The organism is Hymenobacter bucti (assembly GCF_042681145.1).
In the GTDB taxonomy this organism is placed as follows: Bacteria; Bacteroidota; Bacteroidia; order Cytophagales; family Hymenobacteraceae; genus Hymenobacter; species Hymenobacter bucti.
In genome coordinates this window covers 474,295-704,980 of sequence record NZ_JBHUFD010000001.1, presented here as the reverse complement: position 1 = coordinate 704,980, position 230,686 = coordinate 474,295, and the positions used below count along the sequence as shown (strand labels likewise).

The window sequence follows — 230,686 nt, the reverse complement described above, 5'->3', positions numbered from 1 at the left end:
TCAGGCCATCCAAAACGGCCACGAAGTCCTTCGTGCGGGGCGCGCTGAACGCCAAGTTTTCAACCAGAGCAACTTTGCCTTCGCGAGCCAGCACCGAAAGGGCCGACAGACGCGCAACACGCTTGGTTTTCTTGTTCAGCTTGAAGCTGTAGTCACGCGGGCGCGGACCGAACATGCGGCCACCACCAACGAACACACCCGACTTCATCGAACCAGCACGAGCACCACCGGTGCCTTTCTGCTTCTTCAGTTTCTTGGTTGTACGGGAGATTTCGGCGCGCTCCTTCGATTTGTGCGTACCCTGGCGCTGGTTGGCCAGGTACTGCTTCACGTCGAGGTACATGACGTGCTCGTTCGGCTCGTGGCCGAACACGGCGTTGGACAGCGTAACCTTGCGGCCGGTGTCTTCGCCTTTGCTATTGAATACGGACAGTTCCATCTCTAGTAAGCTTAGCAGGTTATTTCTCTAGGAACACGTAGCCATTCTTGGCACCGGGCACTGAGCCGCTTACCAGAATCAGGTTCTTGTCAGCGACAATACGCATCACCTTCAGGTTCTGAATCTTGACGCGGTCGGTACCCATGCGGCCACCCATGCGCATTCCTTTGAATACGCGCGAAGGCCAAGAGCACGCACCGATAGAACCGGGGTGACGCAGACGGTTGTGCTGACCGTGGGTTTGACCACCCACGCCTTGGAAGTTGTAGCGTTTTACAACACCCTGGAAACCTTTACCTTTCGAGGTACCAACTACGTCGACAAACTCACCTTCTTCGAACAGCGTGGTTTCAACCGTGCTGCCCAGCGTGAACGTGGCGATGTCGTCGGTGCGGAACTCAACGAGGCGTTTCTTGGGGGTGGTGCTGGCTTTGGCGAAGTGGCCAGCCAGGGCCTTAGTAGTACGTTTAGCCTTCTTCTCGCCATAAGCGAGCTGAACAGCGTTATAGCCGTCGTTTTCGACAGTTTTAACCTGCGTCACTACGCACGGACCCGCTTCGATGAGCGTGCAGGGAATGTTTTTCCCGTCCGGAGTGAAGAGGCTTGTCATACCGATTTTTTTACCGATGATGCCAGGCATTCTAGTGGATATTAAATGACACAAAAAGAAAAGGCCCGAGTGGCCTTTTCGCTAAGGGAGTGCAAAGGTAGGGAGAATATCTGGGAAATACCAGAGTAGCGGAGAAATAATTGTAGCAATGAGGCATTTAGCTCTCACTCCTCTCCTAAATGATATCATTAAGCTGTATTAAACGAAAAGCCCCGCCGGCCAATAACCAACGGGGCTTTCTGTTACTTCAAGCACTAGGCTCACACTTTAATTTCAACGTCAACGCCGCTGGGCAGTTCCAGCTTCATCAGCGCGTCTACCGTCTTGCTGCTGGTCGAGAAGATGTCAACCAAGCGCTTGTACGTGCAAAGCTGGAATTGCTCCCGGCTCTTCTTATTCACGTGGGGCGAGCGCAGTACGGTGTACTTCTCCTTCTCCGTAGGCAACGGAATGGGACCACTTACAATAGCACCGGTCGCTTTAACCGCTTTCACGATTTTCTCGGCCGATTTATCGACCAAGTTGTGGTCGTAGCTTTTCAGCTTGATTCTGATTTTCTGGTTCATTGTGTTTAGAGGCCGATTGCCTCAAGGGTGTGACAAGCTGAAATAATACTAGGCGCGGGTGCCTTTGGTTTTGGCCACGATGGCCTCAGCCATGTTGGTGGGCACCGTCTCGTAGTGCGAGAAAGTGAGCGAAGCCGAAGCACGGCCCGACGACAGCGTGCGTAGGTCAGTTACGTAGCCGAACAGTTCCGACAGCGGCACATCGGCTTTGATAATCTGAGCACCGGCTTTTGTGTCCATACCTTTCATCAAACCGCGACGACGGTTCAAGTCACCAGTTACGGGACCCGTGTATTCGTCAGGGCAAACTACTTCAACAGCCATAATGGGCTCAAGCAGTTTCGGACCAGCCTTGCGGGCGGCTTCGCGGAAACCGTCACGAGCAGCGAGTTCGAACGACAGGGCGTCTGAGTCAACGTCGTGGAACGAGCCGTGGTAGAGGCGCACCTTCATGGTTTCGATGGGGAAGCCAGCGAGGGGACCACGCTTCATTGCTTCTTCAAAACCCTTCTGGATGGGCTGGATGAATTCACGGGGAATAACACCACCTACAATGGCGTTGTCGAACTCCATACCGGGCTTTTCGGGCTCAGTCTCTTTCGGACCAAGTTCAAACACGATGTCGCCGAATTTACCGCGGCCACCGGTTTGCTTCTTGTACGTCTCGCGGTGGTCAACCTTCTTTGTGAGGATTTCTTTGTAGGCAACCTGAGGTGCACCCTGGTTGATTTCTACTTTGAATTCCCGACGCATCCGGTCGATGATGATTTCAAGGTGCAACTCGCCCATACCACGCAGGATGGTCTGGCCAGTTTCCTCGTCCGTGTTAACGCGTAGCGTGGGGTCTTCCTCGATGAGCTTGGCGATAGCCATACCCATTTTGTCAACGTCAGCCTGCGTCTTCGGCTCGATAGCGTAGCCGATTACCGGCTCAGGGAACGACATCGACTCAAGAACCAGCGGGTTCTTCTCATCGGTGAGCGTGTCACCCGTTTTGATGTCCTTGAAACCAACGCCAGCCGCAATATCACCAGCTTGGATGCTGTCGATTTGGTTCTGCTTGTTAGAGTGCATCTGCATGAGGCGCGAAATACGCTCCTTCTTGCCGGTGCGGTTGTTCAGCACGTACGAACCACCGTTCAGCACACCGCTGTAACAGCGGAAGAAGCACAAGCGGCCTACGTAGGGGTCGGTAGCGATTTTGAACGCAAGAGCAGTGAAAGGCTCCGTATTGTCGGGGTGACGCTCAATTTCCTCGCCGTTATCGGGGTTGGTACCGATGATGGCGGGCATGTCGAGGGGCGATGGTAGGTAGGCCATTACGGCATCCAGCATCGTCTGTACACCCTTGTTTTTGAAGGCCGAGCCACACAATACGGGCGAGAACTTCATGTCGATTACCGCTTTGCGGATAACGACCATCATTTCTTCGCGGGTAATACTTTCTGGGTCCTCGAAGAATTTCTCCATCAAGGTGTCATCGTAGTCGGCTACGCTCTCGATGAGCTTCTCGCGCCACTCAGCTACCGTGTCCACGAGGTCTTCGGGAACCGGCACTTCGTTGTACGATTTGCCTTCGGTCGAGTCGTCCCACACAATGGCTTTGCCAGTGAGCAAGTCAACTACGCCTTTGAACGTGTCTTCAGCACCAATCGGGATTTGCAGCGGCACGGGGTTAGCGCCGAGCTTATCCTTGATTTCGGCCACTGCCTTGAAGAAGTCAGCGCCGGCACGGTCCATCTTGTTGACGAAGCAAATGCGGGGAACGCTATACTTGTCAGCCTGACGCCATACGGTCTCCGACTGCGGCTCTACACCCGATACGGCGCAGAACAGGGCCACGGCACCGTCCAACACGCGCAGCGAGCGCTCTACTTCCACCGTGAAGTCAACGTGACCGGGGGTATCGATGAGGTTAATTTTATACTGGTGCGTGTCGGGAATCGAGTTGCCCTGCGCGTCAGTGGGGTAGTTCCAGAAAGTAGTCGTAGCAGCCGAAGTAATGGTAATACCGCGCTCCTGCTCCTGCTCCATCCAGTCCATCGTAGCAGCTCCGTCGTGCACCTCCCCAATTTTGTGGGTTTTGCCGGTGTAATACAGAATGCGCTCCGAAGTGGTCGTCTTGCCCGCGTCAATGTGGGCCATGATGCCAATATTGCGCAGGTATTGTAGCTCTTTGTTGACTGCCATTACGGTGGGTTAATTAGCGCGTTAGCGGATTGATGAGTTCAGGAGAGAAGACAACCAAAACTGGCTAAACATTCAATCTAAACCCATCAACCCGCTAAACGCCCGATGTATTAGAAACGGAAGTGCGAGAAGGCCTTGTTGGCCTCGGCCATGCGGTGGGTGTCGTCCTTTTTCTTAACGGCGGCACCTTCACCTTTAGCAGCAGCGATGATTTCGCCAGCCAGCTTGTCTTTCATGGTTTTCTCACCACGGCGACGAGCATACTGAATCAGCCACTTCGAACCAACAGCAATGCGGCGGTCGGCGCGCACTTCAATCGGCACCTGGAAGGTAGCACCACCTACGCGGCGGCTCTTAACCTCTACAGTCGGCATCACGTTATTCAACGCTTTGCGCCACATTTCGAGGCCGCTTTCCTTGGTGCGGGTCTCCACTTGCTCTACGGCATCGTAGAAAATGGTGTAGGCCAGGTTTTTCTTCCCGTCATACATCATGTAGTTGACGAAGCGGGTTACGAGCGTCTCCTTGAACTTGGGGTCCGGCAGGAGGATACGCTTTTTAGGTTTTGACTTGCGCATGGTTTATATAGTTGTCAGTTGTTAGCTGCTGACTAGCCGGGCGCTGAGCTTAATAACTCGGCGGATAGCTAGCCAGCAACTGACAACTAATAAATTACTTCTTCTTAGCGGGTGCGCCTTTGCCACCTTTGCCTGCCGCTGCTGCAGGCTGGCCGGGCTTCGGACGCTTGGCGCCGTATTTTGAACGACGCTGCAAACGACCGCTTACGCCGGCGGTATCGAGGGCACCACGGATGATGTGGTAACGAACACCTGGCAGGTCTTTTACCCGGCCTCCGCGAATGAGCACAATGCTGTGCTCTTGGAGGTTGTGGCCTTCACCGGGAATGTATGCGTTTACTTCCTTACCGTTGGTAAGGCGCACACGGGCCACTTTGCGCATAGCCGAGTTCGGCTTCTTAGGCGTGGTGGTATACACGCGAGTGCATACGCCCCGACGCTGCGGGCACGAATCAAGAGCAGGCGACTTCGACTTGGTAGTCAAAGCTTCCCGACCTTTCCGTACGAGTTGGTTGATGGTTGGCATTTAGCGATTGGTTGAACGGGAGCCGTTTGCCCCCAGAATTTTCAGGCCTGCAAAGGTAAGAAATTACTTTGGCAATAGCAAACTTGCTGAAAAAGTTAATCTTCCAGCATTGAGTCTTTTAGTAAACAGCACCCTAGGCCTCCCCTACCGCTCCGCCGAAGTTCATCGGATAGCTCGGCGTTTCTTGGTGCAACTTGATGGGGCCGTAGCTCTGCTCAAAGCGCTGGATGTTCTCTTCCAGTGCTGACAGCAGCCGCTTGGCGTGCTCGGGCGTGAGCACAATGCGAGCTTTCACCTTCGCCTTGGGCACGCCAGGCATCATGCGGATGAAGTCCACCACAAACTCACTGGTACTATGCGCAATCAGGGCCAGGTTGGCGTATTCACCTTCGGCTATCTCTTCGCTTAGCTCAATGTTGAGCGCGTTCGGGTCGGGGTTTTGGGGTTGGGATGGTTGCATTGGTCTAACTATTTTGCTTTTGCAGTTCTGCCTAAAAGCTTCAATTGCTTTGCACTCGCAAAAACAGTGAACAGTGATACTACGATGGTTAGAAGAGAGACAAGATAATTCAGATATTCTAGTTCGCTAGGGTCCGCACTTTCCTGATGGGCACTTTTATTAACGGTGTACAAAACCCATACAATAGCCTGATAGAGTATTAACCAGACCCCACTAGCAATGAGGATGAAATAGCCAAATTTCTTCATACTGACAAAGAAACAAAAAACCCCGACTAGCTGACGCTAGCCGGGGTTTCTCTTACAAACCTACATCAATCGTTAGTCCTGCACGGTCGTCGTCTCGCGCTTGGCACGCGAGGCGCGCTTGGCGGGGGCGGCGGGCTCGGCGGCCTGGGCGCTCTGGCGAGCGGCCAAATCCTCTTTTGAGGAAACCTCGATGCCCTGGTACTCGCGGAGGCCAGTACCGGCAGGGATGAGGTGGCCGACAATCACGTTCTCCTTCAGGCCCAGCAGTTCGTCGGCTTTGCCACGGATAGCGGCTTCGCTTAGCACCTTGGTCGTCTCCTGGAAGGATGCGGCTGAGATGAACGAAGCAGTACCCAGCGAAGCCTGCGTGATGCCTTGCAGCGTGGGCTTAGACACGGCGGGGTGCGCGTCGCGCACTTCGGCCAGCTTGAGGTCGCGGCGGCGGAGCGACGAGTTTTCATCGCGCAGCTTGCGGGAAGAGATAATCTGGCCAGCGCGCAACTCCGAAGAGTCGCCGGGGTCAGTTACTACTTTCATGTCGATGATAACATCGTTCTCTTCCATGAGCGAACCTTTATCAACCATCTGATTCTCCAGGAAGCTGGTATCGCCGGCGTCCATTACGAGCACTTTCTGCATCATCTGGCGGACGATAACTTCAATGTGCTTGTCGTTGATTTTCACACCCTGCAAGCGGTACACTTCCTGAATCTCATTCACTAGGTACTGCTGCACCGAGCTCGGACCCTGAATGTTCAGGATATCGCTCGGGGTGATAGCACCATCGGAGAGCGGGGCACCGGCGCGTACGAAGTCGTTGTCCTGCACCAGGATAAACTTCGACAGTGGCACCATGTACTTCCGCTTCACGCCGTCTTTCGACTCCACAAAGATTTCGCGGTTACCACGCTTCACCGAGCCGTAGGTTACCACACCGTCTATTTCCGACACTACGGCCGGGTTCGACGGGTTGCGGGCCTCGAACAGCTCTACTACGCGGGGCAGACCACCCGTAATGTCGCGGGTCTTGCCCACGGCACGCGGAATCTTCGCCAGAATGTGGCCGGCTTTCACTTTCGTGCCGTTCTCGACATTCAAGTGAGCGCCTACCGGCATCGAGTACGACTTGTCGGCATCGGCATCAGCGCCTTTGGCCGGAATCAGGATGACCGACGGGTTTTGCGCCTTGTCTTTCGACTCCATGATTACTTTCTCGCGGAAGCCCGTCTGTTCGTCGGTCTCTTCGCGGTAGGTAATGCCTTCGGTGAGGGCATCGTACTTGATGGTACCGTCGAACTCGGCCAAAATAACGGCGTTGTACGGGTCCCAGTTTACGAGTTCCTGGCCTTTCTCGACCTCGGTACCTTCCTTCACCAGCAGGAACGAGCCGTAGGGAACGTGATTCGAGATGAACACTTTACCCGTGCCTTTCTCCACGATGCGAATTTCGCCCGAGCGACCCATCACCACGTTGGTTTCGCCCCCTTCGGAGTTTACGCCAGCTACGGTACGGATGTCTTCGAACTCAACTACACCGGCGAACTTGGCGCGGATGTTTGGCTCTACCGAGATGTTCGATGCCGTACCACCTACGTGGAACGTGCGGAGCGTCAGCTGCGTGCCGGGCTCGCCAATCGACTGGGCAGCGATAACACCAACGGCTTCACCTTTCTGCACCATGCGGCCAGTGGCCAGGTTACGGCCGTAGCACTTGGCGCAGATACCGCGCTTGCTTTCGCAAGTCAGTACCGAGCGAATCTCTACCGACTCGATACTAGTAGCATCGATGCGACGAGTGATTTCTTCGGTAATCTGCGAGCCAGCCAGCAGGATAACCTCCTCGGTCAGCGGGTCGATGATATCGTGCACGTTAGTACGACCTAGGATACGCTCGGAGAGCGGCTCCACGATATCCTCGTTGTCCTTCAGCGCGAAGGTTTCGGTACCGCGCAGCGTGCCGCAATCCGGCTCGTTCACGATAACGTCCTGCGAAACGTCTACCAGACGACGGGTCAGGTAGCCGGCGTCAGCCGTCTTCATAGCCGTGTCAGCCAGACCTTTACGCGCACCGTGAGTCGAGATAAAGTACTCGATTACGTCAAGGCCTTCTTTGAAGTTCGACAGAATCGGGTTTTCGATAATCTCGCCTACCGAGCCTTGGAGCGACTTTTGGGGCTTGGCCATCAGGCCACGCATACCGCCGAGCTGACGAATCTGCTCGCGCGAGCCACGGGCGCCCGAGTGCATCATCATGTAGATGGAGTTGAAGCCCTGGTTCTCCTTTTCGAGGCGACCCATCAGCGTCTCCGTAATCTGCGAGTTGATGCGTGTCCAAACGTCGATTACCGCGTTATAGCGTTCGTTGTTCGTAATCAGACCCATCTGGTAGTTCTGCGTTACGGCAGCTACTTCAGCTTGCGCCTGCTTGATGAGTACATCTTTCTCTTTCGGAATCTGGATATCGCCCAGACCCATGCTCAAGCCGCCTTTGTAGGCCGACTGGAACCCTAGGGTCTTGATGTCATCGAGGAAAGCCGCCGTGCGGGCCATGCCCGTACGCTTGAATACCATCGAGATGATTTGCTGAAGCTTCTTCTTCGTCAGCAGTTCATCCACGAAACCTACTTCCTTGGGCACGAGCTGGTTGAAGAGCACGCGGCCGGCTACGGTTTCAATAATTTTTGGCACCAAATCGTCGTTGGCATCGCGCACCATAGTTTTCACCTTGATGTAAGCGTGCTTCGACAGTTGCTTCTCGTTGAGCGCAATCACGACCTCTTCGTCCGAGTAGAACGTCCGGCCTTCGCCTTGGATTTTCTCTTCGTCCGTCGAGCGCTTGCCCTTGGTCACGTAGTACAAGCCCAGAACCATGTCCTGCGACGGTACCGCGATGGGCGCGCCGTTGGCGGGGTTCAGGATGTTGTGCGACGCCAGCATTAGCATCGAGGCCTCCAGGATAGCGGCCGGCCCGAGGGGCACGTGCACAGCCATCTGGTCACCGTCAAAGTCAGCGTTGAAGGCCGTACAAACGAGCGGGTGCAGTTGGATAGCCTTGCCCTCGATGAGGCGCGGCTGGAACGCCTGGATACCCAAGCGGTGCAGCGTAGGAGCCCGGTTAAGCAATACTGGGTGGCCTTTCAGCACATTCTCCAGGATGTCCCATACCACGGCGTCCTTGCGGTCCACGATTTTCTTAGCCGACTTCACAGTTTTCACGATACCGCGCTCGATGAGCTTGCGGATGATGAACGGCTTGAACAGCTCGGCCGCCATGTTCTTGGGCAGGCCGCACTCATGCAGCTTCAGCTCAGGACCCACGACGATTACCGAACGACCCGAGTAGTCGACCCGCTTACCGAGCAGGTTCTGACGGAAGCGGCCCTGCTTGCCTTTCAGCATATCGGACAGCGACTTCAGGGCGCGGTTACCTTCGGCGCGCACGGCGTTCACCTTACGCGAGTTGTCGAAGAGCGAATCGACGGCCTCTTGCAGCATACGCTTTTCGTTCCGCAGAATCACCTCGGGCGCTTTGATTTCAATCAGGCGCTTGAGGCGGTTGTTGCGGATGATAACGCGGCGGTACAAGTCGTTCAAGTCGGAGGTAGCGAAACGGCCACCATCCAACGGCACCAGCGGACGCAGTTCGGGCGGAATCACCGGCACCATGCGGATTACCATCCACTCGGGGCGGTTTTCCACGCGGGTAGCGGCATCGCGGAAAGCTTCTACTACGCGCAGACGCTTCAAGGCTTCCGCCTTACGCTGCTGCGAGGTCTCGTGCGCAGCCGAGTCGCGGAGCGAGTAGCTCAGTTCGTCAAGGTTGATGCGCTCGAGCAGCATTTGCAGCGCGTCGGCACCCATTTTGGCGATGAACTTTTGCGGGTCATCGTTGGGTAGCATTTGGTTTTCGCGGGGCAGCTTGTCAATGATGTCCAGGTACTCATCCTCCGTGAGGAAGTCGAGCTGCTGCACACCTTCTTCGGCTTGCACGCCAGGCTGCACCACTACGTAGCGCTCGTAGTAGATAATCTGGTCGAGCTTCTTGGTGGGCAAGCCCAGCAAGTAGCCGATTTTGTTCGGCAGGCTCTTGAAGTACCAGATGTGGGCTACGGGCACCACCAGTTCGATGTGGCCCATGCGCTCACGGCGCACCTTCTTCTCGGTCACCTCCACGCCGCAACGGTCGCAAATGATGCCCTTGTAGCGGATGCGCTTGTATTTGCCGCAATGGCACTCCCAGTCCTTCACCGGGCCGAAAATCCGCTCGCAGAACAAGCCACCCATCTCGGGCTTGTAGGTGCGGTAGTTAATCGTTTCCGGCTTTACTACCTCGCCCGTGCTACGCTCCAGAATTCCTTCCGGCGAAGCCAACGAGATAGTAACCTTCGAGAAGTCCTGTACTAACTTCTTGTTTTTTGCGAAAGCCATTAGGTTGATTTATTAGCTGTTAGCTGTTTGGCTTTTAGCTGTTAGAGTATCTTCTAACAGTTCGACGCTACGAAAAGTGCTCTACAGGTCGGACAGGTACGCCGCGCAGTAGTTTTTCGTCAGGCCTTAAGTTCTCACTATCTATAAGCGCCCGATTCCTTTTACTACCCTGACCTGTCTCGGGATAGCTGTTTCGTATCGGCGGCGCCTCACCTATTCTTTATAACTACTAGGTACCCTAGGCAGCATTTATACCGGAGTTGGCTACCTAGGGCAACCAACTCCGGCACATTACTTAGTCCAGCGAAATCTCCAACGCCAGACCACGGAGCTCGTGGATAAGTACGTTGAACGACTCGGGGATATTCGGCTTGGGCAAGTTGTCGCCTTTTACAATGGCTTCATATGCCTTGGCACGACCTACCACGTCATCCGACTTGATGGTCAAGATTTCTTGCAGCACGTTAGCAGCCCCGAAGGCTTCCAGCGCCCACACTTCCATCTCGCCGAAACGCTGACCACCGAACTGCGCCTTACCACCCAGCGGCTGCTGTGTGATGAGCGAGTACGGCCCGATGGAACGAGCGTGCATCTTGTCGTCAACCAAGTGACCTAGTTTGAGCATGTAAATCACACCCACGGTCACCGGCTGGTCGAAGCGGTCGCCGCTCAAGCCATCGTACAGGTAAGCCCGGCCCCAATCGGGGAGGTCAGCTGCAGTCAGTTCCTTAGCAACTTCGTCTTCGGTAGCACCGTCGAAAATCGGGGTAGCGTAGGTGCGACCCAATTTCAGACCAGCCCAACCAAGTACGGTCTCGTAAATCTGACCGATGTTCATCCGGCTTGGTACACCTAGGGGGTTCAGGACGATGTCCATTGGCGTGCCGTCGGGCAGGAAAGGCATGTCCTCATCGCGCACGATGCGGGCTACCACGCCTTTGTTACCGTGGCGACCGGCCATTTTATCACCCACCTTCAGCTTACGCTTCTTGGCGATGTAAACCTTGGCAAGCTGCACGATGCCAGCGGGCAATTCATCACCTACTTCCAGCGTGAAGCGGTCGCGCTTGAAGCGTGCAGTGATGGTGTTGCGACGCTTCGCGTAGTTCTTGATGAGCTGTTGCAACAGCTCGTTCACGCGGTTGTCGGCAGTCCAGTGGTCGAGCTGCAGGTCCTTGAAGAGATTCACCTCTTCCGGCACTGCGTAGTTGCTCTCGTCACGGTAGGCGTTCTTGTCGGGGAACAGCGCTTCGCTGATGTTCTTCCGGTTGAATTTCACACCTTTCGTCAGTACGTCGTCACCGAAACGGTGCTTGATACCCTGCGAAGTTTTGCCTTCCAGCAAGCCTACCAGCTTATCAATCATGATAGCCTTCACGCCGCGCAAATCGCGGGCGTAGCCTTCTTTCAGGTCTTCAACTTCCTTCTTCGACTTGGCACGCAGGTTCTTGTCCTTCTTAGGACGCGAGAATAGCTTGGTGCCAATAACCACCCCGTTGAGGGAGGGCGGCGCCTTAAGCGAAGCATCCTTCACATCGCCGGCTTTGTCACCGAAGATGGCGCGGAGCAGCTTCTCTTCCGGAGTCGGGTCGGTTTCGCCCTTCGGCGTAATCTTGCCGATGAGGATGTCGCCTTCCTTCACCTCCGCACCTAGGCGGATGATGCCGTTGTCGTCGAGGTTACGCACGGCTTCTTCGCTTACGTTCGGAATCTCCGAGGTCAGCTCTTCTTCGCCGCGCTTGGTCTCGCGCACTTCCAGCTCAAACTCCTCGATGTGAATCGAAGTGAAAATGTCGTCGCGTACCACGCGCTCCGAGATGACGATGGCATCCTCGAAGTTGTAACCCTGCCAAGGCATAAAGGCTACCTGCATGTTGCGACCTAGGGCCAGCTCACCTTTGTTCGTGCCGTAGCCTTCGCAAAGCACCTGACCTTTGGTCACACGCTCGCCGTTTTTAACGAGCGGCGTGAGGTTGAGGCAAGTGTCCTGGTTGGTGCGGCGGAACTTGATGAGGCTGTACGTCTTGCGGTCCGCGTCAAAGCTTACCGACAGTTCGTCCTCGTTCAGGTCGTACTTAATGATGATGCGGTTCGCATCGACCGAGTCCACGTAGCCATCGCCTTCGGCAATGATGAGCGAGCGCGAGTCGATAGCCGTGCGGCCTTCCAGACCCGTGCCCACAATCGGGGCTTCGGGGCGGAGCAGCGGCACTGCCTGGCGCTGCATGTTCGAGCCCATGAGCGCACGGTTGGCGTCATCGTGCTCCAGGAACGGAATCAACGAAGCAGCTACCGATACAATCTGGTTCGGGGCCACGTCCATGTAAGTGTACTCTTCCGGTCCAACGACCGGGAAGTCACCTTCAAAACGGCCTTTCACCAGCGTCTGCGTCATCTGGCCGTCGTTATTGAGCAGCGAGTTAGCCTGCGCGATGTGGTGCGTATCCTCTTCCTCTGCGGTCAGGAACTTCACATTCGAGCTCATGTCCACCGAGCCGGATTTCACCGTGCGATAAGGCGTTTCGATGAAGCCCATCGAGTTCACGCGAGCGTGCACGCAAAGCGACGAAATCAGACCGATGTTCGGGCCTTCCGGCGTTTCAATAGTGCAAAGACGACCGTAGTGCGTGTAGTGCACGTCACGTACCTCAAAGCCAGCGCGCTCACGCGACAGACCTCCTGGCCCGAGCGCCGATACACGACGCTTGTGCGTCACCTCGGCTAACGGGTTGGTCTGGTCCATGAACTGCGACAGCTGGTTGGTGCCGAAGAACGAATTAATCACGCTCGAAAGCGTGCGGGCATTAATCAGGTCAACCGGCTTGAAGTCCTCGTTGTCACGCACGTTCATGCGCTCCTTAATGGTACGCGCCATGCGGGCCAGGCCCACGCCGAACTGGGCGTAGAGCTGCTCCCCTACCGTGCGTACACGACGATTGCTCAAGTGGTCAATGTCATCGACAATGGCCTTTGAGTTAATCAAGCCAATCAGGTACTTCACAATCAGCACGATGTCCTGATTGGTCAACACCCGCGACTGTTGCGCCATGTCAATCTGCAGCTTCTTGTTAATCCGGTAGCGGCCTACTTCCCCAAGGTCGTAGCGCTTGTCCGAGAAGAACAGCTTCTGGATGATATCACGCGCAGTCTCTTCGTCAGGAGCCTCCGTGTTACGGAGCTGACGGTAAATCTGCTCAACCGCTTCTTTCTCTGAGTTCGAGTTGTCCTTCTGCAAGGTGTTGTAAATGATTGCGAAATCCGCAATGTTCACATTCTCCTTGTGCAGGATAACCGACTTGGCACCAGCCTCCACGATAGTGTCGATGTCAGCTTCCTCGATAATCGAGTCACGCTCCAGCAACACTTCGTTCCGGTCGATAGAAACTACCTCGCCGGTATCCTCGTCCACGAAGTCTTCCGTCCAGGTGCGGAGCACCCGGGCGGCGAGCTTGCGGCCCACAGCCTTTTTGAGAGTTTTCTTATCAGCCTTAAGCTCTTCGCTCAAGCCGAACAGGTCCAGAATGTCCTTATCCGTGCCGTAACCGATGGCGCGCAGCAGCGTCGTAACCGGAAACTTCTTCTTCCGGTCGATGTAGGCGTACATCACGTTGTTCACGTCCGTGGCAAACTCAATCCACGAGCCTTTGAACGGGATAATCCGGGCCGAATACAGCTTCGTGCCGTTGGTGTGCTTGCTCTGGGCAAAGAACACGCCCGGCGAACGATGCAGCTGCGATACGATAACGCGCTCGGCACCGTTGATAACAAACGAGCCCTTTTCCGTCATGTACGGAATGTTGCCCAAGAACACTTCCTGCTCAATCGTCTGGAAGTCTTCGTTGTCCTTGTCGTTGCAAATGAGCTGCAATTTGGCCTTCAGTGGCACTGCGTAAGTCAGGCCGCGGTCAATGCACTCATCCACCGTGTATTTCGGTGGGTCAACGTGATAATCGATAAAGTTCAGCACGAAGTTTTCGCGCGAGTCCGAAATCGGAAAGTTCTCGGCAAATACCTTGAACAAGCCTTCATTGGTCCGGCTAGAAGCGGCCGTTTCGAGCTGAAAGAACTCTTGGAACGACTGCACTTGCACGTCCAGAAAGTCCGGGTACTCGATAACTTTTCTAATCTTGGCGAAATTAATTCGCTCACTGGCCCCAGTCAGGTGTTTGACTTCGGCGGCCTCAGTTGCTTGCGGTGTAGCCAATTGGAAAGGTTTTAAAAATGTACACGTAAGCTAGTATAGTTACGCGAGTTAACTCTTTTATCAACCTAAGTCTGGAAGGTTGCTTTTACACCTGCACCTACGGTAAAAGCCTTCAGACAAACTCAGGCGTGTTGAGCGCAGCAAAGGACCTTACCACGTTGATTGTCAGATGAGTCCGAAACTCTTGCGACTAGTAACGTGATAAGGTCCTCGTATTTTGCTTCGCTCCATGCGGAATGATAGAAGAAGAAAACTGCTAACGTAAGACAACCAAAAGCAAAAGCTTTGAGTTGCAAAAGGTAACTTATTCTCCTACAAACAGGAAAAGACCTGGCTAAGTGCCAGGCCTAATCCGAGTCGGGAGCAAGCCCGTAGGCGAACCTACTTAACTTCTACTTCAGCGCCAGCTTCTTCAAGCTGCTTCTTCAGTGCTTCGGCTTCGTCCTTGGTGATGCCTTCTTTCAGGGGCTTGGGAGCACCATCAACCAGTTCTTTAGCCTCTTTCAGGCCCAGACCGGTCAGGTCTTTCACCAGCTTCACTACCTGCAGTTTAGCACCGCCAGCAGCTTTCAGGATTACGTCAAACGTAGTCTTCTCCTCGGGAGCTTCAGCAGCAGCAGCACCGCCTCCACCAGCCATCATTACGGGAGCAGCAGCAGCGGGCTCAATGCCGTACTCATCCTTCAGGATGCCTGCGAGTTCGTTTACTTCTTTAACGGTGAGGCTAACAAGCTGCTCAGCGAAGGCTTTCAAATCTGCCATTTCTGTAGATTATTAAAAAAAGGTTGTGTTGAAAATTGAAAGTTGAAAAGGATGAGCAGCGGTTAGCCAGCAGCTTCTTCTTTTTCGGAAAGCGTTTTGAGGATGCCAGCCAGTTTGTTGCCGCCGCTCGACAGAGCAGAGATAACGTTTTTGGCGGGCGATTGCAACAGGCCGATGAGTTCACCAATCAGTTCCTGCTTGCCTTTAACGGTGGTGAGGCCTTCGAGCTGGTCAGCACCGATGTAGATGCTGGAGTCAACGAAAGCACCTTTCAGCGCGGGCTTCGGCGTCACGCCACGGCCGTAGGCCTGCGCTTTGTAGAAGTCCTTGAGCAGCTTGGCGGGTGCGTTGCCGCTCTCTTTCGAGAACAAAACACCCGACTGGCCTTTCAGCGCTTCGTCCATCTCCGAAGTGTCGCCACCGAGGGTGTCGAGAGCTTTGCGGATGAACGAGTTTTTGTAGACTTTGAACTCCATGCCACGGGTGTAGCATAGACGACGGAAGTCGTTGATTTTCGCTACCGACATGCCCGAGGCATCGGCAATATAGAATGCGTTGTGCGACTGGAACTTCTCGCTCAACTCATCCACGAGGGCTTGTTTTTCTTCCCGATTCATGGTTGGTTGATGTTAATTAGCTAGCGGAAGAAACCGTGCTGTCTACCGGTACGCCGGGCGACATGGTGCTGCTCAAGGTGATGCTACGGATGTAGGTACCTTTCGACGAAGACGGCTTAAGGCGACCGAGCGTCTGGATTACTTCCAGCGCATTCTCAGCCAACTTAGTCGGGTCGAACGAAACTTTACCTACCGAGCAGTGAATGATACCGGTTTTGTCAACTTTGAAGTCGATTTTACCAGCTTTCACTTCTTGCACAGCCTTGGCTACGTCGGTGGTTACGGTGCCCGACTTCGGGTTCGGCATCAGGCCACGGGGGCCCAGTACACGACCCAAGCGGCCAACTTTCGCCATTACCGACGGCATGGTGATAATCACGTCGATATCGGTCCAGCCTTTCTCGATTTTAGCGATGTAGTCGTCCAAACCAACGAAGTCAGCGCCAGCTGCGGTAGCTTCGGCTTCTTTATCGGCGGGCACGAGGGCCAGAACGCGAACGACTTTGCCAGTGCCGTGGGGCAGGGTGGCTACACCACGCACCATTTGGTCGGCTTTGCGGGGGTCTACGCCGAGGCGTACGTCGATGTCAACCGAAGCGTCGAACTTCGTGAAGGTAATGTCCTTCACTACTTGCGCGGCTTCGAGCAGGCTGCGTACCTGCGTTAGGTCGAATTTGGCAAGGGCTTCCTTGCGCTTTTTGCTGATTGCTGCCATTGTGTATGTCCTCCGGTTAGTTATTCAGCAAAAGGCGAGTCGCCCTTTACGGTGATACCCATGCTGCGAGCCGTACCGGCTACTTGCTTCATGGCCGACTCCACTTTGAAAGCGTTCAAGTCGGGCATTTTGGTTTCGGCGATGGTACGAACCTGGTCCCACGTTACCGAACCCACTTTGTTACGGTTAGGCTCTTTCGAGCCAGCCTGCAACTTAGCGGCATCCATCAGGAGAACCGGTACCGGAGGAGTCTTGATGACAAAGTCAAAAGACTTATCCGTGTACATCGTAATCAGGACGGGGCAGATTTGGCCAGCTTTATCCTGGGTGCGAGCGTTGAACTGCTTGCAAAACTCCATGATATTCAAGCCTTTACTACCAAGCGCAGGTCCAATCGGCGGCGCGGGGTTCGCGGAGCCTCCCTTTACCTGAAGTTTCAGGTAACCTCTAATTTCTTTGGCCATTTGGTTAATAAAGCTGGGATTGGCGTGACGTAACTCGCGTCAACCTCAGTTCAGATAATACTCCTGTGTGGAAGCCCCGCCTGACCGGAGTGGATATCAGACGACGTATATTTTTGTTACTCTTTCTCGACCTGCGTGTAGCTCAGCTCTACGGGCTGGGCGCGGCCAAAAATTTTCACGATAACGTTGAGTTTCTTACGCTCTTCAAATACTTCGTTAACGTTGCCGCTGAAGCCGTTGAACGGGCCATCGATAACCTTCACCAGTTCGCCCACCGTGAAAGGAGTTTCGATTTCGGCTGATTTCTCTTCGGCCTCGTCTACTACCCCTAGCAAGCGGTTTACTTCGGTCAAAGACAGCGGAACCGGCTTGGCGTTGGTCGTTTTGGTTTCTTTGTCGCCCAAGAAACCAATTACCCCAGGCGTCGAGGTGATGATGTTCTGCACCTCGCCGTGCGTCAAATCCGAGTGGATGATGATGTAACCGGGATACAGATTCCGCTCGCGCACGCGCTTTTTGCCGTTACGCATCTCGAAAACCTTCTCCACCGGAATCAGCACCTGCGGAAGCAAGGCCTGCAAGTTGTGGCGACCGATTTCGGTCTCCATGTAGGTCTTAGCCTTCTTTTCTTGGCCGCTCACCGAGCGCACCACGTACCATTTTAGCTCTGCCATTCTTCGTAAAACCTAGCGAGCGAAAGACTGGTAGAATGCGTCAAGAGCTTTGTTGAAGCTCACATCCATCACGCCAACTACGGCCGCGAATACCAGGGAACCAAGGAGTACCAGGCCGGCGCTCTTTTGCAGCTCGGTGGTCGAGGGCCACGTTACGTTGTAACGCATTTCCTCGATGGTATCGCGGAAATAGTTGTTCAGCTTAGCCATGTCGCAATCAAGCCGGTACCGGCGTAAAAAAGAGCCGCCGAACGGCGGCCCTAGGTGGCACGAGTGGAGAGATTCGAACTCCCATCAAAGGTTTTGGAGACCTCTATTCTACCCTTGAACTACACTCGTGGGTAACAAACCCGCTCACACTATTTGCTTACGGGAGTGCAAAGGTAGTAAAACTTTGCTAGTTAGACAATACTTACTGAATAACTAATAAAGTTTATCCCAAAAAAAACGCCCCCGATTACTCGGAGGCGTTTTCAAATCTAGCAAGAGAGCTAAAACTAGTCGAGGATTTCGGTTACCTGACCGGCACCTACCGTACGGCCACCCTCACGGATAGCGAAGCGAAGGCCTTTCTCCATTGCCACCTTGTTGATGAGCTCAACCGTGATGGTGATGTTGTCGCCGGGCATTACCATTTCAACGCCCTCGGGGAGGGTGATGATGCCGGTAACGTCGGTGGTACGCAGGTAAAACTGCGGACGGTAGTTGTTGAAGAAAGGAGTGTGGCGGCCGCCTTCCTCTTTCGAGAGTACGTATACCTCAGCCTTGAACTTCTGGTGGGGCTTCACCGAACCGGGCTTGCAAATAACCATGCCGCGACGGATGGCTTCTTTTTCAATACCACGGAGCAGCAGACCTACGTTGTCACCAGCTTCGCCACGGTCCAGGATTTTGCGGAACATTTCCACACCCGTTACCGTCGACTTCAAGCCTTCAGCACCCATGCCAAGGATGTCAACTTGCTCACCCGAGTTGATGATACCGCGCTCGATACGACCGGTAGCAACAGTGCCACGGCCAGTAATCGAGAACACGTCCTCTACAGGCATCAGGAAGGGCAGGTCGGTCAGACGAGCAGGAATCGGAATGAACGAATCAACTGCAGCCATCAGCTCGTTGATTTTGGGAACCCAGTTGGCATCGCCGTTCAGGCCGCCCAGAGCCGAGCCCTGGATAACCGGAATGTTGTCACCATCGAAGTTATAGAACGAAAGCAGTTCGCGGATTTCCATTTCCACAAGCTCAAGCAGCTCGGGGTCATCCACCATGTCCACTTTGTTCATGAACACCACCAGCTGGGGAACACCTACCTGACGGGCGAGCAGGATGTGCTCGCGGGTCTGGGGCATCGGGCCGTCGGTAGCAGCTACCACGAGGATAGCACCGTCCATTTGGGCGGCACCCGTTACCATGTTCTTCACATAGTCAGCGTGGCCGGGGCAGTCAACGTGTGCGTAGTGACGGTTAACCGTCGAGTACTCTACGTGAGCGGTGTTGATGGTGATACCACGCTCTTTTTCCTCGGGGGCGTTGTCAATCGAGGAGAAGTCGCGCTTTTCAGCCAGACCCTGGTTTGCCAGTACCATCGTGATGGCAGCGGTCAGGGTCGTCTTGCCGTGGTCAACGTGACCGATGGTGCCGATGTTTACGTGCGGCTTCGACCGGTCGAAATTTTCTTTAGCCATTGTAAAGAGTTGAGAAAAAAGAGGGAATTAAAAACTAAAAAGCAACTAAAAAAGGGCCTACACAAGAAAAGCGAAACCCAGCTTGGGCCAATTCAGGCTTGAGTGCTGCGTATCGCTTTTGATGGCTGACCCGGTCCTAACCTAGCGCAAAGATAGGTAGTTCCGTAACTGCTGAGCCATTTATGGGATTTGAACCCATGACCTCTTCCTTACCAAGGAAGTGCTCTACCACTGAGCTAAAACGGCTTAAAACGTATTCTAAAGTATTGACCGAGAGCGGGAGACGAGGTTCGAACCCGCGACCTGCAGCTTGGAAGGCTGCCGCTCTACCAGCTGAGCTACTCCCGCAGTTGGTCGAAAACTTTTTCAAATGTGGGGGTAACAGGACTCGAACCTATGAACCCGAAGGAGGTGAGTTACAGTCACCCGCAATTGCCGCTATGCGATACCCCCATTTGCTTTATTCTGGTCGTTTACCCGAATTGAGACGCAAAAGTACAGGTTTTTCGGGAAGATGCAAGCCTAGGGTAAGAAAAAGTTTCTCAATTCAGTCGCCTTCCTTAGCCCAATGCTTTGCTTGTTTGACGTAACAAATTGATTGCTACAGCAGACTGTAGTAGTTTTTTAAACGCTCGTCTTTTTCTTTTTCCTTGATATCACGCAACGTTTCTTTGAGAGCGGGCGTGCTAGGCACCAACGTGAGCAGCCCCCGGTAAGCACCTAGGCGCACAAAGTACTGCGGATGCGTGCGGGCCAACGTCTCCAAAGCCTTTACGCCCTTCTCGCGCTCGATGGCGGGCATCCGCACCATGAACGTGCCGAAAGACTGCAGATAGGTGTAGAGGTCGATGTCGCTGACGTCAGGCATCCGGCGCAGAAACCAACCGTATTGCTCTATAGTGCCGCCCTTGGCGTAGAAGTCAGCAATGGCTACCAAGAGTGCTGAACTGCCCGTGTTTTCGAGCTCCGCAATTTGCTGGTAAGATGTAGGCGTGGGTGACTTGGCAATGGCCGCCACGGCAGCGGCTTCCACTAGGTAGGAGCTGTCGCGGAGGCCCGCTTGGTAGACGGTTGCATAGTTCTCGCTGGCGAATGAGGACAGGGTGGTAATGGCCTGGGCGCGCACCGCGCTATTGGGGTCGGCGGTGGCAAAGTGCTGAATTTCGCTGCGCACCGCCGTAGGCGATGAGCCCCGGTAAGCGCGCAGGTGGTCGAGGGCTGTGCGGCGGATAGCGTAGAAATTATCCTGCAAGGCGTTGCGGTACATACCGCTCACGCCCACGTCGGCGGCTTTGTTATGCAGCAGTTCCAAAGGCTCGTAACGCTGCAGGTAATTGCGGGCGTGGTAGAATTGGAATACGAGCTCGTCTGAGGTCCGGTCTTCATCCAGCTGACCTAGCAACTGGGACTCGCCATCGAACTTCACCAAGCTGGGCCGGTCGGCGGCTAGAAAGGAGAACGTCTGGTCGGTTTTGGTGACGGTGATGCGGTGGTCGATGGCTTTCTCCTTCTGCCAGATGGTGACCGTGACGGGCAGGCGGTAGATTGGCTGGAATACAGTATCCTGCAGCTGCTGCACCCGTAGCAAGACCTGGCCATTAGTGTAAGAGTGGGTGACTTTTAGCTCTGGGTGGCCGCGCTGCATAAACCACTGGTCAAAAAACCAGGTGAGGTCTTCGCCAGTCGTTTCCTCAAAAGCGGTGCGCAGCTTGCTGATTTCGACGGCCGTGAATTTGTTCTTACTTAGGTAATGGTTCAGCGACGTAAAAAAGGCGTCGTCACCCACGTATTTGCGGAGCATGTGCAGCACCCGGCCGCCCTTCTCATACGAGTGGCGGTCAAACATATCCTCCTGGCTGGCATAATGGTAGCGAATTAGCGGCTCGCGCTTGTCGTTGGCCTCTTCTAAGTAGGCGGCTAGGTCGTGCTGCTGCACAAGGGCGGCTTGGTCGGCGCCGTACTTGTGCTCGGCCCAGAGGTACTGTGAGTAATTGGCGAAGCTTTCGTTAAGCGGTAGGTTGCTCCACGACTCGCAGGTTACTAGGTCACCAAACCAGTGGTGAAACAGCTCGTGCGCAATGGTCGATTCGGCGCCTTCGTACTGCGCATCGAGCAACTCGCGGGTGGTGGCCTGGATGGTGCTCCCGTGCACCGTGGCCGTGGTGTTTTCCATGGCGCCGCTCACGTAGTCGCGCACCGCAATCTGGGCGTATTTCTCCCACGGAAAATCGATACCTAGGCGCTTGGAATAAAATTCTAGCATCTCGGGCGTGCGGCCAAACACGGCCTTGGCAGTGTTCTTATACTGCGGCTCGACGTAGTAGTCGATGGCCTTGCCGTGCCACGTGTCGGACACCACCGCAAAGTCGCCCACGGCTAGCATGGTGAGGTAGGGCGCGGCGGGCAGCGTCTGACGCCAGGTATCGGTGCGGGTACCGTCGGTATTTTTACGAGAGGCCACCAGCAGGCCATTTGATAACGTCTTGTACTGGTTATCAACCGTCATCGAGATTTCCTGTGTCATCCGCTGGTTAGGATGGTCGATGGTCGGAAACCAGCAGGAGTTGGCCTGCGTCTCGCCCTGCGTCCATATTTGGCGCGGCTTCTTCGGGTCCTGCCCTAGGGGATTGATAAAGTACAGGCCCTTGTCGGAGGTGATGGCCGCGCTGCCGCCGCCTTGAGGCAGTTCATTGGGCTTGGCCACGTAGACAATGCGCACCTGATACGTCTGCTCGCGAGTGTAGGCGCGGTCGAGCGCGATGGTGAGTTGCGTCTTATCGTATTTATAGGTCAGGCTTTTATCACCCTTCTCCCCTACCAGCTGCACGGTTTTAATATCAAAACCTTTGGCATCCAGCACCACATTGCTTTGCGGGTAGAAGTGGGGCCGTAGCGTGAGCACGGCCGTACCTAGAAGGTGTTGCTTGGCCCAGTCGAAGCGCACATCGAGCTTCGTGTTCACTACGTCGCTGAGTAACGGGGCCGCTAGATGCGCGGGGGTTTCGGGCGGTAGCCACGAGGGCACCGTAATGCTGGCCGAGCTAGGAGCAGCCTCGGTAGTAGTTGCATTCTTCTTATCGGATACTTTGCTTTTGCTGCCCGTAGCTTGGCCAGCTACCGTGAAACTTGCTAGCCAAAGCCACAGAAAATTAACACCAAACGTATGTTTCATATAAATAACGAGAGCGGAAACGCAGTAGCAAGTTCTGCATGAAACGGCGATTTAACTTACCTTTAACCCCGCTTCGGCTCACTTGGCCGGTTTCTATATGCTCCAACTCAGCATTGGCCCGGCTCATAGCTGGGAGGTAGACTTTCGCGCTACTGACTCCATTATCCTTAATGGCCAACCTTTTGCCTGGGATATAGTGGCTCTGGGGGGCGGCCGTTACCACGTGCTGCACAAGGGCAAGTCGTACACGGCCGAGCTGCTGGCCGCTGACTACGAAGCCAAAACATTTGTGCTGCGGCTCAATGGCCAGCGCATCGAGCTGCAGGCCAAGGACCGGTTTGACCGCTTGCTCGACCAGATGGGCCTCAGCAACGCTGCCGCCGCCAAGGTCAATGAGCTAAAGGCGCCCATGCCTGGCCTCATCGTCGATATCCGGGTGCAGCCCGGCCAAGCCGTGCAGAAAGGCGACCCGCTGCTGGTGCTGGAAGCCATGAAAATGGAGAACATCCTGAAAGCGCCTGCCGATGGCGTGGTTAGTAGTGTAAAAGTGGAGCTGCGCGCCAACGTGCAGAAAGGCCAGGTGCTGGTGCAGTTCACCTAGCTGGCCCTACCAACCTAAAACGCGGTCCGAAGCTACTTAGCGAGCTTTAGAGCCCCGCGCCTCTTTCGAAGAATCAGACTTATTTACTAAAGCCCTAACCATTTCTTTCGCTTTGACTTACAAACGAATTCTCCTCAAGCTCAGCGGCGAGGCCCTGATGGGCCAGCAGCAGTACGGCATCGACGCAGAGCGCCTCATGCAATACGCCACCGAGATAAAAACCGTCGCCAGCAAAGGGGTAGAGGTAGCCATCGTAATTGGAGGGGGTAATATTTTCCGCGGGGTGCAGGCCGCAGCCTTCGGGCTCGACCGGGTGCAGGGCGACTACATGGGCATGCTGGCCACGGTTATCAACTCGATGGCCCTGCAAAGCGCCCTCGAAAAGATTGATGTGAGCACCCGCCTGCTGTCGGGCCTCACCATCCAGCAGGTGTGCGAGCCATACATCCGCCGACGGGCTGTGCGGCACCTCGAGAAAGGCCGGGTGGTTATTTTTGGCGCGGGCATTGGCTCGCCTTATTTCACCACCGATTCGGCTGCTTCGCTGCGCGCCATCGAGATTGAAGCTGATGTGGTACTGAAAGGCACCCGCGTAGACGGCATCTATACCGCCGACCCCGAGAAGGACCCCAACGCCACCAAGTTTAACGAGATTTCGTTTAACGAAGTGATTGAGAAAAACCTGAATGTCATGGACATGACGGCTTTCACGCTTTGCAAGGAAAATAACCTGCCCATAATTGTGTTCGACATGAACACCGAAGGCAACCTAGAGCGCCTCCTCGGTGGTGAGCCGCTGGGCACGCTGGTAAACAGTAGTGGGAAAAGCGACCGCTAGGTAGAAAGCAGGCGCTTGCAGTGGCCCGCAGGATGCGCATCTTGCGGGCCGCTTCTCAGTTACCGGGCACCCACCAGCCAACTTTAAAACTCAACTTTCCAGCAAATGGACGAAGAAATTCAATTTTACCTGACCGACGCCGAAGAATCGATGGGCAAGGCCGTGGCGCACATAAGCGTGGAAATGGCCCGCATCCGAGCCGGCAGGGCCTCACCGGCCATGCTCGACAGCCTGAAAGTTGACTATTACGGCACACCTACTCCGCTCTCGCAGGTAGCCAACGTATCGGCCCCCGATGCGCGCTCGTTGCACATCAAGCCGTGGGAGAAAAACATGGTGGCTGAAATCGTGAAGGCTATCAGAAACAGTGACCTAGGGCTCAACCCGATGTCAGATGCAGATGGCGTGCGGCTCAATATCCCGCCCATGACGGAGGAGCGCCGCCGCGACCTCGTAAAGCAAGCCAAAAACGAGTCGGAAGCCGGTAAGGTGCGCGTACGGGCCATCCGTAAAGACGTAAACGAGGCCCTGCGCAAGCTGCAAAAAGATGGCGCGGCCGAAGACGCCGTTAAGGACGCCGAAGCCAAAGTGCAGAGATATACCGACGCCCACATCGTGGAAGTTGAAAAACTACTGGCCAAAAAGGAATTGGAGATTATGACCGTCTGAGGTATTACCACTAAAAAAAGGGTCGGCTCCGCACGGAACCGACCCTTTTTTTAGTGATAATACCTTTTGGCTATAATTTCTTGCTCTACCGCGGGCGGCACCAAGTAGCGAATGCTTTGGCCGGCTTGAACGCTAGCCCTAATAAAAGTGGCCGAAACATCCAGCAGAGGTGCTTTGACGACTTGCGCGCGGGGGAAGCCTCCTAGGTCAGGCAAAGTGGTGCCGGGCCGCGGATACACGTACAAATCAAACTCCTGCACTAGCCGGTCGGCGGCCCGCCAGCGCGGCAAACCTGCGAGGTTATCGGCGCCCATCAGCAGCACGAAGCTGTAGCTGGGGTAGCGCTCGCGCAGGGCGTCAAGGGTAGCAATAGTGTAGCTGGGGCGCGGTAGACTAAGCTCGATATCCTCAGCGCGCAGGTGCGGGTTATCGGCCACGGCGAGCCGTAGTAACGCCAGGCGCTCAGTATCGGGCAGCAACTCCTCCCCTACTTTAAAAGGACTTTGCGGCGACACTACCAGCCACACTTCGGCTAAGTCGGTGCGCGTCGCGAAATACTCAGCCAGAATCAGATGCCCTAGGTGCACCGGGTTGAACGAGCCAAACAACAGCCCTATTCGCTTGGCAGCACCGGGCTGACTCATACTGCTTCGGGCGCGGCCGAGATGAAGCTGCGCACCAGATGCTCGGCGTGCGCCACAGCTTCTTCTAGGTCGTCGTTGACCACGACCTCGTCGAATTTATCTTCAAAGGCCAGCTCAAACGTAGCCTTGTACACACGCGAAGAAATACTGGAAGTGGAGTCCGTAGCCCGCGCCGTCAGGCGTTGCGCCAGGGCTTCGATGGACGGCGGGCGCACAAAAATAGCCAGCGCCCGGTCTTTATAAAATTCCTTGATACTCAGCCCGCCTTTGACATCAACGTCAAGGATGGCGTGCTTACCTAGGGACCAGATGCGCTCGACTTCCGACTTGAGCGTACCGTAGAACGCGCCTTCGTAGACTTCCTCCCACTCCACAAACTCGTCGTGGCGGATTTTATCTTGAAAGTCAGCCACCGAGATGAAGTGGTAGTCCTTGCCATTTACCTCGGCCCGGCCCCGCCGGTCGCGGGTACAGGCCGAGATAGAAAAGCTAAGGTCTGGCAGCGACTTCATGAGTCGGTGCACGATGGTCGTTTTGCCAGCACCCGAAGGCGCCGAGAATACAATGATTTTGCCCTGCATAGGGCTGCAAAGCTAGGCCATTTCGGCGTGCAAGCGCGCCATGATGGCGTGCGGCAAGGCCGAAGGAGCAGTTTTATTGTTCACTTTCTGCTTGAGAAAGCCAATAAACACTTGCTGTTTCTTAATATCCTCGAAGCACGGCGAGCAATCGTCGGCGTGGTTGATGAGGTAATCCCCATCCTCTTCGGCGAGCACCCGGCCCTCCAAAAGCTGGTCTAATACAATGTTCACGCGGTCGCAGTCGGCGCCGTTGTCGAGGGTAGCGGCAAGGGGGGCCAACAGATTGGTTGTAGTAGCGGTAGCTTCCATGAGGGATAAGGAGGGGGGTAAGAGGGTGAAAAATACGGCCGTAGACTTATTCGTCGTCTTCGTCCTTGTCGGCGGCATCAACGGCAGCATCTACGGCTTCGTTCCCGTAGCCCATCGAGGAGGCGTATTTTTCGAGCTTATCCTTGAGGAAATTACGTGCCCGGTGCAAGCGCGAGCGCACCGTTCCAATAGGAATATCCAATACCTTCGCCATCTCCTCGTAGGTAAAACCTTCGAGGTCGCACAAAATGATAACTGTCCGAAAATCAACGGGCAGCGAATTCAGCGCGCTCGCAACTTCATCCCCAATAAGGTCGCGGGTCGACTGCTGGCGCATGTCGGATGAAGTACCGGTTTCGGCGTCGCCCTCTACTTCATCGGGGTTGTAATATCCTTCAACCTCGCTGTAATCAACTTTGGCGGGCTGCTTGCTTTTCTTGCGAAAATCGTTGATAAACGAGTTTTTCAGAATGCGGAAGAGCCACGCTTTAGCGTTAGTGCCCGGTTCGAAGTATTCGAAAAATCGGTAGGCCTTGAGATAGGTCTCCTGCACGAGGTCGTTGGCATCATCCTCGTCGAGGGTGAGGCGGTAGGCGAAGTTGTAGAGCGGGTCGAGCACCGGCATCAACTCGGCCTGGAAGCGCCGGTCCTTTTCTTCTTTGCTCAGCTTTACCCGTTCGGGAGAGTCGCTCATGGTAGGTGTGTTGGGCAGAATGATAGAAGCCGACTGCTTGAAAAACAGCCCGGCACCAGGCAAAAATAGTGATGGCGAATAGTGGCCTACGTAGTAGGCCAGGGTGGTTTATGTGCTTTACCTCGCTTCGCAACTCTCTACCAAAACTTAACTGGCTTGTGGCCAATCAACAGTTCTGGTAACACTAGCAACAAGGCAGGTACTGCGTGCGCTAAGCACAAACTGCCGTAGGTACGGATTTTAGCGCCGTGCGGGTTGCACTAGCGCCCGTGCTTGCTTACCGAAATGCTAACTGCCTACCCCCGCTCAGGGTTATGGCTGCTGAGCTTGCTGCGCGCTGGGCAGCGGCTGCCAGGCGACCACGCGGGCGGCCACCGCCGCCGCCGCTATGGCCTTAATGCAAGTGCACTGCGCCGGCTGCGCCCGGCAATCCTGGCAATCGGGCCGGTCAAACACGAGGTATTCGGCGTGCGGGCCCAGCGGCCCCCAGCGCCCAGGGTGCATGGGCCGGATGGGCGGGTACAGCCCTAGAGCATGGCGCCCCAGTGCGGCGGCCAGGTGCAGCGGGCCGGTGCTACCGGCCACCAGTCCATCGGCAGCGGCGATAAAGGCAATAAAATCGGGCAATGCAAACTCGCCGGTGAGGTCGGCCGCGAGGTAGGTTTTATAGTCTCTTAGCCAATTAACCGCGGCTAACTCCGCGCCCTCATCCGCTGTGCCACTAACGAAAACCCGGTGCCCGGCCGCATGCAGCTGCCGCGCCAATTCGCCATAATTTGATAGGCCCCACTCGCGGGCGCTGCCCCGGCTACGCGGGTGCAGAATAATATTGAGCTGGCCGGGCTGCCGGGCCGCGAGCAGCGCCCGCCAGCGGTCGGCGAGCGGCATGGCCGGCACGAGGCGCGCGAAGTCAGCCACTTCGGCCAGCGGCGGCGTGGCGGCGTACCCTAGGGGCGCCAGCAGCTGCAAATTGAGCTGGGCCTCGTGCAGCGGCGAGTGGCGGCGGCTCAGGGCCACCAGCCGGTTGCAGGTGAGCCAGTGAAAAAGCCGGTTGCGGGTGCCGATGCGGACCGGAATCCTCGCTTCTTTACCTAGGCGCGCCAGCAGCTTATTGGGGAAAACGTGGATGATGGCGGCGGCCGCATAGTTGCGAAGCTGGGCTAGCAAAGGCGCGGCAGCCAACTTCCCTATTTCCACCCGCGTGTCCAATTCCAGAAACTCATCGACCCAGGGGCAGGCCGCGGCCACGGCGGCCGTGTAGCTGCGCCCGATGAGCACCACCCGGCAGCCCGGAAACAGCTGCTTGAGCACGCCGCACACGGGCAGAGTCAGCACCACGTCGCCGATGGCATCGGTACGCGAGACGAGAAAGGTAGGGCTCATGCGGGGGGTGCGTTTTGAGTACCAGTTTTCAGCTTGGCAAATTTTAAGAACACGCCGGCCGCCGAAATAACGGCGATGCTCAACCCCGCGAACCCATCCAGAAAGCCCAGCCGAAATACGTAGCCGTGCCAAAATTTCCAGAGCGGCTTCAGCACCAGGTGGAAGAGCGTAACCTGCGTTTTACCCTTCAGAGCCTGCTCCTGCGCCGTGATGCTGGTAAACTTGTTGAGCTGCGCCACGTGCTGCGCGATGGAATGGTAGGAATAGTGTAGCGCATTGCCCCGCAGCTGCCCCGTGCTGTGGCTAGGCTGCACCTCGTAGTGCTCGTGCAGCAGCAGGCCCTCCCAGCGCCCTAGGCGCCGGTCGTAGAGGCGCAGCTTGCGGTCGGGGTACCAGCCGCCGTGGCGCACCCACTGGCCGCAATAGTTGGTGAGGCGCGCCAGCGAATACGCGGCGTGCTGCCAGTTATTTTTCGCTTCGCAGATGCTCTGGCGCAGTTCATCGGTGAGCACTTCGTCGGCATCGAGCTGCAATACGTGGTTGAACCTAGCCTGGCTGGTAGCGAAGTTTTTTTGCTCGACGTAGCCCGCAAAGGTGTTTTGCACTACCCGCGCGCCGTGCTGCCGGCAAATAGCAACGGTGCGGTCGGTGGAGAACGAGTCTACCACCAGCACTTCGTCGGCCACGTCACCCAGCGCGCCTAGGCAGCGGGCGATATTGGCTTCCTCATTAAAGGTGATGACGACGACGGAGAGGCGAACGATGGCCATAGGGGGCAAATATCCGGGGTTTTGCTGATGAGCCCGCCTAGAGCAGCTTTTTACGCTGCAAAACATCTCAGCAGCAAAGGCGTCATTTTACGTATCACCCGCCACGCGCTCATCAACATCTATTCTAATGCCTGACCTACAAGACAAAATTATCCTCGTCACCGGTGGTACCTCCGGTATTGGCGAGGTTACCGCCCGCGAACTGGCCCGCCAAGGGGCGCACGTCATTATCCTAGCCCGCAACCGCGACAAGGCCGCGCGTACCCAACGCGATATCAAAAATGCCACCGGCAACGACCGGGTCGATACAGTGCTGGCTGACCTCTCGGTGATGCAGCAGGTGCGCGACGTGGCCGCCGAGCTGCACGCCAAATATCCGCGCCTCGATGTACTCGTGAACAACGCCGGCCTCATGTTCGGCGCCGAGCGCGAGGTATCAGCCGATGGCTACGAGATGACCCTGGCCACCAACCACCTAGGGCCGTTTTTGCTCACCAGCTTGCTGCTCGACCTGCTGCAAAAAAGCCCGGCCGCCCGCATCGTGAACGTGGCTTCGATGGCCTATCGCTTTTCCAAGCCGACGCTCGACGACCTGCAATCAGAGCGCAGCTACAGCCCCATCTGGGAGTACGGCACCACCAAGCTCTGGAACATCATGTTTACGCAGGAGCTGGCGCAGCGGCTCCGGGCCCACGGCATTACCAACATCACAACCAACTCGCTGCACCCGGGGGCCGTGGCCACGGGCTACGGCAAGCAGTCGGGCGGCTGGCTGTCGGCGGTGCTCAATCTGGCGCGGCCCTTCATGATTTCGCCCGAGCAAGGGGCTGAAACCAGTATTTTCTTGGCTACCGATGCCAAAGTAGGCACTATCAGCGGTGGCTACTTTAGCAAGAAAAAACCCGAGCCCGTGAAAAGCAGCTTCAACACGCCCGCTAATAACCGCCGGCTTTGGGAGCTGAGCGAGCAACTGACCAATACGCAGTTCCTCGATTAGCTTGTAGCCCTTTGCCCCAAAAAGCCCCGCTTCTGCCTAGGTTGGCAAAAGCGGGGCTTTTTGGGGTAAAGGGCTAGCCGATTTACTGACCCACGATGGTTGACTTCAGCGGAGCCAGAATATTTACTACCTCGGTCTGCTGAGCAGTAGGTACACCCTTGCTGACCATTGCCTTACCTAGCTCGGCTACTAGGGCATTGAACTCTACTTCCGTGATGTTCATACCCCGGTGGGCGGCGGGCATCGACAGGCCTTTGTAGGCCAGTGGGCCACCGGCCGCCTCCCCTATCTGGTCGATAAGGTGGTTTCGCAACGAGGCCACCCGGTAAGAATCGCCCGATTGCACCAGCGGGTTGAAAGTGCGCTTGAGCTTCGAGTTGGAGGTCATCGTTTCGGCTACTACGTTGGTAATAAACTGGTCTACCACGGCCGATACACCGGGCAGCCCGCCCAGCCGCTCGTAGAGCGAAGTGGCCGCCACCGGCGCTTCCGCATTTTTTTACAGGCCCCTAGGGTGCCCAGCAGCGTTGTTGCCAGTAGCAGGGTCAGCGAAAATTTGCGAGTAAGAGTAAGCATGAGTATGAAAAAAGGTGAGCAGGAGGCACAAGCAGGCCGCCTGAAATATTATTAGTAATCAAATAGTTATGAAAAATCGCCGCAGATTAAGGGCAAAGCGCAGCCGTTCTAGCGCGGTGATGTAGCCCTGCGGCACCGGGCACTGCGGGCCCACCACGGGCGTGGGCGGCGCCACGTATTCCCGCACCCGAAAAGAATGAGCCACTATTTGCCGCACCTGGGTCGGCGTTACTACGTCGGGGTGGTAGGTGAAGGCCACCGCGTGGGCGTCGGCGCTTATTGTGCAGGCCGTGATGCCCGGCAGCTTGGCCAACTGTGTTTGCAGCGCCGTGGCCTGGGCACCGGGCTGTACCCCCGATACTTGCAAGGCCCCTACCCCAACGGGCATTGGGTAATCGTGTAAGTTGGGCTCTTGCCAGTTGGCCCAGAGCAGTAGGCCGCCCAGGCCGCCCGTGGCCAGCCACCCCCACGAGCGGCGACGCATAAAACTAAACTTCGGCATGACGCAGGACACTGAATAGCGTAGCAAACGCAACATCTACGGCCAAGTCTATTTTATTGAATTTACCTAGGATTACTTTTCTATCGGATGCCAAGCAATATCTTATATTTTATCTGAATAATCTAACCTGAGGCCATTTTCACGGCTACTATCACTTCCCTGCCTACCTACTCAGAAATTGAATTTAATTACTTTAGAATACCACTTGCTTGATGTGGTGGGCATAGCTCAAGGCTTGGCGCATTGCGCTGGCAGGTACTTACGGCCTAAAACACAAAAGCCCAGCCACCTAGGTGGCTGGGCTTTTGTGTTTAGCCTACGCGCAACGGCGTGAAGCTTAGTAGCGGTATAGGTCCGACTTAAACGGGCCTTCTACTGGTACCTTGATGTAATCGGCCTGCTTGGGCGTCAGCTCGTCGAGCTCCACGCCAATCTTGGCGAGGTGCAGGCGGGCCACCTTCTCATCGAGGTGCTTAGGCAGGGTGTACACCTGGTTTTCGTACTTGTCGGCATCCTTCCAAAGCTCCAGCTGGGCCAGTACTTGGTTGGTAAACGAGGCCGACATCACGAACGAAGGGTGGCCCGTGGCGCAACCTAGGTTTACCAACCGGCCTTCGGCCAGGATGATAACCTCTTTGCCATCAATGTTGTAAAGGTCAACCTGCGGCTTCACCGTGTCCTTCGTGTGGCCGTAGTTTTTGTTGAGCCACGCCATGTCGATTTCATCGTCGAAGTGGCCGATGTTGCAGACGATGGCCTTGTCCTTGAGGGCACGGAAATGCTCTTCGCGGATAATGTCGCAGTTGCCGGTAGTGGTGATGACGATGTCGGCGCGCGGAATGGCATCCCCCATCTTCTTCACCTCGTAGCTATCCATGGCCGCTTGCAGGGCGCAGATGGGGTCGATTTCGGTGACGATAACGCGGGCACCGGCGCCGCGCAGCGAGGCGGCGGTGCCTTTTCCTACGTCGCCGTAGCCAGCTACTACGGCCACTTTGCCGGCCATCATCACGTCGGTAGCCCGGCGGATAGCGTCTACAGCCGACTCTTTGCAACCGTACTTGTTGTCAAACTTCGACTTGGTTACCGAGTCGTTGATATTGAAGGCGGGGAAGGGCAGCGAGCCCACTTTCACGCGCTCCAGCAGGCGCAGCACACCGGTCGTAGTCTCTTCCGACACGCCACGGATGCCAGCAGCCATCTCGGGAAACTGATTGAGCACCATGTTGGTGAGGTCACCACCATCGTCCAGAATCATGTTCAGCGGCTGGCGGTCTTCGCCAAAGAATAGCGTCTGCTCGATGCACCAGTTAAATTCTTCTTCCGTCATACCCTTCCAGGCATATACCGCAGTGCCAGCGGCAGCGATGGCGGCCGCGGCGTGGTCCTGGGTCGAGAAGATATTACACGACGACCACGTAACATCAGCACCCAGCGCTTGCAGGGTCTCGATGAGCACGGCGGTCTGGATGGTCATGTGCAGGCAGCCCGCGATGCGCGCCCCCTTGAAGGGCTGGCTAGGGCCGAATTCGGCACGTAGCGACATCAGGCCCGGCATTTCGGCTTCGGCCAGTCGGATTTCCTTGCGGCCCCACTCGGCCAGGCTCATGTCCTTTACTTTATACGGAGCGTATGTTGTGGGCTTAGTTTCCACCATGATGCTAGGCAAATTAGGGTTATAGCTTTCTAACCACAAAGATAGAACTTTGTTGGCAGAATAGCAGCCCTATATTTGTACGTTATGACGGTAAGATATCTTTTAGAAAAGCGCTCAACTCGCTGGCTTACACCGCTGGTGCTCGCATTTGGGTTCAATAGTTTTAGCGCGCAGCCAGTGCACGCGCAGCAAGCGGCACCCACCACTATCCGGCTTTCGCCTGATGACCTAGAGCGCGGCCGGCACGGCTCGCAGGAGCGCTTTTTCTTTTTACCCCCCGGCAAAACCGGCGAGGACAATTACCAAAGTGCCGGCTTTTTCGGGCAAAAGCTGCGACCCTACATCAGTAGCAGCCCGACTGCGGTGGCAGAGCTAAACCGCTACAGCCGCCAAAAGACGCTGTACTTGATTGATAAAGGCTTGCTAGTAGGCTCCGTTATCTTATATGCCTCCCAGGTATTTAGGAAGGATGAGGCCCAATACCTGAGTTCGACGCAACAAGTAGCGGCCGGCGTAGCCGTGGTGAGCTTGGTGGCCACGCTGTTTATCAATCGTAACACCAACGAGTACTTTAAGCAGGCGGTGGACAACTACAACAGCGACCTGCCCGCGGGGCGGCGCGGCGCCCTGTGGCCCCGCCTGCGGCCCAGCGGCCTAGGGGTGGCGGCCACGGCCCAGGGTGCCCCGGTAGTGGCGCTGCGGTGGCAATTGTAGCCCTAGGTGTTGCACCAGTCTCCCGGTTTTTGCGTTAAGGCGAGCACAATGGAGTTTCCTTTACCTGAGGCGGCCCGGCGCTACGTGGCTGCCCACCTGCACGACGACCCCGCCCACCTGGCCTTGCAGGCTCGTCGCCACCCCCACCTACCGGTTCCCGAACTGGTGCGCCAAATCCAGGCTCGCCAAAAGGCCCGCATTAAGCTGCCCGCCTGGGCTGATAACCAGGACCTGATTTTTCCGCCCGCGCTGTCGGTCGAGCAGGCCTCTTCGGAGCGCACGGCGGCCTTCAAAGCAGCCCTAGTGACTGGCGCAGCGCGGCTGGCCGACCTCACCGGCGGCTTCGGGGCCGATGCCGCGCACTTTGCGGCGGTGGTAACGCAGGTAGACTATGTGGAGCGCGACCCGCGCCTGGCGCAAGTAGTAGCGTATAATTTTGCCCAGCTTGGTATTGCAAATGTGGCCGTGCACGCCGCCGACGCCGTTTCTTTTTTGAAGGAGAGCAGGACGACTTTCGACTGGCTTTTTCTGGACCCGGCCCGGCGCGACCAGCGCGGCGGCAAGACCTACCACCTAGCCGACTGCGAGCCCGACGTGCCCCGCTTGATGCCCTTACTGCTGCGCCACGCGCCCCGCATCCTGCTCAAAACCTCGCCCATGCTCGATATCGAGCTGGCCATTCAAGAGTTGAAGCACGTGCGCCGACTTTGGGTGCTGGCCATTGATAATGAAGTAAAAGAAGTGCTGTATGAGCTGGGTGAAGAGCCCGCCATCGACCCCGAGCGCTTGGCCATAAACCTGCGCCGCGATGGCAGCCAGCAGGAATTTCGCCTCAACCGGGCTCGGGAAGCGCGGGCCGTGCCCCGCTACGCCGAGGCCCAGCAGTACCTCTACGAGCCCAACGCCGCTATTCTGAAAGCGGGCGCATTCAAGAGCATTGGCTCGGCCTTCGAGCTTATTAAGCTGCATCAGCACAGCCATCTCTACACCAACTCTGAGTTGCGGGCCGATTTTCCGGGCCGGATTTTTCGCATCCTGGCCGTGGAGAAGGCCGATGGCACCACCCTAAAAAGCCACCTAGGGCCCGAGGCGCGCGCCCACGTCACGACCCGCAACTTTCCTGAGTCGGTAGCCGATTTTCGGCGCCGCACGGGCATCCGCGAAGGCGGCGACATCTACCTTTTTGCCACCACCGACCTGCGGGGCCGGCTGGTAGTGCTGGTGTGTGAGAAAGCACTGGCCCCCGCGCAATAAGACAGCCAGCCAAGCCCCAGCGCACTGGTCTTTTCCAGGTCCCTAAAATTTGGTTACAATTATTGAGTAGCTTTGTCGCCCGCCCGCCCGCGCCTATGTCTGGCTAGGCGGGCGGTCTTTTGTTTGACTAATCCTCTCCTATGCCCTATCTGTTCACTTCCGAATCGGTTTCGGAAGGCCACCCCGATAAAGTTGCCGACCAGATTTCCGATGCCATTCTCGACGACTTTCTACGCCAGGACCCGGCCGCCAAAGTAGCCTGCGAAACGCTGGTAACTACCGGCCTAGTAGTGATAGCGGGTGAAGTGAAGTCGTCGGCCTACGTTGATGTGCAAACCGTGGCCCGCGACGTTATCCGCCGCATTGGCTACACCAAAGCCGAGTATAAGTTCGAGGCAGAAAGCTGCGGTATTCTATCGGCGCTGCACGAGCAGTCGCCCGACATCAACCAGGGCGTGGTGCGCCAAGCCCCCGAGGAACAGGGCGCTGGCGACCAGGGCATGATGTTTGGCTACGCCACCAACGAGACGGACAATTACATGCCGCTCGCGCTCGACGTGTCGCACCGCCTGCTACAGGTACTGTCCGACATTCGCAAGGAAGGCAAGGAGATGACTTACCTCCGCCCCGATGCCAAGAGCCAGGTAACCATCCGCTACTCCGACGACCACCGTCCCGAGGCTATCGACACCATCGTGGTGAGCACGCAGCACGATGACTTCGACGCGTCGGAAGAGGTGATGCTGGCCCGTATCAAGCAGGATATTATTGATATCCTCATCCCGCGGGTGAAAGCCAGCCTGAGTCCGGACATTCAGGCGCTCTTCACCGACAGCATTACGCACCACATCAACCCCACGGGCAAGTTCGTGATTGGTGGCCCGCACGGTGACTCGGGCCTCACCGGCCGCAAAATTATCGTGGACACCTATGGTGGCAAGGGTGCCCACGGCGGCGGTGCTTTTTCGGGCAAAGACTCGAGCAAGGTAGACCGGTCGGCCGCCTACGCCGCCCGCCACATCGCCAAGAACCTAGTAGCCGCTGGCGTGGCCGACCAAGTGCTCGTGCAGGTAGCCTACGCCATCGGCGTAGCCAAGCCAGTGGGCCTTTACGTGACGACCTACAACACGACCAAAGCCAAAACCGCCGCGGGCCAAGCCCTCACCGACGGCGAGATTGCTGAGAAGGTAAATGAGCTGTTCGACCTGCGCCCCTACGCCATCGTGGAGCGCTTTGGGCTGCGCAACCCCATCTTCGGCCAAACGGCTGCTTACGGCCACATGGGCCGCCAGCCCGGCACGGTGACGGTAAAAATGAAGGATGGCGAAGACAAAACCTTCGAAACCTTCACCTGGGAAAAGCTCGACTACGTCGACCGCATTAAGGCCGCTTTCGGTCTGTAAGAACCTAGGTAACTGTATAAAAAAGCCCCGCCAATTTTTTAATTGGCGGGGCTTTCTGCTTTATCGGAAAGTAGCTACCCTAGGTAGCTACCGGCTAGTGCTGCGCTAGGTGCTTCTCTTTATACTTCGTAATCTGCCGCTTTAGGGCCTCCACGGCAGCGTCGGTAGCGGCTTCGAAGGAGGCGGCATCTTCCTGGCTGAACAACGTGCTACCGGGGACCATCAACTTGATTTCTACTGTTTTGTTAGCGATTCCATCCTTATTGTTAAGGCGCAAAATCACTTCCCCGTCGGTAACGCGGTCGTAAAAGTGTTCGAGTTTATTGAGGCGCTGCTGAATAAAGTCGAGCAGTGATTTATCGGCATCAAAGTGGACCGATTGCATTTGCACTTTCATGGGCAGTAAGGGTTGAGTGGGAAACGTAAACAACTATGCTCTGGGATGAGCTTGCTCAAATACGGATTTCAGGCGGTCGACGGACAAGTGCGTGTACACCTGCGTGGCCGCTAAGCTAGCATGCCCCAGCAACTCTTTTATGGCGTTCAAATCGGCTCCTTTGCCAAGTAAGTGAGTAGCAAAGGCATGCCGCAGCGCGTGCGGATGCTGATGCGCCGCCGAGGTTGATACCTGGCTCAGATATTTCTTCACGGTGCGGTAGACCAGCTTCTCGTAGAGCGGCTCGCCCTTGTCAGTGCGCAGCAACGGGCTGCTCAGGAGGCTAGGGCCAAATTCTGCCTGATGAGCAGCGCTGTACTTATCCAGCACCAGCAGCAGCGACGGATTCAGGGGCACCAAGCGCTGCTTATTGCCCTTCCCCGTAACGCGCACCGTGCGGGCCCCTGCATCCAGGTCAGCCGCCGTGATACCTAGGAGTTCGGAAAGGCGGATGCCCGTCCCGTACAGCATTTCCAGCACCAACTGGTCGCGCGCACCCACAAAAGTGGGTTCAAAGTCAAAGGAGTTAAGCAGCCGGTTCAGCGACTCTTCGGGCACGAACTCGGGCAGCTTCTTGGCCATCTTCGGAGCCTTGATGCGCAACATTGGGTTGGCCTCGATGGCGTGGGTGCGCAGTAAAAACTTGTAGTACGAGCGCAGGCAAGCCACCTTCCGGTTCACGGTGCGCGGGTCGAGGTCCTGCCCCATCAGGCTCACCACCCACCCCCGAATGAGCGGGTGCGTAGCCTGCGCGGGCTCCCCTAGGTCGTATTCTGCGCGCAGGTAGCTGGCAAACTGCGTCAGGTCGGTTTGATAGGAGATGACGGTGTGCGGGCTAAACCGCTTTTCGTAGCGTAAAAAATCTAAAAACTCGTCCATTATTTTCCTCGGGCAAAGTCGGGCTCGTGAGCCACTAGCAATGTACTACAAAACTATACTTTCCGAACAACGCGAAAAGCCCCTGCCCTTGCTAGGTAGCAAGAGCAGGGGCTTTTCAAAGCCACTCAAACGAAGGCCTATTGGCTATTCGTTTTCGGTACCGTACGTAGCAAGCTTGTAAACAGCCTTTTGCTTCAGCTTACGCTTGGTGATGCTGGGCTTTTGGAAGAACGTGCGGCGACGCAGTTCTTTCAGCACACCAGTGCGTTCGAATTTCTTCTTGAAGCGCTTCAGCGCACGGTCAACGGTTTCGTTGTCTTTGATTTGAACGATAATCATATCGAGGGATGAGGAGTCTTTTCAGGGCAAACGGGCCGCAAAGATAACCACAGATTCAACGAATTGCAGCGACTGAAGCAGATTTTTTTTGTGGTTCTTGTCCTTGTGCTCACCGACATACCGGCCCAGAACCACGAAAAGCATGCTTCAGCCGCTACAATTCGTTGAATCCGCGGTCTTATTTCAATAAGACCCGAGCAATAACCAGTTTTTGAATTTCGCTGGTGCCTTCGCCGATGGTGCAGAGCTTAGCATCGCGGTAGTACTTCTCGGCCGGGTAGTCCTTAGTGTAGCCGTAGCCCCCAAATATCTGGACGCCCTCGTTGGCCACGCGCACGGCCACTTCCGAGGCGTAGAGCTTGGCCATTGCCGATTCGCGGTTTACATTTTGGCCCCGGTCCTTCAATTCGGCCGCTTGGTAGGTAAGCAGGCTGGCGGCCTCAATCTCGGTGGCCATGTCGGCCAGCTTAAAGGCAATGCCCTGAAAATTGCTGATAGGCTGGTTGAACTGGTACCGCTCTTTCGAGTACTGCAGCGCTGCCTCATAGGCACCCTGCGCGATACCTAGGCTCAGGGCAGCGATGCTGATGCGCCCGCCATCGAGCACCTTCAGCGACTGCACGAAGCCCTCGCCGACTTTGCCAATAACGTTTGCGACGGGCACGCGGCAATCGGTGAAGATGAGCTCGGTGGTTTCGGAGGCGCGCATGCCCAGCTTGTCCTCCTTGCGCCCGCCCGCGAAGCCCGGCGTGCCACGCTCCACGATGAAGGCCGTCATACCGTGCGAATCGCCGACCTCGCCCGTTCTGGCAATCACCACGGCCACGTCGCCGCTACGGCCGTGCGTAATAAAGTTTTTGGCGCCGTTCAGCACGTAGTACTCGCCGCTTTCGTCGAGTACAGCCGTGGTACGCATGTTACCGGCGTCGGAGCCCGTGTTAGGCTCCGTGAGGCCCCAAGCCCCCAGCCACTCGCCCGAGGCCAGGCGTGGCAGGTACTTGTGCTTCTGCTCTTCCGAGCCGTGCTGCAGGATGTGGCCGGTGCACAATGAATTATGCGCTGCCATGCTCAGGCCAATGCTCCCATCAATCTTGGATAGCTCCACAATGGCCGTTACGTATTCCTGGTAGCCGAAGCCGGTGCCGCCGTATTCCTGCGGCACGAGCACGCCCATCAGGCCCAGCTCGCCAAGCTGGCGGAAAGTGTCGCGAGGAAATTCCTGCGTTTCGTCCCAGCGCATCATGTGGGGTTTGATGTGCTGCTGACCAAAGTCGCGCACCATTTGCGCAATCATGGCTTGATTTTCGGTCGCTACGGTAGCTTCCATAAAAAATATGGGTGGGTGGGGTGAGAATAAGTGCAGGACGCCATAGAACCAAAACTGGTTTCCTACCGCGCCAATTCGTCAAAATTACTATTCCAGCAGCTGAACTAATGACCTAGGTCACCGGTTTGGAGGCCCAAAATTGGAAAGCCTACAACAGATAGGTTACTTTTGAGACCTTTTAGCTGGTGCTCATCTTCAGAATAACACCGCTGAGCCTCACTTTCTACCTTGGCTATATCCTTTGGATTCCTTCTTTGTCTATTCCGCTACCGTGCGTCGGCTGCTGCTGAGCTTACCGGTTCTGCTTTTATTTGCCTCCTGCGCTTCCAATCGATATTACAATCAGCGCGTGCTGTTTCGGCTAACGGATGAAAAAGGTAACCGCATCGACACAGCGAAGCTGCGGGTAGCCGTCAACCGTACCGACCGCAACTACCGCATTCAGCCCAACGACTTTTTGGATATCCGCGTGTATACCAACAAGGGCGAACGCATCATCGACCCCAACGGCGAGCTACAGTTTGGCTCGTCGGCCGGCCAGACATCTAGTTTGACTTCCCGGACTGCTACCTCATCAGGTAGCCGGGCTGCACAGGTATCACGCACAGGCAGCAGTAGCTCTGGCCTAGAGTTGCTTGTGCAAGCCAATGGCTTGGTGGCTGTGCCAATTATTGGCCAAACGCGTTTAAGTGGTCTCACACTACGCCAAGCTGATAGCACCTTACAAGTACTGTTTACTCCTTATTATCGCGATACATTCATCCAGACACGGGTCACTAATAATCGGGTTATCATTCTAGGTTCACCTGGCGGTTTAGTCATACCGCTAGCCAACGATAACATGAATCTTTTGGAAGTTCTCGCGTTAGCAGGAGGTGTAGATGGCGGTAGTGGCGGCGGCGGCGGCGGTGTTTATCGTTACGGCGGTAAAACGTCTACTATTCGCATTATCAGAGGTGATTTAAAGAACCCGCAGATTGAGCAGATTGACCTAAGCACCATCGCTGGCATGCGGCGGGCTAATCTGCAAATGGAGCCTAATGATATTGTTTATATAGAGCCTGTGCGGCGCCGCTTCTTGGAAGGACTGACAGATGCGGGCCCGGTATTTGGCGCGGCATCTACCTTGCTCAGCGCCGTAAGTATTGTTTTCACTATTATCACTATCGCGAGTCAAAATCGATAGTTTTCAATGTCCTATCTCTAGCATTCATTCTAAGCTTATTATTTAATTATGGCAGTAAGTGAAAACGCAGAGCTTGAGGAGCTTATTCGCAGAGCCACTAGTGACACAGCTAGTCAGCTTCCGCCCACGTCCGGCCCGGCAATAGCCGCTGAGCCAGATGATGCTGAAAGCAGTCTGGACCTGAATATGTTAGTATTAGTAGCTCGCCGGAGCTTGGTATGGGTACTACTATTGCTAGCATTAGGCTTCACAGGATCTTGGCTATTCTTGCGCTATACTAAACCGATATACAAAGCAGCTTCTGTGCTCAAACTAGATGAGCGCTCAGAGGCCGCTAACCTTGGGTTTGGAGCAGTTAAGAGTGATGATAGCCCGAGTAATCAGCTAGCCGGTGAGATTGAGCTCATCAAATCCAATCTTACTTACAAGCATCTGAAGGAGCGCTTGGCGCTGGATGTCAACTACTTCGTACAAGGTACAGTCCTGGAAGCTGAGTTGTACGATAATTCGCCCTTTCTCGTAAAGTATAAGATAACTGACCCAGGACTATACAATCATAAGTTTTTGTTGAATTTCCTGACACCTACCAAGTATCAGGTAAGTGTTAAAGTCCGCAACCAAACGCTGACTGGCACCTATGACGTAGGGCAGTGGGCACCCTTTCCGGGTATGCAGTTGCTACTGGAAACCGTACCCGGGCGGGCACTGCCCATTGGTGATGACCCGCAGTATCACTTCGTGATTCTTGACGACGGGTCAATGAATGGCTATCTGGATAAGAATCTGGATGTTACGGTAGTTAATCCCAGCGCCAACACCATCCAGATTTCGTTTACTGATAACAACCCTGACAAGGCTGCACACATTATCAACAACATTGATACGGTGTACCTACAGGAAAAGCTAGACCGTAAAAAGCAGAGTACTGCTTTATCGCTAGACTTTATAGACCAGGTCATTGCTGACAATGACAAGCGCTGGCGGGCAGCCGAAGAAGCGCAAAAAGAGTTTGTGCGCCGCAATAAAACTTATGATGTGAAGGGCGACATGGCGGCGCTCAAGGGAAACCTGGAAAAACAGCAGGAAGACCGTCAAAAACTTCAGGACAAGCTTCGTCTGCTGAGCGATATAAGCCGCCTGATGAATCGGGAACAACTTACGCGCAACGATGATGAGACGGTGGCGGATAACCTGCCGGGCATAACCGAACTGGAAGACCCGACCCTGATAGGGCTGCTCAACGAGCTGGATGGCCAGCAGCGCAGCTTGCGGCTTACGCTTAAGTCACAGACTGACAAGACGTTTGCCGTTCAGCGTAACCAAGCCGTTATTAGAGATACCCGCGAGTTGCTGCAACGGCAATTGCAGCAGGACTTTCAACTGTTTCAGAAGCAGCTGGCCCGGCTCGATGCCAAAGATGCGCAGCTCAATAACAAGCTGATGGCGATGCCCGAAAAAGTAACCGAGCAGGACCGCCTGCAGCGGCCGCTCAGTTTGTACGCCTCTACTTACCAGCGGCTGGTAGACCGCAAGATGGATTTCAACATCCAGCAGGCGGGCACCACCCCGGAGTTCCAGATTCTATCGCCGGCCTCGCCGCCCAGCGAGCCCATCACGCCCGTGCGGTTACTGGTATACGCTATTGGGTTGGCGAGCGGCCTGTTATTAGGCTTGGGCCTGATTGCTACTCGCTACCTGATGCACAATACCGTAACCGGAATCGGGGAGTTGGAGCGCGGGGCCAAGGCAGCAGTCCTAGGCGTCATTCCCACCTACGATAAGGAGAAGCTAGAAGTATCGCGGCTGGTGGTAGATAAGAATCCCAAAGCGTCTGTTTCTGAAGCTATTCGTTCTATCCGAACCAATCTGGATTTTATCAGTCCTGCCAATAAAAAGCGGATTATCTCCGTGACCTCCACTATTTCGGGGGAGGGCAAGACGTTCGTGGCGGTAAATCTTGGCGGTATTATTGCTCTGTCTGGTCAGCGAGTGATTATCCTAGACCTAGATATGCGCAAGCCCAAGGTCAACCTGGCTTTTGATGCGGATAACGTGCGAGGTATCAGTACTATCCTCATCGAGCGGCATACCTTGGCCGAGTGCATTCAACACACCGGAATTGAATCGCTGGATTTCATTTCGGCGGGCCCCACGCCACCCAACCCGTCGGAGCTTATCCTCAACCCACGCTTCGACCAGATGCTGGCCGAGCTGCACCGGAGCTACGATGTCATTCTCATCGACACGCCGCCAGTTGGCTTGGTTACGGATGGCATTCTTATCATGCGCAAAGCCGACGTACCGATTTACATCGTGCGCGCTAATTATTCGCGCAAGGTGTTTTTGAAGAATCTGAACCGTCTGATGAGCAATAATCAGTTCACGAAAATGTGTACGATACTCAACGATGCCAAAGCTCAGAATGCCTATGGCTATGGCTACGGCTACGGCTACGGCTACGGCTACGGCAATAGCAACACCGGCTACGGCATGGGCTACTACGAGGAATCTACCCAGGCCCCAACGCTAGGTCAAAAAATCAAGAGTTTCTTTAGCTAAGTATTTAAGAGTAATAACTAATGGCCAGTTTTTGGCAACGCTTGTTTGGTAATGACGCTACTACCGATTCTAACGCTGATATTGTCAGCCCGTTAGCTGGACTGCAGGTTGATATGCACTCGCACCTGCTACCGGGCCTTGACGATGGCGCCGAAACGGTAGCCGACAGCTTAAACCTGCTGCGAGAGCTGCGCGCGCTGGGTTTTCGCAAGCTGATTATGACCCCTCACATAATGGGGGATTTCTACAAAAACACGCCCGAAGGCATCCGGACCGCCTTGGCTGAGTTGCAGGCCGCTACCCATGCGGCCGGTATAGATGACATGACGCTGGAATGCGCCGCTGAGTACTACCTCGATGAGTGGTTGGGCCAGAAGCTAGCCGAAGGCTCTGAGCTCCTGAGCTTCGGCGGTGAAAAGCGCTACGTGCTTTTCGAGACCTCGTACATGAATGAGCCGTTTAACCTGCAAGCAACTATTTTTGAGCTAAAGGCAGCGGGCTACCAGCCAGTATTGGCTCATCCTGAGCGCTATACCTACTATTACGGTCGCTTTGCCGAAATCAGAAAACTACGGCAGGAATACGGAGTCCTCCTGCAGCTCAACCTCAACTCGCTGGCGGGCTACTACTCTCCCACTGCCCGCCACGTGGCCGAGCAACTAATCGATGAAAAACTAGTTGATTTCGTAGGCACCGACACGCACCACCTGCGTCACACCGCCGCGCTGGCCAAGAAAACGGTTAAGTCGACTTATTTCCGAAAGCTACTGGAGTTGCCGCTTCTCAACGATACGCTGTAGGCCAACTGCCTAGCTCTTCTTTTTCAGCCGATGATTTTCGTTACCGGAGCAACTGGTCTTATCGGCTCATTTTTGTTGCGCGAATTGCAGACACGAGGACTAGCCGTGCGGGCGCTGCATCGGGGTGCTGCGCCCGCACGGCTAGTCCTGCCGGGAGTAGAATGGGTACAGGGCGACATCCTGGACGCTACCCTGCTGGCGTCAGTCATTTCTTCAGACGTAACGCACGTCTTTCACTGCGCCGGACTGGTTTCCTACGCCCCGCAGGACGAAGACGCCCTGCTGCAAACCAACGTGGAAGGAACGGCCGCTATCGTTGATGCGTGCCTGGCCCGGCCCGGCATTCGGTTGGGCTACGTGTCGTCGGTGGCAGCCCTAGGTCAGCCCACCGAGCCCACCGGCGAGCAGCCGGCCGAGGCTCAGCAGATAGTATCTGAGAAAGCTACCTGGGACCTAGGCGCCAGCCACCCGGCCTACGCCACCAGCAAGTACCTAGGCGAGCTAGAAGTGTGGCGTGGGGCGGCCGAGGGACTAACTGCCGTCATCGTTAATCCTTCGGTGGTGCTAGGGCCTGGCGACTGGCAGCGCAGCAGCACGCGCCTGCTCCGCTACGCCTACGACGAGCACCGCTTTTACACGAAAGGCCTGCTCAACTTTGTGGACGTGCGTGACGTGGTGGCGCACCTAGTTCGCTTGATGATTGACCTACCTGCCGGGCCTAGCACCGAGCGCTACATCCTGAATGGGGGCGCCTACCCCCTCGGCGATTTCCTGCGGGACGTCGCCCGGGCGTTTGGCCGCCGCCCGCCCACGGTGGCCGTGCCCGACTGGGCCGCCGAAATAATCTGGCGTTTGGAGCACGGGCGGGCCGTTTTGACGGGTGCGCGGCCCCTGATTACCCGCGATACAGCGCGGGCCGGGCGGCAGCATATCTACTACGATGCCAGCAAAGTGCAGCTAGCCACCGGCTTAGGTTTCCGGCCGCTTAGCGAAACGATTGCCTGGGCCACGGAAGGACTCAAAACGAACCGGACTAGTCCCCAAGCGGTTATATCTTAGCGAATCGCGACGGAGCTACGCTTTCACAACGGGGTAACGCAACGATAGGGCTTTCACTTGGTCCGGCCTAGTTATTGCCTATTTTACCCAACCGCCAGCGCTATTTTGCTTGCCGCTCAGCTTGTATTAATTCGTGATATTATGCGCATGAACGAATCATTTGAAGACCCCCGGGCAGCTCAGAGCACCGTGCGCCGCTACGAGCGCATGGTAGCCCATGATGAAGCTGCTTTTTTTGACCTGGAAGAGTTTGAAATTATTATTGATTACTATGTAACCTCGGCAGCTTTCGACAAAGCCCAGCAGGCGTGCGAGGTCGCCCTGGGCCAGTATCCTTTCTCTACGGAGCTGCTTATCGACCGCGCGCAGATTTCGGCCATGCGCGGCGACTACACGGAGGCTGAACGGCAGATTTCCAGCGTGGCCAGCCTGGACCCCGACAACGCGGACGTGGCCGTAACGCGCGGTATTATTGCCACGCAGCGGGGTGATTTTGAGGAGGCCGTGCGGTTTTTTCAGGCGGCCCTGGCCCAAAACTCCGACCGGGAAGACATTCACTTCAACCTAGGGCTGGCGTATCAAAGCTGGCAGAAGTACAAGAGCGCGGCCCGGCACTACAAGCACAGCCTGCGGCTGCAACCCGACAACGAAACGACGGTGCAGGAGCTCCTCAACTGCTTGGAAGCCAGCAACCGGCTCCCCGAGCACGAAGAATTCTTCCAGCGCTTCACCGACGATGACCCTTACTCAGCGGTGGCCTGGTACAACCTAGGGCAGTACTACTACCGGCTGGAGAAGTACGAACAAGCCGCTGCGGCTTTTGACTACGCCATCGTCATTGACGCCGACTTTCACGACGCGCACCATTGGCTGGCCGATACTTACGTGTGCCAGCAGCAGTACCAGCGCGCCATCGCCGAATTCGAGCTCAGCTACCCTACCGGTGAGCCCACCGACGAAGCGCTGTGCAACATTGGGGAATGCTACGAGAAGCTGCGCGACTGGGACCAGGCCCGCCAGTATTACCGCAAGGCGCTGGAAATAAACCCGGCCATGGATGAGGCCTGGTTTGGGCAAGGCGTGCTGCTGCAAGAGCAGGAGCGCCCTTTCGAAGCCATTCACTTCTTCCGCAAGGCGGTGGAGCTGTACGGAGAAAGTGGGGAGTACTGGTCGGCCCTAGGGGCTGCTGAAAACCAGGTTGGCAACGTAGTAAGTGCCCTCGAAGCGTACGAAAAAGCCACTGAAGTAGCCCCGGAAGACGCTACTGGCTGGGTTAGCTGGAGTGCCATTCTTTATGAGCAAGGGCACTACGACGAGGCCATCGACCTGCTGAGCCACGCGGTGGAACTGCACCCGCACGAGGCGCATTTTCACTACATGTTCTGCGCGTATCTGCTTGCTTCGGGGCGTTTGCGAGAGGCGTATCAGGAGCTGGAAACGGCGCTCACGCTCAATTATGACCAGCACACCCTCTTGTTTGACTACTTCCCAGAACTAGAGCAGCAGCCTGCTTTGCGGCGGCTCATCGACCAATTCAGAAAGTAATCGGCAGGCCGACGCGGCTTGAGTTTTCGAGATAAGTTACTTTTGTAGCCGTTCGCTTAACAAGCGAACGGCTTTTTGCTTTTTAAAAGATAGTGATTGAGTGCCCTATGTGGCGCCGCTCCCTATTCTTCACCATCTTACTCATCTCATCACCAGCTTACTTGATGAACTATTCCCTCTCCCAGCTACCCGAGCGTACGCAGAAACCCCGTGAGCAAGGCTTTACCATGATGATGGATAAAGGCCTGAGCCTGCGGGAAGTGGAAGATTTTCTGGAGGTGGGGGCACCTTACACCGATATTGTGAAGCTAGGCTGGGCGACCTCCTACGTAGTGCCCAATCTGCAACGGAAAATAGACGCGTACCGGGCGGGTGGCCTCCCCGTGTACCTAGGAGGCACGCTGTTTGAAGCTTTCATCATCCGCAACCAGTTCGATGATTACCGCCGCCTACTCGACAAATTTGGCCTTGAGTACGCCGAAGTATCGGATGGCAGCATCGACCTGCCCCACGACCGCAAATGCGAGTTCATCCGCGAGCTTAGCAAGTCGGTGAAAGTGCTGAGCGAGGTAGGCTCGAAAGATGCGGAAAAGATTATCCCGCCTTACAAGTGGATTTCGCAGATGCAGGCCGAGCTCGACGCGGGGGCCATTAAAGTAATCGGTGAGGCCCGCGAGGGTGGCAACGTGGGCCTGTTCCGGAGCACGGGCGAAGTACGCTCGGGTCTGGTAGAGGAAATTCTGACCAAGATTCCTTCGGAGCGCATCCTCTGGGAGGCGCCACAGAAGGCGCAGCAGGTATGGTTCATCAAGCTGCTCGGGGCCAACGTGAACCTTGGCAACATCGCCCCCAACGAGATTGTGAGCCTTGAAACGATTCGCCTGGGCCTCCGCGGCGATACGTTTACTGACTTCCTCGACATGGACGGCGTCGACCCCATGTTCCGCCCCGAGGTGAAAACCGGCAAACCCGGCACTTCGATGCCCCGCGGCTAATCGCTCATCACTTCTGCCCACAAAAAAAGCCTGGTTCTTACGAACCAGGCTTTTTTATTATAGGTGCTTGTGAGTTACTAGTGCTTCTGGATGCGAAGCGTCTTCACTTCACCCGTAGCGAAAGTCACTTTCACCAGGTAGGTACCAACGGCCAGCTCGCTAGCATTCGGCACCGCTATTTCGGAGATGCCAGCTACCGTAGTAACGGTGCGGTTGGCGATAACCCGGCCCGCCAGGTCCATCAGCTGTAGCTGAGCAGTACCAGCAGTGGGTGCCTGCAATACCAGCGCAGCCTGGCTGGTGCTGGTGAAGGGGCTAGGATAGCTGCTGAGCGAAGCCACAGCCGCATCGGTAGTGCCGGCAAAGCTCACGGCCCGGATGGGCGAGTAAGAATACTGCCCGTCGAGGTCTACCTGGCGCAAGCGGTAGTAGCGAACGCCCGATTTACCGGCTTCCGTGTCGATGTAGCTATAGGTAGCGGCGGTGGTGCTATTAGCCGAACGGCTAGCCACAAACGCGAGCTTTTTGAATTGTACACCGTTGGTAGCTACTTCGACCTCAAAGCCAGCACTGTTTTTCTCGCTGGCCGTCTGCCACGTAACCGACGTATTTGCACCTAGGCGCTTAGCATCAAAAGCAACAAGCTCCACTGGCAACGGGTTGGTTTTGTCGCCGAGCGTGAATCTAGTATTAGGTACTGCAAAATTGGTCGTGCCGATGAGCGTTACGATATTATTCTGCGCGTCCGGCGTGCCGCCTAGGTTGTTAAACGTGTTTCCTTCGTTAGTGGAAGCAAAAACAACCAGGTTATTTTCATCAATATTGATGTTACCGCTCGGCCCTAGGTTTCTGGTTTCGCTATCGAGGTAGAAGAAGCGCATGTCGGCTTTGATAGCGCCGCTCGTGTTCGCTACCGACTGCGTTACCTCAAATATGCGGCGCACACCACTAGCCGCGCCATTACCGGGGCTGTAGGCTTGGGCTGTATTGCGGGTTACCAAAATCTCACCGGGGTTGGTGTAGAAATTAAGTCCTAAGCCGATATTACCAAATAGGTCCTCCGTGCCAGGGGTAGCGGTGCGGTGTGCGATGGTTACAAAACCTTGTAGGTACGCGCCGTCGCGTTCTTGTAGCAAACGCCCACCCGTATTGTTGTTGATTGCCGCACGGTCACCTAGATTAACGACCGAGGTCGTTGGCTGCGTAATGTCCGTTACTAGCAAGCCATCGTCGAAGATGATATCGCCGACTACGTTCATAACGCCTTGCGACGATTTTACACCACCGCCGCTGATGAACACGTTGGCAAAAGAACCGCCCGAAATACTCTGGTTGGTACCGTTAAAGGCAATCGTGGTACCGGCGCTGGCTATGAAGCTGGCGTAGCGGTTATCGAAATCACCCAGTACGTTGAGCGTACCAATAACCAAGCTCAAGCTAGAGCGGTCGGCCTGGCTGTTGCCAGCCATGGTCAGGTTGCGGGCCACGGCTACATTTCTGCCCGAGTTATTGATGGTAGACGAAGCTCCCGTGGTCTGGTTAGTATACACGTACGTCGTGTTGCACAGAATGCGGGGATACGGGTTGGGCGTATTGGTACCGAGGTTGGCAATTACTACGTTGGTTCCGATAGTAGGCACGTTGTTCGTCCAGTTTGCATCATCAAACCAGTTATCGTTCAGGCCACCGGTCCACACGGTCGAAGGAATCGGGTTGCCGGTTACGTTAAAGCTAGCCGTGTAGAAAGCGCCGCCATTGTCATCCGTAAGCGAGAATGCAACGGGCGTAGTGGGGTCGGCGCTGTTGGTACCACCCGCCTGGTAGTAGATGTCTACGCTGTAGCTGCCCGAAGTTGTTGCGCTGCTGATGAGGTTGATGGTCCGGTTCGTAACCGAAAAATTGCGCGTTCCATCGTTGCCAACGTTGCCGTTCTGAGTCAGGTTGATAGCCGTGAACTGGCCACCACCCTGTCCCTGCGGGCGCACCCGGTAATACATGCTCACGTTGTTAACCGTGCGGGAGCCCGCTTCGGTCGTAACGGCGGCACCACCATTAAGAATCAGTAGGCCAGTGTTCAAGTCATAGGTAGCACTGGTAGTGCTCGTGCTGCCTAGGTTAGCTCCCTGATACATCGGAGTAGCCGTAGAGTTCACGGTGTAGGTAATGCGCGGGTTGGCATTACCGTTCGACGAATATGGCGTTATGTAAACGGCAGTACCTCTAAGGGTAGGAACAGCGGGCGCCGTGAAATCAAAATCAGCCTGATAGGTAGAGGCACTCGGGTCAGCATCGGCGCCGGGGGCACCAGAAGGGGTGATGGTCGTAGTTTGAAATACTATTTCCAACACGTAGCGACCAGTAACACTCAACCCGCTCAGCAAATTGCCAGTAGTTATTGCGTTGTTGCTGTAGATAGTACCGCCAGTTGGGAAAGCCTGGGTATTAGGCAAAGAAACTGCTGTATAGGCTGGTGCAGTGTTGCTGTTCTTCAAGTATACCCGGTACCGGACGCTCGCGCCGGTAATGGTGTAGCTACCACCTCTCCTGGGGATGATGGGGTCGGCCACTATAGCACCTCCCGTAAGTGCCAACGCACTGCTGGTAGCGTTGTAAGCTCCTAGGTATGGGTTAGCAACGCCAGCGGTAGTATTGCCCAATTTGGCGAAGCCGTCAAAGGGAGCATCGCCGGGGATTGACTTGCCCTGATAGTTAACGGTAGAGCTTGCCGCACCAATCGGTTGTTGGGCCAAGGCAATACCATCATCATAGAACTCGGTTCCCTGTGCTTGTGCCGATTGCCAAGCGGTCAGGCTGGCAACAAACGCTAATAGCGGCACGAGGGCCTTCATAAATCTTGTGCGATAGCCAGGCTGTCGCTTTTTTTGCAGAGTAGTAGTTGTCATACTGTGTAGGGTAAATAGTTTGCTTATACAAGGAAAATTCTCCCGTAAGGGCGAACCGTGGCCTTATACGGGGTCAAAATGAAAGGTGGCGCTTTATTTTAATAATTTTTTATCACCGCAACTGCGCAGTTTAAATCGTCCAAAAAACGCTAAGCTGCGTGCAATAACATTTGAATCTTTTTACAAAAAAAGAGCCAAACAGACCATTTATAGTCAGTAGCTTCCGTTCGCGGTTACATGCTCAGTGGCTTATGCCTCACTCAAAAAATCAAGGACTTAGCCAAAATGCCAAAGCCTTTGGAAGGCCTTGAATGCACCGATGGCAGTTTAGTTCCTTCCTTGGTGGTGCATAAGTGCTAGCGCCCAATCTGATGCCGCAGCGGAGCGTTAGTATTTAAGCAACATCAGGCCTGTTTCATAGAGCCGTAGTTTACTTGGCATAATGCTATAGATGAGGAATGAAATAAATTTTTGGAAGCTGCTAAAATTAGTTTCTAACGGCTGTTACCATTCACCCAACTGAGGAGTTTGCCACCTAACCCGAGCATTTAAGCCGTTGCTGGGCCAGCGGTTGGCTAGCCACGTAACCTAGCGCTTTTTTGGAGTCGTTGCTGCGCTAGTATCACCCGGCTGAGGACATTCAGCTAGCGCTGATAATCAGGAACCGACCGTTGCAGCTACGCCGGCTGCTTTCTTTGTAAGGTCAATCTTCCTTTCGTATGGAGCTCATCAAGCATTTCATAGACCTTATTCTGCACCTCGACAAGACGCTCGTCAACGTGGTGCACGATTATGGCAACCTCACGTATCTGATTCTGTTTCTGATTATTTTCACGGAAACGGGCGTGGTTATCTTCCCTTTTTTGCCGGGCGATTCGCTGCTGTTTGTGGCGGGGGCGCTGGCGGCCCAGCCTAACCCCAGCACCGGCCAGCCGCTGCTAAATATCGCGTATCTCATTCCGCTGCTGCTGGCGGCAGCGTTCCTAGGCGATAATCTTAACTACTTCATTGGCGACTACCTAGGGCCGCGCGTGTTTCAGGAAGACTTCAAGCTTTTCAAGCGTAAGTATCTCGAGCAAACGCAGGCCTTCTACGCCAAGCACGGCGGGCAGACGATTATCATGGCGCGCTTCGTGCCCATCGTGCGCACGTTTGCGCCCTTCGTGGCCGGCGTGGGCACCATGACGTACCGGCACTTTGCCTCGTACAGCATCGCGGGCGCCGTGCTGTGGGTGGTGTCGCTCACGCTGGCGGGCTACTTCCTTGGGTCTATTCCGTGGGTCAAGAACAACTTTACGTTCGTGATTTACGGTATCGTGCTCTTCTCGGTGCTGCCGCCGCTGTGGCAGTTTCTGCGCAGCAAGCTGGCCAAGGCGTAGCCTGGCAGCCGCTTTTCGCACTCCTAACCCGTCGAACTTATGCGCACGTTTGGGCTTATTGGCCGGTCGCTCTCGCACTCGTTTTCGCAGACGTACTTCACCCAGAAGTTTTATAGCCTAGGGCTCGAAGACTGTCGCTACGAGCTGTTTGAGCTGGCGGAGGCGCGCGAGCTGCCCGACTTGCTGGCCAAGCACTCCGACTTGGCCGGGCTCAACGTAACTATCCCGTACAAAGAGCAAATTTGGCCCTACCTGACCGACGTGGCCTCGTCGGCCGCGCTGGTGGGCGCCGTCAATGTTATCGAGCTGCGGGCCGACGGTAGCCTCATTGGCCACAACACCGACTACGTGGGGTTTCGCGAGTCGCTACGGCCTTTTTACCCTGACCGCAGCCCCGCGGCCCGGGCGCTGGTACTGGGCACGGGCGGCGCGGCCAAAGCGGTAGGCGTGGCCTTGCGCGAGCTGGGTATTCCGTACTGGCTCGTGTCGCGCGATGCCCTAGGGCCGCACCTCACCTACGCCGAGCTCACGCCCGATGTGCTAGCCGCGCACCCGCTCATTATTAATACAACGCCCCTAGGCACGTACCCCAACGTGGCCACCTGCCCGCCGCTGCCCTACGCAGCCCTAACCCCGCAGCACTACCTCTACGACCTCGTGTATAACCCCCGCGAGACGCTATTTCTCCAAAAGGGCCGCGAGGCCGGTGCCCACACCAAAAACGGCTTCGACATGCTAGAACGGCAGGCCGAAGCCGCTTGGGCCATTTGGAATAAGTAATTCGAGTAATGGGGTAATGGGTAATACCGATTGGCATTACCCATTACCCCATTACTCGAATTACTCATTTATTTGCCCGATACTTTTTTGGCAATATCGGCCGTGTGGCGGCCCTGGAAGCGGGCGCCTTCGAGCTCGTTGGCGCTGGGCTGGCGCTCGCCCTGGCCACCGGCCACGGTGCTGGCGCCGTAGGGCGTACCGCCGGTTACCTCTTCGTGGTCCATCTGGCCCTGCCAGGCGTAAGGCAGGCCTACGATAATGAAGCCGTGATGCAGTAGCTCGGTGTGGAAGTTGCGGATGGTTTCTTCCTGGCCGCCGTGCTGGGTAGCGGTGCTCACGAAGGCACCGCCTACCTTGCCTACCAGCGCGCCGGTGGCCCACAGGCCGCCCGTGCTATCCATAAACGACTGCATCTGGCCGCAGAGGTTGCCGTAGCGGGTGGGCGTGCCGAAGATGATGGCATCGTAATCTTTCAACTCGTCGGGGGTCACGACGGGCAGGTGGGCGAAGGCCTGCTGGGCGCCGGTAGCACCGGTTTTGTCCAGCACTTCCTTGGATAGCGTTTCGGGCACGCGTTTCACCACTACTTCGTTGCCGGCTACTTCGCGGGCACCTTCGGCGATGGCTTCGGCCAATTTCCACACGTGGCCATAGGTGGAATAAAACAACACGAGCGTCTTCATAATAAGAAGAATTGGGGTTTGGGTAGAAAGGAGAAACTGAGCCGTTAGAACGGCCAACGGCCGCTGGCGTTGCACAGCCCCCAAAGATAGGCACTAATTGATGTACATACATTTCATGTACACACATTATTTTATTCAAAAACCAATTTTATTCGTATCTATCTAATAAACTGTTTATTAACTTTAATTAGCTGATTTCCCTGCCCCACGTGCAACGCCGAGCAGCTCCCACGCCTCTTGAGGTAGTGAAACGGTGAGACCAGCTAGCTCTCGATTTAAGAAAGTTTTCCTCCTTTGCGTTATCTATGATGCACGGACTACCCGCCGGCCCCGCCCGGTTTCAGGCATGAGTACCGCCGCCTGGCCCGCTACGTATGGCCAAGACCCGCCGGCCCGGTCTACCGGGCTCACGGCCAGCCGCCCGGTGGCCAACGCGGTGCCTACCGAGGAGGAGCTTATCGACGGCTGCCTGCAAGGCCGGCAGTTGGCCCAAAAGCAGCTCTACGATAAGTACGCCGCCCGCATGATGGCTGTGTGCCTGCGCTACGCCCAAACCACTTTCGAGGCCGAGGACGTGCTGCAAGAGGGCTTTCTGACGGTGTTTCGCACCCTAGGCAGCTTTCGGCGCGAGTGCCCGCTAGAGTTCTGGATACGGCGCGTGATGATAAATGCGGCCCTGCGCCAGCACCGCCGCAACGCCCCGCTGGTGGCCGTGAGCGATGGCGATTACCCCGATACCCTCGCCAGCGAAGAATTTACGTTTAGCAGCTATGCCTATGCCGAGCTGCTGGCCGTAGTGCAGGAGCTGGCCCCGCGCTACCGGCTGGTGTTTAACCTCTACGCCATAGAGGGCTACACGCACAAGGAAATAGGGGAGCTGCTCAGCATCTCGGAAGGCACCAGCAAATCGCAGTATTCCCGGGCTCGGGTCGTTCTTCAAACTAAATTAGCGCGCCTGTCTCCGCCAGCGCGGCCTCTATCTTAATTACTTAGCAGTATGGATTCGCAATCGCCTCCCAAGGGCAGCCTAGAAGAGTTATTTCGCCACCACTTGCTGGAGAGCGAGGCGGCCGCCGTGCCCCCGCGCCCCCTGGTGTGGGACCAAATTGACAATAGCCTGCTGCTAGCTGAAAATGAAAAGTATCGGCGGCGCCTGCTGGTACACCGCTGGGGCATGGCCGCCAGCCTGCTGCTGGCTGCCCTGGCAGGCGGCGGCTGGTGGCATAGCCAGCAGCCGGCGGCGCCTAACCTAGCCGTGGTAACGAACGCCGACAATGCGGCCCACGTGGCCATAGCGGCCGCCACGGCTGCTCGCCAGCCCCGCGCTACGGTAGGCTTGGTGGGCACCCCGGGTCAAGCCACTCGGGCTGTTACGCTTACTACCACGGCTACGCTGCCGGCGGGGTCTGCCGCTTGGCTGGCGGGCACGGCACGTGCCCAGGCAGATGCCAGCAGTAGCCTAGCCCAAAATGCGGCAGCGGGCAGCGCTCGGGAGCGGGCTTCGCTGGCGGTTGCGCCGCCGACAGGTACCCTAGGCCACCCGGCGGCGACCACGCTGGCTACCTACGCTTATCGCGCCACGATGACCTCGCGCCGCGGAGTGGCCGCGGCAAGCGCGTTGGCGGTTACTTCCTTTCCTTATTCTACTTCCTCGCCTATTGGTTCTACTGCTACTTCGTCGCGTACCGAGTTTCCGAGTAATGCTACTACCCTAGGCCAGGCAGCGGGCACTTCTTCCGCCGATATAGCTTCGGCTTCGGCCGCCGAGGCCACCACGTCTACCGCCGCCGGGCTCACGGCAAGCCGGCTGAGCGAGAATCTGCTCACCGGGAAGTCAACTCAACTGGCCTTTGGGCCGGCGGCGGGCTTGCCGGCCAGCCTCACGCCCGTAGACGCCAAGCTCGTGCCAGCTACCAAGCTGCGGCGGTGGCGGTTTGGGGCGGAGTACGCTATTACGGCGTTTAATCCCAACGTTGATTTCGCGGCCAGCAACTCCCCGTTGCCAGCCTTTGTGACCAACTTTCCTGCTTCCAGTTTTGCAGGCGCTGGCCGGTCGGCCGCGGCCGAGTACCGCACCAATCTGCGGGCGGGCCTGGGCCAGCGCCTGAGCCTGCGCGCCAACCGTTGGCTGGGGGGCCACTGGTCGCTCAGCACGGGCCTGGAAGCGGCGCAACAGGAAGCCACGTCGGCTACCTCCATGAGCTTCGACGGCGTGCACCTGGACATGGCGAGCGCCTACTCGACGGTGCCGCGTCAGTTGCAGGCTTCCTCGTACCGCTACCGCTCGGCGGGCGTGCCCGTCGAGCTGCGCTACGACAATCCCATCAAAACGGGCGTCTCTTTCTACGGGCGGCTGGGGGCCATCGTGAGCGCGCTGCTCAACGTGCGCACCGAGATAGCTGGCAACCCCGAAACGGCCCGCTCCTACTCGCCCTTCGCGGGCAGCACCCCCTACCGCCGCCTCACTACCCTGCTGCGGGGCGGGGCGGGCGTACGCTACCGGCCGGCCAATAAAGGCTGGGGCGTGAGCGTTGGCCCCACGGCTGAGGCCGGCGTGCAGTCGCTCAACTCGGATACCGATAAAAGCTTTTTGCAGCAAAACCGCCCCTACAGCTTCGGCCTGGAAGCGGGCTTTGAGTTCAATAGCGGCGTAGTGCCGGTGCAGTAAACCGCGCGGCCCGGCTGGGCCGCGCGGTTTTTCATTCTTCTAAAAAACAAACTTATGCCTCCATCGCTGCGCATACTCGTGGCCCTGCTGGCGCTGCTCTCCTTGCTGGCGGCGCGGCACCTGCACCGGCGTCAGCGGGCCGCCGGGGCCGCGCACCCTAGGCTGGTAATGCCGCTCGGCACGCTGCCCGTGGGCGGCCGGGCGCGCTAGCGCGCCAAGCAGTTCCTTTTCCCGACGACGCCTCTTTTCCCTTTCTACGCCATGAAACGCACTTTCTTAGTACTACTGGTCGGTGGGCTATTGGCTTGCAAGAAAACGGCCGGCCCCGCCGACTCGGCCCCGGCCATCGGCCAGCCGTTTGAGTTGGGTTTGCAAAAAGCCGCCACTCTTTCGGGTAGCGGTGGCCCCATTAGCCTCACCCTCACCGAGGTGCACGAGGCGCGCTGCCCCAGCGGCATGCAGTGCATCTGGGCCGGCTATGCGGCCGTGGCCGTGCAGCTCAGCGATGCCACGGGCATACCCCAAACGGCGCGCATCTCACTTTTGAATAAGTATTTACCTACCTACACCCTCGACTCGGTCAGCGTTGAGCTCAATCAGAAAACCTACTGGCTGCGGCTACTGGAGGTAACCCCCTACCCCGGCACCAACGGCGGCCAGCTCACCACGGCTAAGCTGCGCCTGCGGCCGGCCTAGGTCCCGCGCGGTTAGTTTCGGCAACCTAGAAACCCAAGCCCGGCATTTGGGGTTAGCTTAGCTGGCCTTCTTCCGGCCGTTTCTGCCCCCGTATGTCGACGTACCAGCTTACCTCTGATTTTAGTCCCACCGGCGACCAGCCCCGCGCCATTGCTGAGCTCGTGAAGGGCGTAAACGGCGGCGAGCCGGCCCAGGTGCTCCTAGGGGCTACCGGCACGGGTAAAACCTTCACGATGGCTAACGTGATTGCCGAAACCGGCAAGCCCGCTCTCGTGATGTGCCACAATAAGACGCTGGCCGCCCAGCTCTACGGCGAGTTCAAGGCGTTCTTCCCACACAATGCCGTCGAGTACTACATCAGCTACTACGACTACTACCAGCCCGAGGCCTACATCGCCAGCTCCGACGTCTTCATTGAGAAGGACTTAGCTATTAACGAGGAGATTGAGAAGCTGCGGCTGCACTGTACCAGCACGCTGCTCAGCGGCCGGCGCGACGTGGTGGTTATCGCCTCCGTGTCGTGCATCTACGGCATCGGCAACCCCGAAGAGTTCAGCAAAAACGTCATTTTCCTGGCGCCCGGCCACCGGTATTCGCGCAACAACCTGCTCTACCAATTTGTGCAGATTCTGTACTCGCGCACCGAGGTCGAGTTCACGCGCGGTAGCTTCCGGGTGAAGGGCGACACCGTGGACGTGTTTCCGGCCTACGCCGACTACGCGTACCGCATTTTCTTCTTTGGCGATGAGATTGAGGCGATTCAGAAAATCGACCCCGTGAGCGGCCGCAAGCTGAGCGACGAGAAGAACATGACGCTCTACCCGGCCAACCTATTCGTGACCGGCAAGGAGACGCTGAACACCGCCATCCACGAGATTCAGGATGACATGGTGTTGCAGCACAAGTACTTCGAGAAGGAAGGCCGCGACGTGGAGGCCCGCCGCATTCAGGAGCGCACCGAGTTTGACCTGGAGATGATACGCGAGCTTGGCTACTGCTCGGGCATCGAAAACTACTCGCGCTACTTCGACCGGCGCGAGCCCGGCTCGCGCCCGTTCTGCCTGCTCGATTACTTCCCGCAGGACTACCTGCTGGTCGTGGACGAGAGCCATGCCACCATTCCGCAAATCCGGGCCATGTGGGGCGGCGACCGCTCGCGCAAGACGGCACTGATTGAATACGGCTTCCGGCTGCCGTCGGCGTTTGACAACCGGCCGCTGACGTTCAACGAGTTTGAAAGCATGTACCAGCAGGCGGTGTACGTGTCGGCCACGCCCGCCGACTACGAGTTGACCCAGGCCAACGGCGTGGTGGTGGAGCAGATTATCCGCCCCACCGGCCTGCTCGACCCCGTTATCGACCTGCGCCCCAGCATCAATCAGATTGACGACCTGCTCGACGAGGTGGACGAGCGCGTGAAAGCCGGCGACCGCGTGCTCGTGACGACCCTCACCAAGCGCATGGCTGAGGAACTGAGTAAGTATATGGAGCGCCTAGGTATCAAAGTCGAGTACATTCACTCGGACGTGAAGACGCTCGACCGCGTAGAAATTCTGCGCCGTCTGCGCCTAGGTGAGGTCGATGTGCTCATCGGCGTGAACCTGCTGCGCGAAGGCCTCGACTTGCCCGAGGTAAGCCTGGTCGCCATTCTGGACGCTGACAAAGAAGGCTTCCTGCGCGACCAGCGCTCCTTGATTCAGACCATGGGCCGCGCCGCCCGGAACGAGAACGGCAAGGTTATTCTTTACGCCGACCGCATGACGGGCTCGATGCAGCGCGCCATTGACGAGACCAACCGCCGCCGCGCCACCCAGCAGGCGTACAACGAGGAGCACAACATCACGCCGCGCACCGTGCGCAAGTCGCACGCCCAGATAATGGGCCAAACCGACCTCGCCGACTACCGCACCGTGGAGGCGCAGGCCCCGGCCAGCGCCTACGCCGAAGGCGGCGCCGCGCTAGCTATGGCTGCCGAGCCCGTAGTGGCCATGATGAACCGCGCCGAGCTCGAAAAGCTCATCAAAACCACCGAAAAGCAAATGGAAGGCGCCGCCAAAGAGCTCGACTTTTTGCAAGCTGCCAAGCTGCGCGATGAGCTAAGCGCCCTGAAGCAGATGCTAAAAAATAAGCGCGACTAGCCCCCTAGGTACCGCCACTCGAGCAGAGGTGCGCGCGGCCATTTCGTATGAATTTAGCTTTATTAAACAGTATTTTTTTACGACCTAGATAAGCTGAGCGCTTTACCTGGCTAACATAGGCGAGAACTAATATTTTAGGTCGGCCACCTAAATTTCTCCGCTTGGCTAAAGGCAGCGGGGAAGACCTGCTTTATAACAAAAGATAGCAGCGCAAATACAACAGATTTGATGCTGTGCACGTTAGCAGGTCTTCATTTACCTTTTTTTCCTTTCAGCCTATGAAACGTAATCAGTTTTCTCTGCTAATGGGTGCTGCTCTTTGCGCCTCGCTTGCCTTCATGAGTGCTTGCGCCGCCACGGAAGGCACGTCGGGTACTACCTCGGGCACTACTTCGGGTAGCACTACTACTGATGGTACTACATCGGGCACAACCAGCGGTACCACGGCAGGTTCTACCACCATGAGCACCACTGCCGGCAGCACCACCACGGGTACTACGGCGGGCACCACTACTGGCACTACCACCACCGGTACTACTACGGGTAGCACCACAGGTTCTACCACTGGCACTACCACTCCCTAGCTTTCTGGCTACCTGCTTTGAGCAGGCTTAAAAACACGGGCTTTGCATCTACTTGTTAGATAGCGAAGCCCGTGTTTTTTTGTGCACGCTTCCGCGCTGCGGCTGGCCAGCAGCGGCACCTAGGGGCACTAAGCCGCAGTTGAAAACGAGCGCGCAAGCAGTAGAACCATTGCTTTTAATAGGCACCTACTTTGCTCATCATGCTCAAACCCTTGCTCCTTGCGCTGCTAGTGGCGACAGCAATAGCGCTGACGCAAGCAATTGCCCTCTACCTAGAGCGGTTTCGGTACGCTGTGCCCGAAACCGCTCTAAAGGATGCTGGAAATTCGGGCCGACCTAGGCAGAGCCGTGCTGACTAAGGCTCTGTACACAACCAACCGCCACCAGCACTATCGGCGCCCTGGTTTACGTGCTGCGCCGCCGCTAGCCCGCCGGGGGCCGCAGCCCCACGTACACCACCGCCCCCGGCAGGTAGGTAGCGTGCCCAACCCAGGCGCGCACCACGTTTTCGGGCAATTGAATTTCTACCTCGTAGTAGCTGCCCAAAAACCGCACGGCCCGCACCGTGCCGGGCAGGCCGGGGCCCTCGGCCGACAGTACTAGTTGCTCGGGGCGCACTAGCAGCGTGGCATCAGGGGCATGGCTGGCGCCGGGCACACCTAGGGCCTGGCGGTCGGCGCCGCGCACCAAGTTGTAGTTGCCAAAAAGGGCGGCCACGTACTCATCGGCGGGCTGGTAGTAGAGCTGCTGCGGCGTGCCGCGCTGCACCAGCTGGCCCCGGCGCAGCACCAGTATTTCGTCGGCCCAGGGTAGCACATCGGTAGCATCGTGCGACACGAGCAGGCAGGTGATACCTAGGCGCGTACCCACTTCCTCGATAATGGCCTGGAGCTGGCGCTTGTGCACGCGGTCGAGATTCGAGTACGGTTCATCGAGCAGCAACAACCTAGGCGAGCCCAGCAGCAGCCGGGCCAGCGCCACGCGCTGCTGCTCGCCGCCCGAGAGCTGGTCGGTGCGGCGGGCCAGCAGGTGGTCGATGCGGCAGAGCTCATACAGCGCCTGGGCCTCGGCGGCGGGGCGCTTGCTGGCGTAGCGCAGCACCTGCTCTACGCGCAAGGAGTGCGGCAGGTCCGACTTCTGCGACAGATACGCCACGCCGGGGTGGCCCGGCACCAGCGCCTCGTGCGGCCCGCGCACCCGCTCGCCCTCAATGCGGATTTCGCCCGCGCTGGGCTGCACCAGGCCCGCGATGATTTGCAGCAACGTGCTTTTGCCGGCTCCGCTCTCGCCGGCCAGGGCCAGCTTGTGGTCGGTGCGCTGGCTAAAGCTGAGGGGCGCCACCACCGTAGTGGCGCCTTCTGCCAGGCTGATATTTGATACCGTTAGCAACTCCATAGGGCGTAGTAACCGGCCGGGCTACCGAATGATTGGGGCCGGCCGGCGGGCCTACTGCGTATCGGCCGCCCGGCGCAGCTCGTCTTCGGCGCCGGCGGCGCGCTTGCGGGCGGCGGCCACTTTAGTATTACCAAAGCGGTAGCTGAAGGCGGCCGTGAACACCCGCGTATCCTGGCGCCGGTAGAAGGTTTCCGAAAAATTGTCGTACATCGACGTTACGCGCAGCGGCGTGGTGTAAAAAACGTCCGTCGCGTTCAGGCGAAACGTGGCCTGTTTGTTCCAGAAAATCTTTTGCACCGCCGCACCCACCTGCCCGCGGTGCTGCAATAGCTGAAAGCCGCCCACCTCGCGCGACTCGTAGAAGCCGTTGAGCTCGGCCACCCAGCCGCGGGGCAGCACGAAGCTGTTGTTGGCCGTGAGGTTGCACGCCAGGCGGCCCCGGTCGAGCATCGTGCTGTTGAGCGTGCCCTGGTATTGGTTGTAGTAGGCCAATACGTTGGCGTACAGCGTCCAGCTTTTGGTTATCTCCAGCGGCGCAATCAGGTTCAGGGTATAAAAATTCTGGGTGCTCAGGTTCACGTATTGGTTCACCACCACCCGGCCGCCATCGGGCGAGGGCAGCTGCGCCACCACGAACGGCTGGTTGGTGCGGGCGTAGGCCAGGGCCGTCGTAAACTTACCCTTGTAGGTGTGCGACACCTCAAAGTTGTAGCTGGTCTGGGGCTGCAAATTATAGTTGCCCGTGCTATACGATGTGGCATCCAGGTACACGCGCAAGGGGCTCACCTGCAAGTAGCTGGGGCGGTCGATGCGGCGCGCGGCGCTCAGGGCCAGCGCGTGGTTTTTGTTGAGCGTGCGCTGCACCAGCAGGCTCGGAAACAGCTGGAAGTAGTGCTGCTCGCGCACCGTGGCGCCCCCTAGGTCGGCCCGAATGTTGGTTTGCTCGCCGCGCAGGCCCGCTTGCACGCTGGTTTGGGCCAGCTTGCCGCGCAGGCTCACGTAGGCTGCATTCACGTTTTCGCGGTAGGCGAAGGGCTGCGAGATGTCAGTCCGCGGGGTGTAGACATAATCCGTGGGGTTGACGCCCGTGCGGTTGACAAACGCCACCGTATTGTCCGACGCTACCTGCGTCACCTTGGCGCCGGCCTCCAGGCGGGTGCGGTGCGGTAGCGGCTGGCTGTAGTCGACCTTGGCCGTGCCGATGCCGAGCTTGCTGGACTGGTCGCCCGTGAGCTCGGTGGGGCTTTGGGCCTGCACGTCCTGGAGCGTTACCAACTTGAGCTGGCGGGAGTTGCCGTAACGCGCGTAGTCGGCATCGGCGCTGATGGTGCGGGCCGTGGCCGAGTCGGCAAAGGCGTGGCGCAGGTTCAGGTTCACCGACCCGTTGGGCCGCTTCACGTCTTGCTCGGCCCGCGAGTAAATGCGGTTGGTGAGCGTGCCGTTATCGCCGTAGAAGAACGCGTCGCCGGTCGTTTCGTTGGTGGTGCGGCTGGCCAGCCCGGTGACCGACACCCCCAGGAGCGTGCGCTTCGAAAGGTTCAGGTCGAACCCCACCTTGGCGCTGTGCGTCAGCTGCTTCAGGTATTGGTAGTTGCTCTGGTTGCTGCGAGTGGCCGGCAGCGTGGCCGTGGCCCCAAAGTACCGGTCGAAGTCGAACTGCGTGTAGTACTGGCGGTCGTTGAAAGCGTAGGTACCGTAGAGGTTCAGGTTTTTGCGGCGGTAGTTGAGCGTGCCGCCGCCCACAAACTTGCCGTAGCGCCCGCGGCCGTAGCTAGCGTTCAGGCTGCCGTTGGTACCTAGGCGCTGGTCTTTTTTGAGGGTGATGGCGATGACGCCGGCCCCACCTTGCGCGTCGTAGCTAGCAGGCGGGTTGGTTATCAGCTCGATGCGCTGCACCTGCTCGGCGGGCAGCGCCCGCAGGTAATCGGCTAGGTCGTTGCCGGTGAGGGGTACGCGCTTGCCATCGAGCACCACCAGCACGCCCTGCCGGCCGCGCAAGGCCAGCTCGTTATTACTCCCGACTGCCACGTTGGGCGAGCGCCCCAGGATGTCGAACGTGCTGGCACCTGCCGCCAGCGGGCTGTCGGCCACGTTCACCACGGTGCGGTCGGCCAGGCGCTCATACAGCGGCCGGCGGCCGGCCACCGTCACTTCCTTGAGCGCCGTGGCCTGGCTAGGTTCCAGGCTGATAGCCGGCAGCACCACGCCCGTGCCAGGCAGCGCGAAAGCGGAGCTCCAGTAGCGCCGGAACCCCACCTGCGCGGCCGATACCAGGTAGCGCCCGCCCACCGGGGCTTGCAGCTCAAACGCCCCTTTGGCATCGGTAAACTCCGTTTTGACCACCACCGAGTCGGCGGCGCGGTGCAGGGTCACCGTTACTAGTGCCGGCGCGGGCTGGCCGGCACTACCAACCGTACCGCTAACGGCCGCCTGCCCCTGCGCCAGCACCGCACCCGGGGCCAGTATTCCCCCCACCACTAACCATTGCGTAAACTTAGAAAAAGGCAACTTAATATAAACAGAAGTAAAAATGTGCATATACGCAGTTACAGAATATTTTAGGAGTATGAATTCACGACTGGGTAACCAGATTAGCGGGGATGACAACTGGCCAGGCATGCAAGCTAAATTGTATTTTGCCTATACTGACCACATTAGCTAGCTAGTCAGTTCGTAAAGTTGCGGCGCCATACCTGATAATCCAATAGCCTTAGCAATACTTTTTGCAAACCACATTGGTAGCATTCGCCCCCGCAAGGTGGCGGGTAGGCCCGGCTGGGCTAGGCGGCCAGCCCAGCGCCTGAGTGGGCGGCTAGCGCGCGCGGCCCAAGCAGGAGAGCACAGGGCAATCCTACCGCGGGGCCGGCCCTAGCTTGCCGCTTACCCTCGCCCGCCACTTGCTTTTTACCATGCTCCACCCGTTTTTGCTCCTCGCCCAACTCCTGGTTTTCTTATCGGCAGCGGCCTCTAGTATCGCGCAGCCTGCCCCGCCCAGCGGCACCCCCCGCAAGCAGGTGCAGTACCTGTCGGGCCGCGACAACACCCGCACCGCCACCTGGGATTTTTACTGCACCGGCGGGCGCAAGAGTGGCTACTGGACTACTATTCAGGTGCCTTCGTGCTGGGAGCAGCAGGGCTTTGGCGCTTACAACTACGGCCGCGACTACAAGACTTACGGCAAAAACTTTCGCTTTGCCGACGAGCAGGGCAAGTACAAGCACACCTTTTCGGTGCCGGCCAGCTGGCAAAACCAGGCAGTATCTATCGTGTTCGAGGGCGCCATGACCGACGCCGAGGTGCGCGTAAATGGCCAGCTGGCCGGCCCCGTGCACCAGGGCGCATTCTACCGGTTTAAGCACGATATCAGCCCGCTGCTGAAATTTGGCCAGCCCAATTTGCTGGAAGTTACGGTGAGCAAGATGTCGGCCGACGCCTCGGTGAACAACGCCGAGCGGCTAGCCGACTACTGGGTTTTCGGCGGCATTTTTCGGCCCGTGTACCTAGAGGCCACGCCCAAGCAATTTATTCCCCACACCGCCATCAACGCCCGCGCCGATGGCTCGTTTGCCGCCAACGTGGGCCTGCGCGGCCTCACCCAGGCGGCGGAAGTAAAGGCCGAAATCCTCGACGCCAGCGGCCGGGTGGTGGGCACGGCCCTAGGTCGCGCCGCGGCCACCGATACGGTGGTGCAGCTGCGCACCCAGGTAGCCAAGCCCCTGACCTGGACCGCCGAAACGCCGCGCCTCTACCGCGCCCGCTTTACGCTGCTGGCGGCCAGCCAGCCGCTGTACCAAACCACCGAAACCTTTGGTTTTCGCACCATCGAGGTGCGGCGGGGCCGGGGCATTTTCGTGAACGGCACGCAGGTGAAGATGAAGGGCACTAACCGCCACAGCTGGTGGCCCGAAACCGGCCGCACCCTCAACGACTCGATTCAGCTCATGGACGTGAAGCTCATCAAGGAGATGAATATGAACGCGGTGCGCATGTCGCACTACCCGCCCGACGCCGAGTTTCTGCATCTCTGCGACTCCCTAGGTCTCTACGTGCTCGACGAGCTGGCCGGTTGGCAGAAGGCCTACAGCACCAAAGCCGGCCGCCCGCTGGTGCGCGAAATGGTGCGCAAGGACGTGAACCACCCCAGTATCATTTTCTGGGATAACGGCAACGAGGGCGGTACCAATAAGGAGCTGGATGTAGAATTCAGCAAGTATGATTTGTCGAACCGGCCCGTCCTGCACCCGCACCACCGGCCGGGCAATGCGGCCAGCGGCATCGACTGCAACCACTACGAGAACTACTACAGCACCAAGCAGATACTCGCCGACTCGCTCATCTACATGCCCACCGAGTTTTTGCACTCGCAGGACGATGGCGGCGGCGGCGCGGCCCTGGCCAACTTCTGGGACCTGCACTGGAAGGCCCAGCGCTCGGGCGGCGGCTTCCTCTGGGCCCTGGTCGATGAAGGTATCGTCCGCACCGACCAGCGCGGCATCATCGACGTGAACGGCGTGAACGCGCCCGACGGCGTGCTGGGCCCGCACCGCGAAAAGGAAGGCAGCTTCTTCGCCATCCGGGAGATTTTTTCGCCGGTGCACATCGCGCTACAGGAGCTGCCGGCCAAGTTCAACGGCCGCGTGGCGGTGGAGAACCGCTACCATTTCACCAACCTCAACCAGTGCTTTTTCCAGTGGGAATTGGTGAAATACCGCCAGCCAGGCGAAGTATTCACCGGCTATTCTACTCTCAAGAAAAGCCGCATTGCCAGCCCGAGCGTGGCGCCGCTCGCCACCGGCCAGCTCGACCTCAAGCTGCCCAAAGACTGGCAGACCTACGACGCCATCCTGCTCTCGGCCTTCGACCCGCAGAAGAATCTGGTTTACCAGTGGACTTGGAAAACCGGCGCTAACGTCAACTTGCTGCGCGATATGCTACCCGCCGCCGCGCCTGCCGCCGCGCCGCTACCCGTGGCGGTCGGCGCCGCCCCTACCCTACCGGCGGCCGTGGCCATCACCGAAAACGACAGTCTACTAACGCTGCAAGCCAGCGGCATCAGCGTCAGCTTTAGCAAGCGCACCGGGCAAATCGGGCAGGTGAAGGGCAACAACGGCGACAAGCTCAGCTTCGCCAACGGGCCGGTGCTGGTGGGCGGCACGGCCACTTTCCAAGGCCTGACGCACCGCACCGAGGCGGGCGCCGAAGTGGTGGAAGTGCGCTACCTAGGTGCCCTCAGCACCGTGCGCTGGACCCTGCGCCCCGACGGCTGGCTGCGCCTCGACTACGCCTACGACCTGCCCACCGGCGACTATCCCGCCGCGGGCCTCACGTTTACCTACCCCGAAAACTACGTGCTCGGCGCCAAGTGGCTGGGCAAAGGCCCCTACCGCGTGTGGAAAAACCGCCTCGCCGGCCCCACCACCAACGTGTGGGAGAACCCCTACAACAACACCCAAACCGGCGCCGCGCCCTGGCTCTACCCCGAATTCAAGGGCTACTTCGCCGACGTGGTGTGGCTGGAGATGAACACCGTGGAAGGCAAATTCCTGGTCGCCAGCCCCGATAAGGGCTTATTCGTGCGCCTGTTTGATTTCTACGGTTTGTCGGGCCCGGTGCCCGCGCCGGCGCTGCCGCCCGGCAATTTCTCGTTTCTGGATGCTATTCCGCCCATCGGCACCAAGCTCGCCCTCAACCTCGACAACAACACCAAGAACCTAGGGCCGCTCAGCGAAGCCAACCACCTGGGCGGTACCACCCGGCGCACGCTCTTCTTTTTCTTCGGCATCGCCAAGACCACGGGCAAGCCCCAGCCCTACGTGGTGCCGGCCAAAAACGACTTGTTTTAGCGCCACCCCCCCCCGGCCCACCTAGCTTGACGCGCGATATCCTTCGGGAGAGGGGCCGGGGTGGGGTCTCACGGGCGACGAGCCCCTAGGCTAACATCCTATTCATGAGCCGCCGCCACAACCGGATGGCTACTCAGCGGTAGCGGCCGGGCAAAGGCCACATCGGCCAGTGCCTCATCATCCTGCGCCTGCTGCGCCAGCCGGGTGGCCGAGGGCGCGACGCTGGCCGTGCGCACCAGCCGCGACTGCGCAAATAATTCCAGCGTGAACTGCTGCGCGGTGGCCGTGACTTTCAGCGTAGTGCCCGGCTGCACAGCTATCGTAGTGGGCGCAAACGGGAGAATATCAACCTCCACATTCGCTTCAACTCCTTGAAACGTGTAGGTAAACGTGCGCTGCGGGCCGGCCTGATACTGCGCGGCCACCGCGCCGGCACCTAGGACAAAGCGGTAGTCGAGGTATTGAATGGCGGCCGGCAGGCGCGGTGCCAACGTGAGGTGCTGGTGGGGCACATCGGGCCGAATACCCAGGAAATACTGGTACCACACGCGCAGCTGCTCGGCATTGGACCAGGCCTGGAGGTAGGCGCCGGTGAGCTTGGGCCACGCCTGACCGGGGCGGGGGTAAGCGTCGAGGTTTTCGCCGAGGCCGCCTACTACGCCTAGGGTCAACGCCTGGCGGTTGGCGTTGGCGAAGAGCTGGTAAGCGGTTTCGACCTGGCCCGCCTCCAGCATACGCTGTATGGCAATACCGTTGAGCCAGGGCCAGATGGTGCCGCGGTGGTAGGCCGCATCCTTGTGGTAGTCGGGGGCGAGGTGATAGGGGTGAAACTGCGGGTCGTGCTGGTCGAGGGTGGCCACGCCCCAGGGGTACACCAGTGCCTGCCACGTTTTGCGCAGCACTTGCCGCGTAAAGGCGGGGTCGGCCACTAGGTCGAGGGCGAAGAGTTGGTTGGGGCGCAACGTAAAATCGGGGCGGCCCTGCGGGTCGAGCCGGTCAGCTAGGTAGTCGTGGGTGGGCTGGCGGTAGTCTTGGCCAAAGTGCTGTTTGACCTGCTCGGCTAGCTGCGTCCACTTGGCTTGGTTGACGCTGTCGTGCATGTAGGCGGCGAAGTAGGCGCCGGCCAGCAGCTGCTGGTACCACAGCGCTTGTATGTCGTTGGCGCGGGTGCCCCTAGGGGTGTAGGCTACGTGGTGAGCGTCGCGGGCGTCCATCCAGGTTTCGTTGTCTTCGTGCAGCAGGTAGCCCCGGTCATCGACCCAGTTTTGGAGCGCGCCCTCGATGCTGGCCCGCACCGCCGGGTAGAGCTCCCGCCCTAGGTCCAGGTCGCCCGAGTACTGCACGTAAGCGCGCAGGGCAAGCACGAAGCGCGGCGTGCCATCGGTGGTGTGGTAATCAATCTTGCTGGGGTTGACGATGTTGGGCACCCGCCCGTAGTACTTCGAGGCGGGGTCGGTTTGCTGAAACTGCGCGAACGATACCAGCATGCGGCGCGCCGTGGCAAACTGCCCGGTCACGAGCACCGCGCCGGGCAAGGCGATAAACTCATCACGCCCCCAGTACTCGTTAAACCACGGCAGGCCAGCGTAGATGCCGTCGCCCTGCTGCCGCGCCACGAGCTGGTCAGTGGTAATGGCCAGCCAGCGCAGGGCCAGGGTCAGCGCGTCGTTGCTGGCTACCAGGTAGGCGTGGGTTTGCAAAAACTGGCGCAGGCGCTGCTGGCGGGCCAGCTTCAGGGCAGGGCCGTGCTGCTGGCCTTCGCGCACTAGCGCCACGGCTTCGGCCTCATCCTGGCCGCAGGCGATGAAGAAACCCGTACCCGCCGTGGCCACCCGCTCGCCTTGCCGGGTAAGGGCAGCGCCCGGCTGCCTGGGGGCCACCGCCAGCACGAAGTTTCCTTCCTGAGCCGAGAAAAAAGCGATATCGTCTTGCTGGCGCAAAAAGTTTACGCGCTCGCCTTTGAGCTGAATACCGACGGGCTGCGGGGCGCCGCTTAGGTCTACTTCGAGCAGGTTGCGCTCATCAAACAGCCACAGCTCTTCTTGCAACGCCGGGCCGTGCTGGCGCTCCAGCTTGTGCGGATACACCGTGGCGGCGGCCGCTTGGTTGTCGAGCCGCTGGTCGCCCACGTACAGGTCGTAGCCGCCAAACACCCGGTTTTTGGCCACGTTCAGGCCCTCAAACCAGGAGTATTCAGGGTGGTCCGCCGCGTGGGTGGCGGCGCAGTAGTAGGCGGCGGCCTTGTTGGTAAAGGAGGCGATGCGGTTATCCGGGCGGGGCACGGCTATTCGCATCGTTTCTAGTATATCGCGTTGGTCGGGCATGGGTTCCATACGGAACGGGCCAGCATGCGTGCAGCCTGCGGCGTGCAAAGGCAGCACGCCTAAGCCCCAAACAACGGCAGCAAGTGGGCGCCTAGCAGCGCGCCGCAATCCGCAAGTGCAAACGGCCGGTAAGCCGCAGTTTTGAAGCCACTCCGCCAGCCTTTCATTTGGAAGCGCCGTGGCATTAGCTAGCTGGGGCTGATGCCGCTACGCCAGCAGCCGGGCTTGGTGGGCCACGTTGAGGAGGGCCGGCGCATTTTTCAGCGTGGCCAACACCACCTCCTTAGCCGCCTGCTTCAACTCGTCCTTGTTGATGTCGCGGGTTTCGTCGCGTACCAACTCGGTCAGGGCCTGAAAGGTGTGGGCCAGCGCTTTGTGGCGGGGCCGCTCGGCTTGCAGCTCGGCATACACCACATCAAAGTGCGCCCGGATTTTCTTGCGCCGCGCGCGAAACACCGACTCATTGGCCACCTGCGGCTGAATGGCGTCGAGCAGCGCCACCAGCGGCAGCAGCTTGGTGGCCGTGGCCGCCACGGCCCCACCCAGGCGCTGGCGCCGACCTAGGGCGCCAGCACCAGCGGCGTCAATTAACGCGACCTCGGCCGGCAAAGCCTCCGGGGCGGCGTTTTCCAACGAATCGTAAGGAGTAGACTGCATACTGCGCCCGTAGCGTGAGGGTGTGCGGGCTAAGGTAGCAAACACCTTGCCCATCAGGCCGCCCGGCGCAGCAGCACTACTTTACTGCGTGGGCGCAGCCGGCGCTCTTGCCGGCGTGGCGGGGCCGCGGCGGTTGGCAGCGCGGCGCGGGCGGGCCGGGGCCGGGCGCGGAGTGCCGGGCGTACTCATGCCCGGCGCCTGCGGCGCATCGGCACGGTCGGCGCCCACGTTCTTGGTGCCCGACACGGGGGCAGTAGTACCGGTGGCTGGGGCGGCGGGGGTCGTTTGCGCGTGGCTCAGCGGGGCGCAGGTGAGGGCAGCGGCTAGCAGCAGGAGGGTTTTCATAAGCTTCAGGGAGTTAGTTCGGGGAAGCCGTTGATACGCAAGGGGCTGCTCGTAGTTGGCCCGGTTGCCCCTAGGGCAGCTGGCACAGGCCCGGCTAGGCCACGGCCTGCGAGTGCTCGTTTTGCTGCCGCAGGCGGCGGCAGAGCCCGCGCAAGATGTTGCGCAGCACCTCATGGCGCTCTTCCATCAGGTCGTAAAAGTCCTCCTGGTCGAGCCGAAAAACGACCACCGCGCCGCGGGCCGCGGCCGTAGCCGAGCGCGGCGCGGCGTCAAGCATGGCCAGCTCCCCAAAAAAATCGCCGGGGCCGAAGGTGGCCAGGTGGTGGGCGCCGTCGAGGATGGTGACTTCGCCGTGGCATACGATGAAGAGCGACGTACCTAGGGCGCCCTTGGCAAAAATCTCTTGCCCATCGCCATACTTCACCTCCTGCATGATGGGCACAATGGCAGCCAGCACGTTTTCGGGCGTTTCGGCAAACAGGGCGGTGCCTTTCAGCATGAGCACGCGCTCGCGTTCCGAAGCGCAAGCCGGGGCGGTAGGGTCGGGTGCAGCCATGGCAGGGAAGTCCAGGGTAGAAAATTGGGTACAAAGGCGGTCGTAGGCGGACGGCCGCAGCACGGGCAGCTGCCGCAGCACGGCCACCGCGCTCTCGCGCACCAGGGCGCTGGCGGCGTGCAGGTGCGGCACCAAGTGGGCCACCGTGGCCGGCTGCGGGTGCCACCGGCGCAGCGCCACGCCAATGGTCCAGGCCGAAAAAGCCGCCGCGCCCCGGCGCACCACCAGCGCCTCGGCGGGCGCGGCCGTAGCCAGGGGACCTAGCAAGTCGTCGAGCACCTGGGTTTTGCCGGACAGCTGGCCACCATCGAGCAGCGCTTGCAGGGCCCGGTACAAAGGCTGCGGCAGCATCGCCGCCAGCGGCTCAAGGGCTTCGGCCTGGTGCTCGGCGGGCAGGTGCGCCAGCCGCCGCTGGGCCAGCAACAGCGGCGGCTGCTCGTACACTTGCAGCAGCGTGCCCAACAGGCGCTGCCGCCCCTGGTGCACTTCGTAGGCTAGGGCGGCGCGCAGGTCGGCTTTGGCGGCCTGCATGCCGTGCAGCAGGTGCTGGGCCAGACGCAATTCTTCTTCGGCCAGCCGGTGAAATACGTGGCCCTCGGCGGCCGTGCGGGGCAGGCTGCCGAGGGCGCGCAGGCCCGCCGCCCGGCCCGCCAGGTCGGGCCGCTGGGCCAACTCGACCAGCAGCTGCCGGGCGGCCGGGCTACCGATGCGGGCGCACGCCTGCGCCAGGCGATGCAGGGCGGGCTCATCGGCCGCCTGCCCGAGGCCCTCTTGCAGCAGCGGCAAGCTGGCATCGGCGTGCTGCACCAGGGTATCGGCCGCCGTGCGCCACCCGGCCCGTGCGGACCGCCCGTGCCCGGCCAGCAGGGGTGCCAGCGCGGCGCGCGGCGGGGGTGGCGGCGGGCTAGCCGGAGCCAGCGAGTGGGCGGGCTTCCCCAGCGCCCACCCCAGCAGCGGACGCAGCTGCTGGCACAGGTCGGAGAAGGAGCGCCACTTGTTCATCGGGGGTGGGTGGGGAAAGGGATTGTGTAGCGATGGCAACGCGCCCGGCCAACGAGGCGCCTAGGTGCTAGTGCAGGGCGCGCTTCTTGATTAGGCCACCCTTTATATCGCTGATGCTCTGCGTATACACAAATGCCTGCGGGTCTATCCTTCTGATTTCATCGGTCAGCCGCACTACTTCGAGGCGGGTGACAATCGTGAACACGGCCTCCATCTTGAGGTGCTGGGGGCCGTGCGAGCCGAAGCCCTGCGTGCACTCGTACACCGTGGTGCCCCGGTGCAGCTTGTTGACTATCGCATCGCGGATTTCGACGCTGTGAAACGACAGAATCGTGACGCCGGTGTACTCCTCAATGCCAACCAGAATAAAGTCCACCGTTTTGGCCGCCGCCAGGTAGGTCAGCACCGAGTACAGCGCCGTCTCTACCGACAGCAGCCACGCCGCCACCCCGAAGATTACGATATTTATAATCAGCACAATATCCCCGACCGAGGCCGGCAACAGCCGGCTCAGGTACACGGCCAGGATTTCGGTGCCGTCGAGCACGCCCCCGCCGCGCATGGCCAGCCCCACCCCCGCCCCCAGGCAAAAACCCCCGAACACGGCAATCAGCAGCTTATCGTGCGTGAGGGGCGGCAGCTCTACCACCAGCAGCGCCCCGGCCAGCGCCAGAATAGTGAGCAACGTTTTGCCCGCAAACCGGGGCCCGAGCTGATAGTAGCCCAGCCCGATAAACGGAATGTTAATCACCAGAATAAGCACCGAAAGCGGCACGCCCGTGAGCTGGCTCACCAGCAAGGCAATGCCCGTGACGCCCCCGTCGATAAAGCCATTGGGCAGCAAAAACCCTTTGAGCCCCAGCGCCGCCACAAACACCCCCAGCAGCAGCAGCGCGGCCTGGGCCACGCCCTGGCGCACCCCCGGCGGGGCCAGCCCGGCGAGTAGGCCCGGCGCCTTGGCGGCAAGAGAAGTAGCGGGCATTTTTATTTAAATGTACCTACTATTTCTTGAATATTTATAAATATAAATTTATAAACTCTCTCATCATCCGCCGCGCCACGATGGCTTGTCTCAGTTCCTTGCCCTGGTTACATTGGTCCCGAAGATTTAAGTAGGATGCGGGGCTTGCCCCGCCCAGCGTCTGCCCCGGCCTCCTGAGTGGTTCATGGACGCGAACGCCGGGCGGGGGCAAGCCCCACACCCTGCTTCGTGACGAGCATAGCATAGCACCCCCAGGCCGCACAGGTATCGAGCGCCTAGGGCAAACGGCCAGCCTATTTTAGCTAGGCCGTTTGCCCTAGGCAAGGCCAGACCTTACAGCAGGGCAGCTGCATCAGTCAATCGTCACCGGCTTCCCAGTCAGCGCCAGGTCGGCTTTCAGAACTTTCCCAGCCGCTACGGCCGCCACCAGCGGCTGCCCGCCGCCCGCAAACACTTGTACTTTACCCGCCGCCTCTACGCGCTTGGTCTGCGCATCGAGCCGCGAGAGCTGGCGCGGCGTGAGCGTGAACGCGACCGTTTGCCGGGCACCCGGCGCTAGGTTGATGCGGCGAAAGCCTTCCAGCGCGTGCCGCGCCACGCGGCCCGTAGCGCCGGGGTGCCGCACGTAGAGCTGCACGACCTCATCGCCGGCCCGCGCACCGGTGTTTTGCACGTCCACGCTCACGCGTACGGGCTGGCCGGTGGCCATTTTCGACAGCACCTTCAAGTTACTGTATTTGAAGGTCGTGTAGCTCAGGCCGTGGCCGAACGGAAACAACGGCTCGCCGGTGAAGTAGCGGTAGGTGCGGCCGGTCATGCTGTAGTCGTCAAAGACCGGCAGCTGGGTTTCTGACTTGTAGAACGTAACCGGCAGGCGGCCGGCCGGGTTGTAGTCGCCGAAGAGCACGTCGGCCAGCGCGGTGCCGGCGGCCTGGCCGCCGTACCAGCTGTTGACGATGGCCGGCAGGTGCTCGGCCTCCCAGGGCGTGGCGAGGGCGCTGCCCGTCATCAGGGCCAAAATCACAGGTTTACCACTGCTGTGCAATACTTTAAGCAAGTCAGATTGTACCTGAGGCAGGCCGATGGTGGTGCGGTCGCCGCCGCTGAAACCAGGCACTTTCACGTTCATTTCCTCGCCTTCGAGCTTGGGCGAAATACCGCCGACCATCACGATGGCGTCGGCGTCCTTCACCTGGGCCAGGATGTTGGCCGCGTTCATCGTCACCACTTTCGCGCCGGCGAATTTGAGGATGGTGCGGCGGTCGGTTTGCAGGTATTCCAGCCGCAGATTCAGCTTTTGGCCGGCCGTGGTGCGCAGCACGTGCTGGTTGGTCGAAAAGCCGCGCCCCTTCCAGGCGTCAATCACTAGTTTATCGTCCACAAACAGCCGGTAGCCGTCGTCGCCGTTGATTTGTAAAGCCAACTCCTCGGTCTTTTCAGGGGTGAAAACCGCCTGGTAACGCGCCGAGAAATTCTCGGCGGGCAGGCCGGGCGCCACTTCCATTTTCACGTTGGCGAGGTAGCGGTCAAGGCCGGCTTCCTGGCGGGTGGCCACGGGCGAGCCCCCTAGGTCGATACCTTTAAAATATTCGGCCTGAAAGCCGGGTTTTCCATTGAAGGTCAGCTGCTTGTTGAGGTCAAGCGGCTCGTACACGGTGTTGCTGGCGTAGTCCACGCCTTGCAGGTACACCACTTCGGTACCCTTGCCCACCTTGGCCCGGATGCCTTCGAGCGGCGTCACGATGTCGGTCGGGAAGCCGTTGTAGTTGCCGAGCTGCACGCTTTCGTTGTCAGCATTGGGACCTAGGACCACGATTTTCTTAAGGTCTTTGCGCAGCGGCAAGGTGTTCTTTTCATTCTTGAGTAGCACCACCGACTCGCGGGCCATCTTGAGGGCGTGAGCCTGGTGCGGCGTGCTCTCCACCACGCTCAGCGGAATCCGGGCGTATTTCACGCGCTCCACCGGGTCGAACATGCCCAGCTGGAAGCGGATTTTATAGAGCCGCTTCACCGACGTATCGAGCTGCTGCTCGCTGATGAGCTTCTTCTGCACCGATTCCAGCAGTGAGTTATAGGTAAAGAGCTTACCGGTCGCGCACTCAATATCAGTGCCGTGCAGCACGGCATTGGCGGCGGCGGTAGCCGCGTCGGGGTCAGTTTTGTGGTGCTGCCAGAAGTCGTTGATGCCGTCGCAGTCCGAGGTCACGTAGCCCTTGAAGTTCCACTTCTTGTACAAGATGTTGGTCATCAAGATGTCGCTGCCGCAGCAGGGCTGGCCAGCGTAGGCGTTGTAGGCGCACATCACGCCGGCCACTTTCGCATCCACGATGAGGTCGCGGAAGGCCGGCAAGTACGTGTCCCACAGGTCGTAGTCGCTGATTTGGGCGTTGTACTCGTGGCGCGACGACTCCGGCCCGCTGTGCACGGCGAAGTGCTTGGCGCAGGCCGTGATTTTCAGGTACTTCGGGTCGTCGCCCTGAAAGCCTTTCACCAGCGCCGAGCCCAGCTGCCCGGTCAGGTACGGGTCTTCGCCGTAGGTTTCCTGCCCCCGCCCCCACCTAGGGTCGCGGAAGATGTTGATATTCGGCGTCCAGAAGGTAAGCCCCTGGTAAATACCGCGTTCGCCGCGCCGCACGTATTCCTGGTGCACCGCCCGCGCCTCATCGGAGGTGATGGTGGCCATGCGCAGCATCGCGTCCTGGTCAAACGTGGCCGCCATGCCAATGGCCTGCGGGAAAACCGTGGTTTTCATACTGGTGCGGGCCACGCCGTGCAGGGCCTCGTTCCACCAGTTGTAGGCCGGAATGCCCAGCCGGTCGATGGCCGGCGAGGCGTTCAGCATCTGCGACACCTTTTCGGCCAGCGTGAGGCGGCCCACCAGGTCATCGACCCGCTGGTCGAGGGGCAGGTCGGGGTTTTGGAAAGGGTAGTCGGCCCTAGGTGCCGAAACAACGGCGGGCAGCGCGGGTGGGCGCAGGGCGCTGGGGGCAGTGAGCAGGCCCAGGCCGAGGAGCAGGAAAAAGGTCTTCATGGGTGGGGAAGCAGCGTGATAAATCAGTAAAAAACGTTTGTCATGCTGAACGCAGCGAAGCATGACGGCCACTAGCAAACTGCCTGCTAGCGCTTGCCTAGACTGCCGTGCACCGGCTGAGCATTGCCTTTGCCAGCCGCATCGGTGGGCAGCCCTAGGTAGGTGGCGGGCAGTGGGCCGGCGCTCACTACCAGCTTTTCGAGCACCACGCCGGAGTCCACGCGCCAGAATTTGAGCACGTGCGCGCCAGCCGCCGCCACGGTGTGCTGCGAGGTTTTCAGGATGATATTCTCGGCCACCGCCCTTTCCCAGGGTCTGTTGCCATTATCGGGGTTGAGCCCGGTGTGCAGGTTGATAATCTGCGGTGCCTCATCGTCGAGCGACACGGCGTAGCGTAGGCCGGTGGTATTGGTAAAGTCAAGGGTCGGCGCGAGGTAGGCGCTCACCGTCACGGGACCAGCCTGGGGCAGCGTGATGCGATACTCCAAGTGCGGGCTGTTGCCACCCGGCGCCGCCGTGGGCGCGGCCGTTACCGGGAAGGCCGTAACGGCCCCCGCCGTGCGCCCTAGGTCGGGCAGCCGCTGCCAGGTGATGGGGCCGGCGTTTATAGCCTGGGTGTAGTGCTCGGCATCGAGCGAAACGTAAGCGGCTTCAGCAGCGGCAGGCTTCGGCGCGGCGGCCGGGGCCGTAGTGCCAGCGGGCAGCGTCACTACTTCCGGCATTTTATCCACTTCCGGCTGCTGCCAGTAGGTGTAGCCGATGTGCGTCTGGTCCATCATGTGGTTCCATTTGCCGCCGGCCAGGGCGTGGTAGCGCCGCTTTATCTCCGCGTCTTTGGCGTACAATGCTTTTGCTTTTTCAGCCAAGGCATTGGTAGTAGGCTGGCCCGTTTTGGCGGCTTCATGGTTTTGGGCTACGGTGTAGTATAGCTCGTTGAGGTTGGCGCAGGCCTGCACCGGGTGCAACACCAGTTCAAAGTAGGCGTCGCGGTCGGCGGCGGGCAGCTTTTGGTCGATGGCCTCGGCGCGGGCCAGTAGTTGATTGTACTCGGCCACTACGCTGGCCCACTCGCCGGAGGCCAGATTGTAGGTGTTGGCGTCAAGTAGCTCGGGCTTGCGGCGGCTGTTGTACTTGGCGTATTTGGCCAGGATGTCGGCAATATCGGCCGCGTACTTCGGGCCGAATTGCTGGCTGGCCCAGCGCTGGGTGTAGGCAGCCACGCCGTCGGCGGGCAGCGCGTCGGGATTCCAGGCGTAGTTAAGGAAGAACGAAATCGGCAGCTCCATCGGCTTGAGGTCACCCACGTTCACCACCCAAATCTGGTTGGCGCCGTACTCGTGGGCCAGGTGCATCTGCTCCCAGATGCGCGGCAGCGGGTTCGTGTTCAGCCACTTGTAATTGCGCGGGCCGCCCACGTAGTCGAAGTGGTAGTAGATGCCGTAGCCGCCCTTGCGGGGCGCGTCGCCGAGCTTAGGTAGCTTGCGCAGGTTGCCCCAGTTGTCGTCGCAGAGCAGCAAGGTCACGTCGTCGGGCACACGCATGCCCTTGTCGTAGTAGTCCTGCACTTCCTTGTAGAGGGCCCACACCTGCGGGGTTTGGTCGGCGGGCCGGTGGGTTTCTTCGGCCAGGATACCGCGCTGGTCGGCCACTATTTTTTCGAGCAGCTTGATATTGCTGCCCTCGCTCATGGGCTCGTCGCCATCGCCGCGCATCCCGATGGTCACGATGCTTTCGTGGGTACCCATGTTCTTGATACCCTGCCGCCAGAATTCTTGCAGCATGGGCGCATTGGTCTGGTAGTTCCAAGGGCCTTTGCCGTAGCGTTTCCACTCCTGCTGGGCGCGCTGCATGGGCTCGTGGTGCGAGGTGCCCATCACGATGCCGTAAGTGTCGGCCAGCTCGGGGCTGCGCTTGTCGTCATCATTGAAGGCATTGCCCCACATGGCCGGCCACAGGTAATTGCCTTTTAATCGGAGGATTAGCTCAAAGACGTGCTCGTACATCTTGGAGTTGATGCCGCCGAATTTCTCCTTGGCCCAGCCGCTGAGCGCGGGCGCCTCATCGTTGAGGAAGATGCCGCGGTACTTCACCTGGGGGGCGCCCAGGGTGTGGCGGCCGGCGGCTACGTAGAGGCTTTTTTGGGTCGGCGTGGGCACGTCGGCCCACCAGTACCAGGGCGACACGCCCATTTGCTCCGACAGGTCATACAACCCGTAGATGGTGCCGCGCTTGTCGGAGCCCGCCACTACCAGCGCCCGCGCCACGCCCGGCAGCGGGTTATCAATCGTCTGCACCACAAACGTTTCCCAGCGCCCGGCTAGGTTGCTCACATCAAGCTTACCGGCCTGCACCAGCTTGTCAATCAACGGGCTGTGCCCGAGGGTGCCCACCAGCACCACAGGCTCCTTACTCGCAGCGGGCGCGTCGGTCAGCAGCTGCGGCTCGCGGCCGGTCACGCGCTTGATGTCGGCTTGCACGTCGCGCATGGTGCGCAGCACGCCCGGCCAGTCGCTCTCGCTGGCGTAGAGCGCGGCGGCCTTGCCGCCGGCCACCAGCGGAAAGCTGCCGGTCGCTTTTTTGGCCGAGATGTAGTGCTCGGAGAGCGGGGCGGGTACTTGCTGCGCGTCGGCCAAGGCGGGCGACAATAGTAGCAGGGCGAGGGAAAGGCGGGAGAGGATAAGGCGCATGGGGTTCAACTGTATTAGCTGCTTTGAAAGTTGGCCGGGGTAACAAAACGCCTGTCATTGCGAGCGCAGCGAAGCAATCGCATCAGGACGGGCCATTCGGGTTCCGTTCGGGTGCGATTGCTTCGCTGCGCTCGCAATGACAGCTGGTTTAAAGCGGTTTCAACTTCTTGGCCACTAAAACTTCACGACCTCCTCGTAAGCCTGCTTGGGCTTAAAGTTCTCGTCAAACAGCAGCGGGTGGTTCTTGCGCCCCGCCACCGGATAAGTATCGAGCCACGAATAATGGTCGGAAATATTCCAAAATGTAACGCCCGTCAGGTACTTCTTCTCGTCGCGGAACACCTTGAAAAACATCTTGTACTGCGCTGCCTGCTTGGCTTGCATTTCGGGCGTATAGGCGTCCGACTCGTCGGGGCGCTTGGCACGGCGGTCCTTTTCCCAGGGGTACACGGACACGTCGAGTTCGGTCACCTGCACCTTAAGACCTAGGGAGCCGAAGCGCTCGATGGTGGTGCGCAGCTCTTGCTCGGTGGGCTCGACCAGCGACCAGTGCCCCTGCAAGCCCACCGCGTCGATGGGCACGTTGGCATCCTTTAGCTTCTTGAGCAGCTTGTAGATACGCTCCATTTTTTCGGGGCGCTCGGTGTTGTAGTCATTGTAGAATAGCACCGCCTTGGGGTCGGCAGCGTGGGCGTAGCGGAAGGCTTCGGCAATGAAGTCCTCGCCGCAGATTTTATACCAGTCCGAGTCACGCAAAAACTCGTTGGGGTTGTCGGCGATGGCTTCGTTCACCACGTCCCAGGCGTAGATTTTGCCTTTGTAGCGCTTCACCACCATGTCGATGTGGTCATGCAAGCGCTTGAGCAATAATGCTTTGCTTACCTGGCTGCCGTCGGCGTTCTTAAAAAGCCACTTCGGCGTTTGCTCGTGCCAGCAGAGGTTGTGGCCGCGCACCTTCAGTTTGTGCGCCTGAGCAAAGTCCACGACGGCATCGGCCGGACCCCAGTTCCAGCGGTTTTCCTCGGGGTGAATCGGCCCCATCTTCATGTCGTTCTCCGGCGTCAGGCTGTTGAACTGCTGCAAGATGAGCGCCGCCTCAGCGGGGTTTTGCAAGGCGCGCGGCGACACAGCCACGCCAATGGGGAAGTAGCTTTTGTAGTAGTCCTTGAGGCCCTTTTGGGCGGGTGGGCGCTGGCTACTGCTCAGAGCCAAGCTGCCCAGCAGCAGAGCACCTAGGGCAAGGCGGGTAGGATTCATAAACTAGCTGGAAAGAAATAAGAGGAAAAGAAAACGTCCGTCACGCTTGAGCTTATCAGAGCATCTAGCTCGTCTGGCAGCCAACCTTTGAGGTCAGCACGCCACGCGAGATACTTCGACAAGCTCAGCGTGACGGACGTTGGGGTCAGCTGTTACTTAGCTATTTCTAAGCTAATTAGGGCTTAGATGTACTGGTTGATAATGCTTTCCAGCCACTCCTGCTTGCCGCTGCGGGGGGTAGGCTCACCCGACTCGTGCGCGATTTTGCGCAGGTCTTCCAGCGTGAGGCCGCCCTTGGCGAACTCAGCACCCTGGCCGGCATCAAACGAAGCGTAGCGGTCGGTGCGGAATTTCTTGTAAGCCGACTTCTCCAGAATAGCCGCCGCCGTTACCAGCGCCCGCGCAAACGTGTCCATACCCGCGATGTGGGCCACGAAAATATCCTCTAGGTCCGTCGAGTTGCGGCGCGTCTTGGCGTCGAAGTTGATGCCGCCCGGCTTGATGGCGCCGTGCTCCAGAATGATGAGCATCGACTCGGTCAACTCGTTCAGGTTGTTGGGGAACTGGTCGGTGTCCCAGCCGTTCTGGTTGTCGCCGCGGTTAGCGTCGATGCTACCCAGCAGGTTGGCGTCGGCGGCCACTTGCAGCTCGTGCTGGAAGGTGTGACCGGCCAGCGTGGCGTGGTTCACTTCCAGGTTCAGCATGAAGTCATTCTCCAGGCCATGCTCCTTGAGGAAGCCGATTACCGTGGCCGCGTCGAAGTCGTACTGGTGCTTGGTGGGCTCGGCCGGCTTGGGCTCGATGAAGAACTTGCCGGTGAAGCCCTGCTTGCGGGCGTAGTCGCGGGCGATGGTCAGGAACTGACCTAGGTGCGCCTGCTCACGCTTCATGTCCGTGTTGAGCAAGGTCATGTAGCCCTCGCGGCCACCCCAGAAAGTGTAGCCCTCACCGCCCAGCGCAATAGTCGCGTCGATGGCGTTTTTCACCTGCGTGCCGGCGTAGGCCACCACTGCGAAGTCGGGGTTGGTGCTGGCGCCGTTCATATAGCGCGGGTGCGAAAACACGTTGGCCGTGCCCCACAGCAGCTTCACGCCGCTTTCCTGCTGGTGCTGCTTGAGGTAGTCTACTACCGTAGCCAGGTTGCTCTCGTACTCGCTCAGCGACGAGCCTTCGTCTACCAAGTCAATGTCGTGGAAGCAATAGTAGGGCGTGCCGAGCTTGGTGAAGAACTCAAACGCGGCATCAGCCTTGTCCTTGGCGCGGCCCACGATGTCGCCTTTCGCGTCCCAGGCAAACTCCTTGGTACCAGGACCAAACGGGTCACCGCCCGTGCCTACAAACGTGTGCCAGTAAGCCGTGGCGAAGCGCAAATGCTCCTTCATGGTCTTGCCAGCTACCACGCGATTCTCATCGTACCATTTGAAAGCCATGTGGTTATCGGAGTCGCGGCCTTCGTACTTAATCTTGTCAATGCCTTTAAAAAATTCCTGGTTAGCCATGTGTTGGGAGGATTGGGGGTAAAGAGAGGTAGTAAAGAGGTAGTCACCCGAGGGGCGCGTTGCCCCTAACCTTTGCTTCAAAAAAAGAGAAAGCCGGCGTTGGGTCGCAGCGCCTAAAACTAAGGCTACGCTCCTATTTTTTGAAAATGCGTCCGCATTTCGCGGAGGCTAGGGGGTAGAATTAGGCCAGCAGCAGTTCCGCCGGCCGGGTTTCGCGGGCTAGCAGTTGCTGCCAGTCGCTGTACATTTCTTGGTATTGCGCCTGCAAAGCAGGCGTCGGCTCCATCGTGCTGATGCGAGCGAGGCCGTTAAACGCCTCTTTGGGGCTGGCGTAGATACCTGCGCCGATGCCCGCGCCACGCGCCGCGCCTTGGGCCGCGTCGGTGTCGTAGAGCTCTAATGTCACGTTACCGCAGTTCACAAAGGCCTCGCGGAACACCGGCGAGAGGAACATATTGGCGTGGCCGGCGCGTACAGTTTGCACCTGCACGCCCGAGGCGCGCATGATGTCCATGCCGTAGTTGAGGGCGTACACGATGCCTTCCTGCGCCGCCCGAATCAGGTGCGCCTGGCCGTGAATGTTGAACTGCAAGCCGTGCAGGCTGGCGGCGGCGGGCCGGTTTTCGAGGATGCGCTCGGCGCCGTTGCCAAAGGGCAGGAACAACAGGCCCTCGGCGCCCACCGGCGCCTGGGCGGCCAGCGTATTCATCTGGTCGTAGGGCAGGTTGCCCACCACTTTGCGCAGCCAGCTATTGAGGATGCCGGTGCCGTTGAGGCACATCAGCACGCCGTTCTTGGGCTGCTCGCGGGTGCTGTTCACATGCACGAACGAGTTGACGCGCGAGCGCGCATCGGCCGTGGTGGTTTCGTTAATGCCGTAGACCACGCCGCTGGTGCCGCCGGTGGCAGCTACTTCGCCCGCATTCAGCACGTTGAGCGAGAAGGCGTTGTTGGGCTGGTCGCCGGCGCGGTAGCTAATGGGCGTGCCCGCCGCCAGCCCGAGGGTCTGCGCGGCCTCGGCCGTGAGGCGGCCCTGAATGGCGAACGTATCGACCACCTCGGGCAGCAAGTCGGCGCTGATGCCGTAGTAATCAAGCAGTTCCTGGGCGATGGCCTGGGTTTTGAAATTCCAGAATACGCCTTCCGACAAGCCCGATACGGTAGTCTGCATCTGGCCCGTGAGCTGGTAGGCGAGGTAGTCGCCGGGCAGTTGAATCTTATGGATTTGGGCGTAAATCTCGGGCTCGTTTTCGCGCACCCACTTTAGCTTGGAGGCCGTGAAGTTGCCGGGCGAGTTCAGGAAATTCTCCAGGCAAAACTCCTCACCCAGCTCGGCAAACGCCTGATTGCCAATTTCCACGGCGCGGCTGTCGCACCAGATAATGGCGGGGCGCAGCACGTGGCCGCTCTTGTCGAGCAGTACCAGGCCGTGCATTTGGTAGGTGATGCCGATGCTAGCCAGCAGCGAGGCGTCGAAGCCGTATTTAGCCTGGAGCTGCTGGGTGGCATTGATGACTTCCTGCCACCAACGCTCGGGGCGCTGCTCGGCCCAGCCGGGCTGGGGCACGTCCATGCCCATCTCGGTGGTGGGCGTAGTGGCGGCGGCCACGCAGCGCCCAGTGGCGATGTCGAGCAGCGAGGCTTTGATGGAAGAGCTACCGATGTCGTAGCCGAGGAGGTATTTCATAGTTCTTGGGCTATTAGCGGCTGGCTGTTAGCGCTCAGTAGTGAAAGTAGAAGCCGGCAGGCCCTCTTTGTTGTACAGATTGGCGTCTTCGGGGTTGTCGGACCAGGCGTAGCGCACGGCCAAGGGGGCGGCCACCTGCGGGCTGCTCACCACTACTTTGCTACCCTCAATACGAGCCGTAGCTGGGTAAAATTTCTTATCGGCCCCGGCCACCGTGAAGCCGCCCAGCGGGCCGCCGCCCTTGGCCATAAGCCCACCGCCTACGTCCGTAAAATTCACCGCCAGCTTGTTGCCTGCCGGCTGCAGCGACTGGTAGAGCGGCCCCTCGGCCACTACTTTTTTGTCGCCGTAGGCTACGCGTTCGGCGGTCAGGGCCAGGCGGTGGCCCACCGTTTGTTTGTCGAGGGGGTGAATATCGTTCCACTCGCCCACGTCCGTAATCACGGCCATGCCGGTGCGGGGCAGGGCCAGCAGGCGGCGCTGCGCATCGCGCACTTTGGCCTGGTTGCTTTCGCCGGGCTCTTTTTTAGCGGCGTTGATATTAGCCAGCTGCACGTAGAGAAACGGCAAATCGGGCTGCTGGAAGTGCGTGCGCCAGTCCTTCACGAGGCTGGTCGTGAGGGCCAGGTAGTCGTCGGGCCGGCCCACATTGCTCTCGCCCTGGTACCAGAGCACGCCCTTGAGCGCGTAGGGCAGCGCCGGGGCCACGAGGCCATTGTACAGGCCGCCCGGCTGGTACTGAAACGTGGTGGTGCCCGGCGTGGGCGGCGTAGTGGCCCCCAGCTTGTACTGCCACGGCCCGCGCAAATCGAGCGCCTGCCCGCCCGCCATGAGCTGGTAGGTTTTCTCCTTCGTGAAGCCCCCACGCCCACCGTTGCTGATGAGGCGCACGGTCACCACGTTTTTGCCGGCCTTCAGCACGCCGGGGCCAAAGTCGTACTTGCGCGGCGGGTACTGGTAGGCGGTCGTGCCCACCAGTTGGCCATTTATGTAGGTCGAGTCGGCATCGACCAGCGTGCCCAGCTCCAGGCGGCCGGCTTGGCCGGCCATGGCGGCCGGCACCTCCACTTCCTTCCGGAACCAAAGCACGCCATTTACCGGACCTAGGGGCGTTTGGTCGGCCCAGTAGCCGGGCACGTTCATCGTGGCCCAGCCGCTGGCGTCGTAGCTCGGATTGCTCCACTTCACCTGGCCGGGCGCTTCGCCCAGGTCGGCTTGGTGCAGGCGCTTGTACCAGTCAGAAACCGCGGTGCTCTCGCGCTGCTTGATGCCGACGACCGCGGCGCTGTCGCGGTAGGGCGCCACTTGCTGCTCGTACTTGGGAAACTGCTTGAGAGCGTCGGCGCTCAGCCAGGCTTCGGCCGGCGAGCCGCCCACGGCCACTTTTATCAGGCCCACCGGCACCTGGTATTTGGCGTTGATGTCCTTGGCAAAGAAGTAGCCCACGGCCGAGAAGCCCAGCACCGTTTCGGGCGTGAGGGCCACCCAGCTGCCGCCGGTCACGTCGGCCTTGGGGCCGTTGAAAGCGTAGCGCATCGGCACGTCGAACTGCCGGATGCGGGGGTTGTTGGCCGTTGCCACTTCCTGCGGGTACTTGTCGCGCACGCGGCGCATAGGAAGTTCCATGTTCGACTGCCCCGCGCAAAACCACACGTCGCCGAGCAGCACGTCTTTCACCACGAGGTGGTTGCTGGCGTCGATTTTCAGCTCGTAGGGGCCGCCCGCCTTCATGGCGGGCAGCTGCGCCTGCCAGCGGCCATCGGGGCCGGTGGTGGCGGCGTAGGTCTTGCTCTGGAAGCTCACGGTCACCTTTTCGCCCGCGGCACCCCAGCCCCAGATGCGCACCGGCGCGTCGCGCTGCAGCACCATGCCGTCGCTCACGAGGCGCGGCAGGCGCACGGTGGCCTGGGCCGCGGGGATAGTGGCTAGTAGCGCCAGCGATAGCCCCAGTGTAGGCAGCAGATGCAGATTGTTTTTCAAGGCCTTAGGAGGATTACGACATTTTTTACAGTACCCCTTCATAAATAAGCCCCGGTTTCGAGGCGAAACCGGGGCTTATTTTCTCAGTCAGAAGCCAGCGTTTTTAGCAGTCAGTTTCCTTTCACCAGGCTATTGGTAGCCTGGGTTCTGGTAGGTGGCTTTGACACTGGCGTCTACGTCCATCCGGTCAAGCTGACCCTGCGGAATAGGACGCAGGTAGTGATACGGCTGAATGGTGCGCGTAACGGTGGCCGGGGTATGGTCGCCGTAGTTGGTGCCCCCAATGCGGTAGGTAGAAGCCAACTCATTCCACTTTTGCGTGCGCACTAGGTCAAACCAGCGGTAGCCTTCGGCGTAGTATTCGCGCGAGCGCTCAGCCAAGATATAGTTGATGTCGATAGTGGCCGGCGTGGCCGCCACCATCGCCGCGCTGTTGTCCTGCGATTTGACCACGTTGCCGTTGTTGTCGAAACGCCACTTGCCAGCCCGGGCACGAATAACATTAATCAAATCCTTGGCACTTTGTCCCGATTTGGTAGCAGCTCCTTTTACAGCGGCTTCGGCCGCTACGAAGTACAGCTCCGAGAACTTGGCAATGTTAAACGGCCGCGTACTAGCGGCATTCGGCTGCCCCAGGCCGGTGCCGTTGTCGGTCCGGTAAGGGCCAAGCTTCCAAAGGCCCGGATACACGATTCGGCTTATTCCAAGCGGAGAAACTACGTAATCTGCCCGGCCAGGCAGCACGCCGGCGCCTATGTTGCTCGCACCTGCGCCGGTGGGGTAGGTAATGGCAGTAGCAGGCTCTGTATTCAGGAAAGTCAGGATTGGGTCACCCGGGTTAACTGGCAGACTGTTGGCGTTCTGTGGATCGGTTGGCAGAACGCCACCTGCTTTCGGCCAATTACCACGATAGACAGTAGTAAAGGTGCCATCGTAGCGCGAATCATTGGTTTTGTCGGCAAACGTGTTCTGGATGACCCCAATGGTAGGGGCCATACGATTCCAGGGACGACCCAACTGCTGAACGGCTTCCCGTTGAACAGAGGAGAAAGGGCCACGTATCCCTCGTGCGTCTAGTCCTGTGCTTCTGATGTTGGTATAGTTCCAGGTCATCATCCAGCCGGCAAAGTTGTCGGGCGCGCCGCCACTGCCGAAGGTAAGGCTGCCGCCATTGTAGAGCTCGCTGGTTTCGGTATGGTCCGCAAACATCAATATCTCGGTGTTGCGGTCGTTCGTAGCCAGGTTTACATCGTAGTACGTGCCCTGCAGGCGGAACGGACCCGGGCTGTCGATACCCGCTGTTGCCACATCGTAGGCCTGCTGGTAGTAGTACTGGGCGGTGCGGCCGGCTGGGTCGGTGCGTTGCGCCGCCGGATAGGTCGGAATGTTGTTTGGGTTTTCCAGCCACCAGGCGTAGGTCAGGTAGGCTTTGGCCAGATACAGGCGGGCCAGCGTTTTGGTGGCGCCCCCTATCACCCGCGGGTTCGCCGGCAAGTCGTTTACGGCTTGCAGCAAATCGGGGAAAATAGCTTTGGTATAAACCTCAGGTACCGTATTGCGGGTGGAGGTCCGGATAGGAGATGTGTTGAACTCCAACTCGCCTGAGCCCAAATCCAGTGGCACTCCACCGAAGGTTTGCACCAGCATGAAGTAGTCGAAGGCGCGGAAAAACCGCGCCTCGGCAACCAGGGCGGCCGAAATAGTACCTACCGCGCTGGCATTCTTAATAACGCCACTAGCCGTGTTGATATTAGGGAAAGCCGCGTTCCACAAGGCATCTGCCCGGCTGTTATTGGCGTTGAGCGCCGCCCGACCGGAGAGGTCCATAGCCAGGAAGTTTTCGTCGGCATCCCGGCCATAAGTTACTTCATCGGTGCCCGTCAGAGTGGAGTTGTAATAGTATGCTTGGCCGTAAATGTCGCGTAAGTGCGCGTACATCGAGGTCAAGCCCCCTTGAACACCTCTTTCCGTTTGAAAGTAACCAGGTTCGTAAATACTCCTGGGCTGCTCATTCAGCAGGTCCTTGCACCCGGCCGCAGATAGGGAAAGGGCGGCGGTGCTAACTAAGAATTGTATCTTGAAACGTTTCATTTTCAGCTATTCTTAAAAGGTGAGGTCCAATCCGCCGAGGAAGGTGCGAGTTGCCGGGGCGTTGGTGCCCAGCGTTAAGATGCGGCTAAGGTTGTTGGACAGAGGTACGGCCGCGTTTTCGTTGCCATTCGAGTTGGTTTCCGGGTCCATGCCCGATTCCTTTTTGTAAGGCGAGAAGAAGACAAAGGGGTTTTGCGCTGTTACGTATAACCGCAAGCGGCTAATGCCCGCATTCTTCAGCCACGTGTTAGTATCAAAGTTATAGCCCAGCGAGATGGTGCGCACTTTGAGGTAGGAAGCATCGAAGTAGCCCAGCGTAGAGGCATACTTGGGGTTATCGCCGCTCGTAAGACCGCCTGGCTTGGGGTATTTGGCATCGGTATTATCCGGCGTCCAGTAATCGACTTTTACGTTCCCACGGCGGCCGTTCAGCATATTGAGATAGCCCCCGGAGCCGTAGATAGTGCTGTTAAGAAGGCCGCCGTTTTGGAAGACCCCCACGATGGACAGGTCAAAGCCTTTGTACGCCACCCGCGTGTTGAGACCACCCACGAAGTTGGGGTTGGTGTCAATAACCTGACGGTCCGCTGCGCCAATGGCGCGGGTGGGGCTACCATCAGCATTGTACGTGCCAGTATATTTTACCTTAATCATGCCTGCGTTTCCGCCGGGTTCCAGGATGTTCTGGTACTGCTCACCTTGCTGCCACAGTCCCGTTCTTTCGTAGTCAAAGATTACGTTGATGGGTTTGCCCACAAACCACCAGTTTGCCTCGTCGCTCTGCTGCGCGCCCGCCAACGATGTAATCTTGTTGCGGTTGGCAGACAGGTTGAAGCCCACGTCCCAGGTCCAGCCATTGGCATTATCTAAAACTACCCCGTTCAAGGAAAGCTCTATCCCTTTGTTTTGAGTGGAGCCAATATTGGCCGTGTAGCTACCCACACCTGAGGTCGGAGGCAGTCCCAACCCAAGGAGAAGGTCGTTGGTGTTGGTGACGTAGTACTCCACGGTACCGGAAATACGGTTTTTTAGGAGCGCGAAGTCTACCCCGTAGTTCCACGTATTGGAATATTCCCAACCCAGGGCAGGATTAGGTAGTTGGCTCACATACAAGCCCGTCTGGTAGTCGGTAGGGCCGAAATTGTAGGGCCGGGTGGATAAGAGGCCCAGGGTGGAATAAGGGTTAACGGCTTGGTTGGACGTTACGCCGTAGCCCGCCCGCAGCTTCAACATGCTGACGGCCTCAACCCCCTGCATGAACGATTCCTTGGCTACGTTCCAGCCAATCGATACCGCCGGGTACGCATTCCATTTGTGGCCTTCGGCAAGGCGGGAGGAGCCGTCCGCACGAACCGTAGCAGACAGCAGATACCGGTCATCGTAGGAGTACATTACCCGCGCCATGTAGGACAGCAGCCCGAATTTTGAATACTGCTGGTTATCGGGATTTACCGTGATTTGACCAGCGGCCCGCCCTATGTTATAGAACTGAAAGGCGTCGGAAGGAATATCCCGGCCATCAATCTGCGAGCGGTTGAAAACGTTGCTGGAGGCAGAATATAAGGCTAGCGCATTAATATTATGCTTCCCGCCAAAAGTGCGGTCATAGGATAAAATGTTTTCAACGGTGTAGTCTGTCGTGAGCGAGTTGCTGGTAGACGCCGTAGAAACAGTAGTCGGGTTGACCGCGTTAATTCCCTGCCCCGTATAACTGCCACCCTGGCTCTGACGGTAGTTTACACCCAGGTTGATACGGTATTTCAAGCCTTCTACGCCTGGCATCCTGAGCTCACCGAAGATGGCGTTGTAGCTGGCCATACTCCTGGTTTGGCTTAGCCACTTATCCCGGTTATCCTCCACCACGCCACGGGTCGTAATCCAGTTCTCGTCCAACGGCATTCGAATGGTTCTTTTCAGCGAACCATCGGCGTTGTACGGGTTAGCGATTGGCGAGGAGCTTAAGGGACCATATATCCCCACGTTGCCGCCTTCTGACAAGCTGTAGGTGTTATTGGTAGTGAACCCCAACCGGACATATTTACCAACTGCCTGGTCCAGCGTACCGCGGATGGAAAAGCGGGTGTACTGCTGGGTTGGGATTACGCCTTGTTCCTTGTAGTAACCGGCGTTGAAGTTGTAACGCCCAGTTTCCGTACCGCCGTTCAGACCTACGTTTTGGTTGTTTTGAATACCGGTCCGGTACAGCAAATCCTGCCAGTCGACATTGACATCATCGGCTTCATCCAGAGAATTGGTATAGATACCCGCCGCCTTGCGAAGCGCCACAAATTCGGGCCCATTCATCATGGGGTATTTGGCAAACAGTGTTTTCGCACCCACAAAGCCGCTGTACGTCACTTGCGGCTTTTGCCCTTTTTTACCACCTTTGGTGGTTACCAGCACCACGCCGTTGGCCCCGCGCGAGCCGTAGATGGCCGTGGCCGAAGCATCTTTCAGAATATCGACACTCTGAATATCGTTGGGGTTGATATCCCCAAGGGAGCCCGGGAAGGGAATTCCGTCCAGTACTACTAGGGGGTCGTTGCTGGCCGTCAGCGAACGTGTTCCGCGTATCCGGATTTGCGGGCTTGCTCCGGGCTGAGAGGAGTTCTGGGAAATTTGCACACCCGGCAGACGGCCCTGCAAAGCCTGCCCGATATTCGCCACCGGCACTTCGCGCAACGACTCACCGCTGATAGACGCCACCGAGCCCGTTACTGCTTCTGCTCGCTGCGTGCCGTAGCCAATTACCTTCACTTCGGTCAGCGCCTGGTTTTCGGCCTCCAGGCTCTGGTTGATACTGGTGCGGTTGCCCACCGTCAGCTCCTGCTTCGTATAGCCGATGGAGGTGATGACGAGTACACTATTGTCGTTGGGTACGCTCAGGGTGTAGTTGCCGTTCACATCAGTGGTCGTGCCGGTCGTAGTGCCTTTTACTACTACCGTCACCCCTGGGATGCCTTCGCCATTCGCAGAAGTGACTTTGCCGCTTACCGTATGAGCACCAGCTACTTGGGCGTAGGCCGCCTGGGGCAGCAGGGGAGCGAGGCCCCCACTTAGTAGGATAAGCGGCACCAGCCGCGACCATTTCGTGCTTTTGAGCAGGCGAAACGAAGGTATGGGTGTATGCATGGGTGGGAAGTTTGAAAAATAAAAGGTGAGAAGTGAAGTAAAATAACCTTGATGGTAAGAAGGAGGCAGCAAAATCTAAGGCGTTAGAACCCTATCGAGTTGCCGCCATCGACGGGCAGCGATACGCCCGTGACGTAGCGGGCGCCTTCGGAGGACAGGAACACGGCCGCGTGGCCGATGTCGGAGGGCTTGCCAAACTTGCCCATCGGGGTGCGGCGCATGGCGCGGTCGCGGCGCTCGGGGTCCGAGTTCATGGCAGTGCGGCTCATCTCAGTTTCGATAAAGCCGGGGGCGATGGCGTTGACGCGAACGCCCTGGGCCGAAAACTCGGAGGCCAGCACTTTCACCATGCCCTCGACCGCCGACTTGGAGGCCGCGTAGGCCACCACGCGGTCGATGCCGTAGTAGGCGGCCATCGATGAAATCATGAGGATGCTACCGCTGCGGCGGGCCAGCATGCGCTTGGCCGCGGCCCGCGTGAGGGCAAACACGGCATTGAGGTTGGTGTGAATGATGCGGCTGAAATCTTCATCCGTCACTTCCAGCGCCGGCTTTTTCATGTTGATGCCGGCGTTGTTGACCAAGATGTCGAGCGGGCCGTGGGTGGCTTCGAGCTGCTCTACCAAACCATCGAGGCTACCTAGGTCGGCCACGTCATTCACCATAAAATGCGCGCCCGCGCCCAGCTCGGCGGCCGAGGCTTGCAGCACCGACTCGCGGCGGCCCGTGATGATGACCGTGGCCCCGGCCGCCACCATACAGCGGGCTATTTCGAGGCCAATACCCGTGCCGCCACCCGTGATGAGCGCCACCCGCCCGGCCAGCGAATACACCTGCAGGCCTGGCTGCGCGGCGGGCTCGGCCGTGGTTAGCGCCGCCCCGTTCGCGGAAGAGTGCCCGTTGGGAGATAGGGTAGAAGTGGCCATGATGGAAGTGGTGGTGAGATGGAGAAGAGTGAGTTACTTAAGCTGGTACAGGTTGACTAGGTCTTTAACCTCGGCCAGCGTGCGGGTGGGAGGAGCCAAAGGCGCGGGCAGCGGCTGCCGCGCATAGGTTTGGAAATAGAGCACGCAGGCATCGCGCCACCACAGGGCTTCTTTGCGCTGGGTTTGGAGGCGGGCGGCCACGTCGGCGTGCAGGGCGGGGTCGAGTTGGGGGCGCACCTGGGCCCACTGTTTTTGCAGCCACAGCACCGAGTCGGCGCCGGTGTAGTAGCGGGTGGCCAGCTCGTTCCAGAGGGTGCGGCCGGTGGGCAGGCGCTGGTTCCAGCCCACGTGGTGAAACCAGAGCAGGTAGTCGAGCGGGCAGGTTTGGGGGTTGCCCCATTGCTTCTGCACCTCGGGCTTGTACAAGGCTAGGGCATTGGAGCCGGTGGCCGTGCGGTCGAACCCTAAACCAATAGAATCCGCTTTGTGGTAATAAACCGCCGTCCAGTCGGGCCGGCCCGACTTTGCTAGCCAGGGCTGCGGGCCGAAGTGAATGCTCTCGCCCATGATGTGGTGCAGGCCCAGCGGCGTGGTGTAGCGCACGTAAATGTTGCGCGAGCGCACCAGCATATCAGTGAGCGTGCGCACGGCGGCCGGCTCGGTGGTCAGCGTCATCTTCGTCCATTCCTGAGCGATGGCGGCGGGGCTCAACGTGTGGTCCCAGGCCAAGCGGCCGAAGGCGTACCAGTTGGCCTGGCCCACCGGATGCCCGGTCCAATTACGGTCGCTGCCGATGTTGGCTACCCCCGCAATGGCGCTCAGCGCGTGGTTGTCCACGGTGCCGTCCACTACCTTAGCCACCGTCGAGCCGGGGCCTTCGGCGTAGGTATCGGCCTCCAGCACTTCCTTGATGAGCGGCCCTAGGTACACGAGGTGGGTAGCAAACCCCAGGTACTCCTGGGTGAGCTGCACCTCCAGCACCAGCGGTGTTTTGGGCATGGCCCCGAATAGCGGGTGAAACGGCTCACGGGCCTGAAAGTCAATCGGGCCGTTCTTGACCTGCACCAGCACCTTGGGGTCAAACTTGCCATCAAGGGGTTGGAAGTCTTCAAAGGCCTGCGCGAAGCGGTCGCCGCTGCCGGCTTTGTACACAAAGGCGCGCCACATCACTACGCCGTCGTGGCGGCCCAGGCTCTGGGCCAGCATGTTGGCGCCGTCGGCGTGGGTGCGGTTGTAGTCCTGCGGGCCGGGCTCACCCTCCGAGTTAGCCTTCACCAGAAAGCCGCCAAAATCAGGAATGGCTTTATAAATCTCGTCGCTCTTAGTGGCCCACCACTGCTTCACGGCGGGGTCGAGCGGGTCGGCTGTTTTCAGCCCGCCGATAACCTTGGGCGCAGCCCAAAACACCGACATGTACACCCGCTGGCCGTAGGGCCGCAGCACGCCCGCTACGGAGGCCACCTTGCCAATGTACTCGGCCGTGAGGTAGCGGGCACTGGCGTTCACATTATTGATAACTACGCCATTAATCCCTACCGAAGCATTGGCGCGGGCGTAGTCGGTGTAGCGCGGGTCGAGGCGCTCGGGCAGCTCGTACCACTGCCAGATGCTGGAGCCCGCGTAGCCCCGCTCCACGGTGCCATTCTGGTTATCCCAGTGATTGAGCAGGCGAAAATTGATGCGCGGGTTGCTGCTGATATTCAGCCCCGCCAGCGGCTGGCGCGTCTGCACCTGCCGCAGCAGCGCAAAGGCGCCGTAGAGCACTGCCTGGTCGGTGCGGCCCGTGATTACCAGGTTGTTTTTCTCCGAAAAAAGGCGGTAGCCTTCGGCTTTCAGCGGCTGCTCGCCGGCGCTGGCCTGCTTGTCCACGCGCAGCACGATGCCACCCGTGCGAGTGCTCACCGTGGCTAACGCGGGCACCGCCTGGCCCAGGAGCCCGCTCAGCCCGCGTTGCAATTCGCCACTGGCGGCTTGCAGCACCGGGCTGGTGCCCGCCCCGGTAATAAACTGCGCGTTGCGCAGGTACTGCTGCCGCGCCGCCGCGTCGGCGATGCGGTCGTACTTCAGCCACAGTCGGTAGCCGTCGTCGGCCCGGGCGGGGGCAACGGCAGCCACGGCTAGTAGAAGAAGAAGGAACACGCTGCGGAGCAACATGGCGGGATGGGTGGGAAAGAGGGTGGGGTAATTTTGGCGAGCAGCTGGGTAGCCGCCCGTCAGCAGTCAAGTATCAGTCAGCAGCTACGAGCTGCTGGTTAGCGGTAGCTTCTGTCTCGGCTAGCGCGCGGCGCACACCGTATTCGAGGCCGCGTAGCTCGGCCAGGCCCTTGAGGCGGCCAATGGCGGAGTAGCCGGGGTAGGTTCGTTTGGCAGTGCTGAGGTCGTCAAGCATCTGGTGGCCGTGGTCGGGGCGCATGGGCAGGGCGGTGGTTTCCTCGCCGGCGGCCTCGCGGCGCCGCTCCTCGGTTACCAGCGCGTGCACCACGGCGTACATGTCCACGTCGCCGGCCAGGTGGGCCGCCTCGTGGAAATTGCGGGGATTTTCCTTGCGCTTGGTGGTGCGCAGGTGCACGAAGTGGATGCGCGAGCCGAAGCGCGCTATCATCCCGGCCAGGTCGTTGTCGGGCCGCACCCCTAGGGAGCCGGTGCAAAACGTGATACCGTTGGCGCGCACGTTGCAGGCGGCCAGCAGGTTGCCTAGGTCGGCCTCGGTGCTCACCACGCGGGGCAGGCCTAGCAGCGGGAAGGGCGGGTCGTCGGGATGAATGCACAACCCGATGCCCACTTCCTCGGCTACTGGCGCTACTTGCTGAATAAAGTAGTGCAGGTTGGCCGTGAGGGCAGCGGCATCAATCGTCTTGTATTCATTCAAATACGCCTGAAAGCTGCTCAGCTCAAAGGCCTCTTCCGAGCCGGGCAAACCCAGCAGGGTGGTGTTGGTAAGCTCGGCCACGGCCGCGGCGCTCATGCCGGCAAACTGCTGGCGGGCGGCGGCGGCCACGGCGGGCTCGTAGTCGGCCTCGGCGCCGGGGCGCTTCAGGATGCACAAGTCAAACACGGCAAAATCCTGCCACACGAAGCGCAGGGCGCGGCTGCCGTCGGGCATTTCGTAGTGCAGGTTGGTGCGCGACCAGTCGAGCACCGGCATAAAGTTGTAGCACACCGTGCTGATGCCGCAGGCCGCCAGGTTGCGCAGGCTCTGCTGGTAGTTGGCGATGTACTGGTCGCGGCTGGGGCGGCCTTTCTTGATGTCTTCGTGCACCGGCAGGCTCTCAACCACAGCCCAGTGCAGGGGCGAATGGGTAGCATTAGCGGCCTCTACTAGTTGTTGCCGCGTCCGGATGTCGGCCACCGGCCACTCCACCCCCACTGGCAGCTGGTGCAGCGCCGTGACCACGCCCGCGCAACCCGCCTGGCGAATGTCAAATAGCGAAACCGGGTCGTTGGGCCCGAACCAGCGCATGGTGTGCAGCATAAGTAGCGTACTTGGTAAAATGCTATTTTTTGAGCCTCCTTTTTCGGCGGGCTACTCTGGTGAGTGAATGCTCACTACGAGTAACCTTGCCGTAACACGACTCAAATGTACAAGTTGGCTCAGATTTGCAGGGTAGCTAAAAACCTATGTTACAGGCAAATTTTAAATAAAAACTATCGGTATCGTTTTCGCAAACGTTTCCGATAGGTATTGGGCTTGAAAATATTTCGCCGTGCTGTACATTCGTTTAGGCTTGCTCACGCTCGCCGTTGCCCTTTGCATTATCCAGCTATCCTCCCCACCCAGTTCATGATAAAATGTGTTAAATGCAGCCTGCCCGACACGGTGATGAAGGCCGGTTTTGTGCGTGGGCGCCAGCGTTTCTACTGCAAGAGTTGCGAGTATCATTTCACGGAGGAGAAGCCCGTGGCGCCCGAGCGGCGCCGGCGCCAGGCCACCATTGCCGACGTGGCCAAGCAGGTGGGCGTGGCGCTCTCCACGGTGTCGCGGGCCCTGAACGGGCACAGCGACATCAGCGCCACCACCCGGCAGGCGATATTAGATGCCGCCCGGCAGCTCGACTATCAGCCCAACCTACTGGCCCAGAGCCTCAAGAGCCGCGCTACTTCTACCATCGGCGTCGTAATTCCCGATATCGAGCGGCCGTTTTTTGCCACCGCCGTCAGCGGCATTCAGCAGATAGCGACCGAGGCTGGCTACCGGGTCATGATTTGCCAATCGAAGGAGTCGTACCAGGCCGAGGTCAGTAACGTGCAGGCCCTGATTGCCAGCCGGGTCGATGGCCTGCTCATCTGCCACTCGCGCGAAACCGAGAACTTCGACCACGTGAAGGACCCCGCCCGGCGCGGCATTCCGGTGGTGCACTTCGATAGGGTGTGCAATGAAGTGAATAGCGCTAAGGTCATCCTGGATGACCGCCTAGGGGCCTACAACGTGACCGAGCACCTCATTGAGCAGGGTTGCCGGCGCATTGCCATCCTGGCGGGGCCGGCGTCGCTGCTCATCAGCCGGCAGCGGCAGGCGGGCTACCTCAGCGCGCTGCGCAAGCACGGCCTGCCCATTGAGGATGCCTTTCAGGTGCACATCGATTTTCGGCCGGCCTCGGTGGCGGCGTGCCTCGATACGTGGCTGGCCCTGCCCGAGCCGCCCGACGCCATTTTTGCCATCAACTACACCAATGCCTTTGACCTGATACTGGGCCTGCGGCAGCGCGGCCTGCGGGTGCCCGAAGACATGGCCATCGTGGGTTTTGGCGACGAGTTTTTGGCCAGCCTCATCGAGCCGGGCCTCACCACCGTGGACCTGCACCCCTACCGCATCGGGCAGCAGGCGGCGAGCTTGTTTCTGGAGCAAATGGCGCAGAAGGAGAATTTTGTGCCCCGCACCTGCGTCATTGCCGGCGACCTCATCATCCGCCAATCGTCGCTGAAAGGCCACGGCGAGCCGGTGCGCGTGCCGGGCTAAGCGGGCAGCCGGCCCCGGCCGGCGCCTTGCCCCAGCGGCGCCCGCCCCACTTCGCCTAGGGTGCGCGGGCGGCGGCCGCCGTTGCCAGGCGCCAAAAGTTACTTAATATTGACGCAGCTAATGCGCCGGTGGCCCCGTGCGGGTGCGCCGGCGCTTACCTTCTTTACCCACCTATCCCCCCCGAGAGGAAAATGACTAAAATCAAAGTAGCCAACCCCGTAGTAGAGCTCGATGGCGACGAGATGACGCGCATCATCTGGAAGTTCATCAAGGACAAGCTAATTACGCCGTATCTGGAACTCGACATTAAGTACTACGACCTAGGTATCGAGTACCGCGACGAGACCAACGACCAGGTAACTATCGACTCAGCCCACGCCATTAAGCAGTACGGCGTGGGTATCAAGTGCGCCACCATCACCCCCGATGAGGAGCGCGTGGTGGAGTTTGGCCTAAAGCAGATGTGGAAATCGCCCAACGGCACGATTCGTAACATTCTGGATGGCACCGTATTCCGCGAGCCCATCGTGATGAACAACGTGCCCCGCCTGGTGCCCAACTGGACGGCCCCGATTTGCATCGGCCGCCACGCCTTCGGCGACCAGTACCGCGCCACCGACTTCGTAACCAAGGGCAAGGGCAAGCTCACCGTCACCTTCCAGCCCGAAGATGGCGGCGAAACGCAGTCGTTTGAGGTCTATAACTTCAAGGGCGACGGCGTGGCCCTGGCCATGTACAACACCGACGAGAGCATCCGGGGCTTTGCCCACGCCTGCTTCAACCAAGCCCTGAGCAAGGGCTGGCCGTTGTACCTGAGCACCAAGAACACCATCCTGAAGAAGTACGATGGCCGCTTCAAGGACATCTTCCAGGAGATTTACGAAGCTGATTACTTGGCCAAGTTCAAGGAGGCCGGCATCACCTACGAGCACCGTCTCATTGACGATATGGTGGCCTCGGCGCTGAAGTGGAACGGCAACTTCGTGTGGGCCTGCAAAAACTACGACGGCGACGTACAGAGCGACACCGTGGCCCAGGGCTTCGGCTCGCTCGGCCTGATGACCTCCGTGCTCGTGACGCCCGACGGCGGCACCATGGAGGCCGAGGCCGCCCACGGCACCGTGACGCGCCACTACCGCGACCACCAAAAGGGCAAGCCCACCAGCACCAACCCCATCGCCAGCATCTTCGCCTGGACGCGCGGCCTGGAGTTCCGCGGCAAGCTCGATGGTAACCAGGAGCTCATTGACTTCTGCCACAAGCTGGAGCAGGTGTGCATTGAGACCGTAGAAAGCGGCAAAATGACCAAGGACCTGGCCGTCTGCATCCACGGCAACAAAGTGGAGCACGGCCGCGATTACCTCTACACCGAGGAATTCCTAGAAGCGCTCGACGAGAACCTGAAGAAGAAGCTGGGCCAATAAGCCCTAGGGTATTTCAAGAGAAAAGGTCCATCTGCTATGCGGATGGGCCTTTTCTTATTCAGCCGTAGCTTGGACTCTGCGAGTCCGAGCGCGAGCGCAGCGAGCATCCCGCGTCAGAATAGTTATTATATGCTGACCAAACAAACGTAACCTAACGCGGATGCTCGCTGCGCTCGCGCTCGGACTCGCAGAGTCCAAGCTACGGCTGAATGTTACTCGTACATGTCGTGTGGGTCGGCGGCGGCCAGCTCCGTGAGAAACTGGCCAATGGCGACGCTAGCGGCGGCCAGCACGGCGGCGCCTTTTTCGGCAGTGGCCTCGGCGGGGTCGCCGATGCCGGTGTCGGCGGTTACCTGGCTCCACTCGCGCTGGGCCCAGGCCCAGCCCTGGCGCAGGGCCTTGATGCGGAATTGCTTGGCCTGGCCCGAGCCGGCTTCGGCCAGCGGGCGCACCAGTGCGGGCGCGATGTGCAGCATGGCGCTGGTTTCGAGGGCGTCGGCGTGGTCGCCGGGCGCCGTGAAAAACTGGCTGCGGTCCACGGCTTTAAACCAGTTGAGGGTGCAGAGAAACACGGTCGGAAACTCGGCTTGCAACTCGCGCAGGTGCTGGCGAAAATCGTTGCCGCCGTGGCCGTTCAGCACCACCAGCTTGGGAATACCCTGGCGGGCCAGCACCTGCACAATGTCGCGCAGGATGGCCAGCTGGGTGCTCGGGTTCAGGTTGATGTCGAGGGTAATATCGAGCTGGCCCGTGTTCACGCCGAACGGAATAGTGGGCAGCACCACGACCTTGGCGCCCGCCTCCCAGGCCAGGCGGGCGGCCTCGGCGGCCACGTAGTCGCACTGGAAGTTGTCGGTGGCGTAGGGCAGGTGGTAGTTGTGGGCTTCGGTGGCGCCCCAGGGCAGCACCACCACTTCGTAGGCGGCATCTTTCACGTGCTGCCAGGTGGTTTCGGCTAAGATATAGGGGCGAGACGCCATAGCGCGGGCCGCATGTGAGCAGCGGCAGTAAAAATAGTTAATCCCGGCATCTACCTCAGCAAAGGCCAAAAAAAGGCCGCTAGCAAAGCTAGCGGCCGGTTTGTTCAGCACCTCTTACCTAGTTACTGGCTGCGCGTCCCGGCAGCCTCGACACTAAAAATTGTATAGTTTGACTCAAATAGCAACTTGTTTACTTCTCAAACAGAATCGGGAATTTCCCGACATTGTCCTTAATCAGATGTCCCCACATCTTCTCCACATGAAAATAACTTATAAATAATACAAATACTTGTGGTGCTGAATCCGTGACAAATCTAGGAACACTAATTGTAAAAATGCAAAAATAATTGCACTTTTTTTCAAAAAATAGTTTTTATCATTGTCTGATAATTACTTACAATATCAAATGTTGTGCTTGGATATTAGCACTATTTTGAGTTAATTAAGTATTCATCAGTAAATGAGTGTTTTTGGTAGGTAGCTCGGCATTTTCCTTTGCTATTTTTTCGGCACCTAGGGGCCGCGCTACCAGCCAGCTACAAGTAAGAACGAGTGGCAGAATGATTCTGAGCTAGGAAGTAGCAGACCTGCTAGTTGCCCGCTGCGCTGCCTGATTACAACGCCTAGGTGCCGGGCGCACAGTCTACCATTACGCAGTGGCCAGGAGCGCTCAGCTGGGTGGCTCTCCTCATGGTGCGCCGTGAGCTTGGATGAAAACCGGAAATACTGCATATCGCTGAGCACAGTATTTTTCCTTGCTTTTTCGAAGCGCCGGGCCAGCCTGTAGCGGCTCAGCCAGCGCAGGCAGCCATAGCGGCAGGCAAGGCCTGATAGACGCATCCTATTATTGTTCAGTATTTTACTTGCCTGGTGCGCACGCCAGGCTGGCTTTGAGAGCTTGTAGCATCTTCGGCTAGCTGGCTGGCTATCAGAGTCAGGCAGCCCTAAACGGGATTGGTTACACATCGGAGCTCATCGCCAAAGGCCCTAAGAATAGTCATATTTCCTTATCTACTTAATAATAAGGTAACGATAAAGCTTGCGGGTTCTTGTTGATATTGCAGGCTTATCTTGACTGACTACATGTGTATGAAGCAATCCGTTGCCCTTATCGTTGTAATTCCGGTTGGCCCCAAGTGCCGCCCAGAGTTTATTCTGGATACGCTCGACAGTGTGCAGCACTATATCCATAGCACACACCAGGTTATCTTATCCGACGACTCGCAAAACCCGGCTATTTGTGCAGCTGTCACCGCGCAGCGGCCAGAGGTTATTGTGCTTCCAACCAGCGAAAGCCACGGCAAGTGGCTCGGGCTGTACGTCTCGCTGTGCAACGCCTACCGCTACGCCCTCGACAACTTTGACTTTGAGGCGTTGCTACGCCTGGATACGGACGCGCTCATCATCGGGCACGACCCAGAGCTCCCGATTTTGGACTTGTTTCGGCGTGAGCCAACGGTGGGCTTGGCGGGCCGGCTCATTCGGGGCATCACCTCCCCCGACGACCTAGGCAACGTGTGGGATAATAGGGTGGTACGCGAGATGTTTACCAGCATTGGCAAGGTTTTTACGCGCCATTTTTTGCGGCAGCCCCTGATTCACTGGCGCATCCGCCCCGTTATGTTTCAGGCCATCTACAACGGCTACGAATTTGGCGATTTCGTCTTCGGCGGCACTTACGTATTCAGTCGGCGCGGGCTCGAGGCCCTGCGCGACCAAGGCTTTTTACCACTGGCCGGGGTGCAAAAAGCACAATTGGAAGAAGATTACTTCTTTAGCATGCTCATCAAGGCAGCGGGTCTCGAGCTAGGCGACTTGGCCGTCGGCGATTTACCCTTCGGGGTGGCGTGGGTCGGGCTGCCGGCCGCCCCCGAAACACTGGCGCAGGCCAATAAAAAAATCATCCATTCCACGCGCTCGTGGCAGGATATGAAGGAACAAGACATCCGCCAGTATTTCAAGAGTCGGCGAACCCAGGATGCCAACGCCCCGCTGCTACAGCCAGTGGCAGTATAGGCCTCAGCCCAAAGGCCCGGCGCGCATGCTGCTGGGTCGGGGTCTTGGCTTCATTAGGAGAAGCTTCACTTAAAAAAGACAGCCGCTCGGATATACATCCGGGCGGCTGTCTACTAATGAGCGAGAAACGAGGTTCGAACTCGCGACCCTCAGCTTGGGAAGCTGATGCTCTACCAACTGAGCTACTCTCGCGGGGGTTGGTGGGGCAAAGGTACGGCGGCGGGGGCAAACCGCAAGTAGTAGGCCGCCCGCGGAACATCGGGGCGGGCGCGGACGTTTACTTTAGTACGTATGCCCCGTCGCCCGTCGTCCCGCACCGTTCTCTCCCCTTTTTCGCGCCGCCTAGTGGCCGGGTTGCTCATTGCCGCAGGCATCTTGCTGATGATAGGGCAGTTGCTCAAGCTCTACGTCTTACTTTTTCAGTGGCACACCCTAGGGGCTTGGGAAATACGGCCCTTGCTGGGAGTACTCCTGGGTATAGCAGCGGGCGCGCTCACCAGTCACGTGGGCTGGCGGGTGGGCCGCGCCGGCTAACGGCGCCGCCATGTGCGGCGCTAGCCCGACCTTTGCGGTCCTATGTCTTCTCCCCTCCGTATTTCCATCGCCAAGGCCAACCCGGCCACGGCCGCTCGCCTGGCCGCTCTAGGTAGCCAAACGTTTCGCGAAACGTTTGCTGCCGACAACACGCCCGAGGATATGGCCGCGTTTCTGGCCCAAACCTACGGCCCCGACATTCAACTGGCCGAGTTGCAACAGCCTCGCCACGTCTTTCTGCTGGCCGAAATGCAGGGCGAGCTGGTGGGCTTTGCCAAGCTCTGGCGCGACTCGGCGCTGGGCCTCGCGGCCGGCGAGCCGGCGGCGGGCCGCCTCGAAATCAAGCAGCTGTACGTGGCCGAAGCGTGGATAGGCACCGGCCTAGGCGCCGCGCTCATGCGCCGCGTGCTGGATTTGGCGCAGGCCGAAAACTGCACGGCCCTCGTGCTAGGCGTGTGGGAGCGCAACGAGCGCGCCAAGGCCTTTTACCAGCGCCTGGGCTTTCGGGAAATTGGCGAGCACACCTTTACGCTGGGCGCAGATGTGCAGCGCGACCTTATTCTGCGCAAAGGCCTCGCGGGGCGGGCCTAGGCGTATATTTGGCCGTGCGGTTTTTTACTGACTTTATGCATTGTCGGGCCGGCGCCCTGCTGGGGCTGCTGGTGGGCCTGGCCGCGTGCCAGGCGCAACCCGAGGCGGCGGGCGGCCAAGCCAGCGCGGCTACCCCGCCCACCGGCCACTTCACGGGCACCCTGGAGGTACCCGGCCAGCCAGCCCTGCGGGCGGCGCTGGAAATGCGCCACCCCCGGCCCGGCCGCTACGATGCCGAACTAGTGATAGCCACAGCTCCCAGCCTCAGCTTCGTAGCCGACACGCTGACGTTCAGCCAGGACACGCTGCGCTTTGCGCGGCCCGGCCGGCCGGGCCAAACGCTAACCCTGGCGCGGCAGGGAGATTTTTGGCGCGGCACGCTGGCCCTCGACTCGGCGCGCTACCCGGCGCTGCTGTTGCGGCGCGGCCCCGCCGAGCCCGCCGTGTACCGGGTGCGGCGCGATGAGCTAGCCGGCCCAAAAGGCGAGTCAGTCCTGTTTAGTCCCGCCGACGAAACGCTGCCGGGCATCGCCATCGCCCTGTTTCCGACCCTCGCCACGGCCCCCATGGCTCCGGCCTGGGCCGATGCGCTGGCCCGCGAGGGCTACACCGTGCTACTGCTGCCCGCGGCCGATACGCTGGTGCCCGCGCACCTCTCGGCCGCCCTCACCTACCTGCACCGCGTACCGGGCGTGGACACGGCGCGGGTGGGCGCTTGGGCAGCCGGTGGCCGGGCGACGCTATTGGCTGTTGTATTGGCCGAACCGACCCTAGGTAGCCCGCGGCCGGCTTTTGTAATAGCGCAGGGCGCGCCGGCCCCTACTGAGGCCACCCGCCCGCTGTGGCGCAATCTGGCCCGCACCGAGCGCGTGCTGGGCCTCTACGAAACCACTGATGCCGCCACAGTGCGCACCGCTGCGAGCTTGCGGGCAGCCCTAGCCAACCCGCAAGCCCGCGTGCTACGGGGGCAGGGTGCCGGGCTCAACGAAGCAGTAGTGGGCTGGCTACGCGAGTTACAGGCGGCTCACTAGCACATCAGTTAGGTTTTGCTAGACTGTTCAAGCCTCGCGCCAGCAAGGGCGGCATGACTAGCTACTCAAGCACCTCTATACCAGCAGCAAACCCTTTTCGCGCAGCAGCTGCCAAGCGGGGCTTTGCAGGAAAGCCTCCCAGGTGCCCGCCCCGGCGGGAAAGCTGGCGCCGGCTTCTTTGAGCAGTACTTTGGTGTCGTAGTCGAGGCTGAGGCGCGTGAGCAGCTGGTGCAGCCAGGGGCCGATGAGCTCGGTGGTTTTCACTTCAAAATCCTCGGCCTGCTCGTAGCAGGTGAGGATGGCGCGGGTCGTTTTCTTATCCTTGGGGCCGTTGCCGCCGGTGGTTTTGAGGCTGAACTCGGGCACGTTGCCGAGCCAGAAGAGGCGACGGTTGGGTTGAGCGGCGTCGGGCTTTTCGGGCTCACCTAGGGCTTGCTGAATGAGCTGGCGCGGCACGGTGGGGCGCGGCGTTTTGAAATCGAACCAGAAGCTGAGCGGCTCGCGCAGGGCCACGCCGTGCATGTAGTTGTAGAGACTTTTGGCGAGGCCGGGGCCAAAGGTCTCATGGTCGGCACCTAGGGGGTCGTCGTGCCAGAGGTCGTTCCAGGCGAAGGGGCCGGGCTCGGGGCCGATGGCGGCCACCTGGTACTTGGCGGGGTTTTTTCCCACCGGCGAATGGGCCGTCATCGAGAAGCGGTGCCAGTAGCCGCTCTGCACGATACCGGTTTCGAAAAGCTGCCGCACCACTTCCAGCGAGTCAACGGTTTCCTGGGCGGTTTGGGTCGGAAAACCATACATGAGGTAGGCGTGCACCAGCACGCCCGCCTGGGTGAAGCCCTGCGTGACGCGCGCCACTTGCGCGATGGTCACGCCCTTCTCCATGAGGGCCAAAAGCCGGTCAGAAGCCACTTCCAGCCCACCCGAGATGGCGATGCAGCCCGAGGCGGCCAGTAGCCGGCAGAGGTCGGGCGTGAAGGTCTTTTCAAACCGAATATTCCCCCACCAGCTGATGCTGACGCGGCGCTTCAGTAGCTCGATGGCCAGGTCGCGCAGGGCCAGCGGCGGCGCGGCCTCATCCACGAAGTGAAAGCCCGTCTGGCCGGTCTGGGCCACTATCTGCTCTATTCTATCGACCAGCAGCGTGGCCGGCGCGGCTTCGTAGCGGCCGATGTAGTCGAGCGTGACGTCGCAAAACGAGCAGCGCTTCCAGTAGCAGCCGTGGGCCACGGTGAGCTTGTTCCAGCGGCCATCGCTCCAGAGGCGGTGCATAGGGTTCAGCACCTCAATGACTGATAGATAGTCGCCTAGGTGCAGGTCGGAGTAATCGGGCGTGCCTACCTCGGGGTGCGGAATGTCGGGATGCGGGTAGTTAATGTACTCAACCTCACCGGCCTCGTTGCGCAGGAACGTGCGCTGGAGCAGGTGGCGACCGTCGGCTTGGGCGTCATCCGCTATTCGTTCGTCATGCAGAGCGTAGCGAAGCATCTCGCTCGCATCGTTGGCTGCCGATAAATGAAGCGAGCGAGATGCTTCGCTGTGCTCTGCATGATGACCGTCTTTATTCTTCAGGTACTCGAACAGCCGCAGCCACGGCCCTTCGCCATCATCGAGCGTGAGGTAGTCGATGTAGTCGAAAAAGCGCGGCTCCTTCAGCCCGCGCAACTCGGTATTGGGGTAGCCGCCGCCCATCACGGTCACGGTGGTGGGGCTTGTTTGCTTGAGGCGCTGGGCCAGGCGCAGGGCGGCGTAGAGGTTGCCGGGAAAGGGCACGGTAAAGCCCACGATATCGGGCTTTTCGGTGGCCAGCAGCTCGTCGAGCAGCTCCAGCAACATGGTATCGACCAGGTTGGGCGCGGCCGCCAGGGCGGCGTGCAGCGGGTCGAAGCTGGTGGCTGACATGGCCAGGCTTTCGGCGTAGCGCGAGAGGCCGAACTGCGGGCCCACAGTTTCCTTCACTAGGTCGGCTAGGTCTTCGAGGTAGAGCGTGGCCAGGTGCCGGGCCTGGTCGGTGAGGCCCATCGTGCCAAAGGCCGTTTCGAGGTCGGCCACGTTATCAAACCGGCTGGCCTCTGGCAAGAAACGGCCGTGGCAGATGCGCGGCGCTAGCGTAAGGTCGCGGTTTTGCAGAAACCGGATGGCCGGGCCGATGGTGGCCTCGTAGCGGCGGCGCAGGCGCAGCATCCGCTTAGCGTTGTCGCTCAGGTCGTAGCCGCCGGCTTCGATTTCATCGAACATCCGCCCTAGGCCTTCTTTTGAAAAAAGCTTGAGCACTAAGCCAATGCTGAGGTCGGCCTGCCGCACCTCGTAGCCCCTACTCTTCAGAAAGCCTTTGATGTAGGCCGTGGCTGGGTACGGCGTATTGAGCTGCGTGAGCGGCGGCGTGAGAAGCAGGAGGCGGGGCGAAGCGAGAGACACGGGAATACAAACCTACGCGAGCGCCTAGTGGTTCGGGCGGGCACGCAAAAGCGTCGGCCGGGGCCCGAGCCCCAACCGACGCTGACTGAGCGAACTACGCTGCGGGAGCAGTTAAATGGCCGGGTCGGCCGGCGTGGAGGAGTTATTCTCGCGCTCGGTGCGGGGGTAGGGGTAGAAGGTGCGGTTGCGCTCGGCGCCCGTGGTACCGGGGCCGGGGCGGCCAAAGCGGCGGCTGTCGGGCAGGCGGAAGCCTTGGAAGGCCAGCTCGATGTTGCGGTTGCGCAGGATTTCGAGCAGCACCGCATCGGTGGTTACCGCGCCGGCGTAGGCGGGCAGGGCGGCACCTAGGCCGTAGATATCCTGCGCGGGCGTTTTGGTCAGCACCCGGTTGAGCGAGAGCAGTGCAAAGGGCAAATTATTGAGCCGCGCATTGGCCTCGGCCTGGATAAGGAGCATTTCGCCTGGCAGGTACACTGGGATGGGCGCATTGTTGGCGGTGTAGAAAGCCAGACCGCGGTTCTGGGTCGGCGTGGGGTTAGCGCGCACCAAGAAGGGCAGGCGCTGGTCGCCCGCGGTCGGCGCAAGGGCGCCGGTCAGCCCTAGGTTGGCATCGGTAGGCTCAAAAACGTTGCGGTTTCCAAAGGCCACCTCGAAAATCGGGTTGCGGGTATTGTCATCAAAGTTGAACACCGACTTTTTCGTCAGGTCTACCTGGCCGGCCGCCCTGATGGCTTTGTCGTAGTTGCCGGCCTCCAGGCTGTAGCGCGCGATGAGCGCCTGAATGGTATTGGTGAGGTCAAGGCCAGGCACAATTTTACTTGTGAAATCGGCCGAAACGGGTGTGGCGGCGAGCTGCGTGGCGGCGGCTTCGAGCTGGGTCACGGCATCGGTGAGCAGCTGGGCGCGAGGCACGAAGGGCGCGTTGTCGCCGGTTACGAGGGGCGCTTGCTCAAAAAACTCGGCCAGCGTACCTAGGGCCAGGGCCCGGAAAATACTGGCGTAGGCCACGATGCCGCTGCGGGTGCCCGCCTCCGGCGCGTTGCCAGCGTTGGCGAGCACCAGGTCGGCGTTGGCACGCACGAGCTGGCACTGGGTCCAGACATTGCGCACCACGCCGTTGCTATTGTTCACGTTGCCCGCGCCCAGGCTCACGTTGTACTCCTCGATGTTGCCCACGTTGAGCACGTTTAGCTCGCGGGTGCTAAGGCCGCCTAGGGCGGTGGCGTTGTAGAGCACGCTCAGCAAGCCGCCCGTGGTGTAGCGGTATTGCAAGCCGTTGCAGAGCGTGATGAGGCCATCGGATGAGGTAACCACCTGCGTCTGATTGGCCGAGCTGGGATTGGTGTATTCCTTATTGCAGGCGCCGAGCGTGAGCGAGAGCAGGGCGGTCAGAAAAAATAGCTTTTTCATATTGATTATCTGCTAAATACGCTTAGAACGTGGCCGAAAGCTTGAGCTGATAGGTGCGCGGAATGGGCACGTTGCCGAAGTCGATGGCGCGCAGTAAATCGGAGGAGCCGCCGGCGCTGGTTTCGGGGTCGAAGCCGTTGTAGTGGTCCCACGAATAGAGATTGCGGCCCACCACGGCGATATTCAAACCGCTGATAAACTTGCTGAACGTGGGTAGCGCGTAGCTCAGGGCCACCTCCCGCAGCTTCACGTAGGAGCCGTCATCGACCCGGAACTGCTGGGTGTTATAGATGGCGAAGATGTAGCCGCGGGGCAGGTCGCCGCGCAGTTCCTGCTCGGCCAGGTCGCCGAGCCCGACGCCCTGCCGGGTGCGCTTGTCGGCGTTGAACACGCTCACGCCGCGCACGGCGTCGAGCAACAGGTGCAAGGACAGTTTTTTGTAGGCGAAGTTGGTGTTGAGCGAGCCCGTCCAGTTGGGGTTGGGGTTGCCGATGACGGCGTTGGCCACGGCGGTGCCGGCGGCGTAGCTGGGCTGGCCGTTGGCCTCGCGGGCCGGCGTGAAGGTGGTCGAGCCCACGGCCTGGCCGCTGGTGCGCTCATCCTGCGGGAAGCCCTGGGGCGTGAGCAGCAGCGAGCCATCGGGGTTGCGGGCGTAGGTCGAGCCGTAGAACACGCCGGCCGGCTGGCCGTTGAGCAGGTACACCGGCGCACCGGCCGCGTTGTCGACCGAGATGGCTTGGGTGGCGCCGTTCGAGCCCGGCAGGTCGAGCACCTTGTTGCGGTTGCGGTTGTAAATGAGGGTAATATCCCAGGTAAAATCGGTAGTCTTGACCGGCGTGGCGCTCAGCACCACTTCCAAGCCGCGGTTTTCCATCGAGCCCACGTTGTTGACGATGGCCGAGCCACCGGTGCTAGCGGCCAGGTTGCGGCGCACCACGAGGTCAGTGATTTTCTGGCGATACACCGTGATGCCCAGCCCCACGCGGTCGTTCAAAAACCCTAGGTCGGCGCCGCCCTCGATTTCGCCCATGCGCTCGGGGCGCACGGCGGGGTTGGCCAGTGTAGTGCCGGGTACGATGGTGTTTTTACCCAAGAAACCCACCGGCGTAAACTGGTAAAATCGGTCGTAGGAATTGATGCCCGTCAGGTTGCCGGCCTCGCCGTAGCTGGCGCGTAGCTTCAAGCTGTTCACGACTTTGGCAAAGCCCGCGCCCTGCCAAAACCCGAGGTCCGAGACCACCAGCGAGCCGCTGATTTTGGGGTACACCTGGTTGGTTTCTGACTCCGAAAACTTCGATGAGCGGTCGCGCCGCAACGAGCCCGTCACGAAAGCCAGGTTGCGAAAGCCCACCGTGGCCTGCCCATAGTAGCCGCTCAAGTCGAAGCGGTCGAGCAGGTAGGCCGACGTCACGGTGGTGTTCGACGCCCCATTAACCGTGGTGATAAACGGCGCCAGGTTCTGGCCCTGCGTCGTGCTATAGTCTTGCTGGCTAAACTGGTAGCTATAACCGGCCAGCAGATTCAGCTTGAAAGCTTCACTGAGCTGGCGCTCGTAGCCCACGTTGATATCCGAGTTGAGCTGCACCACCACGTTGTTACCGTTGGCGGCGTAGCCGAGGGGGTAGCGAGCAGCCGGCAGGCCCGCCGTGGCCTGGTACGGGTAGGGCCGAATGTAGCTCTGGCCCACCTGCGAGTAGGCGTCCACGCCCAGCACGTAGTCCACGCTCAAGCCCTTGGCGGGCGTCAGGTTCACCTGCACGTCGCTCACGGTGCGATTCACGCCCTGCGTGAATTTCATGTCCTCGATGGTCGAGAGCGGGTTTACGCGGGTGGGCTCCACGGCCAGCAGGTTGCCAGCCGCGTCGCGCTGCGTAATGTCATAGATGTTGTTAGTGATATTGACCGAGTTAATCGGGCTGTAGAAGACGTTGCCGTTGGCCTTCTCATTCGAAAAGCTATTGATGTAGCTGATACCCGCCGACACCTTGGCCCAGTCGGTAAGGCGCTGGTCGATGCGCGCCCGCAAGTTGTAGCGCGTGAAATCGGTACCCTTGATGATGCCCTGGTTTTTGAGGTACCCCAGGGAGAAATAATACTGCGTGCGCTCCGAGCCGCCGGCCACCGACACGGCATCATCGGTACCCGAGCCAGTGCGGAAAATCTGGTCGAAGTAGTTGTAGCGCGTCACATCTACCTGGTTGGTAGCGAGCTGAGTCGTGACATTAGCGCGGGTGATGCCAGTCGTGGTTACGCCGGGGTTAGCCGCCGGCGCGCCGATGGGGTAGAGCCGCAGTCCCGCGTAGCCAAACTGCTTGCCGTAAGTATTCACCGGCACCATGTGGCGCAGCTCATTAATCTGAAAGCTACCCGAAAACGACACCCTAGGTGCGCCCGCCTGCCCGCGCTTAGTCGTAATGAGCACCACGCCATTGGAAGCCCGCGAGCCGTACTGCGCCGCCGCCGCCGCGCCGTTGATGACGTTGATGCTGGCAATATCATTGGGGTTAAGGTCGGCCAAACGGTTCTGGCCGGGGTTGGCTGAGCCGATATCGTTGGTGAGGGCCAGTTGCGACACGTTGGTGCTGGCGTTGCTCACAATTACGCCGTCGATGACGTAGAGCGGGTCGGAGGAGCCCGAGAGCGAGTGCACGCCGCGCAGCCGCACCGAGATGGAGCCCGCCGGGTCGCCCGAGTTTTGGGTGATTTGAGCGCCCGGAACCTTGCCCTGCAAGGAGTTGAGCACGCCGCCCGAGCCGCTCTGGGTCAAATCATTGCCGCTGATGGTGCTGATGGCGTTGCCCAGCTCGCGGCGGTTGGTGGTCACGGTCGAGCCCACCACCACTATCTCGTCGAGGTTCTGACGGCTCTCGGCCAGCGTTACGTCGGTGGTCACCGTTTCGGCGGTACCTAGAGTCAGGGGCCGCGACTCGGTTTTGTACCCTACCAACGACACCGTGAGTGTGTAAGCACCCGCTGGCCGGGTGCCCGTAATAGAGTACGCGCCATCATTGCCGGAGGCGGCGCCTAGGCCGGTACCTTTCAGCAGCACCGTGGCGCCGGGCACACCCTGGCCCGTGGCATCCGTAATGCGGCCCGTGAGCGTGAAGCGCTGGCCCGCGCTACCCTGCGCCCAGGCCGCCGTGTGCAACAAAAGCAAGCAAAGCAGCAGGAAACCACCCTGCGAATACCATCGACTGGAAGAGTAGAGTTTGAGCATAGGAAAAAGGGGGAAAGAGGAAAATATTCTACCACGTCAATGATAAGCTATATTTTCATATTTTCTTAATCTACTAAAACTCCCGCGGCCATCTTTCGAACGAGCCGTAGCGTGAAGCTCTGCTTCGCGTAGCACCAGATAAGCTGGTCGGGCACTATCCTAGCGCCACGCGAAGTAGAGCTTCGCGCTACGCCTTAAAACGGTACTACCACTTTCACGCCCAGGTTGCGGCCGGGGTTGAAAATGCCCAGCCGGCCGCTGGGCGAGGCTGCGTAATACTCAAAATACTTGAGCCGGCTCAGGTGCGCTTGGTAGGCCGTGTCGAGCAGGTTATCGGCCGTCAGGAACAGCTGAAGGGCGTCGCGGCCGGCCTTGGTGCGCCAGGTGGTGCCCAGGCCCACGCCCAGCAGAGCGTAGCCGGCGGTGGCGGTTTCGGCGCCATCCACGGCGTAGACGCGGTTTTGGCGGGCGGTGCCGTCCAGGGTCAGGCGCAGGTAGCTGGCGGTGAGGCGGGCGCCAGGCCGGGCGGGCGCGGTGAGGCGCAACTCGGTCCGGGCCTGGGCAGGCGGCATCAGGGGCAGGTAGCGGGCGGCGGCGCCCACGCGCTCGCGCAGGGCGGGGTTGTCGTTGAGGCCCACCACGAGGGCGGCGCCGGTGCGCCAGCTCAGCCAGGGCAGGGCGGCGGGGTGCAGGTTAAAGCTGATTTCGCCGCCGTAGAGGCGAGCGGCAGCCTGCTGGTACTGGTAGGTAGCGTTGCCGGGCACCACTTCTATGGGCTGGCCCTGGGCGTCGAAGAGGCGGGCTTGGTAGATGAAGTTATTCACATAGTTGTGGAAAACTTCGGCGCTAGCCTCCCAGTTTTTCGACTGCCACAGCAGCCCTAGGTCCTCCTGCAGCGAGAATTCGGGCCGAAACTCGCGGTTGCCCAGATACACGATGTGGGCGCCGGGGTCGAGGCCGTTGGAGCCGATTTCGGGGATGTTGGGCGCCCGGTAGCCGCGCGCCACGTTGGCCCGCAGCACCAGGTGGCTACCCAAGGGGTAGCTGCCGCCCAGGCTGGCCGACAACCCCCGATAGGTAGTCTGAAAACTCGGGAATTGCAGCGCCGCGCCGGGCGTACTGGCCCCGGCCGCCCCGTCGAAACCGGTGCCTAGGTTGGGCGCCACGTAGAAATCGTCCCAGCGCACCACGCGGGTATCGTAGCGCAGGCCGCCGGTTAGCTCCAGCTTACCCAGGGTCTTTTTGGCCAGGCCAAAGCCGCCGATGTCGAACAAGCGGTAGGCCGGAATGGGGAAGTCGGTGGCTTGTAAGTGGGTGTTTACCTGACTCATGCCATTGGCGCCCACGGTTAGCTCCAGGCCGCGCCAGGTGGGCAGCAGGTAGCGCGCTTCGTAGCTGGTGGTGGTCAGGCGCAGGTCGAGGCCCGGCTGGGCGGGCGCGGTGGGGTGGTTGAATTCCTGGCGGTGGTTTTGCTGCACGCCCAGCAGCAGGCGCAGCTCACCGGCGCCCAGCTTCACCTCGCCGCTGGCAAAGGCGCGGTAGTGCCGGATGTGTTGGCGCAAATCGCCGATGCGGTAGCTGCGCAGCTCATCGTCGCTTACTACCGGGCGGTCGCGGATATCGTCGCGGCCGGACTCAAATACTTGGCGTGTAAAGGCGCGGCTCAGTGAGTCGCGACTGCCGTCGGGGATTTCCTGGTGGTTGTCGTAGGTGGTGAGCCAGAGGTGCGCGCCGCCCCAACTCTTCTGCACGCCCACCATGCCGGTCAGCGTCAGCTCCCGAAAGCCGGTATTGTAGACGCGCCCATCCACGGCGTTGCGGTAGTCGCGGGCCAGGCGCTGGCTGGCGCGGAAGCTCGTTTGCAGGCCGTTTTTCTGGTAATTCAGACCTAGGGACGCGCCCAGCAGGCCGTTCACCGACTGGTACTCGGCCAGCGCTTCGCCATGCAGCTCGCCGGACGGGCCGCCGGGCAGCGCCGGAATCAGGTTGACTACCCCGGCCACGGCGTCGGAGCCGTAGAGCAGGCTGGCCGGGCCCTTCACCACCTCCACCCTATCGATGCCGTAGCCATCTACCTCAATGCCGTGCTCGTCGCCCCACTGCTGCCCCTCCTGGCGCAAGCCGTTGAAGAGCGTCAGCACGCGGTTGTACCCCAGACCCCGAATGAAGGGCTTACTCACGTTGGGCCCTGTGGTCACGGCGCTCAGCCCCGGCACGCCCCGCACGGCCGCGTCGATGACGTTGGTGCTGGCATTGATGCGGATTTCGCGCTGGCTCAGCGCCGCGATGGGCACCGGCGAGCGGCGGATTTCGGTGGCCCGCCCTACCCCGGTCACTACGACTTCGCCCAGGGCTTTTTCGCTGGCCGCCAGCTTTATCAGCAAAGGCTGGGCGAGCGGCAGCGTCACGGCCGGGCGGGCCAACAAGTAGCCCACAGCGCTGATTTCCAGCTGCTGCGGCCCGGCGGGCAGGTCCGGCAAGGCGAAGTCGCCCGCCGCGTCGGCGGTAGTGCCCTGGTGCAGCGCGGGCAACGCCACGCTGGCGTAGGGCACGGGGCGGCCGGCGGCATCCTGCACGCGGCCGCGCAGGGCCTGGGCGGGGGCTAGAAGGGGCGTAAGTAACAGGCAGAGGAGAAGTTGCTTCATAGAATACCCGGTAGTAAAAGCCCGTACCTAGGGGCAAGGCGCGGCCCAGAGCCAGCTTTGCAGCCGCTTGAAAAAGGAGGAAACCAGTTGTTTAAATACTTGTCAGGCTCGCCGCCCATCAACCCCACCCCCTAGCCCCCTCCCCTCCGGGAGAGGGCGGACTAGCCGTTAGCTATAGTTTCTAAAAGCTCGAACTAGAAGCTAGTCCCCCCTCTCCCGGAGGGGAGGGGGCTAGGGGGTGGGGTCCGCGTAAGGTCCACGCCCACCGAGCCGCCATTACCCCACCACCGTTTGCCAGAGCAAAAACACGTTGAGCGCAATGATGAGGCCCGCCACGGCCCAGGCCACCACGCGCACCCAAGGCCGGTTCACGAACACGCCCATTTTGACTTTGTCACTGGTAAAGAGCACCAGCGGCACTACCGCAAACGACAGTTGCAGCGACAGCACTACCTGGCTGAAAACCAGCAGTTGGCCGGTGCCTTTTTCGCCGTACAGAATGGCGACCACTAGCGCCGGCACCACCGCCACCAGCCGCGTGATGAGGCGGCGCAGCCAGGGCTTGAGGCGCAGATTGAGGAAACCTTCCATCACAATCTGGCCGGCTAGAGTGCCGGTTAGCGTCGAGCTTTGGCCTGAGGCCAGCAGCGCGATGGCGAATACCACGCTGGCAGCGCCCGCGCCCAGCACCGGCGTCAGCAGTTTGTGAGCATCGGCAATGTCGGCCACGTCTTCGTGGCCCTTGCCGTGGAAGGCGGCGGCGGCCGTGACCAAGATGGCCGCGTTCACAAAAAACGCCAGGAACAGGGCTACCGTGGAGTCGATGGTGGCAAACTTGATGGCTGAGCGCTTGCCGGCTTCGGTGGGCTCTATCTGGCGCACCTGCACGATGCTGCTGTGCAGGTAGAGATTGTGAGGCATCACGGTGGCGCCTAGGATGCCGATAGCGACGTAGAGCATGGCCGGGTTCGTCACCACTTGTAGCTGCGGCACCAGGCCGTGGGCCAGGCCTAGCCAGTCGGGCTTCGAGGCGATGATTTCGTAGAGGAAGCAGGCGAATATCAAGAAGATAAGGCCGGCTACCAGGCTCTCAATCAGCTTAAAGCCTTTGTTTTGCATGAGCAGCACCAGCAGCACGTCGAGCGTGGTGATGGCCACGCCCCAGGGCAGCGGCAAGCCGAAGAGCAGGTTGAGCGCGATGGCCGAGCCGATAACCTCGGCCAAATCGCAGGCCGCAATGGCGACCTCACAGAGCACCCAGAGGCCGACAGCCACGGGCTTGGAGTAGTTGTCGCGGCAGGCCTGGGCCAGGTCGCGGCCAGTCACGATGCCGAGCTTGGCCGCTAGGTGCTGCAAGAGCATCGCAAACAGGTTCGAGATGAGCACCACGCTCAAAAGCGTGTAGCCGAAGCGAGCGCCGCCGGCCAGGTCGGTGGCCCAGTTGCCGGGGTCCATATAGCCCACGGCCACCAGTAGCCCCGGCCCCCAGTAGGCCCGAAACTTGCGCCAGAACGATGCGCCCGCGGCGGGCATTTCGATGCTGGCGTGAACCTCGCTAAGCGAAGTGCCGCGGCGGGCGTGGCGCCAGCCCGGCTCGGGGAGAGCGGTGGCTTCGGTAGAGATATCGACGGGGGTAGTAGTGGGTAACAACACGTAAGTAACTAGCAGATTAAAACAAAAGTAGCTGAATTTTTAGACTAACCTAAAAATTATTTTAAACTACCCTAAATACCGCGAAAGCGCGTAAAAAGTTTTCTCCTCAGGGCGCCGCATCGGCACCAGCGCAACGCGGCCGCGGTTGGGAGTCTTTTACGGCCGCACCCGCCAGCCCCGTTTCGTGTCGACCTTTGGGGGCCCAATCCATTTTTTATGTCTGCTTCGCCTGGCCTCAAGCGCCGCCTAGGTCTGCTCTCGCTGGTGGTGAGCGTGGTGCTGGTGCTCACCAAGTTCTACGCCTACCAGCTCACCCACTCGCAGGTAGTGCTCACTGATGCGCTCGAAAGCATTATCAACGTGTTTACCAGCGGCTTCGCCCTATACAGCCTCTACCTGGCCGACCTGCCCAAGGACGAAAACCACCCCTACGGCCACGGCAAAATCGAGTACTTGTCGGTGGGCTTCGAAGGCGCGCTGATTTTTATTGCGGGCGCGTTTATTCTCTACAGCGCCACGCTCAGCTTCCTGCATCCGCACCCGGTAGCGCAGCCCGACTGGGGCGTGGCGCTGCTGGCGAGCACGGCGGTGGTCAACTTTGGCCTAGGCATGTGGCTGGTGCGGGCCGGGCGCCGGATGCAGTCGGTGGCGCTGGTCGGCGATGGGCAGCACCTCTACATCGACGCGCTCACGAGCATTGTGTCGTCGGCGGCGCTGGTACTGGTGCACTTCACGGGCGTACTGCGCTTCGATGCGGGCGCGGCGCTGGCCCTAGGCGCCTTCATTTTGTATAACGGCTACCGCATGCTGCGCAGCGCCGTGGGCGGCCTCATGGACGAGAGCGACGCCGCCACTGTGGCCGAAGTTATCGCCGAACTCCAGCGCCTGCGCCGCCCCTCCTGGATTGACGTGCACAACCTGCGCGTGCAGCGCTACGGTGCTAACCTGCACATCGACTGCCACATGCAGATACCGTACTACTTCTCCTTGGAGAAAGTACACACCCAAATTCACGAGGTGGAGGAGCTGATTCGGGCGCGCTTCGCGGCGGTCGAAATCGAGATGTTTGTGCACGCCGACCCGTGCTCCTACGCCGCCTGCTCGCTGTGCCACATGCCTGATTGCCCCGTGCGCCGCCACGCCTTCGAGCACGAGGTACCGTGGGACATCCACAACGCCGTGAAAGACGAGCGCCACCATCTGGTCAATTAACATTTAACAATTAGCATTTAACAGCTTAGCAACGAAGCACAGACGAGCTGTTAAATGCTAATTGTTAAATGTTAATTGATTACTTCGCTGGGCTGGTCCACTTGCTGTCCTTCAAGCGGAAGCGCCAGGGCAAGGCCACGGCCTCGGCGCCCGCATATTCGAGGCCCACGCGGGAGCTGGCGATGACGTTGTCAGGTAGAATTTTCTCCTCGTGGTCCTCAAACCAGATGTGCGGGCCGGCTACCAATTCGCCGGTGAGGGCGGGCGTGAGACCTAGGGCCTGGCTCAGCACGCCGGGGCCAGCAGTGAGGTTGCGGGCCACGACGGCCAGCCCCCGGCGGCGCAGCATCACGTCGAGGCCTTCGAGCGGCTCGATGGCCCGGATAAGTACCGTATCGGGGTGCGCGGCATCGTAGGTGGTGATGTTGAAGAGCGTGTGTACCCGGTACACGGTGTAGAGGTAGGCGGTGCCGCCCGGCTGGTAGAGCCCCTGCGCCTGCTTGGCCTTGCGCTGCAAGTGCAGCGTAATACTCGGGTCGCCCTCGTGCCGATACGCCTCGGTTTCGACGATGCGCCCGCCCGTCAGCTCGCCGTCGATACGGGTAAACACGTGCTTACCCAATAGCTCATGGGCAATGGCAAGCACATCGGGCCTCTCAAAAAATCGCAGATTTAACGAATTCAACGGATTGCGCGGATACGCCCGCCTGCGGCGGGCTGACTAGGCTGAGTATACAGTTGAGCTAGTGTACGGGCCTAGGGGCTGCTCGGCTGATGGTTGAGACTTAATTACCACCAGCTAATAGTTATCACTAAAGCACTCATGTGGTAGCTACTACTGACAGCTACCAGCAGTAGCTAACACATAATAATTATCAGCAAGAGTAGCCCCACGCCCCAGCCTACCCCGCCAGCCACCCATCTCGCGCCAGCAAAGTCCGTAAGCAGCCAGCGCAGCGAGTGTAAGCCCGCCCGCCGCAGGCGGGCGTATCCGCGCAATCCGTTGAATCCGTTAAATCTGCGGTCTATCTTTGCACTGCCACGGTGACCGAGCTTTCTTTCCAGGGAGTGAGGTTGAAAAGGGAATCCGGTTCAATGCCGGAGCTGTCCCCGCAACTGTACGCGCTACATCGGGGTGGGCACCCCACGCCACTGCCAGCGGCGGCTATCAGCTTGATAGCCAATGCAGCGGGAAGGCCGCCCACCCGGCAGCGCAAGCCAGGAGACCTGCCAGGGCACTTACCAGGTTCAGCGCTCGCGGAGGACGGGCGGAGAATGGAAGCGCGCGTCCGCGCCCGGCCCTAGGCTGGGCAAAACCGCCGTTTCCGGCCTCAGCTTCAGCGTGGCTGGCCGTTTATTCGGCCGACTCACAACGGGGTTTTGAGCTGAATTTTCGCTTGAAAATTTAGTTCGTGTCAGTTTTTTCTTCGTTATCACGCATTTTTTCCGGCGCTAGCCGCGGGCCGGCGGGCTATGCCCTTTCGTTAACCCTAGGGCTGTTGGCTACCCTAGGCGGCCACGCTCAGGCCCTAGGACCCCGCCCCGACACGCTCGGCGGCCGGCGCCACCGGCTGCCCGAGGCGCAGGTGCGCGCCGTGCGGCCCGAGCGCTTTGCAGTGGGCAGCCAGCGGCTCGAAGTTGATTCGGCGGCGCTGGCGCAGTACCGGGGCGGCACGGCGGCCGACGTGCTGGGGGCGCGCTTGGGGCTGTATATCAAGAACTACGGGCCGGGGCAGCTGGCCACGCTCTCGCTACGGGGCACCTCGGCCCAGCACACCGCCGTGCTCTGGAACGGCCTCAACATCGGGCTGCCCACCCTCGGGCAGAATGACTTGACGCTGCTGCCCATCAGCGGCAATACGCAGCTTTCGGTGCAGCTGGGGCCGGCCGCCGCGCTCTACGGCAGCGGCGCCGTGGGCGGCGCCCTAGTGCTGCGCACCGAGCCCGACTGGCGGCCCGGCCTGCGCGGCAGCGTGCAAACCGACCTAGGCAGCTTTGGCCTGCGCGGCGGCAGCCTGGAGGCCCGCACCGCCACCGCTACCGTGGCCGTGCGCGTGGCCGCCAGCTACCGCCAGGCCCAGAACGATTACCCTTACCTAGTGCGCGAGCCCGGTGGCCTGGTGCGCTACACCATGCGCAACGCCGCCCTGCGCCACCAGTGGAGCATCAGCCCCGACATCGCGTGGCGGGTGGGCACGGCCGGCGAGCTCACGGCCGCGGTGTGGCTGACCGATGCCGACCGCGAAATCCAGCAGGGCACGGGCGTGGCCGGCTCCAACGCCCGCGAAATCGACCAGAGCCGCCGCCTGGTGCTGGGCTACCGGCAAGTCACGCCGCGCGGCGGGCAGTGGCAGGTGCGCGGCGCCTGGTTTGAGGACATTATTAATTACTCTGACCAAGGCGCGGTCAGCAACTCGCGGGTGCGCACCACCCAGAGTCAGGCCGAGTACACCGCGCCGCTGGGTGCGCGCGCCAGCCTGCGCCTAGGGGTCGAGGCCCAGCATTTTGGCGCCGTGGTCGATGGCTACGGCGCCGAACCCATCACCGAAAACCGCGCCGCAGCCTTCGGCCTGCTGCGCTACGACCCGCGCCCTGGCCTGCGCCTCTCGGCCAATGTGCGACAGGCGGCCCTGCCCGCCGGCCTGGCGCCCCTCACCCCCACCCTAGGCGCTGAGTGGGACCTGCACCGGCCCCCGGCGCCCGACTCGCTGGCCGCGGCCGACCGGCCGGGCCTCACCCTTAAGGCTAGCATCGCCCGCACCTACCGCGCCCCCACTCTGAATGAGCGCTATTGGCGGCCGGGCGGCAACCCCGACCTGTTGGCCGAATCGGGCCACGGCTACGAAGCCGGGCTGCACCACCGCGTGGCGCCGGGCGCCCGATTGGTACTCGAAAGCGAGCTTACGGCCTTTTACCAGCTGGTAAACAACTGGGTGCAGTGGCTGCCCCTGGGCGCGGGCGGCAGCTACTCGCCGCGCAATCTGCGCCAGGTGCGCAGCCAAGGCCTCGAGGCCAGCACGGCCCTGCGCGGACACCTAGGGCGCTACCGAGCGACCGCGCGCCTGGCCTACAGCTACACCCAAACCCAAAAAACCCAGGGCGTGGCCGTCGATACCGACCCCGTGGGCGTGCAACTCGCCTACGTACCGCTACACCGTGCCAACTTCACCACCGACCACGCGTGGCGGGGCTGGCTGGGCAGCGCCACCTACACCTTCATGAGCTACGTGTATACCGATGCCTCGGCCAGCAGCTTTTTGCCGTCGGTGGGGCTGCTGAGCGGCACGCTGGGCCGTACCCTGCCGCTACCCGGCCGCACCAGCCTCACGCTGCTGCTCCAGAGTACCAACCTGCTCAACCGCACCTACGACAGCTACCCGGCCCGGCCGGCACCACCTAGGGCCTACAGCATCAGCCTACGCTTTGCTTATAACTAATTTTCAATTTATTAACCCTTTTTAGCCGACGTTCGGCCTTTTCTGCTTCTTATGAAGAAACCTCTGCTCGCGCTCCTGTTCGGAGCTACGCTGCTGGCTAGCTGCGACCCTGACAACAATAATAACCCGGTGCCAACCACCAGCAGCGTCTACATTCTCAGCGAAGGCCGGTTTCAGGCCGGCGATGGCGCGGTGAGCGCCTTCGACAAAACCACCAAGGCATTGTCGGCCGATGCTTACGCCGCCGCCAACGGGGGCTCGATGCTCGGCGACGTGGTGCAGGACATGGGCGTGGTAGGCTCGCGCGGCTACATCTGCGTAAATGCTTCTAACAAGGTAGTAGTGGTGAGCCTGCCTGATTTTAAGGCAGTTAAAACCATTGCCAACATCCGGCAGCCGCGCTATTTCGCGTCTACCTCGGCTACGCGGGGCTACGTCACGTCGTGGCGCGGGCCCTACACCAACTACGCGCCCGGCAAGGTCATGGTGCTCGACCTCACCACCAACACTGTTATCGACAGCATCACGGTGGGCCGCTGCCCCGAGCAGCTCACGGTGCTCAACAACATGCTCTACGTACCTAACAGCTACGACAATACGGTGTCGGTAATCGACGCGGGCACCAACCGCGTGACCTCGACCGTGACCGTAGGCGACGGCCCACGCAACGTGGTAGCCGACCAGGCCAATAATATTTGGGCGCTGTGCTCGGGCTTTACCGTATATAATTCGGCGGCGCCCTACAACGTTATCAGCAGCACGCCGGCTTCGCTGGTGCGCTTTGCACCGGGCAGCACGGCCGCCCAACTCACGCTGCCTTTCACCAGCGGCAGCCCTAAACAACTACGCATCAGCCCCGACAAGTCGCAGCTCTACTACGCCTATAATGGCGCCGAGTACCGCATGGCCACCACCGCCACGGCGCTGCCTACGGCCATCTTTATGCGCCGCAACTTCAACGGCTTTGCCATCGACCCTAGCGATAACTCCATCTACGGGGCGGTTTCGACGGGCTACACTACCAATGGCTACTTCCTGCATTACCCCGCCGGCGGCGGCAAGGTCATCGATTCGCTGGCGGTGAAGGTCGGCCCCAACGGCTTTGCCTTTTATTAAGCTACTACTTCACTCTTTCTGAGCTAGCAAACAAGCGCCCACCTTTGCCAAAAGGCCTGCCCTATGTACATGGGGCAGGCCTTTTTGGTGAGTAGCAACGCCTACCAACGAGCATGGCTAGTCGGCGATGCCGTCGTGGTTGCGGTCCTTGGCGCGGTCGGCGGCGTTGAAGAGCTGCTTGCCGGTGGGGCGGTTGGTGGTGTCGCGCGAGAGGCCGGCCGTGAGCGAGTCGCCGTTGGCAGAACCCTGGCTCATGGCATCGCCATTGTCGGCGCTGGTGCGCGAGGGCTGATTGTTGGGCTCAATGGCTTTGGCCGAGCCTTTTTCGACGTTGGTGTCGCCGACGTTGCCGCCACTGTTGCAGGCGCTGAGGGCGAGGGGAAGAGCGGCAGCCACCACGAGCAGACGTAAGGTGCGAGTCATAATTGAAAAGAGTGAGGTTGAGGAAAGTAGAAGCCGCGTGACGAAGCCCGCAGCCAAGCCCTGGCCTAGGCGCCCGACCTAGGGCGCACGGGCGGGCCGTAGCCTGTCAGTACCGAAAAAAGGCTCGTCGGGTTTTGGGCCGGGCCGGGCGGGCTAGCCGCAGTTGCGCCGGAAGCGGTAAATTTGCCCCGATGGCTCGTTCTGCTTCTCCGTCTCTTGGCCTGCGCCAGCGCGTGGCCGCCTACCGCTGGCGGCGCGTGGGCGTGCTGGCGGGCAGCAGTTTAGCCCTAAGTTTGGCGTTGGTGCTGTATCTTTTCGGCGTCAGCGACCATTTCTTCGGTCGCCTTTTTTCCACGTTTTTCGTATGGTTCTGGCTACTTGCCGTGACTTTTTTGGGCGTAGTGCCGTTTGTAACCTGGGCCGCCGACCACTGGTTTGGGCCTAGTTGGCGCGGTCCATCGGCGCCGCCGTTGCGGCGCCCCGCCCGCCCCGGCGCACCTAAAGTCACGACTCGTCGTTCTTCTACTTCTTCAACGTAATTCTATCCCGTGAAAACCAATCTGCTGCACATCAAAAATATGGTTTGCCCGCGCTGCGTCGAGGCGGTTCAGAACTTGCTGGTGAAAGCCGGCTACGAGCCCACGGCCGTGACGCTGGGCCAGGCCAAGCTCTCGCCCAGCACGCCCGTCGACCCCAGAGTGGTGGCCCCGCTGCTGCAAGAAGCGGGTTTCGACGTGCTGCTCGACCGCGCCGAGCAGCTTACCGAGCAGATTAAGACCGTGCTGCAAGAGTATCTGGAGCACCTGCGCACCGCGCCGGCCCCGCTCACCACGTCGGCTTTCCTGGCCGACCGCTTTGCCACGACCTACTCGCACCTGAGCAAGGTGTTCTCGCGCACGGCCAACCTCACGATTGAGAAGTACCTCATTCGCATGAAGATAGAGCGCGTGAAGGAAATGCTGAGCTATGGCGAAATGACCCTGGTGCAGATTGCCGATAACCTGCGCTACAGCTCGGGCCAGCACCTAAGCAACCAGTTCCGCCAAGTAACCGGCCGCTCGGTGAGCGAGTTTCGCCGCATGCTCCAGCCCGACCGGCTCTCGCTGGATTCGCTAGGTTAGTGGTATTAGTTAGCCAGTAGAAAAGGCCCGTGCTGCTAGCAGTACGGGCCTTTTCTACTGGTTTTTCTCTACCTAGGCGGCATAGGCCTTACAGGCTTCGAGGCACTCGCGGCAGGCCTGGGCGCACTGCTGGCAGTGGTCGTGCTGATGCTGGCCGCACTCGTCGGCACACTTCTGGCAGATTTCGATGCACTCCTTAATGATATGCTTGGCGTGGGGCGAGTTGCGGGCGATGAAAGCCGACGTGAGGCGACAGATGTCGGCGCAGTCGCGGTCGGTGCGAATGCAGGGCACCATCATCTGCACGTGCTCTTCGGCGAGGCAGGCATCGGCGCAGTACTCGCAGGCGGCAATGCAGCGCCCTATGGCGTCGAGCAGGGAGCGGTAGTCGTTGGGGGCGTTCTTCATAAAAGCGGGGAGTTAGAAGCCACAGTAGCGCGGCTACCTGCTTGTACGCAAACGAGCTAGCCCGGCCGGTATAAAGTAGCGGCGGCCAGCGTGCAGGATTTGGGGATAAGCTTGAGCTGGCCCAAATTCTATACGCTGGCCGCCTCAACCTTGTGGGCCCGCCAGGCGACCATTGGCGGCGTAGTCTCGTTAGATGAGCACTTGATTAACGCTTGCTTATGAAACTACCTGCTTACCTCCTGCTGGCCGCTGGCCTGGCGGCTACCCCGGCCCTGGCTCAGCACCAAAACCACGCCATGCCCGGCATGGCCATGCCCGCCGACACCACCCGCCGCGCCGCCAGCAAAGGCCACGACATGAAAGGCATGCACATGCCCGCCGACAGTAGCCACGCCGGCCACCACATGGCCGGCATGGACATGGGCGAGATGAACATGAGCCACGCCTACTCGCGCAACCTGCCCATGAACCGCAACGGCTCGGGCACCGCCTGGCAACCCGACCAAACGCCCATGTATATGTGGATGCAGCACCAGGGCCCCTGGATGCTGATGTACCACGGCAGCGCCTTCGGCCGTTATACCAGCCAGAATTTCAACCACCGCGACGCCCGCGGCCACCGCCGCGCCGTGGACGGCCCCAACTGGGCCATGGTGATGGCCCAGCGCCAGGTAGGCCAGCGCGGCCTGCTCAACCTGAGCCTAATGATGAGCCTCGACCCGCTGACCGAGACGCGGGGCGGCTATCCGCTCTTGTTCCAGACCGGCGAGTCGTATAAGGGCCAGCCGCTCATCGACAAGCAGCACCCGCACGACCTGTTTTCGGGGCTGAGCGTGGCCTACACCTACGCCTTTTCGAAGGATGTGGACCTGACTGCTTACCTAGGCTACCCCGGCGAGCCGACCATTGGGCCCACGGCCTTCATGCACCGCATTTCGGCCATGCCCAACCCCGATGCGCCGCTCTCGCACCACTGGACCGATGCCACGCACATCACCTACGGCGTGGCCAGCCTGGGGCTGCGCTACAAGCAGTTTAAGCTGGAAGGCAGCAACTTTACGGGCCGCGAGCCCGACCAGTACCGTTACGATTTTGACCGCCCTAGGGCCGACTCCTGGGCCGCCCGCCTCAACTGGAACCCCACGGCGGAGCTGGCTCTGCAAGCAAGCCACGCCTTCATCAAAAGCCCCGAAGACCTACACCCCGACGAAAACGTGCGCCGCACCACGGCCTCGGTGCTGCACAGCCGCACCTGGGGCGACCATCAGTTCATCGCCTCTTCGCTGGTCTGGGGCCTCAACCAGGGCCACGGCGCGCACGCCGAGCACGCGGTGCTGGCCGAAACCAACCTCACGCTGGGCCGGCCCACCTTCTACGGCCGCTACGAGTGGGTGCAGAAGGACTCGGAGGAGCTGGAATACTACGTGCCCGGCCCCGCCGACGCGCCGCTGGACATGGTCTTCAACGTGCACGCGCTCACCCTAGGCAGCAGCTACCGCCTCACCAACCTAGGTGGCCCGCGCGGCCCCGAGCTGAGCGTGGGCGGCCAGATTACGGGATACGTCATTCCGGCCACGCTGCAAAACGACCAGCGCGGGCGCGGCTTTGGGCAGCAGCTGGGCTACGGCCGGCTGCCGCTCTCGGCCTCGGTCTACGTGCGCCTGAACGCCCCCTGGATGCGAGCGATGTAAAGCAAGTACCGTGGACCCTGCGGGTCCGCGCGTGGTGTAGTTGTCTGGTAGGCTACCCACGCGCGGACCCGCAGGGTCCACGGTACTTGCTTACTTACCCAGCCAGGTCCGCACATACTTGCCCTGCGGGTCGTAGCGGCGGGCCTGCTGGGCCACGTCGAAAGCAGTGTCGCGCACGTCGGTGCCGGTGCCGGCGATATATTTCCAGTTGCCCCAGTTTATGGCCGGGTCGTGGTCGCGCAGCTGGTGCTCAAACCAGGCCGCGCCCCAACGCCAGTCCTGGTGCAGGTCGTGGATGAGGTAGCTGGCCACGTTTTGGCGGCCCCGGTTGCTCATAAAGCCAGTGGCGGCCAGCTCGCGCATGTTGGCATCGACAAAGGCATTGCCAGTGCGGCCGGCGGCCCAGGCATCAAACACCGTGCGGTCGGGCTGCGTGGGCTTGGGCTGCTGGCCCCGCAGGCCGCGCCAGCGGAAGAAATCGGGCCCCGCTTTTTGGGCCAGCAAAATGAAATAATCGCGCCACAGCAGCTCCAGCCGCAGCTGCATGGCGCCCTTGCTGCGGGGGCCGTGGGCCTGGTCGTGAGCATCGATGGCCGCCCACACCTGGCGGGGCGAGAGGCTGCCATTGGCCAGCCAGGCCGAAAACTTGGTGCTGAAAGCCTCACCCAGCATCTGGTTGCGGGTGTCGTCGTAGCGGCCGATGAGGTGGCGCGCCACGGCGTAGTCGTGCAGCCGGGCCAGGGCCGCGGTTTCGCCGCCACCCTGGGTGGGCAGGGCGGTGCGGCGGTCGGGGGCGGGCGCGGCCGGGGCCGGCAGCCCTAGGTCGGCCGCCAGCTGCGCGGGGCTGGGCAAGCCGGCCAGCTCCAAGCCAGCGGGCAGCGGCGGCAGCTGCTGCGGCACCGGCCGCGGCGGGCACACCTGCATCTTATCAGCCACGCCAAAGCGGAATTTGCTGAACGAAAACGGCAAGTCGCGCAGCGCGATGGGCAGGTCGGCGGGGGCAAGCAGCGAGCGGGTCTCGAACAGCCGCAGCGGCACGGCGGCACCTAGGGCGGCGGCCACGGCAGCGGCGGCCGTTTCTTCCTCGGTGGTGTGCTCGGCGCTGGCCCACACGGCCTGGGCGCCGAATTGCCGCGCCAGGGCGGGCAGCACCTCGGCCGGCCGGCCCACCACGAAGTGCACGCCCGAGCCTAGGGCAGCGTAGTGGGCCTGCAAATCGGCCAGCGAATCTAGCAGGAACGGCAGCCGGTGCGGCCCCACTTTGGGCAGGCCTAGGTAGGTATCGGGGCCGAAGTAGTCGGGGTCGAAGCAGTACACCGGCAGTAGGGCGGCGGTGGCGGCGGGCAAGGCGGCCAGCACGGGGTTGTCGTGCAGGCGCAGGTCGTTGCGCAGCCAGTAAATAATGGGCATGAGGCAGGAAGAAGAACGGTAGTGTGGAGGTAACACGCAGCGGCGCCAACCTTCCCGGCGAAAGGCGCAGCGCCACCTCATCTTTACGACCTTTGGCTGACGTGTGGCTGGCTAGCAGGCTAAGCCCCGCGCGGTATTCTTCACTGCCTATGTTGTATCATGTCTACTTTCCCGACCCAGTATTCCACGCTTTCGGCCAGCGCGCTGGCCACCCACGTTAGTGCCGAGTACGGCTTGCCAGACCTGCGGGGGCGTTACCTATTGCGGGGCGTGAGCGATACTTACCTGCTCGAAAACGAGCGAGAAAAGTACATTCTGAAAGTATACCGGGCCGCGCACCGCTCCTCGGCCGAGATAGCCGGCGAGGTAGAGCTGCTCACGTATTTGCGGGCGCAGGGCACTCCGGTGGCGGCGCCGCTACCCGCCCGCAACGGCGCCTTTTTGCTACCCCTAGCGGCGGCCGAGGGCGAGCGTTTTGGCGTGCTGTTCACCTTCGCGCCGGGCCGGGTGGTTATGGACCTCAGCGATGCCCAGCTGCGCACCGTGGGCCGCGAAATGGCCCGGCTGCACGACCTCACCGCGGGCCTCACGCTGCGGCACCCGCGCCCTGGCTACGACCTAGAAAGCACCCTGCGCCAGCCACTACGCACGCTGGAACCCGCTTTCCGCGACTACCCCGAGGGGTATGCCGAGCTACAAGCGCTAGTGAACCAAGCCCTTGGCAAGCTGGAAAGCACTAATACGGCGGATTTCGGCTACGGCTACTGCCACTACGATTTCCTACCCAAAAACTTCCACTTCGACGCCGACGACCGGCTCACGTTTTTCGACTTTGACTTTGCTGGCCCCGGCTATCTGGTCAATGATGTGATGACCATTTTCGTGCATTTTTTCCTGCACCGCCTGCACCACAAAGTGTCGGCCGAAGAAGCCACGCGGGCCTTTGCCGTCTTCGTGGCTGGCTACCGCGAGGTGCGCCCACTCTCCGAAGCCGAGCTGGCCGCTATTCCATACCTAAGGGTGGGGTTTTGGCTTTTCTACTTCGAGTTTGCCTATCGCCACTTCGACGACTGGTCGAATACCTTCTTTGGCCCGCGCTACCTGCGCGAGCGCCTGGGCTGGATAAAGCAGTGGGCGGCGTGGTACAGCGACTTCAGCTAGCGCCTACCTCGGGGTCATTGCCCCTGCAAAAACTGTCCGCCAGGCACGTCAGCCCACAGCAGTAGGGCTTCCGAAAGTGGATTTACCTCAAGACCCACCAGCCGCACGCCGTAGCGCAGCTCGTCACCCTCCCGCACGTCGCGGCTGCCGAGGCTAATGACGCGTCGCAGCCGCTGTCGCCGAGTGCTATAGCATCGTTAGACACCCGGCGGGTACGAGGCTAGGTAGCTGTCCGGCTCCCGCTAGTAGCGCTCTTGGCCTTAGATGTTGTGGAGCCGGCATACAAGCAAATAGCACGAAGCTCCGCTTCGCGTTACGTCTAACGAGTCCGCCAAACGCAACGCGAAGCGGAGCTTCGCACTACTTTCAAAACAAGCTTTATACCAGCCCGTTGGCTACCAAATACTCGGCAATCTGCACGGCGTTGGTCGCCGCGCCTTTGCGCAGGTTATCGGCTACTATCCACATGTTGAGGGTGTTCGGCTGGGTTTCGTCGCGGCGCAGGCGGCCCACCAGCACGGCGTCGCGGCCGTGGCTGTCTTTGGGCATGGGGTAGATATTTTGGCCGGGCTCGTCTACGAGCTCCACGCCGGCGGTGTGGCGCAGCACGTCGCGCACGTCGGCCAGGTCAAAGTCCTGGGCAAACTCCACGTTCACCGACTCGGAGTGGCCGCCCATAACGGGCACACGCACACAGGTGGCGGTGACGCGAATGCTGTCGTCGCTCATGATTTTCTTGGTCTCGTTCACCATTTTGAGCTCCTCCTTGGTGTAGCCGTTGGGCTGAAACACGTCGATGTGGGGCAGCACGTTCAGGTCGATGGGGTGGGCGTAGGCGGGGTTGCTGGCGGTGTGGCCGGCGCGCTCCTCCATGAGCTGGTCCACGGCTTTTTTACCAGTGCCGGTCACGCTCTGGTAGGTGCTGATAACGAGGCGCTTGGCCTGGTATTTCTTGTGCAAGTCGTTGAGGGCCACCACCAGCTGAATAGTCGAGCAGTTGGGATTGGCGATGATTTTATCGTCTTTGGTCAGCTCGTGGGCGTTCACCTCGGGCACCACCAGCTTCTTGGTAGCATCCATACGCCAGGCCGACGAGTTATCGACCACCACCGTGCCGACCTCGGCAAACTGAGGCGCGAACTCGAGCGACACTCCGCCGCCGGCCGAGAAAATGGCAATGGCCGGCCGCGCCGCAATGGCGTCGGCCATGCTCACCACGGGGTAGTCTTTGCCCTGGAAATGAACCAGTTGGCCCACCGATTTGGCCGAAGCCACTGGCAGCAACTCAGTAACCGGAAACTGGCGCTCGGCGAGCACCTTCAGCATTTCGGTGCCCACCAGCCCGGTGGCACCCACAACGGCAATTTTCATGAGGGTAACAGTTAGTCAGCACGTTAATCGGTCGGCGGCGCGCCGGCCGGTGCGGGGCAAATGTCGGGATAAAAGTGGTTAGCTAGCGAGCCCACGGCCGCGGCAAGCTGCAGCAGGGATTTACGGACCTAGGTAACGCAAAATATTCGGCGGGCCGGCCAGCCAAAGTTGCCGATTACCCGTTGAGGTTTAGGAACAACGGCGCAGCACCCGCTTTTCTAACCCCTCTCTTCACCAAACCACTCCATCACTTATGGCCATCAACCCCAAGACCAAGGGCCTCGCCCACGTAGCCCTGCGCACCACCGATTTTGCCCGCGCCAAGGCGTTTTACCACGATTTGCTGGGTTTGCCGATTGCCCTCGAAACCCCCGAAATCCTGGGTTTTCTGGTCGGCTCTACGTTCATTGGCTTTAAGAAAGCCGAGCCTACCTACCCCGGCGGCGGCACCTTCACGCCCTTCAACGTGGGCCTCGACCACATCGCCATCGCATGCGAAGACGAAGCCGAGCTGCACCGCGTGGCCGACGCCCTGGAGGCGGCGGGCGTCGAAAACACCGGCGTCAAAACCGACACTGTTCAGCCCAAGAAGTACGTCGCTTTCAAAGACCCCGAACGTATTCAGTGGGAGTTTTACATGGTCTAAAGCGGCCCGCTCAATCAACAAATAAGAGAAGCACTGCCCCAGCCTAGTCCGCTGAGGCAGTGCTTCTTTTGTTGGCAGTAGCCAGCTTTTAGCCACCCGGCGCTATAGTTCAGCTTTTGCATGCTTATTTGGCGGAGGCTACCCTAGGTAGCTGCGTTTATGAAGCACCTACTACTCCTGTTATTACTACTGCCACTGGCCGCCGCCGCGCAGCTGGCCGAGACGTTTGCCGACGGTAATTTCACCCAAAACCCCACCTGGACCGGCGATGCCGCCGGCTTTGCCGTAGCCAGCCAGCAGCTGCAAAGCAACGGCCCGGCCACCACCGGCACCCAGCTGCAGCTCGTGACGCCCTGCCAGGCCAGCACCGGCACCACCTGGGAATTTTGGGCTAACCTGAAGCTGGCTACCTCATCCGGCAACCTCGCCGACGTGTGGCTGCTAGCCTCGCAGGCCGACCTCAAGAACCCGGTCACCAAAGGCTATTTCGTGCGCCTGGGCGGCACCGATGATGAGGTAAGCCTCTTTCGCAAGGACTCGGCTAAAGCAGCGTCGCTCCTCATCGACGGCCAAAACGGTACCCTAGGCACCACCAACAACGTGGTACGCGTGCGCGTAACCCGCTCGCTGCAAGGCCAGTGGAAGCTAGAGCGTGACCTAGGCGGCGGCCGCAACTTCGTGGCCGAGGCCAGTCAGCCCGTCGATAACACCCACCAGCGCAGCACCGTGGTAGGCGTGTCGCTGCTATACTCGGCGGCCAACAGCAAGAGCTTCTACTTTGATGATTTCAACGTGACGGACGCCACGGCGCCACTGCTAACGCGGGCCGCGCCGCTCGATGCGCGTACGGTTGAAGTAGTCTTCAACGAAGCCGTGGAGCCCAGCACGGCCGCGCAGCCGGCCCGCTACCGGCTAGCCACGGGCGCGGTGCCCGCCACCGCCCAGGTATCGGTTTTGAACCCGGCCGTAGTGCGGCTCACGTTTGGGCAGGATTTTGCGAGCACTAATACCCTAGAGGCAAGGCAAGTAGCTGACCTCTACGGCAACGTAGCCCCTGGCCCACTCACGGCCGCCTTTGGCGGCGTGCCAGTAGCGCCGCAGGTGGGCGAGCTGCTCATCACCGAGATTATGGCCGACGAAACGCCGGTGGTGGGCCTGCCGGCGTCGGAGTTTGTGGAGATTTACAACAACACCGCCGGCAAGCTACTGAGCCTGCGCGGCGTGCGGCTGCTGAAGCCCGGCGGCCCTGCCGCAGTGCTGCCCGATACCGCCCAGCTGCTGCCCGGCCAGTACGCGGTGGTGTGCGGCGCCACCCGCGCCGCGCAGTTCGCGCCCTATGGCAAAGTGTACGGCGTTAGCAACTTCCCTTCCCTCACCAACGCCGGCGACCAGCTGGTGCTGCGCGGGCGCACCGGCACCACCCTCTTCGAAGTAGCCTACACCGACGACTGGTACCGCGACCAGCGCAAGAAAAACGGCGGCTGGACCCTCGAAATGCGCGACCCCAGCGCCTACTGCGGCGCCGCCGAAAACTGGCTGGCCAGCCAAGATGCCAGCGGCGGCACTCCCGCCCGCCGCAACAGCGTGGCCGCCCCAGCCCCCGACCGCACGGCCCCTACCCTACTCCGCGCCACGGCGCTGACCGCCAGTACCGTGCGCCTGTATTTCGGGGAAAAGCTGGACAGCGCCTCGGCGGCCAGCCCGGCCCTGTACACCCTGCAAAGCAGCAGCGGCACCACCCTAGGTGTGCGCCAGGCCACGCCCGTAGGGCCCGACTTTCGGGCCGTGGATTTGTTGCTGAGCGTGGCCTTGCGGCCCAGCCAGCCGGCCACTGTGGCCGTGGCCCGCGTCACCGACTGCGTCGGCAATGCCAGCGGGGCGCTCACCTCAACCGGCCTGGCCCTGCCCGAGGCGGCCCAGCCGGGCGACCTGGTCTTCAACGAAATCCTGTTCAACCACCGCTCGGGCGGGGTGTATTTTGTGGAGCTGCTCAACCGCTCGGCGCGCTACCTCAACCTGCAAGGCTACCAGCTCGCTACGCAAAAAGCCAGCGGGCTTGGCACGTGCGTTATCAGCCCGGCGGCGCCTTACGTGCTGGCGCCGGGCCAGCTGGTGGCCCTCACCAGCGATGTCAATGTCTTGCAAACCCAGTACCCCACTAGCACCGATGCGGCGGCGCTGCTGGCCGTGGCGGGCTTCCCGGCCCTCGACAACAGTGCGGGTACCGTGTACCTCTACGATACGGGCAGCCAGGAGCTTGACCACTACGCCTACGACAAAAACCAGCAGCTTTCGCTACTAAGTACGCCGGCCGGCGTGAGCCTCGAGCGCATTCGGGCGGCGGGCCCGAGCCTAGCGAGCAACTTCCATTCGGCGGCCGGCGCAGCGGGCTACGCTACCCCCGGCCGGCCCAACTCCCAGGGCCAGGACGCCGCCGGGGGCAGCCAGGAGCTGACGCTAACGCCCGAGCTTTTCACGCCCGACGACGATGGCCAACAAGACTTTACGACTCTCAACTACCAGCTCGACCAGCCCGGCTACCTAGGCTCCGTGACGGTCTACGACGCCCTAGGGCGCCTCACGCGCCGCCTGCTGCGCAACGAGAGCCTGCCCACCACCGGCTTTGTGCAGTGGGATGGCACCGACGAGGCCGGCCACAAGGCGGCCGTGGGCTACTACCTGCTTTACATCGAGCTATTTAGGCCCAGCGGCGGCGAGCGGCGCGAGTACAAGAAAACGGTGGTGGTGGGCGCCCGGCTGTAGGGCCGCGGTGCAACTGTTGAGCTAGCGCAGCACTTACTGCTAAGCTTAGGTAGTACTTTTGTCTGATTTTTTTCAGTTAAAAGTTTTACATAAGTATTTGATGAAGCGCTATATACTAGCTATCGGCACCTTGCTGGGCCTGGCCGGGCCGCTGGCGGCCCAGCCGAGTGCTACCCCACCCGCTACCCCCGCTCCCGTGGGCACTACCGCGCTACCCATTGGCCACCACCGCGGCTCGGTTTACCTCAGCTGGGGCTACAACCGCGACTGGTACACCAAGTCGGATATCCGCTTTCGCAACACCACCACGGACGATTTCGACTTCACGTTTCACGACGCCATCGCGCACGACCACGCGAGCATGAGCGACTTCTGGAAGCCCAGCAACCTGACCGTGCCGCAGTACGATGCCACGATGGGCTACATGTTTGGCGACAAGCACGACCTAGGCATCGAGCTGGCCTGGAACCACCTCAAGTACGTGGTTGATGACAACCAGGTGATGCGGGCGGCGGGCCAGATTCGGGGCTTTCGCTTCGACCGCGACACGCTCGTGACGCCCGATTTTGTGCACTTGCAGCACACCAACGGCAACAACTACCTGATGGTGAACCTCGTGAAGCGCCAGCGCCTGCTCGTGGGCCGGCACCTGGCCCTGAGCGCCATCGGCAAGGTGGGCGGCGGCCCCATGATTACCTACACCATCGCGTCCATTTTTACTAGCCACTCCGAAGGGCCGTTTCGCTACGAAGGCTGGGTGGCCGGCGCCAGCGCGGGCCTGCGCTTCGAGATATTCCGGTATTTTTTCCTGCAATCCGATATGCAGGGCGCCTTTGCCAACTACACCAATTCGCGCATCGGCTACGACCGCCAAACGCTGGTGACCCACCACTTCGGCTCGGCCCAGCTCACCTACGCGCTCGGCTTCAACGTGCCGCTGTAAGTTTAGTGTTTAGTTATTAGTGGGTAGTTATCCAAAAGACGGCTGTCATGCTGAGCGAAGCGAAGCATCTCTACCGCACCGTTGAACGGTTTGGATGAATTGATAGAGAGGCTTCGTTCAGCATGACAGCCGTCTTCTGGATAACTACCCACTAATAACTAAATACTAAACGCTACGAATGCGCTACCGTGGCGGGGCGCTCTTGCGGGTACCACTGCGTGAGCATGTACACCACCAGAAACACGATGCCGGCTCCCACAAACAGGTTGCGGGCCGTGGCATTTTCGGCGAAGCCGAACAGCCAGGGCGAGGCAATAAACACCGGGCCACTCACCAGCTCTAGCTTGCCGTGCAGCCAAAACGGAATGGCTTTAAACAAGCCCAGGGGCATATTGGTCAGCAGGGAAATAACCAGGTAGCCGGCGGCCAGCAAGTAGCACACCGTGGCGTAGGCCCCGGTGAGGCCAAACAGGCTGGGCGCCGCCGCAAAAAACGCGCAGGTCATGTAGTCGATAATGCCGTGCACGGCGGGGGAAATGGGTTTCATAACAGGAAGGGATGAAGAGGGTAAAACGGCCCTAGGTACGGCCTGAACTGGGCAAGGATATAGCCCAGCTTGCCCTACAGCGCTGCTTTCCAATTCATTACCTCAACCCTATCAGCGGCCGCCTACCTCCTCACACCAAGCCCGCAAGGCGTTCGATGCCAGGCCCGAGCACCAGCTGGTCATCGGCCCCGAGCCAGTCGGCCAAAATACTGGCGTAGAGGCTGCGAAAATCGACCTGGTAGCGCAGGTCGCCCTGGTCGAGGTCGGCCAGGCTGGCGGGGGCGTTAAGCAGGCCGGGCTTGCGCAGGGCGCCGCTAAGCAAAAACACGTTGTTGGCGGTGCCGTGGTCGGTGCCGTTGCTGGCGTTTTGGGTCACGCGCCGCCCAAACTCGCTGAATACCATCACCAGCGTATTATCCCACTCGCCATTCTTTTGCAGGTCGGCGGCCAGCGCGGCCAGGCCATCGGAAAGCTCGCCCAGCAAGCGGCCCTGCTGCTCGTGCTGCCGCACGTGGGTATCGAAGCCGCTGAGGGCCAAGTAGTACACCCGCGACTCGACGCCAGAGGTAATCAGCTCGGCCGTGGTCTTGAGGTTGCGCCCTAGGTCGGTATTAGGGTAGGTGGCGGTGCTGGTATGAATCTTCGACTTGTCGTAGAGGTAGTCGGCCGACGACGCGGTTTCGGCCAGCGTTTTATACAGATAGTCAAGCTCGGAGGTGGCCGCGGCGGGCGCCGCTTCCTGGCTCAAGCGGCTGAGGTAGCGGCTTTGGGTGAGCTGGTGAAACTTACTGGGCGTCTTCACGGCCAAGCCTTTGCGCAGTTGGCCTTTGAGCGCTAGGCTGAGCGTGTCGTCTACCTCCAGCGCTTGGTACGGCAATTCGCAGCCCGCACAGTTGCTATCGAGATAGCGGCCGAGCCAGCCGGTGGTGAGCAATTGCTCCGAACCCGAGCCGGTTTGCCAGATATCCATTGAGCGGAAGTGCGAGCGGTCGGGGTTGGGATAGCCCACGGCGTTGAGTACGGCCAGCTGGCCCTGGTCGTAGAGACCTTTGAGGCCCGTCATTTTGGGGTGCAGCCCTAGGTCGTCGCTCAGCGGCAAAATACCGTCGGTTTCTTTCAAAGCCAGGCTAGGTCGGGCCTTGTAATACAAGTCGTTGCGATACGGGATAATGGTATTCAGCCCATCGTTGCCGCCGCTAAGCTGCACCACGATGAGGCGGCGCGCCTTACCCGTGGGGGCGTCGCGCAGCAGGGCGGCCAGCCGGGTTTCGGGCCGGTCGAGGGCGTGCAAAAATTTGGGCACCAGCAGCAGCGTGCTAGCCAAAGCGGATGATTGCAGAAAGCGGCGGCGTTGCATAATATGGTAGATTGTCTAATTAAAATTGTCCTTGCGAGCGCAGCGAAGCAATCGCACCCAAACGGCTCGTCCTGATGCGATTGCTTCGCTGCGCTCGCAAGGACAGCCGTTTTGACCAGTTAAGGCTCAAGAAAGCTGATACTCGGGTAAGCTCAACAAGCTGATGAGCATGGTGCGCAATTGCTCCTCCGGGGTGGCAGCTTTGGCGGCGGCCTGCTGCACCAGCGCCAGGTTTTCGGGCCGAATGGGGGCTTGCAGCAGGCAGCGGGCCAACTGCTGCGGCTGCTCGGCGGCGCTGGCGCTACCTAGGAGCTGCTGGAGCGCGGCCAGCGGCAAATGGGCGCCCACGGTGTTGCGCACGGTGCGCTCCTGGCCGGTGGTTTGGGGCGTAATGTCGTTTTCGTCGTCCTTGAGGCGCACCGCAAACTCGGCGTTTTTGAACAGGATGGCCGGCAGCTGCAAGCGTAGCAGCAGCGACGACGAGTCTATCCAGCTGCGGCCGCCGGGCCAGCCGGCCACGTTGGGCGGCATGAAGAGCGTTTGGCCCAGCGCCTTCTGGTAGCCCAGCAGCGGCTGCGCGTTATCAATCTGCACGCCTAGGGTGCGGCGCAGGCCAGCTATCAGCTCGACGGGCGACTTGATGCGCACGCCCACGTTGGCCGCATCGTAAAACCAATCGGCCGAAAACAGGCGCTCGGCCAAGTCGGTGATATCGTAATTGCTGCGGCGAAACGCCGCGGCCAGCGGCTCGATGTGCGCTGGCTGGGGCACGTCATTCACGAAAAAGCGGTAGAGCTTGGTGACCAAAAACGTGGCCACCGCCGGCTGCTGCAAGATGATAGTGAGCACGTCTTCGCCGCCTAGGTTGCCGCTGTGGCCCAGGAAGGTCTTGGGCCCGGCATCGTGCTGGCGCTCCCGAAACACGAAGTTGCTTTGCCCATCGTAGCTCCAGCCGGTGAAGGCGCGAGCGGCTTCCTTCACATCGGCTTCGGTGTAGTGGCCCCGGCCCAGGGTGAACAGCTCCATCACTTCGCGGGCGAAGTTTTCGTTGGGGTGTTCCTTCCTATTCTGCTGGTTATTGAGGAATTGCAGCATGGCCGGCTCGCGGCTCACGGCCAGCAGCAGGTCCGAAAACCGACCCAGAGCGTGCGCCCGAATGGTATTGAGCAGCGCCAGGCTATCGTCGGGGCGGCGCGTGCGGCAGGCAAAATGGCCGTGCCAGAACAGCGCCATTTTTTCGCGCAGCTGGCCGGGGCCGGTGGCCATGCGCGCCATCCAGGCAGTGCTCATGGCCACAAACGCCTCGCGGATGCCAGCATTTTGCTGCTTGCGCTGCTCGGGCGTGAGGTCGCGGCGGCGCAGCACAGGGGCGGCGAGCCGGCCCGCGGGCAGCGCCGCCGTGCGCGGGCTCAGCAGGGCCGGGGCATCAGCCAGCGGAGCCGCGGCTGGGGCGGGCGCGGCGGGCGGCACGGCCATCACGGCACCTAGGGGGTCGGCGTAGTGCAGGGCCGGGCCCTCGATGGGCACGCACGGCTCGGCCTCGCGCACGAGCTGGCGCAGGGCTTTGGCGGGGCTCAGGCCGGCGGCGATATCGGCGGGGCGCGGGCCAAAGCCGGCGCGCCAGTACAAGTGCTGAAGCTGCTGCTGCGAGTTCATGCCGGGTAGGATGAGGGGCGTGGCCAAAGGTTTAATTTACACCTTTCGCCCGCCTCGCTCCCGGCGGCCCTAGTAGCGCACCGTCAGGCCCACGAAGTACTCGCGCTGGGTGCGGCCATTGAGGGCAAAATGGGTGCCGGCATCGAGCTGGAAGTTGTCGGTCACGTTGAATGTCGGCGCCACGTTGAGCTGCGCGTGCCAGCGGTGCTGCTCGCTATTCCAGGGAAAAGCACCCTCCACGAGTAGGCCCAGCTTCTCGCCAAACTGCCGGTCGAGGGCCACCGACGGCATCACGCGCACGTAGCGCCGCGCCTCTTCGGGGTCGTAGTCGAGGTCGGTTTCGAGCTGGGCTTCCAGGTTATAAGTATCGCCGACCTCTAGGTTGACGGGCAGTACCACGCCGTACTCGGGGCGGGCGTTGCTGATGCCGCTGGCGCCGGTGGGCAGGCGCACAAAGCCAATGATGCTGGCGGCCAGCGGACTTTCCTGGTCATCGCCCAGGAAGTTGTGCTTGAGGCGCACGGCCACGTCGCCAAAGCCCCGCTGGCTCTCGTCCCAGTCGGTGGCGTCGGCGGGGCGCTGTTTTTGCGCCGCGTACAGGGGTAATTCTACCTGCAGGTCAGTTTTGCGGCTCAGCCCGAGCTTCACCAGCGCGTAGGCCACGTGCCAGGTGCGCTGCTGCGGGTCTTCCTCCGTACCGGGCTCGTTGATGAGGCGCCCTAGGTCGGTTTCGAGCTGAAAATGGCCGGCATCGACGGTAAAGGGGCTTTCGGTGGTGCCGGGGCGGTCGGGGCGCAGCGGGCGCAGGTGGTTGCGCGGCACGGGCTTGCGCCAGCTAAAGTGCGCCGAGTCGTAGGGGCTCGAAAACTTGGGGTGGTTATCGTCGTTGGCCTGAGCGCAGGCCACCAGCGGCCCGGCTGCCAGCAACGCAGTAAATAGGGTAGCCAATTGCTTCATGGGCGGCAATTACGCACTAATGTGCGCCAGTAGCCACCCAGGGCACCGGCGCCAGAATTAACTAGCGCGACGCTACCGCCAGCTTTCCGCATCAGTAATAAGAAGCTACGTGCCGCTACTTTTTCTTCGGGCTAGTTCAGGCTTACGGCTGCTCCCCAAACACGGCGCCTGCCAGGGCCAGCACCGCCCGGCGGGTGGCTTCGGGCTGCTCTAGGTAGGAAAGGTGGCCGCTGCCTTCCAGAAACAGGGCGGTGCCCACCGGGGCCAGCGCGGCCTGGGCCACCGAGTCGGCCAGGGGCACGGCCACGTCGTGCTTGCCGGCCACCAGCAGCACCGGGAAGCGGGCGGCGCGCAGCACGGCCGTGCGGTCGGGGCGGGCGGCCATGCCGCGCAGGCCACCCACCAGCGTACTTACGGGCGTGGCTTTGCCGATATCTTCGAGTAGGGCGCGGGCCTCGGGCAGACGGTCGCGGTTGGCGGGCGCGAAGAGCGGGCGCACGAAGCTTTCCATGAATTTATTCACGCCGTGGCGCTCCACGAAGCTGCTGTTTTTTTCGCGGGCCTGGCGCTTTTCGTCGGTGTCGGCGTAGGCGCTGGAGTTGATGAGGGCCAGGCCGGCCACGCGCTCGGGGTAGCGCTGGGCCAGCGCCAGGGCCACGTAGCCGCCCATGCTGTGGCCCACCAGCAGCACCGGCTCGGTGGCATTGCGGCGCCCTAGGTGGTCGATAACGTAGCGCGCCTGGGCCTCCATCGAGAAGTCGGGCACCGGGGCCAGGCTGGTGCCGTGGCCCAGCAGGTTGGGCGCCAGCAGGCGGTAAGTGTCGGGGAAAGACCGGGTAAATTCGGTCCAGACTTCGCGGCTTTCGGCAAAGCCATGCAGGAAAACGATGGTGGGCTGGGCAGTGGGCATGAGCGCAAAAGTAGCCACCTAGGCGCGGCGCAGCTAATAGCCGCAACCTTACGTCCTTATTACTAGTTGGCAGCAGTACGCCCATTCACTTCCCCATCCGGTTTTTTCTTTTCTTGTTCCTATGCGTTCTACCTATTCCCGCCTCTTGCTCGGCACGGCCGCCCTCGCGGGCAGCGCCCTGCTCTACGCCGGCCAAACCAACGTGCGCGTGGCGCCCGACCCCGACAACGCTGGCCTAAAGCTGCCCGCTGGCTTCGGCGCCCTCAAAGTGGCCGAAACCGGCGGCAAAGCCCGCCACATCGCCATCACGCCGCAGGGCGTTATCTACGTCAAGCTCAATAAGGTAAAGGATGGCAAAGGCATCCTGACGCTGCACAGCCAGCCCAACGGCAAGGCCACTGTCACGGGCGGCTTCGGCGACTACGGCGGCACGGGCATGTACGTGAAGAGCGGCTACCTCTACGCCTCCTCCGACCACGACGTGTACCGCTACAAGCTCGATGAGCGCGGCGAAATAGTAGACCCCGCCAAGGGCGAGCTACTGGTGCGCGGCCTCAAAGTAGGCAGCCAGCACGAGTCCAAGTCCATCGTGCTCGACAACGATAACAACCTGTACGTGAACGTGGGCGCCTACGCCAACGCCTGCCAGGAGCAGGACCGCACCCGCGGCTCGAAGGGTATGGCCAACTGCCCCATCCTGGACTCGGCGGGCGGCATCTGGCAGTTTAAATCCAGCCAGCTCAACCAGCGCTACGCCCAGGGCACGCGCTACGCCACCGGCCTACGCAACGTAGTGGGCCTCGACTGGAACCCGCAAGACAATCAGCTCTTTGTGATGCAGCACGGCCGCGACCAGCTGCACGACAACTGGCCCGCCCTCTACACCGATGCGCAGTCGGCCCTGCTGCCCGCCGAGTGCATGTTTGCCCTCACCAAAGGCGCCAACGCCGGCTGGCCCTACACCTACTACGACCCCCAGCGCAAGGAAGTGATGGCAGGCCCCGAGTACGGCGGCGATGGCAAAACGCCCGCCAAGGGCGACTATATCAAGCCCGCCGCCGCCTACCCCGCCCACATGGCGCCCAACGGCCTGCTGTTCTACACCGGCACCATGTTCCCGGCCAAATACCGCAACGGCGCCTTCATCGCCTTCCACGGCTCCTGGAACCGCGCCCCCGAGCCGCAGGCCGGCTACATGGTGGCCTTTCAGCCCTTCACCAATGGCAAGCCCAGCGGCCAGTGGGAGGTTTTTGCCGATAATTTCTCGGGCTCGGCCGAAAAGACTGCCTCGGGCCGCGCCGACCACCGCCCTTGCGGCCTCGCCCAGGGCCCCGACGGCTCGCTCTACGTCAGCGACGACTCGAAGGGCACCATCTACCGCATCGTGTACAACGCCAAGAAATGATTAGTAAGAAATTCCTCCTAGGTGTCCTCCTAGCCGGTGCAGGCCTCACGATGCAAGCCCAGCATCGCCCCGCTCCCAAAGCGAAGGCGAAGGCATCAGCCAAAACCGCCGCCGACCCCGCCCTGGCAGCCTCGCTCACGCGGGGCGCCGTGGTGTACAAAAACGTGTGCATCACCTGCCACCAGGCCGATGGCGGCGGCTTACCGCCTATCAACCCGCCGCTCATTAAAACCACCTACGTGCTCGGCGACAAGGCCAAACTGGCGCACATTGTGCTGGCTGGCCTGGCCGAGCCCATCGAAATCGACGGCGAGGACTACAAGCAGCACATGCCCGCCCAGGCCTACCTCACCGACCAGCAAATCGCCGACGTGCTCACCTACGTCCGCAATAACTTCGGCAACAAAGCCAGCGCCGTGCAGCTAGCCGAGGTAAAAGCCGTGCGCGCCACCCTGAAATAACCGCTACCTAGGTCCCTCACGCGGCGGTTCCGGCAACGGGGCTGCCGCGTGCTATTTAAGGGTAGGGAGAAGCGGCGCGTAGTATGCAGCACCGCTTACGCTCTGGTGAAGGGGATAGCGAACTGGAGCGGGCTACTCAGGCCAGCGCCGGCTTTGGCTCGGTACCGATTAGCTCGACTTGTTAAAAAGCACATCCAGGAACTCGGCAATTGCGTAAGGTTTCCTTCATGCGCACGATTTCAATTACTTACAAAATGAGTTTACTAGCTGGATTTTTACTGCTGGCTGCTTGCTCCTCCCCTGAACAGCAAATTGGCGTACAGACCCAGACGGTAGATACGAGCGTGCTTTACACCCGGCGGCGCGTGGTGTTGCCCGACTTACCGCAGCGGGGCCGCATCCTCGACCGCCGCGATTCGGTGCTGGTGGCCACGCGCCCCCAGTACCTGCTGAAGCTACCCCGCCGCCCACCCCTCGACACCTTGGCGCTAGGCCAGCTCCTGGGCTGGGGACCTAGGACCCTGCAGCAGCGCATTACCGCGGCCCTACCCTACGAAGAAGCGGCCGCTGGCTACCCGGTCCAGCTCAGCCTCACCAAGGCCGAAGCCGAGCGGGTGCGCCGCCATAGCAAAGAATGGCCCGCGCTAACCCTGACCCAGGGCCGCCAGCGCGCCTACACTACTAGCGTAGGCGCGTCCGTGCTGGGCTACATGGGGGCGGAGGCGCAGGCTTTCTTCAGCCAGGCCAAACGCTACCGGCGCGGCCGCTTTTACCAGTTGCGCAACGGCGGCATCGAAGGCTACTACAACGGCCTGCTCAGCGGGCACCGGGGCGCTCAGCACCCGTTGGTGGATGCGCAGGGCCAGGAACACGGCAAGTGGGCGCCCGACACTGCCTTTCAGCAAGGCCAAGACCTGCACCTAACCCTCGACCTGCCACTACAGGCCTACGCCGAAAAACTCCTAGGTCGCCGCAAGGGCTACCTGGTTGCTATAGACCCGCGCACCGGCGAAATCCTGAGCTTCGTGTCAGCGCCCGTATACAAGACGGGCATCATTACCGCGCCCGACCAAGCGGCCGCCCGGGCCAAGCTATTGTATCACGAAGACATGCCGCTGCTAAACCGGCCGGCGATGCTGGCCAATCCGCCCGGCTCGGTATTTAAACTGGTGAATGCCGCGGTGGCGTTGCAGTTGGGCGCCATCAGTCCGGCTACCTCGTTTCGTTGCGACCAGTCGCTCATCAGCTGTGTGCACCGCCACCCACCGGCCAATAGTCTAGCGGCGGGCCTGAAGTATAGCTGTAATCCCTATTTCTACCAGGTGATGCGGAATCTTATCGACCACGTGCCCGATAGCCTTGCCCTGGACTCTGCGGCCGCCCCACACGCCCGCCATGCCAACCTAGCGCTCTGGCGCCGCTACGCCCGGTCGTTTGGTTTAGATTCGGTGCTGGGCGTAGACATTCCGCGCGAAGCGCCTGGCTTTCTACCCACCCCGGCTTACTACGACAAAGCGCGCGGCACGCCCAACTGGACGTATCGCTCCGTTTACTCGCTCAGCATCGGGCAGGGCGAGATTAACCTCACGGGCCTGCAAATGGCTAATATGGTGGCCATCGTGGCCAACCGGGGCTGGTACTACACGCCCCATCTGGTGCGCAGCGTGGGGGCCGGCGGGCCGCTGCCGCGCTTCACCGAAAAGCATTATACCCTTGTTGACAGCGTAAACTTTGCGGCGCTGGTGCCTGGCATGGTGGCCGTAATGCAGCGCGGCGGCACCGCCGAAGCCGCCAGCCTGGCCGATGTGGGCATCACGGTAGCGGGCAAAACCGGCACCGTAGAAAACGATGAAGGCGATGACCACGCCGCGTTCGTGGGCTTCGCCCCCGCCGATAATCCTCGGATAGCGGTGGCGGTTTACATCGAGAATGGCGGCTTTGGCGCCACCGCCGCCGCGCCCTGCGCCGTACTGGTAATGGAGAAGTACTTGCGCGGCAGCATTGCGCCCCGCCGCAAGCGTTGGGAGGCGCGGGTTCAGCGCCGGGCCCAGCACGGGTATTAAACAGCGGCTGGCGCGGGGTTCGGGGCCGGCCTGAATGGCCGTATTTTTGGGCCTCCCCTACCCTGCCCAGCGCGTATGCAATTGCTTTATCTGGTGTTTGGTACCAACATCCAGAACCACTTTCAGGCGCACTTTTCCATCCTCACGTTTTTGCGGCAGGGGCAGGGCGAGCTGCGCTTTACTACGGTACTCGCTTCTGGAGCGAACTATTTATTGCCCTAGGGCGGGCATGCGCCACCGGCGCCCCACCAGCTTGAGCAGCGTGCGGCGCCAACCAGGCAGCGCCCGGTAGCGCATTTCAGACTTGTGCAAACCGGCCAAATCCAGCGCCTCCGCCTTTTCATAAAACGCTTGGAGCGAGTGCGGGGCGTACTGCTCGAAAACGTGCGTGAGTAGCGGGCGGGCGGCTTTTAGGTTCCAGTAGTGCAGCACGTAGGGAGCGGCCTCGGCGATGGCCCCGGCCTGCCCAAACCACATGCTGAAGGCCAGTTGCTCCATCATGTGCTTGTCGTAGGCGGCGTACAGCTCGTCGGCCAGCGCCACCACACCCGGCAGCTGCGCCGCCAGCCCCGACGATAGGCCCAGCACCCCGGAATTGTAAAGCACCGTGGCGCTGTCAATCGCAAACTCGCGCTGGCCTACTTTAAAAATCTGGCCCCGCAGGCGACGGAATATCTTGCGGCTTAGCTCGTTGCCAGTCGCCAGCCGGCCCTCGCTGACGTGCATTACGAACTGGCCGCGCTCGATTTGGGCGAACAGGGGCGCCGGGTCGGCCTGCCAGATGGTATCGGTATCCACAAAAAGCAAGTTGCCGGGGTAGTGCTGCGCGGCGTGGGTCAAGACCCCGATTTTTAGCAGGTACACTTTGTTGCTGCTGCCGCGCCAGCTGTACCATTCGGCGGGGGTCACGGCGGGGTAGTGCACGGCGGGCCGCTCGCCCAGCACCTGCCGGAAGGCGGCCGGTGCATCGGTGTAGATGAGCACCTGCGCCGCGGGCCGGGCCACCCGGTAGTAGGAAAGCAGGCTGTAGACGGCCTCCGCGTGCAAGGCTGCCGAGCCGTAGGCCAGGTAAATCAGAGAGCAGGGGGCGGCGGGCATGGGAGGGCTGAGCTAAAACGTGGGCTACTGGTTCGGGGCGCAAGTTCAGGCTAATCTCTTTTCTTCGTGCCACCGTAGCGCCGGCGTAGCTTGGCCCGGGCCCGGCCGCGCCGGTTTTTTCATTTGCGCCAGCCGCTCGCTGGCCGCCTTGCGCTTCTTCATGTCGCTACCCCGCATTATTCTTGATTGTGAAGCCCTGAAGGACCGCGATAGTGGCTTCAGCCACTTTGTGGTGCCGCTGGCCCACGAGCTCATTCGCCAAAACCAGCGCTACCAGCTCTACTGCTACGTGCCGCCCGCCGAGGTGGGTGGTCTAGGCCGCACGGGCGTGCGCTACCTCACGCAGCGCAGCTTTCACAAGTATTTCAACCCACCAAGCTACGGCTTTCGGCTCTGGCACGCCACCTCGCAACTGAGCTGGTACGTGCCCACCAGTCCCTTTACCAAGGTGGTGCTGACGGTGCACGACCTCAATTTTCTGCACCAGCGCCCCGATGAGCGCACCTACACCCGGCAGCTGGCCATGGTACGCCGTAACATCAAACGGGCTGATTACCTGGTCACTATCTCCGATTTTGTGCGCCAGGATATCCTGCGCCACGCCGACCTGCTGGGCTACACCGGCCGCCAGCCGCTGCGCTACGTGCCGCGGGGGGTAGAGGCGCTACCGGCGCTGCCCGCCGGCCACGCGCCGGCCTACGTGCCCCGGCGGCCTTTTCTGTTCGCCCTAGGTACCGTCAACCCCAAGAAGAACTTTCACGTGCTACCGCCCCTGCTGCAAGGCAATGAGTACGAGCTTATTATTGCGGGCAGCTTCACGGAGGGCGATTACGTGGCGGCCATTCGGGCGGCGGCCGAGCAGGCGGGCGTGGCCGACCGGGTGCGGGTGCTCATCCGCATCAGCGAGGCCGACAAGGCCTGGTATATCGGCCAGTGCCTGGCTTACTTGCAGCCCTCGCTGGCCGAGGGCTTTGGCCTGCCGGTAGTGGAGGCCATGCAACTGGGCAAGCCCGCCTTCTTGAGTCGCCTCACGTCGCTGCCCGAGGTGGGCAGGGCGGCGGCGTATTATTTCGATGATTTTGCCCCGGCCCACATGCAGCAGGTGCTGGCGGCGGGCCTGGCCCGGCACTCGCCCGCACGAGCGGCAGCGGCCCAGGCCCAGGCCGGGCAATTTAGCTGGCAGCAGGCCGCCCACGGTTACCTGGCCGTGTACCAGGAGCTGCTCGGCCGCTAGGCTGGCCGCGCCAGTACTGCGTATACTCGTTCTCTGCCTTTACTCCACTATCTCTACCAGATGGCTACTCCCGAATTTCGCCGCGTTTTTCAGGTTATTGATGGCAACAAGAAGCTCGTCGGCGACGGCTTCGACGTGACCAGCCCCATGCCGGGGCCGCGCATCCGGCAGCTGAGTCCGTACCTGCTCATCGACCACATTGGGCCGATGCAGATTGCGCCCACCGACACGCCCCTGGGCTCGCCGCCGCACCCGCACCGCGGCTTCGAAACCGTGACGGTGGTCTACGATGGCTACCTGGCCCACCGCGACACGGCCGGCCACGACGGCACCATCGGCCCCGGCGATGTGCAATGGATGACCGCCGGCGCCGGCCTGCGCCACGCCGAGATGTACGACCGCGACTTTGCCCAACGCGGGGGCAAGCTGGAGCTGCTGCAGCTTTGGGTAAACATGCCCAAGGCCGACAAGCTAGTACCGCCCAAATACCAGGAGCTGCGCGCCGCCAGCATCCCCAATGTGCCGGTGCCGGGCGGCAAAGGCGTTATTCGCGTCATTGCGGGCAGCTACGTCGGGGCTACCGGCCCGGCCAGCACCTTTTCGCCGATGACGCTGCTGGACCTGCACCTAGCCGCCGGCGACGACTTTACCCTCACTCTACCCGCCGCCTATAACGTGGGCCTTTATGTAGCGAGCGGTGCGATTTTAGTGAATGGCGACCGCCCCGCCAAGACGCAGCAGCTGGTGGTGCTGGGTTGGAACTCGGCCGACGTGCAACTCACGGCCACCGACGACAGCCTTGTGCTAGTGCTGGCCGGCGCGCCCATCGAGGAGCCGCTGGCCACCTACGGACCCTTCGTGATGAATACCAACGAGGAGCTGATGGCCGCCATCGCCGATTTTGAAAGCGGCAACATGGGCAAGTTTCCCGAGGACGAGTAATGCGGTACTAAGCCGCATAACGTACGGTTTTTTGCTCAGACCCTAGCCCCACGGCTGCCCGGCTTATTAGTAGCCGGGCAGCCGTTTGCTTTTCCCTAGAGCAGTTTCGAAGTCAGTGTATAGGAGGGCCGTAGCCGTAGCGCGAACTTTGTAGTTCGCGTTTCTACGCCGTTCGAATCGTTGCAAAAACGCGAACTACAAAGTTCGCGCTACGGCTTTTCGGTACGCTGCTCCCGGAACCGCGCTAGGTCCCAAACTAAGCTGAACATAACCCCTGGGCGCGGTTAGGGGTAAGCGGTTCATACCTACCCCCCCCCGCTATGCTAGACTTGCACGCTTCCGCCGCCTCGCGCCGCGATTTTGTTCGGACCCTCTCCCTAGGGGTAGGCGCTACGCTGCTGGCGCCGAGTGCCTTTGCCCTGCCGCCCGAGCGCAAGCTGGGCGTGGCGCTGCTGGGCTTGGGCAAGTACAGCACCGGCCAGCTGGCGCCGGCTTTGCAGCAAACCAAGCTGTGCCGGCTGGCGGGCATCGTCACGGGCTCGCCCGAGAAGGCAGCCCAGTGGAAGCAGCAGTACCAGCTGGCCGACAAGAACATCTACAGCTACACTAACTTCGAGCGCATCGTAAACGACCCGGACATCGATATTGTGTACGTGGTGACGCCCAACGCCTTGCACGCCGAGTACGCCGTGCGGGCAGCCCAGGCCGGCAAGCACGTCATCTGCGAAAAGCCGATGGCCACCACCGTGGCCGATGCCCGCCGCATGATAGCCGCCAGCCAAAAGGCCGGCAAAAAACTCAGCATCGGCTACCGGCTGCACTTCGAGCCGCACAACCAAGCCATGATGCACCTAGGGCAGACGCAGGCCTACGGGCCGCTCAAGCACCTGATATCCGACAACGGCTTTAAATTTGGCAACGACACGCCGTGGCGCGTGGACAAGGCGCTGGGCGGCGGCGGCCCGCTCATGGATATGGGTATTTACAGCCTGCAGGGCTGCATTTATACCAAAGGCCAAGTGCCCGTAGCGGTCACGGCCAAGTTTGACCCGAACACCAACCCGCAGCTTTTCAAAGATGTGGAGGCGGGCATCAAGTGGCAGCTACAGTTTGCCGACGGCACCACGGCCGACTGCCACACCAGCTACGCCGAAAACCTGGCCGGCCGCCTACGCGCTGAGGCCGCCAACGGTTGGTTTGAGTTGCAGCCGGCCTTCGCCTACGGTGGCCTGGCGGGCAGCACCAGCAAAAACGACAACAAGCTCAACCTGCCCAACATCAACCAGCAGGCCGCCCAAATGGACGACTTTGCCGCTTGCGTGCTACAAAACAAGCCCACCCGCGTGCCCGGCGAAATGGGCCTGCGCGATGTGCAGCTGCTACTAGCCATCTACCGCGCCGCCGAAACTGGCCAGAAGGTAGCAACCACCGACGTGCAACAGCTCATCGACCGCACCCAGGCCCGGTAACTAAAGTGTACCGTGGACCCTGCGGGTCCGCGCGTGGCTGGGACTAACCTAGCAACTCACGCGCGGACCCGTGAGGTCCACGGTACACTTTAGTTAGCGCGGCACCACCGGAAATTTCTCAAACATCGTGGCTACCGCTTTGTCAATCTGCTTGGCCGAGCGGGCGGCCGACTTCGACAGGATGCTGGTCGTAGTGCCCTGCCATACCAGCTCTTTGCGGGCCGCGTCGACCAGCTCGATGGTAGCGGTGCCTTCCTGATACTGGCCCACCGGCACGTCGCGGGCATCCCAGTGGTAGTTGCGCTGGCCAATGTAGCGCGCCGCGGCATCGGTGCGAAAGTCGCCCGGCCGCGTTTGAGTGCGCTGCTGGCTTACCATCCCAATGTTTACCCACAGGTCGGGCTGCGCGGCCTGGCGATAGCCCCGACGCTCCATCTCCCGCGTCACGGCCAGCTTCAGGTCAAAGATGCCGGTACCCGAATTCTGAAACGCGGAGTCGTTGCGCGCCACGGCATCCATAAAACCGTACGTCTTATAGTTGGCGAAATTGATGCCCGTTTTCTGGTCAACCTGCGCCAGTCGCTCGTTCGTTGAGCAAGCCGCCAGGCCGAGCGCCAACGCCAGCAGCGGCATTTTCAGGTAAGTTGGTGCAGGGCGCATAAACAGCGGGAAGTTTGGGGTGAGGTAGGGGCAAGCAACTTATACGGCCAAGTGGCCTGGGTAGTCTGCTGGGCCACCCTAGCCGAGCAGCCCACCGCTAACGAGCAAGTAGCCAGCCGATTTAGTAAGCTGCTCGGTTAGCATAATCCAGCAGCTTACTAGGCTAATTGGCCACGTAGGGCTCAGGCTTACGAGAAGCCCAGCACCGGGTGCGGCTGGTAGGGCTCTTCTAAGCGCCTGATTTCCTCAGCGCTCAGCTTCACCCCTAGGGCTGCCACGGCATCTTCTAGGTGGCCGGGCTTGCTGGCTCCCACAATGGGCGCCGTAATAGCGGGCTTAGTCAGCATCCAGGCCAGCGCGATTTGCGCATTGGGCAGCCCGCGCTCCTGAGCGATTTGCGTCACGCGGTCGGCCACCGCAAAGTCGTCGTCGCGGCCGTAGAGGCTTTTGCCGAAGGCGTCGGTTTTGGCGCGCTCCGTCTCGTTGCGCTCCTTCGAGCGCCCGCCGGTGAGCAGCCCGCGCGCCAGCGGCGACCACGGAATGACGCCGATGCCCTGGTCTTGGCACAGCGGCAGCATCTCGCGCTCCTCCTCCCGGTACACCAGGTTGTAGTGCGGTTGCATGCTCACAAAACGCGTCCAGTTGTGTTTATCGGCTAGGTACAGCGCCTGCGCAAACTGCCAGGCAAACACCGAGGAAGCGCCGATGTAGCGCGCCTTACCGGCTTTCACCACATCGTGCAGCGCCTCCAGCGTCTCCTCAATGGGCGTGTCGTAGTCCCAGCGGTGTATCTGGTACAAATCCACGTAGTCGGTACCTAGGCGCTGCAAACTCGCGTCGATGGCACTCATAATGTGCTTGCGCGACAATCCTTGCTGGTTCGGGCCCGGCCCCATGGGGTTAAACACCTTGGTGGCCAGCACCACCTCGTCGCGCTTGGCAAAGTCGCGCAGCGCCCGGCCCACCACTTCCTCACTCGCCCCGTTCGAGTACACGTCGGCCGTGTCGAAGAAATTGATGCCCAGCTCCAGCGCTTTCTGAATAAAGGGGCGGCTTTGCTCCTCATTCAGGGCCCAGGGCCAGCGCTCGGTGGGCGTACCGTAGGTCATCGTGCCCAGGCATATTTTAGAAACGTGCAGGCCAGTAGCCCCCAAACGAGTAAATTCCATAGCGTAGCAGCCGCCACAGGCAGCCTAGGTGGTTGAACACATGTATACGGCTACGGCACTTAGGCGGCGTTCACCAGATTGCTTTTAGGGGGTGCCTATTTAAACTTATTCTTGAGCAGTAGAAAGCACTGCTCGTACAGGTAATAAGCAGCATACGCCACTACGCACAACGCTAGCATGTTTAGAATCAGCGAGTCAGCATACGGAAAGACATCTCTCCACGGCTGGTTCGCGGTCAACAGCTACTGCCAGATGTACAAGCGGCAAGAAAGAATACCAGTGCGCTTCAGTACTGGCCAACCCAATATAGCATAAAACAGATTTGCTTCCTTCTTTAAATTAAGCAGGATAATCCAAGCTATTAATACGGAGAGTACTACCTGGGCAATATGAGGCACGAACAATACTAATTTTTGATATCCCACAGCAAAAGCCACCACGAATAAAGCAAAGCTTAAGAAATAGTTATTCCGCAGTCTCTCAACCGATACAACATCCTTAAACACTAGTATTGCGCACAAGGACCCTAACGATGCCACTCCCAAATAATGTAGTATTGATGACAAACCAAGCGCATGTATTAGATAATCAGAATAGAATATACCCACTCTGTGCACAGCCAGCAAGCCGATTACCAGCAACGCTAAAATCAAGACACTTATTAAAATAGTGTATCGGTTTACATTTAAAACCAGCAGGAAGGGAAAGAATAAATAAAACTGCCCCTCAATGGATAACGACCAAAATGGCCGCTGTACTAGTCTGAGCTGTTGGGTGTCGGCACGTTTTTGATGTATAGGGCTGACGACAAGAAGCCAACCGGAATAATCCCAAGCTTAAAATACACATTTGAAACCAGTAGTACCAACAGAAACAGGTATGCTACCGGCATGATTCTCAGAGCTCTCCTAATATAAAGTAGCTTCAAAGAAACGTAACCGTTCTTCACTTCTTCCTTCAGTAGCAGGATGGTAATCAAAAAGCTACTGAGCACAAAGAATATCTCTACCCCGACCTCGCCTAAAACATCAAAATAGCTGTCTCTTTCAGAATGCGCCTTAGCAGAACTATGATAATAGCAATTCCCCTGAGCCCATCCAGATAGAGTAAATATGACTGAGCTAGCTCAACGGGTGCTGTAGAAATCTCACCCAACAATTTGCTTTTAATTCAGCTACAATTCATAACTAATGATGTAGATAGATAAACGGACAACTATATGCCACAGTGAGATTTCTTAGACAAGGTGTAAACAAAGGGTATCTCAACGCCCCTAGGTCGTTTGGCAGCGCTGAGTTCAGCGTTAGCCCAACTAACTCTTGAAGGGCCTGGCCGGGCGCTACCACTACCTCCGACCATAGTGGCCTAAAAGCAAAAGCCCGCTCAGCGAATGCTAAGCGGGCTTTTGCTTTTAGGCTATCTACTATTCTTTCGTCCGGCCCGGCTTGCTTTTCGGCGTACCATCTTTCTTTCTGCCGTAAGGAGCTTCAGCATCTACTTCTGCGGCTTCGCGCGGAGCGCGCGCCTTGCGCTCTTTAATTGCCGGCGCATAATCATCGCTCATCAATGCCTCAGCTTCTTCTAGGGCGCCTTGCAGGTTAATTACGAGGGAAGATACTTTGCGCAAAGCGCGCTTAATATCCGATTTGAAAGCATCTGCTTTTTGAGCGTTATCTAGTACTTGTTGTAGTTGGGCGAGGTCTACTGCCATAAGAGAAGGGGGAACTTTTATGATTTAATAATGCAAAACAACAAAAGTTTTATCATACTAGCAAATATATGAGCAATTAATTTTGTCATTACGTTAATAATGCATTTGCATGAATTAACGTGCGACAAAGATAAAAGCCCATGTATCAATTCTATACTTACACCTACCCTAATCAATTACCCATGGAGATAATTAGCACCTATTAATTATTTTTCTTCTATAAGTACTATTGAAGCTAACTTTATCAAACTCTAAGCAAAACGAATTAGCATAATATTTACTAGCTATTAATAGCCAATAGAGCTTTTTTTTGCTAACGACTTGTCAATGCTTGCTGTTTTATCATAAAACCAGCCCCATTATGCAGCAGCAGAACGCCACACTAGCAATACTGATTATCTCATTCCTATGCGATTAGCTTGCAAAAATCCTATAGCGACATTACGCAGCTTTCACAATCACACCGGCAGCCTTTACACTACCCCATTGAATATTGCCCGGTAATTTAGCTAGTCATATTTTCCGGTAGTCGGGCCGAACTGGTATAGCAATCGCTGCTACCCGCGGTATTCAGCAAGCGCCCGGGGTATCAAGCAGCTTGCGTGGCCGTGCTTGGCGCGCAACGGGTAAGCAATCAACATTCAGCGGATATATGTGGCCTCTTGAATAAGCGACTTCTCGACTTATCGCTTTTGAGCTATACCAGAAGTATTAGCAGCTGCTTAGCGAATGCGCGGTAGCCGCGAGGGGCACGTAGGCTGAAAAACATGGGGCAAACAAGGCAGTTGCCGAGCTTAGCCGAGCGCGCTTGGCTAAGCCCATCTTGCTGCGGGCTACTACACACCACGTGGACAACCCAGCGACAAGTCGCGCCGGTCTAGTGCGCACCAAGCAGCCATTGGGCCCCCGCGTTTTCTCCTTTTGCGGCCCAGAGCTAGGTGCTGGCTGCGTGTGCTGCTTGGCTTGGCTAATGCGAGCCTTTTTAAGAGGTATAATTAGCTGCTGCTACCTTTTACCGGGAGCGGAGGCAATAGGCAAGCATCCTATGTATTCCTAATAGAGGCTGTAATCAGAAATCAGGAGCGGGAATTACTCCAGACTTGGTAAGCAGCCGACAAAACCAGGCCCATGCTATTAGTTCCGACTACTATCGCTATTGTGCTTTATACTACGCATTAGCTCGGCCTTGTCACGTAGTATATCATATATACTAGCAACGTGCAACCAGCGCTCTTGCCTCCTTAGTGGACAGCCGACAGGGCTGGTCGAAGCTACTAAAGACGCCTGTTGCAATAGTTAGCTAAGCTGCGCCTTGGATTGCTTAGTACATTGATTATTTAATAGCTCTGTAGCCACGTATACGTCCGCTTCAAGATGTACTATACCTTGAAATTTGTACTTTTAATGATTACTGCTAGCAGGTAATTACTAGTTCAATGAGCGGCCGTTATGTACCACTGGTAAGAAATGAAAATTATTTAGCGCAAGGCAAAATTTATTTAATATAATGAATACTTGGTAAACTGACAGCACACTAGCAAACAGCATAATTTTTTCAATATTCATCAAAAATTCACCTACTTAAGCGTTTGAGAAATATTGTTTATGAGCTAAATAAGGATTTCCTTTACATCACAATTCTTCCCCTATATGCTATGACAACAACCCCTACTCGCTCGGTAATTAGGCCCCTTTACAGTAGGCATCTGGCGAGCAGCTACTGTTGAGCTGCATTATTCTGCTAACACTTGGCAGTGGAATTTAGACATTCCTTTTTCAAGCCCTGTTAGTATCGGCTTTCACGCCGCAGTATGCGCTTAGCATTCCTACCTGGGCATCAATACCACATTTGAGGAATTGCCTGACTTCCTAGGCGCCTTCGCGGCCTTTCGAATTCAAGATACCTCCACCTGTATTTAGCTACGGGCAAATAATTTATCAGTTAGCAGGCAGTCGCATTAGGCCGGCTTTTTGCATAGCAGCTGCCCTACTACGGCTACGGCGGCTTTGCTATATAATTGCTTTAGTAAGAAGAACCCATTTTTAATGAGCAATTACGCTCAGCCATTCTAAATAAACCTACCTCCGCATTGTCCCGCTTGGGGCATTATTCTTTACCCCCATTTCCCATCCCCCTTCTATGAAAGCAGTTATTTTGGCGGGCGGCTACGGCACTCGCATTAGCGAGGAAAGCGGCATTCGGCCCAAACCCATGGTTGAAATTGGTGGCAAGCCAATTTTGTGGCACATCATGAAAACGTATGCACACCATGGTATTACGGATTTTGTGATTTGCTGCGGCTACAAGGGCCACATGATTAAGCAGTATTTCGCCGATTACTTTCTGCTCACCTCGGACGTGACCTTCCGGACGGACCGCCACGAGATGCAGATTCACCGCAACAATGCCGAACCCTGGACGGTAACGCTCATCGACACGGGCCTCGAAACCATGACGGGCGGCCGCCTGCGCCGGGTACGTGAGTACGTGGGCGACAGCACGTTCTGCCTCACCTACGGCGACGGTGTTAGCAATATCGACATTCAGGCCAGCATCAATTACCACCACCAGCAGGGCGCCTTGGCCACGCTGACGGCGGTGCGCCAGCCAGGCCGCTTTGGGGCCTTCAGCCTAAGTGAGGCCGACAGCCACGTTAACAACTTTACGGAGAAGCCCGAGGGCGGCGAAACGCCGTGGATTAACGGTGGCTTTTTTGTGCTGGAGCCTAGCGTGTTCGATTATATCGATAGCGATAGCACGGTGTGGGAAAAAGGCCCGCTTGAGCACCTAGCCGCCGAAGGCCAGCTAGCAGCCTACCGCCACAGCGGTTTTTGGCAGCCGATGGATACCCTGCGCGACCGCAACATGCTTGAGGAGCTCTGGCAGGCAAATAAAGCCCCTTGGAAAGTGTGGGCACCGGAGCCCGTCTGGACGCCAGCCGCTTCTAAGCAAGCTAATACTCCTATTGACGCCCCCACCCGGGCATTGCCAGAACATTTGCTGGCGGGAGTGCTCTAAAAAGTCTTTTTTTGCGCCCTTTCTATTGCATTGATTTTACCTTTTTTATGACTTTATCGCGTATTCTACTCACGGGTAACATGGGCTACGTAGGGCCTGGTGTAGTTCAGCAGCTTCGCCAAGCGTTCCCTGCCGCTGAGCTTATCGGGTACGACCTAGGCTTTTTTGCGCACTGCCTAACGGGCGCCGAACGCCTGCCCGAGTCGCGGCTTGACCGCCAGGTATTTGGCGACGTGCGCCAGGTACCCAGCGAGCTGCTGGCCGGGGTGGATGCCGTGGTGCACCTAGCCGCCATCTCCAACGACCCCATGGGCAAGGCCTACGAGGACGTGACGATGGAAGTCAACCACCAGGCCGGCATCGAGCTAGCCCGGCAGGCCAAAGCGGCTGGGGTGCGGGCTTTCGTCTTTGCGAGCTCGTGCAGCATCTACGGCATGGGCGGCGAAGACGCCAAAACCGAAACCTCGGGCGTGAATCCGCTCACGGCGTATGCCCGCTCGAAAGTAGCCAGTGAGCAGGACCTAGCGCCCCTGGCCGACGACGACTTCGTGGTAACCTGCCTGCGTTTTGCCACTGCCTGCGGCTGGAGCGACCGCCTGCGACTCGACCTGGTACTCAACGACTTTGTGGCCAGCGCCGTAGCCACGGGCGAAATCAGTATTCTGAGCGACGGCACGCCTTGGCGCCCGCTCATCCACGTGCGCGATATGGCGCGGGCCATTGAGTGGGCCGTAGCGCGCGAAGCCACGAATGGCGGCAGCTTCCTGGCCGTTAACACGGGCTCCGACACCTGGAACTACCGCGTGAAAGAGCTGGCCGAGGCCGTGGCCACGGCCCTGCCCGGCACCCGCGCCAGCGTGAACCCCGCCGCGGCCCCCGACCTGCGCTCGTACCGCGTCGATTTTAGTTTGTATAAGCAGCTCGCCCCCGACCACCAGCCCCAGCAAACCCTGGCCGCTACCATCACGGAGCTGCACGAGAAGCTGCTGGCCATGGGCTTCCGCGACGCGCAGTTCCGCAGCTCGCAGCTGATGCGCCTGCGCGTGCTGGCCGCCCTACGCGAGCAAGGCGAGCTTACCGAACAGCTGACCTGGGCCAACTCGGTAGCCACCGAGGCCACGCTGGCCTAGGTCGAATAGTAACGCCGCTTTTTCTGCCTATTCCTTGCTATGATTTTTACTGAAACCAAACTGGCGGGCGCCTTCATCATTGACGTAGAGCGCCGCACCGATGAGCGCGGGTTCTTTGCCCGCTCGTGGTGCGAAGACGAATTTGCGGCCCACGGCATTTACCTGCCCCCGCTGCAAGCCAACCTGTCGTCGAACCCTACCCAGGGCACGTTGCGCGGCATGCACTACCAGCTGGCGCCCCACGAAGAAAGCAAGCTGGTGCGCTGCACCCGCGGCGCCCTCTACGATGTAATAGTGGACCTGCGCGAGGAATCGCCAACCTACGGCCAGTGGATAGGCGTGGAGCTAACGGCCGACAACTTCCGGCAGCTATTCGTACCGGGCCGCTTTGCCCACGGCTTTCTGACGCTGGCGCCCAACACTGACGCCGCCTACCAGGTATCGGCTAAGTACACGCCCGGCGCCGAGCGCGGCTTGCGCTGGAACGACCCGGCCATCGGCATTGAGTGGCCGGCCGTGCCCCAACTCATCTCGCCCAAGGACGAGGCCCACCCTGATTTTCAGCCGCTACTCGCGGCAGCTACCACCCGCTAACCTTCCGCTTTTTTCTGCATTATGATATTAGTTGACAACGCACTAAAGGCCCGGCAGGCCGCTGGCAACCCCATTCGGGTGGGCATGGTGGGCGCCGGCTTTATGGGCCGGGGCGTGGCCCACCAAATCTGCCGCTACGTGCCGGGCATGGAGCTGGTCGCCATTGCCAACCGCACGCTGGCGCAAGCCCGCCGCGCCTACACCGAGGCCGGTGAGCTAGGGGCCCAGGAGGTTTCGTCGGTGGCCGCGCTGGAGCGCTGCATTGAGCTGGGCCAGCCCGCCATCACCGAAGACGCCCTGCTGCTGAGCCGGGCGGGGGGCATCGATGTCATCATCGAAGTCACGGGCGCCGTGGAGCACGGCGCGCACGTGGTGCTCGAAGCCATCAAGCACGGCAAGCACATTGTGCTGCTCAATGCCGAGCTCGACGGTACGGCTGGCTCTATTCTGAAAGTGTACGCCGACCGCGCCGGCGTGGTGTACACCGTATCGGACGGCGACCAGCCGGGCGTGACGCTCAACCTGGCGCGCTTCGTTATCGGCCTAGGTGTCAAGCCCGTGCTGTGCGGCAACATTAAAGGCCTGCACGACCCCTACCGCAACCCTACTACCCAGGAGGGCTTTGCCCGCCAGTGGGGCCAGAACCCGAGCATGGTCACCAGCTTTGCCGACGGCAGCAAAATCAGCTTCGAGCAGGCCGTTATTGCCAATGCCCTAGGTATGGAAGTGGCCCAGCGCGGCATGCTGGGGCCCACGGTGGCGCCCGGCACGCCCATTAGCAAAGCGGCCGAGTGGTACCCGCAGGACCTGCTGCTGAGCGGCGGCCCCGGCATCGTCGACTACGTGGTGGGCGCCGAGCCGGGCCCCGGGGTGTTTATCCTAGGTACCCACGACGACCCCGTGCAACAGCACTACCTCAAGCTCTACAAGCTGGGGCCGGGGCCGCTCTACTGCTTCTACACTCCGTATCACCTCTGCCACTTCGAAACGCCCAACTCGGTGGCGCGGGCCGTGCTCTTCCACGATGCCGCCCTAGCCCCGCAGGGCGCCCCGAAAGTGGAGGTAATTACGGCCGCTAAAATCGACCTCAAGGCCGGCGCAACGCTCGATGGCATCGGTCATTACATGACCTATGGCCTGGCCGAAAACTACCCCTTGGCCCGGCAGCAAAACCTGCTACCCATCGGCGTGGCCGAGGGCTGCGTGCTGCGCCGCGATATACCCAAAGACCAGGCCCTTACCTACGACGATGTGGTACTGCCCGAAGGCCGCCTCATCGACCAGCTGCGCCGCGAGCAGGAGGCCTACTTCGGCCGGCCGGCTCTCGCTAACTCCTTCGTCCTGGACGAGGCTTTAGCTAAAAGCACCCTGCAGCGGTAACCTAGGCAAAGTGACCGCCTCAGGCCACACCTGCCAACTTTCAAAAAAGTAAGCGAGTGCCCGGGCGCCCTACTACGGCTGTTGCAACAGCCGTAGTAGGGCGCCCGGGCACTCGCTATAGCTGGCGACACCTACCCCACCAGCTTCGCGCACAGGCAAGCCGCGCTCCGGCATGGCGGCGGCTGCGCTGCGTTTGTTCAATAAGCATCGGCTGACCTACACACGCTGGCTAAGGCTAAATTCCCTAGGTGCTTACCAACCTGGTGGCGGCCCTACTGCCGCTGGCCTATCTTCTTGGCTGGCACCCCGGCCCAGATTTCGTTGGGCAGGATAGACTTTGTCACGATGGCGCCAGCAGCTACGATGGCCCCATTGCCAATGCTCACGCCCTTCAGCACGACGACGTTAGCTCCAATCCAGACGTCTTCCCCAATTACAATTGCCTGCTCTGGTCCGTCTTGAAAGCGCATGGGCCGGCCGGCCGCAATACCGTGGTCGTGGTCAACAAACCGGCAGCCGGAGGCAATGAGCGCCCCCTTGCCAATGTCGATGCTCATGCGAATGTTAAACTCGCAGCCCGTACCAATAAAAGAGTCGTCCTGAATGCGGATGGACGGCCCCTGCTGCCAGGTACCGTCGTATTTAAAGAATATTCCTTTTTCCAGGATGCAATTTTTGCCAATTGCAACCTGGTGCGGCCACGTAACAGTAAGCTTTGGCACTTGCGTGCCGCTGCCAACCTCCATTCCGAGCAGCGAAAGCCACCAGCGGCGAAATAATCCAAAAAATTCGGGTATATATCGAAAGCGAAGTACAAAACCTCCCTGCTGTAAAATATACGTTGCGCGCATTCTTACCTATTAATAGAGCAAATACCTAGTTGTAAAGCTCGACTAATATAGGCGGTCAATAGTGAACCCATTCGCCCATCGCCCTCCTGACGACTCCCAAGCTGCCACCGCCGGCAATGGCACATAGACTGGCTCAACGAGCCATTCGCTCAGGACACAGCTCTGCTGTTCAGCTATCTGTAGCTGAACCATGCCATCAATTACCGCGCCTGCGGCCGGCTTAGCCATCCTTACTCGATAGCGCCATCTTTGCGCGCAGACACAAGCCGAAGCTGGCACTAACCACCTGCCAGCAACTGCTAGCCCAGCGCCGCGGTCCCAAACCCGAACCTAGGCCGGCGGCCTTCACGCCGACACCGGGACGGCCTGCAAGCTATCAAGCAGCTTGCGGGCAATTTCGGCCGATGGGTTGGGATTGAGCTCCCGGGTTTTGCCCACCAGATAGGCGGCGAAGTTCCCTTCCTTGTATACACTGACCCTGTTCGGGGGCGTTGGGGGCGCAATCCCAATGGGAAACCAGGGGTGCGCCACGCACAGCACGGGCAGGCCGTGTTCCAGCATGGCGGCGGCCGTGCCGCTTTTGCCAATCACGTCGACCGGCGTGGTTGCCACTCCCAGCGAAGATTGCCAGAGCACCTGCGAGATGAAGTCGGGCGTCTGTTCACCTAGGATTTCCACTGGCAGCCCAACGGCTCGCCAACTGGCTGCCCAGGTTTCCTGCTCCTTGCCGCACCGCCCAATCATGGTCAGCTTCACGGGCACCGCATTTTCGCGGGCGTACTGCGCCGCATCGTGGGCAAACTGCGCTACGGGAGCCCCCGCGTGAATGCTCCCGAAAATGACTAGCGAAACGGTCCGGCTTTCTTCACCCGCCACGCTTACTGGCCGGGCCAGGCTGGTGTTGGGAATATTGGCAAACAGCGGCAGCAAGTGGCTGCTAAACCCCAGCTTTGCCAGCTGGGCCTGGTAGAGGGAGGTTTGGGTGTGAATAAGCTTGGGCCGCAGGTCCGTAATCATGGCGTTAATCAGGTACCGCTGCAACTTGCCCCACCAGCGGTGCTTGAGGGGGGCTTCCGCATCCATGCCCACCCACAGCTCGTGCACCATCAGGTGCCAGGACCTTCCGCGGCCCAGCCGCGCCAAGTGTTTGCCTAGGTTATAAGCCAGCCCCCGGGGGTGGAAGGCAAACGGAACAAATTGCAGGCTCAGCCACTCCGGCCCGAAAGCATCCGTCCACTCCTGGGCTCGCTGCAGGCGCCGCCGCATGGGCCAGCTGGCCGGCAGCCGCAGCAGCGGCAGGGCTACTGCGCCCGCCTCAGGCCCGGTTGAAATCTCCTGCTGGAGGTGGTGGTCGCTCAGCGCGATGGCCGCCGGCTCGTGCCCTTGCTGCGATAGTTCCGCCGCCAGACGCCGTACGTAGTCGCCCACGCCGTCGCGGCCTGGCTCTAAGGAGCCACAGAAGAAAACAATTTTCATGGCGTGTTATGTTGGTCAACCGGCAAGGTAGGGGCTAGCAGCATTTTTTGGGGCAAATACCTGCTCCGTACCGGCCTACGCCCATTCTATAGCCTACGCACGCCCCGCAGCCACAGCGCCTGAACGCCCCTGTGGACCGGCTTATACGCCGCGAGCTCAGGACCCGTGCGCCTGCACCCGATGTCAGAAGCTATCACGAGCCAACCCTAGGGCCTGGCGGCAGGCCCACAATGAACCCATGAGCTAGCCCGGTTGCCTGCCCCAACGGCCGGTACTGGGCCGGGCGCATCGGGGCTATTTTTTTAGTAGCGGGCTCTCTGCTTACGCGCAGCCGCGGGCACAGAGCAGCCATCCCTTGTTATATAATAATTACCCCCTTTCACAACCGATTAACTGCTTTCAATCTATATAATTAATCAAAGTTTTTCGCATAACTATATCTTTTAAAAAGTAAGGCTATTAATAAGTATAATTCAATTCCACAATTACGAATATTAGTAGCTATTAATTATTGCCTTTTAAGCAAACAGTGATTTAATCATTTTTTTACTCTTAAAAGGTCTTAAAAGACGATTTTGTGGTACTTTGCGCCATCTTTCTGCTTGCTCAACTATTATTTTCTGGCTTTCACAATAATGGGTGAATCAAATAAGTTATATTTGAGAAAATTATCAATAGTGTTTGCCGGTTGAATCTTTCTTACTTCATTGTTTATGCGAGCGATTTTATCTAAATGGAAATTTTTAGCACTTGCGGGAGGAATACCGTTCTTTACTTCCCCTCTCGCTCAGGCTCAAACGCAGACTACCATTCAACTTAAGCTCACGAGCAATAGCACAACCAGCGCTGGCGTATACCGACCCAATGGTAGTCTCATCCGCAACCTGTGGCAGAAGGTGGACTACACTCCGGGCACGTACCAAATCATGTGGGACGGCCTCGACAATGACGGCAAACCCGTACCAGTCAATACGTACCAAATCAAAGTAATTGCTCACAAGGTGAGCTACGTGTGGGAGGGGGTAGTGGGCAATACTTCTGCCAGCTGGACAAATAATGTGTGGCGCAGCCTGGTGGTGATGCAGGATTTCTGCATGGCTCCCAGCGGTGAATCTTACGCAGGTGTGGGCTATAATGAAGGGCTGCCGGGGCTGGTTTACAGCCCCGCGGGCACAGTGCAAGCTCCTCATAGCGTTAAGGAGCACGATTTTTACGATGCCTTTAGCCTGGTGCGGGCGGATAATACTTATCTGTACGCCGTTACCAACAACAGCGGCTGGGACAACAAGCAGACCAGCTTCGTCATGCGCTTCAAGCAGTCTGATAAAACGGAAGCACCGTGGTCTGCTGGTGCCACTACTACCTACGGCCCGCATGGCCCGGCTCGCACGCGCTACGGGGTAGTAGGCCTGCGGCAGTCAGCGACCACCACGGAACCTCAGCGCCCGGCCTGGCTGGCCAATCGCATTACCGGCTTGGCAGTGAACAGCAGCTACGTTGCCGTGGCGCGCAAAGCCCAGAACAGCGTGCAGTTCTACGCCGTTGGCACCGGCGCCCTGCTCGGCAGCCTTTCCGTCAATTCTCCGGGTCAGATTGCGTTTGCTTCCACCGGTGACTTGTGGGTGGTTTCAGCCGGGCAGGTAAAACGCTATACGGTAAACAGCGGCAACAGCTTTACGGCTCAAAACACGTTGCCCGGCATAGTAAATGCCTTAGCACTGGATGCGCACCCCACGCAAAACCTACTGCTGGTGGCCGATGGCAACACCAGCCAGCAAGTGAAAGCCTACGATGCAGCCGGAACCCTGCAATGGACTTATGGGCAAGCCGGGGGCTACCCCAGCCTAGGGCCCGAAGTGGTCAATGACAAGTTCTGGTTTCAGATACAGGACCCACTGGCCGGCGGTGCCACCGACCGTGACCAGTACGGCGACCCCTTCACCTTTGTCAAATGGCAGCCGGATGGTACTTTCTGGATTTTGGACACCGCCAACCTCCGGGCCATGCATTTCGGAGCCGACCGCCGCTACCTAGGTCAGATTATGTACCTTCCGGACCGGCTGGCCATCGCCGGCGACCAGAACAACGCCACGCGCATATTCTCCGGCAATCTGGAATTCAAGGTTAGCACCGCGCCTTTGCAGCCCGGCGACCAAAGCATAGTGGCCGCGCCTAGCTGGCAGCTGGTCCGGAACTGGAGCGCTGGTTTAGACATCACGCGCTACGGTTCGGTGGTCAACGTGACCACCCATCCCAATGGCCACACCTATGCCCAGATGCAAGATAACAGCATCACTTCGGGGCCAAACATGACGCAGCTCGTGGAGCTACCCGCCACTGGCAAGCTACGGTTCACTGGCACGCTGGTAGAAGACTACGGCAACGGCGGCTTCTCCTACGAGCAAATGGCCGACGGCAACCTCCGCTGCGCGCGCATCAACTACGCCGGTGCGCCTACCCCGTTCGATTTTGGGGGTAAGGCCATCATCACTGGCGAGCGCCGCGCACTTACGGGGTATGACAGCAACTTCAACCCGCAGTACGGCCCCATACAAGTACTCTGGAAAGTAGCTAGCGGCTTGAAGCGCGGTGATGACCCCTTCCCCAGTAAGCCGATTGGCGCCCGCACCCGCCTGCCGCAAACGCAGAACGGTAACTACGTCACCTATCAATCGACCAGAACCGGGAGCCAAGGCTTCCACCTAGGCACCATCGCCCCCGGTGATACTACCTGGACCGCCAAGTTCCATCGCGGTAAAGTCATCAGCTCCCCGGACCGGAAGGGCTCTTATCCGGAAATTGAAGCCTACGGCGGCTGGGACGGTGCCAATGCCTATGCCGACCAGAAGGATATAGTAGCCTTATACAACGGCCAGAACAACACCACCAGCAATACCTTTTACCATTTCACCCAAGACGGGCTGCTGGTGAATGAGTTTGGGGTACCGGCCGATGACAAAGTGGGCCTCACGGATAACTACGCGCCGGCTGGCTTTGCAGGCAACAACGTGGACATGTACATGGTACGCCCTTCGGCTAACACGCTGCATGTGTACACGGTAGATGAAGCAGTGCACGCCGGCTTGCATCGCTGGCGCGTAGATGGCAGCAACAGCATTCAGGAGCTGACAGGCAGCGGGCAGCTGGGAAAGACTATCCTAGTGGGGGCCGGTCCGCTACCCGTCAATCTGCTATCTTTCTCGGCCACCCGCAATGGCACGCAGGTGAGCTGCAACTGGGAAACCGCCAGTGAGCAAAACAGTGATTACTTTATCGTAGAGCGCAGTGCCGATGGCACCGACTACGCTCCCATCGGCAAAGTAGCTAGTGCAGGCTCGTCGGCCTCGAAGCGCTCGTATTACTACGCAGACGCCAACCCGCTCACCAGCCTTGCTTACTACCGCTTGCGGCTCGTTGACACTGATGGGTCGGAAAGCTTTTCCCCGGTAATGACGGTGGCTACTACCAACAAGCTTGGGGCAGCGCTGGTGGCGAGCGTAGTACCAAACCCTGGCAACGACTTCTTTGAATTGCTGACCTCGGGCAGCCCCATAGTAGAAGCCAACATTTACAACACCCTAGGGGGCCACCTCCAACGGCTGGTTCCCAGCTCTCCGCAAACGCAACGCTTGAACTTCAACCTGGCAAACTACCCCGCTGGCATCTATGTGGTGCGCGTTCAGATGGCCGCTGGTTTGAAAACCGTTAAGCTGCTGAAGAACTAACCAACTGGCGTTGCCAGCCGGCCCTTCTTAAATAAACAAGAATTTGCTCCCAGTCCGCTTTCTAAGAAGGCAAGGACTGGGAGCAAATTCCGTAATACCCACTTGCGTAATTACGCAGTACCTAGTACGCTAGAAGCAACTGCGTCACCAGTGAGAGAATCAAATTTTACGCTGACAAAGCAAAAGACACGCCGCTAGCTTTCTGCTTGTTTACAAGTGCTTATCACTATTCTAGTCCAGGTTCTTAACAAACTCCGTCATTATCTTATCGATAAACAAATAGTTCTCTGCGTAGCGCTGCGCATTATACCGAAGCTCCTCCGTAGGATTGTCGAGGGCATACCGAATTGCATCGTTTAGCGCCTGCTGGTTCTCGGCCTCCGCCAACACTCCCACTTGGTGATTCTTAACGAGCATGTGCAAGCCCGAGCCTTCGTTGGCCGTTATCAAAGCCAACCCGCCCACGGCCAGGATGGTGGTCAGCTTGGAAGGCATCATGAGGTCGCTGGCATTGGCCTTTTGTATCACCAGATGCAAATCGGCCATATTCAGAAACGCGTTAAATTTCTCAACGGGCTGCAACGGAAAGAAGGTGATATTAGGCAAGCCCATTTCCGACACCAGGGCCATCAGATTCTCCTTGTATGGCCCCGAGCCGCAGATGAGAAACTTCACCTCAGGCTGCTGCACAAATTCCCGCGCGGCGTAAACGATAGCTTCTAAGCCTTGCTTTTCGCCTATGCCACCAGAATACAGAATAATCTTATCCGTGGGAGAAAAACCAAAACTCTCCTTTAGTGATGCTTTATTTCCGAGCGGGAAGAATTTTGTATTATCTACCCAGTTTGGAAATAGCAGCACATCCTTGTTGGCTTTCGCTTTTAGTCTGCTCACCATTTGCTCCGAGATGGAGCTCACGATATCCGATTCGCTAAATATATATTTCTCTACTTTAAATAATAAATCAATTACGGCTTTTGATTTTATCATTTTCAGGTCTTGCGCAACCTCAATCTGCATATCATGCACATGATAGATAAGCTTAGCCCCCTTTATCTTCTTGTAAAACACTCCTAGCAAACCAAACTGGAAGGATGGCGCTACGGCCAGCACGTTATCAAAACGCTGACCAAAGGCTAGTTGTGCTACTTTAAAAAAGGCGCTTACCGAGAAAGACAAATCCAGCAGCATCCTTTTTAAGCCGGTGGGCTTTTCCGGAATGTACATGGGGCAGCGATGCACCGTTATGCTGCCACCGGAGGCAAAGCTCTGACTTTCCGTATGATAACCATAGCGCTTCGCATAGTACGGCTCCTGCACCTTCCAAAAAGGATAGTAGGGATAGGCTGTTATCACCTCGCAAGTGTACCCGGCAGCAGCCAGCCATTGTATCATTTCCCCGCTATACTTGCCAATACCGGTGGGTTCTGGAAAATAATTATAGCCTATCAGCAGAATCCTTTTCTTCATGCGCGTGAAGCTTAGTGCGTTAGTATTCGCGTAGCGTCATTCATTTTCGCTGGCTCAAACGTTGTAGCCTTTATGCTCGCGGAGCCAGTTAATGGTCTTGCTTACCCCTTCCAACCTATTTACTGGGCCAGGCCCGGCAATAGCGTACACGGGCTCCAGCGGCAGAATATTATTGGTTTGCATGTTGGCAAGCCGGAAACTGGTCATCGGGAACTTGATACCCAATTTCGTCAATACATCGCCTCCTAGGGCCGCGATTTTAATGGCGAAGTAAGGTATTTTCTTTATGGTCCCTTTGCCCATAGCGGTTGATATCTCATTCGCCCACTCTGCTATCGGAATAGGGGGCTGGTCACCTATGTAAAAGGTCTTGCCGTGCACACCAGGGGCATCGAGCAGCTTCTTTAGCTGGTACACCGCATTCTCTACGTAGCCGTACGTTTTGGTGCACGTGCTGCCAAAATCGTAGTATTGCCCTTGATAAACTACCTTGAAGAAGTCTATGTAAGGAATACCAAACCAAGGCCCCCAGATGGAAGTAGGGCGAATAATTACCCAATCATAATGTTGCTTGGGGCTATTCTTTACCAGCAGTTCGCCATCAACTTTGCTTTGCCCGTAGGGCGTATGAGCCTTGTAGTCATCGTAATCGCGCGGGATATAGCCCGGCTGGCACACGTACATAGACGAAGTAAATAGTACCCGGCGGAGCGTCGGCAGCGCGGCGGCAATCTTTATAATGTTATTGGTGCCTTCCGTATTGGCCTTGTAGTATTCCGCGGTTTTACCATCCAGGTCGGTAACCGCGGCTAAATGCACGATAACGTCGGGTGAGAAGCCTTTAATTATACTTTCCAGTTTGGTATAATCCAGGATATCCGCTTGGGACCAGTAGGACTGCTGATTCTTATCGCGGGGAGCTACCTTGTCCACGTTCAGCACTTCGTATTTTTCTTTCAAAAGCCCGGCTACTAGGTTAGTACCAATAAAGCCGGAGCCGCCCGTTATTAAAACCTTTTTCATATAATATATTCTTATTTGAGAAGTCGAAGCCAGGAAACAAGTATCCTGCTTTTCCTACGAATACATTTCCCTGTCTTTGATGGGTTTGGCGGGTGTGCCCACGCAAACTTTGCCGGCTGGCAAATCCTTAAACACGCTGCTGCGAGCGCTGACAATCGTGCCTTTCCCGATAGTTACGCCGGGGGCGATGTAGACATCATTCGTAATCCAGCACTCATCTTCAATCAAGACTGGCTTGCTGAATATGTCGAACGTCTTTTTCTGGTATTCATGCCCGCCGGTGTTGACATAGACCTGGTGGGCGAGCGCCACGTGCTTGCCAATGCTGATTTTACCCAGGCTGTACAACACGCAGTCGTCGCCGACCCAGGAGTAATCGCCAATGCTTACCAGCCACGGGTAGGTTATCGTGACTGAGGAGCGGATTTTGACGTGTTTCCCAATCTCGGCGCCGAACAGCCGGAGCAGTATTACGCGCCATTCGTAGAATATCTGGGGTGACCAGGCAAACAGCGTTTCCTGCACTATCCACCAGAGCTGCACGGTTAGCTTTGATTTTCCCCTAAACGAAGCGGGAACAGTAAATATACTTAAATCTTGGTATTGTGGCATAAGGCACAAGGTACGGCTAACGGTTAAAAGCAACTACCGGGCGCGGGCGGCTCCGAAGCTGAATCAGCGGCCCCTTTTCAGGGCTGCACAGCTTGCAAAAAGCGTTGGGCGGCCGGCCCAACGGCAAATTCCTGTTCGAATGTTACGCGCGCCCGCTTTTGCAGCCGGGCCTTTTCGGCCGCCGCAGCTTGCTGCCAGTGGCCTAGCAGCTTCTGCACGCCGGGTAAGGTATCCGGCGCTACTATGCCGCCGCCGGCACCTTCAATTTCGCGCCAGATATTGACTTGGTTGGAGATGAGAACGGGTTTGCCGCAGGCGAGAGCTTCCACTACCGCAATGCCAAAGTTCTCCTGGTGGCTTGGCAATACCGAACACTCGCAGCCGTAAAACGCGCCCCACTTAGCGTCGCCGGTGAGCATGCCGGGAAACAACACCGCCTTTTGCAACACCGCAGAGTTCGCTACTAGCTCCTGCATGCGCTGGCCATAGGCGGTATCCAGGCCGGGGCCGGCCACAACCAGCTTAGGCAATTGAGGAGCGGCTACTGAAGTATCGGCACCCACGCTGCGGGTAAGCGCTGCTGCTTGCCTAGGTTCCGCCAGCGGCCCAGCGGCCGCTACGCTCGCATACGCCTCTAGCAGCAGGTCAACGCCCTTCTTTTCGTGGATTCGACTCAGAAACAGCATGTAGGGCTGCCCGCGCAGCTCGGGGCACAGCGCCAGGAGCGCCTGCTGCATGGCCGGCTGATAAGCGGGCGGCTCTTCCACGCCGAGGCCCACCACTATCGTCCGCTTGGGGCGGTAAGGTTGGAAGGGCTGCTGGGCGAGCAGGCGCTCTTCTTCACAAGTGAAGAGGATGGCATCGGCCTCGGCAATGAGCTGCTGCTCCAGCAGCATCCAGTACAAAGTATTCCGAATGGCTTTGAGCCTGCGGCCCGGCGCGCGCTGAAAATACGGGTCAAGCATGCCGTGGGGCATGATGTAGAGGCGGGGCGCAGTGCCCGCCGCCCGCACCCGGCGCAGTGCCTGCCGGGCAGCGTAGCTGTAGTAGAGCCAGAGCCCGTGCACCACCACCGCCTCAAAGCGGGGCATGTTCGCCACCAACCACGGCAGAAGTTCGGCGTTATAGGCCCACGGTCCCTTGCCAACCCCTAGGGCATGCACCGGGAAGTTGTCATCGGCCAGGAAGGGCGCATCGGCGGCGTCCAGGCTCACCACTTCGTTCTGCACTTCTAGCTCGGCCAGCCCGGCAATGATGGTGCGGACCGCTTGGCAGACGCCCCCGGTGCTCGGATTCATCTGGGGCACAATGTGGAGAATTCTCATGCTGGGCCGTTCGCCGCAAGAATACTTGCGTAAATTTTTTCGATTTGATTCAGCGCTTCGTTCGTGTTGAAGCGCTTGGCATTGAGTAGCCCCGCGCTCACCACCGCCTGCCGCTCCTGGGTCGATAAGCTGACTACCTGCTCTACCGTGGCCGCGCCCTCGCGGGCCCAGGCTCGGGCTTGCGCTGCCTCGGGCGGGCGGCGCGGAATCAGAAAGCCGGCCGCACCCGCCACTTCCGTCATCGGCGCTTCGTTGGTAGTAATAACCGGGCAGCCAGAAGCCATGGCCTCGGCAATGGGCCAGCCGAAGCCCTCGGCCAGCGAAGGAAACAAGAAGACAGTAGCGCCTGCGTACGCCACACGCACTAGGTCGTCCGGGATGCCTTTCAGGAAATGGATATCCTGCTGGTAGGGCGAGCTGCTGTGAATAGCCGCCAGCGCGGGGTTGGGCGCGTCGCCAATCATCAGGAGTGGCAGCGCCCGGTCGCTCTGGTCGCGCCAGGCGTTGTAGAGCTCCACGATGCCACCGCGGTTCTTGTAAAAATGATTGCCGCCCACGTGGAGTAAGTAGCCCGCGGCCAGGTTTAGGCCCGTGTGCTGACCTAGGGTCTGGCGCATCAGGCCAACGTCTTGCGGGGCGAAGGCCTGGTTAAGGCCATTGTACACCACTTCGGAGCTCACGGGCGCCACGGGCAGGAAGCGATGTAAGTCTGTTTTTGTGCGCTCAGAAACGGAAATAAAATGCTGGCCTTCGGCGTAGCCCCGGCGGATGTACGCCTGGTACTGGTAGCCCGTCCAGCTGCCCGGGTTTTCGGGGATTTCGCCCAGCACGGAGCGTTGGGCTAGAAAATCGTGGCAATGCACGACCCGCGCTTGGTTGCTAAGCAGCGGAACCCAGGGACCTAGGGCTTGGTCGGTGAAAACGAAGATGGTAGCGGGCGGACACTGCCGCAGGCGCTTGCGCACTTCCAGCGGAAACACCACGTACTGGTCGAGGTAGCCCAGCCATTTTTTCAGGGCCTGGGGCGCCGGCAGGTTAACGAGCTTGGCCTGGGGCGCCCACATAGCTACCTCATGACCGCGCGCCCGCATTCCGTCGGCCAGCATGTGCGCAAAGCGCGGCATGCTTTGGTGCCCCAGAAAGGTGGGATGAGCGAAAAGAACGATGTTCACAAGACAGAAGTAGTAAATGATAGCGGCACCGCTACGCAGGCACGGTGGCTGACTGGTTCCGGAGCGAAGCAATGAGCAACCCGCCGATAAGAGTGGAAAAGCCGAGCGCAGTGGGCTGGGCCCACTGCCCCTGGATGATGATTAGCAGGCCGAAGCTCAGCAGCAGCCAGGGCAGAAAATCATTTTTGGTCAGCTTGGCATAACAAGCCAGGCCCACTTTCACGCAGAAGCTTACTCGGACGATGATGGCGATGACACCCAGCACCAAGCCCATTTCCCCAATCAGCCTGCCCCATTCACCTTCCGAAATCAGGAACCCCGAGCTGCCCGTTAGTATCGTGCTGCCCACGTTGGTGCCCATACCTAGGCCGTAGCCAAAAAACGGCTGATTGATGCCTTGCTTGATGGGCTCCAGAAGGTTGCCCAGATACCGGTCTATCAGCGTTCCTTGCAAGCCTCCCTCCGAAGTACTGGCATTGTCGAAGCGAAGGGTAAAAACCTCAATGGCGGTTTGGAAGAACGCAGTCTGGCTTAGTGCCACCACCACCAGCACCGCCCCGCAGGTAGCCAGGAGCATGTGGCCTAGGTAGCGCGGTTGCCGCACCGTTGCGATAAACATGAAGATTGCGGATATACCAACCTGGAACAGCAGCCCGCGACTGATGGACATGGGCACTACCGCAAACAAACTGGCCGTGGCGGCAATGAGCAGCAAGCGGGACACTCCCTTGGGATAGAGCCAGAAGTAGAAAATGAAGGGGGCTACAAAGCTGTAAAACTGGGTGAGGCCAGTGGTAAAGGAGAAGGTACCCGGCGGGCGGAAATACCCTAGGGCACCACCATTGAAACCGCCGCCCTCCATGTCGCCGCCCACGCCCCGGTTTACCCAGGCAGACTGTGGACTATAGAACTGTAAGGCCACTAAGACGGCCATCGGAACGGCAATCCAGAGAAGCGCGATGCCAATTTTTACTACGTCTTCGCGCGTAAAAACACGGCCGATTACAAACATCAAAGGGAAGTGAATCAGCAGGATGCGCGCCCCAAACACGGCTACGAACAGGTTGCCGTGGCCAAACAGCACGGCCGTGAAAAACCCCAGCACAGTAATGGTTATGATGGAAGTAATGTAGCCATTTGCCGGCAGCATTCCGCGCTTCCACGTGGCCACCAGCAACCAGATTGCCAGTGGGTCCCGCACAATAAGCAATGGCGTGGCCAAAGCCGGCAGAAGCCATTTGCGCAGGGCACCCTCAAAAATGAGCAGTAGGAAATAGGCCCAAACTGCTTGCTTAAGTAATTTGTCCGAAGCAGCGTCCTGCGTTAAGCCCCTTTGCTGCGGCAGTAATGCTTCCATAATTTGACAGTTTAATAGCCGGATAGTAAAATTACTAGCAAGACAATGGAAATATAATATCTTAGTAATTAAGCACTTTTCTTTCGTATAGCGGCCGTTAGCTCCTGGCCATATACCTCCCAGGGCCGGGAGCGGGCAGACTCCATAGCCGCGCGGCCGTTCTCAGCCACGGTTTCGGGGTGCGCCAGCAAGTCTTCGATGGCCGCTTGCAATGCCAGCGTTGAACCCGCCTCAATAAGCCAGCCATTCTTGCCGTGCTCAATTAGGTTAGGGCCCGCCGTGCGGTCCGTCGTAATCACGGGAGTGCCCTGCGACATTGCCTCCGTAATCACCAGCCCAAACCCTTCGAAAAGGGAGGGAAACACCAGTACATCGTGCTGGCGCATGAGTTTCAGTATCTCATCGTGCGGCAAGCTTGGAATCCAGCGGTGCTTGGCGAGCCCCGCGTTTAGGGGCACGCAGTCTTCGCTAGCCTTGCGGCCCACCACCGTCAGCGAAACCCGGTCTCCGATGGCATCAACGGCGGCAAACAGGTCGGCTACGCCTTTGCGTTGGGACAAGCCGCCCACAAACAGCAGCTTCAGCTGCTTAGCCTGCCGCGGGGCATACTCCCGGGCCGCTCCCACCGGCGGGAAGCCGTAGGGAATAATCTCGATAGGCGCGAGCTGACCAGGAAACTCCTGGAGCGTTTTGGCGGTGAATTGGCTAGCGACAAAAATCTGGTCGGCCAAGCGCAACTCTTCATCTTTGCGCTGCAGCTTTTCCTCCGAGTCCACCATTCCCGTCAGCGTAGAGGCCCACTCGGGCCACCGCTCCTGCTCTACCTGCAACAGCCGGTGTGCCGCCCGCCAGTAGCCGATGGGCAAGTCGTAGAGGCACTGCATACCGAGGCGCTTCGCCTCTCGAAAAGAAAACACAGCCCCGTCTTCGTAAGCGTAAACCGCAGTAGTACCCTTCTTTTTCAGCTGTGGCAACGAGGCAGCCACCCTCTTATCAATATTTTGGTAGACGGCATCCAGGCTAAATACCCCCGTTTCGTGCCGGGCCAACCCAGGAAACCCCGTCTTAGGAGCCAGCACCCGGCCCATTTCCAGCCAAGGCCACGAGCTGGTGTTATGTTGCAGAGCTGAATCGAAGCGGCGGCGGCGAATTTCCGATAAGAAGCTGATAGCCCCGAACTGGTCCAGCAGGCTACCCGGAAAGGCGGCTACTGCCGTATGAAACTGCGCCAGCATGTCCGCCTTTTGCAGGCTGGTAGCCGCCGCACGGTTAAATGTATTGCTGGTAGGATGTGAAATAACGACCTTCATAGGGAGAATTTTAGCAAGCGACTAGGGGCAGCATCCTCTTACTGGCTTATCAAAAAGCGGTGACTTAAAGAGCGGCCCCGGGCAGCGTCAAACCGAGAACTGTGCTCACGTGCTGCCAGGTGCAGTCGTTGTAAATTATTCTGATTCTTACGCCTAGGAGCCACTAAACATCTTGCTCACGCTTAATAAGTAGTGTAAGCTTGCCGGTAATATTCCAGCGGCTTCAGAAATTGCGCCAAGGAAGCCTGAGCCAATTCTCCCCTCTTTTGATACTCTTCTTCACTCATCGAAGCTGCGATTTGCATGCAACGTGCCAGGTCAGCTACATCCCCTGGCTCCGCTACCAAGGCGGCCGGGCCCCCAGCCTCCGGTAGCCCACCGTCGCGGGTGACAATGGAGGGCACCCCAACACTACGAGCTTCAATGGGCGTCAAACCTAAGTCTTCTTTGGTTAGAGCCGGTGCCAGCAGCCAGCGACAAGAAGCTAGGTAGTTGTTTTTAGTTTCTTCATCCACGAATCCTGGCATCCGCACGTCAATTCCGAGTTCGGCGATGAGGGCAAGTACCTCTTCTTTTATTGGCCCTTCACCCAGGATAGTTAAAGGCCATTCAACCGGGTCGAACTTACTCAGGGCATACGCCCGAATTAATTCCTGAATTCCCTTCCTCGGTATCCAGCGGCCCACAAAAAGGAAGCCTTTACGGTCTTTTGGCGGGCACCACCCGCTAGGCAGCTTGGAGACCGTGGGAATGGAGTTGCTATTACTCGATTTCTTGGTGGGCTCCCAAGTATTCCAGACAAAGTGAGAATTGAACCACCGGTAATTAGCAAGCTTCACCGAAACGCCCCACAACAAGTGATGAATACTTAGGGTAGTACGACGCCAATTGTGAACCGTCAAGAATATCTTCTTACCCAGCAGCCGCGCCACGAACGTAACATCAGGGGGGGTATTCTGCACGTGCAGAATATCAGCCCAAGCAATCATCTTGAACAAATCAAGAGAACCACTCTGCACAAACCGTACATCAGAGCATACGTTTTCGGCCAAGTGCTTAAGGTTGGGCGTGCCTTTAGTACCTTTTACTAACTTAAAACATATTTTAACCTCAAACTCCGGCCACTTCGATGCTGCTTCAGCTAGAGCAAGCATATAAGCTTCCATGCCCCCGTACGACCCGGGAGTAGACCCTATGACAAGGAGCTTGTGTTTTTTTGAAATCATAGATGGCGTTTTTATTATCGTGCTGCAATGTTTAAAAATAGACTATAACTACCAGATTCAGATTACTCTGAAATTACCAAAACTAATCCCCGCTTTGTTCAACGGTTAGGATTCTTCTTACACCATAAACTATGTGCATCAGAAGAGTAGGAAGACCGACCAGAATATTAAAAATCAGAATACCACGCAGGGTTGATATGTCTAGTAGCATAACCCCGAGGCTTATCGACGCTATACTTATTACAATAGTTATGATAGGGTTAATTACCCACCCGCGGCTAGTACACATATAGAAGGAAGAACCAGAAATAAAATTGATTCCGCCTCCTATTATCAAGAGCACTACTTCTGTCGAAAGCCCGGCGTATTTAGCACCCAGTAACAACAGTAGCTTATCCGACAAAAGCCATACTGCACAGATTACGGCGCCTGATACAATGATTACTACGGCTTGAATCTGTACGTAACGCTTAAGTAGCAAGCGTGAATCACTCGGCAGCCGGGCAAAACGGGGGTAAAACAAGGCTGATAACAGCGTACTAATTACCCCAAATACCATAGAGAATCTTCCCAGGGCTCCCACTTGGGCAATCGACGTGGTAGAACCTAAGATAGAAATTAGCCAAATCGTAATCTGACCTGAGACGCAATAATAGATTGACTCTGGCAAGAGCCGCTTAACCATGGCGAATATCTGACGACCAATTTCTGCATCAGGCTTCTGTGTATTATCAGCAAATTGTGCCGACAATGCTCTGAGCTTTATGTTAGCCCATATCTGCGGTAATCCCGCTGCCAAAATAGCTATAAAAGCTAGTGGAAAAGCGAATACGCTGGCAACTAGCAAAGTAAGTCGACCCAGATTAGCCCCAACCTGAATTTTTTGCAACGGTATAATCTGCTGAACTAACCTGGGAGTAACTTCCAGCATTGACCCGGACAGTGAGGTAAAAAAGGCGGGAACGAGCGCGGCTGCAATAACCAAGGTCATTATCCAGCTGGCCCCGTGATGGTGCAGCAGATAAAGCAGTATGGGCATGCTGAAGAGAAGGCTGAGAAGGGCGAGCTTCATCCTGAGGTTTAACCCAGTTGCGAGCACCACGCCTAACTTCTCTCTGTCTTGCCATACTTTTCCACCTTGCGCCAATACGCCCGTAGTAATTCCACCGTCAGCCAGAACAGACATGGTTCCTAGCATTGTATTCGCTAGGGTATATAGGGCATATTGATTGGTGGGTAGAGACCGAATAATTAAAATACCACCGACAAAACTAAGTCCTTGAATAAATACTTGTGAAGCACCAGTAATGCTTATCAACTTAATCCAAGCGATAGTTTCATTTAAATTAAAGCTTTTATAGGCGCGATGAATCAATACTTTCATAATTAAGAATTATTCATTTTCTTAGAAATGAACTTATAGATTGTCCTAATTCTACTTTATTAATAAGCAGCTGAAAACAGCATTAAGGCCAACTGCTAGGCTATCTTTAACTTCTTTTTATCTTTCTGCTCATAGCCATAACCATAACTATGGCTATTTCCCATTTCGACATCATTCAACACAATCATCAGATTGTTAAGCTTGTTGTTCACATAAATATCATCCACAATATTTATCATTCGCTTGTACGTATAATTACAGCGAACTAAGTAAATACTAGAATCAATCAGAGCAGAAAGACTGAATACATCAGCAACCTTTCCAATAGGAGCAGTGTCTAAAATGATGTAGTCAAAACTGGATTTTAATTCAGTCAGCAAATGCGAGAGCTTAGCTGACATCATCAGTTCAGAAGGATTAACTGGGACAGGCCCGGAACTAATAACATGCAACCCAGGAACCTTCTCTGACTCACTGATAATATCGGTGATGTAAACATCGTCAGAATTCAGATAGTCAGTAATACCCAAGCTTGGAGATATATCTAATACTTCAGATAAATCAGAATTACGCAAATCCAATTCGAGCAAGACCACTTTTTTGCCTGTTAATAGCAGACTGGCAGAAAAATTTATACTAAAAAAGGTCTTCCCCTCCCCACTCATACTAGAAGTAACGAGAATCACTTTATTGCTTTTACCGCGCATCATAAAGCTCAGGTTAGCTCGGATAAGCCTGAACATTTCTGCGACTGGGGAGCGATTATCTTTTGTAACCACTACTTTATCGCGGGTATTGCTAATTGCTATTTCGCCCAGAATAGGTGTATTCGTCGTATATTCTACGTCCTCAGCACTCTGAACTTTATCGTTTAGTAGCCCTTTAATATATACACCAGCAAATGGTATAGCTAATCCGGCTAATAGCGCCATTAGGTAGATTAACTGCTTAACCGGGCTAACAGGATAATCACTACTAACCGCTGGGTCAACAACTCTAGAGTTCGAGACAGTAGAAGCAAGCTCGAGAGCTGCTTCCTCGCGCTTCTGCAACAAAAATGAATACAGTATTTGCTTTATAGCCTGCTGCCGGTTGATTTCTAACAGTTCACGCTCAATCGAGGGCACCTTTTTAATCTGAGACTGAAATTGCCCTGAACTTGCTTTAAGATTACGGCTAGTTATAATCAGCCCTCTCTTGATATTTTGCAGGTTTTCTAGAATGTTACTTCTTAGATTAACTAGCTGCTCATTAATGTTTTCTACTAACGGATTGCTAGCTTCTGTAGTGCGGAGCATACGCTCACGCTCCAGTTGCAACCCGTTAAATTTTTCAATCAAACTCACTAAGGTTGGGTCTTGAATACCTAGGCTACTTGGCACCATAGTATACTGACCCGCGCTCTTATTCAAATACTTCTCTATCGATTCCAACACATCGATTTGAATTGCCCATTCAGACAGTTGCTTATTATATGAGCTGGCCTGCTCTATATAATTAGAAGCTTGCGAGCTTACGTCAGTTACTTGATTCTGCCTTTTATACCGTTCTACATCTTTCTCCACCCCTGATAGCTCAGTGGTGATAAACCGCAAGCGGTCATCCAGAAAACTAATAGTGTTGGTAGCGTTACGGTTCTTATACTCCAGTCCTTCTTTATTATAAATCTCGATTAATTTATTTAAAATATCTTTACTCCGCTCAGGAATAGCGTCTATCAAGCTTACCTCTAGAATAGTGGCATCTTTACTAACCGGAGCAATTTTTACACTACTATGCAGATAGTTGACTATATCCTGTTGGTTTTGAAATCTTACAATTATATCCTTGGAAAAAAGCTTATTATCAGTAGCAGCATATGGAGTGGCAACTACCGTAAACGTACCATAAGGCTGATGGATTAACTGTCCTAACTGCTGGCTGGAAGGCTGATTTTCACCTTCTTTTAAATCAAACTTATTATCCGGCTTTAAGCGAATAATCAGTGTTTTGCCGTAAGCAGCAGGCGTTAGCTTACCTACTACAATAGTAATGGGTGAGGACTTACCATATACTTCAACATCCCTTACCTTTCCCTTAATATAGTACGTCGTAAAGTATGATAGTTCAGCAACAACGCGCTGCATCAGGCTCTTTGATTTGAGCACCTCTATTTCATTATTCAAATCAATTGCACCTCCACCCAAATTAGCCACTCCTAGCTGCCCACCTCCAGATAGAGTAGGCTTGTTACTTTCGCTTTTAATTAGTAGCGTACTAGTTACTTGGTATGCAGGAACAACATAATACCTTAGGTAGATGTAAGCTATACCTAGTGCTATTGCTACACTTAGTATAAACAAATACCAGTAACGAACATAATGCGAAAGAATTACTCTTAAATCCTTGGCCTTTGGCTGCTCGTTCTTTAGCGGAAATAATTCTTGATTATTCATAATAGTAATGATGTGAGTACTGGCATGCTAAGAAAAAAGAAGAAGCTGTAATTTTCTATCTTAGGGCAAATACAAGGATACTTAACAAAGAAACTGCTACAGAGATTATTGGCAAGTAGAAACTACTAGCGCTGCCCTGCAAAACTTTCGCTTTAACTGGCTCTACATATACAACATCATTTTGCTGCAAGTAGAAATACTGAGAATTAAGTAAATCTTTGTTAGTAAAATCTACTCGAATAGCATTACGCACACCATCTTTTTCCCGTATTATCAATACGTTCTCTCTCTTTCCAAAAGCAGTCATATCGCCTGCTAACCCTAATGCTTCTAGAACAGTTACTTTTTCTGTAGGGACGGTAAAAGTGGCAGGTCTGTTAACTTCCCCTATCACAGTGATTTTAAAGTTCAAGAATCTAACGTTAACGGTAGGATTCTTTACTGATTTTTTGATTTCATTCGTTAGCTTCTCCCCCGCTTCCTCTTTCGTCAAACCTGCTAACTTTATTTTACCTAGAACTGGCAAATTAACTTCTCCACTTTTATCAACTAAATACCCTTCGCCGCTCTTGGCTGCCATAGGACTAGCACCACCACCCGTGATTGTACCTGCCGGAGCTGTGATTGTACCGTTGTTAAATAGCGTATTCGATTCTGAGCTTAAGCTCGAAACCGTTATACCAAGCAAATCATCAGCTTGTATTTTAGGCTCAATATTATTTTTAATCTCTGTTCTATTATCCGAGCCTGCATTCAGATTACTAAAGTAGGTTAGCTTACGATTACTTGCGCAAGATGAAGCTAACAATGCAATCATCACATACGTAAAAGGAAATCTCATTCGTTTACTTATCTTTTGGTTTAACAGAAACAGATAGCTCCTATATTGAGTAAGAGCTTTTGCTTTGAACAGGTGATTTAGTTATATTCTATCCTTACTAAATACAACAAGGACGAATATTAGTCTAGCAGTTTGTGGCACATCGCGAGTTAATCACTTGCTACTACTGAGTTTTTCACGCAATATAGCTACGTACCTCACTACTGCTGTTTAAACTACGCTGGAAGGAATGAGCCATAGGAGTGCTACGTGCACTTTAGATGTTGTATCATTCATCCACGAATACAGCGCGGGCCTTGCACAAACTGCCAAGACGAGAATAAAGTGACGGCTTGTAGCAGCCACCTTAGAGAGCTTCGCGGTTACCAGGATACTACGGCTGATTACTGACTGCCCTTAATAGGCATCGGAGGCCGAGCTCGTAGGTGACAAAGGCTATCATAAGCTTGGCTACCCAACATTGTGCCAATTGCCAGCTTCATCCGAAGCTTCGCGTTTTGGTAATGCCTAGGTAGCCAAAAGCAATTTACAGCACCTCCTATTCAAGAAGTGTATCAACTAGAATAGTATCAGAATAGCTGGATGTTCGAGCACTGCCTGAGGTAACTCAGAGCACCGCTCGCACAGGCATAGTCTAGAAAGCGTTATCGCTACCCTTTACTGCTTGGTACACCGTTAGCCACACGATTTTCATGTCTAAGGAAAAAGACCAGTTTTGCAGGTAGTGGATATCTGCGTTCACTCGCTTAATCATTGCAGCGGTTTCTTTGGTTTCGCCACGGTGCCCGGTTATCTGGGCGAGCCCCGTAATGCCTGGAGCAACGGTGTGGCGCACCATGAAGTTGTTGATTGCGCTCGAGTACACCTCTGTGTGCTGAAGCATGTGGGGCCGTGGCCCTACTACTGACATTTCGCCCTTCAGCACGTTGATGAACTGCGGCAACTCATCAATACTGGTCTTGCGCATGAACGCACCAATTTTGGTGATGCGACTATCATTACGGCTTGCTTGCTTATGGTCAGCATCTGCATTCATGTGCATGCTGCGAAACTTGAAGCAGTAGAATGGTACGCCGTCTTTACCGGTGCGTAGCTGCTTAAAGAATACGGGACCTTTGCTGTCGAGCTTAATTATTGCAGCTATGAGCGGGATAAGCCAGCTCAGCAGCAGTAATGCCACTAATGAAGCAAATACGATATCGAACACGCGCTTAACTGCAGTGTTGGATGTGACTCTGACGTGTTGATTAGCAAAAGCGGGTGACATAGCTTTACGGATTGTCCTAAACCAACAAAAAACATTATGCGTGGCCTTACATTCAATATTAAAGTTGGATATGTTCATATCAAAACAAATATTGAAATATTTAACGTAAAATGATAAAAATGCAAACCATTTATAAAAATAATTAAAAAGTTGCTTGGTTTAATGCAATAAAAAGTTAAAATTTATTTGCATTAAAGCTATAGTAAAGCGTACATTATGAGCGAGTGAGTGTTCACTCATATAGGTATAAACCTACTTTTTGAATATTATTTGCTTTGCGTTCCACTTTTAATCAGCGTAAGCAATTAGTCAGGTATTAGCCAGGCCATTTTATCTTATTGTTATCGAATACCTTTTTTAAATACTTGTGCTTAATTGGTAAGCTTCTTTTCATTGCGCAATGGGCCTTTTAACTACCACTTTTCTGGTTTGAAGACCCCGGTGGCTACAAGCAAGGATTTCAGCCTCGTTTTATCTATGCAGCCTTCGCCACTACCAATCGTTGCATCACAAAAAGGCCTCAGCAACACTAGTTGCTGAGGCCTTGACCTAATTCTGAGTTTGCTTATGCCTCTTACAGCACCACCGTCTCGCGTGCCGTAGCAAAGACTTTCTTACCTAACTCGCGCACAGCGGCGGCAATACCTTCTGCGTCGAAGCCACACTCTTTGTAAAGCTGGTCTTGCGTACCGTGCTCCACTACCCGGTCAGGGATACCTAGGCGACGCACAGCAACATGCTGACCTTGGTCGGCCAGGAACTCAAGCACAGCTGAGCCGAAGCCACCCTGCAGGCAGCCGTCCTCCACGGTCACGATGGCGCGGTAGCGGCGGGCTATCGCCAAGAGCATTTCTTCATCCAACGGCTTGCAGAAGCGCATGTCGTAGTGCCCGGCATCGAGGCCTTCGGCGGCCAGCGCCGCCGTAGCTTTCACCGCGTAATTACCGATGTGGCCGATACTAAGGATGGCGACGCCCCCAGCTTCGCCCTCGCGCACCACGCGGCCAGTGCCGATGGCAATGCGCTGCAACGGGGTGCGCCACTCGGGCATTACACCCTCGCCCCGGGGGTAGCGGATACTGAACGGCCCGGCATTCTCGGGCAGCTGCGCGGTGTACATGAGGTTGCGCAGTTCCTGCTCGTTCATGGGTGCCGACACCACGACGTTCGGGATGCTGCGCATATAAGCTAGGTCGTAGCAGCCGTGGTGGGTGGGCCCATCGGCGCCGGCAAAGCCCGCCCGGTCGAGGCAGAATACTACGTGCAGATTTTGCAGCGCCACATCATGTACCATTTGGTCGTAGCCGCGCTGCATGAAGGAGGAGTAGATATTGCAGAACGGTACCAGCCCCTGCGTGGCCATGCCAGCCGAGAACGTAACGGCGTGCTGCTCGGCAATACCCACGTCGAAGGCACGCTCGGGCATGGCCGCCATCATGATGTTCAGCGACGAGCCGCTGGGCATGGCGGGCGTCACGCCCATAATCTTGTCGTTGGCCTGGGCCAGTTCCAGCAGCGTGTGGCCAAACACGTCCTGGTACTTTGGCGGCTGCGGCTTGTCGGGCGTTTTCTTGTAAATCTCGCCCGTAATCTTATCAAACAGGCCCGGCGCGTGCCAGAGCGTCTGGTCTTTCTCGGCCAGCGCGTAGCCTTTGCCCTTCACCGTAACGCAGTGCAGCAGCTTGGGGCCTGGGATGCTCTTGAGGTCGTTGAGCACCGCTACGAGGTGCTGCACGTCGTGGCCATCGACGGGGCCGAAATAACGGAAATTCAGCGCTTCAAACAGATTGCTCTGCTTGAGGAGCGTGGCCTTCATGGCGGCCTCTACTTTGCGGGCAATCTGCTGCGGGTTGGGGCCAAACTTGGAGAGCTTGCCCAGCACGTTCCACAGCTCGTCGCGCACCTTGTTGTAGGTACGCGAGGTGGTGATATCGGTGAGGTATTCTTTGAGCGCCCCCACGTTGGGGTCGATGCTCATGCAATTGTCGTTCAGCACGACAATCATATTATTATTCATCGAGCCGGCCTGGTTGAGCGCCTCGAAGCTCATGCCCGCCGTCATGGAGCCATCGCCGATGACGGCAATGTGCTGGCGGTCAAACTCTTTTTTGTAATCGGAGGCAACCGACATACCTAGGGCGGCGCCGATGCTAGTGCTGCTGTGGCCCACGCCAAAGGCATCGTAGGGGCTTTCCGACATCTTTGGGAAGCCCGACATGCCGCCGTAGCGGCGGTTAGTGGGAAAGCGGTCGCGCCGGCCGGTCAGTATCTTATGGCCGTAGGCCTGGTGGCCCACATCCCACACCAACTGGTCGTAGGGCGTGTTGAAGACGTAATGCAGCGCCACAGTAAGCTCGACCACGCCCAGCGAAGCGCCGAAGTGCCCGCCGTAAATGCTCACCGTATCGATGATGAACTCGCGTAGCTCGGCGCTAACCTGCACTAACTGCTCGGGGGTCAGTTTTTTGAGGTCATCGGGCGAGGCTATCGCCGCCAGGAGCGGACCGGGTTCAATCATCATTGGGCAGGCATGTGCGAAAAGGAGTAGCAGTGAGTAACCGCTAAACCGGCTAAAAGATTGGCCGGTTGAAACAAAGGTACGACAAGCGCAGGCTGAGCGGTTCTAGGGTGGATATTACTAGACTGACCTAGTGGCGCAAAAAACCAGCACGGCGGGGGCTACTCTCCCCACGAATCTCTACCCGGTCCCGGTCGCGGGGGCCGAAGGCCTGACAATACCAACCGCTTATTCGCCCGGCTTAGTCGGCATAATTAGCGTTTCGACCGAAGATTGCAATAATTAGGGGCCAACTAATGCAACTATTGCCAGCCGTTTACGCACTTTGGCCGTTATCAATTTTTATGAAGAAGACTACTTTACCTCCTGCCTTGCTTGCGGCGGCTTTATTTACGGCACCATTTACGGCTCCGCTTGTAGCTCACAGCCAAGCCACTAGGCCGGCCGGGGTGGGCGCCCGCCCCGCTGCTGCGCCGGCGGCCGCGGCTCGCCCGGCTGCCCGGCCGGCGGCGGGCGGCCGCCTCACGGGCACCGTCACGGACGCGGCCAATGGCAAGCCCATCTCCTACGCCACCGTGGCCGTGCTCGATGGCGCGGGCAAAGTGGTGAACGGCGGCGTGTGCGGCGACGACGGCAAGTTTGTGCTGCCGGGCATCCCGAGCGGCACGTACACGGTGCAGGTTACTTTCCTGGGCTACAAAAACGAGGAGCGCCCCGGCATTGTGGTGCCCGCCGATGGCGGCGCGGTATCCCTAGGTACCATCAAGCTCGCGGCCTCGGCCCAAGCTCTGAAGGAAGTGGTGGTGACGGGCCGCAAGCAGCTCATTGAGGAGCGCGTGGACCGCACGGTGTACAACGCCGACGTGGACAAAACCACGGCCGGCGGCGACGCCACCGACGTACTCAAGCGCGTGCCGCTGCTGAGCGTGGACCTAGATGGCAACGTGAGCCTGCGCGGTAGCTCCAACATCCGGGTGCTGATTAACAACAAGCCTTCGACCATCGCGGCCAGCAGCATTGCCGACGCGCTGAAGCAGATTCCGGCCGACCAGATTCAGACGGTGGAGGTGATTACCTCGCCCTCGGCCAAGTACGACGCGGAGGGCTCGGGCGGCATTATTAACATCATCACGAAGAGCAACAACCTGCGCGGCGGCTCGCTGAGTGTGGACCTGGGCGCCGGCCTGCGGGCCAGCAACCTGGGCCTGAACGGCAACTACCGCACCGGCAAAATGGGCTTTTCGCTAGGCGGCTTTGGGCGGGCCAGCTACAACCAGCCGGGCAGCTTCATCAACAACCAGAGCACCTACGACACGAACGGCAACTTCGTGTCGAACAACGTGCAGTCGGCCGGCACGCGGCGCAACGACGCGTTTGGGCGCTACACGCTGGGCTGGGACTACGACATCGACAAACACAACTCGCTGACGGCCTCGGTGGCGTATGGCGTGCGCAATAGCACGAACTACCAGGACCGCCTGACGACGGTGTCGAGCAATGCGCTCGTGAACTCGGTGCGCAACGTGAAGACGACCGACGAGTCGGGCACCGTCGATGCCAGCCTCAACTACACCCACACCTACGAAGTGCCGCAACGCGAATTCAGCATCCTGACGCTGTATAGCCGCAACAACCGCACGAACAACTTCCTCAACGACATCCTAGGAAGCGATAACAACACGGCCAACCGCCGCCGCAACGACAACGACAGCTACAACCAGGAGCTGACGGCGCAGGCCGACTTTCAGTCGCCGACTCTGAAAAACCAGCTGCTGGAGCTGGGCGTGAAGGACATTTACCGCAAGGTGAACAGCGAGTACGCCTACTTCCTGACCACCGGCAACAACGAGAACTTTGTGCTGGACCCCACCCAGCTGGCCAACAACTTCAACTACCGCCAGAACGTGGCCTCGGGTTACGCCACCTACACCATTGGCTTGCCCAAGGGCTTTACGCTGAAGCCCGGCTTTCGCTACGAGTACACGACTATCAGCGCCGAGTTTGCGCAGGGCACCGACAAGAGCCCGAACATTCCGGACTACGGCGTGCTGGTGCCCAGCATAAACCTGGCGCGCAAGTTCGACAATGGCAACGTGCTGAAGCTGGCGTATAACCGCCGCATTCAGCGCCCCTCGCTCCAATTCCTGAACCCCAACCGCCAGGCGCCTAACCCTTTGCAGGTAACCCAGGGCAACCCACAGCTGCGGCCTGAGTACACAAACAACTACGAGATAGGCTACAGCACAGTGGTGAAGCAGAAGGTAAACCTGAACCTGTCGGCCTTCGTGCGCAACACCACGGGCTCGATTCAGGCCATTCGCACGCCCAGCGGCGATACCATCATCACGAGCTTTGCCAACGTGGGCAAAGAAGATGCCTACGGCGCCAGCATTTTCGCCAGCGTGAACGCGGGCAAGCTGACGCTGAACGGCGGCGTGGACACGTACTACGCCGTGCTGGACAACCAGCTCACCGACCGCATTTACGCGGCCCGCAACACCGGCTTCGTGGTCAACGGCCGCGTGCAGGCCTCTTATGCTTTCAACAAGCAATGGGCGCTGCAAGGGTTTAGCTTCTTCCGCGGGCAGCAGGTGCAGTTGCAAGGCTACCAGAGCGGCTTCGGCATCTACAGCCTCAACATTCGGCGCAGCTTTGCCGACAACCGGGGTGGCATCGGTTTCGGGGCCGAGAACTTCTTTACGAGCACCCGCGACATTCGCAGCGAGATAAACACGCCCCTGCTGGCCCAGAATAGCACCAACGTGGTGAAAATCCTCAACTTCAAAGTCAACATCAGCTACCGCATCGGCAAGCTGACGGTAGACCAGCGCCCCCGCAACCGCAAGGGCGTGAGCAACGATGACCTGAAGGAAGGCGGCGACAGCGGCGCCGGCCTAGGTGGCGGTGGCGAAACCGGCGGCGGTGGTGGTGGCGGCCAGCCGGGTGGCGGGGGCCGCCCAGCGGGCGCAGGTCGCCCAGCCGGCGCGGGCCAGCGCCCCGCGGGTGCCCCCGGCACGGCGGCGCCTACCGACACGACCAAGACTGCACCCACTACGGCTCCGGCCGACAGCACATCGGGCCAGCAGCCTAATCAAGTGGCGCCGGGCACTACGCCGGCTGGCCAGCCGGGTACGCTTCCCGGCGCGCAGCCTACGGCTACGCCCGCCGACAGCTCGGCCACGAAGCCTAAGACGCCGGCCCCGAACATCAACACCACGCCGGTGAACGCGCCTTCGCCGGGCACTACCTCGCCGGGTGGTATCACGCCGGCGGGTAGCCCGGGCGGGCGCCCCTAGGGTAATAGTAATGAGCGTAATAGATAATGGGAGTAATGCTGTTCAGCGGTCGCGAACAGCATTACTCCCATTATCTATTACGCTCATTACCCATTTTACGGGGCGTACTTTTGCCCGGCCGCCCCTTTTTTATGCCCTTAGCCAGCCCTACCCCGCCACTACCCGACGACCAGGATGCCAATCTGTTGCGGCAGCTGCGGCCTTCGCGCCTGGTGTGGCCCATCCTGATTGGGCTGGCGGTGGTGGGCTTTCTGTTCTGGCGCAGCTACAAGCCCGGCGACCTCGCCCCGCTGGCCAATGCTAAGTGGGAGTGGCTACTGGTTACGCTGCTCGTGCTCTGGGCCCGCGACCTGGGCTATATCTACCGCATCCGCCACATCTCGGAGCGCGAGCTGAGCTGGCGCCAGGCCTTCGAGGTCATCGTGATGTGGGAATTTGCTTCCTGCGTGCTGCCCTCGGCGGCGGGCGGCACGGCGGCGGCGCCCATCATTCTCACCAAGGAAGGTATTCCCCTGGGTAAGGCGCTGGCCTACACCATCGTGACAGCCTTTCTCGACAACCTGTACTACGTGCTGATGGTACCGCTAGTGGTGTGGCTGGCGGGGGCCGCGCTCTACCCGCGCCACCTCGACTCGACTTTTACCGAGACGCTACGGGTACTCTTTGTGGTGAGCTACCTGGCCGTGTCCAGCTACGCGGGGCTGCTGCTTTATGCGCTGTTTGTGAACCCCGTTTCGGTGCGGCGGCTGCTGGTGCGGCTCGCTTCTTTCCGGATGCTGAGGCGCTTTCGACGCACGGCCTACCGCCACGGCCAGGAAATGGTGAATGCCTCGGCGCATTTGCGCGGGGCCGGCTGGCTCTACTGGTGGCGCGCCAGCCTTAGCACGTTCTTCGTCTGGACGGCCCGCTACGCCGTTATCGGCTGCCTCATCGCGGCCTTCGTGCCCATGACGACGGGCGGCTTCCTGTTCATCTTTGCCCGCAACATCACCTATAAAGTGGTGCTGCTGCTGGCCGTGACGCCCGGCGGCGCCGGCATTGCCGAGGGCGCGTTTCCGACCTTTTTTGGCAGCTTCATTGGCACCGCCACCATGACGAGTTTCATGGTGCTGCTCTATCGCATCGTTACGTATTACTTCTACCTGGCCCTAGGTACCGTGTTTTTGCCGCGCTGGGCAGCGCGGGTGTTTAGTCGCCCCACCCCACCTAGCGCGTAGCGGCGGGTGCCAGCGCGCCGCCCGGCCGCTGGTACTGCTCCCAAAACTCGGGCCGGTACGGCACTTCGGCGGGCTTGGGAGCCCCTTTGATGGGCGGCGCGGGCGCTGGGCCAGCCTCGGGCAGGGGCTGGAAAAACTGCTCAGCTAAGCTTTGGTAGTAAAAAGGCTGCTTGTTGCGCAGCGTGCGGCCCGTGGTTTGGGCTACACCTACGCTGCGGCGGGCATAGTAGCGGCCGTTTTCGCCTTTGGCGTAGTCTACTACGTGCGTGCTGCGGTCGGAGCTGAACGTTTGCGCATATAGCTTCTCTACCAGGTTGTTGCGACCTAGGCTTTTGCGGGCTACGCTGTTGTAGTTGGCCGTATCTAGCTGCCACAGTGCTTCATAGCGCACCACGGCGTAGTCACGCTTTTGTATTAGCAGCCGCCCCTGGTACACCCCGGCCAGGTAGGAGCCCGTGCTGCGGTGGTTGGCGTCTTTCGCAGCAAAGCTCACGAGGTACAATGTTTCGCCGCCCTGCTGGCGCACGCTGTCGAGCTTCAGATTAAACTTACGCAGGTTGCGCGCTACGAACAACGGTGAAATCCGCACCGGGTCAACGCCCGTGACGAAGGCCTGGCTGCCCCCACCCGTTACAGCAATCGCGGGCGGGTCTTGCTGCGCGGTCAGCACGTGGCGCTGCTGCACTTGGAAGTCCGTCGCCTCTTCGTGCATCAGAAAGCCGCGCCCAAAGTGCTGGTAGCCCGCCGGCACCCGCAGCCGGCTCACGCTTTCCGCTTCGTAGCGCAGGGTATCAAAATTGCTTATGCGTAAGTGGCGATACACTTGCGTGGCGTAGTCCTGCTGCTCGTAATTGATGGGAATGTTCTTGATAACGCTCTGCATAATTGCCACCGGGTCGGGCGGGGCGGTGGCCACGCGCACCTCCTCGAGGGCATAGGCGGCCGGGGCCAGCAGCACCGTCAGCTCCTCATTGCCGACCGGCGACTGCACGCTGGCTACCTCATACCCTAGGCTCCGCACTTGCAGCTTGGTAGGCCCCGGTAGTGGTAGCACAAAGTGGCCGCTGGCATCAGCAGTGGTGCCTTTGCCCTGCCCCGGCAGCAGCACGGTGGCATAGGGCACCGCGGCCCGGCTGCGCTGGTCGAGCACTACGCCCCGCACCAGGCGCACGCCCGATACGTCGGGCGCCGCCACCCCGCGCCGCAGCGTAGTACCCGCGCGGCCCGGCGCGGGGTTTAGCGAGCCGGGCGGCTGATTAGTAGCGGCCAACGTGGCCGTTGTATCGGCGCGCTCAGCCGTGCTGTCGGCGGCTGCGAAGTGCGGCGGAGCCACGCTGCGTAAAAAAAGAAATCCATCCGCCACTTCGCTCCAGGGCCCGGCTAGCGGCTGGTAATCAAGGGCGTAGGTGGTGAGCTGCCGGCCGGCCGCGTCGTGCTTCAGGCTCACAAATGCGTAGGGCGAGCCTAGGGCCAACAGGCTGGCTTCAAGGGTGCCGGCGGCGGGTTCGGGCACGGCCATGCCCGCGGCGCCCGGCAGGCCGTGGGTGCCACCGCCCGCCAGCGTACCTAGAATGTACACCTGGCCGGCACCCAGGGCTTCTTTCACGGCGCGGCCCATGGGGCGGTAGGCGCGCAGCTCCTCGTTACCGAGCACCTCCACGCGGTTGGCGAAGTGCGGCAGCGCGCCCCAGCAAATTACTTTTTCGGCGGGGTGCTGGCGCAGGTACCACAGCAGGTTTTCGGCCATTTGGGCGTCGCGCGGGTTGCTATCGGCCGCCACCCACTCGACCTGGCTTTTGGCACCGGGGTCGTGGTCGGCGTAGTCGTGGGCCAGGGCTCGCAGGCTGCGCAGGCTCTGCTGCCAAAACAGCGCCTCGTTGCGCCGCGCCGCGGTGGGGGCGGCGGCCGCTTTGGCGAGTAGCTTGTCGGCCTTCACCAATTCAGCTTCCAGCTCGGCGGGCTGGTGGCTGGGCGGGAAGGCAAAGCGCTCGGCCTGGTAGCTGATAATCTCATCGAGTAGGTCGTAGTTGATGGCGTCGCTACCTTTTTCGTCGCTCAGAAAATCGTCTAGGTCGTCTACTAAGTCGGTGCTATACTCGCCGCTTAGCTGCGGGTCGAAGCCCATTACGCGCAGCCCCTCCTGGCCCACCAGGGGCACCAGGGCCTGAAACTCACGGGTGCGCATCCAAATGGGAAATACGCTGCTCTCCAGGTTTTTGGCGACTGATTTGCCCAACGTAATCTGGCGCTGCGCCTTGTGCAGGCTATAAAAGCCGCTTTCCATGCCTAGGGTCGTGAAACCGAGCCGCTGCTGCAAAAACGCCACCAGGCGGGCCTTGGCCGCCAGCACGTTGCCTTCGCCGTGCGTGGGCTCGCCCAAAAACACCACCCGCGCGCCCCCGATTTCCGACCGCAAAAACTCCAGCTCGGCAAACGTGGTATCGGCCGGACTCAGGCTCCGCAGTGGCCGGGCCGGCACCGCTTGGTCGGGGGTGGCTACCTGCGCCTGCGCCTCCAGCCCTAACCCCATGCCCAACCCCCACAGCAGCAACCAACGAAACCAACTCATCTTTTACGTACTAAAATAACTACCCTAGGTACCACTATTGCCAATTCAAATGCAAAGAAGCAACCTAGCGTGCGCTAGCTGCGCAAAGCCCAAAAAAAGCCCCGTACCAAATCAGGTACGGGGCTTTTTATTTTAGGCTGAGGCAACTTTACTCGGTTTCCAGCACCAGCTTGGCGCCGCTGCTGCTCACCAGCGTCAGCTTGTCGTCGGTCAGCGTCTCCACGTTAAACGTGTTCGACGTGCCACCAGCATCGGGGGTCATGGTCATCGTCTTGGCCGTCTGGTCAAACGCGTACTTACCCTGTACTGCGCCCGCAGCGCCGGTCATCGAGTACGTGTTGTTCGAGAACAGGTGCAGCGTTTCCTGCTCCTGCGCATCGGTTTGCTTTACTTTATCGCCGCTGGCGGCAGTTTCCTTGGCAGTTTTCCACACCTTGCTGCTTGTGCCATAGAGCATGTTAGCGCCCTCCACTTTGCCCTTATCACTGCACGAGGCAGCAACAAAGAGGAGCATAAATGCGCACAGCAGCGACGCGGCGTAGGACCGAAGAGAAGAAGGGGTATTCATGGAAGAAAAGGGTTTGGTAGAAGTGAAAGACGAATGAGCTACTGCTAATACCAGTAACGGACCTGCTTACGCGGTGCAATTTTTTTGGTTATTAATCATAACCTTTGAATTACTAAAGCGTATTAGTCTCCGCAAACCCACCGGGTAGTTCACTGGCTTCGGCTAAGGACGGCTACGCCGAGGTTGTCTTATCTCCTTTTCTTTCACTGCCAATCATTTGCAGCCATGGGCTTACTCGATTTTCTGACCAATGAGGGCGACAAAAAGCCCGTTGCTCCTGCCCAACCGGCCGCTACCGGCGCCGGCACCGATTTTTTCGGTAATAGCAAGCCCGAAGCCACTACCGGTGACACGTACACTGTAGTAAGCGGCGACTCGCTTTCTAAAATTGCTAAAAACCACTACGGCGATGCCGCTAAGTGGCACCAGATATACGAGGCCAACGAGGCCATCATCGGCAGTAACCCTGACAAGATTGAAGTCGGTCAGGTGTTAACCCTACCTAGTCTCTAGGTACTTTTTGCAGAAAAAAGGTGAGAAAAGCCGCTCCAGATTTGGGGCGGCCTTTTTATTGCCCGGTTAGCCCAGTTTGGGGCGCGGGCGGCCCCTTATTGCGCAAGTGGGCTTCGTGCATATCTTTGCCCGCACCAACCCCTGGTACTCCCCGCAGCCGGCGGGGCAGTTAGTTTCAGTTTTATACAGAAGCGGCGAGAGATTAGGCTCCGTGACCCGCTGGCAACCTTCACTTTTGGAAAGGTGCCAATTCCTACCCCTGCCCGGCGTTGCTGCCGGCACGGGAGCTATAAATTGAGTACCATGCAACAATCCCTTTCCGCCGTTTTCCTGCTTTCCCCTGCTCCAGCTGCCACCCGCAGCCAGGCTTGGAAAGCTACGTCGTGTACCCACGCCGCCACCCACCGGGCAGGGCGCTCGGACGAGCGAATGCGCTGTTGCAGCGCGTGTTGTTGCCGCTGAGCAGCAGCTATCTTTTTGCGAGTTCGGCTGGGCACACTAGCAGCTAGTAGCCGCTGGTTAGGGCCAAGTACCTTGTAAGCTTGCGCAGCTAATGAGCAGCTTAACTACTCGGTTGACTGCCTCTGGCCGCCTACTCCGCCCAGTTTCTTCACTTGCATCCACCTATGGTTACTTCATTCTATGGCAGTCTCCACTTCTTCAGCACCCACCACTTTTCAGCAGGAACTCACTGCTACGGCGCAGCACTTAGCTTCCGTACTGCCCCCGGCCGCCGCCCAAACTATTGATGGCGGCATCACGACCGTCGCAACTTCGGGCTTGGCCAGCCGCGCATTGCAGGCGGGCCAAGTGGCCCCCGGCTTCACGCTGCCCAGCGCTACTAATGAGCCGGTTGCGCTCGCTCAGCTCTTGCAGCAAGGCCCGGTGGTGCTGGTATTTTACCGCGGCAACTGGTGCCCCTACTGCAACGTGCAGCTGCGGGCCTACCAGCAACTGCTGCCCGAACTGGCGCAGCACGGCGCCACCCTTGTGGCCGTATCGCCCCAAACGCCCGACCTTACCAGCCTCACCGCCAGCGAAAAGTCGCTGACCTTTCTGGTACTAAGCGATGTAGGCAACGTAGTGGCTCGGCAGTATGGCCTGGCGTATAAAGTAGGCGCCGAAGTGGCCGATACCTTGCGCAGCGTAGGCATTGACTTGGCTGCTCACAATGGTACTGCCGATGACGAGCTGCCGCTCACGGCCACCTTTATCATTGGCACCGATGGCCTTGTTAAGTGGTCGTGGGCCGAGGCTAACTTCAAGCACCGCGCCGACCCGGCCGAAATTCTGGATGCGCTGGCGCAGGCTACCGCACCCCAAACCGCCTAACCAGGCGGGTATTTTTAGTAATCTTTAGTCTTCATTTCTTCCTTCCCATGGCCACCCCCAACCTGCATTTCGAAACCCTTCAACTACACGCCGGGCAGCAGCCCGACCCCACCACCGGCTCGCGCGCGGTGCCCATTTACCAGACGACGAGCTACGTATTCAAAAACGCGGAGCACGGCGCTAATTTGTTTGCCCTCAAGGAGTTTGGTAACATTTACACACGCCTGATGAACCCAACCACCGACGTGTTTGAGCAGCGCATTGCGGCGCTCGAAGGCGGCGTAGCGGCCGTGGCCGTGGGCTCGGGCCAGGCGGCGCAGTTCATTGCGCTGAATAACATCCTGAAGCAGGGCGATAATATCGTGTCGAGCTCCTACCTCTACGGCGGCACTTACAACCAGTTCAAGGTGGCTTTTAAGCGCCTAGGTATCGAGGCGCGCTTTGCGCAGGGCGATGACGCCGACAGCATCGAGGCGCTGATTGACGATAACACGCGCGCCATTTACCTCGAAACCATCGGCAACCCGAGCTTCAGCGTGCCTGATTTTGAGCGTATTGCGGCCGTGGCCCGGAAGCATGACCTGCCGCTGGTAGTAGACAATACCTTCGGCGCGGGCGGCTACTTGTTTCAGCCCCTGCTGCACGGCGCCAACATCGTGGTGGAGTCGGCCACCAAGTGGATTGGCGGCCACGGCACCAGCGTGGGCGGCGTAATTGTGGACGGCGGCACCTACGACTTCGGCAACGGCAAGTACCCGCAGTTTACCGAGCCCAGCGAAGGCTATCACGGCCTGGTTTTCAACGACGTATTCGGCAAAAACGGGCCGTTTGGTAACATTGCCTTCGCCATTCGGGCCCGCGTGGAAGGTCTGCGCGACTTTGGGCCCGCCATCAGCCCCTTCAACTCTTTCCTGCTGCTGCAAGGCCTCGAAACCCTGAGCCTGCGCGTGGAGCGCACCGTCGAAAACGCCCTCAAAGTAGCCCAGTGGCTGGAGCAGCGCCCCGAGGTGGCCCACGTCAACTACCCCGGCCTGGCCAGCAGCCCGCACCACCAGAATGCCGCCAAGTACCTCAAGCGCGGCTTCGGCGGCGTGCTCTCGTTTGCGCTGCACGGCAGCAAGGACACGGCCACGGCCGTAATCGACAACCTCAAGCTCATCAGCCACTTGGCTAACGTGGGCGATGCTAAAACGCTCATCATTCAGCCCTCGGCCACCACGCACCAGCAGCTCAGCGAGCAGGAGCAAATTGCGTCGGGCGTAACGCCCACGCTGCTGCGCTTGTCGGTCGGCATCGAGCACATCGACGACATTCTGGCCGACCTAGGCCAGGCCCTGGAGGCCGCCGCCAAAGGTGCGCACAAAGACGAGGCCGATGCCAGCATCCCAGACCCGCAGCCCGAGCACGTGCAGCCGCTGGAAGTGTAGTTTTTAGTGCTTAATGTTTAGTTATTAGTGTGAAATACTAAGCACTAATAATTAAACACTAAAATTGTCCTTGCGAGGAGAAACGACGAAGCAATCGCACTTAGACGAGCTGTCAAGGCCGCCTGGGGGCGGTTGCTTTGTCGTTCCTCCTCGCAAGGACAAATACGTATACCGTTTTATGAAAGAGTACCTTTTCCAACTGCCTGACCTTTTTCCGTTGGAAAGCGGCGCAACCCTGGCGGGCGCCCATGTGGCCTACCGCACCTGGGGCCAGCTCAATGCCACCCGCGACAATGTGGTGTGGGTATGCCACGCCCTCACGGCCAATGCCGACGTGCTGGACTGGTGGCCCGGACTCTTCGGGGAAGGGCATTTCTTTGACCCGGCCGACTGGTTTATCGTGTGCGCCAACATCCTGGGCTCGTGCTACGGCAGCACCTGCCCACTGGACGTAGACCCGGCCACCGGCACAGCTCGCTTCCAAGATTTTCCGTTGCTTACTATCCGCGACCTGGTGGCCGCGCACGAAGCCCTGCGGCAGGACCTAGGCCTGGCCTACGTGCACACGCTCATCGGCGGCTCGCTGGGGGGGCAGCAGGCCCTGGAGTGGGCCGCGAGCCAGCCCCAAGTATTTGGGCACCTAGTAGTTATTGCCAGTAGCGCCCGGCACTCGGCCTGGGGCATCGCCTTCAATGAGGCGCAGCGCCTAGCCATCGAGGCTGACCCTACCTACCACGAGAACGGCCCCGGCGGCGGCGATGCCGGCCTGGCCGCCGCCCGCGCCGTGGCGCTGCTCAGCTACCGCGGCTACGAGGCCTACGCCAACACTCAAACCGACCCGGACGACGACCGCCTCCGCGACTTTCGGGCCAGCAGCTACCAGCGCTACCAGGGCAATAAGCTCGTGGCCCGCTTCGATGCCTACAGCTACGTGGTGCTCACGCGCGCCATGGATTCGCACCACCTAGGGCGCGGGCGCGGCGGCGTGGCGGCGGCCCTGGCCGGCATTAGGGCGCGCACGCTGGTGCTGGGCATCACCTCCGACGTGCTGTTTCCGCTCGTGGAGCAGCGCACCCTGGCCGCGGGCATTCCCGGCGCCGGGTACGGCGAGCTCGATTCGAGCTTTGGGCACGATGGTTTTTTGCTCGAAACTGTTAAAATTACGCACGCGCTAGAGGCGTTTTACGCGGCCGCGCTGGCTGATTAGCTTGTCATTTTTGGCGGTCGTTTTTTGTTGTTGGTCATGGAGCACGTAAAAAACCAACAGCGAAAAGCGACCGACAAAAAATGACTTCAGCGGGGGTAGGCTTTCTTTGCGGGGCTATTCAACCCGTACTTATGCCGCCCATTGCGCCTCCTTTTCTCCAATCCGGCCAGCGCGTGGCGCTCGTCAGCACCGCTCGCAAAATAACTTCGTCCGAAGTGGCTTTTGCGCAGCAAACCCTCGCCGGCTGGGGGCTAGAAGTAGTGTTGGGCGAAAGCATCGGCGCCGCCAGCCACCAGTTTGCCGGCGACGATGACCTGCGCCGCCGCGATTTTCAGCGCCAGCTCGATGACCCGAGCATCCGGGCTATTTTTTGCGCCCGTGGGGGCTACGGCACCGCCCGCCTGGTTGACACCCTGGATTTTAGCCGGTTTGCTGAGGTTCCCAAGTGGGTGGCCGGCTTTTCCGACATCACGGTCCTTAACTGCCATTTGCTGCGCCTAGGTTACCAAAGTATCCACGGCGTAATGCCGGTGCTCTTTGGCCAGGAAGGCGGTGCCACCGCGGTGGCCAGCCTGCACGCCGCCTTGGTGGGCGAAGCCACCAGCTACACCGCCCCCGCGCACGCGCTCAACCGCCCGGGCACGGCCACCGGCGAGCTGGTGGGCGGCAATCTTAGCTTGCTGCACACCATCACGGGCACGGGCTCGCAGGCCAGCTTTGCAGGCCGCGTGCTGTTTTTGGAAGACCTAGACGAGTACCTCTACCACATCGACCGCATGCTGCTGCACCTGCACCGCAGCGGCCAGCTGGCCGAGCTAGCCGGCTTGGTAGTGGGTCATTTTTCGCAGATGCGCGACAATGCCGTACCCTTTGGCCAAGATGCTTACGAGATTATCAACTACTACGCGCAGCGCTACGAATTCCCGGTCGGCTACGGCTTCCCGGTGGGCCACGAGGCTGATAACCAGGCGCTGGTGGTGGGCCGCCCGGCTATGCTGGTAGTAGCGCCGGGCGGCAGCACGCTCAGTCAGTGAGACCTAGGGCCAGTAGACGAGCCCGGCGGGGCGACTACTGCTTCTTTTTCGGCCGCAGCGCCTTGGCTACCGCGCCCGCTACCAGGCCGCCCAGCGTGTACCAGGCCACCGTCATGGCCTGAGTTTGCGGAGTGCGGTTGCTGGGGGCCTCGCCCAGGCCCAGTGGGCCGGGTAGCAGCACGCCGCCCACGCCGGCCGCCGCCCCCAGCAGCAGACCGCGCCGCAGGCTGTGCTTGCCACTGCCTACCAGCGTGTAGTACAGGCCATTGCTGAGTACATCGCCGGCCATAGTAGCGGCGTAGGCCGTTGCGGCATCGGGCTGCGGCGCCTCGGCCAGCCCCAGGAGCTTGCGCAGGCCGCTCTCGCCGAGCACATCCATGCGGGGCGCGTCGTGGGGCCGCAGGTGGCGCATGGTTTCGTGCAGCAGGGTGAGGGCGACTGCGCCGGTAAAACCGGCGGCGAGGGAGGGCAAGAGTTTCATAGAATGACTACGCAGGTGAATAGCAGGAACACCTTGCTCAGACGCAGACAGCACCGCTGGGTTGCGAAAATTTGCGGTACGGTTGCGCGACTTTGGCGCGGCGTACTATCTTTGCAGCCCCAGCGGCATTTGGCAGCCGGGAAAACGCCGATTTAGCTCAGCTGGTAGAGCAGCTCATTCGTAATGAGCAGGTCGTTGGTTCGAGTCCAATAATCGGCTCCGCAAAAAAAGCTTCTCCACCGCGTGGGGAGGCTTTTTTTGCGTTTAGACCTGGCTATCGCCCCAGGTTGGCAACATCACCAACCTAGGGCCGCCTCACAACCCCTGCTCGTGGGCAAAGCGCACCAGCCCGGCTAGCCCGTGCACCCCCAGCTTCTGCATGATGTTGCGCCGGTGCGTGCCTACGGTAAGCTCGGCCAGCGACAGGCGGGCGGCAATTTCGCGGGTTGACAGCCCCTCGCGGATGAGCCCGATGATTTCGCGCTCGCGGGCCGAGAGCTGGCGCAGGCGCAGCAGGTCGTCGGCCGTTTGCGAGGCTGGTGCGGCGGCGCTGCCGGCCCGCCCCGGCAGCCGCCGGGCCGGAAACACGAGCTGGCCGGCGTGCACCGCCCGAATGGCATCGAGCAAGGTGCTGGCCTCGGCCGATTTATTGATGAAGCCGTGCGCCCCCGCCTCCTTCACCTGCGCCAGTAAGGCCGGCGACACGGCGCTGCTAAACACCAGCACCCGCAGCGCGGGCCAGGCACGGCGCAGGTGGGGCAGCAGGCTCAGGCCATCGTGCGGGGGCGGCAGGTGCAGGTCGAGCAGCAGCAGGTCGGGGGCTAGCCCACGGGTATTTTCGAGCAAGTGCAGCAGCTCGTGGCCGCTGGCGCACAGCCCCACTATCTCTAGGTCGGGTTCCTGACCAAACAGCGCGGCCAGCCCCCGGGTCAGCGCGGGGTGGTCATCGACGAGCAACAGGCGGCAGCTAGACATAGGCGAGGCAGAAACAGCAGCAGAGTACCCTGAACAACAGATTATTTATAAAAACCAGCTACACGGGCAGCTCAACCTCGATGCGGGTGCCCTGGCCGAGCTGGCTCACCACCTGCACCTGCCCGCGCAGGTAGCTGGCGCGGGCCCGCACGCCCCGCAGGCCCAGCCCACCGCTCCGGGGCGGCGGGGCGGCCGGGTCAAAGCCCCGCCCATCGTCGGCTACCAGCAGGTGCAGCGCCGTGGGCCGCCGGTGCACCTCCACGCGCACCCGCTGGGCGTGGGCGTGGCGCAGCGCATTGTGCAGCAGCTCGGCCACTATGCGGTAGGCCGCCTGCTGCACGGCCAGCGGCACCTCGGCGGCGGCGGCATCGCACACATATTCGATGTGCAAGCCTTCATCGGCCATATTCAGGGTTTCGGTGAGCAAGGCCACGGCGGCGGGCAGGGGGGGCTGCTCGCCGGTGGTGGGGCTGGGCAGCAGCACCTGGCTGAGAGCGCGCACATCGCGCCGCAGCTGGCGCAGCAGGGCTTCGGTTTGGGCGTGGGCTTCGGCCAGCAGCGGCGGGGCCTGGGCCAGGGCCTGGCGCACCAGCCGGCCCTGCCAGGCCAGGTGCAGCGCCGTGAGGCCGGGGGCCAGGGCGTCGTGCAGCTCACGGGCCAGGGCTTCGCGCTCCTCGTCCTGCGCCGCAATGAGGCGGCGGCTGGCGGCTTCGTGCTCGCGCAGGCGGCGCAGGCGCTGGTCGGCGGCCTGGCGCAGCGCCCGGTGAAAGCGCCCCGTCAGCAGCGCACTCAGCAGTATCAGCTCAGCTACCAGGCACCAAGCCAAGGAGTTGGGCTTAATAAACTCGATATAGACCGCCCCCGAGTAGTTTAGCAGCAGCTCGGCCGTGCCCCACCCAAACAGCAAGTAAGTGGCCCCGTATAGCGCCGCCAAGCGGCGCTGGGCCGGGCGTCCCCACCACCCCACGGCCGCCAGAATGCCGCCCCCCGCCAGCAGCAGCCCCCACAGCAACCCAGTGCGCCCCAGCAGCAGCCCCGCCTGCCCGGCCGGCGCCAAAGGCGCGGCCCACCGGGCCACCGCCCAGCACGCCACCGCACACACAATGGCCCCGTTACTGAGCCACCGGCTAAGCAGGTGCAGCCGAGGCCAGCTCTGGCGCAGGCGCACAAACAGCGCCATAATGCGCAGCCCACACGCCTGAGCCAGCAGTAGCAGGCTAAACTGCCCCAGCTGCCAGCCCACGGTGTACACTGCCTGCGGCAGCAGCACGGCGTCCAGGTTTTCTTCCATCAACAAAAACCACGTGATGCTCAGCACGTAGCCTCCGTACCAGAGCAAAATACGGTCGCGCAGAAAGAGGTAGAGGATGAGATTGACCAAGACGCTCCCTAGGTACAGCCCGAGCAGCCAGTTCCAGTACGTGAAACCCAGGTAATTTTGCTCATAGCGCAGAAAACCCTCCGTGGTGGTGACGTCAGTAAACAGCAGCCAATTGGCGCACCGGCTTTCGACGCGCAGGTAGTACACGGCCCGCTGCCCGGCGCCCAGCCAGAACGGCAAGCACAGCGGCCGCGCCGGAAACGGCCGCACGGCGGCCACCGCCCAGCTGCTGGCAGCGGCCACGCGGTGCAGCGGCCCGCGCCCGTCCGGCTGCACGTAGAGCGTGGCGCTATCCACGAACGAATAGATATTCCACAGAAAATGAGTGCGCTGCGGAATGGTATTGAGGGCCGCCACGCGCAGCCACAGCCGGCCGGGCTGGTAGCCGGCTTGCAGCAGGTCTTGCCGGGATAGGCGCCGAAAGCGGCCCGCCGCCCACAGGCTGGCCGCCCGCCCGGCCGTAGCGGGCTGGCGGCACTCATCAAAACAGTAGCTAAAAAACCGGGCCGCCGGGTCGTACTCGGCGTAGCTTAGGTGCAGGGTGTCGGGTAGTGCCTGGGCCGCGGCGGTCGGCACCCATCCGCCACCCGCAAGCAGCAGCCACCCCAACAGCAACAGATAGCGCATGGCACAATCTCCTAAGTCACGAAATCCGCGCGCAAAATACCTGTTAAATTCATACAATCATCTATCTCCTAATTAGTATTACTGTTAAGCGCTACACTAGCCGCTGGCTCGGCACCTAAACTACTGCACCAACCGCCCGACCCACTTAACTACCTAGATCACCATTGATTAAGCGACTCCCGCAGCCTGGCGGGCGCCCCACTGCCCTGTTATCCCTAGGTCGCGGCGGCCCGGCTGGCTTTTCGAAAGGGTCGCTAAGCGGCACCTGGCCTAACCTCAGCGGGCTGGGTACGTACAATCTGACTTAGCATGTCAGCAGCCTCTTCTTCCAAACTCTCGCTCTACGGTGGCATTGCGGCCAACGTAGCCATCGCCGTCAGCAAATTTGTGGCGGCCTACATCACTGGCTCGTCGGCCATGCTCTCCGAGGGCATTCACTCGCTAGTCGACACCGGCAACGGCGGCCTGCTGCTCTACGGCATGAGCCGCAGCCAGCGCCCCGCCGATGCCAAGCACCCTTTTGGGCACGGCAAAGAGCTGTATTTCTGGGCGTTGATAGTGGCAGTGCTCATCTTCGCCATCGGCGGTGGCATGTCGTTTTACGAAGGCATTAAGCACCTAGAGCACCCCGAGCCACTCACCGACCCCAAGTGGAACTACCTCGTGCTCGGCATCTCGGTGGTTTTTGAAGGAGCGGCGTCGTGGCTGGCCATCCGGGCGCTGCTCGAAAAGCAGGCGGCCGGCAGCAGCTTCTGGCAAACGCTACGCACCAGCCGCGACCCAGCAGTTTTCGCCTCGGTGCTGGAGAACTTAGCCGCCGTGGCGGGTCTATTGATTGCACTATTAGGTGTATATTTTGGGCATTTACTGAATAATCCGCTTTTCGACGGTGGAGCTTCCATCATCATTGGCCTGCTATTGATGGGCGTGGCCGTGCTACTGGTATCGCGCACCAAAGACTTGCTGACGGGCGAAGGCGTGAACGACGCTACCGTACAGCAGGTGCAAGAGCTGGCTCGCCAGACGCCCGGCGTGTCGCAGGTGCGCCCGCCGCTCACCATGTACCTCGCCCCCGACGATGTAATGCTGGCCCTCGACGTAGATTTTGACGACCACTTGACAGCTATCCAGGTGGAGCAGGCCGTGGAGGCCGTGCAGACGAGCATCCGGGGGGCGTACCCTGAGTTTAAACGCATTTTTATTGAAGCTAAGTCGCTGGCTAACCGCGCCTAGCTTCTTCGTTCTTCGTTGTTTGCCGTTCGATTTTCGTCCGACAAAAATTGGCTTACTCTGAAAGCGGCCAACGGAAAACGAACACCAAAAACGAAAAACGAACACCCATGACATTTCCCTTGACCGACAGCCCTTTCCAATCGTTTTGGTGGGGCGGTTACGAGTGCACCGACCAGCTGAATGCCTTTGGCAACCGCGTCGATTTCCTGCCCCTCACCGGCCACTTGCAGCTTCTGGATGAGGATTACACCGACCTAGGGCAGTTCAACGTGAAGACCGTGCGCGAAGGCATCCGCTGGGCGCACATCGAGAAAACGCCATACCACTACGATTGGAGCACCGTGAAAACGATGCTCGACGCTGGGCAGCGCCACGGCATCCAGCAGGTGTGGGACATGTGCCACTTCGGCTTTCCGGACGACCTGACGCCGCTGCATCCCATGTTTGCGCGGCGCTTTGCGGCATTGTGCCGGGCCTTTGTGGACTTCTACCGCTCGGTGCGGCCCGAGGGCGTACTCATCGTGACGCCCATCAACGAGGTGAGCTTTCTGAGCTGGGCCGGCGGCGAGGTACGCGCCACCTCGCCCTACGGCGTGCGCCTAGGGTGGGAAGTGAAGTACGCGCTGATGCGCGCCTACATTGAGGGCGTGGTGGCCCTGCGCGAGGCCGACCCCAGCATCCGCATCCTTACCACCGAGCCGCTGGTGAACGTGGTGGCCCCGCACAACGCCTCGCCGCAGCAAAAGCGCGAAGCCAAGCAGCACCACGAGTGGCAGTACCAGGCCACCGACATGCTGGCGGGCCGCGTGAGCCCCGAGCTAGGTGGCCGCCCCGAGTTCATGGACATCCTCGGCTTCAACTACTACTACGACAACCAGTGGGAAGTAGGCTCGGGCCACCGCCTGGGCTGGAACGACCCGCACCCCGACTCGCGCTGGCGCAACCTGCGCGAATTGCTCAAAGAAGGGCACCACCGCTACGGCCGCCCCGTGGCTCTCACCGAAACCAGCCACCCCGGCGCCGACCGCCCGCTGTGGCTCAAGATGATAGGCCGCGAGTGCGCGGCGGCTTTGCAACAGGGCGTGCCGCTGCTGGGCGTGTGCCTCTACCCCATCGTGGACCGGCCCGATTGGGATTTCCTCGACAACTGGCACCACTCAGGCATGTGGGACGCCGCCCTGCGCCCCGACGGCCCGCCCCAGCGCGTGCTGCACCAGCCCAGCGCCGAAGGCCTGCTCGAAGCCCAGGCGATGGTATCAGCTGTGCTCGACCGCAAGCCCGCGCTGGCGCTGAGCTAAGGAAGGATAGCATAAGGAGTAGGTGAGTAAATTAGGGGCTTGGCAGGACGTTCTACCTAGTAGAATTACCTAGCTTAGCCGCTACTTTACTCACCTATTCCGTTACTATTCTACCACATGCAAGCCTTAGCCTACCTCTATTCGCCCCTCGGTATGCTGGCGCTCAGCGCCTCCGACGCGGGCTTGCACGCGGTGCACTTTCTCGACCGCGAGACGCCTCCCCCTACCATGCCCGCCGACCTGGCCGCCTGTCTGCAAGAGCCTTACCGGCAACTCAAGGCTTACTTTGAGGGCGAGCTACGTGAGTTTAATCTCGCGTGCGCGCCGCTCACGGGCACCGATTTTCAGCGGCAGGTGTGGGCCGCCCTCGGCAGCGTGGCGCACGGGCGCACGGCCTCGTACCTCGACATTGCCAAGCAGCTAAACAACCCTAAATCGGTGCGGGCGGTGGGCGCGGCCAATGGCCAGAACCCGCTCCCCATCGTGTGGCCCTGCCACCGCATTGTGGGGGCCAGCGGCGCACTCACGGGCTACGCGGGCGGGCTGGTGCGCAAACAGTGGCTGCTGGCGTTTGAGCAGCCCGCGCAGCAGGGCAGCCTTTTTTCCTGAGCAAGTTGTACTTTGCGGGCCTCACTAATCCCGTAATCACTACTTGCTTATGCAAAACTACCCGTTACTGCTCGCGGCGCTGCTGGTGGCTGGCCAGGCCGGCGCCCAGGCCGTGGTCACCAGCAAAACGTTGCCCTACCCTCAGACCCGGAAGGTCGATACTACCACGACTTACTTCGGCACGAAGGTGGCCGACCCCTACCGCTGGCTCGAAAACGACCAGGCCACCGACACCAAGGCCTGGGTGCAGGAAGAAAATAAGGTGACCCAGGACTACCTAGGGAAGATTCCGTACCGCGAGGCCATTCGCCAGCGCCTCACCAAGCTCTGGAACTACGAGAAGTACTCGGCCCCTACCAAGGAGGGCAAGTACACGTATTTCTCCAAGAATACCGGCCTGCAAAGCCAGTACGTTATGTATCGGCAGCTCGGCACCGGCGCGCCGGAGGTGTTTCTCGACCCCAATACTTTCTCGAAAGACGGCACGACCTCGCTGGCGGGCATCAACTTTACCCAGGATGGCAGCCTGGCGGCCTACCAGATTTCGGAGGGCGGCTCCGACTGGCGCAAGGTGATTGTAATTAAGGCCAACGACAAGTCCATTGTGGGCGACACGCTCAAGAACGTGAAATTTTCGGGCCTGGCCTGGAAGGGCAACCAGGGCTTTTACTACAGCAGCTACGACAAGCCCGCCGCGGGCAGCCAGTTGGCTGGCAAAACCCAAATTCACAAGCTCTACTACCACCAGCTAGGCACGCCCCAGAGCACCGATAAGCTCATTTTTGGCGGCGAAAAAGACCCCAACCGCTACATCGGCGCCAACGTGACGGAGGATGAGCGCTACCTCATTATCTCGGCGGCCAACACCACTACTGGCAACAAGCTGTATTTGCAGGACCTAGGGAAGCCCGGCAGCCCCATCGTTAATATAGTACCCGACGAGAAAAGCATCAGCCAGGTGGTTGATAACGTGGGCAGCAAGCTCTACCTTCAAACCAACTACCAGGCGCCCAACCACCGGCTCGTGACCGTGGACGCCGCCGCGCCCACGCAGGCCAACTGGAAAGACCTCATTCCGGAAACTAAGAACGTGCTGGACGTCAGCACTGTGGGCAGCCACATTTTTGCCACCTACCTCAAAGATGCCACTTCGCTGGTGGAGGAATACGACATGGTTGGCAAGAAGCTGCGCACCATCGCGCTGCCGGGCGTGGGCTCGGCGGGCGGCTTTGGCGGCAAAAAGCTCGATAAGGAGACGTACTACACGTTTACGTCGTACGTCTACCCGCCCACCATTTTTAAGTACAATCTGGCCACCGGCACCTCCACGGTCTATAAGAAGGCGGGCGTGCAGTTCGACCCCAGCAAGTACGAGTCGAAGCAGGTGTTCTACAATTCCAAGGACGGCACCCGCGTGCCCATGCTCATTACCTACAAGAAAGGCATGGTGCTGAACGGCAAAAACCCTACCCTGCTCTACGCCTACGGCGGCTTCAATGCCAGCATAACGCCGGGCTTCAGCACCAGCAACATCATCTTGCTCGAAAACGGCGGCATCTACGCCGTGCCCAACCTGCGCGGCGGCGGCGAGTACGGCGAAAAGTGGCACCTCGCCGGCACCAAGCTGCAAAAGCAAAACGTATTCGACGACTTCATTGCCGCCGCTGAGTACCTCAAAACCAATAAGTACACCGACACCGACCACCTCGCCATCTCGGGCGGCTCGAACGGCGGCCTGCTGGTGGGCGCCACCATGGCCCAGCGCCCCGACCTCTGCAAAGTCGCCTTCCCGGCAGTGGGCGTGATGGACATGCTGCGCTACAACCAGTTTACGGCCGGCGCGGGCTGGGCCTACGACTACGGCACGGCCCAGGACTCGCCCGAGATGTTCAACTACCTCTACAAATACTCGCCCTACCACGCCCTCAAGCCGGCCGCCTACCCCGCCACGCTCATCACCACCGCCGACCACGACGACCGCGTAGTGCCGGCGCACTCCTTTAAATTCGCCTCGCGCTTGCAGGAAAGCCAGCAGGGCACGGCGCCGGTACTCATCCGCATCGAGACAAAGGCCGGCCACGGCGCCGGCCGCAGCACCGCCCAGGTCATCAGCGAGCAGACGGATAAGTGGGCCTTCATGTTCGAGAACATGGGCGTGAAGTATCCAGCGGCACAGTAACAATACTGAATAGGATAGTTGTAGGAAAGGGCGCTTCGGGCTAGAAACTAGCTCGAAGTGCCCTTTACTTTTAGGCCATGAAATATTTGGTAGGCAGCCTGCTTTGCGCGGGCCTAGGGGTGGGCGAAGCTGCCGCGCAGCAAGTGGTACCACCGCTGAAAAAGGAATTTCTCGACTCTACCTGGCATGTGCTGCCCTCGGCAACCGGGGCCAGGTACCGCCGCGAAACCGAGTGGCGCGACAGCACCGCTGGCACCATCCGCGACTACTTTCTGAGCAACGACCAGCTGCAGAGCCGCGAAGAATTTGGGCACATTCGCAAGCGCACGTACCACGGCATAAGCGAATACTTCGACAAAAGCGGCCACCTGCTCGCGCACGCCGAGTACGCCAACAGCCAGCGCGCGGGCGAGCTGCGCCGATATTACCCTAGCGGCCAGCTCAAGCGCCGCGAGCGCTACGCGGCCGACAAGCGCAGCAGTGGCGAATGCTTCGCGGCCGATGGCAAACCGGTTCCCTTCTTCGAGTTTGAAGTGATGCCGCGCTACCCGGAAGGCGACGGCAGCCCACAAGCCATCGTGGCCGCCATTGCGCGCAACTTTCGCTACCCTAAGGATGCTAGGCGCCAACGCGTTGAGGGCCGCGTGCTGGTTTCTTTCAACGTGCTGAAGGATGGTACCGTAGCCGATGTCGAGGTCAAAAAGCCGTTCTTCCCTTCTATCGATGCGGAGGCTATCCAGGCCGTGTACAAGCTCAAGCGCTTTGCACCCGGCACGCAGGACGGTGACCCCGTTAAGGTCAGTTTTACGGCCCCTATCAGCCTGAAACTGCAATAAGAGCGCTACTACGCCACTGTTACGCGCTGACCGCCGTTATGCGCTGCGCGTAACGGCAGGCCGATGAGTGGGGCAAGTCGCCGGACTCGCAAAATGGGTTGCACGCCTCTCATTACCCAATTCACGAGTCTGGAGACTCGCAGCCACTGGTTGGTCTACCGTTACGCGCTGCGCGCTAAACGGCGGCCAGCGCACAGCGCTGAGCGCAATAGGAGTTGCTTATTGCGCCAGCCGCCGCCGAAATTTTTCGCTGCCCTCCTTGATGCTCGGGTAGGTTTCGCCGCCCCTGACCTAGGGCGGCGTTTTTTGTGCACCTAGGGGGACTAATGGCCCGGGTGGTAGCAAAGGCACAGAAGCAATAAGTAGAGAGCTGCTACCCGGCGGCATTGCTGGCTTAGCACCTGACCCTGTTCACTCAACGGCTGATACTATATTGTTTTCAGCGTATACTTGACCGCAAATAGTCCTACTTACTTCTTACGCGCTAGCTATGCCCAAACTATTACTCTTGCTGGCATTGCTGGCCGGCCCCTGGGTAGGGCGGGCGCAGGCGCCGGACCCGCGGCCGCGGGTGGGCCTCACGCTGAGCGGCGGCGGCGCCCGCGGGCTGGCCCACATCGGCCTGCTCAAGGCGCTTGACTCGGCCGGCGTGCGGGTCGATTATGTCACGGGCACGAGCATGGGCGCGGTGGTGGGCTCGCTGTACGCGGCCGGCTACTCGGGCCGCGAGATTGAGGCCGTGGGCCGCAGCCTCGACTGGGACGCGCTGCTCACCAACGCCGCGCAGCTCACCACCATCACGCTGCCGGGCAAGGACGACTTCGGCCACTACCTGCTGGAGCTGCCGGTCGTCAACGGCCGGTTTCAGTTTCCGAACGGCGTGATTGAGTCGGAAGAACTGTGGCTAAAGCTCAGCGAGCTACTATTTCCGTATTACCGCATCAAGGACTTTTCGCGGTTTCAGCGCGGCTTCCGGTGCGTGGCCACCGACGTTATTTCGGGCGAGCCGGAGGTACTGCGCACCGGCGAGATTGTGGCGGCCATTCGGGCTAGCATGGCCATTCCGTCGGTGTTTACGCCGGTGCAGTACCAAGGCCACCGGCTGGTCGATGGCGGGGTGGTGCGCAACTTCCCGGTGTCGGAGGTGCGGGCGATGGGCGCGCAGGTGGTCATCGGCAGCAACGTGTCGGCCGGAGCCTACACCGAGGAGAAGCTACGCAGCCCCGTGGACGTGCTGCTGCAAATTTCCTCCTTCAAGGACAACGCGGATTTTAAGGACCAAAAGGCGCTCTGCAACGTGTTTGTAGACTATCCGCTGGGCGATTATTCCAGCGGCAGCTTCTCGGCCGCCGACCCTATTATTGCGATTGGCTTGCAGCGGGGCCGCGCCGAGTTGCCGCGCCTGCTGGCCCTGCGCGACTCGCTGGATAAAATTTACGGTTCCGCGCCGGCCCTACCTCCCACCCCGCGCGCCGATTCGGTGTACCTCACCGGCTACGGCGTGCGCGGGCTGGCCCCGGCCGATGAGGCGCTGCTGCGGCGGCAGCTGCACTTGCAGCCGGGCCGCTACTACACCGCCCCGCAACTGTCGGCGGCCATCCGCAACGCGTTTGGTACGCGGGCGTTTCGCAAAATCACCTATACCCTGCTGCCCGCGCCCGACTCGGTGGCGGCGGCCCGCCTGGTGCTCGATGTGGAGCGCGCGCCCGCCACCCGCGTGGGCCTGGGCCTAGGGTATAACTCGCTCACGGGCATTGGGTTGGTGGGCAGCATCACGTGGCAAGACAAGCTGCTGCCGGCCTCCACCAGCCAGGTGGCGCTCAACGTGGGCGAGAGCCCGCGCCTGCGCCTCAAGCACGTGCAGTATCTCACGGCGCGCCAGAATGTGGTGGCGCGCCTGCTGGCCCAGGCCGAGCAGGTGGGCGTCACAACCTACAGCCCCAGCTTCGTGAAGGCCGGCCTCTACACCCAGCGCTACGTGCTGGCCAATGCGCAGCTGTTTCGGCTGCTGGGCCGTAACCAAGGGGTGGGGCTGGGCACACGCTACGAGTACGGCCGCTTCCGGCCCGAAATCACGGCGCGGCTCCAGCTCAACGGCAGTATCCACTTGCTGAACAGCTACTTATTCTACGAAGAAAACACCCTGAACGCCGTGGCCTACCCCACCCACGGCCGCCGCATCGACGCCGAACTTGGGGTGGTGTATGCCCAGCGGCCCAGCTTTCAGGTGCTGAGCGATACCACCGTTATCGGCACTGAGCAGTCGCCGGGCTTCTCGTCGCGGCCCTACGGCCACGCGCGCCTCAACCTAGAGCAGTACCTGCCCCTGAGCCGGCGGGCCACGCTGCTGACCCAGGTGCAGGCCGGCATCAACTGGAATTACCACCAGGCCATTGCCAACGATTTTGTGGTGGGCGGCCTTAGCAGCGTGCTGCGCAACCAGCTCACCTTCGCGGGCTTACCCGAAACCGGCATCTACACGGGCAGCGCCGTGGCCGCGCTGCTGGGCTACCAGTACGCCATCGGCCACAGCGTTTTCCTCACCGGCAAGGCCAACGCGCTCTACTACGATTTCATCACCAACCGCGCCCGGCCCCAACCGGCGCGGCTAGCATACGGCGGCGCCCTCACGCTGGGTATCAACTCGTTGCTGGGGCCTATCGACATCAGCCTAATGTATTCGGGCGTGTCGAAGAAAGTGCTGCCTTACTTCAATATCGGCTTTCCATTTGGCTATCGCTAAGAGCAGGAAGCTTGAGCGAGAGAAGCCCTAGGTAAGCAAATTCAAAAAAGCGCCGGTAGTCTGTAACGAATGAAGCGGGGGCGGGTATTCTCCTCATCAACACCTCCGAAGAACCAACCATTCACTACCTTATTTCCCTGTTTATGAAATTGTTCGTACTGAGCGCGCTGCTGCTGAGCGGGCTAGCCGCCACCGCCCAAACCGCACCCACCTTCACCTCAACCTGCCAGGAACGCAACGATAATCGCCAGAAGCTCTTCTGCGAAACCCGCGACCTCACCCTGCCCGCCCCGGCCGGGCAGCCCCTCACCATTGATGCCAGCACCAACGGCAGCATCAACGTAAAGGCGTGGGATGGCCCCGATGTGCGCGTGCGGGCCCGGGTCACCGCGTGGGCCGATACTGAGGCCGAAGCCAAGGCGCACGCCGCGGCCATTCGCATTGGCACCGCGGGCAATAAGCTTTCCGCCACAATATCGGATGGGGAAGGGCGCGCCGCCGTCAGCTACGAAGTGTTTGTGCCCCGCCGCACGGCACTGGCCCTCACCACCCAAAACGGCAGCATTCACCTCGTGGGCGTGCAGTCGGCCATCACCTTCAGCGCCCAAAACGGCAGCGTGTCGCTCGCCGACCTAGGTGGCCAAGTAACGGGCAAGGCCATCAACGGCAGCCTGTCCATCCGGCTCAGTGGCAGCCAGTGGCAGGGCAGCGGTCTTGATGTGGAGACCGTGAATGGCAGCATTAAATGGGAGTTACCGGCCGACTATTCGGCCCAGCTCTCGACCAGCACCACCAACGGTAGCCTGAAGACTACTCTACCCCAGAGTGACCCTAAGAGCCATAAACACGAAGTGAAAGCCGTGCTGGGCAAAGGCGGGCCATCTATAAAGGCCGTCACCACCAACGGCAGCGTGGTCGTTAGGCAGGGCTAGGAAGCTATTCGAACTGGCATAAACCGACTGTCCTTGCGAGCGCTGCGTTGCGCTCGCAAGGACAGTCGGTTTTTTGTTTAGCGGTGAGTATCAAGTGACCGCCCAAAATATTCTTTATCCCGCCAGCCGCCGCAGCTCGTCATATAGCTGATTACCAGCCCAAAGCAGCTGCGTTACCATGCCCACGTGCTTCTTGCCGGGCAAGACAGTGTACCTAGGCGCCTGCCCCAACTGCGTCAGCCGCTGCCGAAATTTCTCGCTGCTCTCCTTGATGCTCGGATAGGTTTCGCCACCAACATAAATACTGTAGGGCGGCGACCCGGCCCGCACGTGGTAGAGCGCCGAAGCCTGCCGCCACACCGCCGGGTCTTGGCTGAAAGCCCCTAGGTACTGCGCATCGCCGGGATACTGCATTTTGGTGAGGTAGTCGAGCATGTCGAGGCCGGCCGGGTCGTCGAGCAGCACGGCGTGGGCCGCCGTGCGGGGCAGGCCGTGCCGGGCTAATAGCGTGTCGGAGCCGGTGGCCAGCAGCGCGGCCAGCCCGCCGCCTGCCGAGTGGCCCATGAGCACGATGCGCGCCGGGTCGCCGCCGTAGTCCTTGATGTTGGCCACCGTCCAGGCCAGAGCACGGGCGCAGTCGTCGGCCTGCTGCGGCACTTGCACCTGCGGCGCTAGGCGGTAGCTAATAACCACGCCCACGAAGCCATGCTTGGCCAGCCGGCGGCCAATGGCTTTATAAATAAAGTCGTCTTTACTGCCGCTGTTCCAACTGCCGCCGTGGATAAAGAGCACCACCGGGCGCGGCCCCGTAGTTTCGTGGGTGGGCTCGTACACGTCGAGCCGGTGGCGGTTAGTATCGAAGTCAGGCGCCGAGGCGGCCACGTAGGCAATGTCGGAAGCCCGGTGGCTGGCGCGGGCCACGGCCCATTCATTGGCCAGCAGCACCACCCCGAGGGCCAGCAGCAGACCTAGGGGCGGCAAAGCCAGCAGGCGGAAATAACGCATAAGAGAGAGCCGCAGTAGCCAGAGAAATTTCCGGCCGCGGCTGCCCTACCTACGCCGGCCCTAGGTCGGTGGTTTGCCCCGGCCGGGCCGGGTGGCAGGCAAACGGGGGCGACGCCCTACTTTTGCCAACTGTCCCATTCATCTGCATTTCCCGTGGTTTTCTTTTCACTTTCAACGCGCACCCTGCTGAGCGCCGCGCTCCTCACCTTGCTAAGCGCGGCCACTTGCCTAACCGCCCACGCCCAGCGCAACAAAAAGAACGCGCCCGCGGCGGTGGCCTCCGGCCCCGCGCGGCTGGCACCCCTGTACGGTGGCGCTAGCCCGGCCCAGGCGCAGGCGCTGGTGGGCCCGGCCGTGCTGGCCGACATCGACCGCAGCTTTCCGTCGCGGGCCGAGGCCAGCCAGTTTTTTAGCACCAAGGGTTTTCAGTATCTACTTGAAAACCAACCCGACACGGCCGCGATACGCTTTAACCTGGCCTGGGCGCTTGATGCGAAAAACCCGGACCCCTACCGGGGCTTTGCCGTAATGCTGAGCCAGCGCCAAGCCCCACCTGCCGACGTGCAAGCCCTGTTGTTACAGGGCCTGGCCGTGGCCCCCACCAACGCCGGGCTGCTCATCGATGCGGCTACCATCGTAACCGAGCGCTACATCCAGACCAAGAAGAAAAAAGACCTGACCGAGGCCGCCAGCTACGCACAGCGCGCCGTGCTAGCCGATGCCAACAACGCAAATGCCTGGCAAACCCAGGCCCGCGTGCGCTACTACCAGGAAGACTACGCTGGCGCGTGGGAGGCCATTCACAAAGGCCAGAACCTCAACATGTCTAGCCTGGATTTTACCCTCATCAGCGACCTCAAGGACAAGCTCCCCGACCCCGAAGGCAAGTTTAGATAGTGAGTAGTTGTTAGTGTTTAGTGGGTAGTTATTCGGCACTAATCACTAACAACTACTCACTAACCACTAAAACAAGCTTCCCTGCACCACCTGCGGAATGGGCCGGGGGGGCTGAATGGGAAAGCCCGTGAGGGCGTGCAGGCGCCCCAAAAAATGCTGCGCCCAGATGGGCGCGTGCCGCACGTCTTTTTGGTGAATGAACACATAGGCCGCGTGCAGGCCCTGCTGGTACCAGCTGGCCAGGCGCGCGGCCCACTCGTCGGCGCGCTGAAAGTCGCTGTTTACCAGGCCGTGGCCGTTGAAGCGGATGAACGCGGTGGGCGTAGTCAGGCGCTGGGGTAGCACGTCGCGCCGGCCCGCCACGTCGGTGATGACCAGGGTCTTATTCAAGGCTTCGAGCGTGGCGTACACGGTGTCGGCCAGGCCGCGGTCGGCAAACCAGCGCGGGTGGCGCAGTTCCACGGCCAGCGGCACCTCGGGCGGAAAGTCGAGCAGGAAGCGCTCTAGGCGCGGCAGGCTCTCGGGGCCAATGTGCGGCGGCAACTGCAAAAAGCAGGGCCCTAGGCGGTCTTCCAGCTCCTGAATGGCGCGGGTAAAGGTGAGCGTCAGCGAGTCGGTATTATAGAGCTCGCGCTCGTGGCTGATGCTACGCGGCAGCTTGGGGCAAAACTTGAAGCCCGGCCCCACCGCCTCACGCCAGCGCCGCACGGTGGGCGCATCCGGGATGCGATAGTGCGTCGTGTTCAACTCCAAAGAGTTGAATTGTTTCGCGTAATAATGCAGATAATCAGGCTCCTTAGCCCCCAGCGGAAAGTACGAGCCCAGCCATTCCTTGTTGGTCCAGATGGGGCAGCCTACGTACAAGCCCGGGGTGGCGGGGGCCGTGGACTGGGCCCGCGCCAGCACGCGAACTGTCTCGGGGTGATCGGGGGGCAGCCGAAAATCGACGTGGCGCAGGTCGGGCAATCGGCCAAAATCCATGCGGCGAAGGTACGGCTAGCCAGCCCGAACGTTGCGCGCTTATACGAACAAAATAGCACTTATACAACCGGGCTACGGGTAGGGCCGCTGGTCAAATGCCAAAATTTTACACACGCCGCAAAATCTAATTCCAGCCAGCTCATCGGAAAAATACAATAACGGGGCTAAAAGTGCCTTCACTAAACACAATCAGCCATTACCCAACCGCATACTGGATATATTAAATGCAAGTTTTATAAGAAAAGGACAATTATTAACGATTGATAATTTCTTTAGCAATGCGCAATAGTAGGTTTTTGAGAGAGGGGGGACTTAAATTCGGTCAGTTACCATCCCTATAAAGCGCATGACGCTCAAGCGAATTTCTTTTCTTACTTCCGGCTTTCTATTTAGTTGCTTTTATCTGTTGTTAGTCTGTGGGTTAGCCTTGCCCGCGGTTGCCGATACGCACCGGGCCCGCACGGCCGCCACCCACGTTAAGGCTACTACCACCCTTTCCTACACCACCGTGCTGCGCGGCCGGGCTTCGTGGTATGGCCGCTGGCACCAGGGTTTGCGCACCAGCAGCGGCGAGCGGTTCAACCGCTTCAAGTTTACCTGCGCCCACAAGAGCCTACCCTTCGGCACCCGCTTGCGCGTCACGAATATTAAAAATGGTAAGTCGGTCGTCGTGCGGGTTTCCGACCGCGGGCCGTTTCGCCACCAGCGTATCATCGACCTGGCCGAAGTAGCAGCGCGGCCCCTGGGCATTGTAGTGACCGGCGCCGCTACCGTGGTGGCCCAGGTGGTACCCGCTACCACTCCCCTAGGTCCCTCCGCCACGCCGCGCAACCTGCTGGCGCTGCAAGCCGCCGACCCCAACCCCGCGGCGGCCTTTACTACTTACGAGCTCAAGAGCCTGCCCGACAGCACTACGCTGGCGGCCGCGCTGGCCCCGGCCGACTCCGCTGCGGCACCTGCGCAGGCTGCTGGCCTAGCCAAGCACTTTGTGGTGCAGGTAGGTATTTTTCAGGAGGCGCCCAATGCTGCTGCTATGCGAGCCCGCGTGCTGGCCCTTGACCCAGACCTGGCCGTCGAAATAACGCAGGAAGCGACGGTGGGCCAGCCCACCAGCCGCGTCCTCATTGGCCAACTCGATACGTGGCTGGCGGCCGAAACCGTGCGGCGCCGCCTCCAGGCGTGGGGCGTAACCGGGGTGGTACGGCAGCTGTCCAGCGAGGCAGTGCTGGCCTCGGCTATCGCACCCGCGGTGGTGCCTAGGGAGTAACTTTTGATGTTGCTGGCAAACAAAGGCGCCCCATTCCTTGCGGAGTGAGGCGCCTGTTTGGGGTGCAGCTAGTGCTTGCGAGCCGGCGTTATTCGTCCTGGCTAGCGCGGTTGATAACCACAATCGACACTACTGCCAATGCAGCTACGGTCAGAATCAACTGCGTAGACGTGAATTTCTTGGAAACTTTGCGCAGCAGCGTGCCGCCGTTTTTCAGCAAATCGTCCATGTGGTCGGTTTTGCCTTGAAATACGTTGATAGCGGCTTCGAAAGTGCGGGCGATGTCTTCGGGAAGAATTTTTTCGACTTGTTGGAGTTGGTCAGCCATTGGAGGAGCTTGAATTGGTGAAGGGACGTGGCCAGACCAGTAGCTGGCGGCCGGTGGAGCGTTTGTACGCGAAAGTCTGCCGGGCGTTTTCGTTGAGCTAATTATTCCTTTGTGCCCGCCGCTCAGCCTTTGTCCCGTGGGGGCGCGGCTGGTGCCCGGCGGCCTCGGGCCCCGTAGGCCCCAAGGTGCTGCGCAGCCGCTACCCGACTCGCCCTTTATTTCGGGCAGGCTATTGCTGACCTTACTCTTTGACCATCAAGCAATACTACTACACATGTTGCCCCTAGGGCAACGGCGCACGCAGCAATTTACGGATGGCCAGAAGCATAAAAAAGCCCCGCTAGCTAGCGGGGCTTTTTCTAATTTTTGCAGAAAGCAGGATGAAATATTACTCGTAGACCTTTACTACGAACACAAAATCTTGCAGGCGCCGAAGCTGCTGCGGGCGGCCCGCGCCGGCCAGCTGGTTGGCGTGCGGCAGGTGGTAGGGCTGGGCCGGCTGCTTGTTCTTGAGCGAATCGACGAGGCGCACCAGGTACGAGGACTTGGTGGCGAAGGCAGCGCCCAGCACATCGTCTTGGCGGCTGCTCACTACCCCAATCAGGTTGCCCTGCCCATCGAGCAGCGGGCCGCCCGAGTTGCCGGGATTTAGCGGAATGCTTACCTGGTAGAAGGCCGTGTCGCCGTCGTAGCCCGAGCGGGCGCTGAGAGCGCCTTCGCCGTACACCGCGTCTTTGCGGGGGTAGCCCAGCGTAAACACGCGCTCGCCTAGGTCAGCCTGCCCAGCTTTGAACGTATAGGGGAGCTTAGCGAAGGGCTTGAAATTCCGGTCCTTGATGCGCAGAATGGCCAAGTCGTGCTTGCGATCGGCATACACCGTTTCGGCGTGGTAGCGCTGGTGGTCGCGGCTTTCGACCAGCAGTGAGTCGGCGCCTTTAATAACGTGGGCGCTGGTGACCAGGTAGCCATCGGCCGTGAGGGCGAAGCCCGTGCCGGCAAACTTGTTTTCGCGCACCGGCGGCATCGCCGTCTCGCCCGTTAGCTGGTTGTTGACTTTGTTATTAAGTGCGATTTGGTTACGCACTATCTGGGCTACTTCCAGCCGCAGCTCGCGCACACCCCGGGCAGCCGGGGCATTGGCCGAGCGCCACAGGTCAAGGCCTAGCAGCGTGCTGAACACCGCCAGCACGGCCACCGAGGCGGCCACGCCCATCGTGGCGCGGTGCCCGCTCCAGAACTCGCGCAGCCGGCGCTCGGTGCGCGAAATGCTCAGGCGCGGGTTAACCGAATACGACAGACCGCCGGCCTGCTGCTCCTCCACGGCCGGCGCGGCGTCGGCGGCCAGCATGGCCTCGTGCAGGCCACCCAGCAGCTGGCGGGTGCGGCGGCGCTCACCGTAGGTGCGTAGCGTGCTGGTTAGCTCCTCAAACTCGGCGTAGCGCTGGCCCAGCCGGTGGTCGGCCCCTAGGCGGGCTTCTAGGTCGGCCCGCGCCCCGGCGGCCAGCTCACCGCGCTGGTAAGCTTCAAAGAGGGCGTAGTAGTCGGCTTCGGTTTGCATCTTCTTTTTTGAGCTACTAGCTGTTGGCTACTGGCTGTTCGCTTTTTTGCTGTTCTTCCTCCACTGAGAAAGCTAACAGCTAGTAGCTACAGGCCAATAGCCTAACCCTAGGCTTCTTTATAACTGGCAAAAAACAACTTCTTTAAGCGCGTGAGGCACTTGTATTTCTGGGTTTTAGCGGTGTCGGCGTTGGTATAGCCGTGCTCCGCCGTGAGGTCCTGCATCGACTTATCGAGCAGGTAAAAGCCTTCGAGCAGCGAGCGGCAGGGCTCCCCCAGGTGGGTGAGCGCCTCGCTCATCGTCGCGAAGCGCCGGTCGCGCTCCTCGGCTTCGTGGAGGTCATCTTCGGCCCCCGTGTTGAGGTAGGGGCCGTAGTCATCATCGTCGAGCAGGCGCACCCCGTGCAGCCGGCTCTTGGTGGTGAGGCGCTTGAGCCACAGGCGGCGGCAGACGGCGTAGAGGTAGGTTTTAATCTGGCAGCTCAGCTCCAGGGAGCCTTCGCGTACTTTTTCATAAAACACCATTACGCCCTCCTGGTATACGTCGCGGGCATCGTCTTCGGTGCCGCTATTTTGCAGCACGAAGTGCGATACCATCGGCCAGTGCAGGCGGTAGAGCTGGCTGAGGGCCCGTTCATCGCCACCCTGGATGGCGCTGATTAGTTGGGCGTCGGCGGCCAGCGCCGTTGTGCTATCCATGTTCAATTCGCTTCGGGGGTTAATGCCGGCTAACGGGCATTAGTAACCCAAGATGATTTAATTTAAATTTTCTTTTCTCTCCCTGGGTTACCTGGCGGCAGCCGGGGTATTAAGGGCAGATTTTAATTACTCCCCATTTCAAATTTACCTCAAGATGAACAACCTTCTGAAAGTATCGGCTGCTGCTCTTTTCATGGCTGTAGGCCTGACTTCGTGCGAATCGAAGACCGCTACCACCGAAACCAGCACCACCACGCCCGCTACCACGGAGTCGACCACCACGACTACTACCGACACGACTTCGGCTATGAGCGCTACCCCCGCTCCTGCTGATGGTGCCATGGCTACCGACACCACCAAGAAAATGTAATTACGCCCGGGCCTAGCCCGGATGTAGTTTGTTAGAGAGCGGCCCGCACAATACTGTGCGGGCCGCTTTTTTATTGCCTAGGCACCCAAATAAGGTCTTTAGCGCTCCATGGCCCGGCTAGCTCACCAGCGCCAGCAAATCGGCGGCAATGCCGGGCCAGGGCTGGTGCAAGTCAAGGGTGACGATGCGCACCGGGTGGCCGCCCAGGGTGTAGCGCACGTCGACGGCGGCGGTAGCGGCCGGATAGAGCAGGATGCCTTCGAGGCGCTGGCCGGCGGCGGGGCGCACGTTTTGGAGGTAGGCGTAGAGCTGGTAGAGGTGCGGTGAAATAAGGCGCTGCTGGTCGTAGCGCGGGCGCAGGGCCGCGGCGTAGTATTTAGTGTCGAGCATAATCTTGCGGGCCGGGCTCTCGAGGGTAGTATCGGTGAGCATGGTGGGCAGCAGAGCCAGGTCCTGGGGCTGGGGCGCAGTGGCCTGCCAGGCAATAGTTTCGGTAAAAACGCGGTACTGGCGCTGCTCGCGGCGGTAAAAATTGCGCACGGCCTGCTCAAACAAGCGTGCCATCAGGCGCTCGTCGCGCCGAAAATCAACGAAGCGGCCCCGACCCTCCTCGGCCGGCTCGGGCAGGGCCGTTTGGTAGATGAGCTCGCAGAGGTGCAGCAAAAATGCCTCCGGGCCAGCCGGGCGCTGGCGCCGCAGCGCCGGGAAAATGGCGGCCGTGGGCGGCATGGGCACCACCTCGGCCGGCAGGCGGCGGCGCAGGTGGCCTAGGTCGCGGCGCAGGGCCACGGGCACCGCCCGGTGGCTGGCCAGCGCCGCCACGGTGCCCGCCACCAATTGATAGAGCGGCTGGTTGGGGCTCAGCTCATCGTAGGTGCACACGGCCCGGCCCTGGGGCAGCAGCCCACGGCCTAGGCTGGGCGCCAGCTCGATGCGGCCCCGCAGCTCGCGCAGCTCAGCTTCTTGGGTTTGGAAACTGCGGGGCAGGCCAGTGCGCAGCAGCTCGCGGGTGGCGTGCAGCAGCATTTGGGTCAGCAGCTCCAGCGGGCGGTGGAAGGGCGTGGCCTCAGTGGCTTGCAGCACGGCCGGGGCGGGCAGGCGCTGCCAAGCGTAGCACAGCAGGTAGTAAAGCGTGGCGAGCGGAATCACGGTAGGTTCAAATAGAATACTGTAACGATTGTCATTGCGAGCGCAGCGAAGCAATCGCACCTGAACGGTAGCGCTTAACAGATGTGATTGCTTCGCTCGCAATGACAATCGCTTTATATATAGCTCACTACAGCCCTTGTAGGAGGCGGCGTAGGTGGGCGGCGGCGGTGGCGGGCTGCTCGCGCCAGTAGTCGGTTAGCAGCGGGCCGATTTCTTGCTCAAAAATCAGGCGCAGCCAGGATGCTGCTTCGGCGGGAGTGCTTGGGGGGGCGCAGAAGTAGCTGTGGCCCACGGCAAAATCGGGCCCTAGGTCGGGGTCGTCGGCGATGGCTTGGTTGAGCTCGGCCATGCGCTCGGCTACGTGGGCGGCCAGCGGGCCGGGCACGCGGGCGGCGTGCAGCAGCTCTTGCAGGGCGCCGCCGAACTGGGGCTGCATGGTCACGAAGGCGAAGCGGCGGCGCAGAGCATAGTCGAGCGGCGCCAGCGAGCGGTCGGCCTGGTTGAGCGTGCCGATGACGTACAGGTTTTCGGGCACGAAGAAAAGTGGCTCTTCGGGCGGGGCGTAGGGCAGGCGCAGGGCGTGGGCGGGGCCGCGCTGGCTGGGCTCGAGCAGCAGCAGCAGTTCGCCAAAAATGCGGGCCACGTTGCCGCGGTTCAGCTCATCAATTAGCAAAAAGTACGGCCGCTCGGGGTCGAGAGCGGCGCGCTGGCACAGCAGCGGCAGCACGCCCGGTACTAGGCCGAACTTGCCATCGGGGCCGGGCCGGAAGCCGAGCACGAAGTCTTCGTAGCCGTAGCTGGGGTGAAACTGCACCAGCTCGATGCGCCTATCGTCCTGGGCACCCAGGAGCAGCCAGGCCAGGCGGCGCGCCAGGTACGTTTTGCCGGTGCCGGGTGGGCCTTGCAGCAGCAGGGCCCGGCGGCGGCGCAGGCCCGCCAAGGCCGCCGCCAGCTCTTCTTTCGAAATAAACAGCTCCCCTAGGGCCATCTTTTCGTCGTAGGCCGGCGGCGGTGGCTGACTGGCATAGGTGGGTTCGGGCTCGGCTACGGCGGGGCTGTCCTCTTCCTTGCCGGCCGGCGGGCCGGTGTATAGGTCTTCGGCTTGCTGCTCGGCGGCCTGGCCCTGGTCCTGGGCCGAGCCGGCGGCCAGCACGGGGCGCTTGGCCACGATAGTGAAATCGAGCGCTTCGAGGGCGGCGTTGGTGGGCTGGCCCGCGGGGTGGGGCCAGCGGCGGCTGGGGTCCTGGTGGGCGAGGCGGTAGGCCAGCTCGGCCACGCCGCGCGGCGGGTAGCGGCGGCCGCGGTACAGCAGCTCGTACACGGTACTCGGCGGCAGTTGGCGGCCTTCGCGCTCAATGAGGCGCAGCGCGCGCAGCACTTGCTCGCGGGTGAGCAGCGGAACAGTAGATGCGGGGTGGGTGGCAGCAGAAACGTCGGTCACGGTACAAATAACACGTGCTGGCGGCCAGTGGTGCGGACTTGGGTATTTTCTTTGGCCCGGCGCTTGGTTCCGGCGCTTAACTCTATCAGCGGCTGGCTGGTTACTACGGCATGTCTCAGCTCCTTACTCCCGACCCCACCATCCTAGGTGGTATTATTGCCTTCGAAGGCCTGCCGCCCGAGGTGCTGGCGTGGCTGCTCGAAGCCGGCGAAGTGCGGCACTACGCCCCCGGCGAGGTCGTGGTAGAGCCCGACTCGCCGGCCGACCGCCTGCTGGCCGTGCTCACGGGCGCCATGCAGTACTACGCCGTTACGAGCGCCAGCCACACACCAGTTTTTCGGGTGGAGGCGGGCCGGATAACGGGCGTACTGCCCTACTCACGCCTGCAAGTATTTCGGGGCCAAGGCATTGCCGCGGGCGAAACCACCTTGTATCAGCTGCCGCGCAGCCAGTTTTCGGCCCTCGAGCACATCAGCCCCGAGCTAGTGCAGCGCCTGGTAGGCATCATGAACGACCGCGCCCGCGACGAGGTGCGCGCCCAGGAGCGCGACGACAAGCTGCGAGCCCTAGGTAAGCTCTCGGCCGGCCTTTCGCACGAGCTCAACAACCCGGCCGCCGCCATCAGCCGCGCCGCGGCGGCGCTCTCCGAATCGCTGCTGGTTAAGCCCGAGCTTTTGCAGCACATGCTGGCCGCCTGCCCGCCCCCCGACGCCATGGCCGCCCTCGTGGCCCTGGCCGTGCTGCCGGCCGAAGCCCCGGCGCCCCTCTCCGCGCTGCAAGCCTCCGACCGCGAAGAAGTGCTGGCCGAGTGGCTCGAAGACCAGGGCTGCCCCGACGGCTACGACCTGGCTTCGAGCCTGCTCGATGCGGGCCTTACCCTGGACACGCTGGCGCCGGTAGCGGCCCGGCTGCCCGCCGAGGCACGCATTCCGTGCCTGACCTGGCTGGCCGGCCACCTGGCGTCGCTGCGCCTGGCCCGCGATATTCGGGAGGCCAGCCAGCGCATCAGCACGCTGGTGAGCGACGTGAAGACGTACTCGCACATGGACCGCGCCGGGGGGCGCGAAAAGCTCGTCGTCACGGCCGGGCTCGACAGCACGCTCAACATCTTTGCCCACGAGCTGCGCCAGAAAAACGTGCGCCTTCTGCGCGAATACGCCCCCGAACTACCCCTAATAATGGGCCAGGCCGGCAGCCTCAACCAGGTGTGGACCAACTTGATTGACAACGCGCTGGATGCGCTGCCCGAGAAGGGCGGCGAGCTGACGGTGCGCGTGACCAAGCAAGGCGACTTCCTGTGCGTCAGCGTCCAGGATAATGGCGCGGGCATCACGCCCGACGTGCTGGCGCACATGTTTGAGCCCTTTTACACCACCAAGCCCGCCGGCGAAGGCACCGGTCAGGGCCTTGACATTGCCCGGCGCATTGTGCAGGAGCACGGCGGGCGCCTAGAGGCCACTTCGCAACCCGGCCGCACCGAGTTTGTGGCTTGGCTGCCGGTGAACGGATAAGGCAATGTTGCCATTTTAAACCGATGCAAGAATAGGATGCATCCAGCATTATTTTGCATGCTTCCTTTCGGGCTTGTACTCGCGCGATACCTATCAAAATGAAAAAGCCCATAATTCTGACCGTTGACGATGACCCGCAGGTGTTGGGTGCCATCACCCGCGACTTGCGCAAGGAATTTCACAAAGACTATCGCATTCTGAGCGTGGGCTCGGGGCCCGAGGCCCTGACCACGCTCGACGAGCTGCGCGCCCGCGGCGAGCCCCTGGCCCTGGTGCTGGCCGACCAGCGCATGCCCGATGTGGAGGGCGTGGAGGTCCTCACGCACGCCCGCGGGCTGTTTCCGAACACCAAGCGCGTGTTGCTGACTGCCTACGCCGACACCACGGCGGCCATTAAAGCCATCAATTCGGCGCAGCTCGACTACTACCTGCTCAAGCCTTGGGACCCGCCCGAGCAGCTCCTCTACCCCACCCTACACGACTTGCTGGCCAGCTGGCAGGCCACCTACCGGCCGGCGTTTGCGGGCATCCGGCTCATTGGGTTTCAGTGGTCGCCGCTCTCGCACGACCTCAAGGACTTTTTGAGCGGCTACATGGTGGGTTACCAGTGGCTCGACTTTGAGAAGGATGCCGAAGCCGCTACCCTGCTGGCAGCCAGCGGCTTTAACCCCGACGACCTGCCGGTAGTGCTGCGCCCCGATGGCCCGGCCCTGTCGCGGCCCGATAAGCTGGAGCTGGCCCGACACCTCGGGCTGCTAGTGGAGGCCAAGCAGGAGCTGTACGACGTGGTGGTGGTGGGCGCCGGGCCGGCTGGGCTGGCCGCGGCCGTGTACGGCGCCTCGGAGGGCCTGAAAACACTCATCATCGAGCGGCAAACGCCCGGTGGGCAGGCGGGCTCGTCGTCGCGCATCGAGAACTACCTAGGGTTTCCGACGGGGCTGAGCGGCGCCGAGCTGGCCCACCGCGCCTGGAGCCAGGCCACCCGCCTGGGCGCCGAGTTTATGGCCCCGCAGGATGTCGTGGACCTCTGCGTAAAGGACGGCTACAAAGTATTGACCCTAAGCGATAAAACCGAGATAAAAGCCCGCGCCGTGGTGCTCACTACCGGCGTCAGCTACCGCACGCTGCAAGCGCCGGGCCTCGACCGCCTCAGCGGGGCGGGCATTTACTACGGCGCGGCCCGCACCGAGGCCCGCAGCTGTAGCAACCAGCCGGTGTACATCATCGGGGGCGGCAACTCGGCGGGTCAGGCGGCCATGTACCTCTCCACGTATGCATCCCGGGTGTTCATTGTGATTCGGGGCGAAAGCCTGGCGGCCAGCATGTCGGCCTACCTCATCGAGCAGATTAGCCAGACGCCTAACATCGAGCTGCTGCCCTACACCCAGGTGCGCGAGGCCTGCGGAGCAAATTCGCTGGAGGCCGTTGTCATCCAGCGCGATGGCCAGGAGCCCGAAAAGCACCCCGCCCGCGCCTTGTTCATCTTCATCGGGGCCAAGCCCAGCACCGAGTGGATATGCCACCTCGCCTTGTGCGATGCCAAAGGCTACCTCCTCACCGGCCGCGACCTAGTGGCCGACCCGCGCTACGCCACCTCCTGGCGCAAAGAGCGCGAACCCTACCTGCTCGAAACCTGCGTGCCCGGCCTCTTCGCCGCTGGCGACGGCCGCGCTGGCGCCATGGCCCGCGTAGCGTCGGCCGTGGGCGAGGGCAGCATGGCCATCAAATTTGTGCACCAGTACCTGGATGAGTAATCAATGAGCAAGTAAGAATGAGCAATGAACAGGCCGTAAAAATAGGCTGCTCGTTGCTCATTCTTACTTGCTCATTGACTTAAGTACTCAGCCCGTGCCTCGTCTAACAGGCGCAGAACCTCGGCGCGCTGCGCCCGCAGGCCGGCCCGCGTGGCGGCCGGCAGCCAGCGCACCCGCAGGCGGCGGAGGCGGGCGCTCAGCGTTTGCCAGTACCCTAGGGCGTAGAAGCCCGCCAGGGGCAGGCTCAGCACAAACAAGCTCGTCAGGCGCCAGTCGTGCGTCCAGTACTGCACCACCGCCGCCTCCACGGCGTAGGCCACCGGGAAAGTGACCATGCCTACGCTGAGCAGAATGGCGGCGACAAACTCCGTTTCCTTGGTAGCGCGGCGGGCTACCTGGGCCGGAATTTTATAGGGAATGTAGTTGGTCAGAAGCCCGTAGAGCCACACCGGCAAACCCAACACTAGGTTAAGAAAATCGGCGAGGCGCGAGCCCGGGCGGTGGCTTTGGTCAAGGGCATCGTCGTCGAGCCCGTGGGTGTGCAGGCTGGCCAGATACTGCCCTAGGGCCGCGCGCAGCGCGGCCAGCCGGCCCGAGTCGTGCTGCTCAAACCAGGCCACCGCATCGAGCAGCGTGCGGCTGAGCTCGAAGTTGTCGTAGAGCGTGTCGGGGTCGTCGTTGGGGTCGAGGTGGTCGCCGAAAGTGCGCTCGACCTGCTGGGCCAGCTGGTCGTGTTCGGCGGCGCGGCTGATGACGAGGCGCCGCTCCAGGCGCCGCCTGATTTCCTCGGTCAGCTCATCGGCAGCGGCGGTGGGGTCCTCGTGGTAGCGGGCGGCGTAGTCGGCCACCACGATGGGCGGGGCCACATTGAGCAGCACGTCGGAGCGAAAGCGGGTGGGGTCAAAGTAGTTGGTGCCGATGCACACCAGCTGGAGGCCCAGCTTAAAATCATGCCGGGCCTCGGCCCCTAGGGCAATGCGGGCGGCCCCGGTCTTGAGGGGGCGCAGGCGGCGCTCGCTTATGCTGGTGCCTTCCGGAAAAATCATGACGGTGCCGCCGCGCTCCAGGTAGTCGTAGCAGCGGCCAAAGCTGGCTTCGTTGCTGGCCGCCAGCTGCTTGGCGGTGGTGGCGCCTTCGCCCTCCGCATCTTGCCGGCGGTAGATGGGGATGCTGTTGCCCGAGCGCATGATGGCGCCGAGCAGCGGGTTTTTGAAGAAGGTGCTCTTGGCCAGAAACGCGATGGGCTGGTGCCGCTGCACGGCCGTCACGAGCGGGTCCATTAGCGTGTTGGGGTGGTTGCTGCACAGCATGAGCGGGCCCGGCAGGCGCAGGCGCTCGCGGTGGCGCACTTCGAGGCGCCGAAAAAACACGCGCAGCCCGAGGCGCACCACGGGTTTTATAACGGTGTAAAAGAGCATAGGCCGGCAAGTTTACACCAAAAAAGGCCGGCTGCTCACGCAGCCGGCCTTTTTTGTGATGGGTAATAGGCAATGGGTAATTGAAGTAATGCTAACAGGTATCACGCCAATTACCCATTACCCGAATTACCCATTGCGCCAATTACCCATTCAAGTTATTCGGGTTTTGGCCGCCCGAGGTGTTGGCGTCGTAGCGGCTACCCGAGGCGGGGCCTTGGTCGCGGCGCGGGCCCGGGGCGGGCGCGTGGCTGCGGCTGCCCGGGGCCTGGCGCCCTAGGTCATTGCTGTGCGACGAAGTGGGCGACGAAGTATAGCCGCTGCCCGAGCTTACGCGGGCTTTGCCAGCCGGGCCGGGGCCGGCGCCGTAGCGGCTATTGCCCCAGGGGCGCTGGCCCTTGCGGTCGTAGGCGTGGTCGCCGTCTTTGGTGTGGGGCTGGTGGTCGAAGGGCGACTTGCGGGGCCGGTCGCGGTACTCGCCTTTCGTTTTTTTGCTTTTGCCCCGCGTCAGCAAGAAGGCTACACCGGCGGCGAGCAGGCCCACGCTCACCGCTTTCTGGGTGGTGGTCAGGCCGTTGATACCCGTCAAGGCTTTGTTGCCGATTTCTTTGGCTTTTTGGGGCAGCTGCTGGGCTTGCTCGGCTACGCCGGAGTCGCTGAGCCATTTCTTACCGCTTTCAAGCGCGTTATCCAGCTTGGCTTTCACGCCGCTGGTGGCGGGCTGCGGCGCCGAGGCGTCGGTCGGGTACGGGTTGCTGCCGGTAGCATGGGCGGCCGTGGTCGAGAAGCTGGCCTCGCCGGGCGCTGTGTTCGCAGAATGCGAAAGACCGTTATTGGGGCCAACAATGCTGCCTAGGGGCTGGTGGGAAGTAGGTTCCATGAGCGAAAAAATGATAGGGGAAAGAACTATAAAGTGCCGGCTGCCCTCGCTGGGGCAGCCGGCACTAGTATTCGTAAGTTACGGCCAGCGGGTTGCGGTCGAGCTAACCGTTGCCTAGGCCACGCGGGGCGTGGCGCACGCGGGCAGCCAGCCATCGGCCCGGCCGCAGCGCGGGCACTGGCCCGGCACCGGCCCGGCGGGCAGCTCGCGCACGGTGGCGCAGGCGTGGCAGGCGTGGGCGCCCGCCGTGGGCAGCTCGTGCAGCGGGTGCTGGTAGAGTTCGGGCCAAATGGGTAGGCCGGGGCGCTCGTGTTCCGGCTCGAAAAAGAACACGCTGATTTCACCCGTGGCCTCGATGTAGAGGCGCCGCACCTGGCCCAGGTGCTCTACTTGCAGCTGCCGCAGCTGCCCGCACAGCTCCTGCCCCGTGAGGCTGGCCTTGGTAAAGGCCGGCAGGTCGATTTCGCCCTCCGCAATGATGAGCTCGGGCACGCCTTCCAGCAGGCGCTCGACGCGCGGGTTTTTATCAATCAAATAATTGAACAGCACGTACATGGCGATAATTACCACGAACACTGCCACGGCGTGCAGCAGCGGCGTATCGTGGTAGAGCGTCGCGTCACCGGCCGCCGAGCCCAGCACCAGTATCAGGGCAAACTCGAAGAGCGAGAGCTGCCGCACCCCGCGCTTACCCGAAATACGCAGCGCCCCCACCGTGAGCAAAAACATGACTACGCTGCGCAGCACTATTTCGAGCAGAAAGCTCAGCGGCGCGTCTTCCGATATCAGCAGCCGCTTCCAGGAAAAGGGCTCGATGGCCGCCAAGAGTAACGAAGAGAGAAACATAGCTCTTCCTTACGGGCGGGCCACGCCAATGGCTGCCCTAGGTGCCGCAAACTGGTCACCAAATGCTTTTTTGCCTAAACCGCCCACCTTAACCAAACAACCATTGGCCAAGGGCGTTAGGTAAATTGAATTTAAGTGCTGTGTTTAACGCTGTCTATGTTTCGTTTCTCAAATAAAGTTTGCCTGGTCACGGGCGCCACCTCCGGCATTGGGCGGGCCACGGCCGTGCGCCTAGGTCGCGAAGGTGCCACCGTCATTTGCCTGGGCCGCGAGGTCAAAGCCGGCCACGAGGTGGAGGCCGAGATAAAGGCCGGCGGCAGCGAGGCGCTATTCATTAAAACCGACGTGGGCAAGGACGCCGAGCTCGTGCACGCCGTGGAGCAAACCCTGGCCCGCTTCCAGCGCATCGACGTGCTGATAAACGATGCGGCCATGATGACCTTCACCCCACTGCTCGAAATGGACCCCGCCGACTGGGACCGCGTGCAAAACGTGAACATGCGGGCGCTTTTCCGGCTTTGTCAGCTCTGCATTCCGCACATGAAGGGCGGGGCCGTGGTGGCTATCAGCTCGGTACACGCCTTCCAGACCACGCCCAACGTGGTACCCTACGCCGCCAGCAAAGGCGCTACCGAAGCCTTTGTGCGCGGCCTTAGCCTCGAAATTCCCCACACCCAGGCGCGCATCAACGCACTAGCGCCCGGCGCCGTCGAAACGCCCATGCTGCGCAGCAACCCCAACGTGCAGAATGGCACCGAGAAGATAACCGGCCAAATCGGTACCCCCGACGAGCTGGCCGCCGCCATTTGCTTCTTGGCTTCGGACGAGGCCAGCTTCATCAACGGCACGACCCTGGTGGTCGATGGCGGGCGCCTGGCGCAGCTATAGCAGCAATAGCCGCCGTAAATTTTTAGGGCCTAGGTCGCACGCAGCGGCCTAGGCCCTTCTGTTATTAGTCCTAGGTGGCTCGCCGGGCCCGGCTTTCCATGAAGAGCCGGGCGCCTTCGCGGGCTTCTACCTCAAACCGGTTTTGGTAGTAGCCCACGCGGGCCGACTCCAGCAAGTACTGCCACAAAAAGCGCGGCAGCCCTAGGTCGCGCACCTGGCGCAGGTGCACCTCTTCGTGCGCCACCCACTCGGGGTCGGCCAGAAACTCGGCGCGGGTGGCGCCGCTTAGATGCACCGTGCGGCCCAGCACCATGGCCACGCGCGGGGCGCGGCCCAGCACCAGCCGGGCCACCCGGGCCAGCGGAGAGTTAACGAATGTGCGAGGCTCCATAAAGTACAAAATTCGGGCGAAACTACGAGTGCTATTTAAGAATAGTTACGGGACTGAAAAAATTATTTTCGCCCTCACACGGTACTTTTTTAATAAATTTTGTCCTTTGCCAATATTTTACTCGGCCGTATCGGTTTTTATGACTTAGATTTGGCTGAGCCTATTTCTAAGCTCAACCCAAAAAAGAGCTATTCGATTTCATTTTACTCACTCTAATTCTGGCGGTAGTTACCGCTTTGCCTAGCGCAACAATCACCTCCTCTTTTTCCGGTCAGCTAGCTTGATAGCACTGGCCGGTGCCCACCCCAACCGACGGACTATGAAGAATACCTTGCTGTGTTGCCTCGCCGCTGCCTCCCTGGCCCTTTCCTTCTGCTTTGACAAAGCACCCGATGCTTCGGCCTCGGCCGGTACTGCTACCCACGCCGTGCCCGCCGTAGCCGAAGCATCGCTGTTTTCGGGCCTGCTGCCCGGCGAAGAAAAGGATGCCACGCCGGTAGCGCCCGAGTCGGCGCTGATTACGGCCACCCGCGACTCGCTGGCCTACGGCTACTACGGCCAGACCCTAGGTCTGAAGCTGGCCCAAACCGAGAACAAGAGCCTGCTCCAAACCGTGATTGACTGGATTGGCACGCCCTATAGCTACGGCGCCAGCTCGCGCCGCGGCACCGACTGCTCGGGCTTCGTGACGCAGGTCTACAAGAAGGTCTACGGCATCACGCTCACGCACAGCTCGCGGGCCATGTTTGGCTCGGCCAAGCGCGTGGCCAAAACTGAGATGAAAGCCGGTGACCTCGTATTCTTCAGCCACGGCAAGGGCAACATCTACCACGTTGGCATTTATTTGAAGGACGGCAAGTTTGCCCACTCGGCCACCAACGGCGGCGTAATGGTGAGCTCGCTCAACCAAGCCTATTACAGCCACAATTTCTACGCCGCCGGCCGCGTAGAAGGCACCGAAATACCGCAGGCCGAAGCGTTGCTCGAAGCTGCCACCACGCAAGTGCTCGATTAAGCTCCGCTGTTGCCTTCGCCTGCCAAACGGCCCTTAGCTACCCTAGCTAAGGGCCGTTTTTGGTTGAATAAAAACATTGCCCGCCCGAATGCAGTAATAGGCCTTGGCAGTGGTAGCGCCGCTCGCTACTGCTCACCCTTTTCGTATGGCTACTTTCAACTCCCCCCCTTCCGGCAACGATGTGGCCGGCTCCAAGTTTTTCAAGAAATTCCTGGCTTCGGCTGAGAGTTATATCCAGCAGCCCACCCGGCTCAAGAAGCTTCTGACCGACGCCTACGAAAAGGCCAGCGAGAAAAAGGAGCTCGGCACGCTGGCCCAAGAGGCCTGGGAAACGCTGCAAAGCCTGTTTCGGCTCATCAAGCTCAGCCTTTCGGGCGAGTACACCGAGCTGCCGGCTACCACGGTAGTAGGCGCGGTGGCAGTACTTATCTACTTCATCTCGCCGATTGACCTAATTCCGGATTTTATTCCGGTGCTGGGCCTACTCGATGACATGGCGCTGGTGGCCTGGTTTTCGACTTCTATCAAGCACGAGCTCGACAAGTTTCACACCTGGGAAACTGCCAAAGCCGCCACGGTAGTCTCGGACGACGAGCTACGCAAGACTAGCCCGGCCACTACCAAGCAGCTAGGCTACGAGCCCTGGGAAAACCGCACGACCAGCACCACCAACCAGTCGGCCAAGAGTGCGGGGACCAGCACAAGCGCCAGTGCCTACACCGCTGCGCCCACGAGCACCGGCCCATCGGCTACCGACGCGGGCCTAGGCTCGCCCACCTCCTCTACTACCAAGCCCATCAGCGATGTGGGCCCCGACGGTCCGCTGCCCGAGCCCACGACGGAATCAGCCAAACGCGCCGGTGTGGACGATATCGCCAACGTGAGCGACAGCTCGCGCGACGGCAACGCCGGCCAGCGCAACGACACCGGCGGCAACAACCGGTAAGTCATGGGTAATTTGCGTAATAGGTAATGAGTAATAAAAAAGCTCGTCTGATGATTCAGACGAGCTTTTTTATTACTCATTACCTATTACGCAAATTACTACATCGCCTAGGCTGCGTGCGCCGTGACGTAGCGCACAAAGTCGCCGACCGTGTAGAACGGTACCTCGTCGGGCACGGTGATGTGGAAATTACGCTCTAGCTCCAGAATAATATCGACTAGGTCAACGGTATCGAAGCGAAGGTCGCGGCTGAGACTGGCGGTGCGGCGCAGGCGCACTGCCTTTATGGCTTTGCGCTTGCTAATAATACGAAGCACTTGCTGCTCGATAGTTTTGGGGGCAGCCGGGGCGGTAGAGGTAGCAGCAGCGAACATAAGAAAAGAGCGTGAGAATGCAGAAAGGCAGGGTGAGAAAGTCTTTTTGCGTCAGTTGATTGCTGGGCATCGAGCGGCGCTTATCCGGAGAAAGGCTTTACTCAACACCCAGCAATCAACCTACCACAAGAACTAGGCCAGCACGGGCGGCGTAGCAGCTTCTACCTCCTCGCGGTCGGCTGGAACCGAAGGCGGCGGGCTGTTTACATCGCGCCCGGTGAAGGCCGCCTGTATCTTCTCGTTGAGCAGATACATAACCGGGACTACCAGCAGGGTAACAAGGGTTGCAAACGACAACCCGAAAATGATGGTCCAAGCCAGTGGGCCCCAGAATACCACCGACTCGCCACCCAGAAAGAAGTGCGGGTTACCGGAGTTGAAGAGCTCGTAGAAGTCGATGTTGAGGCCAATGGCCAGCGGAATCAGACCTAGGATAGCGGCTGTGGCCGTGAGGATAACCGGGTTGAGGCGGGTGCGGCCGGCCAGCACCAGGGCATCGTGCAAGCCCATACCCTGCGAGCGCAACATGTCGGTGAATTCGACCAGCAGAATCCCGTTTTTCACCACGATACCGGCCAGGGCAATAATGCCTACCCCAGTCATTACGATGGAGATGTTCATGCCCGTGATGGCCAGGCCGAGCATTACGCCGATGATGGAGAAAATAACCTCGGTGAGGATGATGAGCGGCTTGGCCACCGAGTTGAACTGCGTCACGAGCACCAGGAAGATGAGGGCGATGGCACCCACGGCAGCCACGCCGAGGAAGTCGCTGGTTTCTTTCTGGTCTTCTTGGGCGCCGCCCATTTTCACGGTGTAGCCGGCCGGCACGGGGAAGCTTTTGAGGGCGCGGGTCACGTTGGCCACCACGTCGGGGCCGGTGAAACCGTTGAGCACGTTGGAGCTAATCGTGATGAGGCGGTGCGTGTCTTTGCGCTTAATGCCGCCGTAGGTGGTGCCGTAGTTGACATCAGCCACGGCCGAGATGGGCACCTGGCGCACGGCGCCGGTGGCGTCGCGGAAGGTGAGCGGCGAGTTCACGATGGCGTCTACGTTGTCGCGGTAGGGCTTGGCGTAGCGCACCTGGATGGGGTACTCGTCGTCGGCGGTCTTGAATTTGCTGGCCTCAAAACCGTAGATGGCGGTGCGGACTTCCGAGCCGATTTGGGCGGTCGAAATGCCTTCGCGGTTGGCCCGCACGCGGTTGATGCGCACGCCGATTTCGGGGTTGCGGTCCTGCAAATCGGAGCGCAAGTCTTCGATACCCCCGATTTTCAGCGAATCGACGTAGTGCTCTACTCTCTTGCTCAGCGCGGCCAGTTTAGGATAGTCGTCGCCCGATACTTCAATGGCAACGGGCTTACCCTGGGGCGGGCCGCTCGACTCCTGGTCAACGGACACCTCGGCGCCGGGAATGCCTTTCACCGCCTCCCGAATCTTGTCCATGTAGATGTGCGTCTCGGGGCCCGTGCGCTCGGCTAGCTCTTTGAAGGCCACGCCGACCTTGCCTAGATGCGACTGCGATACGCCCGAAGCCGTAGCCTCGGTGGGGTCGCCGGCGCCAATGGCCACGTTGGTAATCACCGATTCTACGTCGGGATTTTTGCGGCCGATGATGCCGTACACGCGCTGCTCCAGGATTTTGGTTACCGAGTCGGTGACCTCCACGCGGGTGCCGACGGGCATGCGCAGGTACGTGTAGATAAACTTAGGGTCGCCTTTGGGGAAGAAGTCCACCTTGGGCTTGCGAGCGCCCACGGCCATGATGCTGCCGATAAACATCAGCACCAGGCTGGCCATGATGCCCACTTGGCGCCAGATAGAGCCGCCCACCACAATCTCTACGAGACGAGCGTAGCCATCCTGGAAGCGCGGCAAAATGCTGCGCTGGAAGCCAGCTATCATGTAGATAAACACGTACTTGTCGAGCAAGCACAACGCCAGGATGGTCAGGAACAGGTTGCCGGTGAACGTAGAGCCGGCTAGATAGCCGCCCACTGCCACCAGCGCCAGCCCGCCCATGCCGATGAGGAAGCCGCGCGTCATTTTGGGCGTTTCCACGCGGTCGAGGTGCTCCTCGCGATTCATGAAGCTCACGGCGAATACCGGGTTCATGATGAAGGCCACGATGAGCGAGGCCCCTAGGGTCAGAATCAGGGTCACGGGCAGGAAGAACATGAACGAGCCCACAATACCGGGCCAGAACATGAGCGGCACGAACGGCGCCACCGTCGTCAGCGTACCAGCCAATACTGGAATAAACACCTCGCCGGCCGCGTACTTGGCCGCCTTGGCGGTGCTTAAATTTGGGTGCTCGTGCAGCAGGCGGTGCGTGTTTTCGATAACCACGATGGCGTCGTCCACCACGATACCTAGGGCCAGCAAGAAGGCGAAGAGCACAATCATGTTCAGCGAGAAGCCGAACATGGGCAGCATCACAAAAGCCAGGAACATCGACAGCGGCACCGACAAGCCCACAAAGAGCGCGTTGGTGGTACCCATGAAGAACATCAGAATCAACGTCACCAGCAGGAAGCCGATGATAATGGTGTTAATTAGGTCATTGAGCGTGTTGCGCGTCTCGTTCGACGAGTCGCCCGTAATCGTGATTTTCAGACCCTTGGGCATGCTCGCCTCCGAGGTTTTCACCAGCTCGTGAATCTTGTCCGAGGCGTCGAGCAGGTTCTCGCCCTGGCGCTTCACTACGTTCAGGGTCACGGTGGGCTGGCCGTCGAGGCGGGCGTAGCTCTCGCGGTCTTTAAAGGCGTCTTGCACGGTGGCAATGTCACCTAGGCGCACCGGGGCGCCGCGCAGGTTCTTAATCTGGATGTCGGCAATGTCGACCGCATTCACGTACTGGCCGGCCACGCGCACGGCGCGCTTTTGGTCGCCCACGTCGATGGAGCCGCCCGACACCGTGATGTTTTCGCGAGCAATGGAATTCTCAATGTCGGTGAAGCTGAGCTGCGACGCTTGCAGCTTGTTCAGGTCCACGTCCACGTTCACTTGCTGCTCCAAGGCACCCACGATATCGACGCGGGTGATTTCGGGCAGCGCCTCAATCTTATCCTGGAAGTCGTCGGCCAGCTTTTTGAGCTGCGAGGCGGGCAGGTTGCCGCTCAGGTTGACGTACATAATCGGCTGCTCCGAAATGTTGACTTCCTGCACCGTGGGGTCGGTGGGCAGGTCGTTGGGCAGCTCGGTGCGGGCCTTGTCCACGGCATCCTTGATGAGCTGCTTGGCATACTGCACGTCCACGCCGGAGTTAAACTCCACGTCCACAATACAATAGTCCTGGTTCGAGGTCGAGTTGATTTTCTTCACCCCGTTCACGCCCTTGATTTCCTTTTCGAGCTGGCGCGTCACCAGGTTTTCGATGTCGGTCGGCGACGTGCCCGGGTACACCGTGGCCACGATGATGCGCGGAATCACGATGTCGGGAAACTTCTCCTTGCCGAGCTTGACGTAGGCAAAAATGCCCATTATCGTCAGCAGCAAGGTGATGATGTAAATACTCGTCTTATTATTAATCGACCAACTAGTGGGGCCGAATTCTTTTTCCACGTCTTGCATAGTAATAGCTGGTTGAGGAAGTATCGTGGACCCTGCGGGTCCGCGCGTGTTATTAGGCTGGGCCATTCACTCGCGGACCCACAGGGTCCACGGTACAGCTAGCCGACTTTCACTGTCTGCCCTTCGTTGAGGTTCTGGTAGCCGGCCGAAATCACTTCGTCGCCCGATTTCAGGCCGCTGGTCACTTCTTGCTTGCCGTTGTACGTCTGGCCGGTTTTAATCACGCGCTTGGCGACCACTGCCTTGCCACCCGCCTGGTTGACTACCAGCACGTAGGCGTTTTCCTCATCGTGCTGAATCAGGTCGACCGGCAGCACGGTGGCGCTGGCGTTGCCGTAGTTTTTGATGCGCACGGTGGCTACCATGTTGGGGCGCAGCTTGTTGGCAGCATTACCCGGCAAGCGCAGCTCCACGGTGAACGTGCGGCTGGTGGCCGAAATCGTGCGGCTCACGGTGCGCACGGTGCTCGGAATTTCTTCCTGGCCCATATCGGGCAGCGTCACCAGGGCCTTGTCGCCGGCCTTGATGCTGCCCGCGTAGGCTTCGGATACATCGGCGAGGACCTTGCCGCCCTGGCCGCTGTTGAGCTGCACCACCGGCGCGCCGGGCGCCACGGTTTCGCCCAGTTTCGGAATCACGTTATCGACTACACCGGCGTAGGGCGCCACCACGTTGTAGAGGGCTTTCTGCTGGTTGAGGCTACCTAGGTTGCGCTGCAAGGCCTGGTAGTTATTCTTGGCTTGCAGGTACTGCACCTCGGTGCCAATCTGCTGCTTCCAGAGGCCGGCTTGCTTGTCGTAAATCGTTTTGGCCAGGTCCATGCGAGTGCGCAGCTCCGCAATGTTGGCGTCCAGGATGCTGGCATCCACGGTGGCCAGCACCTGGCCTTTGCGCACCCGGTCGCCGCGCTGCACGCGCACGCTGGTGAGCGTGCCGGCCGCCCGGGCGCCCACGGTGGCGTTCTGGTCGAAGTCAACGCGGCCCTGCACCTCGAGGTAGCCCGCGAAGTTTTGGGGCGCTACTTTAATTACCGACACGGGCACGGCGCTGTTGGCGTCGGCCGTTTTGGCGGCCCCGGTCTTGGCCTCTAGGTCGGCTATTTTGGCCTGGGTCGCGGCTTGCTCGGCCTTGAGCTTGGTGAGCTCGGCGTTGGGGTCTTTGTCGCCCCCGCCGCACGAGGCGAGGAACAGCGCAGCGGCGAGCAGGGAGTAACGGGAGTTAGTGAGATTCATATAAGTAAAGAGTGGTCATGCAGCGCGCCGCGAAGCATCTCGCGCGTTTCGTTGCTAACGTTCAGGCTTACTGCGCCACGCGAGATGCTTCGCGGCGCGCTGCATGACAGTCGATTACAAAAAAGGATTTACTTGCTCTGCGAATACAGTTCGCCGGTGGCTTTATCGCGGTCTACCTTAGCCACCAGCACGTCGTAAATGGCAGCGTAGTAGTTGGTTTGGGCTTCGCGCAGGTCGGTTTCGGCCGTTATCAGCTCCACGTTGGAGCCCACGCCGGCCTGAAATTTTATCTTCGACACGCGGGCCACGTCGGCGGCCAGCGCTAGGTTGTCCTTCTGGTTGTCAAGCACGTCGAGAGCATTCACCAGTGTGGCGCGGCTCTGGGCATCTTGCAAGTCAATGCTTTGGCGCAGCGTTTCGAAACCGTGCTCAAGCGTCTTTTGCTGCAAGCGCGCCTGCTGCACCTGGTACTTGCGGCGGAAGCCATCGAATATCGGCACGTTCAGGGCCAGGCCCACGTTGCCGAAGCCAAACCAGTTTTGATTGAGTTGACCCAGCCCGTTGACCGACTCAGGGCCGCGGAAGGCGAATAAATCCTTCGCCGACTTAGCCGAGCCCGTGAAGCCGTAGGCAGCCGTGAGGCTCAGGCGCGGGTAGGCGCCGCGCTGGCGGTTGGCTAGGTCGAGGCCAGCCAGCGCTTGCTGCGTTTCGAGGGTCGAGAACTCGATGCGGTTATTATAATTAAAGGCCGCCTGGGCCTGGGTAGGCTGACCGGTGTTGTTGGCCACGGGGGCGTTGTCGCGGGCGGTTTGGCCGGGCGTGGGCGGGGGTAAGGTGGGCACCCCGCCGAGGCTTTGGTCGCCGCCGCCGGTATTGAAGTTGGCGCTACCTAGGCGCTGGCGTAGCGCCCCGGCATCAACCACGGCCGCGCCGAGCGAGTCGGTGAGCTGCACGGGCTGGGCCTGCGGCAGGCCCATCTGAAACTTGAGCAAGGCTACGCTCAGCTCGGTGAGACGCAGCGCTTTCTGCTGCTCCACGGCCAAGTTGTTGCGCTGCACGCGCAGGCGGTCCACGTCGAGCTTTTCGGCAAAGCCGGCCTTA

The 230,686-nt window shown here is 59.6% G+C and carries 177 protein-coding genes, 6 tRNA genes, 2 pseudogenes and 2 riboswitches (2 of these 187 running past the window's edge); of the genes and pseudogenes, 73 read left to right on the top strand and 112 right to left on the bottom strand.

Going from position 1 to position 230,686, the window contains the following annotated elements; translation table 11 throughout:
• The 22 genes from rplD to ACFSDX_RS02680 form a co-directional block, all read right to left on the bottom strand.
• Window positions 1-439 carry the 5' portion of a 50S ribosomal protein L4 gene (gene rplD / locus ACFSDX_RS02785; RefSeq protein ID WP_382311669.1) on the bottom strand. It extends 218 nt beyond the left edge of the window, so the window shows 439 of its 657 coding nt (coding positions 1-439); its start codon is at window positions 437-439; the stop codon falls past the left edge of the window.
• Between the two features lie 19 nt (window positions 440-458).
• On the bottom strand, window positions 459-1,079 hold the full coding sequence (rplC, locus tag ACFSDX_RS02780; RefSeq protein WP_382311668.1) for a 50S ribosomal protein L3: 621 nt from the start codon (window positions 1,077-1,079) through the stop codon (window positions 459-461).
• Between the two features lie 230 nt (window positions 1,080-1,309).
• Window positions 1,310-1,615, bottom strand: coding sequence for a 30S ribosomal protein S10 (gene rpsJ, locus ACFSDX_RS02775; RefSeq protein WP_068340426.1), 306 nt, complete (start codon window positions 1,613-1,615; stop codon window positions 1,310-1,312).
• Window positions 1,616-1,663: 48 nt separating this feature from the next.
• Complete coding sequence (gene fusA / locus ACFSDX_RS02770; protein WP_382311667.1) at window positions 1,664-3,805, bottom strand: elongation factor G; 2,142 nt, start codon at window positions 3,803-3,805, stop codon at window positions 1,664-1,666.
• A 110-nt stretch (window positions 3,806-3,915) separates the two neighbouring features.
• Window positions 3,916-4,383 carry a 30S ribosomal protein S7 gene (gene rpsG, locus ACFSDX_RS02765; protein WP_133656894.1) on the bottom strand — a complete coding sequence of 156 codons (468 nt, stop codon included), beginning with the start codon at window positions 4,381-4,383 and terminating at the stop codon, window positions 3,916-3,918.
• 94 nt (window positions 4,384-4,477) lie between these two features.
• Window positions 4,478-4,909 (bottom strand): 30S ribosomal protein S12, encoded by a 432-nt coding sequence (gene rpsL, locus ACFSDX_RS02760; protein WP_068340417.1) that lies wholly within the window; start codon window positions 4,907-4,909, stop codon window positions 4,478-4,480.
• Window positions 4,910-5,042: 133 nt separating this feature from the next.
• Window positions 5,043-5,369, bottom strand: coding sequence for a DUF3467 domain-containing protein (locus tag ACFSDX_RS02755; protein WP_144846832.1), 327 nt, complete (start codon window positions 5,367-5,369; stop codon window positions 5,043-5,045).
• An 8-nt stretch (window positions 5,370-5,377) separates the two neighbouring features.
• Window positions 5,378-5,617 carry a hypothetical protein gene (locus ACFSDX_RS02750; RefSeq protein ID WP_382311666.1) on the bottom strand — a complete coding sequence of 80 codons (240 nt, stop codon included), beginning with the start codon at window positions 5,615-5,617 and terminating at the stop codon, window positions 5,378-5,380.
• Window positions 5,618-5,689: 72 nt separating this feature from the next.
• On the bottom strand, window positions 5,690-10,045 hold the full coding sequence (gene rpoC, locus ACFSDX_RS02745; RefSeq protein WP_382311665.1) for a DNA-directed RNA polymerase subunit beta': 4,356 nt from the start codon (window positions 10,043-10,045) through the stop codon (window positions 5,690-5,692).
• Between the two features lie 295 nt (window positions 10,046-10,340).
• Window positions 10,341-14,207 (bottom strand): DNA-directed RNA polymerase subunit beta, encoded by a 3,867-nt coding sequence (gene rpoB / locus ACFSDX_RS02740; RefSeq protein ID WP_382312317.1) that lies wholly within the window; start codon window positions 14,205-14,207, stop codon window positions 10,341-10,343.
• A 423-nt stretch (window positions 14,208-14,630) separates the two neighbouring features.
• Complete coding sequence (gene rplL / locus ACFSDX_RS02735) at window positions 14,631-15,011, bottom strand: 50S ribosomal protein L7/L12 (RefSeq protein WP_382311664.1); 381 nt, start codon at window positions 15,009-15,011, stop codon at window positions 14,631-14,633.
• A gap of 62 nt (window positions 15,012-15,073) precedes the next feature.
• Window positions 15,074-15,628: a 50S ribosomal protein L10 gene (gene rplJ / locus ACFSDX_RS02730; protein ID WP_382311663.1), complete on the bottom strand. Its 555-nt coding sequence runs from the start codon at window positions 15,626-15,628 to the stop codon at window positions 15,074-15,076.
• 16 nt (window positions 15,629-15,644) lie between these two features.
• Window positions 15,645-16,343: a 50S ribosomal protein L1 gene (gene rplA / locus ACFSDX_RS02725; protein WP_382311662.1), complete on the bottom strand. Its 699-nt coding sequence runs from the start codon at window positions 16,341-16,343 to the stop codon at window positions 15,645-15,647.
• Between the two features lie 20 nt (window positions 16,344-16,363).
• Window positions 16,364-16,807 carry a 50S ribosomal protein L11 gene (gene rplK, locus ACFSDX_RS02720; protein WP_382311661.1) on the bottom strand — a complete coding sequence of 148 codons (444 nt, stop codon included), beginning with the start codon at window positions 16,805-16,807 and terminating at the stop codon, window positions 16,364-16,366.
• Window positions 16,808-16,923: 116 nt separating this feature from the next.
• Entirely contained in the window at window positions 16,924-17,481 is a 558-nt protein-coding gene (nusG, locus tag ACFSDX_RS02715) for a transcription termination/antitermination protein NusG (protein WP_382311660.1), read from the bottom strand.
• 12 nt (window positions 17,482-17,493) lie between these two features.
• Entirely contained in the window at window positions 17,494-17,691 is a 198-nt protein-coding gene (gene secE, locus ACFSDX_RS02710) for a preprotein translocase subunit SecE (protein WP_382311659.1), read from the bottom strand.
• Between the two features lie 55 nt (window positions 17,692-17,746).
• A tRNA-Trp gene (locus ACFSDX_RS02705) sits at window positions 17,747-17,820 on the bottom strand.
• Between the two features lie 158 nt (window positions 17,821-17,978).
• On the bottom strand, window positions 17,979-19,166 hold the full coding sequence (tuf, locus tag ACFSDX_RS02700; RefSeq protein WP_382311658.1) for an elongation factor Tu: 1,188 nt from the start codon (window positions 19,164-19,166) through the stop codon (window positions 17,979-17,981).
• 174 nt (window positions 19,167-19,340) lie between these two features.
• A tRNA-Thr gene (locus tag ACFSDX_RS02695) sits at window positions 19,341-19,412 on the bottom strand.
• A gap of 29 nt (window positions 19,413-19,441) precedes the next feature.
• Window positions 19,442-19,514 (bottom strand) — tRNA-Gly (locus ACFSDX_RS02690).
• A gap of 25 nt (window positions 19,515-19,539) precedes the next feature.
• Window positions 19,540-19,619 (bottom strand) — tRNA-Tyr (locus ACFSDX_RS02685).
• 148 nt (window positions 19,620-19,767) lie between these two features.
• On the bottom strand, window positions 19,768-22,338 hold the full coding sequence (locus ACFSDX_RS02680) for a M1 family metallopeptidase (RefSeq protein WP_382311657.1): 2,571 nt from the start codon (window positions 22,336-22,338) through the stop codon (window positions 19,768-19,770).
• A gap of 97 nt (window positions 22,339-22,435) precedes the next feature.
• Here ACFSDX_RS02680 and ACFSDX_RS02675 point away from each other — a divergent pair, with 97 nt between their 5' ends.
• The 3 genes from ACFSDX_RS02675 to frr all read left to right on the top strand — a co-directional run bounded on the left by ACFSDX_RS02675 (window position 22,436) and on the right by frr (window position 24,446).
• Window positions 22,436-22,939, top strand: a complete 504-nt coding sequence (locus ACFSDX_RS02675; protein WP_382311656.1) for an acyl-CoA carboxylase biotin carboxyl carrier protein subunit — start codon at window positions 22,436-22,438, stop codon at window positions 22,937-22,939.
• Window positions 22,940-23,051: 112 nt separating this feature from the next.
• Window positions 23,052-23,777, top strand: coding sequence for a UMP kinase (pyrH, locus tag ACFSDX_RS02670; protein WP_382311655.1), 726 nt, complete (start codon window positions 23,052-23,054; stop codon window positions 23,775-23,777).
• A gap of 105 nt (window positions 23,778-23,882) precedes the next feature.
• Entirely contained in the window at window positions 23,883-24,446 is a 564-nt protein-coding gene (frr, locus tag ACFSDX_RS02665) for a ribosome recycling factor (RefSeq protein ID WP_382311654.1), read from the top strand.
• Between the two features lie 50 nt (window positions 24,447-24,496).
• Here the strand turns inward: frr and nadD are convergent, their stop codons facing one another.
• The 6 genes from nadD to ACFSDX_RS02635 all read right to left on the bottom strand — a co-directional run bounded on the left by nadD (window position 24,497) and on the right by ACFSDX_RS02635 (window position 28,827).
• Window positions 24,497-25,090 carry a nicotinate (nicotinamide) nucleotide adenylyltransferase gene (nadD, locus tag ACFSDX_RS02660; protein ID WP_382311653.1) on the bottom strand — a complete coding sequence of 198 codons (594 nt, stop codon included), beginning with the start codon at window positions 25,088-25,090 and terminating at the stop codon, window positions 24,497-24,499.
• Window positions 25,087-25,671, bottom strand: coding sequence for a guanylate kinase (gene gmk / locus ACFSDX_RS02655; RefSeq protein ID WP_382311652.1), 585 nt, complete (start codon window positions 25,669-25,671; stop codon window positions 25,087-25,089). Before gmk ends, nadD begins: the two co-directional genes overlap by 4 nt.
• A gap of 12 nt (window positions 25,672-25,683) precedes the next feature.
• Window positions 25,684-25,980, bottom strand: coding sequence for a hypothetical protein (locus ACFSDX_RS02650; RefSeq protein ID WP_382311651.1), 297 nt, complete (start codon window positions 25,978-25,980; stop codon window positions 25,684-25,686).
• A 46-nt stretch (window positions 25,981-26,026) separates the two neighbouring features.
• Window positions 26,027-26,674, bottom strand: a complete 648-nt coding sequence (locus ACFSDX_RS02645) for a sigma-70 family RNA polymerase sigma factor (protein ID WP_382312315.1) — start codon at window positions 26,672-26,674, stop codon at window positions 26,027-26,029.
• A gap of 312 nt (window positions 26,675-26,986) precedes the next feature.
• Window positions 26,987-28,057, bottom strand: a complete 1,071-nt coding sequence (locus ACFSDX_RS02640) for a glycosyltransferase family 9 protein (RefSeq protein WP_382311650.1) — start codon at window positions 28,055-28,057, stop codon at window positions 26,987-26,989.
• A complete protein-coding gene (locus ACFSDX_RS02635; RefSeq protein ID WP_382311649.1) occupies window positions 28,054-28,827 on the bottom strand; it encodes a glycosyltransferase family 2 protein in 774 nt (257 codons plus the stop codon). Before ACFSDX_RS02635 ends, ACFSDX_RS02640 begins: the two co-directional genes overlap by 4 nt.
• 127 nt (window positions 28,828-28,954) lie before the next feature.
• Between ACFSDX_RS02635 and ACFSDX_RS02630 the strand changes: the two genes are divergently transcribed.
• Window positions 28,955-29,824 carry an SDR family oxidoreductase gene (locus ACFSDX_RS02630; protein ID WP_382311648.1) on the top strand — a complete coding sequence of 290 codons (870 nt, stop codon included), beginning with the start codon at window positions 28,955-28,957 and terminating at the stop codon, window positions 29,822-29,824.
• 82 nt (window positions 29,825-29,906) lie between these two features.
• On the opposite strand, the gene ACFSDX_RS02625 is transcribed toward ACFSDX_RS02630, so the two are convergent.
• From ACFSDX_RS02625 to ahcY, 3 genes are all read right to left on the bottom strand, one after another.
• Window positions 29,907-30,305: a group I truncated hemoglobin gene (locus ACFSDX_RS02625; RefSeq protein ID WP_382311647.1), complete on the bottom strand. Its 399-nt coding sequence runs from the start codon at window positions 30,303-30,305 to the stop codon at window positions 29,907-29,909.
• Window positions 30,306-30,458: 153 nt separating this feature from the next.
• Window positions 30,459-30,884, bottom strand: coding sequence for a hypothetical protein (locus ACFSDX_RS02620; RefSeq protein ID WP_382311646.1), 426 nt, complete (start codon window positions 30,882-30,884; stop codon window positions 30,459-30,461).
• A gap of 355 nt (window positions 30,885-31,239) precedes the next feature.
• Window positions 31,240-32,559, bottom strand: a complete 1,320-nt coding sequence (gene ahcY, locus ACFSDX_RS02615) for an adenosylhomocysteinase (protein WP_382311645.1) — start codon at window positions 32,557-32,559, stop codon at window positions 31,240-31,242.
• Window positions 32,560-32,736: 177 nt separating this feature from the next.
• Here ahcY and ACFSDX_RS02610 point away from each other — a divergent pair, with 177 nt between their 5' ends.
• From ACFSDX_RS02610 to metK, 3 genes are all read left to right on the top strand, one after another.
• A complete protein-coding gene (locus tag ACFSDX_RS02610) occupies window positions 32,737-33,273 on the top strand; it encodes a hypothetical protein (RefSeq protein WP_382311644.1) in 537 nt (178 codons plus the stop codon).
• Window positions 33,274-33,321: 48 nt separating this feature from the next.
• Window positions 33,322-34,527, top strand: a complete 1,206-nt coding sequence (locus ACFSDX_RS02605) for a THUMP-like domain-containing protein (RefSeq protein WP_382311643.1) — start codon at window positions 33,322-33,324, stop codon at window positions 34,525-34,527.
• A 140-nt stretch (window positions 34,528-34,667) separates the two neighbouring features.
• Complete coding sequence (metK, locus tag ACFSDX_RS02600) at window positions 34,668-35,930, top strand: methionine adenosyltransferase (protein ID WP_382311642.1); 1,263 nt, start codon at window positions 34,668-34,670, stop codon at window positions 35,928-35,930.
• A 94-nt stretch (window positions 35,931-36,024) separates the two neighbouring features.
• Here metK and hpf read toward each other — a convergent pair whose 3' ends face one another.
• From hpf to ACFSDX_RS02580, 4 genes are all read right to left on the bottom strand, one after another.
• Window positions 36,025-36,327: a ribosome hibernation-promoting factor, HPF/YfiA family gene (hpf, locus tag ACFSDX_RS02595; protein ID WP_382311641.1), complete on the bottom strand. Its 303-nt coding sequence runs from the start codon at window positions 36,325-36,327 to the stop codon at window positions 36,025-36,027.
• A 33-nt stretch (window positions 36,328-36,360) separates the two neighbouring features.
• Window positions 36,361-37,245 (bottom strand): tyrosine-type recombinase/integrase, encoded by an 885-nt coding sequence (locus ACFSDX_RS02590; protein WP_382311640.1) that lies wholly within the window; start codon window positions 37,243-37,245, stop codon window positions 36,361-36,363.
• Window positions 37,246-37,389: 144 nt separating this feature from the next.
• Window positions 37,390-37,584: a 30S ribosomal protein S21 gene (gene rpsU, locus ACFSDX_RS02585; RefSeq protein ID WP_144846743.1), complete on the bottom strand. Its 195-nt coding sequence runs from the start codon at window positions 37,582-37,584 to the stop codon at window positions 37,390-37,392.
• 178 nt (window positions 37,585-37,762) lie between these two features.
• A complete protein-coding gene (locus tag ACFSDX_RS02580; RefSeq protein WP_382311639.1) occupies window positions 37,763-38,911 on the bottom strand; it encodes an acyl-CoA dehydrogenase family protein in 1,149 nt (382 codons plus the stop codon).
• Window positions 38,912-39,152: 241 nt separating this feature from the next.
• On the opposite strand from ACFSDX_RS02580, the gene ACFSDX_RS02575 reads away from it, so the two are divergent.
• From ACFSDX_RS02575 to ACFSDX_RS02550, 6 genes are all read left to right on the top strand, one after another.
• Complete coding sequence (locus ACFSDX_RS02575) at window positions 39,153-40,097, top strand: polysaccharide biosynthesis/export family protein (protein WP_382311638.1); 945 nt, start codon at window positions 39,153-39,155, stop codon at window positions 40,095-40,097.
• 564 nt (window positions 40,098-40,661) lie between these two features.
• The gene (locus tag ACFSDX_RS02570; protein WP_382311637.1) at window positions 40,662-42,656 is read left to right on the top strand and encodes a polysaccharide biosynthesis tyrosine autokinase; all 1,995 of its coding nucleotides are present in this window, start codon (window positions 40,662-40,664) and stop codon (window positions 42,654-42,656) included.
• 113 nt (window positions 42,657-42,769) lie between these two features.
• On the top strand, window positions 42,770-43,456 hold the full coding sequence (locus ACFSDX_RS02565; protein WP_382311636.1) for a tyrosine-protein phosphatase: 687 nt from the start codon (window positions 42,770-42,772) through the stop codon (window positions 43,454-43,456).
• A 30-nt stretch (window positions 43,457-43,486) separates the two neighbouring features.
• Window positions 43,487-44,515, top strand: a complete 1,029-nt coding sequence (locus tag ACFSDX_RS02560; RefSeq protein WP_382311635.1) for an NAD-dependent epimerase/dehydratase family protein — start codon at window positions 43,487-43,489, stop codon at window positions 44,513-44,515.
• A 147-nt stretch (window positions 44,516-44,662) separates the two neighbouring features.
• Complete coding sequence (locus ACFSDX_RS02555; RefSeq protein ID WP_382311634.1) at window positions 44,663-46,060, top strand: tetratricopeptide repeat protein; 1,398 nt, start codon at window positions 44,663-44,665, stop codon at window positions 46,058-46,060.
• Between the two features lie 164 nt (window positions 46,061-46,224).
• The gene (locus ACFSDX_RS02550) at window positions 46,225-47,055 is read left to right on the top strand and encodes a phosphosulfolactate synthase (RefSeq protein ID WP_382311633.1); all 831 of its coding nucleotides are present in this window, start codon (window positions 46,225-46,227) and stop codon (window positions 47,053-47,055) included.
• Window positions 47,056-47,132: 77 nt separating this feature from the next.
• On the opposite strand, the gene ACFSDX_RS02545 is transcribed toward ACFSDX_RS02550, so the two are convergent.
• On the bottom strand, window positions 47,133-49,505 hold the full coding sequence (locus ACFSDX_RS02545) for a beta strand repeat-containing protein (protein ID WP_382311632.1): 2,373 nt from the start codon (window positions 49,503-49,505) through the stop codon (window positions 47,133-47,135).
• Window positions 49,506-50,677: 1,172 nt separating this feature from the next.
• On the opposite strand from ACFSDX_RS02545, the gene ACFSDX_RS02540 reads away from it, so the two are divergent.
• Both ACFSDX_RS02540 and ACFSDX_RS02535 read left to right on the top strand, forming a co-directional pair.
• The gene (locus ACFSDX_RS02540) at window positions 50,678-51,337 is read left to right on the top strand and encodes a DedA family protein (RefSeq protein WP_382311631.1); all 660 of its coding nucleotides are present in this window, start codon (window positions 50,678-50,680) and stop codon (window positions 51,335-51,337) included.
• A 39-nt stretch (window positions 51,338-51,376) separates the two neighbouring features.
• The gene (locus ACFSDX_RS02535; RefSeq protein WP_382311630.1) at window positions 51,377-52,117 is read left to right on the top strand and encodes a shikimate dehydrogenase family protein; all 741 of its coding nucleotides are present in this window, start codon (window positions 51,377-51,379) and stop codon (window positions 52,115-52,117) included.
• 68 nt (window positions 52,118-52,185) lie between these two features.
• Here ACFSDX_RS02535 and wrbA read toward each other — a convergent pair whose 3' ends face one another.
• Window positions 52,186-52,800: an NAD(P)H:quinone oxidoreductase gene (gene wrbA / locus ACFSDX_RS02530; protein ID WP_382311629.1), complete on the bottom strand. Its 615-nt coding sequence runs from the start codon at window positions 52,798-52,800 to the stop codon at window positions 52,186-52,188.
• Between the two features lie 346 nt (window positions 52,801-53,146).
• On the opposite strand from wrbA, the gene ACFSDX_RS02525 reads away from it, so the two are divergent.
• The 6 genes from ACFSDX_RS02525 (at window position 53,147) to ACFSDX_RS02500 (ending at window position 58,886) form a co-directional block, all read left to right on the top strand.
• Window positions 53,147-53,785: an RNA polymerase sigma factor gene (locus tag ACFSDX_RS02525; protein WP_382311628.1), complete on the top strand. Its 639-nt coding sequence runs from the start codon at window positions 53,147-53,149 to the stop codon at window positions 53,783-53,785.
• Between the two features lie 12 nt (window positions 53,786-53,797).
• Entirely contained in the window at window positions 53,798-55,468 is a 1,671-nt protein-coding gene (locus tag ACFSDX_RS02520) for a hypothetical protein (protein WP_382311627.1), read from the top strand.
• 54 nt (window positions 55,469-55,522) lie between these two features.
• Window positions 55,523-55,678: a hypothetical protein gene (locus tag ACFSDX_RS02515; RefSeq protein WP_382311626.1), complete on the top strand. Its 156-nt coding sequence runs from the start codon at window positions 55,523-55,525 to the stop codon at window positions 55,676-55,678.
• Between the two features lie 51 nt (window positions 55,679-55,729).
• On the top strand, window positions 55,730-56,164 hold the full coding sequence (locus ACFSDX_RS02510; RefSeq protein ID WP_382311625.1) for a hypothetical protein: 435 nt from the start codon (window positions 55,730-55,732) through the stop codon (window positions 56,162-56,164).
• A 92-nt stretch (window positions 56,165-56,256) separates the two neighbouring features.
• On the top strand, window positions 56,257-58,302 hold the full coding sequence (gene uvrB, locus ACFSDX_RS02505; protein ID WP_382311624.1) for an excinuclease ABC subunit UvrB: 2,046 nt from the start codon (window positions 56,257-56,259) through the stop codon (window positions 58,300-58,302).
• Window positions 58,303-58,580: 278 nt separating this feature from the next.
• Window positions 58,581-58,886 carry a hypothetical protein gene (locus ACFSDX_RS02500; protein WP_382311623.1) on the top strand — a complete coding sequence of 102 codons (306 nt, stop codon included), beginning with the start codon at window positions 58,581-58,583 and terminating at the stop codon, window positions 58,884-58,886.
• A gap of 423 nt (window positions 58,887-59,309) precedes the next feature.
• Here the strand turns inward: ACFSDX_RS02500 and ACFSDX_RS25195 are convergent, their stop codons facing one another.
• From ACFSDX_RS25195 to ACFSDX_RS02490, 3 genes and pseudogenes are all read right to left on the bottom strand, one after another.
• Window positions 59,310-59,504, bottom strand: a complete 195-nt coding sequence (locus tag ACFSDX_RS25195) for a TOBE domain-containing protein (protein WP_417455364.1) — start codon at window positions 59,502-59,504, stop codon at window positions 59,310-59,312.
• Between the two features lie 315 nt (window positions 59,505-59,819).
• Window positions 59,820-60,281: pseudogene (locus ACFSDX_RS25190) on the bottom strand (ATP-binding cassette domain-containing protein); the annotation flags it as partial.
• A gap of 51 nt (window positions 60,282-60,332) precedes the next feature.
• Window positions 60,333-62,789 (bottom strand): TonB-dependent receptor domain-containing protein, encoded by a 2,457-nt coding sequence (locus ACFSDX_RS02490; RefSeq protein ID WP_382311621.1) that lies wholly within the window; start codon window positions 62,787-62,789, stop codon window positions 60,333-60,335.
• 401 nt (window positions 62,790-63,190) lie between these two features.
• Here ACFSDX_RS02490 and ACFSDX_RS02485 point away from each other — a divergent pair, with 401 nt between their 5' ends.
• Entirely contained in the window at window positions 63,191-66,124 is a 2,934-nt protein-coding gene (locus ACFSDX_RS02485; RefSeq protein ID WP_382311620.1) for a glycoside hydrolase family 2 TIM barrel-domain containing protein, read from the top strand.
• Between the two features lie 98 nt (window positions 66,125-66,222).
• Here ACFSDX_RS02485 and ACFSDX_RS02480 read toward each other — a convergent pair whose 3' ends face one another.
• The 16 genes from ACFSDX_RS02480 to uxuA form a co-directional block, all read right to left on the bottom strand.
• Window positions 66,223-68,448: an amylo-alpha-1,6-glucosidase gene (locus ACFSDX_RS02480; protein ID WP_382311619.1), complete on the bottom strand. Its 2,226-nt coding sequence runs from the start codon at window positions 68,446-68,448 to the stop codon at window positions 66,223-66,225.
• Window positions 68,449-68,655: 207 nt separating this feature from the next.
• Window positions 68,656-69,105, bottom strand: coding sequence for a hypothetical protein (locus ACFSDX_RS02475; RefSeq protein WP_382311618.1), 450 nt, complete (start codon window positions 69,103-69,105; stop codon window positions 68,656-68,658).
• Between the two features lie 81 nt (window positions 69,106-69,186).
• Complete coding sequence (locus ACFSDX_RS02470) at window positions 69,187-69,450, bottom strand: hypothetical protein (RefSeq protein WP_382311617.1); 264 nt, start codon at window positions 69,448-69,450, stop codon at window positions 69,187-69,189.
• Window positions 69,451-69,544: 94 nt separating this feature from the next.
• Window positions 69,545-71,008, bottom strand: a complete 1,464-nt coding sequence (locus tag ACFSDX_RS02465) for a cyclic nucleotide-binding domain-containing protein (RefSeq protein WP_382311616.1) — start codon at window positions 71,006-71,008, stop codon at window positions 69,545-69,547.
• A 67-nt stretch (window positions 71,009-71,075) separates the two neighbouring features.
• A complete protein-coding gene (locus ACFSDX_RS02460) occupies window positions 71,076-71,990 on the bottom strand; it encodes a YitT family protein (RefSeq protein WP_382311615.1) in 915 nt (304 codons plus the stop codon).
• A 352-nt stretch (window positions 71,991-72,342) separates the two neighbouring features.
• Complete coding sequence (locus ACFSDX_RS02455; protein ID WP_382311614.1) at window positions 72,343-75,021, bottom strand: glycoside hydrolase family 3 C-terminal domain-containing protein; 2,679 nt, start codon at window positions 75,019-75,021, stop codon at window positions 72,343-72,345.
• An 86-nt stretch (window positions 75,022-75,107) separates the two neighbouring features.
• A complete protein-coding gene (locus ACFSDX_RS02450) occupies window positions 75,108-77,708 on the bottom strand; it encodes a glycosyl hydrolase 115 family protein (RefSeq protein WP_382311613.1) in 2,601 nt (866 codons plus the stop codon).
• A 174-nt stretch (window positions 77,709-77,882) separates the two neighbouring features.
• Window positions 77,883-78,965 (bottom strand): endo-1,4-beta-xylanase, encoded by a 1,083-nt coding sequence (locus ACFSDX_RS02445; protein WP_382311612.1) that lies wholly within the window; start codon window positions 78,963-78,965, stop codon window positions 77,883-77,885.
• 182 nt (window positions 78,966-79,147) lie between these two features.
• A complete protein-coding gene (xylA, locus tag ACFSDX_RS02440; protein WP_382311611.1) occupies window positions 79,148-80,464 on the bottom strand; it encodes a xylose isomerase in 1,317 nt (438 codons plus the stop codon).
• Between the two features lie 181 nt (window positions 80,465-80,645).
• Window positions 80,646-82,151 (bottom strand): xylulokinase, encoded by a 1,506-nt coding sequence (locus tag ACFSDX_RS02435; RefSeq protein WP_382311610.1) that lies wholly within the window; start codon window positions 82,149-82,151, stop codon window positions 80,646-80,648.
• Window positions 82,152-82,178: 27 nt separating this feature from the next.
• Entirely contained in the window at window positions 82,179-84,131 is a 1,953-nt protein-coding gene (locus ACFSDX_RS02430) for a sialate O-acetylesterase (protein WP_382311609.1), read from the bottom strand.
• Between the two features lie 129 nt (window positions 84,132-84,260).
• A complete protein-coding gene (locus ACFSDX_RS02425) occupies window positions 84,261-86,069 on the bottom strand; it encodes a RagB/SusD family nutrient uptake outer membrane protein (RefSeq protein ID WP_382311608.1) in 1,809 nt (602 codons plus the stop codon).
• Between the two features lie 165 nt (window positions 86,070-86,234).
• On the bottom strand, window positions 86,235-89,426 hold the full coding sequence (locus ACFSDX_RS02420; protein WP_382311607.1) for a SusC/RagA family TonB-linked outer membrane protein: 3,192 nt from the start codon (window positions 89,424-89,426) through the stop codon (window positions 86,235-86,237).
• Between the two features lie 11 nt (window positions 89,427-89,437).
• A complete protein-coding gene (locus ACFSDX_RS02415; RefSeq protein ID WP_382311606.1) occupies window positions 89,438-90,280 on the bottom strand; it encodes an SDR family NAD(P)-dependent oxidoreductase in 843 nt (280 codons plus the stop codon).
• A gap of 33 nt (window positions 90,281-90,313) precedes the next feature.
• The gene (locus tag ACFSDX_RS02410; RefSeq protein ID WP_382311605.1) at window positions 90,314-92,434 is read right to left on the bottom strand and encodes an alpha-glucuronidase family glycosyl hydrolase; all 2,121 of its coding nucleotides are present in this window, start codon (window positions 92,432-92,434) and stop codon (window positions 90,314-90,316) included.
• A 73-nt stretch (window positions 92,435-92,507) separates the two neighbouring features.
• Entirely contained in the window at window positions 92,508-93,752 is a 1,245-nt protein-coding gene (uxuA, locus tag ACFSDX_RS02405; protein ID WP_382311604.1) for a mannonate dehydratase, read from the bottom strand.
• A 309-nt stretch (window positions 93,753-94,061) separates the two neighbouring features.
• Here uxuA and ACFSDX_RS02400 point away from each other — a divergent pair, with 309 nt between their 5' ends.
• Together ACFSDX_RS02400 and ACFSDX_RS02395 are read left to right on the top strand one after the other, a co-directional pair.
• Window positions 94,062-95,237 carry a LacI family DNA-binding transcriptional regulator gene (locus ACFSDX_RS02400; RefSeq protein ID WP_382311603.1) on the top strand — a complete coding sequence of 392 codons (1,176 nt, stop codon included), beginning with the start codon at window positions 94,062-94,064 and terminating at the stop codon, window positions 95,235-95,237.
• Window positions 95,238-95,428: 191 nt separating this feature from the next.
• Window positions 95,429-96,661, top strand: coding sequence for an isocitrate dehydrogenase (NADP(+)) (locus ACFSDX_RS02395; RefSeq protein ID WP_382311602.1), 1,233 nt, complete (start codon window positions 95,429-95,431; stop codon window positions 96,659-96,661).
• 212 nt (window positions 96,662-96,873) lie between these two features.
• Here ACFSDX_RS02395 and ACFSDX_RS02390 read toward each other — a convergent pair whose 3' ends face one another.
• Complete coding sequence (locus ACFSDX_RS02390) at window positions 96,874-97,641, bottom strand: creatininase family protein (RefSeq protein WP_382311601.1); 768 nt, start codon at window positions 97,639-97,641, stop codon at window positions 96,874-96,876.
• Window positions 97,642-98,730: 1,089 nt separating this feature from the next.
• Here ACFSDX_RS02390 and ACFSDX_RS02385 point away from each other — a divergent pair.
• Window positions 98,731-99,657: a hypothetical protein gene (locus ACFSDX_RS02385; RefSeq protein WP_382311600.1), complete on the top strand. Its 927-nt coding sequence runs from the start codon at window positions 98,731-98,733 to the stop codon at window positions 99,655-99,657.
• A gap of 119 nt (window positions 99,658-99,776) precedes the next feature.
• On the opposite strand, the gene ACFSDX_RS02380 is transcribed toward ACFSDX_RS02385, so the two are convergent.
• A tRNA-Gly gene (locus ACFSDX_RS02380) sits at window positions 99,777-99,849 on the bottom strand.
• Window positions 99,850-99,948: 99 nt separating this feature from the next.
• On the opposite strand from ACFSDX_RS02380, the gene ACFSDX_RS02375 reads away from it, so the two are divergent.
• From ACFSDX_RS02375 to ACFSDX_RS02365, 3 genes are read left to right on the top strand one after another with little or no spacing between them, the layout of a single operon-like run.
• Window positions 99,949-100,191 (top strand): hypothetical protein, encoded by a 243-nt coding sequence (locus ACFSDX_RS02375; RefSeq protein ID WP_382311599.1) that lies wholly within the window; start codon window positions 99,949-99,951, stop codon window positions 100,189-100,191.
• Between the two features lie 42 nt (window positions 100,192-100,233).
• A complete protein-coding gene (locus ACFSDX_RS02370; protein WP_382311598.1) occupies window positions 100,234-100,782 on the top strand; it encodes a GNAT family N-acetyltransferase in 549 nt (182 codons plus the stop codon).
• A gap of 35 nt (window positions 100,783-100,817) precedes the next feature.
• Window positions 100,818-101,813 (top strand): hypothetical protein, encoded by a 996-nt coding sequence (locus tag ACFSDX_RS02365; RefSeq protein ID WP_382311597.1) that lies wholly within the window; start codon window positions 100,818-100,820, stop codon window positions 101,811-101,813.
• A 75-nt stretch (window positions 101,814-101,888) separates the two neighbouring features.
• Here the strand turns inward: ACFSDX_RS02365 and ACFSDX_RS02360 are convergent, their stop codons facing one another.
• The 5 genes from ACFSDX_RS02360 to ACFSDX_RS02340 all read right to left on the bottom strand — a co-directional run bounded on the left by ACFSDX_RS02360 (window position 101,889) and on the right by ACFSDX_RS02340 (window position 113,150).
• Window positions 101,889-104,228: a B12-binding domain-containing radical SAM protein gene (locus ACFSDX_RS02360; protein ID WP_382311596.1), complete on the bottom strand. Its 2,340-nt coding sequence runs from the start codon at window positions 104,226-104,228 to the stop codon at window positions 101,889-101,891.
• A gap of 111 nt (window positions 104,229-104,339) precedes the next feature.
• Window positions 104,340-105,638 carry a RagB/SusD family nutrient uptake outer membrane protein gene (locus ACFSDX_RS02355; protein ID WP_382311595.1) on the bottom strand — a complete coding sequence of 433 codons (1,299 nt, stop codon included), beginning with the start codon at window positions 105,636-105,638 and terminating at the stop codon, window positions 104,340-104,342.
• Window positions 105,639-105,660: 22 nt separating this feature from the next.
• The gene (locus tag ACFSDX_RS02350; protein ID WP_382311594.1) at window positions 105,661-108,855 is read right to left on the bottom strand and encodes a SusC/RagA family TonB-linked outer membrane protein; all 3,195 of its coding nucleotides are present in this window, start codon (window positions 108,853-108,855) and stop codon (window positions 105,661-105,663) included.
• 194 nt (window positions 108,856-109,049) lie between these two features.
• The gene (locus ACFSDX_RS02345; RefSeq protein WP_382311593.1) at window positions 109,050-111,500 is read right to left on the bottom strand and encodes a TonB-dependent receptor; all 2,451 of its coding nucleotides are present in this window, start codon (window positions 111,498-111,500) and stop codon (window positions 109,050-109,052) included.
• Window positions 111,501-111,776: 276 nt separating this feature from the next.
• The gene (locus ACFSDX_RS02340) at window positions 111,777-113,150 is read right to left on the bottom strand and encodes an Nramp family divalent metal transporter (RefSeq protein WP_382312314.1); all 1,374 of its coding nucleotides are present in this window, start codon (window positions 113,148-113,150) and stop codon (window positions 111,777-111,779) included.
• A gap of 219 nt (window positions 113,151-113,369) precedes the next feature.
• Between ACFSDX_RS02340 and ACFSDX_RS02335 the strand changes: the two genes are divergently transcribed.
• A complete protein-coding gene (locus ACFSDX_RS02335; protein ID WP_382311592.1) occupies window positions 113,370-114,365 on the top strand; it encodes a cation diffusion facilitator family transporter in 996 nt (331 codons plus the stop codon).
• A 79-nt stretch (window positions 114,366-114,444) separates the two neighbouring features.
• Here ACFSDX_RS02335 and ACFSDX_RS02330 read toward each other — a convergent pair whose 3' ends face one another.
• Complete coding sequence (locus tag ACFSDX_RS02330) at window positions 114,445-115,050, bottom strand: DNA-3-methyladenine glycosylase (protein WP_382311591.1); 606 nt, start codon at window positions 115,048-115,050, stop codon at window positions 114,445-114,447.
• 340 nt (window positions 115,051-115,390) lie between these two features.
• Window positions 115,391-115,614: riboswitch (cobalamin riboswitch) on the top strand.
• Window positions 115,615-115,777: 163 nt separating this feature from the next.
• Here ACFSDX_RS02330 and ACFSDX_RS02325 point away from each other — a divergent pair.
• Both ACFSDX_RS02325 and ACFSDX_RS02320 read left to right on the top strand, forming a co-directional pair.
• A complete protein-coding gene (locus ACFSDX_RS02325; RefSeq protein ID WP_382311590.1) occupies window positions 115,778-117,802 on the top strand; it encodes a TonB-dependent receptor in 2,025 nt (674 codons plus the stop codon).
• A gap of 51 nt (window positions 117,803-117,853) precedes the next feature.
• Window positions 117,854-118,918, top strand: coding sequence for a YncE family protein (locus ACFSDX_RS02320; RefSeq protein ID WP_382311589.1), 1,065 nt, complete (start codon window positions 117,854-117,856; stop codon window positions 118,916-118,918).
• Between the two features lie 117 nt (window positions 118,919-119,035).
• Here ACFSDX_RS02320 and ACFSDX_RS02315 read toward each other — a convergent pair whose 3' ends face one another.
• The gene (locus ACFSDX_RS02315; protein ID WP_382311588.1) at window positions 119,036-119,341 is read right to left on the bottom strand and encodes a hypothetical protein; all 306 of its coding nucleotides are present in this window, start codon (window positions 119,339-119,341) and stop codon (window positions 119,036-119,038) included.
• A 191-nt stretch (window positions 119,342-119,532) separates the two neighbouring features.
• Between ACFSDX_RS02315 and ACFSDX_RS02310 the strand changes: the two genes are divergently transcribed.
• Both ACFSDX_RS02310 and ACFSDX_RS02305 read left to right on the top strand, forming a co-directional pair.
• Window positions 119,533-119,880, top strand: a complete 348-nt coding sequence (locus ACFSDX_RS02310) for a hypothetical protein (RefSeq protein ID WP_382311587.1) — start codon at window positions 119,533-119,535, stop codon at window positions 119,878-119,880.
• 9 nt (window positions 119,881-119,889) lie between these two features.
• The gene (locus ACFSDX_RS02305) at window positions 119,890-120,462 is read left to right on the top strand and encodes a helix-turn-helix domain-containing protein (protein ID WP_382311586.1); all 573 of its coding nucleotides are present in this window, start codon (window positions 119,890-119,892) and stop codon (window positions 120,460-120,462) included.
• 72 nt (window positions 120,463-120,534) lie between these two features.
• On the opposite strand, the gene ACFSDX_RS02300 is transcribed toward ACFSDX_RS02305, so the two are convergent.
• A complete protein-coding gene (locus tag ACFSDX_RS02300) occupies window positions 120,535-120,870 on the bottom strand; it encodes a four-helix bundle copper-binding protein (protein WP_382311585.1) in 336 nt (111 codons plus the stop codon).
• 218 nt (window positions 120,871-121,088) lie between these two features.
• Between ACFSDX_RS02300 and ACFSDX_RS02295 the strand changes: the two genes are divergently transcribed.
• Window positions 121,089-122,561 (top strand): hypothetical protein, encoded by a 1,473-nt coding sequence (locus tag ACFSDX_RS02295; protein WP_382311584.1) that lies wholly within the window; start codon window positions 121,089-121,091, stop codon window positions 122,559-122,561.
• A 90-nt stretch (window positions 122,562-122,651) separates the two neighbouring features.
• On the opposite strand, the gene ACFSDX_RS02290 is transcribed toward ACFSDX_RS02295, so the two are convergent.
• Entirely contained in the window at window positions 122,652-123,971 is a 1,320-nt protein-coding gene (locus ACFSDX_RS02290; protein ID WP_382311583.1) for a DASH family cryptochrome, read from the bottom strand.
• A gap of 159 nt (window positions 123,972-124,130) precedes the next feature.
• Here ACFSDX_RS02290 and ACFSDX_RS02285 point away from each other — a divergent pair, with 159 nt between their 5' ends.
• Complete coding sequence (locus ACFSDX_RS02285; protein ID WP_382311582.1) at window positions 124,131-125,132, top strand: phosphotransferase enzyme family protein; 1,002 nt, start codon at window positions 124,131-124,133, stop codon at window positions 125,130-125,132.
• Window positions 125,133-125,510: 378 nt separating this feature from the next.
• On the opposite strand, the gene ACFSDX_RS02280 is transcribed toward ACFSDX_RS02285, so the two are convergent.
• The gene (locus ACFSDX_RS02280; protein WP_382311581.1) at window positions 125,511-126,503 is read right to left on the bottom strand and encodes an aspartate-semialdehyde dehydrogenase; all 993 of its coding nucleotides are present in this window, start codon (window positions 126,501-126,503) and stop codon (window positions 125,511-125,513) included.
• A 253-nt stretch (window positions 126,504-126,756) separates the two neighbouring features.
• Here ACFSDX_RS02280 and ACFSDX_RS02275 point away from each other — a divergent pair, with 253 nt between their 5' ends.
• The 3 genes from ACFSDX_RS02275 to ACFSDX_RS02265 all read left to right on the top strand — a co-directional run bounded on the left by ACFSDX_RS02275 (window position 126,757) and on the right by ACFSDX_RS02265 (window position 130,855).
• The gene (locus ACFSDX_RS02275) at window positions 126,757-127,149 is read left to right on the top strand and encodes a VOC family protein (protein ID WP_382311580.1); all 393 of its coding nucleotides are present in this window, start codon (window positions 126,757-126,759) and stop codon (window positions 127,147-127,149) included.
• A 159-nt stretch (window positions 127,150-127,308) separates the two neighbouring features.
• The gene (locus ACFSDX_RS02270; RefSeq protein WP_382311579.1) at window positions 127,309-129,912 is read left to right on the top strand and encodes a lamin tail domain-containing protein; all 2,604 of its coding nucleotides are present in this window, start codon (window positions 127,309-127,311) and stop codon (window positions 129,910-129,912) included.
• 100 nt (window positions 129,913-130,012) lie between these two features.
• Window positions 130,013-130,855 (top strand): hypothetical protein, encoded by an 843-nt coding sequence (locus ACFSDX_RS02265; RefSeq protein ID WP_382311578.1) that lies wholly within the window; start codon window positions 130,013-130,015, stop codon window positions 130,853-130,855.
• A gap of 172 nt (window positions 130,856-131,027) precedes the next feature.
• Here the strand turns inward: ACFSDX_RS02265 and ACFSDX_RS02260 are convergent, their stop codons facing one another.
• The 5 genes from ACFSDX_RS02260 to ACFSDX_RS02240 all read right to left on the bottom strand — a co-directional run bounded on the left by ACFSDX_RS02260 (window position 131,028) and on the right by ACFSDX_RS02240 (window position 136,282).
• Window positions 131,028-131,402, bottom strand: coding sequence for an SPW repeat domain-containing protein (locus ACFSDX_RS02260; protein WP_382311577.1), 375 nt, complete (start codon window positions 131,400-131,402; stop codon window positions 131,028-131,030).
• Between the two features lie 130 nt (window positions 131,403-131,532).
• The gene (locus ACFSDX_RS02255; RefSeq protein WP_382311576.1) at window positions 131,533-132,759 is read right to left on the bottom strand and encodes a DUF1501 domain-containing protein; all 1,227 of its coding nucleotides are present in this window, start codon (window positions 132,757-132,759) and stop codon (window positions 131,533-131,535) included.
• 126 nt (window positions 132,760-132,885) lie between these two features.
• Window positions 132,886-134,442, bottom strand: coding sequence for a DUF1800 domain-containing protein (locus ACFSDX_RS02250; protein WP_382311575.1), 1,557 nt, complete (start codon window positions 134,440-134,442; stop codon window positions 132,886-132,888).
• A gap of 42 nt (window positions 134,443-134,484) precedes the next feature.
• The gene (locus ACFSDX_RS02245) at window positions 134,485-135,372 is read right to left on the bottom strand and encodes a transporter (RefSeq protein ID WP_382311574.1); all 888 of its coding nucleotides are present in this window, start codon (window positions 135,370-135,372) and stop codon (window positions 134,485-134,487) included.
• A 142-nt stretch (window positions 135,373-135,514) separates the two neighbouring features.
• Window positions 135,515-136,282: an alpha/beta fold hydrolase gene (locus ACFSDX_RS02240; RefSeq protein ID WP_382311573.1), complete on the bottom strand. Its 768-nt coding sequence runs from the start codon at window positions 136,280-136,282 to the stop codon at window positions 135,515-135,517.
• Window positions 136,283-136,403: 121 nt separating this feature from the next.
• On the opposite strand from ACFSDX_RS02240, the gene ACFSDX_RS02235 reads away from it, so the two are divergent.
• The 4 genes from ACFSDX_RS02235 (at window position 136,404) to ACFSDX_RS02220 (ending at window position 140,433) form a co-directional block, all read left to right on the top strand.
• Window positions 136,404-137,687: a PQQ-dependent sugar dehydrogenase gene (locus ACFSDX_RS02235; RefSeq protein WP_382311572.1), complete on the top strand. Its 1,284-nt coding sequence runs from the start codon at window positions 136,404-136,406 to the stop codon at window positions 137,685-137,687.
• Complete coding sequence (locus tag ACFSDX_RS02230; RefSeq protein ID WP_382311571.1) at window positions 137,684-138,148, top strand: c-type cytochrome; 465 nt, start codon at window positions 137,684-137,686, stop codon at window positions 138,146-138,148. Before ACFSDX_RS02235 ends, ACFSDX_RS02230 begins: the two co-directional genes overlap by 4 nt.
• Window positions 138,149-138,402: 254 nt before the next feature.
• The gene (locus tag ACFSDX_RS02225; RefSeq protein ID WP_382311570.1) at window positions 138,403-140,211 is read left to right on the top strand and encodes a peptidoglycan D,D-transpeptidase FtsI family protein; all 1,809 of its coding nucleotides are present in this window, start codon (window positions 138,403-138,405) and stop codon (window positions 140,209-140,211) included.
• Window positions 140,212-140,286: 75 nt separating this feature from the next.
• Window positions 140,287-140,433 (top strand): hypothetical protein, encoded by a 147-nt coding sequence (locus ACFSDX_RS02220; RefSeq protein WP_382311569.1) that lies wholly within the window; start codon window positions 140,287-140,289, stop codon window positions 140,431-140,433.
• On the opposite strand, the gene ACFSDX_RS02215 is transcribed toward ACFSDX_RS02220, so the two are convergent.
• Window positions 140,422-141,309, bottom strand: coding sequence for a hypothetical protein (locus ACFSDX_RS02215; RefSeq protein ID WP_382311568.1), 888 nt, complete (start codon window positions 141,307-141,309; stop codon window positions 140,422-140,424). The genes ACFSDX_RS02220 and ACFSDX_RS02215 overlap by 12 nt on opposite strands.
• A 160-nt stretch (window positions 141,310-141,469) precedes the next feature.
• Between ACFSDX_RS02215 and ACFSDX_RS02210 the strand changes: the two genes are divergently transcribed.
• The 3 genes from ACFSDX_RS02210 (at window position 141,470) to ACFSDX_RS02200 (ending at window position 144,954) form a co-directional block, all read left to right on the top strand.
• Window positions 141,470-142,543: a glycosyltransferase family 4 protein gene (locus ACFSDX_RS02210; RefSeq protein WP_382311567.1), complete on the top strand. Its 1,074-nt coding sequence runs from the start codon at window positions 141,470-141,472 to the stop codon at window positions 142,541-142,543.
• A gap of 60 nt (window positions 142,544-142,603) precedes the next feature.
• Window positions 142,604-143,485, top strand: coding sequence for a pirin family protein (locus ACFSDX_RS02205; RefSeq protein WP_382311566.1), 882 nt, complete (start codon window positions 142,604-142,606; stop codon window positions 143,483-143,485).
• Window positions 143,486-143,805: 320 nt separating this feature from the next.
• Window positions 143,806-144,954, top strand: coding sequence for a Gfo/Idh/MocA family protein (locus ACFSDX_RS02200; RefSeq protein WP_382311565.1), 1,149 nt, complete (start codon window positions 143,806-143,808; stop codon window positions 144,952-144,954).
• Window positions 144,955-145,047: 93 nt separating this feature from the next.
• On the opposite strand, the gene ACFSDX_RS02195 is transcribed toward ACFSDX_RS02200, so the two are convergent.
• From ACFSDX_RS02195 to ACFSDX_RS02185, 3 genes are all read right to left on the bottom strand, one after another.
• A complete protein-coding gene (locus tag ACFSDX_RS02195; RefSeq protein ID WP_382311564.1) occupies window positions 145,048-145,614 on the bottom strand; it encodes a DUF4136 domain-containing protein in 567 nt (188 codons plus the stop codon).
• Window positions 145,615-145,802: 188 nt separating this feature from the next.
• Window positions 145,803-146,783: an aldo/keto reductase gene (locus ACFSDX_RS02190; RefSeq protein ID WP_382311563.1), complete on the bottom strand. Its 981-nt coding sequence runs from the start codon at window positions 146,781-146,783 to the stop codon at window positions 145,803-145,805.
• Window positions 146,784-148,206: 1,423 nt separating this feature from the next.
• On the bottom strand, window positions 148,207-148,494 hold the full coding sequence (locus ACFSDX_RS02185) for a hypothetical protein (RefSeq protein ID WP_382311562.1): 288 nt from the start codon (window positions 148,492-148,494) through the stop codon (window positions 148,207-148,209).
• Window positions 148,495-150,634: 2,140 nt separating this feature from the next.
• Between ACFSDX_RS02185 and rfbF the strand changes: the two genes are divergently transcribed.
• Genes rfbF through ACFSDX_RS02165 form a run of 4 tightly spaced genes read left to right on the top strand, consistent with a single transcriptional unit; the run spans window position 150,635 to window position 154,617 of the window.
• Complete coding sequence (gene rfbF / locus ACFSDX_RS02180) at window positions 150,635-151,513, top strand: glucose-1-phosphate cytidylyltransferase (protein ID WP_382311561.1); 879 nt, start codon at window positions 150,635-150,637, stop codon at window positions 151,511-151,513.
• Between the two features lie 47 nt (window positions 151,514-151,560).
• Window positions 151,561-152,643 (top strand): NAD-dependent epimerase/dehydratase family protein, encoded by a 1,083-nt coding sequence (locus ACFSDX_RS02175; RefSeq protein ID WP_382311560.1) that lies wholly within the window; start codon window positions 151,561-151,563, stop codon window positions 152,641-152,643.
• Between the two features lie 39 nt (window positions 152,644-152,682).
• On the top strand, window positions 152,683-153,237 hold the full coding sequence (gene rfbC, locus ACFSDX_RS02170; RefSeq protein WP_382311559.1) for a dTDP-4-dehydrorhamnose 3,5-epimerase: 555 nt from the start codon (window positions 152,683-152,685) through the stop codon (window positions 153,235-153,237).
• A 21-nt stretch (window positions 153,238-153,258) separates the two neighbouring features.
• Complete coding sequence (locus ACFSDX_RS02165; RefSeq protein ID WP_382311558.1) at window positions 153,259-154,617, top strand: NAD(P)H-dependent oxidoreductase; 1,359 nt, start codon at window positions 153,259-153,261, stop codon at window positions 154,615-154,617.
• Window positions 154,618-154,889: 272 nt separating this feature from the next.
• Here ACFSDX_RS02165 and ACFSDX_RS02160 read toward each other — a convergent pair whose 3' ends face one another.
• Together ACFSDX_RS02160 and ACFSDX_RS02155 are read right to left on the bottom strand one after the other, a co-directional pair.
• Window positions 154,890-155,339 (bottom strand): acyltransferase, encoded by a 450-nt coding sequence (locus ACFSDX_RS02160; protein WP_382311557.1) that lies wholly within the window; start codon window positions 155,337-155,339, stop codon window positions 154,890-154,892.
• 474 nt (window positions 155,340-155,813) lie between these two features.
• Window positions 155,814-156,944 (bottom strand): glycosyltransferase, encoded by a 1,131-nt coding sequence (locus ACFSDX_RS02155; RefSeq protein WP_382311556.1) that lies wholly within the window; start codon window positions 156,942-156,944, stop codon window positions 155,814-155,816.
• A 713-nt stretch (window positions 156,945-157,657) separates the two neighbouring features.
• Between ACFSDX_RS02155 and ACFSDX_RS02150 the strand changes: the two genes are divergently transcribed.
• Window positions 157,658-160,669, top strand: coding sequence for a T9SS type A sorting domain-containing protein (locus ACFSDX_RS02150; RefSeq protein ID WP_382311555.1), 3,012 nt, complete (start codon window positions 157,658-157,660; stop codon window positions 160,667-160,669).
• Between the two features lie 231 nt (window positions 160,670-160,900).
• Here ACFSDX_RS02150 and ACFSDX_RS02145 read toward each other — a convergent pair whose 3' ends face one another.
• The 13 genes from ACFSDX_RS02145 to dxs all read right to left on the bottom strand — a co-directional run bounded on the left by ACFSDX_RS02145 (window position 160,901) and on the right by dxs (window position 178,612).
• Complete coding sequence (locus ACFSDX_RS02145) at window positions 160,901-162,139, bottom strand: WcaI family glycosyltransferase (protein WP_382311554.1); 1,239 nt, start codon at window positions 162,137-162,139, stop codon at window positions 160,901-160,903.
• Window positions 162,140-162,193: 54 nt separating this feature from the next.
• The gene (locus tag ACFSDX_RS02140) at window positions 162,194-163,162 is read right to left on the bottom strand and encodes an NAD-dependent epimerase/dehydratase family protein (RefSeq protein ID WP_382311553.1); all 969 of its coding nucleotides are present in this window, start codon (window positions 163,160-163,162) and stop codon (window positions 162,194-162,196) included.
• A 54-nt stretch (window positions 163,163-163,216) separates the two neighbouring features.
• Window positions 163,217-163,774, bottom strand: a complete 558-nt coding sequence (locus ACFSDX_RS02135) for a WcaF family extracellular polysaccharide biosynthesis acetyltransferase (RefSeq protein ID WP_382311552.1) — start codon at window positions 163,772-163,774, stop codon at window positions 163,217-163,219.
• A 77-nt stretch (window positions 163,775-163,851) separates the two neighbouring features.
• Window positions 163,852-165,099 (bottom strand): glycosyltransferase, encoded by a 1,248-nt coding sequence (locus tag ACFSDX_RS02130; RefSeq protein WP_382311551.1) that lies wholly within the window; start codon window positions 165,097-165,099, stop codon window positions 163,852-163,854.
• The gene (locus ACFSDX_RS02125; RefSeq protein ID WP_382311550.1) at window positions 165,096-166,271 is read right to left on the bottom strand and encodes a glycosyltransferase; all 1,176 of its coding nucleotides are present in this window, start codon (window positions 166,269-166,271) and stop codon (window positions 165,096-165,098) included. The genes ACFSDX_RS02130 and ACFSDX_RS02125 overlap by 4 nt, the downstream gene beginning before the upstream one ends.
• A gap of 31 nt (window positions 166,272-166,302) precedes the next feature.
• Complete coding sequence (locus tag ACFSDX_RS02120) at window positions 166,303-167,472, bottom strand: hypothetical protein (RefSeq protein ID WP_382311549.1); 1,170 nt, start codon at window positions 167,470-167,472, stop codon at window positions 166,303-166,305.
• 224 nt (window positions 167,473-167,696) lie between these two features.
• The gene (locus ACFSDX_RS02115) at window positions 167,697-168,938 is read right to left on the bottom strand and encodes a glycosyltransferase family 4 protein (protein ID WP_382311548.1); all 1,242 of its coding nucleotides are present in this window, start codon (window positions 168,936-168,938) and stop codon (window positions 167,697-167,699) included.
• A gap of 182 nt (window positions 168,939-169,120) precedes the next feature.
• Entirely contained in the window at window positions 169,121-170,104 is a 984-nt protein-coding gene (locus tag ACFSDX_RS02110) for a glycosyltransferase family 4 protein (protein WP_382311547.1), read from the bottom strand.
• A gap of 142 nt (window positions 170,105-170,246) precedes the next feature.
• On the bottom strand, window positions 170,247-171,548 hold the full coding sequence (locus ACFSDX_RS02105) for an MATE family efflux transporter (protein WP_382311546.1): 1,302 nt from the start codon (window positions 171,546-171,548) through the stop codon (window positions 170,247-170,249).
• Between the two features lie 95 nt (window positions 171,549-171,643).
• The gene (locus ACFSDX_RS02100) at window positions 171,644-173,983 is read right to left on the bottom strand and encodes a GumC family protein (protein WP_382311545.1); all 2,340 of its coding nucleotides are present in this window, start codon (window positions 173,981-173,983) and stop codon (window positions 171,644-171,646) included.
• A 55-nt stretch (window positions 173,984-174,038) separates the two neighbouring features.
• Window positions 174,039-174,800 (bottom strand): polysaccharide biosynthesis/export family protein, encoded by a 762-nt coding sequence (locus ACFSDX_RS02095; protein ID WP_382312313.1) that lies wholly within the window; start codon window positions 174,798-174,800, stop codon window positions 174,039-174,041.
• A 658-nt stretch (window positions 174,801-175,458) separates the two neighbouring features.
• The gene (locus tag ACFSDX_RS02090) at window positions 175,459-176,169 is read right to left on the bottom strand and encodes an exopolysaccharide biosynthesis polyprenyl glycosylphosphotransferase (RefSeq protein WP_382311544.1); all 711 of its coding nucleotides are present in this window, start codon (window positions 176,167-176,169) and stop codon (window positions 175,459-175,461) included.
• 496 nt (window positions 176,170-176,665) lie between these two features.
• Window positions 176,666-178,612: a 1-deoxy-D-xylulose-5-phosphate synthase gene (gene dxs, locus ACFSDX_RS02085; protein ID WP_382311542.1), complete on the bottom strand. Its 1,947-nt coding sequence runs from the start codon at window positions 178,610-178,612 to the stop codon at window positions 176,666-176,668.
• A gap of 341 nt (window positions 178,613-178,953) precedes the next feature.
• Between dxs and ACFSDX_RS02080 the strand changes: the two genes are divergently transcribed.
• Together ACFSDX_RS02080 and ACFSDX_RS02075 are read left to right on the top strand one after the other, a co-directional pair.
• On the top strand, window positions 178,954-181,905 hold the full coding sequence (locus tag ACFSDX_RS02080) for a TonB-dependent receptor (RefSeq protein WP_382311541.1): 2,952 nt from the start codon (window positions 178,954-178,956) through the stop codon (window positions 181,903-181,905).
• 131 nt (window positions 181,906-182,036) lie between these two features.
• Window positions 182,037-183,122 (top strand): lysylphosphatidylglycerol synthase transmembrane domain-containing protein, encoded by a 1,086-nt coding sequence (locus ACFSDX_RS02075; RefSeq protein WP_382311540.1) that lies wholly within the window; start codon window positions 182,037-182,039, stop codon window positions 183,120-183,122.
• On the opposite strand, the gene ACFSDX_RS02070 is transcribed toward ACFSDX_RS02075, so the two are convergent.
• On the bottom strand, window positions 183,112-185,691 hold the full coding sequence (locus tag ACFSDX_RS02070; protein WP_382311539.1) for an erythromycin esterase family protein: 2,580 nt from the start codon (window positions 185,689-185,691) through the stop codon (window positions 183,112-183,114). The two genes, ACFSDX_RS02075 and ACFSDX_RS02070, sit on opposite strands and share 11 nt — an antisense overlap.
• 148 nt (window positions 185,692-185,839) lie before the next feature.
• Entirely contained in the window at window positions 185,840-186,259 is a 420-nt protein-coding gene (locus ACFSDX_RS02065; protein WP_382311537.1) for a hypothetical protein, read from the bottom strand.
• A 225-nt stretch (window positions 186,260-186,484) separates the two neighbouring features.
• Here ACFSDX_RS02065 and ACFSDX_RS02060 point away from each other — a divergent pair, with 225 nt between their 5' ends.
• From ACFSDX_RS02060 to ACFSDX_RS02040, 5 genes are all read left to right on the top strand, one after another.
• Window positions 186,485-186,772 (top strand): LysM peptidoglycan-binding domain-containing protein, encoded by a 288-nt coding sequence (locus ACFSDX_RS02060; protein WP_382311536.1) that lies wholly within the window; start codon window positions 186,485-186,487, stop codon window positions 186,770-186,772.
• Window positions 186,773-186,950: 178 nt separating this feature from the next.
• Window positions 186,951-187,068: riboswitch (SAM riboswitch) on the top strand.
• A 346-nt stretch (window positions 187,069-187,414) separates the two neighbouring features.
• Window positions 187,415-188,104 carry a peroxiredoxin-like family protein gene (locus ACFSDX_RS02055; protein ID WP_382311534.1) on the top strand — a complete coding sequence of 230 codons (690 nt, stop codon included), beginning with the start codon at window positions 187,415-187,417 and terminating at the stop codon, window positions 188,102-188,104.
• A 47-nt stretch (window positions 188,105-188,151) separates the two neighbouring features.
• Window positions 188,152-189,531, top strand: coding sequence for an O-acetylhomoserine aminocarboxypropyltransferase/cysteine synthase family protein (locus ACFSDX_RS02050; protein WP_382311533.1), 1,380 nt, complete (start codon window positions 188,152-188,154; stop codon window positions 189,529-189,531).
• Window positions 189,532-189,709: 178 nt separating this feature from the next.
• A complete protein-coding gene (locus ACFSDX_RS02045) occupies window positions 189,710-190,738 on the top strand; it encodes a homoserine O-acetyltransferase family protein (RefSeq protein WP_382311532.1) in 1,029 nt (342 codons plus the stop codon).
• A 131-nt stretch (window positions 190,739-190,869) separates the two neighbouring features.
• The gene (locus ACFSDX_RS02040; protein ID WP_382311531.1) at window positions 190,870-191,772 is read left to right on the top strand and encodes a S66 peptidase family protein; all 903 of its coding nucleotides are present in this window, start codon (window positions 190,870-190,872) and stop codon (window positions 191,770-191,772) included.
• 34 nt (window positions 191,773-191,806) lie between these two features.
• Here the strand turns inward: ACFSDX_RS02040 and ACFSDX_RS02035 are convergent, their stop codons facing one another.
• The gene (locus ACFSDX_RS02035; protein ID WP_382311530.1) at window positions 191,807-192,253 is read right to left on the bottom strand and encodes a hypothetical protein; all 447 of its coding nucleotides are present in this window, start codon (window positions 192,251-192,253) and stop codon (window positions 191,807-191,809) included.
• Between the two features lie 146 nt (window positions 192,254-192,399).
• Here ACFSDX_RS02035 and ACFSDX_RS02030 point away from each other — a divergent pair.
• Window positions 192,400-192,472: transfer RNA gene (locus ACFSDX_RS02030), tRNA-Thr, on the top strand.
• Between the two features lie 96 nt (window positions 192,473-192,568).
• On the opposite strand, the gene ACFSDX_RS02025 is transcribed toward ACFSDX_RS02030, so the two are convergent.
• Window positions 192,569-193,228: a response regulator gene (locus tag ACFSDX_RS02025; protein ID WP_382311529.1), complete on the bottom strand. Its 660-nt coding sequence runs from the start codon at window positions 193,226-193,228 to the stop codon at window positions 192,569-192,571.
• Window positions 193,229-193,286: 58 nt separating this feature from the next.
• A complete protein-coding gene (locus ACFSDX_RS02020) occupies window positions 193,287-195,236 on the bottom strand; it encodes a sensor histidine kinase (RefSeq protein ID WP_382311528.1) in 1,950 nt (649 codons plus the stop codon).
• Window positions 195,237-195,545: 309 nt separating this feature from the next.
• Here ACFSDX_RS02020 and ACFSDX_RS02015 point away from each other — a divergent pair, with 309 nt between their 5' ends.
• The 7 genes from ACFSDX_RS02015 (at window position 195,546) to ACFSDX_RS01985 (ending at window position 205,066) form a co-directional block, all read left to right on the top strand.
• Window positions 195,546-196,469: a cation diffusion facilitator family transporter gene (locus ACFSDX_RS02015; protein WP_382311527.1), complete on the top strand. Its 924-nt coding sequence runs from the start codon at window positions 195,546-195,548 to the stop codon at window positions 196,467-196,469.
• A gap of 107 nt (window positions 196,470-196,576) precedes the next feature.
• On the top strand, window positions 196,577-197,767 hold the full coding sequence (locus ACFSDX_RS02010; protein WP_382311526.1) for an amine oxidase: 1,191 nt from the start codon (window positions 196,577-196,579) through the stop codon (window positions 197,765-197,767).
• 117 nt (window positions 197,768-197,884) lie between these two features.
• Window positions 197,885-198,376, top strand: a complete 492-nt coding sequence (locus tag ACFSDX_RS02005; protein ID WP_382311525.1) for a methylated-DNA--[protein]-cysteine S-methyltransferase — start codon at window positions 197,885-197,887, stop codon at window positions 198,374-198,376.
• 49 nt (window positions 198,377-198,425) lie between these two features.
• Window positions 198,426-200,555 (top strand): prolyl oligopeptidase family serine peptidase, encoded by a 2,130-nt coding sequence (locus ACFSDX_RS02000; protein ID WP_382311524.1) that lies wholly within the window; start codon window positions 198,426-198,428, stop codon window positions 200,553-200,555.
• Window positions 200,556-200,632: 77 nt separating this feature from the next.
• A complete protein-coding gene (locus tag ACFSDX_RS01995) occupies window positions 200,633-201,391 on the top strand; it encodes a TonB family protein (RefSeq protein ID WP_382311523.1) in 759 nt (252 codons plus the stop codon).
• Between the two features lie 490 nt (window positions 201,392-201,881).
• Entirely contained in the window at window positions 201,882-204,134 is a 2,253-nt protein-coding gene (locus ACFSDX_RS01990) for a patatin-like phospholipase family protein (protein WP_382311522.1), read from the top strand.
• Window positions 204,135-204,277: 143 nt separating this feature from the next.
• Entirely contained in the window at window positions 204,278-205,066 is a 789-nt protein-coding gene (locus ACFSDX_RS01985; RefSeq protein ID WP_382311520.1) for a DUF4097 family beta strand repeat-containing protein, read from the top strand.
• 114 nt (window positions 205,067-205,180) lie between these two features.
• On the opposite strand, the gene ACFSDX_RS01980 is transcribed toward ACFSDX_RS01985, so the two are convergent.
• Window positions 205,181-206,071: an alpha/beta hydrolase gene (locus ACFSDX_RS01980; protein WP_382311519.1), complete on the bottom strand. Its 891-nt coding sequence runs from the start codon at window positions 206,069-206,071 to the stop codon at window positions 205,181-205,183.
• Between the two features lie 153 nt (window positions 206,072-206,224).
• On the opposite strand from ACFSDX_RS01980, the gene ACFSDX_RS01975 reads away from it, so the two are divergent.
• Window positions 206,225-206,968 carry a tetratricopeptide repeat protein gene (locus ACFSDX_RS01975; RefSeq protein ID WP_382311517.1) on the top strand — a complete coding sequence of 248 codons (744 nt, stop codon included), beginning with the start codon at window positions 206,225-206,227 and terminating at the stop codon, window positions 206,966-206,968.
• A 66-nt stretch (window positions 206,969-207,034) separates the two neighbouring features.
• On the opposite strand, the gene ACFSDX_RS01970 is transcribed toward ACFSDX_RS01975, so the two are convergent.
• Window positions 207,035-207,949: a DUF72 domain-containing protein gene (locus ACFSDX_RS01970; protein ID WP_382311515.1), complete on the bottom strand. Its 915-nt coding sequence runs from the start codon at window positions 207,947-207,949 to the stop codon at window positions 207,035-207,037.
• A gap of 427 nt (window positions 207,950-208,376) precedes the next feature.
• Between ACFSDX_RS01970 and ACFSDX_RS01965 the strand changes: the two genes are divergently transcribed.
• Window positions 208,377-209,216, top strand: a complete 840-nt coding sequence (locus tag ACFSDX_RS01965; protein WP_382311514.1) for a septal ring lytic transglycosylase RlpA family protein — start codon at window positions 208,377-208,379, stop codon at window positions 209,214-209,216.
• A gap of 88 nt (window positions 209,217-209,304) precedes the next feature.
• Here ACFSDX_RS01965 and ACFSDX_RS01960 read toward each other — a convergent pair whose 3' ends face one another.
• From ACFSDX_RS01960 to ACFSDX_RS01950, 3 genes are all read right to left on the bottom strand, one after another.
• On the bottom strand, window positions 209,305-209,544 hold the full coding sequence (locus tag ACFSDX_RS01960; RefSeq protein ID WP_382311513.1) for a hypothetical protein: 240 nt from the start codon (window positions 209,542-209,544) through the stop codon (window positions 209,305-209,307).
• Window positions 209,545-209,932: 388 nt separating this feature from the next.
• Window positions 209,933-211,102 (bottom strand): S1C family serine protease, encoded by a 1,170-nt coding sequence (locus ACFSDX_RS01955; RefSeq protein ID WP_382311512.1) that lies wholly within the window; start codon window positions 211,100-211,102, stop codon window positions 209,933-209,935.
• Window positions 211,103-211,209: 107 nt separating this feature from the next.
• A complete protein-coding gene (locus ACFSDX_RS01950) occupies window positions 211,210-211,800 on the bottom strand; it encodes an RNA polymerase sigma factor (protein ID WP_382311511.1) in 591 nt (196 codons plus the stop codon).
• 154 nt (window positions 211,801-211,954) lie between these two features.
• On the opposite strand from ACFSDX_RS01950, the gene ACFSDX_RS01945 reads away from it, so the two are divergent.
• Window positions 211,955-212,170 (top strand): hypothetical protein, encoded by a 216-nt coding sequence (locus tag ACFSDX_RS01945; protein ID WP_382311510.1) that lies wholly within the window; start codon window positions 211,955-211,957, stop codon window positions 212,168-212,170.
• 117 nt (window positions 212,171-212,287) lie between these two features.
• Here the strand turns inward: ACFSDX_RS01945 and ACFSDX_RS01940 are convergent, their stop codons facing one another.
• Window positions 212,288-213,319, bottom strand: coding sequence for a 5-methylcytosine restriction system specificity protein McrC (locus ACFSDX_RS01940; RefSeq protein WP_382311509.1), 1,032 nt, complete (start codon window positions 213,317-213,319; stop codon window positions 212,288-212,290).
• A gap of 127 nt (window positions 213,320-213,446) precedes the next feature.
• Complete coding sequence (locus tag ACFSDX_RS01935; protein ID WP_382311508.1) at window positions 213,447-214,760, bottom strand: McrB family protein; 1,314 nt, start codon at window positions 214,758-214,760, stop codon at window positions 213,447-213,449.
• Between the two features lie 110 nt (window positions 214,761-214,870).
• On the opposite strand from ACFSDX_RS01935, the gene ACFSDX_RS01930 reads away from it, so the two are divergent.
• Window positions 214,871-216,271, top strand: a complete 1,401-nt coding sequence (locus ACFSDX_RS01930) for a sensor histidine kinase (RefSeq protein ID WP_382311507.1) — start codon at window positions 214,871-214,873, stop codon at window positions 216,269-216,271.
• Window positions 216,272-216,369: 98 nt separating this feature from the next.
• A complete protein-coding gene (locus ACFSDX_RS01925; protein WP_382311506.1) occupies window positions 216,370-218,025 on the top strand; it encodes an NAD(P)/FAD-dependent oxidoreductase in 1,656 nt (551 codons plus the stop codon).
• Between the two features lie 71 nt (window positions 218,026-218,096).
• Here the strand turns inward: ACFSDX_RS01925 and ACFSDX_RS01920 are convergent, their stop codons facing one another.
• The 3 genes from ACFSDX_RS01920 to ACFSDX_RS01910 all read right to left on the bottom strand — a co-directional run bounded on the left by ACFSDX_RS01920 (window position 218,097) and on the right by ACFSDX_RS01910 (window position 221,166).
• The gene (locus ACFSDX_RS01920; protein ID WP_382311505.1) at window positions 218,097-219,443 is read right to left on the bottom strand and encodes a lysophospholipid acyltransferase family protein; all 1,347 of its coding nucleotides are present in this window, start codon (window positions 219,441-219,443) and stop codon (window positions 218,097-218,099) included.
• A gap of 142 nt (window positions 219,444-219,585) precedes the next feature.
• Window positions 219,586-220,320, bottom strand: coding sequence for a hypothetical protein (locus ACFSDX_RS01915; protein ID WP_382311504.1), 735 nt, complete (start codon window positions 220,318-220,320; stop codon window positions 219,586-219,588).
• A gap of 114 nt (window positions 220,321-220,434) precedes the next feature.
• Window positions 220,435-221,166, bottom strand: coding sequence for a DUF421 domain-containing protein (locus tag ACFSDX_RS01910; RefSeq protein WP_382311503.1), 732 nt, complete (start codon window positions 221,164-221,166; stop codon window positions 220,435-220,437).
• 156 nt (window positions 221,167-221,322) lie between these two features.
• Here ACFSDX_RS01910 and ACFSDX_RS01905 point away from each other — a divergent pair, with 156 nt between their 5' ends.
• The gene (locus ACFSDX_RS01905; protein ID WP_382311502.1) at window positions 221,323-222,054 is read left to right on the top strand and encodes an SDR family NAD(P)-dependent oxidoreductase; all 732 of its coding nucleotides are present in this window, start codon (window positions 221,323-221,325) and stop codon (window positions 222,052-222,054) included.
• A 70-nt stretch (window positions 222,055-222,124) separates the two neighbouring features.
• Here the strand turns inward: ACFSDX_RS01905 and ACFSDX_RS01900 are convergent, their stop codons facing one another.
• Window positions 222,125-222,445 carry a hypothetical protein gene (locus ACFSDX_RS01900; protein WP_382311501.1) on the bottom strand — a complete coding sequence of 107 codons (321 nt, stop codon included), beginning with the start codon at window positions 222,443-222,445 and terminating at the stop codon, window positions 222,125-222,127.
• A 319-nt stretch (window positions 222,446-222,764) separates the two neighbouring features.
• Between ACFSDX_RS01900 and ACFSDX_RS01895 the strand changes: the two genes are divergently transcribed.
• Window positions 222,765-223,460 (top strand): C40 family peptidase, encoded by a 696-nt coding sequence (locus tag ACFSDX_RS01895; protein WP_382311500.1) that lies wholly within the window; start codon window positions 222,765-222,767, stop codon window positions 223,458-223,460.
• Between the two features lie 412 nt (window positions 223,461-223,872).
• Window positions 223,873-223,965, top strand: a pseudogene (locus ACFSDX_RS01890) (YkvA family protein); the annotation flags it as partial.
• A 548-nt stretch (window positions 223,966-224,513) separates the two neighbouring features.
• Here the strand turns inward: ACFSDX_RS01890 and ACFSDX_RS01885 are convergent.
• The 4 genes from ACFSDX_RS01885 to ACFSDX_RS01870 form a co-directional block, all read right to left on the bottom strand.
• A complete protein-coding gene (locus ACFSDX_RS01885) occupies window positions 224,514-224,780 on the bottom strand; it encodes an acyl carrier protein (RefSeq protein WP_382311499.1) in 267 nt (88 codons plus the stop codon).
• 132 nt (window positions 224,781-224,912) lie between these two features.
• The gene (locus ACFSDX_RS01880) at window positions 224,913-228,353 is read right to left on the bottom strand and encodes an efflux RND transporter permease subunit (protein ID WP_382311498.1); all 3,441 of its coding nucleotides are present in this window, start codon (window positions 228,351-228,353) and stop codon (window positions 224,913-224,915) included.
• 98 nt (window positions 228,354-228,451) lie between these two features.
• The gene (locus tag ACFSDX_RS01875; RefSeq protein ID WP_382311497.1) at window positions 228,452-229,585 is read right to left on the bottom strand and encodes an efflux RND transporter periplasmic adaptor subunit; all 1,134 of its coding nucleotides are present in this window, start codon (window positions 229,583-229,585) and stop codon (window positions 228,452-228,454) included.
• Between the two features lie 128 nt (window positions 229,586-229,713).
• Window positions 229,714-230,686 carry the 3' portion of a TolC family protein gene (locus ACFSDX_RS01870; protein WP_382311496.1) on the bottom strand. The gene runs 692 nt beyond the window's last position, so only the last 973 of its 1,665 coding nucleotides appear in the window; the start codon falls outside the window, past its right edge; the stop codon is at window positions 229,714-229,716.

Bases quoted from the DNA above. Each gene is read 5' to 3' on its own strand.
- rplC (WP_382311668.1), bottom strand. From the start codon at position 1,079: ATGCCTGGCATCATCGGTAAAAAAATCGGTATGACAAGCCTCTTCACT.
- rpsJ (WP_068340426.1), bottom strand. From the start codon at position 1,615: ATGAACCAGAAAATCAGAATCAAGCTGAAAAGCTACGACCACAACTTG.
- fusA (WP_382311667.1), bottom strand. From the start codon at position 3,805: ATGGCAGTCAACAAAGAGCTACAATACCTGCGCAATATTGGCATCATG.
- rpsG (WP_133656894.1), bottom strand. From the start codon at position 4,383: ATGCGCAAGTCAAAACCTAAAAAGCGTATCCTCCTGCCGGACCCCAAG.
- rpsL (WP_068340417.1), bottom strand. From the start codon at position 4,909: ATGCCAACCATCAACCAACTCGTACGGAAAGGTCGGGAAGCTTTGACT.
- ACFSDX_RS02755 (WP_144846832.1), bottom strand. From the start codon at position 5,369: ATGCAACCATCCCAACCCCAAAACCCCGACCCGAACGCGCTCAACATT.
- ACFSDX_RS02750 (WP_382311666.1), bottom strand. From the start codon at position 5,617: ATGAAGAAATTTGGCTATTTCATCCTCATTGCTAGTGGGGTCTGGTTA.
- rpoC (WP_382311665.1), bottom strand. From the start codon at position 10,045: ATGGCTTTCGCAAAAAACAAGAAGTTAGTACAGGACTTCTCGAAGGTT.
- rplL (WP_382311664.1), bottom strand. From the start codon at position 15,011: ATGGCAGATTTGAAAGCCTTCGCTGAGCAGCTTGTTAGCCTCACCGTT.
- rplJ (WP_382311663.1), bottom strand. From the start codon at position 15,628: ATGAATCGGGAAGAAAAACAAGCCCTCGTGGATGAGTTGAGCGAGAAG.
- rplA (WP_382311662.1), bottom strand. From the start codon at position 16,343: ATGGCAGCAATCAGCAAAAAGCGCAAGGAAGCCCTTGCCAAATTCGAC.
- rplK (WP_382311661.1), bottom strand. From the start codon at position 16,807: ATGGCCAAAGAAATTAGAGGTTACCTGAAACTTCAGGTAAAGGGAGGC.
- nusG (WP_382311660.1), bottom strand. From the start codon at position 17,481: ATGGCAGAGCTAAAATGGTACGTGGTGCGCTCGGTGAGCGGCCAAGAA.
- secE (WP_382311659.1), bottom strand. From the start codon at position 17,691: ATGGCTAAGCTGAACAACTATTTCCGCGATACCATCGAGGAAATGCGT.
- tuf (WP_382311658.1), bottom strand. From the start codon at position 19,166: ATGGCTAAAGAAAATTTCGACCGGTCGAAGCCGCACGTAAACATCGGC.
- ACFSDX_RS02680 (WP_382311657.1), bottom strand. From the start codon at position 22,338: ATGAAACATACGTTTGGTGTTAATTTTCTGTGGCTTTGGCTAGCAAGT.
- ACFSDX_RS02675 (WP_382311656.1), top strand. From the start codon at position 22,436: ATGCTCCAACTCAGCATTGGCCCGGCTCATAGCTGGGAGGTAGACTTT.
- frr (WP_382311654.1), top strand. From the start codon at position 23,883: ATGGACGAAGAAATTCAATTTTACCTGACCGACGCCGAAGAATCGATG.
- nadD (WP_382311653.1), bottom strand. From the start codon at position 25,090: ATGAGTCAGCCCGGTGCTGCCAAGCGAATAGGGCTGTTGTTTGGCTCG.
- gmk (WP_382311652.1), bottom strand. From the start codon at position 25,671: ATGCAGGGCAAAATCATTGTATTCTCGGCGCCTTCGGGTGCTGGCAAA.
- ACFSDX_RS02650 (WP_382311651.1), bottom strand. From the start codon at position 25,980: ATGGAAGCTACCGCTACTACAACCAATCTGTTGGCCCCCCTTGCCGCT.
- ACFSDX_RS02645 (WP_382312315.1), bottom strand. From the start codon at position 26,674: ATGAGCGACTCTCCCGAACGGGTAAAGCTGAGCAAAGAAGAAAAGGAC.
- ACFSDX_RS02640 (WP_382311650.1), bottom strand. From the start codon at position 28,057: ATGAGCCCTACCTTTCTCGTCTCGCGTACCGATGCCATCGGCGACGTG.
- ACFSDX_RS02635 (WP_382311649.1), bottom strand. From the start codon at position 28,827: ATGGCCATCGTTCGCCTCTCCGTCGTCGTCATCACCTTTAATGAGGAA.
- ACFSDX_RS02630 (WP_382311648.1), top strand. From the start codon at position 28,955: ATGCCTGACCTACAAGACAAAATTATCCTCGTCACCGGTGGTACCTCC.
- ACFSDX_RS02620 (WP_382311646.1), bottom strand. From the start codon at position 30,884: ATGCGTCGCCGCTCGTGGGGGTGGCTGGCCACGGGCGGCCTGGGCGGC.
- ahcY (WP_382311645.1), bottom strand. From the start codon at position 32,559: ATGGTGGAAACTAAGCCCACAACATACGCTCCGTATAAAGTAAAGGAC.
- ACFSDX_RS02605 (WP_382311643.1), top strand. From the start codon at position 33,322: ATGGAGTTTCCTTTACCTGAGGCGGCCCGGCGCTACGTGGCTGCCCAC.
- metK (WP_382311642.1), top strand. From the start codon at position 34,668: ATGCCCTATCTGTTCACTTCCGAATCGGTTTCGGAAGGCCACCCCGAT.
- hpf (WP_382311641.1), bottom strand. From the start codon at position 36,327: ATGAAAGTGCAAATGCAATCGGTCCACTTTGATGCCGATAAATCACTG.
- ACFSDX_RS02590 (WP_382311640.1), bottom strand. From the start codon at position 37,245: ATGGACGAGTTTTTAGATTTTTTACGCTACGAAAAGCGGTTTAGCCCG.
- rpsU (WP_144846743.1), bottom strand. From the start codon at position 37,584: ATGATTATCGTTCAAATCAAAGACAACGAAACCGTTGACCGTGCGCTG.
- ACFSDX_RS02580 (WP_382311639.1), bottom strand. From the start codon at position 38,911: ATGGAAGCTACCGTAGCGACCGAAAATCAAGCCATGATTGCGCAAATG.
- ACFSDX_RS02565 (WP_382311636.1), top strand. From the start codon at position 42,770: ATGCACTCGCACCTGCTACCGGGCCTTGACGATGGCGCCGAAACGGTA.
- ACFSDX_RS02560 (WP_382311635.1), top strand. From the start codon at position 43,487: ATGATTTTCGTTACCGGAGCAACTGGTCTTATCGGCTCATTTTTGTTG.
- ACFSDX_RS02555 (WP_382311634.1), top strand. From the start codon at position 44,663: ATGAACGAATCATTTGAAGACCCCCGGGCAGCTCAGAGCACCGTGCGC.
- ACFSDX_RS02550 (WP_382311633.1), top strand. From the start codon at position 46,225: ATGAACTATTCCCTCTCCCAGCTACCCGAGCGTACGCAGAAACCCCGT.
- ACFSDX_RS02540 (WP_382311631.1), top strand. From the start codon at position 50,678: ATGGAGCTCATCAAGCATTTCATAGACCTTATTCTGCACCTCGACAAG.
- ACFSDX_RS02535 (WP_382311630.1), top strand. From the start codon at position 51,377: ATGCGCACGTTTGGGCTTATTGGCCGGTCGCTCTCGCACTCGTTTTCG.
- wrbA (WP_382311629.1), bottom strand. From the start codon at position 52,800: ATGAAGACGCTCGTGTTGTTTTATTCCACCTATGGCCACGTGTGGAAA.
- ACFSDX_RS02525 (WP_382311628.1), top strand. From the start codon at position 53,147: ATGAGTACCGCCGCCTGGCCCGCTACGTATGGCCAAGACCCGCCGGCC.
- ACFSDX_RS02520 (WP_382311627.1), top strand. From the start codon at position 53,798: ATGGATTCGCAATCGCCTCCCAAGGGCAGCCTAGAAGAGTTATTTCGC.
- ACFSDX_RS02515 (WP_382311626.1), top strand. From the start codon at position 55,523: ATGCCTCCATCGCTGCGCATACTCGTGGCCCTGCTGGCGCTGCTCTCC.
- ACFSDX_RS02510 (WP_382311625.1), top strand. From the start codon at position 55,730: ATGAAACGCACTTTCTTAGTACTACTGGTCGGTGGGCTATTGGCTTGC.
- uvrB (WP_382311624.1), top strand. From the start codon at position 56,257: ATGTCGACGTACCAGCTTACCTCTGATTTTAGTCCCACCGGCGACCAG.
- ACFSDX_RS02500 (WP_382311623.1), top strand. From the start codon at position 58,581: ATGAAACGTAATCAGTTTTCTCTGCTAATGGGTGCTGCTCTTTGCGCC.
- ACFSDX_RS02485 (WP_382311620.1), top strand. From the start codon at position 63,191: ATGCTCCACCCGTTTTTGCTCCTCGCCCAACTCCTGGTTTTCTTATCG.
- ACFSDX_RS02480 (WP_382311619.1), bottom strand. From the start codon at position 68,448: ATGCCCGACCAACGCGATATACTAGAAACGATGCGAATAGCCGTGCCC.
- ACFSDX_RS02475 (WP_382311618.1), bottom strand. From the start codon at position 69,105: ATGCAGTCTACTCCTTACGATTCGTTGGAAAACGCCGCCCCGGAGGCT.
- ACFSDX_RS02470 (WP_382311617.1), bottom strand. From the start codon at position 69,450: ATGAAAACCCTCCTGCTGCTAGCCGCTGCCCTCACCTGCGCCCCGCTG.
- ACFSDX_RS02465 (WP_382311616.1), bottom strand. From the start codon at position 71,008: ATGAACAAGTGGCGCTCCTTCTCCGACCTGTGCCAGCAGCTGCGTCCG.
- ACFSDX_RS02460 (WP_382311615.1), bottom strand. From the start codon at position 71,990: ATGCCCGCTACTTCTCTTGCCGCCAAGGCGCCGGGCCTACTCGCCGGG.
- ACFSDX_RS02455 (WP_382311614.1), bottom strand. From the start codon at position 75,021: ATGAAGACCTTTTTCCTGCTCCTCGGCCTGGGCCTGCTCACTGCCCCC.
- ACFSDX_RS02450 (WP_382311613.1), bottom strand. From the start codon at position 77,708: ATGCGCCTTATCCTCTCCCGCCTTTCCCTCGCCCTGCTACTATTGTCG.
- ACFSDX_RS02445 (WP_382311612.1), bottom strand. From the start codon at position 78,965: ATGAATCCTACCCGCCTTGCCCTAGGTGCTCTGCTGCTGGGCAGCTTG.
- xylA (WP_382311611.1), bottom strand. From the start codon at position 80,464: ATGGCTAACCAGGAATTTTTTAAAGGCATTGACAAGATTAAGTACGAA.
- ACFSDX_RS02435 (WP_382311610.1), bottom strand. From the start codon at position 82,151: ATGAAATACCTCCTCGGCTACGACATCGGTAGCTCTTCCATCAAAGCC.
- ACFSDX_RS02425 (WP_382311608.1), bottom strand. From the start codon at position 86,069: ATGTACGCGCACTTACGCGACATTTACGGCCAAGCATACTATTACAAC.
- ACFSDX_RS02415 (WP_382311606.1), bottom strand. From the start codon at position 90,280: ATGGCCACTTCTACCCTATCTCCCAACGGGCACTCTTCCGCGAACGGG.
- ACFSDX_RS02410 (WP_382311605.1), bottom strand. From the start codon at position 92,434: ATGTTGCTCCGCAGCGTGTTCCTTCTTCTTCTACTAGCCGTGGCTGCC.
- uxuA (WP_382311604.1), bottom strand. From the start codon at position 93,752: ATGCTGCACACCATGCGCTGGTTCGGGCCCAACGACCCGGTTTCGCTA.
- ACFSDX_RS02400 (WP_382311603.1), top strand. From the start codon at position 94,062: ATGATAAAATGTGTTAAATGCAGCCTGCCCGACACGGTGATGAAGGCC.
- ACFSDX_RS02395 (WP_382311602.1), top strand. From the start codon at position 95,429: ATGACTAAAATCAAAGTAGCCAACCCCGTAGTAGAGCTCGATGGCGAC.
- ACFSDX_RS02390 (WP_382311601.1), bottom strand. From the start codon at position 97,641: ATGGCGTCTCGCCCCTATATCTTAGCCGAAACCACCTGGCAGCACGTG.
- ACFSDX_RS02385 (WP_382311600.1), top strand. From the start codon at position 98,731: ATGAAGCAATCCGTTGCCCTTATCGTTGTAATTCCGGTTGGCCCCAAG.
- ACFSDX_RS02375 (WP_382311599.1), top strand. From the start codon at position 99,949: ATGCCCCGTCGCCCGTCGTCCCGCACCGTTCTCTCCCCTTTTTCGCGC.
- ACFSDX_RS02370 (WP_382311598.1), top strand. From the start codon at position 100,234: ATGTCTTCTCCCCTCCGTATTTCCATCGCCAAGGCCAACCCGGCCACG.
- ACFSDX_RS02365 (WP_382311597.1), top strand. From the start codon at position 100,818: ATGCATTGTCGGGCCGGCGCCCTGCTGGGGCTGCTGGTGGGCCTGGCC.
- ACFSDX_RS02355 (WP_382311595.1), bottom strand. From the start codon at position 105,638: ATGAAAAAGCTATTTTTTCTGACCGCCCTGCTCTCGCTCACGCTCGGC.
- ACFSDX_RS02350 (WP_382311594.1), bottom strand. From the start codon at position 108,855: ATGCTCAAACTCTACTCTTCCAGTCGATGGTATTCGCAGGGTGGTTTC.
- ACFSDX_RS02345 (WP_382311593.1), bottom strand. From the start codon at position 111,500: ATGAAGCAACTTCTCCTCTGCCTGTTACTTACGCCCCTTCTAGCCCCC.
- ACFSDX_RS02335 (WP_382311592.1), top strand. From the start codon at position 113,370: ATGTCTGCTTCGCCTGGCCTCAAGCGCCGCCTAGGTCTGCTCTCGCTG.
- ACFSDX_RS02320 (WP_382311589.1), top strand. From the start codon at position 117,854: ATGAAGAAACCTCTGCTCGCGCTCCTGTTCGGAGCTACGCTGCTGGCT.
- ACFSDX_RS02315 (WP_382311588.1), bottom strand. From the start codon at position 119,341: ATGACTCGCACCTTACGTCTGCTCGTGGTGGCTGCCGCTCTTCCCCTC.
- ACFSDX_RS02310 (WP_382311587.1), top strand. From the start codon at position 119,533: ATGGCTCGTTCTGCTTCTCCGTCTCTTGGCCTGCGCCAGCGCGTGGCC.
- ACFSDX_RS02300 (WP_382311585.1), bottom strand. From the start codon at position 120,870: ATGAAGAACGCCCCCAACGACTACCGCTCCCTGCTCGACGCCATAGGG.
- ACFSDX_RS02295 (WP_382311584.1), top strand. From the start codon at position 121,089: ATGAAACTACCTGCTTACCTCCTGCTGGCCGCTGGCCTGGCGGCTACC.
- ACFSDX_RS02290 (WP_382311583.1), bottom strand. From the start codon at position 123,971: ATGCCCATTATTTACTGGCTGCGCAACGACCTGCGCCTGCACGACAAC.
- ACFSDX_RS02285 (WP_382311582.1), top strand. From the start codon at position 124,131: ATGTCTACTTTCCCGACCCAGTATTCCACGCTTTCGGCCAGCGCGCTG.
- ACFSDX_RS02280 (WP_382311581.1), bottom strand. From the start codon at position 126,503: ATGAAAATTGCCGTTGTGGGTGCCACCGGGCTGGTGGGCACCGAAATG.
- ACFSDX_RS02275 (WP_382311580.1), top strand. From the start codon at position 126,757: ATGGCCATCAACCCCAAGACCAAGGGCCTCGCCCACGTAGCCCTGCGC.
- ACFSDX_RS02270 (WP_382311579.1), top strand. From the start codon at position 127,309: ATGAAGCACCTACTACTCCTGTTATTACTACTGCCACTGGCCGCCGCC.
- ACFSDX_RS02265 (WP_382311578.1), top strand. From the start codon at position 130,013: ATGAAGCGCTATATACTAGCTATCGGCACCTTGCTGGGCCTGGCCGGG.
- ACFSDX_RS02260 (WP_382311577.1), bottom strand. From the start codon at position 131,402: ATGAAACCCATTTCCCCCGCCGTGCACGGCATTATCGACTACATGACC.
- ACFSDX_RS02255 (WP_382311576.1), bottom strand. From the start codon at position 132,759: ATGCAACGCCGCCGCTTTCTGCAATCATCCGCTTTGGCTAGCACGCTG.
- ACFSDX_RS02245 (WP_382311574.1), bottom strand. From the start codon at position 135,372: ATGAAGCAATTGGCTACCCTATTTACTGCGTTGCTGGCAGCCGGGCCG.
- ACFSDX_RS02240 (WP_382311573.1), bottom strand. From the start codon at position 136,282: ATGCCCACTGCCCAGCCCACCATCGTTTTCCTGCATGGCTTTGCCGAA.
- ACFSDX_RS02235 (WP_382311572.1), top strand. From the start codon at position 136,404: ATGCGTTCTACCTATTCCCGCCTCTTGCTCGGCACGGCCGCCCTCGCG.
- ACFSDX_RS02230 (WP_382311571.1), top strand. From the start codon at position 137,684: ATGATTAGTAAGAAATTCCTCCTAGGTGTCCTCCTAGCCGGTGCAGGC.
- ACFSDX_RS02225 (WP_382311570.1), top strand. From the start codon at position 138,403: ATGAGTTTACTAGCTGGATTTTTACTGCTGGCTGCTTGCTCCTCCCCT.
- ACFSDX_RS02220 (WP_382311569.1), top strand. From the start codon at position 140,287: ATGCAATTGCTTTATCTGGTGTTTGGTACCAACATCCAGAACCACTTT.
- ACFSDX_RS02215 (WP_382311568.1), bottom strand. From the start codon at position 141,309: ATGCCCGCCGCCCCCTGCTCTCTGATTTACCTGGCCTACGGCTCGGCA.
- ACFSDX_RS02210 (WP_382311567.1), top strand. From the start codon at position 141,470: ATGTCGCTACCCCGCATTATTCTTGATTGTGAAGCCCTGAAGGACCGC.
- ACFSDX_RS02205 (WP_382311566.1), top strand. From the start codon at position 142,604: ATGGCTACTCCCGAATTTCGCCGCGTTTTTCAGGTTATTGATGGCAAC.
- ACFSDX_RS02200 (WP_382311565.1), top strand. From the start codon at position 143,806: ATGCTAGACTTGCACGCTTCCGCCGCCTCGCGCCGCGATTTTGTTCGG.
- ACFSDX_RS02195 (WP_382311564.1), bottom strand. From the start codon at position 145,614: ATGCGCCCTGCACCAACTTACCTGAAAATGCCGCTGCTGGCGTTGGCG.
- ACFSDX_RS02190 (WP_382311563.1), bottom strand. From the start codon at position 146,783: ATGGAATTTACTCGTTTGGGGGCTACTGGCCTGCACGTTTCTAAAATA.
- ACFSDX_RS02185 (WP_382311562.1), bottom strand. From the start codon at position 148,494: ATGGCAGTAGACCTCGCCCAACTACAACAAGTACTAGATAACGCTCAA.
- rfbF (WP_382311561.1), top strand. From the start codon at position 150,635: ATGAAAGCAGTTATTTTGGCGGGCGGCTACGGCACTCGCATTAGCGAG.
- ACFSDX_RS02175 (WP_382311560.1), top strand. From the start codon at position 151,561: ATGACTTTATCGCGTATTCTACTCACGGGTAACATGGGCTACGTAGGG.
- rfbC (WP_382311559.1), top strand. From the start codon at position 152,683: ATGATTTTTACTGAAACCAAACTGGCGGGCGCCTTCATCATTGACGTA.
- ACFSDX_RS02165 (WP_382311558.1), top strand. From the start codon at position 153,259: ATGATATTAGTTGACAACGCACTAAAGGCCCGGCAGGCCGCTGGCAAC.
- ACFSDX_RS02155 (WP_382311556.1), bottom strand. From the start codon at position 156,944: ATGAAAATTGTTTTCTTCTGTGGCTCCTTAGAGCCAGGCCGCGACGGC.
- ACFSDX_RS02150 (WP_382311555.1), top strand. From the start codon at position 157,658: ATGCGAGCGATTTTATCTAAATGGAAATTTTTAGCACTTGCGGGAGGA.
- ACFSDX_RS02145 (WP_382311554.1), bottom strand. From the start codon at position 162,139: ATGAAGAAAAGGATTCTGCTGATAGGCTATAATTATTTTCCAGAACCC.
- ACFSDX_RS02140 (WP_382311553.1), bottom strand. From the start codon at position 163,162: ATGAAAAAGGTTTTAATAACGGGCGGCTCCGGCTTTATTGGTACTAAC.
- ACFSDX_RS02135 (WP_382311552.1), bottom strand. From the start codon at position 163,774: ATGCCACAATACCAAGATTTAAGTATATTTACTGTTCCCGCTTCGTTT.
- ACFSDX_RS02130 (WP_382311551.1), bottom strand. From the start codon at position 165,099: ATGAGAATTCTCCACATTGTGCCCCAGATGAATCCGAGCACCGGGGGC.
- ACFSDX_RS02115 (WP_382311548.1), bottom strand. From the start codon at position 168,938: ATGAAGGTCGTTATTTCACATCCTACCAGCAATACATTTAACCGTGCG.
- ACFSDX_RS02110 (WP_382311547.1), bottom strand. From the start codon at position 170,104: ATGGAAGCTTATATGCTTGCTCTAGCTGAAGCAGCATCGAAGTGGCCG.
- ACFSDX_RS02105 (WP_382311546.1), bottom strand. From the start codon at position 171,548: ATGAAAGTATTGATTCATCGCGCCTATAAAAGCTTTAATTTAAATGAA.
- ACFSDX_RS02100 (WP_382311545.1), bottom strand. From the start codon at position 173,983: ATGAATAATCAAGAATTATTTCCGCTAAAGAACGAGCAGCCAAAGGCC.
- ACFSDX_RS02095 (WP_382312313.1), bottom strand. From the start codon at position 174,800: ATGATTGCATTGTTAGCTTCATCTTGCGCAAGTAATCGTAAGCTAACC.
- ACFSDX_RS02090 (WP_382311544.1), bottom strand. From the start codon at position 176,169: ATGAACATATCCAACTTTAATATTGAATGTAAGGCCACGCATAATGTT.
- dxs (WP_382311542.1), bottom strand. From the start codon at position 178,612: ATGATGATTGAACCCGGTCCGCTCCTGGCGGCGATAGCCTCGCCCGAT.
- ACFSDX_RS02080 (WP_382311541.1), top strand. From the start codon at position 178,954: ATGAAGAAGACTACTTTACCTCCTGCCTTGCTTGCGGCGGCTTTATTT.
- ACFSDX_RS02075 (WP_382311540.1), top strand. From the start codon at position 182,037: ATGCCCTTAGCCAGCCCTACCCCGCCACTACCCGACGACCAGGATGCC.
- ACFSDX_RS02070 (WP_382311539.1), bottom strand. From the start codon at position 185,691: ATGAGTTGGTTTCGTTGGTTGCTGCTGTGGGGGTTGGGCATGGGGTTA.
- ACFSDX_RS02065 (WP_382311537.1), bottom strand. From the start codon at position 186,259: ATGAATACCCCTTCTTCTCTTCGGTCCTACGCCGCGTCGCTGCTGTGC.
- ACFSDX_RS02060 (WP_382311536.1), top strand. From the start codon at position 186,485: ATGGGCTTACTCGATTTTCTGACCAATGAGGGCGACAAAAAGCCCGTT.
- ACFSDX_RS02055 (WP_382311534.1), top strand. From the start codon at position 187,415: ATGGCAGTCTCCACTTCTTCAGCACCCACCACTTTTCAGCAGGAACTC.
- ACFSDX_RS02050 (WP_382311533.1), top strand. From the start codon at position 188,152: ATGGCCACCCCCAACCTGCATTTCGAAACCCTTCAACTACACGCCGGG.
- ACFSDX_RS02045 (WP_382311532.1), top strand. From the start codon at position 189,710: ATGAAAGAGTACCTTTTCCAACTGCCTGACCTTTTTCCGTTGGAAAGC.
- ACFSDX_RS02040 (WP_382311531.1), top strand. From the start codon at position 190,870: ATGCCGCCCATTGCGCCTCCTTTTCTCCAATCCGGCCAGCGCGTGGCG.
- ACFSDX_RS02035 (WP_382311530.1), bottom strand. From the start codon at position 192,253: ATGAAACTCTTGCCCTCCCTCGCCGCCGGTTTTACCGGCGCAGTCGCC.
- ACFSDX_RS02025 (WP_382311529.1), bottom strand. From the start codon at position 193,228: ATGTCTAGCTGCCGCCTGTTGCTCGTCGATGACCACCCCGCGCTGACC.
- ACFSDX_RS02020 (WP_382311528.1), bottom strand. From the start codon at position 195,236: ATGCGCTATCTGTTGCTGTTGGGGTGGCTGCTGCTTGCGGGTGGCGGA.
- ACFSDX_RS02015 (WP_382311527.1), top strand. From the start codon at position 195,546: ATGTCAGCAGCCTCTTCTTCCAAACTCTCGCTCTACGGTGGCATTGCG.
- ACFSDX_RS02010 (WP_382311526.1), top strand. From the start codon at position 196,577: ATGACATTTCCCTTGACCGACAGCCCTTTCCAATCGTTTTGGTGGGGC.
- ACFSDX_RS02005 (WP_382311525.1), top strand. From the start codon at position 197,885: ATGCAAGCCTTAGCCTACCTCTATTCGCCCCTCGGTATGCTGGCGCTC.
- ACFSDX_RS02000 (WP_382311524.1), top strand. From the start codon at position 198,426: ATGCAAAACTACCCGTTACTGCTCGCGGCGCTGCTGGTGGCTGGCCAG.
- ACFSDX_RS01995 (WP_382311523.1), top strand. From the start codon at position 200,633: ATGAAATATTTGGTAGGCAGCCTGCTTTGCGCGGGCCTAGGGGTGGGC.
- ACFSDX_RS01990 (WP_382311522.1), top strand. From the start codon at position 201,882: ATGCCCAAACTATTACTCTTGCTGGCATTGCTGGCCGGCCCCTGGGTA.
- ACFSDX_RS01985 (WP_382311520.1), top strand. From the start codon at position 204,278: ATGAAATTGTTCGTACTGAGCGCGCTGCTGCTGAGCGGGCTAGCCGCC.
- ACFSDX_RS01980 (WP_382311519.1), bottom strand. From the start codon at position 206,071: ATGCGTTATTTCCGCCTGCTGGCTTTGCCGCCCCTAGGTCTGCTGCTG.
- ACFSDX_RS01970 (WP_382311515.1), bottom strand. From the start codon at position 207,949: ATGGATTTTGGCCGATTGCCCGACCTGCGCCACGTCGATTTTCGGCTG.
- ACFSDX_RS01960 (WP_382311513.1), bottom strand. From the start codon at position 209,544: ATGGCTGACCAACTCCAACAAGTCGAAAAAATTCTTCCCGAAGACATC.
- ACFSDX_RS01955 (WP_382311512.1), bottom strand. From the start codon at position 211,102: ATGCAAACCGAAGCCGACTACTACGCCCTCTTTGAAGCTTACCAGCGC.
- ACFSDX_RS01950 (WP_382311511.1), bottom strand. From the start codon at position 211,800: ATGGATAGCACAACGGCGCTGGCCGCCGACGCCCAACTAATCAGCGCC.
- ACFSDX_RS01945 (WP_382311510.1), top strand. From the start codon at position 211,955: ATGAACAACCTTCTGAAAGTATCGGCTGCTGCTCTTTTCATGGCTGTA.
- ACFSDX_RS01930 (WP_382311507.1), top strand. From the start codon at position 214,871: ATGTCTCAGCTCCTTACTCCCGACCCCACCATCCTAGGTGGTATTATT.
- ACFSDX_RS01925 (WP_382311506.1), top strand. From the start codon at position 216,370: ATGAAAAAGCCCATAATTCTGACCGTTGACGATGACCCGCAGGTGTTG.
- ACFSDX_RS01920 (WP_382311505.1), bottom strand. From the start codon at position 219,443: ATGCTCTTTTACACCGTTATAAAACCCGTGGTGCGCCTCGGGCTGCGC.
- ACFSDX_RS01915 (WP_382311504.1), bottom strand. From the start codon at position 220,320: ATGGAACCTACTTCCCACCAGCCCCTAGGCAGCATTGTTGGCCCCAAT.
- ACFSDX_RS01910 (WP_382311503.1), bottom strand. From the start codon at position 221,166: ATGTTTCTCTCTTCGTTACTCTTGGCGGCCATCGAGCCCTTTTCCTGG.
- ACFSDX_RS01905 (WP_382311502.1), top strand. From the start codon at position 221,323: ATGTTTCGTTTCTCAAATAAAGTTTGCCTGGTCACGGGCGCCACCTCC.
- ACFSDX_RS01900 (WP_382311501.1), bottom strand. From the start codon at position 222,445: ATGGAGCCTCGCACATTCGTTAACTCTCCGCTGGCCCGGGTGGCCCGG.
- ACFSDX_RS01895 (WP_382311500.1), top strand. From the start codon at position 222,765: ATGAAGAATACCTTGCTGTGTTGCCTCGCCGCTGCCTCCCTGGCCCTT.
- ACFSDX_RS01885 (WP_382311499.1), bottom strand. From the start codon at position 224,780: ATGTTCGCTGCTGCTACCTCTACCGCCCCGGCTGCCCCCAAAACTATC.
- ACFSDX_RS01880 (WP_382311498.1), bottom strand. From the start codon at position 228,353: ATGCAAGACGTGGAAAAAGAATTCGGCCCCACTAGTTGGTCGATTAAT.
- ACFSDX_RS01875 (WP_382311497.1), bottom strand. From the start codon at position 229,585: ATGAATCTCACTAACTCCCGTTACTCCCTGCTCGCCGCTGCGCTGTTC.